Below are 227,647 nucleotides of genomic sequence, written 5' to 3' on the forward strand. Positions count from 1 at the left end.
GGGGTGAGGCGGAGGGTGGGGTGGGCGGAGGGGCGAGGCGGAGGGTGGAGGGGGTGGGGGAGGGGCGTCAGCGCTGGACGCGGGCGTTGCCGTCCCAGATCGCCCAGACCTGGGCCTCGTCCGCGGGGGCGGCGTAGTCCGTGACGGAGGTCGCGGCGAGCGCCCCGCAGGCCCACCCGAACCGGGCGCAGCGTTCGACGTCCCAGCCCTTGACGATGCCGTACAGGACCCCGCCGACCGAGCCGTCGCCACCGCCGATGCGGTCGAGCACGTCGATGTCGCGCAACGGCAGGACGGCGAACTCGCCGTCGTGCCAGAGGATGAGCCCCCAGCGGTGGTGGTTGGCGGAGACGACCTCGCGCAGCGAGGTGCCGATCCAGCGGGCGGACGGGTAGCGCTGCGTGATCCGTCCGATCATGGCGGCGAAGGAGGCGGTCTCGGACTCGATGTCCGCACCGCCGGCGGCGGGTCCGGCGATGCCGAGGCAGAGCTGGAAGTCCTCCTCGTTGCCGTAGAGGATGTCGCACAGCCCGGCCAGTTCGTCGAACGTGCGGGAGAGTTCCTCCTCGCGACCCTTCCAGAACGAGGCGCGGTAGTTCATGTCCATGCTGACGACGGTCCCGTGGGCCTTCGCCGCCCGGGCGAGCTCCAGGCAGAACTGGGAGGTCTTGGGCGAGAGGGACGCGATCAGTCCGGACAGGTGCAGGATCTTCACGCCCTCGGTGCCGAACAGGGTCTCCAGGTCGAACTGGTCGGCGCTCAACTCGCGGCCGACCTCGCCCGCGCGGTCGTTCCAGACGCGGGGCGCGCGTCCGCCGAACCCGGCGTCGGCGATGTTGAACTGGTGCCGGAGCCCCCACGCGTCGCCCTGGGGCAACTCCGGGCCCTCGTAGCTGAGGTTCCGGGCGCGCAGGTTCGCCTTGATCAGCGCCGCGACGGGCGACCCGGCGACGAACGCGGTCAGCACCTTGGCGGGCTCCCCGAGCGAGGACAGGACGGACGCCACGTTGGTCTCCGCGCTCGTCGCCTGGAGCAGGAAGCGGTCGGAGGTGTGCACGGGCTGGCGTTGCTCGGGCGTGAGCCGGACCCCCATCGAGGTGGGGACGACGAGCGCCCAGCGGGCGTCGGTGCGCAGTTCCATGGTCATCCTTCGAGGTCGGTGAGGTCACGGGCCCGCGCGAGCACGGCGTCGTGGACGCGGCCGTCGGTGGCGAGCCCCGGGTCGAGGAAGGCGAGGACGCCGGACACCGCGTCCTCGAGCGTACCGCCGACGAGCGCCCGCACCTCGACGGCACGGACGTCGGTGACGGGCGCGCCGTGGCCGCGCAGGTGCAGCACCCAGGCCGCCAGCACGCGGGCCGCGCCGGGCGCCGGCCTGCCGGCCGCGGCCTCCGCGCGCAGGGTGGGCACGATGCGGACGGGCAGCTTCAGCGAGCCGTCCGCCGCGATCTGTGCCAGCGCGTGGCGGATGTTCGGGTTGCGGTACCGCTCGAGCAGGGCGCCGCGGTACCGGACGAGCTCCCCCGACGGCAGCGGGATGTGGAGGCACGCCTCGTCCCACCACTGCTCGACCCAGGCGAGGCAGCGGGCGTCGGCGATGGCGTCGGCAACGGTCTCGTGCCCGAGGATCGTCCCGGCGTAGGCCAGCAGCGAGTGCGAGCCGTTGAGCAGGGCGAGCTTGCGCCGCTCGAAGGGCGCGACGTCGTCGACGATGCGCGCTCCGGCGGTCTCCCAGGCAGGACGCCCTGCCGGGAACCGGCCCTGGATGACCCATTCGCTGAACGGCTCGGTCGGCACGGGGGACGCGTCCTCCGCACCGGTGGCGGCGCGCACGGCTGCGCGGAGGTCGTCGGTCGTCGCCGGGGTGATGCGGTCGACCATGGTGGTCGGGAAGGTGACGTTCTCCTCCAGCCAGGGCAGCAGGGTCGGGTCGACGGCCGCGGCCAGGTCGGAGACGACGCGCTGCAGCGCCTCGCCATTGTGCGAGAGGTTGTCGCAGGACAGGACGGCCAGGGCGCCGGCACCGGCGCCGCGACGGGCGAGGAGCCCGGCGACGATCCGTCCGGGCGCGGTGGTTACCGGGGCCACGGCGTCCGCGCGCAGGGCGGCCACGTCGCCGGCGACGTCGGGACGGTCAAGGGCGAGCCCGCCACCCGGGCCGCGCAGGTAGCCGGCCTCGGTGACGGTGAGCGTCACCACCGCCAGGGCGGGGGAGCGGAGGTAGTCGAGGAACGCCGCGTGCTCGTCGGCCGCGTGCACCGCGGAGATGCTGGAGACCACCTCGAAGGCGTCCCCGGCCGCCCCACGGGTGACCAGCGTGTACAAGCCGTCCTGGGGACGCAGCGCGTCGGCCATCGCCGACGAGCGTCCGGTGAAGGCCGCGATGCCCCACTCCGCGGCGTCCACGGCGTGCCCGGTGTACCAGGCCTGGTGGGCGCGGAAGAAGTTGCCCAGGCCGAGGTGGACGATGCGGACGGGGGCGGCGGGGCGGCCGTGCCCGGCCCCCCGGGAGAGGGTGGGGATCGCGGTCACAGCTTGAACGCCTTCCGTGGGTTGCCGGCCACCAGTTCGGTGGCGCTCTCGACGGCCTCGTCGATGGTGAGCCGGTGCTCGCCGACGAGGCGGGCGAGGTAGCCGGCGTCGACGCGGCGGCTGAGGTCGTGGCGGGCGGGAATGGACAGGTACGCCCGGGTGTCGTCGATGAAGCCGGACGTGCGGCCGAAGCCGACGGTCTCGGTGATCGCGGAGCGGAAGCGGACCATCGCGTCGGGCGCGTCGATGAACCACCAGGGCACGCCGACGTACACGCTGGGGTAGAACCCCGCCAGGGGAGCGAGCTCGCGGGAGTAGACGGTCTCGTCGATGGTGAACAGCACCACCTGGAAGTACGCCGACGTCCCGAACGCAGCGAGCATCGGCTGGAGGGCCCGGGTGAACTCGACCTGCAGGGGGATGTCGGCGCCCACGTCGGCGCCGAACCGCTCGAAGCTCGGGGTGTGGTGGTTGCGGTAGACGGCGGGGTGCATGGTCATCACCAGTCCGTCGTCCGCGGCCATCCGGGCCTGCTCGAACATGAAGGCCCGTCGCAGGGTGTCGGCCTCCGTGGTGCCGATCGTCCCCTGCCGGGCCGCCCGGTACAGGCGGTCCGCCTCGGCGGCGTCCAGCGGCTCGACGCGGGCGTCGGCGTGGGAGTGGTCGCTGGAGACCGCGCCGTGGGCGCGGAAGTAGGCCCGCCGGTTCTCCATCGCCGACACCCAGCCGGCCCAGCTGCCGGTGTCGATCCCGCTCACCTCGCCGAGCCGGTCGACCAGCTCGTTCCAGTCGGCGCGGGCGGGCTCGAGGTAGCGGTCGGGACGGAAGGTCGGGGCCACCTGTCCGGTCCAGGTCGGGTCGGCCCGCAGCCGGTCGTGGGCGGCGAGGTCGTCGCACGGGTCGTCGGTGGTGGCGAGGAACGACAGGTTGAAGCGCTCGTAGAGGGCACGGGGACGGAACTCCGGCAGGCGGAGCTTCGCGTCGATGGCGTCGTACAGCTCGTCCGCGGTCTCCGCGGACGGGGCCAGGTCGAGGCCGAAGATGTCGACCAGCTCGGATTCCAGCCAGAAGCGCACCGGGGTGCCGCGGTAGGCGTCCCAGTGCGTGCAGAGCAGCCGGAACGCCTCACGGGACTGCTCGGGGCCGAACTCGCGCTGGCCGACGCCGAGCTGGTCCAGGCCGACGCCGTTGGCGTGCAGGAGGCGGTTGACGTAGTGGTCCGGCGTGATCAGCAGCGACGTGGGGTCGCTGAACGGCTGGTCGTCGGCGAGCCACTCGGCCGGCACGTGGCCGTGGGGGGAGACGATCGGCAGGTCGCGCACCGATTCGTAGATCTCCCTGGCGAGAGGTCGCAGTCCGGCGTCGGCCGGCAGCATCCGGTCGGGGTGGAGGTCGAGTCGAGCCATGCCCCCATCGTTCTCCCGGGGACGCCGGGCGCAAACGCGTTGCCGCGAGTTGCCTCGTCCTGTTGCCCCCGTGCGTGCGCGGCGGCAGTGTGGGGGCATGAGCCAGAGCGTCGACGTCATCGCTGAACTCGCCTCCTCCGCCGCCGTGCTCGGGAGCGCCGACCACGTGCTGACCGACGACCAGGTGCGGGAGTTCGTCCACCAGCAGCTCGCCGCCCTCGACCTCGACGGGCGCAGCGTCTGCCTCGTCGTCCCTGACGGCACCCGGTCCAGCCCGCTGCCGCTGCTGCTGCGGGCCGTCCACGGCGCGCTCGCCGGACGCGTCAGCGCCCTGACCGCGGTCATCGCGCTCGGCACGCACGTCGCGATGACCGAGGAGGCGATCGCCCGCCACCTCGGCTACGACGACGGCGGGCTCGAGGCGACCTATCCCGGGATGACCGTGGTGAACCACGAGTGGTGGCGCCCGGAGACCTTCGTCGAACTCGGCACGATCAGCGCCGAACGGGTGTCCGAGCTCAGTGACGGGCTGCTGTCGGTGCCGGCCCGCGTCGCCCTCAACAAGGCGGTGGTCGAGCACGACGTGGCACTGGTGATCGGCCCGGTCTTCCCCCACGAGGTCGTCGGCTTCTCCGGCGGCAACAAGTACTTCTTCCCCGGGATCGCCGGCCAGGAGATCATCGACCTCACCCACTGGGTCGGCGCGCTGATCACCAGCGCCCAGATCATCGGCACGCTGGGCATCACCCCCGTCCGCGCGCTGATCAACGAGGCGGCGGACATGATTCCCGCGGAGAAGCTCGCGCTCTGCGTTGTGGCGAAGTCCGGCACGCACGACCTCCACGCGGTCGCCTTCGGCGGCACGGAGTCGGCCTGGGCCGCCGCGGCGCAGATCTCCGCGCGCACCCACGTCCGCTACCTCGACGCCCCCGTGAAGCGCGTCGTGTCACTGATCCCCGAGAAGTACGAGGACATCTGGACGGCGGCGAAGGGCTTCTACAAGCTCGAGCCGGTGGTGGCCGACGGCGGCGAGGTCATCCTGTACGCGCCGCACGTGCGGGAGATCTCGTTCGTGCACAAGGAGATCTACGACATCGGCTACCACTGCCGCGACTACTTCGTGAAGCAGTGGGACCGGTTCGCCGGGGTGCACTGGGGCGTGCTCGCCCACAGCACGCACCTGCGTGGGGCCGGCACCTACGACGAGGTGGACGGCGAGCGCTGCCGGGTGCAGGTGACGCTGTGCACGGCGATCCCGGAGGACAAGGTGCGCGGTGCGAACCTCGGCTACCTATCCCCGGACGACGTGGACCTGGCCGCCTACGAGGCCGACCCCGACACCATGGTGGTGCCCAACGCGGGGGAGACCCTCTTCCGCCTGCGCTGACCGGTCGATCCGCGCACCTTGAGCTGGACCGGCATCGCCATGGCCTCCTCCGCGCGGTGCCGGGCGCCCTTGATCAGCGCGACCACGTTGTTCACGGCCGTCGCGCCCATCTGCCGCATCGGCGCGGCGACGGTGGTGAGGGACGGGAGCACGAGCCGCGAGATCAGGATGTCGTCGAACCCGATGACGCTCACCTGCTCGGGGATCCTGACCCCCTCGGCGAGGAAGCCGTGCATGACCCCGATCGCCATCAGGTCGTTGTAGGCGATCACCGCCGTCGGCAGGCGCTCGAGCAGCACGCGGGACGCGGCCAGCCCGCCCTCGAAGGTCGGCAGGAACGGCCCGACCTTCTGCACGCCGAGACCGGAGGACGTCCCGAGGTCGCGCAGTGCGCGGAACCTCATCCCGTCCGGCCAGGAGGCTTCCGGGCCGGCGACGTAGACCACCGAGTCGTGACCGAGCTCGCGGAGGAGCTCCACCGCCGCCCGCATGCCGCCGGCGTTGTCGGTGACCACGCTCGGCACGTCCAGCAGCGCGCGGTTGAGCACCACCATCGGCCGTTGCTTCGCGATGTTGCGCAGGGCGGAGTCGGACATCCGTGAGCTGCCGATGACGAAGCCCTCCACGACGGGCACGAGCCGCTCCAGCGCCGTCCGCTCCCGCGTCCCCGATTCGCGGCTGTCGGCCAGCAGGATCTCGTAGCCGGCCTCGGTGGCGGCGAGCTGTGCGCCGCGGATGAGCTGGGAGTAGAACGGGTTGGCCACGTCGGAGACCATGAGGCCGATCAGCCGGGTCTGCGACGTGGAGAGGGCCTGCCCGATGGGGTTGGCGCGGTAGCCCAGCTCATCGGCGATGCGCCGGATCCGCGCCGCGGTGTCGGCGTTCACACGGCCGGGACGGGCGAACGTGCGGCTCACCGTGGACGGCGCCACCCCCGCCGCCTTCGCGACGTCGTAGATGGTGACCGCGGTGTGTGGCTGCTCCGTCACCGCACCAGCGTAACGCCGAGCAACCGACGGCAACTCGTTGTCGGGCAGGGGAGTGTTTGGTTGGGTGGAGTGGTGGCCGCCCGGCCGCAGCACCGTCCGTGAGAAAGGCCGTCCATGACCAGTCCCCTCCCCGCCTCCGACCTCGCCGACGTCGGCGTGGTGGGACTCGCCGTGATGGGCAGCAACCTGGCCCGCAACTTCGCCAGCCGGGGTCACCGGGTGGCCCTGTTCAACCGCACTCCCGGCCGGACCCGTGAGCTTGTCGCCGCGCACGGCGACGAGGGCGCCTTCGTGCCCTCGGAGACGGTGGCCGACTTCGTGGCCAGCCTCCAGCGGCCCCGCCGGATCATCATGATGGTCCAGGCCGGTGCGGGGACGGACGCCACGATCGACGCGCTCGTGCCGCACCTGGAGACGGGTGACATCCTCGTCGACGGCGGCAACGCGCACTTCCCCGACACCATCCGGCGCGAGGCCGCGCTGCGGGAGAAGGGCCTGCACTTCGTCGGCGCGGGCATCTCCGGCGGCGAGGAGGGCGCGCTTCGGGGGCCGGCGATCATGCCGGGCGGCCCCGCCGAGTCCTACGAGGTGCTCGGGCCGCTCCTGGAGAGCATCGCCGCCCAGGTGGACGGCGTCCCGTGCTGCACGCATGTGGGCCCGGACGGAGCCGGCCACTTCGTGAAGATGGTCCACAACGGCATCGAGTACGCCGACATGCAGCTGATCGGGGAGGCCTACGACCTGCTCCGCAGCGGGCTGGGCGCGACCCCTGCCGAGATCGGCGACATCTTCGCCGAATGGGACTCCGGCGACCTGGAGTCGTTCCTGATCGAGATCACCGCGCAGGCGCTGCGCCACGTGGACGCGGAGACCGGCCGTCCCTTCGTCGATGTGGTCGTCGACGAGGCCGGCCAGAAGGGTACCGGCCGGTGGACCGTCCAGAACGCGCTCGACCTGGGGGTCCCGGTCACCGGCATCGCGGAGGCCACCTTCGCCCGCGCGCTGTCCAGCTCGCTGCCCCAGCGCGAGGCCGCGCGCCGGACCCTGCCCGCGGAGGCGGACGCGCAGGTGGTCGACGACCGGGCGGCGTTCGTCGAGGACGTCCGCTCGGCGCTGTACGCCTCGAAGGTCGTCGCGTACTCCCAGGGGTTCGACCAGATCGCCGCGGCCAGCGACACCTACGGCTGGGACATCGACCGTGGCGCGATGGCGCGCATCTGGCGTGGCGGCTGCATCATCAGGGCCCGCTTCCTCAACCGGATCACCGAGGCCTACGAGCGCGACCCGGGGCTGCCGCTGCTGCTGTCCGACCCCTACTTCGCCGACGCGGTCACGGCCGGCCTCCCGGCGTGGCGCCGGGTGGTGGCCCGGGCGGCGCAGGCCGGCATCCCCGCGCCGGCGTTCGCGTCGTCGCTGGCCTACTACGACGGGCTTCGCGCGCCGCGCAGCTCCGCGGCACTGATCCAGGCCCAGCGCGACCTGTTCGGCGCGCACACCTACCGCCGGGTGGACCGGCCCGGGGTGTTCCACACCCTCTGGTCGGCCGGAGGGGACGAGGTCGAGGTGTCGGGCCTTGCCGGGGCGGGTGCCTGAGTGCAAGGTGGACGCATGACCGAGGAGCTGCCTGCGGAGATCGCCACCCTGGCCGACCGGGTGGGGGTCGCCCTCGGTGAGCCCGAGCGCCTCGGGGTCGCGTTCTCCGGTGGGGTCGACTCCTCGGTCCTGCTGGCCCTGGCCACCCGGAGCCTCGGCGCCGACCGGACGCTGGCCATCCTCGGGGTGTCCTCCAGCCTCGCCGCCTCTGAGCGCCGCGCCGCGCACGAGGTGGCCGCGGAGATCGGCGCCCCGCTGGTGGAGCTGCGGACGCACGAGCTGGACCGGCCCGAGTACCGCGCCAACGGCCCCGACCGGTGCTTCCACTGCAAGACCGAGTTGTTCAGCCGCATCGACGACAGCGTGGCGCGCCGCTACCACCTCACCGCGATCGCCTACGGCGAGAACGCCGACGACGCGCGGCGTCCGGACCGCCCGGGTTCCGCCGCGGCGACGAACCACCGGGTGCTCCGGCCGCTGGCCGAGGCGGGCCTGGGCAAGGACGACGTGCGCCGGGTCGCTCGCGCCCTGGGGCTGCGGTCGGCCGACAAGCCCGCAGCACCCTGCCTCGCGTCCCGCATCCCGCACCACGAGCCCGTGACCGCGGCCAAGCTGCGGCAGGTCGAGGACGCGGAGGAGGTGCTGCACGCCCTGGGCTTCACCGAGGCGCGGGTGCGCCACCACGGCGAGACCGCGCGCATCGAGGTCCCGCCCGGCGACCTGCTCAGGGCCGTGTCCGAGCCGGCCCGCACCGAACTGGTCCGTGGGGTGCGGGCGGCGGGGTTCCGCTTCGTGTGCGTCGACCTCGCCGGCGTCCAGTCGGGTGCCTTCACCCTGCCCCTGCTCACGCCGTCGTTGCGCGGCGATGCCTGAGCCCGGCGAGGCGTGGCAGCCGCCGCCGGAACTCCAGCAGGTGGCCGACCTCGACTTCGACCGGGAACGCCGCCGCGGGTACGCCGAGGCGGTCTACTGCGCGTCGAAGACCGCGGAGCAGGTGCGCCGCATCGCCGCAGCGGTGGCCGACAGGTCGGCCCGGACCCTCTTCACGCGCGCCACGCCCGAGCACGCGGACGCCGTCCGCAGCGCGCTACCCGACGCCGCGCACGACGCCGAGTCGGGGCTGCTGTGGTGGCCCCCGGCGATGCCCGAGCCCACGGGTGGCCTGGTGGTCGTGGCCGCCGCGGGCACGTCCGACCTGCCGGTGGCACGCGAGGCGGAACTCGCCGCACGCTTCCTCGGACGGCCGACCGAGCTGGTCGTCGACGTGGGCGTCGCCGGGCTGCACCGCATCCTGCGGCGTCTCGACCTGCTGCGCTCGGCGTCCGCGGTGGTGGTGGTGGCCGGGATGGACGGGGCCCTCCCGAGCGTCGTCGCCGGGCTGGTGTCCGCCCCGGTGGTGGCCGTGCCCACCTCCGTCGGGTACGGGGCGGCCTTCGAAGGGCTGGCTGCGCTCCTCACGATGCTGAACGCGTGCGCCCCCGGCGTGGCGGTGGTGAACATCGACAACGGGTACGGCGCCGGGCACCTCGCCGCGCAGATCGCCGCGCCCCGCTCCTAGCCCGGCGGCCGCCGTCTCGGTCGTGCGGGCCGGGCGGCGCGAGACCCGCGACGTTCACTCCGGGCGCCGTGCCCCCGGCAGGAGGCCGGCGGCGGCCGCCGCGGCCTCCGCTGCGGCCATCACCGCGCGCTCGGGGCGACCGGTCGCCCGGGCGGCCGCCGCCACGTCCTCGAACTCGGGGGTGGCGGTGGCGATGCGTCCGCCGGCCAGGCCCAGCTTGATGCGGACGGGCTGGCCGAGCACGCTGAGCTGCCGCCACTCCCGCTCCAGGGGACGCTTGGTCGTGGGGGTCTCCCGCAGCCCGAGAGTGGGCACCAGCTCGTAGACGAGGCGTCCCAGCGGCCCCGCGAGCGCGGGCCGGCAGAGCACCTCGAGGGTGTGCGCGGGCCGTCCCTTCTTCATCAGGATCGGCGTGAGCCAGGCGTCGTCCGCGCCGGCCTCGAGCAGGGCGGCGAGCACGCCCGGCCACAACCGGGGGTCCAGGTCGTCGACGTTCGCTGCCAGCAGCGTCGCGGCCTGCGCGGCGGGCCCGCCCCCGGTGAACTCGCCGAGGACCACCCGCACCACGTTCGGGCGGCCGGGGTCGTCCCGCGTCCCTGCGCCGACGCCGACGGCCCGGACGACGCCCGCCGGCAGCTCCGCCCGGGGCGTGGCCAGGGCGGACACCAGCGCCATGCCGGTCGGGGTCGTCAGCTCCCCGCGTCCGCCGGCGACGACGGGCCAGCCGGTGGCGAGCTCCAGCACCGCGGGCACAGGGACGGGGATCTGCCCGTGCGCGGCGCGCACCGTGCCGCTGCCGAGAGCGACCGTCCCGCAGCTGAGCCCGGCGAGCCCGAGGTCATCGACGGCTGCGCAGACCCCGACGATGTCGGCGATGGAGTCCCAGGCCCCGACCTCGTGGAAGTGCACCTCTTCCGGGTCGATGCCGTGCGCGCGTGCCTCGGCGGCCGCGAGCGCGCCGAACACGGCCAGCGCGGAGGCACGCACCGGCTCGGGCAGGTCGGCGCCCGCGAGCATCGAGCGGATGGTCGACCAGTGGCGGTGGTGCTGGTCCTCGACGAGCACGACCACGTCCAGCTTGGCGGCGCGCAGGCCGGCGCGCCGGACCTCGCTGAGCTCTAGCCGGACCGTGTCGGGCAGCACGGCCTCGACGGCGGCGACCACCGCCTCCAGGCGCGCCCCGGCGTCCAGAAGGGCGGCGAGCAGCATGTCGCCGGCCAGGCCGTTGCCGGCGTCGATCCATGCTGAGAGGCTGGTAACGAGCGGGTTCTTCTGGCTGGTCACGGTGCGATCGTAGGTCGGTCGGTGGCCGGCGGAGGTGCCGGCGAGGAAACAGGTGGCAACGAATGTCGGCCGGATCAGGGCCGTCCTTACAGTCAAGCCAACCTCGCACGGACAGTGCCTGACTCGAAGGATCTTCAATGACGACGACCGCTACCTCACCCAGCCACCTGGGTGCACTGGAGAAGCAGCCGGCGACCGCCATCGCAGGCTACGGCCTGGGCGACTTCGCAATGAACCTGGCCTTCTCCATGACGACCTCGTTCCTGCTCTACTACCTCACCGACGTCGCCGGCCTGACCGCCGCCGCCGTGGGCACGATGTTCCTGGTCGTCCGTCTGTGGGACGCCTTCACCGACCTGTTCGCCGGCCGCATGGTCGACAAGACCATGACCCGGTTCGGCAAGTTCCGCCCGTTCATCCTCTGGTTCGCGGTGCCGGTGCTGTTCCTCAGCTTCCTGAACTTCAACGTCCCGAGCGAGGGCGTGAAGTGGCTCGGCGTGTTCGAGTGGCAGCTCGATGACGCGGGCAAGCTGCTCTACGCCTACCTGGCCTACGCGATCCTCGGGCTGGTCTACTCGCTGATCAACATCCCCTACGGCTCGCTGGCCTCCGCGATGACCCAGTCGGTGAACGAGCGTGCCAAGCTCGTCGCGTCCCGTGCCTTCGGCTCGGCCATCGGCGGCGTCTTCCTCGCCTACGTGGTGGCCCCCCAGATCTCGGCGCTCCAGAAGACCGCGCCGAAGCTGGCCGCGGACGCCGACGCGGCGGCGAAGGCCGCCTACGAGGCCGCGAAGATCGTGTACCGGCAGAACGTCCAGAACGTGTTCACCGTCACCACGCTGCTGTTCATCCTGATCGGCTCGGTGGCCTACTTCCTTACCTTCCTGTGGTGCCGTGAGGCCGTCGTCCGCACCACGCCGAAGGTGAGCATCAAGGAAACCTTCGAGACGCTGCGGCACAACAAGCCGCTGGCCTACCTGTGCGCCGCGAGCTTCTTCTACCTGATCGGGCTGTTCGCCGTGGGCGGCTCGACCGCCTACTACGCCCGCTACGTCCTGGGTGACATCGGGCAGACCGCCAACATGGTCCTGGTGAACTCCGGCATCGCGCTGCTGATCACCCCGGTCATCCCGTGGATCATCAAGAAGCTCGGCAAGAAGACCGTCTTCCAGTGGTGCGGCATCTTCACGATCATCGGCGGCATCGCGCTGGCCTTCGTGCCCAGCGGCGCGATCGCCCTCGCCCTGGTCTTCCTGGCCGTGAAGGGCATCGGCGCCTCGCTGATCAACACCGTGATGTTCGGCCTCGAGGCCGACACCGTGGAGTTCGGCGAGTGGAAGTCCGGCAAGCGGTCCGAGGGTGCCACCTACGCGATCTTCTCCTTCACCCGCAAGGTCACCCAGTCGATCGGTGGCGCCGTCGGCGCCTGGGCCCTGGCCATCGGCGGGTACCTGTCGGCGTCCGCCAGCAACCCGAACCCCGTCCAGCCGGAGTCGGCGATCTTCGCGATCAAGTTCACGATCGGCATCCTGCCGGCCATCTGCGCGGCGATCGCGATGCTGATCTTCTGGAGGTACCCGCTCACCGACAAGCTGTTCGGCAGCATCCGCGACGAGAACGAAGCCCGCAAGATCGCCCTCGCCGCCGAGGCGGTGCAGAGCGACTGAAGGGCCCCCGCCGCGCGGTAGCCGGGCATCCCGCCCGTTCCTGCCCCCGATTGCCACTCGTGCCCCCGGAATTCCGGGGGCACGAGTGGCAATCGGGGGCGAACGCGGGCTGCGGGGTGGGCAGCGCGGGTGGGCGGACGGCGAACGCGGCCGGCGCGGGGACGCGGGCAGCGCGGGTGGGCGTCGGCGGACTGGGCCGGGTGGGGGTGGGACGACGGGCTGGTCGACGGCCTCGGCCAGGTACAGCACCGCGTGATCGGGGTTCACCGGAGCATCCATCAGGCCGACGGCGGCGAGCGCGGCCCAGCGCCCGGCGAGGTCGAGTAACTCCGTGGCGACCGACGGCACCGGGTGGGCGAGCGCCAGGTGGTCCACCTGATATCCGTCCGGCCCGATGTGGTGAGCTGTGCGCGGGTGCGCAGCAGCCCGGACGGCGCCGGCTCGACCTCGATCACCATCTGCAGGCGCGCCGATGTCAGGACGGGCTCCGCGCCGGAGGCCGCCACGGGGACGCCGTCCACCCGCAGCGCGGTGGTGGTGAACGGGGGCGACCAGTCCCGACCGCCACGCGAGCCGCGCAATCCCGGTCGTCCTGCCCAACCGGTGTGGTGTTCGGGGAGCACGGCGAGGCGGACGGGTTCGTCCACCTGGTCCGGAGGACGGGCGGGCACGTGGGGCCGAGGTGATGGTGTCAGCCCTCGCGGACTCGCCCCGAGCTGCCGCGGGCGACGAGTTCGCCGGCCCACAGGCGCGGGCCGTCGGGTGCGGGCTCGCCGCCGATCAGCCCGATCAGCTGCCGGGCGGCCGAGGCGCCCATCTCGGCGGCGGGGGCGGCGACCGTGGTGAGGCTCGGCTCGGACACCTCCGCGCGGACGTCGGCGCTGCCCAGCGACACCACGGACAGCGCATCGGGGATGGGCAGACCCATGCCGGGGGCGGCCTGGAGCACACCGAGCGCGGCCTCCATGGACAGGCAGACCACCGCTGTCGGCGGCTCGGTCATGTCCCCCAGCTCGGTGAGGACGTCGCGTCCGACACCGAAGTCGGCCTTCGCGTGGATCACGGAACCGGTCACGTCGTGGGCCTCGCAGGCCGCGGCGAAGCCCGCCTCGGTGCGGATCGTGGCACCGAAGCCGAGCTGGTTGAGCCGCTCCGGCGCGCTCAGCAGGCAGACCCGTCGATGGCCCAGCCCGGCGAGGTGCGCCACGGCGAGCTCGGCCGCACCGGCGAAGTCGCGGTCCGCGAACGGGATCTGCGGATCGGGCTGCGCCGTGCGGCCGATCAGGGCGATCGGCACGCCGGCCTCGCGGAGCGGTTCGATCCGCTCGTCCTCGAGCCGGACCTCCATCAGGATCACGCCGGCAACCAGCCCGGACGCGTGGAGCGATGCGACCTCGTCGATGTCGCGGTCCGCCGTCGGCCACAGGAGCAGGTGGTGCCCCACGTCGCGGGCGGCCGAGGCGGCCCCGAGCACGTACTCGAGGTCGGAGTTGGAGATGCCGCGTTCCTGGGTGGGGAAGAGCAGCGCGATGATCGGGCTGGCCCCGCCGGCCAGTGCCGCTGCCAGGAGATGGGGGCGATAGCCGAGCTGGCGCATCGCGGTGCGCACCCGTTGCTGGGTCGCCGCCGAGATGGGCTTCTTCCCCGACAGGGTGTACGAGACGGTCGCCTCGGACACTCCGGCCAGCCTGGCGACATCGCGTCGCGTCGCCATGCGTCCACCTTCCTGAAGAGCCGGGCAGTCGGTGGAGGCCTCGCTCCACCGTGCGCTATTAGATCACCCCGGAAGTCGTCGTGTCCGATCTATTGACGCGCGTCACCAATCCGTTCTACCCTCGTGTCGAGGCCAGCACGCTGAACGGTCATCGGTCCCGAGGGAGGGTCCGGCGGACCACAGACAGGCCTCCCAGCCGACCACGATCCACAAGGAGTCCACATGCAAGCGAGCACCCCGCGGCGGCGCTCACGTCTGATCCTGGGCGCAACGCTCACCGTGACCGCGGCCCTCACCCTGGCTGCCTGCGCCGGGAGCGCCGGCGCCCCGTCCTCGAGCGGGTCTGCTCCCGCCGGTCCGGTGACCATCAAGGTCTGGGCCCAGGAGGGCCAGGCCGGCGAGGTCCAGGCGGCCAAGGACGAGGTGGCCGCCTTCAACGCGGCCAACCCGGACATCAAGGCTGAGCTGACGCTCGTGCCCCAGGCGACTTACGGCCAGACACTCGCGTCCACCGCCGTGGACGCGCTGCCCGACGTCTACGAGTTCGACGGTGAGACCGCCGCCGCCCTCAACTACGCGAAGAAGCTCGCTCCGCTCGACGGCCTCGTGTCGGACGCGGTGTTCGCCGCCCAGCTGCCGTCGATCGTCGCGGAGGGCACGATCGACGGCAAGAAGTACTCGGTCTCCCAGTACGACTCCGGCCTCGCGCTCTACGGCAACAAGGCGATGCTGAAGGCCGCCGGCGTCACCGACATCCCCACGACCATCGAGCAGGCGTGGACGGCGGACGAGTTCACCACCCTGCTCGGCCAGCTGGCAGCGAAGTCGAAGTCGGGCAAGGCCCTCGACCTCAAGGAGCAGTACGCCGGCACGTGGCCCGGTTACGCCTTCACCCCCATCGTGAACTCCGCCGGGCAGCCGCTCGTGCGGGCGGGCAAGGCCGTGGGCGCCCTGAACGCGCCCGAGGTCGTCGCCGCGATGGCGAAGGTCGCCGGCTGGCGCCAGTACGTCGACCCGAACGCCGACGACAAGGCGTTCACCGAGAAGCGCGTCGCACTGGCCTGGGTCGGCCACTGGGCCTACCCGGACAACAAGAAGGCGCTGGGCGATGACCTGGTCGTCATCCCGCTGCCCGACTTCGGCAACGGCACGAAGAGCGGCCAGGGCTCCCACAGCTGGGGATTGGGTGCGGCGTCGGCCAACAAGGAGGCCGGAGCGAAGTTCCTGGAGTTCATCATGCAGGACAAGTGGGTCGACCAGATCACCCAGGCCAACGGTGCCGTCCCGGGGAACACCTCGGTGCTCAACGCCAGCAAGCTGTACGGCCCCGGAGGCGACCTCTTCCTCTACGGCCAGCAGCTCGCCAAGACCTGCGGCTCGGCCGACCCGACGCCGGCGTGCGTGACGGTGCCCCGCACCATCAGCCCTGCCTGGCCGGTGATCAACAAGCAGTTCAGCGACGCCTTCTGGGCCATCTACGGAGGGGCCGATCCGCAGCGCGAGCTGGACAAGGCCGCCAAGGCCATCGACCAGGACGCCGCCGACAACAACAACTACCAGTAGTCCGAACCCTCACCCCTACCTCCCGGGGGTGGCGCACCTCGCTTCGCGCCACCCCCGGGGGCAACCTCCAGGAGGCTGGAAATGCAACGCTCCGTGACGCGGCGGAAGAAGCGCTTCGGCGAGGACAACCTCGCCGCCTGGATGATGAGCCTCCCTGCGCTCCTGCTCCTGCTGCTCTTCGTCGTCATCCCCTTCGGCATGGCCTTCGTGCTCTCGATGCAGAACGTCCGCCTGGACGGCGCCCGTCCGAACGTCTGGATGGGGCTCGAGCAGTACCGGCGGATCCTGCTGGACCCGGACACCAGCCCGATCTTCTGGCGGAGCCTGCTGAACAACTTCGTCTTCGCCCTGATCGTCGTCCCCGTCCAGACCGGCCTCGCCGTGATCCTGGCCGTGCTGCTGAACCGGAAGGTGCGCGGGGTCGCGTTCTTCCGCACGTTCTTCTTCCTGCCCGTGGTCTTCCCTATGGCGCTGGTGGCGACGATCTGGAGCCTGATCTTCGCCCGTGACAGTCTCGGCCTGCTCAACGGGTTCCTCTCGGCCGTCACCTTCGGCGCGGTGGGTCCCCAGGACTGGCTGGGCAACCCCTACCTCGCGCTCTCCTCGATCGCCCTGATGTCGATCTGGGCAGGGGTGGGTTTCCAGATGATCATCGTGCTCGCCGGCCTGCAGGGCATCCCGACCGAGCTCTACGAGGCGGCCTCGATCGACCGGGCCGGCCCCTGGAGCCAGTTCTGGAACGTCACCGTGCCGGGACTGCGCAACACCCTGGTGTTCGTGGTGATCGTCACAACCATCTTCTCGTTCCGGCTGTTCGACCAGGTCTACATCATGACCAGCGGCGGCCCCGAGGGTGCCACCTCGACGGTCATGTACCGGGCGGTGACGTCGGCCTTCATCGAGAACAACGTGGGCAGGGGATCGGCGATGACCGTCGTGTTCGTGGCCATCATCATCGCGATCACCGTCATCCAGCAGCGGGTGCTCCGCCAGGACAGGGAGGTCCAGTAATGCTCCAGACCGTTCCGGAGGCCATCGCCCCCGCGCCCGCACGAGCGAGTCGCCTGACCATGCGCCGGCGCAAGGCCCTCACCACGGCTGCCACCTACGCCGCCCTCGTGGTCACCTCGGTGATCTTCGTCGCCCCGATCGCGTACATGGTGATCGGCTCGTTCAAGCCGTCCAGCGAGGTCCTCAACGGCATGGCCGGCTTCGCGCCCACCAACCTGAGCCTCGACAACTACACCCAGGTCCTCGGACGCTTCGACAGCGAGGCCAGCGGCTATTTCGCGGGCTTCTACCTCACCTCGCTCATCGTCACCGGGGTCATCGTGATCGGCGGGCTCGTCGTGAACTCGATGGTGGCGTACGCGCTCGCCCGGCTCCAGTGGCGTGGACGCGAGGCCGTGCTCTCCGCCGTCGTCCTGCTGGTGATCCTGCCGTTCGAGGCCATCGCCGTCCCGCTGTTCTACCTGATGAACGGCTTCCGCAACACGCTCGCTGTGCAGTTCCTGCCGTTCATCGGCAGCGCGTTCTCGATCTACCTGTTCTACACGTTCTTCATCAGCATCCCGAAGGAGATCCAGGAGTCCGCACGCCTGGACGGGGCGAGCGCCTGGCGCACCTTCGTGTCGATCATCGTGCCGATGTCGCGCCCCGTGTTCGCGTCGGTGACCATCCTCACCTTCCTGGCCGGCTGGTCGTCCTTCCTCTTCCCGGTGATGATGATCGACCAGCCCAGCGTCCGTCCGCTGCCACTGGCGATCGCCGTGTTCAAGGGCCAGCCACCCACCGACTGGGGCCAGATCTTCGCCTTCGGCGTCCTGCTGGTGATCCCGGTGGTGGTGGTCTTCCTCGCCTTCCAGCGCTGGTTCATCCAGAGCGTCGCCTCCTCGGCCGTGAAGGGATGAGTGACCGGGCGAGCGACGACGCCTGGTGGCGCGAGGCCGTCGTCTACCAGGTGTACCCCCGCAGCTTCGCCGACGCGAACGGTGACGGTGTCGGCGACCTGAGAGGGGTGACCAGCCGGGTCGGCTACTTCGCGGGCCTGGGCGTGGACGCGGTCTGGCTCTCGCCGTTCTACCCGTCCGGGTGGGCGGACGGCGGGTACGACGTCAAGGACTACCGCGACGTCGATCCGACGATCGGCACCCTGGCCGACTTCGACGAGCTGGTGGCCGCGCTCCACGGGCACGGACTCCGCCTGCTGGTCGACATCGTCCCCAACCACTCCTCCACCCTGCACCCGTGGTTCCAGGAGGCGCTCGCCGCCGGCAGGGGGAGCCCGGCAAGGGAGCGGTACATCTTTCGCGACGGTGCGGGCCGGGACGGCTCGCTCCCCCCGAACGACTGGCCGTCCCACTTCGGCGCCTCGGCGTGGACGCGGGTCGCCGACGGCCAGTGGTACCTGCACCTGTTCGCACCCCAGCAGGCCGACCTCAACTGGGAGTCCGGCGAGGTCCGGGCGGACTTCGAGCGGACGCTGCGGTTCTGGGCCGACCGTGGTGTGGACGGGTTCCGGATCGACGTCGCGCACGGCCTGGCGAAGGACCTGAGCGAGCCCTATCGCGCGGTCGACCGGATCGACCCCGCGCACACCCCGATCGACGGAACGCACCCGCTGTTCGACCGCGACGAGCTCGCCGAGGTGTACCAGGCGTGGTCACGGGTCCTGCGTGCCTACGACCCGCCGCGGATGACCGTCGCCGAGGCGGCTGTCGCGCCGCAGCGCGTCCACCGCTACACGACCGTCGCCCAACTGGACCAGGCCTTCAACTTCGACTTCCTCACCCTGCCCTGGGACGCGGCGGCGTACCGGCGGGCGATCGTGCGCGAGCTCGACCTGGCCACCTCCGCGCGGACGTCGTCGACCTGGGTGCTGGGCAACCACGACTGCGTCCGGCCGGCGAGCCGCCTGGCGATCCCGCCGGGGACCTCGATCAACGACTGGCTGCTCTCCGGCGGCCCCCTCACCCCCGACCAGCGCGTGCAGGGGCTGCAGCGCGCGCGGGCAGCCGCTCTCCTGCTGCTCGCGCTGCCGGGCTCCTGCTACGTCTACCAGGGTGAGGAGCTGGGCCTGCCGGAGGTCGCCGACCTGCCGGCCTCAGTGCTCCAGGACCCGATCTGGGAGCGCTCCGGGCACACCGAGAAGGGCCGCGACGGCTGCCGCGTGCCCATTCCCTGGCGCAGGGACGGTGTGTCCTTCGGCTTCGGCGGACGCGGCCCCCTCCCGCAACCCGAGGGGTTCGGGGCGCTGTCGGTGGAGGCACAGGACGGTGACCCGGCGGCGACGCTCACGCTCTACCGGCGGGCCTTCGCCCTGCGACGCAGGCTGCGCTCCCGGCAGGAACTGCGCTGGCTGGACGCGCCGGCGGGCGCGCTGGCGTTCGCGCGCGGTGGCTGGGTGGTGGCGGCCAACCTCGGAACGGCGCCGGTCGCGTTGCCCGCCGGAGAGCTGCTCGTGTCCAGCGGCCCGTGCGAGGCGGGGACGCTCCCGCCGGACACCACCGCCTGGTTGTGGGCGGGGGGCCCGGTGCGGCCCGACACCCACTGACGGGAGCCGGGGAGGGGCGCCGCAGGGATGGGCCTTCCTCCCCTCGCATCGACACCCTGCCGGCAACGAGCCGAAGGATGTTAGCGTTCCAAGCAAGCGCTCCCAGAAGTGACCCGCCCGTGTGGCTAGGTCAGATAACGAGTTGATAACGGTATCCTCCGACCGATTGTTAGGGCTAACATGTGAGCCTTAACATTTCGCTACGGCCAAGGGCGGCCGTCCGGTGCCGGTGGGTCTACGATCCGCCCCGGTGATGCGAACAAGGAGGTTTGTGTACATGAAGAAGACGTTGGGTCTTTTCGCCGCCGGTGCTGTGGCCCTGGCGATGACGGCCTGCAGCGGTGGCGCCACCCCTGCCGAACCGGGTGCCGCCGGCGGTGCGCCGAACAAGCCGCTCGACCAGCTTGTCGTGGGCTTCGCCCAGGTCGGCGCGGAGAGCGGCTGGCGGACGGCGAACACCAAGGACATCCAGGAGTCGTTCAAGACCGCGGGCATCCAGCTGAAGTTCTCCGACGCGCAGCAGAAGCAGGAGAACCAGATCAGCGCGATCCGCTCCTACATCCAGCAGGGCGTGGACTACATCGCCTTCTCCCCGGTCGTGCAGACCGGGTGGGACGCCGTCCTCCAGGAGGCGAAGACCGCCAACATCCCGGTGATCCTCACCGACCGCGCGGTGGACTCCAAGGACACCTCGCTCTACGTCACCTTCCTCGGCTCCGACTTCGTCGCCGAGGGCAAGAAGGCCGGTGAGTGGGTGACCAACGAGTACAAGGACGCCAAGGAGCAGGTGAGCATCGTCCAGCTCGAGGGCACCACGGGCTCCGCCCCGGCCATCGACCGGGCGACCGGCTTCGCCGACGTCATCAAGGCCAACCCGAACCTGAAGGTCGTCGCCAGCCAGACCGGCGACTTCACCCGCGCCGGGGGGAAGCAGGTCATGGAGGCCATGCTGAAGTCCCAGCCGAAGATCGACCTGGTCTACGCGCACAACGACGACATGGGCCTGGGCGCCATCGAGGCCATCGAGGCCGCGGGCAAGGTTCCCGGCAAGGACATCAAGATCGTCACCGTCGACGCCGTCCACGACGGCATGGTCGCCCTGACCGAAGGCAAGATCAACTTCATCGTGGAGTGCTCCCCGCTCCTCGGCGCCCAGCTGATCGACGTGATCAAGAAGCTCAACGCCGGCGAGAAGGTCGAGGCGCGCATCGTGACCAACGAGGGCACCTTCACCCAGGAGCAGGCCAAGGAGGCCCTGCCCAACCGCAAGTACTGAGCCCCTGCGCAGTACCTGAACCCCGCCCCCGGGTGGGTGCGCGGCCTCCGCGCACCCACCGCGGGCGTGGCCCATGATTGGTGCAACCTGACGAGATGAGCAACGATGCCTGACAGCGCAGCGACGCGCGCCGGCACCCCCGGCGCCGGTCCCGACCCCGTGGTGGAGATGACGGACATCTCCATCAGCTTCCCGGGCGTGAAGGCGCTCGACGGTGTGGGGTTCCGGATGTTCCCCGGAGAGGTCCACTCCCTGATGGGGGAGAACGGCGCCGGCAAGTCGACTCTCATCAAGGCGCTGACCGGCGTCTACGGCGTCGACGCGGGGGAGATCCGCCTCGCCGGGGAGAAGGTGCGGTTCCACAACCCGGCGCAGGCCCAGGCCGCCGGCATCAGCACCGTGTACCAGGAGGTGAACCTCCTGGGGAACCTCACGGTGGCGGAGAACGTGATGCTGGGGCGCGAGCCCCGCCGCCTGGGCGGCATCGACTGGCGGGCGATGCGTCGCCGCGCCGCGGAGATCCTCGAGGGCCTCCACCTCGACATCGACCCGGGCTCGCTGCTGAACTCGCACTCGCTGGCCGTCCAGCAGCTGGTGGCGATCGCCCGTGCGATCGACGTGCAGGCGAAGGTCCTGATCCTCGACGAGCCGACGTCCAGCCTGGACGTCGAGGAGGTGGCGGAACTCTTCCGCGTCATCCGCTCGCTGAAGGAGCGGGGCGTGGCGATCCTCTTCGTTAGCCACTTCCTCGACCAGGTCTACGAGATCAGTGACCGGCTCACCGTGCTGCGCAACGGCCAATTCGTGGGGGAGTACCTCACCGAGGAACTGCTGCGCATCGACCTCGTGCAGGCGATGATCGGCCGGGAGCTCTCCACGCTGGAGGAGATCGGAACCAAGGTCCACTCCGCAGACAGGGACCTGTCGCAGGACGCGGCGCCGGTGACCTTCCTCGCGGCGAAGGCCGTCGGGCGCAAGGGGGCCATCGCGCCCACGGACCTCACCATCGGGGCCGGCGAGGTCGTCGGGCTGGCGGGCCTGCTGGGCTCGGGTCGGACGGAGCTCGCGCGGCTCGTGGGCGGGGTCGACCGCACCGACACCGGCCAGCTCACGGTGAACGGGTCTCCCCTGCGCCTGCGGACGCCGCGGCAGGCCATCAAGCACCGGATCGTCTACTCCTCGGAGAACCGCCGCGCCGAGGGCATCGTCGACGAGCTGAGCGTGCGGGACAACATCGTGCTGGCGCTCCAGGCCGACCGCGGCTGGTTCCGTCCGATCCCCCGCAAGCGGCAGGACGAGCTCGCGGCCAGCTACATCGAGGCGCTGAACATCAAGACGCCCCACGCGGATGCCCTGGTGAAGAACCTCTCCGGCGGCAACCAGCAGAAGGTGCTGCTGGCCCGGTGGCTGGCGATCGCCCCCCGGCTGCTGATCCTGGACGAGCCGACGCGCGGCATCGACGTCGGCGCGAAGGCGGAGATCCAGAAGCTGGTGTACTCCCTCGCCGAGAACGGCATGAGCGTGCTGTTCATCTCCGCGGAGCTGGAGGAGGTCCTCCGGCTGAGCCACCGGATCGTCGTCCTGCGCGACCGACGCAAGGTGGCCGACCTGCCCAACGACGGGCTCCGTGTCGACGACCTCCTCGCGGTGATCGCCGAGGGCGCATCCGAACCCGAACTCGAGACTGGAGCGGCATCGTGAACCTGGTCTACAAGGCCCTGGGGCACCGGCTCTTCTGGCCCCTGGCGATGCTGGTGGTGCTGCTGGCCGTGAACGTGATCGCGGTCCCTGGCTTCCTGTCGATCACCGTCAACAGCGAGGGGCACCTGTTCGGCAGCCTCATCGACATCGTCCGCAACGGGGCGCCCACCCTGATCATCGCCGTCGGCATGACCCTGGTGATCGCCACCCGTGGCATCGACCTCTCTGTGGGCAGCATGTGCGCGATCGCCGGCGCCCTCGCCTGCTCGATCATCCTCGCCTCGCCGACGCCGAACGACGTCGGCACCGTCACCGTTGCGGTCCTGCTCTCGCTCGCCCTGGCGCTGGTCCTGGGGGTGTGGAACGGCTTCCTCGTCGCGGTCCTGGGCATCCAGCCGATCATCGCCACGCTCATCCTGATGACGGCGGGGCGCGGCATCGCGATGCTGATCACGGAGGGCCAGATCCTCACCGTGAACAGCGCGCCGTTCAAGTTCATCGGCTCGGGCTTCCTCGCCGGGATCCCGGTGGCGACCATCGTGGCCGCCGTCGTGCTCGCGCTGGTCGCCCTGCTCACCCGCCGGACGGCCCTCGGCATGCTGATCGAGTCGGTGGGCATCAACCCGGAGGCCAGCCGGCAGGCCGGCGTGCGGGCGCGGGGGCTGCTGTTCACCGTGTACGCCCTCAGCGCCGTCCTCGCCGCCGTCGCCGGGCTCATCCTCACCTCGAACCAGACCGCGGCCGACTCCAACAACACGGGCTGGCTCATCGAGCTGGACGCCATCCTTGCCGTCGTGCTGGGTGGCACGTCGCTCAACGGCGGCCGCTACTCCCTCACCGGCACGCTGGTCGGGGCGCTCGTGATCCAGACGCTCATCACCACGGTGTACACGGTGGGGATCCCGCCGATCGCCACGATGGTGTTCAAGGCCGCTGTGGTCGTCGCCGTGACCCTGCTCCAGTCGTCGCGGGTCTCCTCAGCGCTGGCGCGACGGCGATCACGGGGGCGACGTGCCGAGACGGTCGGGTCCGCCGCCGAGGCGGTGGCGCGATGAGCGCGGTCTCCGTCCCCACCTCGGGCGTGGGCAGGCTGTGGTCACGCACCGTCGACGTGTTCACCAGCCCCAAGTCCGGGCCGGTGCTGGTCACCGCCGTCCTCTTCGTGGTGATGTTCCTGGCCGGGGGAGCGCGCTACCGCGGGTTCCTCTCGGCGACCACGATCCTCAACCTGATGGTCAGCTACTCCTACCTGATCGTCCTGGCGGTCGGCATGAGCTTCGTGATCATCAGCGGCGGCATCGACCTGTCGGTCGGCTCGGTCCTGGCGCTCTCCACCATCATCGCGGCCCGGCTGCTGCAATTCGGGTGGAATCCGATTGTCGTGATCCTGCTCATTCTCGTGATCACCTCCGTGCTCGGACTCCTGGTCGGGCTCATGGTGCACGTCTTCGAAATACAGCCATTCATCGCGACCCTGGCTGCAATGTTCCTCGCGCGCGGAATGTGTTACATCATCGCCAAGGAATCGATCAGCATCACCGATCCGTTCTTCTCCTGGATGGCGAAGACCCGCATCGTCCTCGGCTACCGGATGAGCATCACCCCCAGCGTGGTGATCGCGCTGGTCGTGCTCGCGATCGCGGTGTGGGTGCTCCAGTACACCCGGTTCGGCCGGACGACCTACGCCATCGGCGGGGGTGAGCAGTCCGGCATGCTGATGGGCCTGCCGACCTCGCGCACCAAGGTGCTGGTGTACGTGATCAGCGGGTTCTGCTCGGGCCTGGCCGGGGTGCTGTACGCGTTCTACACGCTGTCGGGCTACGCGCTGACCGGCGTCGGCACCGAACTGGACGCGATCGCTGCGGTCGTCATCGGCGGGACGCTGCTGACCGGCGGCTACGGCTTCGTCCTCGGCTCGGCCCTCGGCGTCCTCGTGCTCGGCCTCATCCAGACCATGATCACCTTCGAGGGGACGCTCAGTTCCTGGTGGACCAAGATCTTCATCGGCGCCCTGCTCCTGGTGTTCATCATCCTGCAGAAGGTCCTGACGTCGAGACGGGCCTGAGTGCCGACGTGTCGATAGCATCGGGCGCGGAGAGGACGCCCAGCGGGCGCAGGCCCGGGGCAACAGGCGCCGTGACGACCGAAGAGGAACGCACCAAGGCGGCCACGATCTTCGACGTGGCGCGCCTGGCTGGCGTATCCCACCAGACGGTCTCGCGGGTGCTGAACGAGCTGCCCAACGTCCGTCCCGCGACCCGCGAGCGTGTCGAACGGGCGATCAAGCAGCTGCGCTACATCCCCTCGCCCGCGGCGCGGGCGCTGGTCACCCGTCGCTCCCGGACGATCGGCCTGATCACGACGGGCCTGCCCGAGTTCGGCCCGTCCACGACGGCGGTGAACTTCAACGAGGCGGCGCGCGAGGAGCGGTACGCGGTGATCATGGCGAGCCTCCTGCAGCTCGAGGCGAGTGCCTTCCGCCAGGCGGCGGAGACGCTCGTCCGCCAGAACGTCGAGGCGATCGTGCTGATCACCTCGAACCGGTCGGCGCTCGGCCTGCTGCAGGGCATGGACCTCGGGGTGCCGTTCCTGGGCGTGGTGTCGCAGGGCTCCGGCATCCACCGCGTCTCGCTCGACCAGTACGCGGGCGCGAAGCGGGCGGTCCGGCACCTCATCGACCTCGGGCACACGCAGATCCGGCACATCGCCGGTCCGGTCGAGTCGATGGACGCGCTGGAGCGCATCCGCGGGTGGCGTGACACCCTCGCCGAGCACGGGCTGGTCGCCCACGAGCCGCTCTTCGGCGACTGGTCGGCCGCCAGCGGCTACGAGGCGGGACGCAGGCTCCTCGGCGAGGAGTTCACGGCGGTGTTCTGCGGCAACGACCAGATGGCGCTCGGGCTGATCCACGCGCTCACCGAGGGGGGACGCTCCGTGCCGGGGGCGGTGAGCGTGATCGGCTTCGACGACGTCCCGGAGGCGGCCCACTTCTCTCCGCCGCTGACCACGATGCACCAGGACTTCGCCCAGCTCGGTCGCGACGCGATGGAGGTGGTGCTGGCCGTGCTGTCGGACGAGCAGGCGCCCAACCCGCTCCAGCGCGTCCCCCAGCTGGTGCTGCGCGCGAGCACCGCGCCGGCCCCCTGAACCGCGCCGTCCGCGACGCGGGATCGCGCACCTGTGGAATGGGCGGATTGCGCCGTCAGTTGTGGACGGGAGTCTGCCGCGTTCGCTGCTGTTAGCGCTATCGGAATCGACTCAGTTAGCGTTATCATTTCGTCACCAACTCGCGCACCAACCCCGGTTGAGAGGTCGATGATGATCCACATTTCGCGGCAGGCCCGTCGTGGCGGGACGCGTCGATGAGCGCCGCCGGCAAAATCGTCCTGGAGAATGCGGACCTCCGCATGGAGCTGCGCCGCCTGGGCGCGACCCTCGCCCGGCTCGACCTGCGCCTGGCCGACGGCTCCTGGCGCAACGTCGTCCTCGGATCGGCGTCCGAGGCGGACTACCTCGGGCCGAACATCTACCTCGGGATGACCGTCGGGCGCTTCGCCAACCGGATCGGCGGCGCGCGGTTCGTCCTGGACGGCACCGCCCACGAGGTGGACGCGAACGAGGGGCCGAACCAGCTCCACGGCGGCACGCAGGGCTTCCACTCCCGGGTGTGGGAGATCGCCGGCCAGGGGTCGGACTGGGTGGAGTTCTCGCTCTGCAGCCCTGACGGCGACCAGGGCTTCCCCGGTGAACTCGAGGTCTCCGCCCGCTACGAACTGTTCCCCGGAGGGGCCAAGGTCGCCTACCGGGCCACCACCTCCGCGCCCACGGTGGTCAACCTCACCAACCACGCCTACTTCAACCTCGACGGCGAGGCCTCCGGCAACACTGACGACCACTACCTGCAGGTCCGCGCCTCGCGCTACACGCCGAACCACGACGACGGCATCCCCACCGGGGAGATCCGGGACGTCACGGGCTCGGCGATGGACTTCCGCGGCTGGCGCCACCTCGGCTCCGCGCGCGTGGCGGCCGAGGCGGAAGCGGTCACGCGGCGGGGAGGGTTCGACCACAACTTCGTTGTGGACGGGTCAGGCATGCGCGAGCACTGCCGGCTGATGGGCTCCCGCGGGCTCACGCTGACGGTGATCAGTGACCAGCCCGGCCTCCAGGTGTACTGCGGCGACCACTTCGACGGCACCCAGGTCGGCACGTCCGGGACGGGCTACGTCCGACGGGCCGGCGTCGCCCTGGAGACGCAGGCGTTCCCGGACGCGCCGAATCAGCCCCACTTCCCGAGCACGGTGCTCCGGCCCGGCCAGACCTACCGGGCGACCACCTGCTGGGTGCTGGGGGAGTCGTCGCCGGTCGTCGAGGAGGCGCGGCCCCGCCGCAGGGGGTGATTCCGGGGGCGCACGGCCGGCGTCCGTGGATGGAATTCACCATTGGGCGAGCTTGCGGGAGGTCGCCGATTGGGCCGTCCGCGATAACTTACGGTACCGTAGGGTAACGCACACCACCCGATCGGACACCGTGACAACGAACCTGCAGCCCGTGGTCATCCAAGGCGGCATGGGTATTGCCGTCTCCTCCTGGACACTGGCGCGTGAGGTGTCCCTCGCGGGCCAGCTCGGCGTGGTCTCCGGCACGGCCCTGGACGGCGTCCTCGCGCGGTGCCTCCAGGACGGCGACCCGGGCGGCCACCGCCGCCGGGCCCTTGCGCACTTCCCGTCGCCCGCGATGGCCGAGCGGGTCCTGGCCAGCTATTTCATCGAAGGCGGGCGCGCGCCGGACCGACCGTACCGGCCGCACCCGACCCTCACGATCTCGCCGGGACGGGCCGCGGTCGAGCTCAGCCTGGTCGGCAACTTCGCGGAGGTGTGGCTCGCCAAGGAGGGGCACGACGGCCTCGTCGGGATCAACATGCTGGAGAAGATCCAGACCGCCAACCCCTCGGCCATCCTGGGTGCGATGCTCGCCGGCGTCGACCACGTGATCATGGGCGCGGGCGTCCCGCGCGAGATCCCCCGCCTGCTCACCGACTTCGCCGCCGGGCGCGCGGGGCGGCTGACCATCGACGTCGCCAACGCGACGCGGACCCATCGCGCCGTCCTCGATCCGGTCGACCACCTCGGCGACGACCTGCCCCCGCTGCGTCGCCCGCAGTTCCTGGCGATCGTGTCCCTGCACGTGCTGGCCGGCTACCTCAACCGGGATCCGGAGATCCGGCCGGACGGCTTCGTGGTCGAGGGGCCCCGGGCCGGAGGGCACAGTGCCCCGCCGCGCGGGAAGCTCGTCCTCGACGACGCCGGCGAGCCGGTCTACGGCGCGAGGGACGATGCGGACCTGGCCAAGGTGGCCGAGCTCGGCCTCCCCTTCTGGCTGGCCGGCGCCTACGCCTCGCCGGAGAAGGTGGCCGAGGCGCTGGCGGCGGGGGCGGCCGGGGTCCAGGTGGGGACGCTGTTCGCGATGGCGGCGGAGTCGGGACTGCGCCCCGATCTCAGGCGGCAGGTGCTCGCCGAGCTGGCCTCCGGCACGCTGGTGGTCCGCAACGACCCGCGGGCGTCGCCGACGGGCTTCCCGTTCAAGGTGGCCGAACTCGGGGGAACCCTCTCCGACGGCGAGCTGTACGCGGACCGCTCCCGGATCTGTGACCTGGGCTACCTGCGCTCGCCGGTCGAGCGCCCCGACCAGACGATCGGCTACCGCTGCGCGGCCGAGCCGGAGCACATGTACCTCCGCAAGGGAGGTGACCCGGCCGACCTGGCCGGACGCACGTGCCTGTGCAACGCGCTGATGGCGAATGTCGGACTCGGCCAGGTCCGGCGCAGCGGCTACGTCGAGGATGCCGAGGTGACGCTCGGCTCTGACCTGGCGTCCGCCCACCGGCTCATCGAGCGCCATCCGGCGGGCTGGACCGCGCGTGAGGTCGTGGAGTGGCTGGTGCCGGAGCCCGCGCGCCGGTAGCCCCGCGGGGTCAGCGTTCCGCGGCCCTGGCCAGCCCCTGGAGCAGGAGGTCGAGGGTGAACTCGAACTCGTTCTGGCTGTCGCACCAGCCGAGGGGGTCCTCGGCGTTGTCGTGAACCTCGGCGGCGACCATCGCGGTCAGGTGGGGCAGGGCTTCGGCCATCGCGGCGAAGTCGGCCTCCGCGGCCTCCTCGTCGAGGGTGCCGCCGGCGGAGTCGGGGGAGAACAACTCCTGGGTGAACCCGAGGACCATGGTGCCGAGCGCGTGGATGGCCCGGTGGGCGAGGTGGTAGCTCAGCCGGCCGCGGACCATGGTGGCCAGGATCTCCTCGTAGTAGGGGTACAGGCCCGCGGGGATGCTCCGGCGGGAGCCCAGGAGGCCCGGCGCCCACCGGTGGCGCACCATCACCGTGCGGGCCGCGAGGCACCGTGCACGCAACGCCGTTCGCCAGTCGTCGTCGTCGCGGACGGCGGCTCCGACGGCGGTGGCCACCTCGGCCAGCACGGCCTCGGCGAGCCCGTCGAGGAGCTGGTCCTTGCCCGGGACGTGGTGGTAGAGCGACATCGGCTCGACGCCGAGGTCGGCGGCGAGCCGGCGCATCGTGAGGGCGGGGAGGCCGTCGGCGTCGGCCAGCGCCATCGCCGCTGCGACGACCCTCGCGGGCGTCAGCGGGAGCCGGATCTCGCTCGTGGTCACGTCGCCCTCCTCACCTCTTGCGCCAACCTTACACAGTATGGGAACCTTACGCAGTAAGGCAGCCTTACAACGTAAGGCCCAACCGGAGGAGCTCTCACCCATGACCACCACCACACGTCGCCCCGAGGCGACCGCGCCCACCCTGATCCGCACCGCGCGCACGACCGGCCTGCTGTACCTCGGGCTGGCGATCACCGGACTCGTCGGGTTCATGCTCGTGCGGAACCAGATCTTCGTCCCCGCCAGCCCGGACGCGACGCTGGCGAACCTCGTCCAGCAGGAGTTCCTGGCGCGGCTCGGCGTCCTCGTCGAGATGGGCATCGTCCTCACCCAGGCCCTGGTCGCGCTGTGGTTCTTCCGCCTCTTCTCCAGCGTCGACCGCTTCGCCGCCGGCGCGATCGCCGCGTTCGGCCTCGTCAACGCAGTGGCGATCCTCGGCAGCGCGGCCGTGCTCGGGGCGGCGCTCGACGTCAGCCAGGACCCGTCCCTGGCCGCCGGCGGGGCGATGGCGCCCACGGCACAGCTGCTCTACGTGGTGAGCGGCCACCTGTGGAGCGTGGGTGGGATCTTCTTCGGGCTCTGGCTGATCCCGATGGGCTGGCTCGCCCTGCGCTCCGGCTGGATGCCCGCCGCCCTGGGCTGGACCCTGATGATCGGCGGTGTCGGGTACGTCGCCAACGCGATGCTCGGCTCGCTTCTGCCCGATGCCGGCCCCGTCCTCGACCTGCTCACCCTCCCGGCGACCGTCGGCGAGTTGTGGATGGTGGGCTACCTCTGCATCAAGGGCGTGCGGCGTCCCTGACGCGGGCGGTGGCGTTCACGGGTGCTCGGACGGGTGGTCTCGTGCGACCGAGGGTTCAGTCGCTGCGCATGTCCTGCCGGATCGGGTGGCGTACTCGCTCTGGTAGTCCTCGTAGCGCTCTCGATGACGTCGCGACGCCTCGGGACGAGGGGTGAGTACCCCCGCCGTCCGGCCGGCGTACCCGGTTGCGCTCGGAAGCTCGCCGAGGTGTTCGAGAGCCAGGACGGCCCCTCCCATGAGGGACGCCTGCTGGGTGCCGTCGAGCTCGACATCCCTGCCGAGGACGTCGCAGCACATCTGAGTCCAGCGGGGTGAACTGAGGATCCCACCGGAGAGCCTGAGCCGCTCGGGGGTGCCGTGCTGCTCAGCCAGGGCCTCGTAGCACTGCAGGAGGTTGAAGAGCACCCCTTCCTGTGCAGAGCGGTACAGCGAGTGGAGGTCATGGTGCGCGGTCAGCCGCCGGAATTCCGCCCGCCGCGAGTCGTCCCAACCCGGGGATCGCTCGCCATGGATGAAGGGAAGGAAGAGCGGTTCGTCGCCGGCCATTCCTTCGCCCTCCAGCCAGTCGTAGGAGGATTGGCCGCCCGCGATGTTCTCTCGGAACCAGTCGAGGCAGTTGCATGCCCCCGACGTCGCTGCGCCACTCAGCCAGCCGTGGGTCGAGACGTAGCACCAGGTGGATGGGCCCGGGGGACGCGGGGTGTCACTCGCCAGGCGCAACGCTCCACTGGTGCCGACCGACACGGTCAGGACGCCGGGCTGCAGCGCTCCGGACCCGAGCTGGTTGGATGCTCCGTCGGCGATCGTCAGGAGGACGGGTGCCCCCTCGGAGAGGCCCAGGAGGCGAGCGCCCCTCCGCGAGAGCGGACGGGCCTGTCGGGGGTCGGTCAGCGGGGGCAGCTGTCTGACCCGGATACCGGCCCAGTCCAGAAGCTCGTCGTCGTAGGCCCGGTTCCGGGTGTTCAGGAGCCCGGACCCCGAAGCGAGGCACGTGGTCTGCAGCCACTCGCCGGTCAGGACCCAGTTCAGGTAGGTTCCCTCGTCGAGGACGAGCTGGTCGCCCAGGCGCACGGCGTCCTCCCTCAGGCGCCGGAGCGTGAAGGCCGGGTAGATGGCGCTCACCCCGCAGCCGCTGCGCTCGCCGAACCACGCGGCAAAGCCTTGTTCTCCGCGCAACCTGCGGCAGGTCGTCGCGGCGAAGCTGTGGGACCACAGGTAGACCGGTGATGACGGGCGAAGGTGGCGGTCGGCAAGGAGGAGCCCGTGCCATGTGCCGACAAGGGAGACCGCGGAGACCGTGCGTCCCTGGAGGACGCGTCTGCCGAGCTCGAGCACGGAGGAGACCACGTCGTCCGCGTCGTGAGTGCCGTATCCTGCGTCGCCGCGTCGGTACGGCGCGGTGAGCACGGTCGTCGCGAAGGTGTCCGTGTCGAGGATCATCGCCTTGGCCGACGTCGTGCTCGCCTCGAGAACCAGGATCAGCATCGTCGGAACCGTCTCGTCTGGGACCCGCACCAGGAGGGGCAAGGGCGCGTCCCGCACCGCCCGTCCGGTCGAGGGCAGGGGCGGACTCGTCGACCGACGAGCGGTGCGGGACTGGGAGGAACAGCCTGGCGGGGCTGGCGGTGCTAGAAGACGGTGCGGACGATCCCGCCGTCGGTTCGCAGGACGGCGCCGTTGATGGCGCCCGTGGCCCCGCCGGCGACGAAGGTGACAAGGGCGGCGACTTCCTCGGGGAGGATGAGCCGACCGATGATGGACGTCGAACGGTTCTCCGCCATGAACCGCTTCTCGGCCTCGTCGTAGGGCAGCTCCGGGAAGAGGTCCTGGACGAAGTGCTCCACCCCCGTGGTACGGGTCGATCCGGGCAGCACGGCGTTGACGGTCACCCTCGTCCCCCGGGTCGCCTCCGCGAAGATCCTGCTCACCGCCAGCTGCATCGTCTTGGTGGCGCTGTAGTGCGGGAGTTCGGGTGCCGGGGTCAGGGCGGCCTCGCTCGCGATGAACACCACCCGCCCGCTGTCGCGGGAGAGCATCCCGGGCAGGTAGTGCCTGGTCAGCCGGATCCCGCTGAGGATGTTGATCTCGAAGAGCCGCAACCACTCCTCGTCGGGAAGGTCGAGGATCGACCCGGCGTCGTACACACCCAGGTTGTTCACAAGGATGTCGACATCGGGCAGTTCGCCGATCAGGCGCTCGGTCCCGTCCCTTGTCCCACAGTCCGCGACCGCGGCCCGGAGGTCGGCAGCGGGGTGCAGGTCGCGGATCGACTCGATGGCGCCGGCGACGCCGGCCTCCGAGCGTCCGTTGACGAACACCCGGGCGCCTTCCGCAGCGAGCGACCGAGCGATCTCCAGGCCGATTCCTCCGGTGGACGCCGTCACCAGCGCGGTTCGACCGCCAAGGTTGAGATCCATGGCGGCTAGATCCTCGCCTCAGAGATGTGCTGCGCGATGAACGCCCGACCCGCGGCCGCCACCTCGTCCGGATCGTGCCAGGGGTCGCGCCACAGGGCGACGAGGTTGGCGAGGTCCGGGCCGAGGACGCTCGGGGAGAAGGTCTCGAACGTGATGGGGCCGGTGTACCCCATGCGGCCCAGAGTTCCGAACACCAGCTTCCAGTCGGTGTTGCCGGTGCCGAGGGGGCCGCGGTTGCTCTCCGCGATGTGCACGTAGCCGAGGACGTCCTTGACGGCGAGGAAGGCCTCGCCCAGGTTGCGCTCCTCGATGTTCATGTGGAACAGGTCCGCGTGCACGAACAGCGCATCCGGCCCGGCGGCCCGAACCACCTCGGCGGCCTGGTCGAGCGTGTTGATGAAGTTGCTCTCGTAGCGGTTGAGTGCCTCGAGGCCCACCCGGATCCCTGCCGCGCGAGCCGCGTCTGCCACCCGGGTGTAGCTCTTGACCGCCTGCTCGAAGGCGCCGGCGGGGGGAGCGGCGGAGTAGCGGGCCACCGCGGAGAAGCCCGGCCCGCCCAGCTCGGTGGCACCCATCTCCTTCGCCAATTCGATGCTGCGCAGGAGCAGGTCCTCGCCCTTCTTCACCACCGCCGCATCGGCGCTGCCGATGTCCGCCTCGCGGGTGCCCGTGGACGCCGCCACGACCTTGAGGCCGAACTCCGCTGCCAGGTCCGCCGTCATCTTCGTGTCGATCGTCTCGTAGTCGAGGATGAGGACCTCCAGCGCGTCGTAGCCGGCGCGCTGGGCGCGCGCAAACGCATCCCGGGCGGTTGCCGGGGTCCATTCCGGGGTGAAGACAAGCATGTGGACGCCGAGCTGGTTCATTCCGATCTCACTTTCTCGTGGTGGTTGCGAGCTTCTGGGTGGGCATGAGCCCGGCGACGCGTGCGGACACGGTGGGTCGCCAGATGTCGAGGGCGACGGCCAGCAGGATGATCGCGCCGATGGCGACGGACTGAACCGAGGTGGAGACTGCGTTGAGGTTGAGGCCGTTCTGGACAACCACGATGATCAGCACACCGACGAGGGTGTTGACGATGTGGCCGCGGCCGCCCGCGAGACTGGCTCCGCCGACCACCGCTCCGGCGATGGCCAGCAGCTCGATGCCGGCGCCGTAGTTGGGTGAACCGGAGTTCAGGCGGGCCGCCAGCAGGACGCCACCGATGCCGGTGCAGGCGCCGGCGGCCACATAGGCCAGCATCCGCACCCACTTCACGCGCACTCCGGACAGCCGCGCGGCCACTTCGTTGCCGCCGAGGGCATAGATCTCGCGGCCGAACTTCGTGAAGTTGAGCACGACCGTCGCCAGGGCGTAGAGCCCGACGACGTAGAAGAACGGCAGCGGGATACCGACGAGTTGCCCGTAGAACAGGTTGCCCAGTTCGGGGGAGAGGGAGAAGATCGGCGAGCCCGGCGGGACGGTGAGGGCGAGGCCCTTGTAGGCGCTCATCCCGGCGAGGGTCACGATGAAGGCCGGGATCCGGAGGTAGGCGACGAGGGTGCCGTTGAGCGCCCCCATGAGGGCCCCGAGGAGGATGGTCACGAGGACGGAGATCCACAGGGGCTGCCCGAGCGTCTTGATGGTGAGTGCCAGCACCATGGTGAGCACGGCGATCATGGATCCCGGGCTCAGGTCGATGCCGCCGGTGATGATGACGATGGTCGCGCCCAGGGCAACCACGCTGAGCACGGCCACTTGCAGCGCGATGTTGCGGAAGTTCTCGGCACTCCAGAAGGAGGGTGTCGTGACCGCGACTACCACGACGATCAGGACGAGTGCGGCGAGCGGCCCGGCGAACTCTGCGATGTTCAAGCGCTTCATGATGCGTGACTTTCCTGGTGGGTTGGGGAGTGGTGCTCGGCTTCGGTGGCGCTCACGAGGTCCGCGTGCCGGATCTGGTCGACGGCCTTCACGGCGGTGACGGTTCCGTGCCGGACCAGCGCGACGCGGTCGCTCATGGCCAGGAGCTCGTCGTGCGCAGAGCTGATCAGGATCACCGACTTGCCACTTCGGGTGAGGTCGTTGATGAGGTGGTAGACGGCGAGGCGGGCGCCGACGTCGATGCCCTGGGTCGGTTCGTCGAAGATGACGATCTCTGCCTGGGCGAACAGCCAGCGGGCGATCAGGACCTTCTGCTGGTTTCCGCCGGAGATCAGGTTGACGAGTTTCGAGATGGCGGCCGGCGTGATCTCCAGGTCGCGGATGTAGCGGCCCGCCACGTCCCGCTCCGCCCCGTGGCTCAGGAGCACCCGGGGCGCGATGCCCCGGAGGTTGGCGATCGTCAGATTGGGGCCTGCGGAGAAGTTGAAGAAGAGGCCTTCGGACTTGCGGTTCTCCGGGACGAGCGCAATGCCTGCCTTGATCGCGTCGTGCGGGCTTCGAAGGTTCAGCGGACGCCCGTGGAGGAGGACCCGTCCGGTGGTGAGACGATCCGCGCCGAACACCGCGCGCGCAATCTCCGTCCGTCCGGATCCGATCACTCCGCCCAGGCCGAGGACTTCGCCGCGACGCAGGTCGAAGCTGACGTCGTGGACGCGCTCCGCGGTCCCCGCGCCGCGCACCTCGAGCACGACCTCGTCGGTGCTGTTGTGCTCCTTGGGGAAGTGCTCGGAGACGTCGCTGCCGATCATCCGGGTGACGATGTCGTGGACGTTCTTCGCGGTTTCGCCGGGCGCGCTGACCACGCGGCCGTCCTTCAGGATGGTGAAGTCGTCGACCAGCCCCACGACCTCGTCGAGCCGGTGCGACACGTAGAGGATCGACACCCCCCGCGCGGCCATCCGGTGGAGGAAGCCGTGGAGAATGGCCACCTCGCCCTGGCCCAGCGCGGTGGTCGGCTCGTCCAGGATGAGCAGTTCCGCGTTCTGCGACAGGGCCTTGGCGATCTCGACGAGCTGCTGCTCCGCGACCGAGAGGTCGGCCACCTTCGTGTCCGGATCCAGTTCGAGGTCGAGCTGACGGAGTACCTCTTCCGCCTTCCGGCGCACCTGGCTCCAGTCGACGAGCCCGAGCCGGCGGGGGTGCCGGCCGAGGAAGATGTTCTCGGCCACCGTGAGTTGGGGCACGAGCGAGAACTCCTGGTACACCGTGGCCACCCCCGCTCGCCGGGCATCCGTGGGGCTGCCCAGCGAGACGAGGTGGCCGTTCTTCCTTATCTCACCCTCGTCCGGAGCCTGCACTCCGGAGAGGATCTTGATGAGGGTGGACTTCCCGCAGCCGTTCTCACCCAGCAGGCCATGGATCTGGCCGGCCCTGAGCGTCAGGTTCACGCTGTCGTTCGCGCGCACCCCCGGGAACCGCTTCGTGATCCCGGTGAGCGCCCACAGCGGCGTGTCCAGCGGATGTGTGGCTGTCATGGTCGTCACCCTCTTGTGCGTCGGTCAGTACTTCTTGGACGGCTTGGGGTACAGGTCGGCAGGGTTCTGCAGGATCGTGACCGCGTTGTCCTTGGTGACGATCTCGGTGGGCGAGTTGACGTAGCCACCCGTCGACTTCTTGTTCAGGAGGTCGACGACGAACTGGCCGGCAACGCGGCCCATCTTCACCGGGTTGGTGTTGGTCGTGGCGGTGACGCCGTCCCCGTTCGCGATGCTCTCGATGGCGGCGGTGTCACCGTCGTAACCGAGGACCATGAGGTCGCTGCGACCCAGGGTCTTGCCGGCGAGCGCCGCACCCTCGGCCATGTAGTCGTTCGAGGCGTACAGCACCTGGATGTCCGGGTTCGCCTGGAGGAGGTCCATGGCCGCGGTGTTGCCCTTGTCGACGCTCCAGCCGCCGTTCACCCGGGCCTTGAGCTTCCAGGACGTGCCCTTGATGCCGTCCTCGAAGCCGCCCGCCCGCTCCGTGGCGAGGTAGCTCGGCTCGCCGTCCAGGATGCCGACGGTGCGCGCCTCACCGTTCACCGACTTCACAGCCCACTCGGCGAGCGCCTTGTTGGCCACCCGCTGGGTAACGCCGACCACGCCATGCACGGGGGTCGGGTAGTTGGGGATGTCGGAGTTGATGATCACGACCACCTTGCCGGCGTCCACGGCCTTCTTCACCAGCGGGGCGAGGGAGTGTTCGTCGAAGCTGATCAGGAGGATGGCGTCGACATCGGCCCGGGAGGTGACGTCCTGGAGCATGCCCAGCTGGGCCGCCTGGTCGCTTCCCGCGTAGGGCGACAGCATGAAGGTGTTGATCCCCGGCACGGTCTTGAGCCCCTCGAAGAGGGCGACGTGGTAGTTGAACTCGGTGCCCATCGGAAGGTAGGCGATCGTGGGCGTCCCGCCCTTGTAGGAGATGTTGTCCAGGGTCGCCTGGGACCCGCTGTCCAGCGCCGTGGGTGCGGGGTACTCGATCGGGCCGGACGCAGTCGCGACGGACGTCGCGTCCGGCGTCGCGGGTGAATTGCTGGCTGGGGACTGGCCTCCGGGTGCTGCCGAACACGCGGCAAGTCCGAGGACTACCGCCGCGATCGCAGCGGAGTAAGCCAGTCGAAGGGGCTTGGGCTTGAGAGCCATTCGGAACCTCCGGATTTGTGCGCCGTCCTTGGCGCTTCAGCTGGCGAGGGACGTCCAGGTCGGTTCGTCCCGCACCGTCAAGTGTTGTACAGAAAGTTCTGCGACGTCAAGACTCAAACGTGGGAGTTCCTGCGAAGATGGGACGCCCCGTGTGGCCAAAGGAGTAACCACACGGGGCGTTTCGGCTGTCGTGCGCCGCGCTGGGGGCGCCCTGGCCGCACGTGCGGTGCGGCTGGACTGTGCGTCCTGTCCGACGAGCCTCAGCCAGCGTGCCACGAAGGTTTCGCCGTTTCAAGGCGTCATCGTGGGAGATTCTGCGATTTGGTGCCCCGAGCGGGCGATCACGCCCACCCGGTCGCGGTGGGGGAAGGGCGGCTAGACCCTGGACTGCTTGATTCCGGCGGCGTACGTCTCCTGGAGGTGCGCGAGCGTGTCATCGAACCGCCGAGCTGCGAAGGCGGCATACAGGACGTCGATGACGAGCAGCTGGCCCCACTTCGCTGCGACCGACTCTCCGTACAGCGCGCCCCCGGACGGGGTCGCGGACGTGAAGAGCACCGCTTCGGCACTCTTCGCCGCAGGGGAATCGGGGCCCGAGGTGATGGCCAGGGTCTTGGCGCCGTGCGCGCGTGCTTGCCGGATCACCTCCACGATCGTGGCGGAACGGCCGGAGTCGCTCAGGGCGATCACGAGATCGCCGGCGCCCACGATCGTGGCGAGCATGGCCTGGAGGCTCTGGTCGCGGTACAGCGCACAGCGCTTGCCTGCCCGGATGAAGCGCATGACGCCCTCTTCTGCGGCGATGCTGGACGATCCCATGCAGGCGAAGGTGATCAGGTTGGCATCGTCGATCATCCGGATCGCGGCCTCGAGTGCACCCGGGTCGAGGCGCTGTGCGGTCTGCTGGAGGGACTGGGAGCTGTTGATGGTGATCTTGCGGACGATGTCGTCCACGGGATCGTCCTTGGCCAGGCCGTTGTACACGTACTCCGCTTCGGGGGCGTGGTTCGCCACCCGGCTCGCATACGCAGCTTCGGTGATGCCGAGCCGGAGTTCGCGGTAGCTGCCGAAGTCCAGCTCGCGCGCGAACCGGGAGACGGTGGACTCGGCCACGTCGGCCGTCTTGGCCAGCGTCGTGATGCTCATCAGGCGGGCCGTCTCGGGATCGCGCAGGATCAGCTCTCCGACCTGCCGAAGGGCCGCCGGCATGTACGGCAGCTTCGCGGCGATCCGGTGCAACACAGGCGCGTCGGTATCGCTGGGCTCTCGGACGTCGCTCATGTGCAGACCTTCCTCTCGCGGGTGCACTCCCAGCAGGGTAAACCGAAGAAACTTCTTTCGCGGGGACGTCGGAGGGGGTTGACAGGAATCGAAAAATCTTCCATGCTACCGACGTGACGTCGAAACTACCGCCAACGCCGGCGAGTGCGGAGGAAACTCTCCTGCCTGCCGCGACCCACCAGTCCCGGTTCCCCCGGCGGCTGAAGGCGGACGCGGCGGTTGACGTCGGACTGCTGCGCGGGCCGCTTCGTCCCATAGGTAAGGCGTTGGTCTGGCTCGGCGCGGCCGGCTTCGGCCTGCTCTTCGACGGTCGGCTGGTGCTGATCGACCCGTACCTCTCGGACAGCCTGGCGGCGAAGTACCAGGGGAGGCTCTTCCCCCACGCGAGGCTCTTCCCGCCGCCGATCGCGGCAGCGGAGATCGGCGATGCCGACGCCGTGCTCATCACCCACGGGCACACCGATCACCTGGACCCATGGACGATCAGGGACCTGGCGTGCCGGACCTCCACACGCTTCATCGTCCCGCGCGCCTGCCAGGAACTCGCGCTCGAGCGCGGCGTGCCGGAGCAGTGCCTCACCGGCGTGGCCGACGGAGACGTGGTCCGGGTCGACGGGCTCACCGTCACGGTGCTGCCCTCAGCCCACGAGGCGCTGGCGACCGACGCGCGCGGCGACCACCTGGCCCTCGGCTACGTCATCGACACGGGCGGCACCCGGATCTACCACTCAGGAGACTGTGTGCCCTACCCGGGCCTGGCCGACCGGCTTCGCGACCTCGCGGTGGACATCGCCCTCCTGCCGATCAATGGCCGCGACGAGTACCGCACGAGCAACGGCGTGCCCGGCAACTTCACGGTCGCCGAGGCGGTCCAGCTGTGTCGCGACGCGGCGATCCCCGAGTTGCTGTGCCACCACTTCGGGCTCTTCGACTTCAACACCATCCCGCCCTCGGTGGCGCTGGCCTACCTGTCGGCCGTCGACGACCTCGGGTGGACCCTGCCGGCGGTCGGCGCCGGCTTCGTCATCCAGCAGGAGGCTTCATCGTGACCGTTCCCCTGACCGACGTGCTCCGCAGCGTGCGGGTCGTCCCCGTCGTGGCGATCGACGACGCCGAGGACGCGGTCCCGCTCGCCCGCGCGCTCGCCGACGGCGGCCTGCCCGTCATCGAGGTCACCTTCCGGACCGACGCCGCGGAGGAGTCGATCAGGAGGATCTCGGCCGAGTGCCCGGACGTGGAGGTCGGCGCCGGCACCATCCTCACCCCGGTCCAGGCGCGGGCGGCGAAGGCGGCCGGGGCCCGCTTCGGGGTCAGCCCCGGCTTCAACCCGGTCGTTGTGGCGGAGTGCCTGGAGATCGGTCTGCCGATCGTCCCCGGCGTCAACTCGCCCAGCGGGGTGGAGGAGGGGCTCTCGCTCGGCCTGAACCTGCTCAAGTTCTTCCCCGCGGTCCCCTCCGGCGGGCTCCCGATGGTGTCGGCCCTGGCTGGACCGTACCCACAGGTGTCCTTCATGCCCACCGGCGGCATCACGGAGGCCACGCTGGGGGAGTGGCTCGCCCAGCCGAACGTGGCCGCGGTGGGTGGCACCTGGATAGCGCCCCGGAGCGCGCTGACGCACAAGGACTTCGCCGGCATCACAGCGCGGGCACGAGCTGCCCGCGAGCTGGCCCAAAACCAACACTGAGAGGAAGCACCCCATGAGCACGACCGAATTCATCCCCAACTACGTCCCGGTGCAGGGCACGGCACTCGCGGGGAAGGTCGCCGTGGTGACGGGCGCCGCATCCGGCATCGGCGAGGCCGTCGCCCGGACCTTCGCCGCCAACAAGGCCAAGGTCCTCCTGGTCGACCTCGACGCCGACCGGCTCGGCCAGGTCGTCGAGGAGATCCGCACGCACGGCTGGGAGGCCGAGGGCTTCGTCGGCGACGTCACCAGCGAGGAGACCGTCATCGAGTTCTTCGAGAAGGCCAGGGGCTGGGGGTCGGTCGACCTGCTGGTGAACAGTGCGGGCCGCGACTCCCTCGCCCCCCCGGTGACCCAGGTGACCCTCGACGAGTGGAACAAGACCATCGGCCCGAACTTGACCGGTGTCTTCCTGTGCTGCCGCGAGGCGTTCCGGATCATGGAGACCCAGCCCACCGGCGGCCGGATCATGAACATGGGCTCATCCTCGACCAGGATCGCCTCCGGTCCGGGCCACAGCCCCTACCGGGCGTCCAAGCACGGCATGCTCGGCTTCAGCAAGAACATCCTGCTCGAGGGCAAGGACAAGAAGATCGGCGTCACGGTCATCAACCCCTCGCACGTCGCCACCCCGATGACCCAGATCATCGACACCGGGCTGTACGACGGCGACCTGCCGGCCTACATCGACGGGTGGCTGGACGAGAAGGAGATGAAGGAGGGCATCTACGCCAGCTGCATCGACGTCTCCAACGTCGCGGAGGTCACCCTCTGGGTCGCCACCCGCACCCCGGACGTCACCGTGCCGACGATCTCGCTCTACCCGACGCACAAGGCACACCGCTACGGCATGGAGGTCTGAGCCGATGAAGGCAGCTGTGGTCGCCGCGCCCGGCGTCCTCGACTACACCGACGTGCCCGAGCCGGCGCCCTTCGGGGAACGGCCGGTCCGGGTCCGCGTCGGTGGTGTGGGGCTGTGCGGGTCCGACCTGCTCAGGTACGCCCACGGGACCGCCTACCACTACCCCCTGGTCCTCGGGCACGAGTTCTCGGGGATCGTGGAGGAGCCCGCGCCCGGTGGCCGTCTCGCCGCCGGTGACCGGGTGGCGGTCTTCCCGCTCCTGCCGAGACCGGACGATCCGTTCACCGAGGTGGGTGACTGGGCGCTGGGCAGCGACTACGACTACTTCGGTTCCCGCCGCGACGGAGGGATGGTCGAGTGGCTCTGGGTGCCGGAACGCAACCTCGTCCCGGTGCCCGCGGACCTGCCGCTGCTCGTCGCGGCGACCGTCGAGCCCGCTGCCGTCGCCCTGCACGCCGTACGCAAGCTCACCGTCCCGCCGGCCGGGGTGGCGCTGGTCATCGGTGCCGGCCCGATCGGGGCGTTCGCGGCGCAATGGCTGCGCGTCCTCGGCTGGACGCGCGTGCTGGTCGCGGACGTCGACCCGCGCAAGCGCGCGGTGATGGAGCGCCTCGGCTTCGAGACGATCGCCGCCGAGCAGGGGGATGCCGTCGAGCTGGCCCGGGCCGCCAACGGCGGCAGTGGTGTCGACGCGGCCGTCGAGGCCAGCGGGTTCCCGCAGACGTTCCTCCAGTGCCTCGAGGTCGCAGGGCCGCACGGCCAGGTCCTGGTCCTCGGTGACCTCAAGGGCGACGCGACCATCCCGCGCGCGCTCATCTCCTCCCTCATCCGGAGGGAGCTGACCGTCCTCGGCACCTGGAACTCCCAGATCACCCCGCAGGGCCGGAGCGAGTGGGACATGGTCGTGCACCACCTCGCGGCCGGCACGGTCCAGAGCGTCCCGCTCATCTCGCACGCCCCTGCTCTCGCCGAGGTTCCGGACGTGATGGCCGCCATGGCCGAGCGCCGGATCTGGACGAACAAGGTCGTGGTGGCCGTGGCCGAGGAGGCCCGCGGCGAGGCCGCGGCACTGCACATCACCGAAGGAGAGGACTGACCATGAAGGCAGCAGTCTTCGAGGAGCCGGGACGCGTCGTCGTCCGCGACATCCCCAAGCCCGAGATCGCGCCCGACGAGATCCTGATCGAGGTGCGGGTGGCGTCCATCTGCGGCACGGACCTGCGCATCTCCCGCTACGGCCACTTCAAGCTCCCACAGGGACAGCACCGGGTGCTGGGCCACGAGGTCGCCGGCGTGGTGGTGGAAGTGGGCCACGAGGTGGTCGGCTTCTCCCTCGGCCAGCGCGTGACCGTCACGCCCAACGTCGGCTGCGGACGGTGCGAGTTCTGCCGCCAGGGGCTCAATAACATGTGCCCCGACTACGAGGCGTTCGGCGTCACGATGGATGGCGGGTTCGAGGAGTACCTGAGGGTCCCGGCCTTCGCACTGGGCAACGTCTTCCACATCCCGGACGGCGTGTCGGACCCGTCGGCGGCGCTCACCGAGCCGTTCTCGTGCTGCCTGCGCGGTCAGCGTGCGCTGGGCGTGGGGTACTCGGACACGGTCGTGATCGTCGGTGCCGGCCCGATCGGGATCTTCCACACCATGCTGGCCCGGCTCGCCGGGGCCCGGAAGGTGATCGTCAGCAACTACGGGGCCGGGCGGCTCGCGATGGCACGGGACGCCGGCGCCGACGTGGTCGTCGATGTCTCCACGGAGAACCTGGCCGAGGTCGTCCGCGCCGAGACCTCCGGACGTGGCGCGGATGTCGTGATCACCTGCGTCTCCAGCCCTGCCGTGCAGACCGAAGCGGTCGAGTTGCTGGCCAACCACGGCCGGATCAACTTCTTCGCGGGCCTCGGGGCCGGCGGTGAGGTGCCCATCAACACGAACCTGCTGCACTACAAGGGCCTGGTCCTCACGGGGACGACGGGCAGCAGCAACTACGACTACGTCCAGGCCATGCAGCTGGTCGCGGACCGCCGGGTCGATCCGTCCACGTTGGTCACCAGGACGTTCACGATCGACCAGATCAACGACGCCATGGAGTACGCCGCCTCCGGAGACGGTATGAAGGCCATGGTTCTCTTCGGCGATGGTGCAGGGAGGCAGTCATGAGCAAGAAGGCGGTGCTGGCCCTCGACGCGGGCACGACCAGCGTCCGGGCGATCCTCTTCGATCACACCGGCGAGATCCTCGCGGTGGCCGGCAAGGAGTTCCCCCAGATCTACCCGAAGCCGGGTTGGGTGGAGCACAACGCGATGGACATCTGGAACAACCAGCTCACGGTGGCCAAGGAAGCGCTCGCCGGCGCGGGGCTCACGCCCGCGGACGTCGCCGCGATCGGTGTCACCAATCAGCGGGAGACGTCCCTGCTGTGGGACCGCTCCACCGGCGAGCCGCTGATGAACGCCATCGTCTGGCAGGACCGCCGGACGGCCGACTACTGCGACTCGCTGAAGGCGCGGGGGCTCGAGGAGCACGTCCGTGCGACGACCGGACTCCTGATCGACGCCTACTTCTCGGGGACGAAGCTCCGCTGGATGCTCGAGAACATCCCCGGCGCCCGCGAGCGGGCCGAGCGGGGGGAACTCCTGTTCGGCACGATCGACACGTGGTTGCTGTGGAACCTCAGTGGTGGCGAGGTCCATGTGACCGACTACACCAACGCCTCCCGCACGATGCTCTTCGACATCCATCGCCTCGTGTGGGACGACACCCTGCTCGACGAACTCGGGATCCCGCGGGCGGTGCTCCCGGAGGTCCGTCCCAGCAGCGAGGTGTACGGGCAGACGGCAGCGGACGTCTTCCCCGGGGTCCGGATCCCGCTGGCCTCGTCCATCGGCGACCAGCACGCAGCTCTCTTCGGCCAGGCCTGTTTCGAGCCCGGCATGATCAAGGCGACCTACGGCACGGGCGCGAGCCTGGTGATGAACACCGGCGAGACGCCCGTCCGCTCCGACACCGGCCTGCTGACCATTCCGGCATGGGGCCTGGACGGCAAGGTCGAGTACGGGCTCGAGGGCCTGATCTTCTGCTCGGGGGTGACGGTGCAGTGGCTCCGTGACGAGCTCCGCATCGTCTACGACTCCGAGGACACCGAGTACGCCGCGAGGCGGGTTCCCGACACCAACGGTGTCTACTTCGTGCCCGCCTTCACGGGTCTGGCGGCGCCCTACTGGGACCCCTACGCCCGCGCCGCGATCATGGGCCTCACCCGGGGAGCGAGCCGCAACCACGTGATCCGGGCAGCCCTGGAGTCGATCGCCTACCAGATCTGCGACGTCATCTCGCTGATGGAGGACGATTCCGGCATCAAGGCTCGTCAGATCCGGGTCGACGGCGGTGCCGCACGCAACAACTTCCTCATGCAGTTGCAGGCCGACCTGCTCGACGTCCCGGTGGTGCGGCCCACGATTGTGGAGTCCACCGCCCGTGGGGCAGCCTCGCTCGCCGGTCTGGCGGTCGGCTTCTGGGCCGATCGTGCCGAGTTGTCGGCGGTCTACGCCGTCGAGCGCGTCTTCACCCCCGACATGGCGCCCGAGCGGAGGGCGGCCATGTACGCCGGCTGGAAGAAGGCCGTCAGCCGGGCCCTCGACTGGGAAGCGCACTGAGGCGTCCCTCTTCCGTCCCCATCCACTCATCCGAAGGAGCGCAGTACATGCCCCTGCTTCAGCCTGCCCGCACGCCGACGATGTACTTCATCGGCGTCACCACCGGATCGTCGTCGATCATGCGGGTGTTCCCCCGCTGGGCCGAACACCTCGGCATCGATGCCCGCATCACAGGCATCGACCTCCCGCTCGACGCCGACCCGGCTGCCTACCGCGAGGTCGTGTCGTTCATCAAGAACGACCCGTTGTCGCTCGGCGCCCTGGTCACCACCCACAAGCTCAACCTCTTCAAGGCCAGCCGGGACCTCTTCGACGGCGCGGGGGAGGACACGCGCCTGCTCGACGAGGTCAGCAGCATCTCGAAGCGGGGAGCCGAACTCTGGGGCCACGCGATGGACCCGCTCACCAGCGGCTTGTCGCTGCTCGCGATCGTCGGGGAGGACGCCTGGCGTGGAGGCGAGCACCTGGTGCTCCTCGGCGCCGGCGGCTCGTCACTGGCGCTCACGCTCTTCCTGCATCGCCGCAAGGTCGCCGGGGAGTCCGTGCCCGATCGCGTCGTCGTGACGAATCGGCGCGAGCACCGGCTCGACGAGATGCGGCAGATCCACGCGGCGATCGGGTTCTCCATCCCGATCGACTACATCCTCGCTCCGGACCCGCAGGTCAACGACGCGGCCGTCTCCCAGGCGCCGCCGGGATCGGTCATCGTCAACGCCACCGGGCTGGGCAAGGACCGGCCCGGCTCGCCGCTCACCGACGCGGTGAGGTTCCCTGCCCGGGCGATCGCCTGGGACTTCAACTACCGGGGCGATCTGGTCTTCCTCGACCAGGCGCGCTCCCAGGCGGCCCCCGCCGGTCTCGGGATCGAGGACGGCTGGGTCTACTTCCTCCACGGCTGGACCCGCGTGATCAGCGAGGTCTTCCACATCGACATCCCAACTGCGGGGCCCGAGTTCGACAAGCTCGGGGAGATCGCCCGCGGCGCAACAGAGAAGGGCTAGACATGACCACCACCACTGTCCCGGCAACCAGCACCAACTTCGACCTGCGGACCGGCCTGAACGATCAGCGGCAACCCCTTCGTCGTCGCATCTCGGACATGGCCGCCATGTTCTCCGACGAGGCGGCTGCCCGATCGAAGGCCGCAGTGAACGACGAACTGATGTACGAGTTCTACGACATGGACGTGCCGCCCACCTCGGGCGACATCGCCTACGGCACGAGCATCGTCTACCCGGGGCGCATCGGCGACGAGTACTACATGACGAAGGGCCACTTCCACGAGGTCCTCGACACCGGCGAGATCTACTTCTGCCTCTCCGGCGAGGGCTACATGCTCATGGAGAACCCCGAAGGAGACGTGCAGTGGGAGAGGTTCGTCCCCGGCCAGGGGGTGTACGTGCCGCGCCGGTACGCCCACCGCAGCATCAACACCAGTGACTCCGAGCCGCTGATCACCTTCTTCGCGTTCCCCGGCCACGCCGGGCACGACTACGGAACGATCGAGGAGAAGGGCTTCCGGAAGCTGTGCGTCGCCGGCGCGAGCGGGCCCGAGTTCGTCGACAACCCGAAGTGGAAGGCCGAGGCCTGACATGGGCGTGGCCGGACTGATCGCGGTGACCCCTCGGTCGCTCTCCGAGGCCGGGCACCCGAGCCTTGCACGGCTCGAGGCCGCAGGCTACGAGGTGGTCTTCCCGGCCCCCGGCCGCACTCCGACGCTCGCGGAACTGGAGGCGGTCCTGCCCCGGTGCGTCGGCTACCTCGCCGGCGTCGAGCAGGTCCCGTCTGCGCTGCTGGAGCAGTGCCCAGGGCTGCGGGTGATCAGCAGGAACGGGGTCGGGGTCGACAACGTCGACCTCGACACCGCGGCGCGGCTGGGCATCACGGTGGTGCCCGCCCTCGGCGCGAACTCGCAAGGGGTGGCCGAACTCGCCCTGGCCCTCGCCTTCGGGGCGGCGAGGATGATCCCGTGGTCGGACGCCAGGCTGAAGTCCGAACGCTGGCAGCGGACCCGTGGCCTGGAGCTCTCCGGCCGCACGCTCGGGATCGTGGGGCTGGGGCAGATCGGCCGCCGGGTCGCTGCCATGGCCGCCGGGATCGGGATGCGGGTGATCGGCCAGGACGCCTATCCCGATCGAGGCTGGACCACGCCGTCCGGCTTCGAGTGGGTCGGGATCGAGTCGCTCATCGCCGGGTCCGACGTCATCACCCTGCACGCCCCGGGTGGAGATCGACCGCTCCTGGGTCGTGCGGAGCTGGCTCGCATGCGGCCGGGGGCGATCCTGGTCAACACGGCCCGGGCGAGCCTCGTCGACCAGGCGGCCGTGATCGATGCGCTGGACTCGGGGCACCTGCGCGCCTACTGCATCGATGCGCACGAATCCGAGCCGCCGGCCGACTACACGCTGGTCCACCACGAGCGTGTCATCGCAACTCCGCACGTGGGTGGGTTCACCGAGGAGAGCGTCGAGCGTGCCGCGGCCGCGGCCGTTGACGGGCTGTTGCGAGCGCTGTCGGGCGATGCGGGCGACTGAGGGTCCGACCACCCTGCTGCTGGTCCGGCACGGGAGGACGGCGTGGAACCGGACCGGTCGCTGGCACGGGCAGGCGGACGTCCCGCTGGACGACCTGGGCGCCCGCCAGGCGATCGCCCTGGCCGACCACATGCGGAGGCTGCGACCGGACGTGGTGGCCAGCTCGCCGCTTCGCCGGGCCCGGGACACGGCGGCGACGCTCGCCTCCGCCATGATCGACCCACCCCCGGTCCTCCTCGACGACCGCCTCAAGGAGGTCGATGTGGGGGAGTGGGAGGGCCTGGTCGATCGCGAGGTGCTCGATCGGGATCCGTCGTTCCTGGCCGCCCGCGGCGAGGACCGCCGGTTCTCCGACACCGGCGAGAGTCCCACGGAGTGCGGCGCTCGGGTCGCCAGTGCTCTGGGCGACCTCGCTGCCGTTCACCGGGCAGGCCTGGTCCTCGTGGTGAGTCACGCCTACGCCATCCGGGCCGCGGTCGGGACGCTGCTCGGGTGGGACCTCGCGCCGACCCAGTCGCTTTCCGGGCTGTTCAACTGCGCCCATGCGGAGCTCCGTGCCTTCCCTTCCGGCTCGTGGGAGCTGGTCTCCTGGAACAACTGCGATTCGCGGATCCCGGGCCAGCGAAGCGGTGAGATCAAGGTGCTCTGACTCGACACCACGTCACGTTCAGGTAAAAATTTCCGCGATAGTGTTGACCAACGCCAGAAAATACTGCCAATCTGGTCCCACGCGATGCAGCGGTCAGCGGGACCGCTCCGCAGCTCGGGAGGTTCCAAGACATGACCATCAGCGCGAGTACCGTCCGCCTCCGAACAGGTGTGGGCGCGGCCGTCGTGAGTATCGGCCTTCTTCTGACCGCATGCAGCGCAGGCTCGGGCGCGCCGTCCGGGGCCTCCCAGGCGCCGGCCACCGGCACCGCAACGGCGGCGTCGGCCGATCTGGCAGCGTTCGAGGCGACGGCGCAGAAGGCCGTGGACGCGGCGAAGGCCCCCCAGACCCCCGAGACCGCCCCGGTCCCGACCGGGGGCCCGGCTCCCAAGGCGGGCGTCAAGCTGGTGATCATTCCCTGCTCGATGGCGGTCGAGGGCTGCGCACGGTCCGCGCGATCGGCCAAGGAGGCGGGCGAGCTGCTGGGCTGGGACGTGAAGATCGACGATCCGTCGCAGGGCCAGGGTGGACCGTCCGCCGCGATCCAGCGGGCCGTCTCCAGCAAGGTGGACGCGATCATGACGACGTCCATCGACGCCGGTGCGGTGAAGGCCGACATCAAGGCTGCCCGGGACGCCGGCATCGTGGTCGTGTCGAACATGGCGGGCAACGTGGACGACCTCTACCAAGCCATCGTCCCGCCGCTCGAAGTGAACTTCGACGCCGGGTACCTCCTCGGCCAGCAGGCGTTCCTCAACGCGAAGAAGACGTTTGGGCAGCCGGTGAAGGCCGTCGTCTTCGAGGATGACGAGTTCGCGACGGTGCAGCAGCGGATCGCCGGGTTCAAGAAGTTCATCGCCGACTGCGCAGCGGCCGGGGGCGGCTGCGCCGTCCTCTCCGAGGACAAGCACCTCGCTGCCGACATCGCCACGAGCCTGCCCAACCGGGTCGTCCAGACGATCAAGCAGCACCCCGACTACAACACCCTGTTCGTCGGGTTCGACGCGGCCCTCAACCAGGTCATCACCCAGGGCCTGATCCCGGCGAACCTCGCCGATCCCACGAAGGCCCAGGCCTTCTCTGTGGACTGCGACGTCGCCAATGCCAAGATCGTGGCCGAGGGCGGCATCCAGAACGCCTGCATCGGGTTCGCCTTCCAGCGCGCCGGCTACGGGCACGTCGACAACATCAACCGGCTCGTGCAGGGGCAGCCGGCAGCGGATCAGGGTCTCGTCGGCAAGCTGGTCGTCAAGGAGAACGCCGCAGGCCTGACGGAGAAGGCCTGGGACGGCGACTTCGACGCCATCCCGCTCTACAAGAAGGCCTGGGGCCTCGAATGACCTCATCCGCCCTGGCGGAGGACAGCTCCCGCACGGCTCTGGCCGTGCGGGGGCTGTCCAAGACCTTCACCGGGCAGCGGGCGCTCGACCACGTCGATCTCGACCTGAGGGCGGGCGAGGTCCACGCCCTGCTGGGAGAGAACGGGTCCGGGAAGTCGACGCTGATCAAGTGCCTGGCCGGCTACCACTCCCCGGACGACGGCGGCTCGATCACCATCGGAGGGGAGCCGGTCGAGCTCCCCCTCACCCCCGCGCAGGCCACTCGGCTCGGTCTCGTCTTCGTCCATCAGGACCTCGGCCTGATCCCGAACCTCTCGGTGGCGGAGAACTTCGCGATCAGCCAGCGGTACAACACCGGTCTGCTCTCCCGCATTCGCTGGGGTGCCGTCCGCAAACGTGCGCTGGAGGTGCTCGGACGCCTGAACCACGCCGACATCGACATCGACAGTCCCGTCTCCAGGTTGCCCGTTGCCACCCAGACGATCGTCGCCATCGCCCGGGCGCTGAGTTCGGCCGAGTCCGGCGCTCGCGTGCTCGTCCTCGACGAGCCGACGGCCGCCCTGCCCGACGACGAGGCGGAGAGGCTCTTCGCCGCAGTGCGCCACATCGTCGCGTCCGGGGTTGCGGTGTTGTACGTGTCGCACAAGCTCCACGAGATCCTCGTCCTGGCCGATCGTGCGACCGTGCTGAGGGACGGTCGACGGATCGACACGGTCGAGTGTGCCGGCCTGCGCGAGCGCGACCTCGTGCGCCTCATCGTCGGTCGGGACGTGGAGATTCCGCAGCGGGCGGCCCGCGTGAGGTCGACGGAGCCGGTGATCGAGGTGGCCAACCTCCGTGGCAACCGGCTGAAGGATGTGACCTTCGCGATCAACAAGGGCGAGATCGTCGGACTGGTGGGGATGCTCGGCTCCGGGCGGAGCGAACTGGCGCGCATGCTGTTCGGTGCGCAGTCACCTGCCGCGGGGCAGATCCGGCTCTCGGGACGCGCCGTGGAGCTCACGTCGCCTCGCGCCGGGCTTCGGAACGGGATCGCCCTGGTGCCGGAGAACCGCCGGCGCGACGGCGGCGTCCTCGACCTGCCCATCTCTGTGAACCTGACCCTGCCCGCCGTCACCTCCTTCTTCCGCAACGGGCGCATCTCGAGGCGGCGCGAACGAGCAGTGGTGGCGGACCTGATCACCCGTTTCGGCGTCAAGCCACCCGTGCAGTCACGTGCGTTCAAGTACTTCTCCGGCGGCAACCAGCAGAAGGTCGTCATCGCGAAGTGGATGCACACCGAACCCCGGCTGGTCGTCTTCGACGAGCCGGTCCAGGGCGTGGACATCGGTGCCCGCGTCGAGATCTTCGACCTCGTCGGCGAAGCGGCGGCGGCCGGGACGGCCGTGCTCCTGATCTCCTCGGAACTGGATCTGATGCTGAGCGTCTGCGACCGGATCCTGGTCATCCGCGACGGCGCGCTCGTGGCCGACCTTCCGAACGAACACCTCACCCGCGAACAACTCACCGAGCTCATCTACTTCGGGAGCCAAGAGGACCCGCTTGGCAAGGACCTCCAAGGGAGCGACGCATGACCACTCAACTCTCCACCGATTCCGGCCCGCAGGCTGGGGCGCGAACCCGGACCGTGCGGTTGCCAGGAGGGCGGACCGAGCCGCTGAAGCTCTTCTCGGCACGCATCGCCCTCCCGGTCATCCTGCTGTTCTTCGTCATCGTCTTCTCGGCGTTGCGTCCCGACACGTTCGCGACGGCGTCCAACCTGACGACGGTGCTGAGCCTCCAGGCAGTGCTCACGATCCTCTGCCTCGGGCTGTTGCTGCCGCTGATCGTCGGCGAGCTCGACCTGTCGATCGCCGGCAACCTGGGGTTGTCGGTGATCCTGGTCACGGGCCTGACGTCGCAGTCCGGCTGGCCGCTCGTCCCTGCGCTCGTCGCCGCGGTCGGAGTCTCGACCCTCATCGGTCTCGTCAATGGCCTCCTGGTGACGCGGATCGGCATCAACTCGTTCATCGTGACGATCGCCATGAGTGCGCTGATCACGGGCTTCATCGGTGGCTACACCCAGGGGAACGTCTTCTACTCCAACATCCCCGAAGGCCTGGTGGCCCTGGGACGGGGCGACTTCCTCGGTGTCCCCAAGCCGGTCGTCTACGCCGCGCTCGTCGCGCTCCTCCTGTGGTACCTGCTCTCCAGCACGCCGCTGGGCCGCTACTTCTACGCGATCGGTGGGTCGAAGGACGCCTCAAGGCTCAGCGGTGTCTCCGTGAAGAACGTCACGCTCCTGGCGTTCGCGGGCGCCGGCTTCCTGGCGGGCGTGGCGGGAATCGTCCAGGCCGGAATTCTCGGGAGTGGGAACCCGACCGTCGGGAGCCCGTTCCTGCTTCCCGCCTACGCCGCGGCCTTCCTTGGGGCCACGGCCGTCCAGCCGGGCGTGTTCAACGTCTGGGGAACCGTTCTGGCCGTGATCACCGTCCAGGTCGGCACCACCGGCCTGGTGCTGCTCGGTGCGCCGTTCTGGATCGAGCCGGTCTTCCAGGGTGGTGCCCTCCTCATCGCGGTCATCGCCGCACGGTGGCTGAAGGGGGAGGAGATTTAGACGCGCACGGACCGACTCCGGGTCCGCCTCCGCGGCGCTGGGCCGTGAAGGGTGGAACGGATCCGGCCCTCTGAAGGAACCTCGACGTCAACCGCAATCTAGCTAGGGGACACGAACCATGAACATCGACCTCACCGGCACGACGGCCGTCGTGTCGGGATCAACCCAAGGAATCGGACTCGCCATCGTCCAGGGCCTGGCCGGCAGCGGCGCAGCCGTCGTGCTCAATGGACGGAGCGAGGAGACGGTCGCGCGCGCCGTGGCCGCCACCAGGGCCGCTGTGCCCGGAGCCGCCGTCACCGGCGTGGCCGCCGATCTGGCGACCGCTGTCGGGGTGGACGTGCTGCTGGAGCGCGTGCCGCGGGCGGACATCCTCGTCAACAACCTCGGCATCTTCGACCCGCGGCCCTTCTTCGAGATCGATGACGCCGAGTGGGCGAGGTTCTTCGACATCAACGTGATGAGCGGGATCCGCCTCTCCCGTGCCTACCTCCCCTCGATGATCGAGGCCGGCTGGGGGCGTGTGGTCTTCGTCTCCAGCGAGTCAGCCCTCCAGATCCCCCCGGAGATGATGCACTACGGGATGACCAAGACCGCCCAGCTGGCGGTCTCCCGGGGGCTGGCCGAGATGTGCGCCGGGACCGGGGTGACGGTGAACTCGGTCCTGCCTGGTCCGACGGCGAGCGACGGAGTCTCCGACTTCGTCTTCAAGCTGGGAGCCAAGCCGGGCCAGACGCCTCAGGAGGCCATCGACGAGTTCGTGCGTACGGAGCGACCGACCCAGCTCCTCCGGCGCGCCGCAACGCCCGACGAGGTCGCCAACATGGTCGTCTACATCTGTTCGCGCCAGGCGTCGGCCACGACCGGCGCAGCGCTGTCCGTTGATGGCGGCACCCGCCGCTCGATCGTCTGACGTCCATGATGCTGCCGACGAGCCGGCCGGCCGGACGCCTGCACGGACGCTGTCGTCCGCGTGCGGACCGGGCCGGGAGGGCGGACTGATGCCCTCGGTCGATGTTGCCGCAGCGCTCCGCGCCGTCCGGTTCATGCCGGTGGTGACGATCGAGGACGCCGAGGACGCGCTCCCGCTGGGTGAGGCGCTCCTGGAAGCCGGGATTTCCCTGGTGGAGGTCACCTTCCGGACGAAGGCGGCCCAGCGCGCCATCGCGCGCCTGCGTACCCGTCTCCCCGAGCTGCTGGTTGCGGCGGGCACCGTCCTGGGCACGCCGGTCGTGGAGAAGGCGATGGACGCGGGCGCCGCGTTCGTGGTGTCGCCCGGCCTCAACCCCACCGTGGTCGACTACTGCCGCTCCCGGCGCATTCCCTTGGTACCCGGCGCGAACGCACCCAGTGAGATCGAGATCGGGCGGGAGCGCGGGGTCGCGGTGTTCAACTTCTTCCCCGCGGAGACGTCGGGTGGCGCGCCGCTGCTGCGCGCGCTCACGCGTCCGTTCGTGGGAATCGAGTACCTGTGCTCAGGCGGCGTGACGCTGGCCAACCTGGGCGACTACCTCGCCATCCCGCAGGTGCTGGCGTGCGCCGGGAGCTGGGTCGCGCCCCCGGAGGCCATCGCCCAGCACCGGTTCCCGGAGATCACCGAGAGGGCGCGCGCCACCCTGGCAGCCATCGCGCCCGGCTGACCGGTGGAGTGCGACACTGGACCGTGCAGATCGACGAGGGCGCGGTCGACGCCGCAGCGACCGAAACCGGCTTCACGGGCGTGGTGGCGATCGACGTCGGGGACGAGCGAGTGCTGGAGCGGTGCTACGGCTTCGCTCACCGGGCACTGGCGGTGCCCAACACGCCGGACACCAGGTTCGCGCTGGCCAGCGGCAGCAAGACCTTCACCGCGCTGGCGGTGCTGCGCCTCGTCGAGCAGGGCCGGCTCCGGCTGAGCGATCCGGTGCGCCCGATCCTCGGTGACCACCTGCCGCTGATCGACGACGCGGCGACGATCGAGCACCTGCTCACCCACACCTCGGGGATCGGTGACTACCTCGACGAGGAAGCCGACTGGCAGCCCACCGACTACGTGTTGACCGTGCCGGTGCACGTGCTCGCCTCGACCTCGGCGTTCCTGCCGATGCTGGAGGGGCGGCCGCAGAAGTTCTCCCCCGGCGAGCGGTTCGGCTACTGCAACCAGGGGTTCATGGTGCTCGCGCTGGTGATCGAACGGGTCGCCGGGACCGGCTTCCACGAGTTCGTGGACAGGGAGGTGTTCGTCCCCGCGGGTCTCACCCACACCGGCTTCCTGCGCTCCGACGACCTCCCCGGCGATGCGGCGCTGGGCTACTTCGAGAAGGCGGGCAACCACACCAACGTGCTGCACCTCCCGGTGCGCGGCAACGGCGACGGCGGCGCGTACACGACGGTCGCTGACCTGCACCGGTTCTGGCGGGCCCTGCTGGCCGGCCGGATCGTGGGGCCGGAATTCGTCGCCGAGCTCACCCGTCCCCGCAACGACGTGCCCGAGGAGGCCATGCGCTACGCCGCCGGCCTGTGGCTGCACGCCACCGGGCCGCAGCTGATCATGGCCGGCTACGACGCCGGGGTCGCGGCACGATCCATCCACGACCCGGCATCGGGGACCACGGCGACGGTGCTGAGCAACAGCTCGCGGGGCGCCGGGCCGGTAGTCGACGTCGTCCAGGGGTTCTTCGACTGATTCCCGGGCGGGCGATCCACCAGTCCAGCCTGCGATGCGACCTGCGGCGCCGCGACGTGACCCCAGTCACGGGGGTCCTGGCCCTGAAGACCTCCCCTGATCTCAGCACTGCGAGTGTGCGGCGGGCACCTCCTGCGAGGAGGCCACTACCGAAGCTGCGCGACCCGGGTGATGAAGGCGCCTGCCGCCACAGCAAGCACAGCGCCAGCCGCCCAGAGCGGCGCGTAGCTGTGGGTGGCGGCGATGATGGCACCCCCGAGGATCGGTGCCACCGCCTGTCCGAGATTGCCGGCGAGGGCGCTGAGGCCGAGGTCGCGCCCAGCGTCGTGCTGGTCCTCGATGATGCCGATGAACATGGCCTGGTCAAGGGCGAGGAAGGTTCCTAGGGCTGCGCTGGTGAGCACACCCTGGACGAAGAGGGCGGGCAGCGTCGGCCAGGCGAACGGGACCAGGAAGGCAGTGCCCAGGACGAGAGCCGAGGTGATCGCGATCGGCTTACGCCTGCCCGATCTGTCTGCCAGCCGGCCGGCACCGAGCATGGCGCCGAGGGCCAGGGGTGCCGCGGCGAGGGTGATCCAGGGGATGGTCCGGGCCGCCTCGAGCGCCGTCATGGCGGGCTGGATGTAGCTCTGCATGAGGTAGAGCGAGTAGGTGGCCGTCATGCCGGACCCGACGGAGACGGCGAGCTTCGCGGCCCAGAGCCACCGGTAGTCGGGGCGTGTGAAGGGTGCGAGAAGCTCGATGACGATCGTCCGCCTTCCCGGCCGTACGCCAGACTGCTGACGGGATTCCTTCTGCGTCAGGGCGAAGAGCAGGCACGGCACCCCGAGAGCGACGGCGAGGAGGAAGTAGGCGTCGAGGCCCGCGACGGCAAAGAGCGTGCCCACCAGGAAGGAGCCCGCCAGTGACCCCACCAGGCTCGCGACTCCGGTGAGCGCGGACGCGGAGGCAACCCGGTTGTGGGGAACCCGGTCGGCAATGGTGGCTGTCAGCGGACCCTGCGCGACGTTGATCGCGGTCTGGCTGATCGACCAGCACGCGATGAGCCAGCCGATGCTGGGCGAGTAGCGAAGGGCGATCAGGAAGCCGGCGCCGATCACTGATCCTCCGGCTATCCACGGCGAGCGGCGGCCCCAGGGCCCGGCTGTGCGGTCGGAGAGAAGGCCGACGACAGGCTGCGCGAGCATTGTGCAGAGGACGCCGATGGACGTGACGAGCGAGAGGTCCTGGGCGCGCTCGGTCTCGAAACCGTCCAGCAGCGACAAGAGGCGAACCTGGTCACCGACGGGCGTCGCGCCGCCGGCGCGAAGCTGGGCGCGAAGATTGGTGAGGGCGGACAGATCGACTCCTGCGTCGATGCCGCGGAACCACTGGTGGAAGACCAACTCCTGTACCTGGATGGGCAGAAGGATGCTCCCGACCGCTCCCCAGACGAGGAAGATGCCGGTGACGGCAGTTGCGTACCACGCGAGATAGCCGGTGAGGTTGGTCTTCGGCCCCGGGTGACCGCTGCCTGGTTGCGCTCTGGTCACGCCGTGCGCATCGCTGTCGGTCCTGAGCGGCGACGGCGGCGCCGTGCTGATGTCGCGTCGAACAAGGGTGGCTCCGGTGGCAAGGAGGTCAGGTGACGCTCAGTTGGCGCATATCCCGCGCAAAGGCTCGTGTCGTCGCAAAGGCGGGCAGGGGCGTGGGGGTGGCTGCGGCGATTCCGAGGGCGATGGCCCCGTGAAGGTCCGCGCCCTCACCGAAGGCGCCGAGTTCGACCCGCAGGTGGGGCGAGGTCCCCGGGAAGGTGTACGCGTCGAGGGCCTCCTTGACGCCGACGATGAACGGGGCACCTGCTGACCCGAGGGCTCCGTCGATCACCAGGCAATCCAGGTCGGCGACGCCGACCAGTCCTGCGATGGCGCGTCCGAGCTTGCGTCCGGTGCGGCGCAGGAACACCTCGACGACCGGAACCCGATGAGCAGCAGCCTTCTCGATGTCGGCGAAGGAGGTGACCTGGGGGAACACCTCCCGGAGCTCGCGGACCATTGCATCGCCGTTGATGACCCGCCCGGCACACCCCACAAGGCCGCACCAGCACAGCCAGTCGCCCCCTTCGATCGGAAGGTGGCCGACGTCTCCCGCGTGACCATTGGACCCCGAATGGATGCGGCCCTCGATCACCAGGCCTCCACCCGTGGCCGTCACAACCCGCACATAGAGCAGGTTCCGGGCCCCCTGGCCGGCCCCGAAGGTGAGTTCGCCGAAGGCGGCCAGATTCGCGTCGTTGTTCACGAGCACCCGACCACCGAGCACCTCGAGACCGTCGATCGGCTCCGCCGGGCCCAGCCGCGAGACGACCACTGTGCGCTCGCTGTCGTCGTCGTCCGCGACCAGCCCGGCCACCAGGGATGCCGCGGTCGCGAGTTGTGTGTCGATCGGGGTGAAGTGCTCGCAGGGGCGGCTCTGGCGCGACCTGATCGTTCCGCTGCCGTCGGCGACAGCGACGGTGACGGCGTCGTGGCCCAGGGAAACGGCGAGAAACGACCCCTGTGGCGGCGCGAGCCGGAGCAGCTTCGGCGGCCTGCCGGCCACGCGGCCCTCAGGATCGTCGGCGGACTCGGTGATCAGTCCGGCCCCCAAGAGATCGGCAACGAGCCCGGCGCCGGCTCCCCGCGAGAGTTCCAGGAGCGAACAGATCTGGACGCGGGTCAAGGGTCCCAAGGTGGCGAGCAGGCGAAGTACCTGCTCGCGGCGAAAGGCGCGACGTTGCTCGTTGCCGGCCGTAGCTGGGGCGACCACGACCGCATCCTACGACTTGCGCGACCTTCTGGCCAGCAAGCGCGAAGAACTCCCGAGATGCGACCGTGCGAAGGCTCCGAATTGCCCTTGACGCGAGCAAAATAGGCACCATATGGTGACCGGCGACGATGGTTCAGCCCGGAAACAGAACTGATTGTTCGCCCAGTGGAGTTGGGTCGCCCGGGGCTGACTCGCCGTCGCTCAGATGGACGGCCACCACGGTGGTGGCAGCCCGGGTCGGCTCAGAGCCGAGAAAGGACCCACATGAAGTCCCCAACCATCCGGTGGCGCAAAGCCGCATGCGCGGTATGCCTCAGCATCGCCATGTCCGCCGGAGTCCTGTCTTCGACAGGGATCTCCTTGGCTCAGGCCGAGGCCATCCCGGTTGTCACCGGCAACTCCCGGGTCGACGGCCTGCTGGCCCAGATGACGCTGGACGAGAAGCTCACGCTGATCACGGGCAAGTCCGTGTCGTCCGCGCCGGATCCCGAGAACCAGAGCCAGGCCGGCTACCTGCCCGGGATCGAGCGGCTCGGCATCCCGTCGCTCACCCTGGCCGACGGGCCGCCCGGCGTCGTCACCAAGGAGGAGTCAACCGGAATGGTGTCGACTCAGGGCCTGGCGGCGACCTGGAACACCGACCGCGCCTACGCAGACGGCAAGGTCATCGGGAAGGACGCGGAAGCCCTGGGCCAGGACGTCGTGCTGGAACCGTTCATCAACATGAACCGCGACACGAGCGCGTCCCGCACCTGGAACACCTTCGGCGAGGACCCTTACCTGACCTCGAGGTTGGCGGCCGCCACGGTCAAGGGCATCCAGAAGAACGGGACGATGGCGCAGGCCAAGCACTACGTTGCGGCGGACGGTGCGAACAACATCCTGATGGACGAGCAGACCTTCCACGAGGTCTACGCGGCACCGTTCGACGCCGCGATCCAGGCGGGCGTGAGTTCCATCATGTGCGCCTACAACGCCACCAACGTCAAGGGAGAGACCGACACCTCGGCCAAGATCAGCATGTGCGGCAGCGAGTACCTCCTCACGACTGCGCTGCGCGACGAGATGGGCTTCACCGGCTTCGTCACGTCCGACTGGGGCGGCACCCACGCGACCGACAACCTGGCCGCCGGACTCGACATGGAGATGCCGGGCAGCAGCTTCTTCACCCCCGACAAGGTCAAGGCGGCGATCGACGCCGGTTCCGTGACCGAGGCCCAGGTGACGACGGCCGTGGGTCGAATCCTGTACACCTACGACCGGTTCGGTCTTCTGGACAAGGCGCCGAAGCACGCCGTGACCGCCGAGAACCGTCGCTACGACAATGCAGTGATCGAGGAGACGGCCGAGCAGGCGGCGGTGCTGCTGAAGAACGAGAGCAACATCCTGCCGTTGAGTTCGAGCAAGACGGTGGCGTTGATCGGGCCGGGCGCGGGTCAGACGATCGCCACCTACGGCACCGGCGAGAAGTCCGGGGGCATCGCGGCCGAGCAGCAGGTCGGCACCTACGACGTCCTCGCCAAGCGGCTGGGAACCAAGAAGGTGTCCTACGCGGTCGCCAACGACATGACCGGGGAGCCGGTCCCGGCGTCGGCGTTGTCCCATGACGATGAGCCGGGTCTGGTCCGGACGACGACCGGGGCCAGTGACACCACGGTCGATGACCAGGTGTGGTTCACCAACGAGAAGGGCAACGCCCTGCCCGCAGGCAGCGTCAACAGCTGGAAGGGCACGCTGACCGCCCCGGAGGACGGCAAGTACTGGATCAACGTCGGCGTCCTCGGCAGCACCGCTTCGATGAAGATCGACGGCAACTCCTACGGCGGCGGCGGCTTTGGCGGCGGTGCCCGCTATGGCGCCCTGCACGCCAACGAGGGGAACGGCCCCATGCCGGCGACCGACAACATCGCGAACTTCCGGTACGAGGTCACGCTCACCGAGGGCGACCACACGATCGAACTCAGCAACGCTCTCGACAAGAGCAACGACGCCGTGCAGATCCGCCTGTCCTGGGTGACTCCGTCGCAGCGGACGGCGAACCGCCAGGCGGCGATCGATGCTGCGAAGGCCGCCAAGGTTGCGGTGGTGTTCGCGTACGCGACTCAGGAGGGCGACCTGTCCTCGGCGCTGCCGGAGGGTCAGGACCAGCTGATCGAGGACGTGGCGGCGGCGAACCCGAACACGGTGGTCGTGCTGAACAACAACCAGCCGATCGCGATGCCGTGGCTGTCGAAGGTCAAGGGTGTGCTCGAGATGTGGTTCCCCGGTGACCGTGGTGGCTGGGCGACTGCCAATGTCCTGCAGGGCAAGGTCAACCCCGGTGGCAAGCTGCCGATGACCTGGCCGAAGAGCATCGGCCAGGAACTCGCCCACCAGGACGACCACCCCGAGCGGGCAAGCGCAGGTGTCGGCGAGTCGTGTGGTTTCGTCGGTGGCATCGCCAATCCGTGGAACTGCCCGGTGACGACCTACTCGGAGGGACTGAACGTCGGCTACCGGTTCTTCGACAAGGAGGACCAGACCCCGCTGTACGCGTTCGGCTACGGCCTGTCGTACACGAAGTTCAGCTACTCCTCGCTCAAGGTGCGCAAGGCGGGCGACGGTGGCCTCAACGTGTACGTGCGGATCAGCAACAACGGTAGCCGCACCGGTGACGCGGTGCCGCAGGTCTACCTGGGCAGGCCTCGTGACGTCCCGTCGGGGGTGAAGTTCGCCAGCACCGCGCTTGCCGGTTTCGACCGGGTCACGATCAAGGCGCACCACAGCAAGTACGTGAAGATCCACGTGCCGCTGCGGCAGCTGCAGTACTGGGACAGCGAAGCCGACCAGTGGGTGAAGGCCACGGGCCAGCGGACCCTCAGCCTCAACAGCAGCGCGACCCGCACCGAGAGGATGACCGCCATCACCGTGAGCTGATCCGATCGAGCTCACATCGAGTGAGTCGCGAGTGAGTCACGGCGGTACCGGGTGCCCGTCCCGGTACCGCCGTCGGCTGCAGCGCCGAGGCCAACGGCGGATCGGCTGGACGCGAATCGCACTCCCTCTCCCCACAACGCCCCAAGGAGGCCTCCTTGAGCCCAGCCGTCGACATGGCGTCCCCCAGAGACTGGGCCATGGAGCACATCTACCGGCTCATCCAGGAATCGACCTCCATGACCCGCCCTGCTCTCGTGGCCCGCAGCGGTCTTCCCGCCAGCACGGTGGGCCACGCGGTCGCCCGCCTTCTCGACTCGGGGCGGATCGTCGAAGGGGAACGGCCGCCCAAAGGGCCAGGAACGGGAAGTGGCCGACCACCTCGAGTCTTCCGCGTCCCTGTCGCCCCGTCCGTCGGCGCGGCCATCAGCTTCCGAGCCGACCGGATCGATATCGCGATCGGGGACGCGCGCGGCAGAGTCCTGACGACGTCGACCATCACTCTCGAACCCGGGAGAGGAGGGGACGAAGCCGAGTTGGCGTGCGACGGGCTCGAAGCGTTGTGCCAAGCCCGGCAGGTGAGCGCGCTCTCCGGAGTCGTCGCCGGACTGTCCTCGAGTCGTGCCCGCCTGCTCGATGGCGGGTCTCGCGCAGCTCTCCGCTCGGCGCCGCACCGTCTCGGCAGGAGACTGGCCGACCGCCTGGGCGACACCGCTGTGGAGATTGACAGCCGGATCTACCTGGCGACCTACGGAGAACTCCACCTCGGTACCGGACGATGCCACGAGAACTTCGTCCTCTGTCACCCGGCTGAGCCGGACGAGGTGGGAATCGTCCTGAACGGGAGGGTGTACCGGGGAGGGGTCGGGATCGCCGGACGGCTACCGGCAACGCGAGGGTTCGCCGGTTCCATCGCCAGCGTCTGCACCCTGCTCAATCCGACGGCCGTCGTCATCTCAGACGACGGATCGGAGGCCGTTGCGTCGATGATCAGCACTGTGCGACAGGCAATCGACGCCCTCACCCCGCCGGCCATCGCCGCTGGCGTGGAGGTCGTTGCAGGAGAGCTCGGTGCGGGCGCCGGGGTCCGGGGGAGTCTCCTGCGCGCAGGCCAGGTCCCGCGGGTTGCGAACCTCACGAGGCTCGGTCCATCCAGGTAGGCGGACGCCGGAACTGCGCGGGCCCGGATTCGGGGGACCTGCAGCCGGTGCAGAGGGATGACTCTGGTCACGGAGTAACTTCGATGGTGGAGCTAAGGGGATTCGAACCCCTGACCTTCTCATTGCGAAATGCTCTCAGGCGTGCACGCCACAAGGCCAAATGCCCTCTGACAAGGCGAAGCATAACAAGTGACGTGCGGCCACGGCACCTCTGGCAAAGGTAGATAGCGCACGATGGCGCACGAGCGAGCGGTCTGCCGGGTGAGGGGGACCTTGCTGCCCGCGATCTGACTCGAGCTCAGGGTGGCGGTGACCGTCGTTGGGTCGAGTGGCGCGGTGTCGGAACCGATGGCGCGGATGGTCAGTGTCTGGGTGCCGGTGTGCGTGCAACCGTGCAGGGTTCGTGGACCGCACCCGGCGGTCCACGCGCCGCTGCCTCGGGCACTGCCCGTCCGCGTGCCTACTCCGACCCGCCGAGCTCCAACCCGACAACGGCTCCGATGACGATGAGGGCGGGTGGCTGGACGTCGTGTTCGGCGGCGAGTCCGGCCAGGCTAGCGACCGTGCCGCGGACCACGCGTTGGTTGGGGGTGGCTGCCCTGACGACGATGGCAGCGGGTAGGTCGGGGTTGAGGCCGCGGGCCATGAGCCCTTCGGTGATCTCGGGGAGGTGAGCGACGCCCATCAGGATGACGATGGTGCCTGAGCTCTGGGCGAGCGCGTCCCAGTTCACGGTGGAGGCCGGGTGGTCGGGTCCCACGTGGCCGGACACGACGGAGAAGTTCTGGGTGATGCCCCGGTGAGTCAGGGGGATGCCGGCCAGTTCGGGTCCGGCGATCGCGGAGGACACTCCGGGGATGACGCGGACGGGGATGCCGGCAGCGGCACAGGCCAGCCATTCCTCGCTGCCGCGTCCCAGCACGAACGGGTCGCCACCCTTGAATCGGACGACGCTGGCGCCGGTGCGCGCGTGCTCGATGAGCAGGGTGTTGATGTCGGCCTGGGCCGTCTGGCAGCCGCGCGGGATCTTGCCGACGTCGACGAGGACGGCGCCCGGCCTCGTCTGGTCGAGGCAGGCGAGGGGGGCGAGGTGGTCGTAGAGCACGACGTCGGCTTGTTGCAGGGCGCGCAGCCCGCCGATCGTGAGCAGGTCCGGATCACCGGGACCGCCCCCGACGAGGATGACCTCGCCGGTGGTGCGGTTGTCGGGGCTCATGGGTGTCCTTTCGGTGGCCCGCGGTCGTCGTCGGCCGCGGTCGGGGTCAGCCGGTGCGTCCGTCGGTGCCGCACAGGGCGTTGACGGCGGCAACGGTGACAGCGCTGCCGCCGCGGCGTCCGCGCACGACGAGGTAGTCCATGCCCAGCTCGTTGTCGGCGAGGGCCTGCTTGGACTCGGCGGCTCCGATGAAGCCGACCGGGATGCCGAGGACAGCGGCGGGCATCAGTGCGGGGTCGTCAGTGAGGATCTCGAGCAGGTGGAACAGGGCCGTGGGTGCATTGCCGATCGCGACCACCGATCCGGGCAGCTGGGGCCGCCACAGTTCGACGGCTGCGGCGGTCTTGGTGGTGCCGAGGTCGGCGGCGAGGTCGGCAAGACGGGGGTCGCCCAGCAGGCACACGACGTCGTTGTCGCGGGGCAGGCGGGAGCGGATGATGCCGCTGGCAACCATCCGTGAGTCGCACAGGATCGGGGCGCCGGCCCGGAGGGCATGTCCGGCCGCGGTGGCGAGCCCGAGGGACCAGGCGAGGTCGTCGAGCAGGTCGATCTGGCCGCTGGCATGCACCATCCGGATGGCGACCGCCTGCAGGTCGGCCGGGATGCGGTCGAGGTCGGCCTCGGCGCGGATCGTGGCGAACGACTGCCGGTAGATCTCGGCGCCGTCGGTCTCGTAGCGGTAGCGGCTCATGCGTCGTCCCGCACGAACTGGAGCATCCGGTCACGCAGGGCCCGGGACCGGCGGGGGTCGTGGTCGGCGAGGACGGCGATCGTGGCGCCCTCGAGTTCGGCGGTGGCGGGTGTCCAGGCCGAGCCGAGTTCGGCCCGGTCGGCACGGACGCAGAAGGTGTGCCGGGCTTCGGCCGCGGCCGCGACCTGTGCGTTGAGTTCGGGATCGTCGGTGGCGGCGAGCACGTACCAGGCGCCGTCCAGGTCGGAGGCGAGGTAGCCCCGGTTGTGCCACTCGATCACGCCGTCGTCGACGAGTTGCGCGAGGGCCGGGTGCAGATCGGGGGCGACAACGGTGACGTGGGCACCGGCGGCGAGCAGCTTGGGGATCCGGCGCCGGTTGACGCAGCCGCCGCCGATGGCCACCACCTTGCGTCCGGCGAGCAGCAGACCGGTGAGGTAAGCCGGCGAACCGAGGTCGGTGCGGGCGGTGAGCATGCCTTCGCGGTAGCGCTGCGCGACGACGTCGGCGAGCTCGGGACAGGCGCCGATCACGCCGGCGACCCGCACGCTGGTGTCGGGGTGGATGGCGGTCCAGGCGTCCACCGCCTGCTGCACCCAGGTGCTGAGCCGGCCGGGGAACAGATAGTGCGGCATCACGACGATGCGACGGCTGCCGGTGGCGTGCGCCGTGTCGAGCGCCTCGGCAACGCTCGGGCCAGCCACCTGGATGAACGCGGGCAGCAGGCTGGCGTAGCCGCCCGTCTCGAGCAGGACCCGGCCCAGGCGGGTGTGGTCGGCGTTGGCATCGGTGACGCTGCAGCCGCGTCCGACGAACACCACGCTCACCTCGTGGGCGGCCCAGTCGCCGCGGGCGCTGTCGATCCGTTGGCGGGCCGCGGCCACCAGGCCGGCGGGGGCGCCGAGGTGGCGGGTGTAGACGACGGTGGCGCCCCGGTGGTCGCGTCGGCCGGCCTCGATCGCCGCGGGGATGTCCTCGCGGACGTGGCCTCCGGACCCGATCATCAGCGGCACGACGACGGCGCCGGCCCCGTCGCCGTCGAGGACGGAGGACAGCGCCTGGTCGATGGTGGGTGGCGTGAGTTCCACGAAACCTGCCTCGACCCGGACGCCGGGCAGCAACCCGCGGACCCGTGCGACCAGGGCGTGGCACTCGGCGACGCCGGCGGCGTCGCGGGTTCCGTGCCCGGCGATGACCAGCGGCGGGGCGGTGGTGGGGGTCATCGGTTCATCCAGTGGTAGTCGCGGGGGGTGACCATGACGGTGCGCCCGGCGCCCGCGGTCAGGTACCGGGTGGTCGAGGAGCCGACGACCACCAGGGAGTTCATGTTGACCACGTCGACGTCGAAGTCGGCGATCGTGGAGAGGGTGATCCGCTGCTCGGGGCGGTCGGCCTCCTCGACCACGGCGACCGGGGTCTTGGCTGGTCGGTGCTCGGAGAAGATGGCGAGCGCGTCAGGCAGGTGGTGCAGCCGGGTGCGGCTGCGCGGGTTGTACAGCACGGTGACCAGGTCCGCCTCGGCGGCGGCCCGGAGCCGGCGAAGGATCGTCTCCCAGTCGGTGTGCAGGTCGGACAGCGAAATGGTGGCGTGGTCGTGGCCGAGCGGGGCGCCGAGGATCGCGGACGCAGCGAGGCTGGCGGTGACGCCCGGCACGATGTCGACGTCGATGCCGTCGGTGCCCTGCTCGAGGGTGGGGGAGGCCATCGCGTAGATCGCCGGGTCGCCGGAGCAGACCAGAGCCACGTTGTTGCCTTCCCGGGCGAACTGGATAGCGGCCGCGGTGCGCTCCTCCTCCTTGCCCATCGGCGTGCTGGCGATCCTGGTTCCGGGGCGCAGCAGGTCCTTGACCTGGGCGACGTAGGGTCGGTAGCCGACCACGATCGATGCCGCCCGGATGGCCTGCTGGGCGCGGGGGGTCGTGAGGTCGCGGGAGCCGGGCCCGAGCCCGATCACGGTCAGCTTGCCGCGGGCCGGGAGGCGTCCGATCGCGCAGGTGGCCTCTGGCGTGCGTTGCTTGGGCACCACCAGAGTCGCCCCGCGGGCGAGGACGGACGCCTCCGCGACGCTCGGCGTGCCGACCGCCGCCTGCGCGTGGTCGCTCGGGTTGGGCACGTCGAAGCCGGCGAGGACGCCGGCCGGGTAGGTGACCAGTGGCACGCCGAGGCCCGCGGCCAGTTCGACGAGGCCCGGTTCGTCGGCCTTGGCGTCGACCGTGGTGATCGCCGCCAGCGAGCCGGGGGCAAGCCTCGCGTCGGCGAGCGTCCGGTGCAGGAGTTCTCGCAGGGACGCCGCGGTCGTGCCCCGGTTGCAGCCCAGGCCCGCGACCAGGCTGGGCGGGTTGAGAACGACGGTGGGAAGCGTGGAGCCGGCGGTGGTCCGGTCGGTGACGAGAACGATCCCGACGCAGTTCGGGGGCGACGCGTCGCCCGGGCCCGCGACGACGACATTCGACGGCAGGGCCGGGATCGGCCAGGGCTGGCTGCGGGCGAGGGCGACGGGTTCACCGTCGAGGATGGCGCGGGTGACGCCGGCCACGTCTCCCGAACAGGCCCAACCCAGGGTGTCCAGGCCGGGCAGTCCGGCCGCATCGGTCGCGGTGGTGACCACAGCGGTCGCTCCGAGCCCGGCGGCGATCGCGCGGGCGAGGTCGTTCGCTCCGCCGCCGTGTCCGCCGACCAGGGGGACCACGAACTGGCCGGCTTCGTCGATCACGACCACGCCCGGGTCGGTGCTCTTGGACTCCAGGAGGGGAGCGATGATCCGGGTCGTCGCGCCGAGGGCGAGGTGGCTGACGACCAGGTCGCACTCGGCCCAGGCCCGGGGGAGCCCCTGGACGGCGCCCTCGGGGTAGCGGCGGGTGGTCTCGCCGAGGATGGCGTCGATCTGGTCCGCGCGTGCCCGGCTGGCAGCGCCGCCGGTGACCTGTCCGATCATTCGGGTTCTCCAAGGGTCGGGTATGGGGCGGGGGCGCCCGGGCCGGCGATGCTTCCCGGCCACGGAGCGTCGTCGTCGCTGGGGTGGCGGCTGAGGATCAGCACGACGTTCGGTTCCCGCGGGGTGGCGTCGAGGGCCTGTTCGCTGGTCAGGACGGTGACCTGCTGGTCGTCCTCACCGAGCCGTTCGGCCAGCACGAACCAGCGGCCGATGCCTGCCAGCCCGGCGGCGAGTTCGCGTACGCCGTGGTCCGCTGAGGTGAACACGGCCACCTTGTCGGTGTTCCGGGCGAGGTCGAGCGCTGGTTGGAGGGGGCGGCCGTGCACGCTGACCACCGCGGCGTCATCCCAGGGCAGGCCGATCGCGGCGAAGGCGGCCGCGATGGACGACACCGCCGGTACCACGGCGGGTCGGAGCCCCGCAGCCCGAAGGGCGCGTACCACGCCGAAGTACAAAGGATCGCCACTGGCCACGACGACCACCTCGGCCTCGGCGCGACCGGAGCCCAGCTGCTCGATCGCCGCAGCCAGCGACCCGAGGACGATGCGGCGATCCTCATCGACGTCGAGCCGGTCGAGGTGCCGGGCGCCGCCGACGACGACGTCGGCGGCCGCGGCCGCGATCCGCAGTTCCACGCTCGGGCGCCCGAGGAGCCCGTACACGGTGATCATGCGGGGTCCCGCGTGACCAGCGGCGTGCCGTCGGCGGACCGGTACTCGTGTCGGAACCCGGGGTGGTAAAGGTGGCTGCGAGTGCGGGCGGTCTCGGCGAGGGCGGGTCCCACGAGCACCACGGTGTGCTTCCAGAGCTTGTGCTCCTTCATCGACGCCGACAGTTCGTCGAGGCGGCAGCGCAGCATCAGCTCGTCCGGCCAGCTCACGCGGTAACCGACGATGCACGGTGTCTGGGGCGGGTAGCCGCCGGCCAGCAACTCGTCCTGCAGCACCTTGTTGCGGGCCGCCGACAGGTAGAGGGCCATCGTGACGCCGTGCGCGGCGAAGCCGCGGACGGTCTCCCGGTCGGGCATCGGGGTGCGGCCGCCCTCGAGGCGGGTGAGGATGAGGGTCTGGGATACCTCCGGGATGGTGATCTCGGCGTCCATCCGGGCGGCGGCGGCGGAGAAGGCGGACACCCCGGGGATCGTGCGGTGGGGGATGCCGATCCGGTCGCAGATGCGCCGCTGTTCGGCGGTGGCCCCGTAGATGGACGGGTCGCCGGTGTGGACGCGGGCCACCAGCAGGCCCTCGTCGTGGGCGCGCTGGTAGAGCGGGGTGATGTCCTCCAGCGACTCGCTGGCCGAGTCGATCACCAGGGCGCCCGGCCTGGCGCCGGCGACGATGGCGGGGTCGACGAGGCTGGACGCCCAGATCACGATGTCGGCCCGAGCGATCACCTGCGCCCCGCGCAGGGTGATCAGGTCGGCGGCACCGGGGCCGGCGCCGACGAACACGACCTCGCCGGTCACAGCCGGCCGCCGGTCTCGGTGCGGGCGGGTGCGACGAGGACGGTGGAGAAGTAGGGCGCCCGGTCGGTGTCGACGTCGCACAGCGGGGTGATGGTCTCGCCCGGAAGTCCGACGTCCACCCCGAGCACTCCGTCCCGCCCGGCGTCGCGCACCACGGCGAGGAGGGCGGCGAGCTGGCGCCCGCCCTTGTAGGCGACCACGGTGTCGGCGTGTTCGAGGGCGGTTCGGACGGCCTCGAGGCCGGCGGTAGCCGGCACCAGGCTGAGGCTTTCCTGACCTTCGACGAGCGGGGTGAGGCTGGCCGCGGCGAGCGCCTGCATGGCGGTGATGCCCGGCACCACCGAGACGGTCAACCCCGGTACCGCCGCGCGCACGTGGGCGGCGAGGTAGGAGAACGTCGAGTAGACGCTCGGGTCGCCGACGGTGGCGAACGCAACGGTGGTGGCGCCCCCGGCGAACGCCGCCTCTGCTGCCTGGGCCGACGCCTCCCAGGACTGGCGGCGCTTCTCGCCGACACCCCGTCGTTGGGCCATGCTGAAGGGCACCCGTCGCAGCTTGCCGGCCGCGCCGGGACAACCGGCGAGCACGACCTGCTCGGCGCGCCCGGCATCGTCGCCGCTGGCCTCGGTGCTGGGAACCAGGATGACGTCGGCACGGTCGAGCGCCGCCTGCGCCTTCAGGGTGAGCAGTTCCGGGTCGCCCGGGCCGACGCCCACCCCGATCAGGGCAGGCGTGGAAATGGCAAAGCTGTCCATGGAGCCTCCTCAGGTGTCCTCGCCCGATGTCGTCGCTCTGCAGTGAGGCGAGTTCCTGGCTCCCGGACGAAGCCGGTTACAGTGGCGGGACCGCCCCGGACTTGCCCATCGGGCTCACCGGAGTTCCTCTGCACATCTCTGCGGTGTTCAGTCTGACACACTCGAGTACGGAGAATTACCACCAACGAAAGGTTGGTCATGGCAGCTCGGCGGACCGGCGTCCTCGCGGCCGGACTCGGCCTGGGGTGGCTGGCCGACCAGCTGCTCGGCGACCCGCGCCGCTGGCACCCCGTGGCCGGCTTCGGGCAGCTCGCCGTCGCCCTCGAGCAGCGCCGGTACGCTGACGACCGGACGCGCGGCGTGCTGCACGAGGCCGTTCTGGTGGGCGGCGCACTCCTGTTGGGCGGCGCGATCCAGCGGGTGGTGCGCGATCGGCCCGTCCTGTCCGTGCTGGCCACGGGTGCCGCCACCTGGGCGGTGCTCGGCGGGCGCTCGCTGGCCCGGGAGTCGGAGGCGATCGCCGCTCGGCTGGCCGCCGACGACCTGCCCGGGGCGCGGGCCCGGGTCGCGAACCTGGTCAGCCGGGACCCGCAGTCGCTCGATGCCGACGGGGTCGCCCGTGCCGCGCTGGAGTCGGTGGCCGAGAACACCTCCGACGCGGTCGTCGCGCCCCTGCTCTGGGGTGCGGTGGCCGGCATCCCGGGCCTCCTCGGCTACCGCGCGATCAACACCCTCGACGCGATGGTGGGCTACCGCAACGACCGGTACCGCAACTTCGGGTGGGCGGCGGCGAAGCTGGACGACCTCGCGAACTGGCTGCCGGCGCGGCTCACCGCCGCTTTGGCGACGGCCGCAGCGCCCCTGGTCGGCGGCGACCCGTCCGACGCGGTTCGTGCGGTCCGGGAACACTCCGGGCAGCACCCCAGTCCGAACGGTGGCGTGGTGGAGGCCGCTTTCGCCGGCGCGCTCGGCGTGCGCCTAGGCGGATGCAACACCTACGGCGGGGTGGTCGAGGACCGTGGCGAGCTCGGCTTCGGCCCGGCGCCGGCGCCGGCGGACCTGGCGCGCGCGAACCGTCTGGCGCTGGCCGTGTCGGCCGGTGCCGCCGCGGTGACGGTGGCGCTCGCGATGTCCCTCGGACGCCGACGGTGAGCATCCTGGTGCTCGGTGGCACTGCCGAGGCGCGGGAGCTGGCCGGGCTCCTGGTCGCCGCGGGCGTGCCATTGGTGACCTCGCTGGCCGGCGACGTGGCCGAACCGAGGCGCCCGGCCGGCGCGGTGCGGATCGGTGGCTTCGGCGGGGCTGACGGACTGGCAGCCCACCTTCGCACCCACGACACCACGGCGGTGGTCGACGCCACCCACCCGTTCGCCGAACGGATCACGGCGAACGCCGCCGCCGCGTGTGCCGCGACCGGAGTGGCGTTGCTGCGGCTGTCGAGGCCCGGTTGGGCGGGCCGGCCCGAGGCCGCCGGGTGGCAGTGGGTGGACGGCCTCGACGGGGCTCGCCGCGCTGCCGAACGGCTCGGGGCCCGGGTGTTCCTCGCCATCGGTCGGCAGGGCCTCGCCGCGTTCGCCGGCTGGACGGACCGCTACGTCCTGGTGCGTGTCGTCGACGCCCCCGAGGTCGATGTACCCGGCAGCTGGGAGGTGCTGCGGGCGCGGGGGCCGTTCTCCTTCGAGGCCGAGTGCGACCTGCTCCGCAGCCGCTCGATCGACGTGCTGGTCACCAAGGACTCCGGTGGCCCGACGGAAGCCAAGCTGGACGCTGCGGCGCACCTCGGCGTGCCGGTCGTGGCGGTGCGCCGACCGCCGGTCCCGTCGGGCGTGCCGGTCGTCACCACGGTCGCTGAGGCTTTCGCCTGGGCGGCGGCGCGCTGAGCGCGGTCGGAATCAGCGGCGGCGCAGCAGGTACGTGTCGAACATCCAGCCCTTGCGCGCCTTGGCCTCGGCGCGGCGGGCAGCGATCTCGTCACGCACCTTGTCCAGCGGCCCGGCGATGAGGATCTCGTCGCCCGTGCCGAGGTAGGCGCCCCAGTAGATGTCCAGGCCGGTGGGGTCGATGGTGGCGAACGCCTGCCCGCCGTCCAGCATCACGACCACGTCGTCGATTCCGTCGGGCAGGCCGCCCCGCAGCAGTCGGGCCGGGCTGATCTGCAGTGCCCGGCCCTGCCGGTTGAGCGGAATGCGGTGGCGGGCGGCGAGGGCGAGGACGCTGCTCACGCCGGGGACCACCCGGAGCCGCAGCGGTTGGCCGGTGGGTGCCTGTCCGGCCAGCTCGTCCACGATCGCGAGGGTGCTCTCGTACAGGCTCGGGTCGCCCCAGACGAGGAAGCCGCCGCTACGGCCGTCCTGCAGGGCGGCTTCCACGGCGGCGCCCCACTGCCGGAGGCGCTGGGCGCGCCAGTCGGCGACAGCGGCGTCATAGTCCGGTGCGGTGCGCCAGGGCCGAGGCGGGTCCCTGAGTTCGACGGTTCGTAACGGGGTGTGTCGGTGCTGCGCGATGACCTGGCGGCGAGCCTGCACGAGGTCGTCCAGCTCATCCTCCTTGAGCACGACGAACAGGACGTCGATCTCCCGGATCGCCCGGACGGCTTCGAGGGTCAGCCAGTCGGGGTCGCCGGCGCCGATGCCGATCAGGACGAGTTCGCGGCTCATGACGGGCCTCCGGTGAGGGTGCAGAGGGCACGGACGAGCCGGTCGGCGACGTCGGGTCGAGGGACCTTCACCCGGATCCAGGTGGGGCCGAGACCGGGGAACGACTCGCCGCGCCGTACGGCGAACCCGTGGCCGGCGAGGGGTTCCCTGACCGAGGTCGGCCCGCAGGCGGAGGTGTCGATGAGGACGAACGGTGCGCTGCTGCTGGTGGTGCCGAACCCGGCCTCGGCCAGGGCAGCCACCAGGTGCTCGCGGTGGTGGGCGACCTCGGCGTAGCGCGCGGCCGCCTCGGCAAGTGCCTCCGGGGTGCTGGTGGCCACCATGGCTGTGGCTGCCGGTGTGGAGACGGGCCACGGGGGTTGGGCCGCGGCGAGGCGGGTGATTAGGGACGGGTCGCCGACGACGTAGCCGACGCGCAGCCCGGCCAGCCCCCACGTCTTGGACAGCGACCTCAGCACGAGCATGTCGGGCATCTCCGGGCCGATCAACGACTCGTGCTCGTCGGTGGCGTCCATGAACGCCTCGTCGACGACCAGCAGCCGCCCGCGGGCCAGGGCGCGCAGGTCGTCGCGGCGGTGGAGCCAGCCGGTCGGATTGGTCGGGTTGCCGACGAACACGGCGTCGGCCCAGGCGGGAATGCCGCCGAGGTCGGGGGTGGGGGTTCCCGGCGTGATGGGTAGCAGCCAGCGCTGGACCGCGTGCCCGGCGACGCGGAGAGCGGCCTCGGGTTCGGTGAACTGGGGATGGACGACGAGGGGGTGCGCGGCGGTGAGGGTGCGCGCGATCAGCGTGAACGCCTCGGCCCCGCCGGCCGTCGGCAGGACCATGTCCGGGCTGACGTCGTGCCGGCGGGCGATCGCGTCCCGCGCGGCCGTGACGTCGGGGTAGCTGCCCAGGTTGGCCATGGCGGCGGAGATCCGGGACGCCAGCCAGTCCGGCGGGCCGGGCAGCATCACGTTGACGGCGAGGTCGACGAGGTCGGGCCGGGTGTCCTTGTCGCCGTGGTGGTGCAGGTCGATGCCGTCGATCTGCTGCGGGTGAGCAGGCGGCGCAGCGGCGACGCTGCGTTCCGCGAAGCCGGCCGCGGCGTCGGCGAATCGTTGTGCGCTGCCCGGGGAGCCGGCCCAGTGCTGGTGCAGGTAGGAGGCGTGCAAGGTCGGTGCGCCGGTGCCGGCCGGATCGGTGGAGAAGCCTTCGGCCGTGTCGGCCCACGTCCACGCGGGCGACGTGCCCGTGCCCGGCAGGGTCGCGGTGCGGTGGAATTCGTGACCGGTGACGCTCGTCCCGGCTGCGGCGAGCAGGGTTTCCGCCGGCGCCGTGGCCCGGCGGTAGCCGAGGGACAGACGGGGCGTCATGCGGGCCGACGTGGGCAGGGCGCCGACCATCGGGTGGCCGTCGAGGTGCTCCCCGAGGTAGAGCTGCCCGGCGCACTCGGCGACGGTTGGCAGCCCGTCCGCGATGGCCAAGCCGATCGCCGCGCGGAGGGCGGCATTGCGGCTGAGCTCGACGGCGTGCACCTCGGGGAAGCCGCCGCCGATGTACAGGCCGGCCAGCCCGGGTGGCAGGTGGTCGTCGGTGAGCGGGTCGATCTCGGTGACCCGGCAGCCGGCCGCCTCGAGCAGTTCGGTGGTCTCGGCGTAGCGGAACGTGAAGGCCCGTCCCGCGAACACCCCGACCAGAGGCCGGCCGCTGACCGGGGTGACCACCGCCCCGGGATCCCACGGCGCGGCGTCCAGATCGGGCGCGGACGCCGCCACGGCGAGCACCGCCTGGAGGTCGACGTGTTCGGCCACATGCGCGGCGAGCGCCCCGATGGTGTCGGCGGACTCCCGTCGCTCGGCCGCCGGGACGAGCCCGAGGTGGCGCGACGGCGCGGAGATCGCGGCGCTGCGCGGCACCATGCCAAGCACCGGCAGGCCGGCGGCGGCGAACACTGCGGCGAGTTCGGAGCCGTGACGGGCGCTGGCTACCCGGTTCACGACGACCCCGGCGATCCGCACCCGCGGGTCGAAGCCGCGGAGTCCGAGGGCGGCGGCGGCGGCCGTCCGGGAGGAACCGGAGGCGTCCACCACGAGCAGCACGGGGGCGTCCAGCAGGCGGGCGACGTGCGCGGTGGAGCCGAAACCGTCGCGGCCGAGCTGGCCGTCGAACAGGCCCATCACGCCCTCGATGATCGCGACCTCGGCTGGTGCCGGGGTGAGGGCGCCGTGCACGAACAGCGGGCGCACCAGGTCCTCGCTGGTCAGCACCGGGTCGAGGTTCCGTCCGGGACGGCCGGTGGCCAGCCCGTGGTAGCCGGGATCGATGAAGTCAGGACCGACCTTGAACCCGGCGACCTCGTGGCCGGCGGCGCGCAGCGCACCCATCAGGCCGGTCGCGATGGTGGTCTTGCCTGCCGAGGAGGCCGCGGCGGCGACGACGAGGCGGGGGACGGTCACCATTCGATGCCCGCCTGCCCCTTCTGGCCGGTGTCGAAGGGGTGCTTCATCTTGGTCATGTGGGTGACGGTGGTCGCGATCCCGATCAGCTCCGCCGGGGCGCCACGTCCGGTGACCACCACGTGCTGGGTGCCGGGACGGTCGCGGAGAGTGGCGACCACGTCGGCGACCTCGATCCAGCCCCAGGTCAGCGGGTAGGTGAACTCGTCCAGGACGTAGAGGGTGTGGCGTTGCGCGGCGAGACGGTCCTTCACTTCGGCCCACGCCTCGCGTGCGGCCGTGGACTGGTCGGGTTCGGCGTCGGGCTTGCGCACCCAGCGTCGGCCTGCACCGGTCGCGAACCACTCGACCTCGCCGCCGGCGCCGGTGCGCCGGTGTTCGGCACCGAGCGCCTCGAGTGCGACCTGCTCGCCGGAGAGCCACTTGCCGGACTTGACGAACTGGAACACGCCGATCGACCAGCCCTGGTGCCAGGCACGCAGCGCCAGCCCCATCGCCGCCGTGGTCTTGCCCTTGCCCTCGCCGGTGTTGACCACCAGGGCCGGACGCAGCCGCCGCTCGCGAGTGCTCAACCCGTCGTCCGCGACCTGGGCGGGCGCGCCCTCAGGCATGACGGGTCGGGTGCCGGCTGGTGCTCACGGGCCATGATTGTGCCCCATCTGGCTAGGGTGCTCGGCATGAACGCCGATCTGCCCGCCGTGCGCCAGCTCAGCGCCGGGCTGCCCGACGAGGCCTTCGCCACCGACGGCCTGCTCACCAAACGGGTGCTGCGAGCCCACGCCCTGGCCATGCTGTCGCCGGTCGGGGACGAGTTGCTGTGGGATCTCGGCGCCGGCACGGGCAGCATCGGCATCGAGTGGTGCCGCCTCCATCCCGGCAACACGGCGGTGGCGGTGGAACGCGACCCCGACCGTGCCGCCCGCATCGCGGCCAACGCCGCCCGCCTCGGAGCCGCCCACCGGGTGCAGGTGCGGGTGGCGACGGTCGCCGACGTGCTGGACGATCTGCCTGCGCCGGACGCGGTCTTCGTGGGCGGCGGGGTGGAGGCCGGCATCCTGCACGCCTGCTGGGACGTCCTCGCTCCAGGCGGGCGGCTGGTGGCGCACAGTGTCACCGCCGAGTCCGACGCCGTCCTGCTGGAGGCCTACCGCCGGTGGGGCGGCGACCTCGCCCGGATTGGGGTCGAGACCGCCGAGCCGATCGGCCGGTTCACCGTCTTCCGGCCGCTGCGGACGGTCACCACCTGGACGGCCACCAGGCGCTGAGCCGCGTCCCCTGCTGCGGGCGACCGCCCGGCGCGGGGTGAGACGCCCATCCCAGAATTGCGCAATCGTGCGTATCGGCGACGGTTCGGTGCAAGGATCGGCCTGCCGTCCACGACACGGAACCCGGTGCGAATCCGGGACGGTCGGGCCACTGTGACCCCAGCGACGGGGGAGTCAGATACGTGCGTGGGCGACGGTTCCTTTAGGCCACGTCACCTAGAAAGGGAACTCGCCGATGCATATCGCTGAGGGATTCCTACCCGTTGTCCACTGCGTCGCCTGGTACGCAGTCTCCGCCCCGTTCGTCATCCACGGCGGCCGCAAGGTCGTCCAGCAGGCGAAGGAGCATCCGGAGTCCCGGCTGCTGCTCGCCGCCGCCGGTGCCTTCACTTTCGTCCTGAGCTCGATCAAACTCCCTTCGGTCACCGGAAGTTCCTCGCACCCGACCGGCACCGGCCTGGGCGCGGTCCTGTTCAAACCACCGGTGATGGCGTTCCTGTCCACCATCGTCCTCGTCTTCCAAGCACTGCTGCTCGCGCACGGCGGCATCACGACCCTGGGTGCCAACGTGTTCAGCATGGGCATCGCCGGGCCGTGGATCGGCTACTGGTTCTACAAGCTGTCCAACCAGCTCAAATGGAACCAGAACGTCGGGGTGTTCCTCGCTCTCGCGTTCGCGGACCTGTCCACCTACCTGGTCACCAGCATCCAACTCGGGCTCGCCTTCCCGGACCCCGTCTCCGGCCTGGCCGGCTCGGTGGCCAAGTTCCTCGGCGTGTTCGCCATTTCCCAGATCCCGCTGGCCATCGCAGAAGGCATCCTCGGCGTGCTGGTGTTCCGGTTGCTCACCGACGTCGCCAAGCCCGAGCTGGAGCGCCTCGGCGTCCTGCCCGGTTCGATGAAGGCGGAGGTGGCCTGAGATGAGCAGGAAGACCTGGACCACGATCGCGCTCGTCGCGGCGCTGGTGATCATCTTCGGCGTGAGCTTCGTCATCGGAGGGATCCACACCAACCCGGACGAACGCTTCGCCGGCACCGACTCCGTGGCCACCTCGACGATCGAGGAGGCGAACCCCGGCTACGAGCCCTGGTTCGAGCCCTTCTTCCAGCCCGAGTCCGGTGAGGTCGAGTCCGGCCTGTTCGCCCTCCAGGCGGCAATCGGCGGCTCCATCCTCGGGTTCGCCATCGGTGGCCTGTGGGGTCGCCGCCGCGGCGAGAAGGTGTCCGCCGGCGAGCCGGCTGCCGACGGCTCCGCGGCACCCGAACCCACGGCCTGATGGCCCACGGCCTGGCGCTGGACCACGCTGCGTGGTCCAGCCCCTGGCGGGCTCGTTCGGTTCGCGACAAGGGCCTGCTGTCGGTCGGGCTGCTGCTCGCCGCCGTCTCCCTGCCGCCCTTCCCCGGCGGCGTGCTGGTGGCAGTGGCCAGCCTTGTCCTCCTGCTGGGCCCGATTCGGGTGGGCTGGGCCCGACTCGGGCGCGTCCTCTGGATCCCGCTGACCTCGATCCTGATCGGCGTCGCCACCGTCGCGGTGAGCGTCAACTGGGATGGCGGACTCCGCGTGCAGCTGACGCCGGAGGGACTGGCGACGGCCGGCGGTCTTGCCGTCCGCGCGTTGGCGGCGACCCTGGCCATGTTCACCCTCGCCTGCTCGACCCCGATGATCGATCTGCTGTCGAGCCTGCGCCACGTACGGGTCCCCGACGCGCTGATCGAGATCGCGGCGCTGATCTACCGCTTCAGCTTCGGGCTCCTCGAGAGCGCCGGCGCGATCCACCAGGCCCAGACCGCCAGACTGGGCTACGCCAGCCGGTCGGCGGCCATGCGCTCGGCGTCCATGGGCGTGGCGGTGCTGTTCCTGCGGTCGTGGGACCGCGCCCGCCGGATGGAGGCCGGCCTCGCCGGGCGCGGCTACGAGGACGCGCTGCGCACCCTTGAACCTGCGCGGCGCCGGTCATCGGCGTTCCTCGCCGCAAGTATCGCGCTGCTGGTGGTCATCGCCGGCGGCGCCCTGGCCTGGGAGGTGCTGGCGTGAGCCACCGTCGACTGTCCGCTTCCGCCCTGGCGGTGTCGTTCGGCCACCGCGAGGTGCTGCGCGGGGCCGACCTGGAGATCCCTCGCGGCAAGCGGCTGGCCCTGCTCGGAGCGAACGGTTCGGGCAAGACCACCCTGCTCCGCACCCTCGCTGGCTCGCAGAAGCCGACCGGCGGCGCCGTCCTCGTCGATGGGAAGCCGGTCACGTTCGACCGGGCCGGGCTGCGCACGCACCGGCAGGTGGTCCAGCTCGTCGCCCAGAACCCCGACGACCAGCTGTTCGCAGCCGACGTGTTCCGGGACGTCTCTTTCGGCCCGCTGAACCTGGGTCTGTCCGAGGTCGAGGTCCGCCAACGGGTGGCCAACGCGCTCGCGGTGCTGTCGATCGAGGACCTTGCCGAGCGTCCGATCCACGAGTTGTCGTACGGGCAGCGCAAGCGGGTCGCGATCGCCGGCGCCCTGGCGATGGAGCCGTGCGTGATGCTGCTGGACGAGCCGACCGCCGGGCTGGACCCACAGGGGGTCGACGAGATGGTGGCCGCGCTGGAGAGCCTGCTGGATGCCCACACGACGGTGGTGATCTCCACCCACGACGTCGAGTTCGCCCTGTCGTGGGCGGATTCGGTGGCCGTCCTGGTTGAGGGACGGGTGCGACATGGTTCGGCGACCGAGCTGCTCTCCGACCCAGAGCTGGTGTCGGCGGCGCGGCTGCGGCAGCCGTTGGTGCTGCAGGCGGCACGGATGCTCGGGGTCGCCCCCGAAGGCGTGACCGACATCGACACGCTCGTCGCCGCGGTGCAGGCTCAGAGCCCCGCGCGCGACAGCATCGCGTCGAGGTCGGCGTGAGCCTCCAGTGCGTCCGCGAGCTGGTCGAGCATCTGGGTGCGGCGTTCGGCGAACCCCGGTGCTTCCGTGTCCGGCCGCCAGCTGGAGCCGACCTCGGCGGCCAGGTCGCTCAGCCAGGCGCGGCGGAAGCCGTCGTTCTCGAACGCGCCGTGCCAGATCGTGCCCCAGGTGTTGCCGACGCGGACCCCGTCCAGGAACGGTTCGCCGCCGGTCGGCTCGACCACCCCGTGGTGGATCTCGTAGCCGACGACCTCGTGGCCCCGCCAGGTGCCGCGGGGGCGGCCCAGCTGCTTCTCGGGGCTGAAGCGCACGCTGGCCGGCAGCAGGCCGAGGCCCGGCTCGGTGCCGCGGGCGGACTCGACCGGGTCGTCGATGACCGCGGCCAGCATCTGGTAGCCGCCGCAGATGCCCAGGATCGGACGGCCGGCGGCTGCCCGGCGCTGCAGGGCGTCGGCCAGTCCGAGCCGGCGCAGCCAGTCGAGGTCGGCGATCGTCGAGCGGCTGCCCGGCAACACGACGAGGTCCGCGCTGTCGATGTCCGGCGGGCTCGCCGTGGCGAACACGTCCAGGCCGGGCTCGGCCGCCAGCGCGTCCAGGTCGGTGGCGTTCGAGATGCGGGGGAACCGGATGGCCGCCACCCGCAGCGTGCCGGCACGGCCCGGCAGCCGGGGCCACTTGGCGAACGCGAGCGCGTCCTCGCTGTCGAGCCACACCTGGTCCAGCCACGGCACCACCCCGAAGCACGGCAGGCCGGTGCGGGCGGTGAGCTCGTCCAGGCCCGGGTCGAGGACCGACTGGTCGCCGCGGAACTTGTTGATCAGGTAGCCGGCCAGGGTCGCGCGGTCCTCGTCGTCGAGGATCCCCCAGTGGCCGTAGATGGACGCCAGCACCCCGCCGCGGTCGATGTCCCCGACGAGCACGACAGGCAGGCCGAACTCCCGAGCCAGGCCGAGATTGACGTAGTCGCCGGCGCGCAGGTTGATCTCCGCCGGCGACCCGGCACCCTCGGCGACCACCAGGTCGTAGGACGCCGCCAGCTCGCGGTACGCCTCGAACGCCGCCGTCGCGAGCCGCGTCCGCCCGGTCGCGTACTCGCCGGCCTCCAGCGTGCCGCCGGGCTGGCCGCGCAACACGATGAACGCCCGCCGGTCGGTGGCCGGCTTCAGCAGCACCGGGTTGTGGAGCGACGACGGCTCGACACCGGCGGCCAGTGCCTGCAGGTACTGGGCGCGTCCGATCTCCGAACCGTCCGGGCAGACCATCGAGTTGTTGCTCATGTTCTGCGCCTTGAACGGCGCCACTCGGATCCCCTTGCGGGCCCAGGCCCGGCACAACCCGGCGGTGATCAGCGACTTGCCGGCATCCGACGAAGTGCCCGCCACCAGGATTCCCGCCACCCGTGCATCCTCCCACGCTTCGACGCGCAGCCCGCGCGCATCGAAACACGCAACCACTGAAGGAGAACACCATCATGAGCAGCCCTGCCGTGCGTACCCCTGTCCAGGCCCCGAGCAATGCCGCGTACGCCGCGGCCCGCACCCTCAGTGACGGTCAGGCCAAGCCGCTCGGCGCACTGGGCGACCTGGAGACGTTGGCGGCCTGGGTGGCGTCCTGCCAGGGCACCTGCCCGCCGCGCCAGCTCGACGACGTCCGCGTCATGGTGTTCGCCGGAGACCACGGGGTCTCCGCGGACGGGGTGTCGGCCTACCCGGCGGCGATCACGCCGGCGATGGTGTACGGGATCGCCAGCGGCCACGCCGGGGTGTCCGCGCTGGCCGCGGCCAACGACGTGACCGTGCGCATCTACGACCTGGGCGTGGCCGTCGACTTCCCCGACCTGCCGGCGGAGATCAGCCGGTTCAAAGTCCGTCAGTCCTCCGGCGCGATCCACCTCACCGACGCGCTCACGCGCGCCGAGGTGGAACAGGCGCTGGCGGCCGGCGACACCATCGCCGCCGAGCAGATCGCGGACGGTGCCCAGCTGCTGATCTCCGGCGACCTCGGCATCGGCAACACCACCATCGCCGCCGCCCTGATCGCGGCGTCCCTGGGCGTGCCGGCCGCGGCCGTCACCGGGCGCGGCACCGGGATCGACGAAGGCACGCTGGCTCACAAGACCGCCCTGATCGAGGCCGCGCTGGCCCGGGCGGGAGCGCGCGTGACCGATCCGGTCGAGCGGCTGGCCGCCCTCGGCGCCGCCGACTTCGCCGCAGCGGTCGGGTTCATCACCGGTGCCGCGCGGCGCGGCGTGCCGGTTCTCCTGGACGGGGTGATCGCGGTCGCGGAAGCGCTGGTCGCCGAGGACTTCGCTCCCGGCACCAAGGCCTGGCTGCAGGCCGGCCACCGTTCCACCGAGCCCGGGCAGGCGCTGGCGCTGGACCGGCTCGGGCTCACGCCGCTGGTCGACTTCTCGATGCGGTTGGGTGAGGGCAGCGGCGCCGTCCTGGCGGTGCCGATGGTGCGCTCCGCTGTCGCCGCGCTCACCGGGATCGCCCAGCTCTCCGACCTGACGTGAGCGCCCTCGCCGGGCTGCGACCGGCGGTGCGTTCGTTTGGTTCGTCCCTGGATGGCGGACTGGTGGTGCGATCAGGCCTTCCCCGAGTTCGAGCGTCGCCTGCTACGGCGGGCTGATTGATGGCCTGGGGGGGGCGACCCGGCGGATCGGCGCGTGCAGGTCGCGGCTTGTCCACGAGCCCACCGAGCGGTCATGAACTGAACAGAGCGCCCGGTGAGCGGCAGGTTCGTGCGGTCGAGGGGAGGTTCAGCTGCTCGCGCTTCGTCAACGATCGAGACCGTGGCTCTCGGTAGAACGGGCCGGTGTCTCAATGGCGTCGACGCAACCCGTCGCCGGTGTGCCCTGAGTTCGGCGGCGCTCGGAACAAGGCGATTCTCATTTTCGAGGGAGAGTTGCTCAAACCAGCGGCGTTTGCAGCTCGCGCTGACGAGGGGGTTCGTTCCTGGCCGGCGATCCTCTAGGCCGATTCCGAGGCGTCTGGATGGTGCACGATGGCGCAAGCGGGGGGTTGGGAATCTCATCAGGCGATGATGCAAGATGCCCTTGAGTAGGGCGGTTTGTGGTGGAGCTAAGGGGATTCGAACCCCTGACCTTCTCATTGCGAACGAGACGCGCTACCAACTGCGCCATAGCCCCAGGTGCTTCAACAGCCCGACCAGCCTAGCATCAGGGCCGCCCGCACAAGAAACCGGGAACGGGGGCGCAGCGAGGCCCGACCGCGGCCCCGGAGGAAGGGTGGCGATCCCGGCGCGGTGAGCGCCGGACACCCGTCCGTGCCTGCCCGGGGAATGGTAGGAATCGGGCATGCATCCGGACCCGCGGGCCGAGCGGCTGATCCGCTACGGCGGCCATTTCTCCGACTTCGTGCCGGCGCGCGCGGCGGGCAGCTACCTCTACGCAGCAGACGGACGGGCGGTGCTCGACTTCACCTCGGGGCAGCTCAGCTCGATCCTCGGCCACAGCCACCCCGAGATCGTCGAGGTGGTGGCCGCGGCGGCCGCCGAGCTCGACCACCTCTACTCGGGCATGCTGTCCGAGCCCGTCCTGCGCCTGGCGGAGGCGCTCACCGACCTCGCCCCGCCGCCGCTGGACCGGGTGATGCTGCTCAGCACGGGCGCGGAGTCCAACGAGGCCGCCCTGCGGCTGGCCCGCCTGGTGACCGGGCGCCACGAGGTGGTCGCCTTCGCGCAGAGCTGGCACGGCGTCACCGGCGGGGCTGCCGCGAGCACCTACGCCTTCGGACGCCAGGGGTACGGCCCGCAGGGCGTCGGCCATCTCGCCATCCCGGCACCGGACCTCCTACGCGGCCCCTTCCGCCGTCCGGACGGCTACGACTGGCGCGCCGAGCTCGACTACGGGTTCGCCCTGGTCGACCGGCAGTCCACCGGCAGCCTCGCCGCGTTCATCGCCGAGCCGATCCTGAGCACCGGCGGCATGCTCGAGCTGCCCGAGGGCTACCTGGCGGCGCTCGCCGAGCACTGCCGGCGCCGCGGCATGCTGCTGATCCTCGACGAGGCCCAGACCGGCATGGGCCGCACCGGCACCATGTTCGCCTTCGAGCGGGACGGCGTCGTGCCCGACATCCTCACGCTCAGCAAGACCCTCGGCGCCGGACTGCCGCTCGCGGCCGTCCTCACCTCGGCCGAGCTGGAGGAACGCGCCCACGAGCGCGGCTACCTCTTCTACACCACCCACGTCTCCGACCCGCTCCCGGCGGCGGTCGGTGCGAAGGTCATCGAGATCATCGTCCGCGACGGCCTCGTCGCCCGTGCCGCGGAGGCCGGCGCCCGCCTCAAGGCCGGGCTGACCGCGCTGATGGACGCCCACGAGTGCGTCGGCGACGTCCGTGGACGCGGGCTCCTGCTCGGCCTCGAGGTCGTCACCGACCGCGACACCATGGACGCCGACCACGCCAGGGGGGCCCGGATCACCGATCGCTGCCTCGAGCTCGGCCTGTCGATGAACATCGTGCAGCGCGAGGGGATGGGCGGGGTGTTCCGGATCGCGCCGCCGCTCACGGTCACCGACGCCGAACTCGACCGGGGGCTGGAGATCCTCGCCGAGGCCATCGCCACCACCGGCTGACGCGACTCAGCGCAGGTCGAGGCCCACGACCGCCCCGATCACGGTGAGGGCCGGTGGCTCCACCCCTGCGGACGCGGCCAGCGACGGCAGGTCGGACACGGTGCCGCGGATCACCCGCTGCCGGGGGCTCGCCGCCTGGGCCACCACCGCGGCCGGCGTGGACGGGTCGAGCCCGCGCTCCACCAGCCCCGCGCAGATCGCGGGGAGCTGCTTCACGCCCATCAGCACGACGATCGTCCCGCCGCCGGCGGCGAGCGCGTCCCAGTTCACGGTGGACGCGGGGTCGCCGGGCCCGACGTGCCCCGACACCACGGCGAAGCCCTGGCTGAGCCCGCGGTGGGTGAGCGGGATGCCGGCCAGTTCCGGGCCCGCCACCGCCGAGGTCACCCCGGGGACCACGCGGACCGGGATGCCGGCCTCGGCGCACGCCAGCCACTCCTCCGAGCCGCGGCCCAGCACGAACGGGTCGCCGCCCTTCAGGCGCACGACCATCGACCCGGCAGCGGCGTGGCGCACCAGCAGTGCGTTGATCTCCGCCTGCGAAGTCTGGCGCCCCCGGGGGATCTTTGCCACGTCCACGAGCAGCGCCCCGGGTTTGGTCTCCTCCAGGCACGCCAGCGGTGCGAGGTGGTCGTAGAGCACCACGTCGGCCTCGCGCAGCGCCCGCAGGCCGCCGACGGTGATCAGGTCCGGGTCGCCGGGGCCACCTCCGACCAGCACCACCTCACCGGGGGTGGGCCCGCTCACCCGGCGTCCCCGAGCAGGTCGAGCAGCCGGTCGCGCAGCGCCCGCGCCCGCAGCGGGTCGTGGGCGGTGAGCACGCCGATCGTGGCGTCGCCGACGGTGCCGGTCGCCGGCGTCCAGGCCGAGCCGAGCCCGCCGGCATCCGCACGGACGCAGAACGTGTGGCGGGCCTCCGCGGCCGCGGCCACGGCGGCGTTGACCTCGGGGGAGTCCGTGGCGGCCAGCACGTACCAGGCGCCGTCCAGGTCGGACGGCTCGAACGCACGCGCCACCCAGCGGACGGTCCCGGCATCGGCCAGCGCGGCGAGGTCGGGGTGCAGCTGCGGTGCCACGACGGTGACCACCGCGCCCGCGGCCAGCAGCACAGGGACGCGACGCCGGTGGACGCCGCCACCGCCCACGGCCACGACCGGCCGTCCGGCCAGCAGCAGCCCGGCCAGGTACGCCGGTGCACCTCCAGCGCTCATCCGCCCTCCTCGGGTGGCACCCTAGCCTGCCCGTGCGCGGGAACGACGGGCGCTCACGCCAGCGGGAACACCAGGCGCGTCACCGTGGTGGCCGGATCCTCGTCCGGTTCGCTGAGGTAGAACTCGAACATCGAGCCGGTGAGTTCCACCTGCTGCTCCTCCAGCCAGGGCATCAGCTCGGCGTAGCTGTCCGAGAGCGTGTCGTACGGCCCGACATGGGTGCCGACCGCCGCCGCCATGGCCGGACGCTGCGTCACGGTCACCCCGGGGACCTCGACGACGCGGTCCACCCCGAAGCCGATCTCGACGTCCACGACGTCGGTCGGCATCCCGAAGTACTCGGCGTAGGCCGGCCCCACCAGGACCGCGCCCGCTCCCGCAGCGGCAGCGGCCACCGACGAGAAGGCGTGGTCGAACACTGTGTGCAGTTCGGCCATCGGGACGTTCGAGCGCACCCCTGCGCTCACCCAGGCCTCCAGGTTCTCGATGTGTGGATCCACCCCGGCCATGCGCCTGCCTCCTCCTCCACGGGGTCGCCCTCCACGCTAGACCGGCGGTCCGGGCGCGTCGATACCACCCCGGGCACCCGCGGGCCGTACGGCGGACGCGGGGTGGCGCCACCCTGGAACCCGTCCGGTATCCTTCGCGCATGCACAGCGACCGGATGCGTGGCCGAATGCCGGCCCCCTGCGGTGCCTGCTGTCGGTGTTGGTGCTGACCGAGCCCGACGACGAGGACGCCCTCGCGGTGTCCGCCCCGCTCACCCGCCCCTCCCTGGCGCTCGCCAGACCCGCAGCCCCGCCCGCACCACCGCACAGGAGCACGACCGCCATGACCCTGACCCGCCTCACCTCCCGCCTCGCCGCAGCGCTCGCCGTCCTCGCGCTGTCGGCCTGCGCCGCCGCCCCGTCCGCCACCACCCCCGGGGCCTCGACGTCGGCGCCCGCGACACCGCAGCGCGGTGGGACGATCACCTACGGGCGCGCCGCGGCCGTCACCTCGTTCGACCTGAACAACCAGATCACCGCCAACAACGCCTTCGCCATCGACAAGGTGTTCGAGCCGCTGGTCTCCTTCGACACGACCGGGAAGATCGTCCCCTGGCTGGCCGAGAAGTGGGACGTGAGCTCCGACCAGCTCACCTACGCCTTCACCCTCCGCGAGGGTCTCCAGTTCTCCGACGGCACCCCCGTGACCGCCAGGGACGCGAAGTTCTCCCTGGAGCGCCACCTCGAGGTGGAGGGGCCTCTGCCCCTGCAGGCGCCGATCGCGGGCATCACCGCCACCGACGACCGGACGCTGACGATCTCGCTGAAGAGCGCCTACACCCCGTTCCTTTCCGAGCTGTCGGGGTTCTCCAACGGGATCTTCCCCGCCGGCTTCGGCGGCCGCAGCGAGAAGGAGTTCTTCGCCGCGCCGGTCGGCACCGGCCCGTGGGTCGTCGAGTCCTGGGACCCCAGCGGTGACACCACCTTCCGTGCCAACCCCCACTACTGGCAGCAGGGCAAGCCGTACGCCGACACCCTGGTCTACAAGGTGGTCGCCGACGACACCCAGCGCATCCAGCAGCTCCAGGCGGGGCAGCTCTCCGGCATCGAGAACGTGGCGCCCGCCACCATCGCCCCCCTCAAGGCCGACCCGAACGTGACCGTCTCCGAGCTGGGCTCCTGGGAGGTCGAGCAGGTGTTCTTCAACACCCAGAACGCCTACTTCGCCGACCGCCACGTCCGCCGTGCGATCGCCCTCTCGCTCGACCGGGACGCCCTCACGCAGGCCGTCACCTTCGGCGCGGCCCAGACGGTGAAGACCCTGATCCCGCCGACCATCCAGTACGCCGCCGACGTGAAGGCCCTCGACAACGACCCTGCCGCGGCGAAGGAGGAACTGGCCGCCTCCGCCTTCCCGCAGGGGTTCACCGCGACCCTGCTGATCGCCTCCGGAAACTCGGTGCGAACGCAGGAGGCCCAGATCATCCAGGAGGCGGTCAAGCCGCTGGGGATCACCCTGAAGATCGAGTCGGTCGAGCTCAACGACTTCCGCGAGCGTTTCTTCGCCTACAAGTTCGACGCGATGATCAACTCCGGGCAGAGCGACGCGCCCGACCCCGACGGGCTGATCGCCTTCCAAACCGATCCGGAGGGGTTCAGCAAGTCGTACTGGACGCACTACACCAACGACCGGGTCACCGCCCTGGCCGCGCAGGGACGCGCCACGCCCGACGGCGAGGAGCGGGCGCGGATCTACGCGGAGATCCAGCAGATCCTGGCCGACGACGTGCCCTACATCCCGCTCTACAACACCAAGAACGTGGTGGCGTCGCTGGCGTCCGTCCACGGGCTCACGCCGCGCATCAACGGCAGTGTCCTGTTCCAGGACGTCTGGCTCGCGCCCTAGCGTTCGCCAAGCCCGGCCCGCGGCGGGGAGAATCAGCCCATGCGTTGGGTGGGGCGCTCGTTGCTCTCCGTCGTCCCGGTGGTGGTCGGCGTGGTGTTGTGCGTCTTCTTCCTGCTGCGGATCGTGCCGGGCGACCCGGCGGCGATGATCCTCGGCGAGCGCGCGACGACCGCGTCCATCGAGGCGCTGCGGCACCGCCTGGGCCTCGACCTGCCCCTGGCCCAGCAGCTCTCGGACTGGCTGGTGGGCGTGTTCACCCGCGGTGACGTCGGCACGTCGCTGGTGACGTCGCAGCCCGTTCTCGGCCTCGTCGGCTCGCGCGCGGGCCTCACCGCGCTGCTCGTGCTGCTGAGCGTCGTGTTCACGGTGCTGATCGTGGTGCCTCTCGCCCTGCTCGCCGCCACCCACAAGGACGGGGTCCTGGACCACCTGGTGCGCATCGTCCCGACCGTCGGCATGGCGATGCCGGCCTTCTGGGTGGGCCTGATCCTCATCCTGCTGTTCGGCGTCCAGCTGCGCTGGCTGCCGGTGGGCGGGGTCGGGACGGGGCCGGGCGAGCCGCTGCGCAGCCTGGTGCTGCCGGCGCTGACCGTCGCGCTGGGCATGGCGCCGCCGCTGGTCCGCGCGCTTCGCGAACAACTCGTCGAGGTGCTCGACGCCGACTTCGTGGTCACGCTGCGCGCCGCGCGGCTGCCGTCCTGGCGGGTGCAGGCCCACGTGCTGCGCAACGCCGCCGTCCCGACCGTGTCGCTGCTGGGGCTCAACGTCGCCTACCTGATCGGCGGCACGCTGGTGGTCGAGAAGGTCTTCGCCCTGAACGGGCTGGGTGCGCTGCTGTTCTCCTCGATCAGCTCCCGCGACTTCCCGGTCGTGCAGGGCATCGCCCTGGTGCTGGCGCTGGCCGTCGTCGGCGTCTCGCTGCTGACCGACGGGCTCGTCGCCCTGCTCGACCCGAGGGTGCGCACGGCATGAGCACCACGACCGCCGCCGTCCGCCCGTCCGTGCGGTGGCTGCGCCGCGCCCGCCGGACGCCCGCCCTCGTCGCGGGGACGGCGATCCTCGTGGTGGTGGGCGTGGTGGCGGTCCTCGCCCCGGTGATCGCGCCGTACGACCCCGCGACCCAGGACCTCGGCAACGGGCTGGCCCCGCCGTCGGCCGCCCACTGGTTCGGCACCGACCAGCTCGGCCGCGACATCCTCTCGCGGGTGATGGCCGCGGCGGCCACCGACCTGCGGATCGCCGTGCTCGCCGCGCTGGTGCCCCTGGTTGTCGGGGTCACCATCGGGCTGGTCAGCGGCTACGTGGGTGGCTGGGGCGACTGGCTGATCGGGCGCGTGGTCGACACCTTCGTCGCCTTCCCGTTCTACGTGCTCGTGATCACGGTGGTGTTCGCCGCCGGTGCGGGGGAGCGGGGCATCTACCTGGCCTACGCCCTCGTGGGCTGGATCACCTACGCCCGCGTGATCCGCGCACGCACCCGCACGCTGTGCGGCGAGGGGTGGGTCCAGGCCGCCCGCGGCGGCGGGCTGTCGCACGGCCGCGTCCTCTTCGGCCACCTGCTGCCCAACGTGGCGCCGCTGGCCGTGGTGCTGCTGATGACCGAGATCCTGCTGATCATGGTGGCCGTGGTGACCCTGGGCTACCTCGGCCTCGGCGTCCAGCCGCCCACGCCCGACTGGGGGACGATGATCAGCGACGGGCAGCTCTTCCTGACCACGCGCTGGTGGGTGCCGACCCTGCCCGGGCTGGCGGTGGTGCTCACCGGGGTCGGGCTGTCGCTCACCGGGGACGGCCTGGCCGACGTGTGGAGGCTGCGATGAGGATCGAGGGCCTGCGCGTGGCGGGGGAGTCCGAGCTGCTGCACGGCGTGAGCCTGGCCGTCGGGCAGGGGGAGGCCGTCGGGCTGGTGGGGGAGTCCGGCTCGGGCAAGAGCCTCACGCTGCGCGCGGTGATGGGCCTGCTGCCCCGCGGCCTGCGCGTGACCGGGGGGACGGTCGAGGTGGACGGCCGGGCCGCGATGATCTTCCAGGACCCGCTCACCTTCCTCGACCCGCTGGTGCGGGTCGGCGACCAGGTCGCCGAGGTGTGCCGGGTGGTCGCCGGCCTCTCCCGGCGGGCGTCCCGCGTCCGGGCGCTCGAACTGTTCGCCGACGTCCGGCTGGACGACCGCGCGGTGCTCGCCCGCCGCTACCCCCACCAGCTCTCCGGAGGGCAGCGCCAGCGCGTCCTGCTCGCCCTCGCCCTGGCGCAGGAGCCCGACCTGCTGTTGTGCGACGAGCCCACCACGGCCCTCGACGTCACCGTGCAGCGGGAGGTGCTCGACCTGCTCGCGTCGCTGCGCGCCGAGCGGGGGCTGTCGCTGGTGTTCGTCAGCCACGACCTCGCCGTGGTCGCCCAGCTGTGCGACCGGGTGGTGGTGCTGCGCGACGGCGAGGTGGTCGAGGCGGGCGACACGCGGGACGTGGTGGCCCGGCCGCACCACCCCTACACCCGGCGCCTGCTGGACGCCGTCCTCCCCCTTCCCGCGCTCGCCGGGGGTCGCGATGGCTGACGGGCTGGAGCTCACCGGGGTGAGCGTGGCCTACGCCGGCCGGCGGGTCGTCGACGACGTGTCGCTGCAGGTGCGCCCCGGGACCATCGTCGGGCTGGTCGGGGAGTCCGGCTCGGGGAAGACCACGCTGGCGCGCGCCGTGGTCGGCACGGTCGGGCTCGCCGGGGGCACCGTGCACCTCGACGGGACGCCGCTCGCCCGTCGCCGGAGCCGGACGGAGCGTCGGGCCGTCCAGCTGGTGCAGCAGGACCCGTACGCCTCGCTGAACCCGCTGCTCACCGTCGGCCGCGTGCTCGACGAACTGCTTCGCGTCCACCGGCTCGCGGAACGGCGCACCGCCTCCGACACCGCCGGCGGGCCAGACGCGGGGGCGTGGCGGCGGGCCCGCTGCGCGGAGCTGATGGGGCTGGTGGGGCTCGAGGTGGACACGCTCGGCCGCTACCCGCGCCAGCTGTCCGGCGGCCAGCGGCAGCGGGTGGCGATCGCCCGGGCGCTGGCCGTCGAGCCGCGCATCCTGGTGGCCGACGAGCCCACCAGCGCCCTCGACGTCACCGTGCAGCGCACCGTCCTCGACGTCCTGGCGGGGCTCTCGGCGCGGGTCGGGCTGGGCGTGCTGCTGATCTCGCACGACCTGTCGGTGATCCACGCCGCCTGCGACGACGTCGCCGTCCTGCGCGAGGGCCGGATCGTCGAGCACGCACCCGCGGCGCGGTTCTTCACCCATCCGTCCGACCCGTACAGCCGCCGCCTGCTGCAGGCGGTGCCCCGGCTGCCGGAGCGCGCGCCGTGAACGTGGCCGAACTGCCGGCCGTCGGGGAGCCCGTCGGCGGTCTCGGCGGAGGCCTGGTGCTGGGCGCGGACGGCGTCTTCCGCGCGGGCGTGGTGCGGATCGACGGCCCGGTGGTCGCCGCGCCGGACGCCGCCGCGTCCCTGCCGGTGGTGGACGTGACCGGGGCCTGGGTGACCCCCGGCTTCGTCGACGCGCACACCCACCTGGCGTGGAGCGACTTCGACCACCCCGACACCGCGCTGGCCGAGCGGGCCGCCGCAACCTCCCGGAACCGGTTGGCGACGCTCGCCGCCGGGGTGACCACCGCGCGGGACGCCGGCGGCTACGACCCCGCGCTGGCCCGGCTCGTCGATGGCGAACCCGGACCGCGGGTGGTCCCCTCGATCGACATCATCGGCCCCGGGGACGCGCGTGGCGCCGCGTACCTCCGCCGGCGGGTGGCCGCCCTGGCCGAGGCCGGCGCCGCGTGGATCAAGGTCGCGGCGACCGGTGGCGTCGGCGCGGGCACCGCGCAGTGCGAGCCGGTGTTCGACCGCGCCGAGTTCGCGGCGATCGCGGGGGAGGCCGCGCGGGCCGCGCTGCCGGTGATGGTGCACGCGTGGGGCGGGCCGGCGATCGACTGGGCGGTCGAGGACGGCGTCGCGAGCATCGAGCACGCCGTCCACCTCACCGCGGCGCAGGCGCGTCGCGCCGCCGCGGCGGGAATCTTCGTGGTGCCGACCGTGTGGATCTACGCCGACGTGCTGCGGCTCGCCCTCGCCGGGGAGCTCCCGGCGTCGCTGGTGCCCGCGGCGCGGACGGCGGTCGCCGCCCACCCGGGCGCGGTCCGCCACTGCCTCGAGGAGGGTGTCCCGCTGGCCGTGGGCACGGACGCCGGGCTGCCCACGCAGCACGGGCACAACCTGAACGAGGTGGCCGCCCTCGTCGGGGCGGGGGTGCCGGTGGACGTGGCGCTGTGTGCGGCCACCTATGGCGGCGCTCGTCTCGTCGATCCGGGGGCGGGGGTGCCGCTGGCGCCCGGCACGCGCGCGGACGTCGTGATCCTCGACCGCGACCCCACCGACGTCGCGACGCTGCGCGATCCCGGTGCCGTGTGCCTGGTGATCCGGGACGGGCGGGTCGCCCACCGGCGCGCTGGTCCCGACGCTTCGTCCTGAATCCTTGAGAAGGCTAACGGCGTTAGCTTAGGTGGTGCTAACACTGTTAGCAAGGAGTTGATATGACCGTTCTCGCCACCCCTGCGCCACGACGGGTCGCGCCGGCACGGATCGCGCAGGTTCTGCTCTGGCTGTCCGCCCTGGCAGCGGCCCTCGCCGCGGCCGGCGGCGTCGGCGAGGTGGTCGCGTCCGCAGCGGCCAGCCGCTTCGTCGAGTTGTGGCGCGTGGTGGGTTTCGCCACCTTCGCCGTGATCTTCGCCGTTCTCGCGGCGAGCGGACGCCGGGTTCCGGCCGGCATCTGGATCGCTGTCATCGCGAACAAGGTCGTCCTCACCGCCTTCGGACTGGCCTGGTCGGCGAGCGCGGACGGCGCCGCCGCTGCCATGTGGTGGGACGGCGCGCTCAGCCTCGCGCTGATCGCGGCCTTCCTGCTCACCAGGGCCCGCCGGTGAGCCGCAGCGACCAGATCGTGGAGGTCGCCCAGGCCCTGCTCGACGAGGCGGGGCCGGCGGGGCTGAGCATGCGGGCGATCGCGACGGCCGTCGGGATCCGGGCGCCGTCGCTGTACCGGCACTTCCCGGACAAGGCCGCCATCGAGGCCGCCCTCCAGGAGCGGGCGCTCCTCGACCTGGCCGACACGCTGGCGGCGGCGGGTCCGAACCTGGTGCCACTGGCGGGCGCCTACCGGGACTGGGCGCTCGCACATCCGCACCGGTACGCGCTGATCTCCGGGCAGGCTCTCCACCGCGACCGTCTCCCGGCGGGCGTGGAGGACGCGGCGGCCGCGCCGCTGCGGGACGCCGTCCACGGGGACGCGGACCGGGCTCGCGCCCTCTGGGGGCTCGCGCACGGGCTGGTGGAACTCGAACTCGCCGGACGATTTCCCCCTGGTGCGGACATCGCCGCAGCCTGGCGAGCGGGGATGACCGCCTTCGGCGAGCACCGCCGCCAGGGCTTCCGCGCCTGACGGTCGGCGGGCTACCGCTGGCTCGGGACCGTCAGGCGGGAGACGTCGACGCGGCGCCGGAACAGCGACGGCCGGGCGGCGGGCGCCGCCGGGGGAGCCGTCGGCGCGGCGAAGGACGGGCCTTCGAGGTCGAAGCGACGGGCGTACTCCGCGGGGTTCGGGAAGGCCACCGGGTGGGCGTTCCAGGCCATCGGCGCCGCGGCGGGCGCGGGCTGCGCCACGACAGGCTGCTCGACGACGGGCTCGGCCGGGGGCTCGACCGGCTCGGACGCCGGCTCTGCGGGCGGCTGCTCCACGACGGGCTGGGTGGCCACCGGGCGGAACCACTCCTCGTCGAGGGCGGACGACGGCTCGCCCACGACCTCGACCACGGGCTCGGGCAGGGCGATCTCGACCACGGGCTCGGGCAGGACGACCTCGACCACGGGCTCGGGCAGGACGGGCTCGGGTGCGACGACGAGGGCGGGCTCGGCCACGGGTTCCGGTTCCGGGTCGGCGACCACGGCGAGGGCCGGAACGGCCTCGATCGGCGCCGGGACCGACGGCTCGACCAGCAGGCGCGCGGGGAGGGACTCGGCGTAGCGACCGGGCAGGGCGTCGACGTGCGCGCGCGCCGGGGCGGGCAGGCCGTAGGAGCGGGTCGGGGCGTGGGCGACGTGCGTCCGCTCCGCCGCCGGCTCTGCCGCGTACCGGGCGCCGGAGGGCTCGACCACGGCGCCACGGGCCGGGGCGGGCCCGGCGGCGATCCGCGACCCGACCGCCTGGGGCGCAGGGACGAGCTCGGCGTCGGCGACGGGCTCGACGAGGCGCAGGTGCCGCGGGGAGTAGTCGGCCTGCGCCGCCTCCTGCTCGAAGCCGAGGAAGCGGGAGCCGAAGAGGGGTTCTGTGATCTGTTGTGTCGTCATCTCTCGAAGTCCACGTTGCTGAAGATCGAATCCTGGAGGGAGGAGCCGGTGTCCCACACGCCGCCGGCGACACCGACGCCGGCCTTCGTCCAGGTCCTGCTCATCACCGACTCGCAGTGGCCGGTGGTCGAACTCATCCACTGCGACACCACCTGGCTGGCGGTGTAGTCCTTCGGGGAGAGGGCGAGGACCTCGCCGAAGGCGCCGGACACGCCGGCGAGCTGGAAGCGGGCGGAGAACCCGGTGGTGCCGTGCGTGACGTGGTCCAGGCCGTCGTAGACGTCCTGCCGGGCGGCCAGGTCACGGCTGTGGGCGAGGGCCAGGTCGGACAGGCCGCCGTTCCAGTGGAGGGCGGGCACCGCCTTCATGGTTTTCGCCGTCCCGTCGCCGTGGCAGGTCTGCGTCCTGGCGCGGCGCTTGTTGATCTCGCTGAGGATCCGGGCCTCGAAGCTGGTCGCCGAGCGCCAGGTGCGCTTGTACTCGACCGTCGTGGTGAGCACCCCCGCACCGGTGGTCAGGCTCAGCACGCTCGTGCCCGCGAGGTTGGCCGGCATCGTCACCGACACACGGGTGTCGTCCACCACGGTGAACCGGGCCGCCAGCGCCGGCATCGCGGAGAACCCGCCCGCCCGCAGGGCGTCGGGCACCTGGGGGGTGAGCGTGACCGCGGTCGTCGCGGCCAGGCCCGACCCGGTGACCTCGATCGTGCCGCCGCCGGCCAGCGGGCTCGAGGCCGCGCAGGCGTGCACGTCGCCGGACTGCGGGGTCACGTGGACGAGCACCTTCGCCGAGTAGCCGGCCTTCCGCGTGCTGGACCTCGGCTTGTAGACCCGGTAGTACCGGTCGCCGGGGCCGTCGGGACGGACGGTCGTGCGGTAGTTGCCCGCGCTGGTCGTGGAGAGCGTCGCGACGGTGGTCCAGGTGGTCTGCCCGACCATCAGCTGCTGCACGCGGATCGTGTGGCTCGCCGGACGCGGCGACACCTTTCCCACCAGGTTCACGCCCTCGCACTCCACCACGGTGGTGTCGGAGGCGGTGAGGCTGACGCTGAAGCTCGCCGCTCGGGCGGGCGTGGCCACGCCGAGGACGCCTGCCGCCAGCGTGAGGCCGGCCAGCAGGGCCGACCCCCTGCGCAGCAGCGTCGTGTGCATTCTGTAGGACCCCTCCCGGAAACGCACTGCGAGCGTCTCACGGCGTCCTGTACGCGGGTAAGGCCCCGTTCGGGTGACTTGGGGGCCCCGTCCGGGAGCGTCGGGGGCTCCTCAGGACAGCGCGTCCCGCAGCCGCTGGGCGTACCCGGACTCCTCGCCGGCGGCGTAGCGCGTCCGTGGCCAGAAGAAGCCGCGCAGCCCATCTCCCCTGCTGCGGGGGACGACGTGCACGTGCAGGTGGGGCACCGACTGGCTGACGACGTTGTTCAGGGCCACGAAGGTGCCCTCGGCGCCGAACGCGGGGCCCATGGCGGACGCGAGCCGCTGGGCCACGGTGAACAGCGGCTCCATCAGCTCACCCGGCAGGTCGATGAGGGTGGCGACGTGGCGGGTGGGGCAGACCAGCACGTGGCCCTTGAACACCGGCCGGTGGTCGAGGAACGCGACGACGTGCTCGTCCCGCCAGACCTCGGTGGCCTCGACCTCGCCCGCGACGATCCGGCAGAACACGTCCTCGTCCATGGACGCGATTGTGCCACCGGCCCGATGCGGGCCCGGATGCGACGACGGCCCCCGCGCAGTGCGGGGGCCGTCGTGGTTGGCTTCGGTCAGAGCGGGGTGATGTTCGAGGCCTGGGGACCCTTGGGGCCCTGGGTGATCTCGAACTGCACCTTCTGGTTCTCATCCAGCGTACGGAACCCGGAGGACGAGATCGCGCTGTAGTGGGCGAAGACGTCGGGGCCCCCGCCGTCCGGGGCGATGAACCCGAAGCCCTTTTCGGCGTTGAACCACTTCACGGTGCCAGTGGCCATGCATTACTCCTTCTTGTGCGTGCGCCCCGACTTCCGGAGCCGCTTGTCGTCCCCGCACCTCCCGAAGGAGCTTTGACCCCGCTTCCCGGCTGGGAAGCTGAGCCGGTACAGCGACTACGCGGAGAACCCTAGCGCCTGTCACCCGAGTGGGGAACAGGTTCAGCGGGCGAGCCGTGCGCCGAAGCTGCCGAATTCTGCTCCACGGGGGCCTCCGGGCCCACCCGGACGGTCAGTGCACCGGGCCGGACGCGGCACCGCATGCGCCGCCGGGGGCCCACCGCGTCGCCGTCCAGCTGGGCCTCGACCGGCTCCCTGGTGACGACCTCCACCGTCTCGGAAGTGAGGTGGACGAGCGCCGGGTGGCCGTAGCGGCGCACCGAGAGGACGTGCAGGCCGATCGCGAGCCAGGCGGAGATCGACCTCGGCGAGGCCAGCACGGTGTCGAGCCGGCCGTCGTCCAGGGCTGCGTCCGGGATCAGCCGCATGCCGCCGGTCAGCTCGCCGCAGTTCGCGACGAGCACCGTGCGCGCGTGCTGGCTGACGGCGCGCTGCCGTTCGGCGGTGACGCGGACGCCGAAGCCGAGCCGGAACAGCGCCGTCGCGCCCGAGATCGCGTAGGCCAGCCAGCCGACCTTCTTCTTCAGCCGGTCGTCGACGCCGGCCATCATCTCCGCGTCCAGGCCCATCCCGGCCATCACCAGGAACACCGCAGGCGGGTCGTCGTCCCAGGCCACCTCGCCCACGTCGATGGGCTGCCCCTTCCCGGTGAGCGCGACGTCGAGGGCGGACGCCAGGTCGTCGACCGGGAGCCGCAGGTTGCGGGCCAGCAGGTTGCCGGTGCCGCCGGGGAGCAGGCCGAGCGTGCAGTCCGTCCCGACGAGGGCACTGGCGACCGCCCGCACCGTCCCGTCCCCACCCAGCGGGCACACCAGTTCGGCCCCGTCGGTCATTGCCGCCCGTGCCTGGCCCTCCCCGGGGTCCTCGACAGTGGTGGAGTACCAGCGGGGGCGCGGCCAGCCGCGGTCGTCGCAGAGCTGGTCGAGGTCGCCCCTGACCTCCTCCACGTCGTCGAACTTGGACGGGTTCACCACGACGGCCCAGGGCCCGGGCGCAGGACGGTCAGGCATGCCGGAACTCTATGTCGTGGCCGAAACCGGCCGCGGCCCACCGATCGGTCGGCATCAGGTGAGCGATGCGGTGTAGATCGAACCGATGGAGGCGGCGAGCGCCGCGTCGAACTCCGCGTCGGTCATGTCGGCCCGAAGACCCTCGGTCAGCGCGCGGCTGAAGCTGGCGATCAGGCCGGCGTTGAGCGCCAGCAGGCGGTTCGCCTCGTCCCGGCCGTAGCCGCCCGACAGTGCGACCACCCGGAGCACCGACCGGTGCGCGATGAGCTCCTGGTACAGGTTCGGCTCGGTCGGGATGGTGAGCTTGAGCATCACCCGGGTCCCGGACGGGAGGTCGGCGAGTCGCTCGATGATGCCAGCCGTCACCATGGCCTCGCAGGCGGCCCGGTCGGGTGCGGTGATGTCCACCTCCGGCTCGATGATCGGCATCAGCCCCGCGTCCAGGATGCGGCGGGCGGCGGCGAACTGCTGGTCGAGCACCGCGTCGATGCCGGCAGGGTGGGCCGACTGCACGAGCGAGCGCATCTTCGTCCCGAAGACGTGGCGCGCTGTGGCGCGCTCGAGCAGGTCGTCGAGGTCGTCCATCGGCGCCATCAGCCGCACGCCGTCCGCGGCCTCGGCGAGCCCCCGGTCGACCTTCACGAACGGGACGATCTGCTTGTAGTCCCACAGGTAGTCAGGGATGCCGACGTCGTCGATGTGGCGGTCCATCGTCTGCTCGAACAGGATCGCGGCAAGCACGCGGTCGCCGGTGAAGGCGGAACTGGTGATGATCCGGGTGCGGAACGCGTGGATCAGGTCGAACATCTCCGCGTCCGAGGAGTACCGCTCGGGGCCGATGCCGTAGCGGCCGAGCGCCCCCGGGGTGCTGCCGCCGGACTGGTCCAGGGCCGCGACGAAGCCCTTGCCGGTCTCGATCCGCGAAAGCTGGCTGGTATCCATGGCTCCTCCTGACACCCGCCGCCGGAGGCCGCCGATGCCCCCGGCGGGGCCGCACATCGACCACTTCCAGCCTAGGCCGGGAGGTCGGCGCGCGCCCGGGCCGGAACCGAACTAGTGTCAGGTCATGAGGACCAACGGTGCGCTTCAGATCATCTTCGCGTTCTTCCTTGGGCTGGTGGTGGTCGCCTTCGTCGGCATCGGCGTCAACACCTTCTACCCCGAGCCGCCCTACACGGGCCAGGAGGGCATGGACTGGAACTCGCAATGGCGGCTGGTCACCGGCATCATCCTGCTGGTCTGCGCCACCCTGTTGCTGGCGGTCTCCCTGTTCCTCCCCGAGGACCAGGGCGTGCTCTCCAACGGAATCCTGCTGGGTGGGGTCTTCACCATGGTCTACGCGGTCGGCATGACCGTCACCAGCGACCGCAGCGTGCTGCGGTTCGGGGTGGTCGCCGTCGCGCTGGTGGTGACGATCGCCATCGGGTACGTCAAGTTCGTCCTCGCCCGGCGGCGGCGGGAGGCCGGTGCTGCGCGGACGGCCGGCGAGGAGGGTGCCGCGGCGGTCTCGGCCGACCTGGCCGGGCGCCTGGCGGTGGTCGAGGGCAAGCTGGACGCCCTCGCGCGCGCCCTCCACGGCTGAGGCCCCGACCGCAGGGTGAGCCGATCTCCGACTGATCCGCGCACCCGCGGTGCGCGGGTGGTTACCCTACGTGCATGAGCCAGTCTCCGTGGCCGCCGCGGATCGGCGACGTGGTCAACGGCCACCAGTGGAACGGCGCCCAGTGGGTGCCCCTCCCGCCCCAGGTGGGCCAGATCGTGAACGGGCACCGCTGGGACGGTCGCCAGTGGGTGCCGCTCACGGCGACCCCGCCGCAGGCCACCGTGCCGCAGGCGCCCGTCCAGCAGGCACCCGCGCAGCAGGCACCGGTGATCGGGCAGGTCGTGAACGGGCACCGCTGGGACGGCCGCCAGTGGGTGCCGGTGCAGCAGGCCCCCGCGATCGGACAGGTCGTGAACGGCCACCGGTGGGACGGTCGGCAGTGGGTCCCGCTCGGACCGCAGGTCGGCGAGGTCTCCAACGGCTACCGCTGGGACGGCGTCCGCTGGGTGCCGGTCGCCCCGGCAGCCCCCGCCGTCGGCGAGGTCGTGAACGGGTACCGCTGGGACGGTAGCCAGTGGGTGCCGCTGGGGCAACCCGCTCCCGCGCAGCCCGCGGCAACCCAGCCCGTCACCGCGCAGCCCGTCCCTGCGCAGCCCGTCCCTGCGCAGGCCGGCCCAGCCCAGGCCGGCCCTGATCAGGCAGGCCCTGCGGCACCGGTGCTGCCCCGGCCCGCCTCGGAGGCCCAGCCCACGGCGGCGCAGTCGGCGCCGACCGCGCGCATCCTTCCCCCGCCCGAGGCCCCCGGCCCGTCGGCTGCCGCTGCCGACACCCCGGAGCGACCCGAGTCGCCTCCGGGGACACCGTCCACCGATGCTCCCGCCACCCCGTCTCCGGCGACCCGGGCACCGGCGTCCGCGATGCCGACGCCGGTGTGGGCCCTGCCGTCCCCGCAGCCGGCACCGCAACCCGCTGCGCCCCCGGTCGTGCCGCAGCCCGTCCCCCCGCAGCCCGCCCCGCAGCAGCCTGTGCCGCAGGGGCCGCTCACCGCGCTGTCGGAGCTGCGCAGGCTGTCCGACGCGTGGCAGTTCGAGTGGGGCCAGAAGGGCGACGTGGTCACGATGCACCGGGTGATCGCCGAGCAGAAGGCGTTCATGATGACGTCGCGGCTGGAGTACCACGCGCGGGTCCGGGTGGACGACGCGCACCGCGAACTGCGGTTCACCGAGTACCTCAAGGAGTCGGGCGCAGGGGTGACCGGCGGCGGGGACGACGACTCGATGTCCATGGGCTTCGGCGTCCAGCGCTCGAGCTACAACACGCGCTCGGACGGGATCGCGGAGGCCATCGAGGAGCAGGTGCAGCGGTACCGGCCGAAGTATCCGATCGACTTCCGCTACGACCTCGTGCGCGAGCAGGCGAAGGGCCTGGCCGACGCCGTCGGCTACGCGTTCCGGTACGGGCCGTTCTGAGCCTCAGGTGCGCACCCGCGCCACCAGGTGGGCGCGGGCGCCGTCCCGGCTGGTGACGGCCGCGGACCACCCGTCCCGTTCCGCCTGCCACCAGGCGCCGACCGTCGAGGGCAGCAGCACCGGGCGCAGGAAGTCCACGTCCACCGCGTAGGTGGCGGGCAGGCGGGCGTCGAGTGCGGCGAGCAGCCGTGCGTGGGTCCACATCCCGTGGATGATCGGACGGGCGAAGCCGAACGCACGCGCCGCCAGGACGTTGGTGTGGATCGGGTTCGGGTCGCCGGAGACGCGCCGGTAGTCGCGGCCCAGGCCCGCGGCCAGGCGCCACAGGGCAATGGGGGAGCGCGGCTCGACCGCGGGCCGGGTGACCTCGTCCGGCTCACCGGCCACCCGGGCACCGGGCGCCAGGTAGGTGCTCACGCCCTCCCAGACCGGTTCGTCGCCCCTGCGGACCTCGCCGACCATGTCGAGCAGCGCACCCCTCCGGTGCGGGCGGAGGTTGCCGGCGCGCACCGACACGTCCAGCACCTCGCCGGCGGCGACCGGACGGTGCAGGCGCATCCGGTTCGACACGTGCACGACGCCGGCGAGCCGGATCGTGGACTCCGGGCCGGAGAGCAGGTGCACGTGGAGCGGGAAGGTCAGCACGTGCAGCCACGTCGGCGGGACGGCGTCCCGCACTCCGAAGCCGCAGACCCGGTCGTAGTCGGCCAGGCGAGCCACGTCCTGCCGAACGCCGGTCACGACGGCGGTCGACCGCGGAAGGCGGGCCGGCCCGCGGTGCAGGGACGGCAGCGCTGCGCGCGCGAAGAGCGGGCCGAGGCGCGGCATCCCGGCCAGGAGGTCGACGTCGGCGTCCATCAGGCGCCGACCAGGTTCTGGCCGCAGACCCGGACGACCTGCCCGGTGACGCCCGCGCTGTCCGGGTCGAGGAAGTAGCAGATCGTCTCGGCCACATCCACCGGCAGGCCGCCCTGGCTGAGGCTGTTCGTCCGGCGGAACACCTCGCGCTGAACGAACGGGATGCGGGCCGTCATGTCGGTCTCGATGAAGCCGGGCGCGACGGCGTTCACCGTGATGCCACGCGGGGCGAGCTCGGGGGCCAGCGCGCGGACGAGCCCCGCCACGCCGGCCTTGGACGCGGCGTAGTTGGCCTGTCCCCGGTTGCCCGCGATGCCGGAGGTGGAGGCGACGCCGACGATCCGGCCGCCGTCGGCCAGCCCGCCCGGGCGCCCGTCGAGGAGGACCGGGTTGATCCGCAGTTCGGCCTCGAGGTTCACCGAGAGCACCTGCGCCCAGCGCTGCGCGTCGGTGTTCACCAGCAGCTTGTCTCGGGTGATGCCGGCGTTGTGCACGATGCCGTACAGGTGGGCCTGCCCGCCGTGCCGGGACGCCACGTGGGCGGCGATCCGCTCCCCGGCGTCCGCGGCGGTGACGTCGAGCTGCAGCGCGGTCCCGTGGAGCCGGTTGGCCAGCGCGGCCAGTGCCTCGCCGGCCGCCGGGATGTCCACGCAGACCACCGTCGCGCCCTGCCCGGCTGCGACTGTCGCGATCTGCGCCCCGATCCCCCGGGCCGCCCCGGTGACCGCGACGATGCGCCCGGCGAGCGGCCGCGCGTCCCCCCGCGCGTCGACCCGCCGTCCGCCCCCTCCGCGTTCGCTGCCGAGTGCAACGCCCGCTGCCGGAATTCCGGCAGCGGGGGTTGCACTCGGGGGCAGGAACGGGGTGGGGGTGGGGGAGGGCGAGAGGGGGAGGCGGGGGGCGACGATCCAGGACTGGCCGTCGACGAAGGCCGAGCGGCCCTCGAGCAGGAAGCCGAGGGTCGAGGCGAGATCGGACGCGGAGGTGCCGGCGGCCACGAACACCAGGTTGCAGGTGGCACCGCGGCGCAGTTCCTTGCCGACGGTGCGGCTGATCCCGTCGAGGGCCTGGCGGACGGCGCGCGCCTCCAGGCCGTCCACGTCGTCGTCGGCGACCAGCACCACCCGCCCGGACGCCGCCAGCGCCCGCAACGCGGGGCGCAGCACCGCCCGGAGCGCCTCGAGCTGATCGATGCGACGCAGGTCTCGCGCGTCGACGACGATGCCGCCGATGCGCCCGGGGTAGGCGGGCGGCTCGGGGCCGTCGTCGAGCAGCGGCTCCCCCGCGCGGACGCCGAGCAGGGCCAGCGTGTCCGACACCAGCGTGGAGCCGGCCAGGGACGCCAGCACCAGCGGCTCGTCCGGCAGGGCCGGCCCGCGACGGAGCACCGGGGGCTCCGCGAGCCCGAGGCGAGAGGCGACGGCGCGTCCCGGTGCCGAGGTGAACGCCCGCTCCAGCAGCCCGGCCATCACACCGCCTCCAGCAGCGCGACGACGCCCTGGCCGCCGGCAGCGCACACCGACACCAGGCCGCGCGCGCCGGTGCCGCGCTCGTGCAGGAGCTTGGCCAGCGTCGCGACGATCCGTCCGCCGGTCGCGGCGAACGGGTGCCCGGCGGCCAGCGAGGAGCCGTTCACGTTCAGCCGGCTGCGGTCGATCGCGCCCAGCGGGGCGTCGAGTCCCAGCCGGTCGCGGCAGTAGCGCTCGGACTCCCAGGCGGCGAGCGTGGCCAGCACGGTGGACGCGAACGCCTCGTGGAGCTCGTAGAGCTCGACGTCCTGCAGCGACATCCCCTGGCGGGCGAGCAGCCGCGCCGCGGCGTGGGTCGGCGCCAGCAGCAGGTCGTCGCCGGCGACGTGGTCAACAGCGGCCACCTGGGCGTCCACGATCCGCGCCAGCGGCGGCAGCCCGTGCGCCAGGGCCCACTCCTGCTCGGCGAGGAGCACCACGGCGGCGCCGTCGGTGAGCGCGGTGGAGTTGCCGGCCGTCATCGTGTCGCCGAACACCGGACGCAGCGCGGCCAGCTTCTCCACGGAAGTGTCCGGGCGCAGGACGGTGTCCCGGGACACCCCGAGGTAGGGGGTGACCAGGTCGTCGAAGAAGCCCGTGTCCCAGGCGCGGGCGAGGTGGGCGTGCGACGCGGCGGCCAGTTCGTCCTGTGCCTCCCGGGAGATGCCCCACGCCGCCGTGGTCGGCGCCTGGTGCTCGCCCATCGACAGCCCCGTCCGCGGCTCCACGACCTGCGGCGCCACGGGCGCGAGGTGGCCGGGCCGGATCGAGGCCAGCGCGCGGAGCCGCTCGGGGATGGTGCGGGCGCGGTTGGCTGCGAGGAGTGCCCGCCGCAGTCCCTCGCTGACGGCGATCGGGGCGTCGGAGGCCGAGTCCACCCCGCCGCCGATCCCGACCGACGCCTGCCCGAGGGAGATCTTGTTGGCGACGTACACGACGGCCTCCAGGCCGGTGCCGCACGCCTGCTGGAGGTCGACGGCCGGGGTGGTCGGGGCCAGCGCGGACGACAGCACGGCCTCGCGGGTCAGGTTGAAGTCCCTGCTGTGCTTGAGCGCGGCACCGGCCGCCACCTCGTCCAGCTCGCTGCCGGCGAGCCCGAAGCGCGCGACGAGCCCGTCGAGGGCTGCGGTGAGCAGGTCGGTGTTGCCCGCGGACGCGTAGCGGGTGCCCGCCTTCGCGAACGGCGTCCGGTTGCCGCCGACGACGACCGGGGTACGGGGAAGCTGCATCGGTCCTCCTTTTATTCGATACCGACGGTAGCAGATACGTCAGGTACTGGGTACTGTGGAGGGGTGACCACCGATGGACGCGACACCCGCTGGGCCGAACACCGCCTCACCCGCAGGAGGGAGCTGGTGGAGGACACGTTGCGGGCGATCCGCAAGCACGGCGCCGGCGTGGGCATGGACGAGATCGCCGCGCAGGCGGGCACCTCCAAGACGGTGATCTACCGGCACTTCGGCGACCGCGCCGGGCTGTACGTCGCGGTCGTGGCTGCCGTCCACGAGTTCATCCACGCCGACCTGAGGGTCGCGCTGGAGCTGACCGACGCCGACGACCTGCGCGTGCTGGCCCACGACCTCGCCGACGCCTACCTCTCCCTGGTCGAGCGCGACCCCGACATCTACCGGTTCGTGCTCAGCCCGCCGTCGCTGGAAGCCGCGTCGATCGACCCCTACGGCGGCCTGCCCGAACTCATCGGCAGCCACGTCAGCCGGGCCTTCGCCGGCCACCTGCGCCGGCACGGCCAGGACCCGTCCTGCGCGACCACCTGGGGCCACGGCCTCGTCGGCTTCATCCGGGCGGCGGCGGACGCCTGGATGGCCACGGAACCCCGCCAGCCGCGCGCGGTCGTGCTGGCAGAGCTCGACGCCTTCTTCACCCCGGCCCTGGCCGTCGGCCTGGCCGCCGTCCCCCCACGACAGGAGCAGGAATGACCACGTTGCTGAACCCGCCTGAGACCGTGCCCGGAGAGGACCTGAGCGTTCTCGGGGCGAGCCTGCGCCGTGCGCTGGACGGCCCCTGGGCCGACCGGCGCGCGGAGGCCAGGGCCGCGTTCCCGTCCGAGAACCTCCACCGCGATCCCGGCCAGTCGATCGAGGAGGCCCGCGACTGGGTGCTGGCCCGGCTGCGCGAGCTGTCGGACGCCGGCTTCGGCGCGGCGGGCATCCCGCGCGACGCCGACGACCCGGCGGACCCGGCAGCAGCGGTGGTGGCCTTCGAGATGCTCGCCCACGGCGACCTCTCCACCCTGATCAAGTCCGGCGTCCAGTTCGGGCTGTTCGGCGGCGCGGTCACTAACCTGGGCACCCGCTGGCACCACGACACGTTCCTGCCGGCCATCACGCGCCTGGACCTGCTCGGCTGCTACGCGATGACCGAGCTCGGCCACGGGTCGGACGTCGCGAACCTCGAGACCACCATCACCTACATCCCGGAGACCGACGAGTACGAGGTGCACTCGCAGACCCCGGGCGCGACCAAGGCCTACATCGGCAACGCCGCGCGCGACGGCTCGATGGCCGTGGTGTTCGGCCAGCTGCTGGTGCAGGGCCGTCACCACGGCGTGCACGCCGTCCTCGTGCCGATCCGTGACGCCGAAGGCAACGACCTGCCGGGCGTCACCACCTCCGACCACGGTGCCAAGGGCGGCCTGCTCGGCGTCGACAACGGGCGGCTCCGCTTCGCCCGGGTGCGGGTGCCGCGGCAGATGCTCCTCGACCGGTACGGCGGCGTGGGGGAGGACGGCGTGTACCGCTCGCCGATCGAGAACCCCAACCGGCGGTTCTTCACCATGCTCGGCACCCTCGTCCGCGGGCGGGTGTGCATCGCCGCCGGGGCGGGGATCGCCGCCCGTCGCGGCCTGTCGATCGCCACCCGCTACGCGCTCACCCGCCGGCAGTTCCCCGCACCCGGCCACCCCGACGGCGTGGTGCTGCTGGACTACCTCACCCACCAGCGACGCCTGCTGCCCGCGATCGCCCGGGCCTATGCGCTCGGGTTCGCCCAGAACGAGCTGACGACCGCGCTGGCGCACGTCCAGGGTGGCGGCGAGCACACCGAGCGCGAGCAGCGCCAGCTGGAGACCCGCGCCGCCGGGCTCAAGGCCCTGGCCACCCGGTTCGCGAACGACACGATCCAGGAGTGCCGCGAGGCGTGCGGCGGCGCCGGCTACATGGCCGAGAACCGCCTGGTCGGTCTCCGCGCGGACGCCGACGTCTTCGCCACCTTCGAGGGCGACAACACCGTGCTGCTCCAGCTCGTGGCGAAGGCCCTGCTCACCGACTACCGGCAGGTCTGGGGGGACCTCGACCGGGTCGGGATGGTCCAGCAGGCGGCGAAGCTGGTCGGCGGGACGGTGCTGGAGCGGACGGCGGCCAACCTGCTCGTCGACCGCCTCGTGGCCACCGCCCGGAGGCGCCCGGAGGAGCTGGCGCTCGTCGACCGCGGCTGGCACGCCTACCTGTTCGAGGAGCGCGAGCGGCATTCGCTGGAGTCGCTGGCCCGGCGGACGCGGCGCGCGGACAGCCGCAGCTTCGAGTCGGTGAACCGCCTCGGCGAGCACATGCTCTTCGTGGCCCGCGCACACCTGGAGCGGGTCACGCTCGAGGCGTTCATCGCCGGCATCGAGGCCTGCGCCGACCCGGAGGCCCGCCAGGTGCTCGAGCGCCTGTGCAGCCTCTACGCTCTCGGCAGCATCGCGGCGGACGCTGCCTGGTTCCTGGAGCACAACCGGATCTCGGCGGGCCGTGCCAAGGCGGTGAACGCCCAAGTCAACGCGCTGTGCGCGGAGCTGCGCCCCTCGGCGCTCGACCTCGTCGAGGGGTTCGGCGTCCCCCGGGCCTGGCTGGGAGCGAGTGCGCTGGACGCGTGACGCCTGTGACAGGTGTGACGAGGGGGAGGACCGGTTTGGCCAACCCGCGCCCGGGGCAGCAGGATGGCCACATGGACTTCCCGGTGCGGCTCGGCTGGTGGCCGGTGCTGCACCTCGTCGTGGCACTGTCGGCCATCTCCCAGGGGGCGATCCTGGTCGGGGTCTGGGCGGCGAACCTCACCCTTGCCGGTGACCCGGCGGCCGGTGAGGCCATCGTCGCCGCCATGGTGGCACTCGGCTGGGTCGAGATCGGGCTGAGCGCCGTGATCGTCATCGGGCTGGCCGTCGGCGCCTGGCTGCACCGGCCCCTGTGGGCCCGGGGCGTGGCGTCGGTGATCATCGGCATGGTCCTGCACTGGGGCTGGTGGCTCCTGGACCGCCGCGTCGACGTGTTCGGCACCGCGGACCTCACCGTCCCCGACATCGAGGCACGGTTGCAGCTGCGGCTGTGGACGATGCTGGGCATCGACGTCGTCTCCGTCGTGGCACTCGTCCTGGGCGGCATCCTCCTGGTGCGCCACCGTCCGCGCTCCCGGGGTGAGTCCGACGAGCTGGACGAGGAGTGGGCTGTCGAGGACGCCGACGAGGCGGGCGCGCGGCGGGCGTGAGCCCGGCGACCCCGCGTCCGGCGTGGCCGCGTGCGGCTCACGACGGCCCCGCTCAGGGCAGCCCGAGCCGCCGCCCCACGGCCGCGGCCACCCCGCCCACGATCACCACGACGATGTACGGCGCCCTCAGGCGCAGCGCGACCGCACCCGCGGCGAGGGCGAGGAGCCGGGAGTCGAGGGCGATCGACTGCCCGCGCCCGACCGCGTTCATCACCGTCAGCGACGCCAGCAGCCCGACGGTCAGCGCCCCGGCCAGCTCGTGGAAGACCGGGCGGTCGAGCAGAGACTGGGGGAGCAGGTACCCGGCGAGCTTGATCAGGTAGGCGGCCAGGCAGGCGCCGAGCACCCAGGGCCACAGGGTCATGGCGCCACCACCGCTCGCCGGCGCCACGCCCACCAGCCCGCTGTCACCGCTGCGGCGACGAGCACGGGGATGCCCGGCGGCAGCAGCGGCAGTGTCAGCAGCGTGGCCAGCGCGGCGACGACCGCGATCGCCACCGGGTCACGGCCGTGCAGCCGGGGCCAGAGCAGCCCGAGGAAGGCCGCCACCGCGGCGCCGTCCAGGCCCCACGCACTGAGGTCGCCGATGCTGTTGCCGACCAGCGCCCCGACGAGCGTGGACGCGTTCCACAGCACGTAGACGCCCACACCGGCCGTCCAGAAGCCGCGGACGCGCTCGTCGTGGTCGTCCTGCGCGGTCGCGGTCGCCGTCGACTCGTCGATGGTGAGCTGGGCCATCAGCGGGATCAGCCGTCCCGGCGGCCGGATGAGCGCCTTGAGCTGCATGCCGTAGACGCCGTTGCGGATGCCGAGCAGCGTCGCCGCGGCCCAGGCCGCCGCGCCCGTCCCCTGGCCGGCGACCACGCCGATGAAGGCGAACTGCGAGCCGCCGGTGAACATCAGTGCGCTGAGCGCGCAGGTCTGCCACACGTCCAGGCCGGAGCCGACCGAGAGCGCGCCGAACGAGATCCCGTAGACGCCGACGGCGACGGCGATCGACAACCCCATCCGGACGGCGGGGGTCAGTCGGCTGCGCACGGCGACAAGCTAGCGCAGCCGGTCGGACGCGCGGCGTCCGCATCTCGCCGCGCCGGCACCGGGGACGCGGGGGAGGGCCTGCTCGGGGGAGAATCGGCCCGACGAACGGACCGACAAGGAGGGACCATGGGCCGCACGCTCCTGCCCACCCGCATGCCAGAGCGCGCGTCCAGCGACCGCGCCGTGCTCGACGCGCTGCTCGACGAGGTGCTCCTCGCCCACGTCGGACTGGTGCTGCCGGAGGGCCCCCTGGTCCTCCCGATCGGCTTCGCGCGCGACGGCGACCGGCTGATCTTCCACGGCTCGACGGGCTCCCGCTGGCTGCGCGTCCTCGCCTCCGGCGTGGACGCCTGCGTCACCGTCACTGCCCTGGAGGCGATCAAGGTGGCGCGCTCGGCGTTCGAGTCGGGGATGCGGTACCGCAGCGCCTGCCTGTTCGGCCGCTGCACGCCGCTGACCGGTGCGGAGGCCGCGCACGCCCTCGACCTGTTCACCGACCGGGTCCTTCCCGGGCGCACCGCGGAGGTCCGGCCGAGTACCCGGAGGGAGCGTGCGGCGACGATGGTGCTGGCGTTCCCGATCGGCGAATGGTCGGTGAAGACCGCCGACGGCTTCCCCGAGGACCCGGCCGAGGACGTCGCCGGCGACGCGTGGGCCGGCGTCGTCCCGCTGGCGACCGGCTACGGCGCCCCCGTCCCCAGCCCGGACCTGCGCGACGGCATCCCCGTGCCGCCCTCGGTGCGCGCGCTCACCGGACGCTGACGCCGGCGACGGCCCGAAACGCGCCGAAGCCCCCGCCGCGGGGCGGGGGCTTCGGGCGAGGGTCTAGCGAGCGTCGTCGGCGACGTAGGAGTCGTCGAACTCCGCCACCAGGGCGGTGCTGTCCTCGCCGATGTCGGTGCCGCGGGCCTTCGCGACGGCCTTCATCAGGTGGTAGAGCACCAGCGCGGTCACCGTGCCGACCGTCACGCCACCGAAGGACAGGCCGCCCACGGTGAAGTTGAAGTTCGCGATGCCCATGATCAGGCCGATCGCGGCCGGGATCAGGTTGACAGGGTTGGTGAACGCCACCTTGTTGTCGATCCAGATCCGGGCGCCGAGCAGGCCGATCATGCCGTACAGGACGGTGCCGGCCGCGCCGATCACGCCGGCCGGGATCGTGGCGATCGCCTGGCCGAACTTCGGGATGAACGACAGCGCGATGGCGATGCCGCCGGCGATCCAGTACAGCGCGGTGGAGTAGACCTTGGTCGCCGCCATCACGCCGATGTTCTCCGCGTAGGTGGTGGTGCCGGAGCCGCCGCCGAAGCCGGCCAGCGTGGTGGCCACGCCGTCGGCGAGCAGCGCGCGTCCCATCGTCTTGTCGTAGTTGTGCCCGGTCATCAGGGCCACCGACTTCACGTGGCCGACGTTCTCTGCGATCAGCACGAGCACGACCGGCAGGAACAGGGCGGCGACGCTGAAGTCGACCGTCGGCAGGGTGAAGGCCGGCAGGCCGATCCAGGCGGCAGAGCCGACGGCGGCGAAGTCCACCTGGCCCTGGATGAGGGCGGCGATGTAGCCGACGACCACGCCGAGGAGGATCGACAGCCGGCCGATCAGCCCGCGGAACAGGACGGTGATCAGGACGATCGCGATCAGGGTGATCCAGCCGGTGACCGGGGCGGCCCAGAAGCCGGACTTGTTCGCCTCGCCCCACGCCGCGCCGGCGAGGTTGAAGCCGATCAGCATCACGATCGTGCCGGTCATCACCGGCGGCATGAGCGCGTCGATCCAGCCGGAGCCGGCCAGGTGCACGACCGCGCCGACGATCGCGAGCAGGATGCCGGTGAGCATGATCCCGAACAGGGCCTTGCCGATGTCGTCACCCATCTTGGACGCCAGCACCGGCGAGATGAAGGCGAAGGACGAACCGAGGTAGCTCGGCAGCCGGTTGCCGGTGATCACCAGGAACAGCAGGGTGCCGACACCGCTGAAGAACAACGTGGCGGGGATCGGGAACCCGGTGATCAGCGGCACCAGGAAGGTGGCGCCGAACATGGCCACCACGTGCTGCGCACCGAGGCCGAACATCTTTCCCCAGCCGAGTCGCTCGTCGGGGGTGACCACGGCCCCCGGTTCGACCGTGCCGTTGCCGTGCAACTTCCAAACAGCCATGTGTTTCCCTTCGCGACGCAGCCCAGAGCCGAGCGAACTCTATTGGCGGCGTTCCCGGGCCCGGAGGGGCCGGTTCGCTGGTGAGATCCCGGTGCACGGGCCGTGGCGTCCACTAGCTTCTGGGGCAGGTTTTCCCCGGTTCGGTCCGCTCGCGCAGAGGCCCCTGGCGCTCAGATCCAGGAGCGCAGCCACATCCGGGCGAGCCAGTCCTTGTACAGCATCAGCTGGTCGGTGAGCACCGGGTAGATGTAGGCGAAGTTCACCACGACGAGGGCAACGGCGACGCCCACGATGATCGCCCCGCGCCTCCGGTAGGGGCCGTCGCGCGGGCCGAGCACCAGACCCATCACCATGGCCAGGATCGTCACCGTGAACGGCACGATGCAGATCGCGTAGAAGAAGAACACCGGACGGTCGGCGTTCGGGAACCACGGCAGGTACGTGGCCATCGCCGCCACGATCGGCAGGCCGAAGCGCCAGTCGCGACCCGCCAGCCACCACACCAGGCCGACGAACAGGGCGAGGAACGCCATCCACCACAGGATCGGCGTGCCCATGCCGGAGATCACCCGGATACAGGTGTCGTCGCCGGTCGCCCAGCAGCCGTCGACGCCCGGCTTGATGTCGTTGACGGCGTCGATCCCGATGGGACGCGCCATCACCAGCCAGCCGATCGGGTGCGCGTCGTAGGGGTGCGTCTGGTCCTTGATGTACTGGCCGGTGTGGAAGTTGTAGATGTCCTGGTGGTACTTCAGGAACGACGCCCACGTCTCGCCCAGGTACTTCGTCCAGGGGCTGTCGGGGTTGTTCTTGCCCCAGTCCCGGTCGTAGCCGCCGGAGGTCAGCAGCCAGCCCGCCCACGTCGCCACGTAGATGAGTGCGGAGACGACGACCAGCTTCACGAACGCGGGGACGCCGTCCACCAGCAGCGCCTGCCAGGCCCGCCAGTCCGCGCCGGCCAGCCGGCGCGCCCCGACGTCCCACAGCACGCTCAGCACGCCCATGGCGGCGAGCACGAACACCGAGTTCCACTTCGTGCCGATGGCGAGGCCGAACAGGACGCCGGCCGCCAGCCGCCACGGACGCCACCAGTAGACGGGCCCGAACCGCCCGCCGAGGTCGGGCATGCCGACGGCCTCGAGGTGGTCGGCGAGCCGTCCGCGGTACGCGTCCCGGTCGGCGAGGACGCAGGCCACCGCCGCGACGATGAAGAACGCCTGGAAGATGTCGAGCAGGCCGATCCGCGACATCACGAACGACAGCCCGTCGAAGGTGAGCAGGACGCCGGCGATGCCGCCGACCAGCGTTGAGCGGGACAGGCGGCGGGCGAACCGGATGGTGACCAGGACCAGCAGCGTGCCGAAGACCAGCGGCATGAAGCGCCAGCCGAACGAGTTCATCCCGAACATCTGCTCGCCGAGGCCGATCAGCCACTTGCCGACCGGCGGGTGCACGACGAACTCCGCCGTGGTCTTGTAGATGTCGACGTCGCCGTTGGCGATCTGGGTGTTCGCGGACTTCGCGTCCGGCCACTCGCGCTCGTAGCCGAACTTCCACAGCGTCCAGGCGTCCTTGGGGTAGTACGTCTCGTCGAAGACCAGCTTGTTCGGGTAGCCGATGTTCACCAGCCGGATGACGAAGGCGATCGCGGTGATGGCGAGCGTCACCACCCAGCCGGCGAGCCGGTCGCGCAGGGCGGCCTGGCCGTCGCGCAGGCGGTCGATCGTGCTGAGGTCGTCGCGGTAGACCGAGCGGCGCAGCCGCCGCCACGGCGCCACGGCGGTCGCTGGCTCCGGCTCGGCCCAGTCCTCGTCGACCCCGGCGTCGTCCGCGGCCGGCGGAACGATGCCCGCTCCCTCGGCGGCCGGGGGTGCGACCGGACCGGCGTCGGGCGGCGACGCCTCCCTGGCGAGGGTGCCCGAGGGGGCCTGCGGGTCGCCGGACGGGGCGTCGCCGCCGTCCCCCCACTCCGCTTCGGTCACGCCGACATCCTAGGTGGCGGGCGGGGGTGGGCGTCCGAGCGCCGCGATCGGGAATACTGCACGGGTGGACGAGGAGCGCGGAGGCGGATCACTGGTGCTGGCCGGCACGCCGATCGGCAATGTCGAGGACGCCTCGCCCGCGCTGCGCGCCGCGCTGGCGACCGCCGACGTGATCGCCGCGGAGGACACCCGCCGGCTCCACGGCCTGCTCACCCGGCTCGGCGTCACCACGAGCGCGCGGGTGGTCTCCTACTTCGACGGCAACGAGGCGTCCCGGGTCTCTGGCCTGCTCGACGCCCTCGCCGAGGGGCGGACGGTGGTGGTGGTCTCCGACGCCGGCATGCCGACCGTCTCCGACCCCGGCTACCGGGTCGTGGCCGCGGCCGTGGACGCCGGGCTGCCGGTGCGCGTGGTGCCCGGGCCGTCCGCTGTGCTGGTCGCGCTGGCGCTCTCCGGGCTGCCGACCGACCGCTTCTGCTTCGAGGGGTTCCTGCCGCGCAAGGGCGGCGAGCGGCGCCGCCGGCTCTCCGGGCTCGCGTCCGAGGAGCGCACGATGGTGTTCTTCGAGGCGCCCCACCGGCTGGAGGAGTTCCTCGCCGACGCGCGGACGGCCTTCGGCGACGACCGGAGGGCTGCGGTCAGCCGCGAGCTGACCAAGACCTGGGAGGAGACCCGCAGGGGCACCCTCGCCGAGCTGGCCGACTGGGCCGCGGCGGGCGTCCGCGGCGAGATCACCGTGGTCGTGGCCGGTGCGGCGCCCGCCGCCGTGTCGATCGAGGACGCCCTCCCGCTGGTCGCGGAGAGGGTCGCCGCCGGCGAGCCGTTCTCCGCCGTCGTCGCGGCGGTCGCGGCCGATGCCGGCCTGCCCCGCAAGTCGCTCTACGCCGCAGCGCTCGCGGCGAGGAAGGAGGAGCGGTGACCGCCCTGCCCCCGAGCCCACAGCCCCTGCCCGTCCCCACCACGGACGCGCACACCCACGCCGACAGCACCCGCGAGTTCAGCGGTCTGGGCGTCGCCGATGCGCTCGCCATGGCCGCGGCGGTCAACGTGACCCGCATCGTCGAGGTGGGCACGGACGTCGCCTCGTCGGTGACCGCCGTCGACCTCGCAGAGACCTTCCCCCCGGTGGTCGCCGCCGTGGCGATCCATCCCAACGATGCCGCCCGGCTGGGCGACCGGCTGGGCGCGGAGCTCGACCGGCTGGCGGCGGTGGTGGGATCGTCGGACCGCGTCCGCGGCGTGGGGGAGACGGGCCTGGACTACTTCCGGACGCGCGACGCCGAGGGTCAGGCGCGGCAGAAGGAGGCGTTCGCCGCCCACATCGCCTGGGCGAAGGAGCACGACCTCGCCCTGGTCATCCACGACCGCGACGCGCACGCGGACGTGCTCGACGTGCTCGCTGCGGAGGGAGCGCCCGAGCGGGTGCAGATGCACTGCTTCTCCGGTGACGCCGCCTTCGCACGGGCCTGTCTCGACCGCGGGTTCTGGCTGTCCTTCCCGGGGACGGTGACCTTCACGGCCAACGAGGCGCTGCGCGAGGCCCTCGACATCACCCCGGACGACCGGCTGCTGGTGGAGACCGACGCGCCCTACCTGACGCCCATGCCGTTGCGGGGACGGCCGAACTCCAGCTACCTGCTGCCGCACACCGTCCGCTTCGTGGCCGAGCGGCGGGGGGCGGACCTCGGCGAGCTGTGCGCCCGCCTGGCCGCCAACGCGTCCGCGCTGTTCGGGGAGTGGTGATGGCCGACGCCCTGCTCGACCCGCGCACCATCCGGGCGCTCGCCGCGGAACTCGACCTGCGTCCCACCAAGCAGCGCGGCCAGAACTTCGTGCACGACGCGAACACCGTCCGCCGGATCGTGGCCGCGGCGGGCGTCCGGGAGGACGACGTCGTGCTCGAGATCGGCCCCGGCCTCGGCTCGCTCACCCTCGGCCTGCTCGAACGCGCGGCGGGGGTCGTCGCGATCGAGATCGAGCACAGCCTCGCCCGGCGGCTGACGCGGACGGCCGCGGAGCGCCTCCCGGGGCGCGCGGACGCTCTCCGCGTGGTGGAGGCGGACGCCCTCGCCGTCGATGTCCTCGACGATCCCCAGCCCACCCTCGTCGTGGCCAACCTGCCCTACAACGTGAGCGTGCCGGTGCTGCTGCACGTGCTCGCGCGCTTCCCTTCCGTGCGGGGCGGGCTGGTCATGGTGCAGTCGGAGGTGGCCGACCGGCTCGTCGCCGGGCCGGGCTCGCGCACCTACGGCGTGCCGTCGGTGAAGCTCGCCTGGTACTGCGCGGCCCGCCGCGTCGGCAGCGTGCCGCCGACGGTCTTCTGGCCGGTGCCCAACGTCGACTCCGGGCTGGTGGAGCTCGTCCGGCGCGAGCCGCCGGCGACGACCGCGTCCCGCGAGCGGGTGTTCGCCGTCGTGGACGCCGCCTTCTCGCAGCGCCGCAAGATGCTGCGCTCGGCCCTCGCCGGGGTCTTCGGCTCCTCCGCGGCGACCTCCGCCGCGCTGGAGTCGGTGGGGGTCGATCCGCAGGCCCGCGGCGAGGTGCTGGGCATCGCCGACTTCGTCCGCATTGCCGAGGTCGTGCCGGGCCCGGTGGGATAGCCTCGCGCCATGGCATCCCCGGTCACCGAGGCAGAGGTCGTCCGCGTCCGCGTGGCGGGCAAGGTCAACCTCTCGCTGCGCAGCGGCCGGCGGCGTCCGGACGGCTACCACTCGCTCTCCACGGTGTTCCAGGCCGTGTCGCTGTACGACGAGGTGGACGCGTCCTGGGCCCCGCCGGGCCGGTTCAGCGTCCAGGTGGTCGGGGAGCAGGCCGACCAGGTTCCCACCGGGGACGACAACCTCGCCGTCCGTGCGGCCCGCCTGCTCGCCCGTACGTGGGGCGCGGGGAAGCCTCTCGGCGCCGACCTGGTGATCCGCAAGTCGATCCCCGTGGCCGGCGGCATGGCGGGCGGCTCTGCGGACGCTGCCGGCGCCCTGCTGGCCTGCGCGGTGCTGTGGGACCTCGACATCTCCCCCGACGAGCTGCGCACGCTCGGCGCCCGCCTCGGGGCGGACGTCCCGTTCTGCCTGGCCGGGGGCACGGCGCTCGGCAGGGGCCGGGGCGACGAGCTGACGTCGGTGCTGAGCAGGGGCACCTACCACTGGGTGCTCGCGTTCAGCGACGGCGAGCTGTCCACGCCTGCGGTCTTCGCGAGGTTCGACGAGCTCGGGCTGGGCAGCGACCACCTCGACGTGCCGGACGGCCTGCTCAACGCGCTCGTCAGCGGTGACGTCCAGGCGCTCGGCCGCTCGCTCGTGAACGACCTCGAGCCGGCGGCGCTGGCGCTGCGTCCCCAGCTGTCACACCTGCTGGAGGCCGGCGACGACCTGGGCGCGGTGGCGTCCATGGTGTCGGGCTCCGGCCCGACCGTGGCCTTCCTCGCCGCCAACGAGCCCGCCGCGGTCGACCTGTCCGTCCGCCTCTCCAGCGAGGGACTGTGCCGCGCCGTCAAGCGGGTCAGCGGCCCCGTCCCCGGAGCCCGCCTGCTCGTATAGCGCTCGCACGCCGGTCCGCCGCCGGTCCCCGCCAGCCTGCCCGCCTCTCCGCCCCGCTTTGGTGAGGGCCAGCCCTCCACGCCGAGGGCCAGCCCCCCATGCCGAGGGCCAGCCTTGGCGCCGAGGGCCAGCGCACAGGGGCGAGCCCTCGGCAACAAGGCTGGCCCTCGGCGGGCGAACGGCGCTCAGCCCTCGGTGGGCGGACGGCGCTCAGCCCTCGGTGGGCGGACGGCGCTCAGCCCTCGGCGGGCGAACGGCGCTCAGCCCTCGGCGGGCGGACGGCGCTCAGCCTTCGGCGACGGGGGCGGGCGCGGGTTGGCGACCCGGCATGATCCGGGCGACCAGGATCAGCCCCGACAGCAGGACGGCCGGCAGGAACATGGTGGGCTGGACGCCGATGGTCTGCACGAGCCAGCCGATCAGGGCCGGGGCGATGAGGAACGTGGCGTAGCCGAAGGTGACCACGACGGCGAGGCCACGTCCGCCGGCGGTGTGCCCGGCCACGGCATACACCTGCGGCGCGATCATCCCGATGCCGAGGCCGACGAGCGACCACCCGACCAGCAGGACGGGCAGCCCGGTGCCGAGCGCGGCGATCAGGTAGCCGGTCGCGGAGCAGGCGCCGCCGAAGGTGGTCACGGCGCGCCGGCCGAAGCGGGCCACGAGGGCGTCGCCGAGCAGCCGGATGATCACCATGCACGCTGCCACGCAGGTGAAGCCGAGCGCCCCCGTGGCCGGGTCGACCTGCGCGATCTCGGTGACGTGCACGCCGGACCAGTCGTTGGCCGTGCCCTCGCCGAGGCCGAAGGCGATCGCCATCAGGCCCAGCAGGTAGGCGGACGCCGGGATCGGCGTCCGCGCTCCGCTCTCGTCGTGGTGGGACACGAGTTCGGTCTCGGGGGTGATCCGCCAGGCGAGGGCGAAGGCCGCCACGCCGAGCACGGCGGCGACGGTGGTCGCGGTCAGCATCGCGGGTTCCGCCGCGCCGCCGAAGAGGGAGGCCGTCGCCACCAGCAGGACGGCCCCGGCCAGGTTGCCGACCGACCACATCCCGTGGAAGAAGCTCATGATCGGTCGGGGACGCCGGCGTTCCACCTGGACGCCGATCGCGTTCATGGACACGTCGATGCCGCCGTTGGCGAGGCCGAGGACGACACCGGCGACGAACAGCGCCGGCAGGGTGGGCGCCCAGCCGATGCCCAGGATCGCCACCACCAGCACCGGCAGCATCGCCAGGGCGACCCGCCGTGCGCCGTGACGGTCTGCCAGGCGTCCGGCGACCTGCATGGACGCGATCCCGGCCAGGCCCATGCACACGAAGAACAGCGCCAGTTGCCAGGGTTCGAGGCCGAAGCGTGCCCTCAGGACGGGGATCGAGGCGGCGTAGGCGCCGATGACCAGGCCGTTGTAGCCGAAGAGCAGGACGACGGCGCCCGCGGCCGTGCGCGAGCTCAGCGGGTGCGGCGTGGTCACGCGCTCATCCTAGATGGAAGCGCTCCCAAAGCCGAGTGGCCTTCGGGATTGGCTGCGGGACGGGCGCCGCCCGTCCGTCTCACCGCTCGGGGTGGGTGTACAGCTTCGGCGCGGGGTCGAGGTTCCGCATGCCGTGCCAGGCGAGGTTGACCAGGTGCGCGGCGACCACCGGCTTGGGCAGCGTCTGCTCCTCCCGGCTGTTGATCCACCACTGCCCGGCGAGCGCGACCAGTCCGACCAGCATCTGCGAGTACAGCGGGGCGGTGGCGGCGTCGAGGTGCCGTTTCTCGAACTCGTCGGCCAGCAGGTCCTCCACGCGCGAGGCGATGTCGGACAGGATCGTGGCGAAACTGCCCTCCGGCGAGGTGCCGGAGGAGTCCCGGGAGAGGATCCGGAAGCCGTTGGGGTTGTCGTCGATGTAGTCGAGCAGGGCCAGCGTCCCCAGCTCGATCAGGGCGCGGGGGTTGGCCCGCGGGGTCGTGATCGCCGTTCGGATGGCGTCGTGCAGGGTGCGCACCTCGCGGTCGACCACAACCGCGTAGAGGCCCTCCTTGCCGCCGAAGTGCTCGTACACGACGGGCTTGCTGACCCCGGCGTGGGCGGCGATCTCCTCCACCGACGTGCCCTCGAGCCCGCGCTCGGCGAAGAGCGCCCGTGCCACGTCGATCAGCTGCTCGCGCCGCTCGCTGCGGGTCATCCGCACGCGGCTGCGCCGCGCACGCGAGGGGGCCTGGGCAGTGGGCATGGCCCAAGTCTGGCCCTGACGAGGCGGGATTGCGAAAACGTTCGCCAAGTTTGCGGGTCGGTGTCGCCCCTTCCAGCCCGCGGGGCGGCCCGGTGCACCCGGCGGATGCACCAGCCCCGCGCGCACCCGTAGAGTTGTCACCGGCCGCCACGGGTGGCCGTTCCCCGGTTGGTCTGCCGGCAGGGCCCGCCTGACTTTGAATCAGGACAAGCGACGTAGGTTCGACTCCTACCCGGGGAGCGCTCACGCCGCAGGACGGCCGGCGCGACGCCGGACCGCGTGGCCGGAGAGGGACGCTCAGCCCACAGAGGTGCGCGCCGGGTCGCCGACGCGGCCCAGGAACAGGCAGGTCCTCGTCGGTGCGTGCATCAGCGCCCAGCTGAAGGGACGATCGAGCACGAGCGAGCGCGGTTCTGTCGGTGCGCCGGCGGCCGCCATCCCGCCCGCGGTCGCCGCTGCGGCCTCGATCCCCTTGGCGTTCACCTCGACGGTGGCCTCGTGCACGACGAAGTCGAGGAAGAGCTTCTCCTGGTCGGTCATGCCGCTGAAGTCGGCCGCGCGCGGATCGAACGCCGTCGGGATCCCCAGCTGCCGGAGCACTGCGGACAGCTCCTGCCGGAACCGCAGCGTCCACGCGGGCAGCTGGACGGCGACCAGCGCCGGGTCCGCGGACAGCACCTTCGCGAACGTGGCGACGGGCACGGGCCCGCCGGACGCGGCGTCGTCGGGCAGCACGAGGACGAGCGCGTACTCCCCGCCCTCGCAGGTGATCGCCGAGCCGCTCACCCCGTCGCCCGACCACCACGGACGCAGTGTGGTGCCGGCCAGCGTGGGAACCTCGACCCGGCGGCCGGCCGCGGTGGTGAAGGGACGCGGCCCCACTTCGGCCAGCGGCTCGTGCCACGGCGCGGCGAAGTGCACGGCGTTCACCAGGACCAGCCGGGTCGACACGTCGAGCATCCCTGCCGAGAGCAGCTCGGGGATCTTGCCCTTGGTCCGGTCCTCGACCCAGGCGTTGATCTCGTGGCGCACCGCGTCGGGGTCGGCGCGGAAATCGGACTGGTGCAGCGGCGCGTCGAAGCTGTCGGAGAGCCGGTCGAGGAACGGCTGCTTCCAGGTGAGGTCGCGCTGGCCCCACAGGGCGTTCCCGGCCTCGAGCGCGCTCCCCGCCCCGGTCGGCAGCAGGCGGTCCAGCGACGGGGGCGGCCCGCCCAGCACCGCCGTCAGTTCGTCGGCTGTGGTGCCCGCCGCGCCCTCGCGCACCATCGCCAGCACGGTCGCGATCGACCACGGCGACAGCACCAGGTCGCCCTGCGCGGGGGCCAGGCGGGCCATCAGCGCGTCGCAGAACGCATCGAACCCGCCGGAGGCGTCGGCGTCAGCCCCGGACGCCGTGGTCGTCCCGGACGCCGGGGGGCGCGCGGAGGGCACGATCGGCGATGCGCAACCGGCGAGGGCGGCGCCGGCGGCCAGCAGGAGCAGTTCCCGGCGGTTCACGATGCCTCCTCGTCCGTCACCCCTATTCCACGCCTGCGCGCTCCGGATTGTTGCGGAACAGCCAACCTCGCGGGCCGGGACGTTCCCGGGGGCGGCCCGGCCGGATGGCGTCCCGACCGGATCGTGGCCAAGTTCGGTCCGTGCCGTGAGCGGGTGGTGCGGCGTCGATAGGATGATCCGGTCTCCCCGGATGTGGCCGGAGCACCGCACATGCCCTTCCCCGTCCGGAATCCCGGAGCCGACGACGACCAACGCTGGGAGTGCCCGTGGCTGATCAGGACGCACAGGATCGGGTGGCGGCAGTCGTCATCATGGCGGCCGGGGCGGGGACCCGGATGCGGTCGGCGGTACCGAAGGTGCTCCACCGCATCGCCGGCAAGTCGATGATCGCCTGCGCGATCGACACCGCGGACGCCCTGTCGCCGGACCGGCTCGTGGTGGTCGTCGGCCACCAGCGCGAGCTGGTCACCGAACACCTGGCCGAGATCGCCCCCCATGTGACGATCGCCGTGCAGGAGCGACCCCTCGGCACAGGGGACGCCGTCCGCGCCGGGCTGTCCGTCCTCCCGGGGATCGCCGGCGAGGTCGTGGTCACCTCCGGCGACGTCCCGCTGCTGGCGCCGGAGACGCTGCGGGGCCTCGTCGCAGCGCACCGGTCCGGCGGCAACGCGGTGACCGTGCTCAGCGCGGTCGTCCCCGACCCCACCGGGTACGGGCGCATCGTCCGCGACGGCGAGGAGGTGCTGCGCATCGTCGAGCAGTCCGACGCCTCGCCCGACGAGCTCGCGCTCGCCGAGATCAACTCCGGCATCTACGTGTTCGACGCCGAGGCCCTCGCCGACGGGCTGGCGGCGCTCCAGGCGGCCAACGCGCAGGGGGAGCTGTATCTCACCGACGTCGTCGCCCACGCCCGCTCGGCCGGACGCAGGGTCGGCGCGCGGGTGCTCGACGACTACCTCCAGACCGAAGGGGTGAACGACCGCGCGCAGCTCGCCGAGCGTGCCGCCGAGCTCAACCGCCGCATCCTCGCCCGCTGGATGGCCGAGGGCGTGACCGTCCTCGACCCGGCCACGACGTGGGTGCAGGCCGGCGTGGACCTCGCCGAGGACGTGACGCTGCTGCCGGGCACCTCGCTGGAGGGCGCGACCTCGGTCGCGTCCGGGGCGACGATCGGCCCGGACACCACGCTGGTGGACGTCGAGGTGGGCGAGAACGCGCGGGTGGTGCGCACGCACGCCGAGCTCGCCGTGATCGGGCCGGGTGCCACGGTCGGCCCGTTCAGCTACCTGCGCCCCGGCACCGAGATCGGCACGAAGGCCCACATCGGCGCCTTCGTCGAGACCAAGAAGGCGATCATCGGGGAGGGCGCCAAGGTGCCGCACCTCACCTACTGCGGGGACGCGGTGGTCGGCGCGGGCAGCAACATCGGTGCCGGCACGATCTTCGCCAACTACGACGGGGTCGGGAAGTACACCTCGACCGTCGGTGAGCACTCCTTCGTCGGCAGCGACTCGGTGCTCGTCGCGCCCGTGCACATCGCGGACGGCGCCTACGTGGCGGCCGGCTCGACGATCACCTCCGACGTGGGCGCCGGCGAGCTCGCGGTCTCCCGCGGCCAGCAGCGCAACATCCGCGGCTGGGTGGCGAGGAAACGGGCAGGGACGGCGTCCGCCGCGGCCGCGGAGGCGGCCCTCGCCCGGGCCGCGGAGGAGCAGGGCGCTGAGGCTGCGGCCGGAGAGGAGGCCGGCGAGTGAGCGGCATCAAGCGCCCGACGGAGAAGCACCTGATGGTCTGCTCGGGACGCGCGTTCCCCGAGCTCGCCGAGGAGGTGGCGTCCCTGCTGGGGGTCAGCCTGGTGCCCACCCGCGCCCTCACCTACGCCAACTCAGAGATCTACGTCCGCTTCGAGGAGTCGGTGCGCGGCGCGGACTGCTTCGTGATCCAGGCCCACCCCGCCCCGGTGAACGAGTGGCTCATGGAGCAGCTGATCATGATCGACGCGCTGAAGCGCGCCTCGGCCCGCCGGATCACGGTCGTCTCCCCGTTCTACCCCTACGGCCGGCAGGACAAGAAGCACGCCGGGCGCGAGCCCATCTCCGCGCGCCTGGTGGCCGACCTGTACAAGACCGCCGGGGCCAACCGGCTGATGTCGGTCGACCTGCACGCCGCCCAGATCCAGGGCTTCTTCGACGGTCCGGTCGACCACCTGCTCGCGCTCCCGGTGCTCGCGACCTACGTGAAGGAGAACTACGACACGTCCGAGATGACGATCGTGTCGCCGGACGCGGGGCGGGTGCGGCTCGCCGACATGTGGTCCGACCAGCTGGGCACGCCACTGGCGATCATCCACAAGCGCCGGGACCCGAACAAGGCCAACGAGGTCGCCGTCGGCGAGGTCGTCGGCGATGTCGACGGGCGGGTCTGCCTGCTGGTGGACGACATGATCGACACGGCGGGGACGATCTGCCAGGCCGCCACCGCGTTGAAGAACTTCGGCGCCAAGGCCGTGATCGCCGCGGCCACGCACCCGATCCTGTCCGGGCCGGCTCCGCAGCGGCTCAACGAGTCCGACTTCGAGGAGGTGATCGTCACCAACACGTTGCCGATCCCCGACGGGGTGAACGTTCCCAAGCTCACCGTGCTCTCGATGGCGCCGCTGCTCGCCCAGGCGATCCAGGCCGTCTTCGAGGAGGGCTCGGTGGCCTCGCTGTTCAACGGCGCCCACTAGGCCGGACGGGTGGACGCCGGGCGGGACCCCGCTTCCTCCGGCGAGCGACCTCCGGCGGCTCCCCGCATCCGCGACGTCGCGGATTTCCGGCGGTCGGTCAAAGGCGATAAGCTTGCGGGGTTGCCTCGGCGAGGGGCCAAAGGGCCCGTGATCGACAAGGCGGAGCGCTGAGCGCCGCCGGCCCATCCCTCGTCGAGACGGAATCTTTACGAGGTTGAGGAGCAGGAAGAAAAGTGTCTGAGAGCAAGATTGCGGCGGTGTCCCGCACCGAATTCGGCAAGGGTGCGGCGCGCCGCACCCGTCGTGCGGGCCTGGTGCCCGCCGTCCTGTACGGCCACGGCACCGATCCGGTCCACCTGTCGCTGCCCGGGCACGACGTTCAGCTCGCGCTGCGCGTGGCCAACGCTGTCCTCGAGATCTCGATCGACGGCGGCAAGAGCCAGCTGGCGCTCGCCAAGCAGGTGCAGAAGAACCCGATCAAGGGCGACATCGAGCACCTCGACCTGGTCATCGTCCGCAAGGGCGAGAAGGTCACCGTCGAGGTCGCGCTCGTCGTCGTCGGCGACCACCCGAGCGACCGCATGGTGATGATGGACCAGCAGACCATCGCCCTCGAGGTGGAGGCCACCCACATCCCGACCTCGGTCGAGATCGACGTCACCGGCCTGGAGATCGGCGACACCGTGACCGCGAAGGACCTGAAGCTCCCGGCCGGCGCCGTGTTCCCGGGCGAGCCGGACGACCTGATGCTGTCCGTCGCCGCCACCCCGAGCCAGGCCGCTCTCGACGCAGAGCTGGCCGCAGCCTCCGGTGAGGGCACCGAGGAGACGGAAGCGGCCGAGGAGGCCTGACCGCCCGCATGTCTACCTGGCTGTTGGTCGGGCTCGGGAATCCGGGCCCGACCTACGCGTCTCACCGCCACAACGTCGGCTACCGGGTGGTCGACGAGCTCGCCCGGCGGGCGGGCGTGCGGTTCACCGGGGCGGCGCAGCTCCGGGCAGAGGTCGCGCAGACCCGCCTGACCGCGTCCGGCATGGGCGGGGTGGGCGCCGAGGCGGAGAAGGTCGTGCTGCTGAAGTCGCGCACCTACATGAACGAGTCCGGCGCCGCCGTGGGCAAGGCGCTCGGCTACTACCGGATCCCGCCGGAGAACCTCGTCGTCGTGCACGACGAGCTCGACCTGGACTTCGGCCGGCTGCGGCTGAAGTTCGGCGGCGGCGACAACGGCCACAACGGGCTGAAGTCGATCCGCCGCAGCATCGGGACGGGGGAGTTCTTCCGCGCCCGCTTCGGAGTGGGACGCCCGCAGGGCAGGCAGGACCCGGCCGATTACGTGCTCAGCCCGTTCCCCGCGTCCCTCGCCGAGGACCTCGCCGTCGAGGTCGACCGTTGCGCGGACGCGGTGGAGGCCCTGCTCACCGTGGGCCTGGACGCGGCGCAGGGTCGCTTCAACTCCTGAACCCGCTGCCCGATCGGCATTCCGGACCGTTTTGGCGTTGACGCCTTAACTGCAGTTCAACAAAGCTCCGCACGTCTTGATCAGGGTTGGGCCCGCGGACGTGCCGACGCTGGTCGCCGTGCCGCCCGTGCGCCCAGCAATCCGCCTTTGACCAGGACTTTCACTCCTTCGACTGCCGCGCGGCACGCGTGCCGGCTGCTCGTCGGGCGGCCGTGCGACCCTCAGTCACCCTTTGGGGGACATTTCACAAAATGTCCCCCAAAGGGTGACTGAATTGAGGAGAAATATCGCGACTCCGTCCCCTATTGTTTCGGCAGGGTCAGCCGGGAGAGGGGTCTTGGCGGTTGGCCCTGTGGTCGTACGCGCACCAGGGGGCCCCGCCGAAAGCAGACGATGGCCACTTCTGGACGCGCCACGGCAGGGCTCTCCGCCCGCGCCGCCCGCCGCTCCCTGTCCGCCGCGCTCAGCCTGATGCTCGCCGCCGGCGGTCTCGCGCTCGGCCCGGCGGCGCTGACGCCGGCGTCCGCGGCGGACGGCGACTTCACCTGTGGCGCCAACGTCATCTACGGCACGTACTCCAGCAACGGCACCACGACGAACCTGTACCGGATCGACGCGGGCACGGGGGCCAGCACGACGGTGGGCAGTTTCCCCGCGTCGGTGAACGCGCTGGCGATCGCCAGGAACGGCAACGCCGCGTACGCGATCACCAACCCCGCGACCGCCGCCGGCCAGGCGTCGCTCTACAAGTACGGGACCGCCGGGGTGTTCAAGACCCTCACCGGGCTCACCCCCTCGGCCGGCATCCCCGGCGGCAGCTTCAACCCGGTGACGGGCGACTACTGGTTCTCGGCGGTGTCGGCGCCCACCGGTGACAACACCAAGCGGGTGTTCAGCTTCTACAAGGTCGACGTCTCCTCTGCGGCGTCGACGGTGAACTTCGCGAGCCCGACCCTCACCTACACCGCGTCCACCGGGAACGCGAGCGTGGGCACGGACTTCGTGTTCGACAGCAGGGGCCGGATGTACCTGGTGGTCTCGACCGACAGCACCGCCTACGACAACCAGCTGCTGACCTTCACCGCGGCGCAGGTGGCCGCGGGCGGCAGCCAGACCCCCGTCCGCATGGTGTACCTCGATGCGGGCAGCGCCACCACGACCTTCCCCGGCGTCGCGTTCGGCTCCAGCGGCCACCTCTACACCCAGGGCGGAACCCGGCTCTACAAGTCGAATCCGACCACGGGCGACGCGATCAGCACCTCCACCACGTCGGTGGGCTTCACCGATCTCGGATCGTGCGCCAACCCGACGATCGTGGACGCCGTGCGCAAGCGGGTGGTCGACCGCGAGAACCCCACGGACCGGTTCACCCTGAGCCTGTCCGGCGGCAGCTTCAGCGCGCCCGTCACCGCCGTGGCCGCGACCCCGGCCACCGGCCTCCAGAACGAGCAGGTGTCCGCCGCGGTGGTGCTGCCGAACACGACCTACACCATCGCAGAGACGGCCGCCAACGGTGCGGACCTCGGCAACTACGTCTCCACGTGGTCCTGTGTCGACGAGGCGGACGACTCCGTCATCGCCTCCGGCACGGGAACCACCGGGACGTTCACGACGCCCGACACGGTGGCCACCGGCCAGGGAGCCACGCTGGCCTGCACCTTCACCAACGAGGTGAAGAACCCGAGGATCGAGATCACCAAGAACGCCTCCGGCAGCCCCACCCGGGCCGGGGACACCATCAGCTACTCCTTCACCGTCACCAACACGGGCAACCGGCCGCTGGCCGGCATCGCCGTCACCGACCCCCTGCTGGGGTCGACGCCGATCACCTGCGCCGCCACGTCGCTGGCGCCGGGCGCCTCCACCACCTGCGCCCCGGCGAGCGCGTACACCGTCCTGCAGTCGGACGTCGAGACCGGCTCGGTCGCGAACACGGCGTCGGTCGCCGCCACGCCGCCCAGCGGCGAGGGTGCGGCGGGGTCGGTCACCGACACCGACACCAGGACGGTCACGATCCCGCGCACGCCGATGCTGAAGATCGTCAAGGCCGCCGGCGGCAGCCCGTACGTCGCCGGTGACACCATCGCCTACACCTTCACCGTCACCAACACCGGCAACGTCGTCGTGACCGGTGTCGGTGTCGACGACCCGAAGCTCTCCGGCGTCACCTGCAGCCCCACCACGCTCACCCCCGGCGCCAGCGCGTCCTGCACCGCGGACGCCTACACCGTGACGGCCGCGGACGTGGTCGCGGGCACGGTCGACAACACCGCGGCCCCGACCGGGGGCAGCGTCGCCGGGACGCCGGCGGTCGACCCGTCCTCGACCCCGTCCGTCTCCGTGGAGCTGGGCACCCTGCCCGTCGCCGTGCCGGACGCCGGCACCACGCCGCAGAACGTGACCATCGATGTGGCACCGCTGGGCAATGACACGCCCGGCAGCACCGGCGGCGGCAGCGCCGGCACGCTCGACGCCACCTCCGTGGTGTTCACCTCCGCGGACGCGACCGACGGCGGCCGGACGCTCGTCGTGGCCGGCCAGGGCACCTACACCGCGAACCCCACCACCGGCGTGGTCACCTTCGACCCCGAGCCGGCCTTCACCGGGGCGGCGACGCCGGTCACCTACCGGGTCACCGACTCCCTGGGCCATTCCGCCACCTCGACCATCGCGATCACCGTCACCCCCGTGACTCCGGACGCGAAGGACGATGCCGCCGCCACGCCGTACCTGACCCCGGTCACCGTCGGACTGCTCGACAACGACACCGCCGGCGCGTCCTCCGCGCCGCTGGTGCCCGGCAGCGTTGTCCTCACCTCGCCGTCGGCGACCGACGGCGGTCGCAGCCTGGTCGTCCCCGGAGAGGGCACCTACACGATCGACCCGGCCACCGGCGCAGCGACCTTCACCCCGGCCGCCGGCTTCGCCGGGCCGGCCACCCCTGTGGGCTACCGCCTCGCCGACGCCAACGGCAGCACCGACACCGCCACGCTGACCGTGACGGTGAACGCCCCGCCGGCCCCGGCGGCCGCGCCGGACACCGCGACCACCCTCCAGAACGTGGACGTCCAGCTGGACCCCCTCGCCAACGACACCGCGAACGGCGGGGCGACGCTCGTCCCCTCGAGCGCGGTGTTCACCGCGCCGTCCGCGACCAACGGTGGCCGGACGCTGCTGGTGCCGGGTGAGGGCACCTACACGATCGACCCCTCCACCGGCCTGGTGACCTTCGACCCGGCGGCGTCCTTCAGCGGCCCCGCGACCCCCGTCGCCTACCGCGTGTCGGACGACCTCGGCCGGTCAGCGGCCTCGACGATCGCGATCACCGTCACGGCGGTGCACCCCGCGGCGACCGACGACGCGGCGCTGACGCCGTACCTCACGCCCGTCGACCTCTTCCCGCTCGACAACGACGCGGCGGGCGACCCGTCCGCCCCGCTCGATCCGGCGAGCCTGGTGTTCATCTCCTCGGCCGCGACCGACGGCGGCAGGACCCTCGTGGTCGCCGGTGAGGGCACCTGGACCGCCGCGGCCGACGCCACGGTCACCTTCACGCCGGTCGCGGGCTTCTCCGGGCCCGCGACGCCGGTGACCTACCGGGTCGGCGACGCCAACGGCAGCACCGCGTCCGCGTCGCTGGCCGTGACGGTCGGCACGCCGCCCACCGCGACGCCCGACGCGGGCACCACGCCGCAGAACGTCCCGGTCACGCTCGACCCGCTCACCAACGACGGCGCCGGCTCCGGCGGTCCGGTCTCCGGCACGCTGGTGGCGAGCTCCGTGGTGCTCACCTCGCCCGCCGCGACCGACGGCGGCCGGACCCTCGTCGTGCCCGGCGAGGGCACCTGGACCGTCGGCCTGCTCACCGGCCTGGTGACCTTCACGCCGGAGCCGGGCTTCACCGGCACGGTGACCGCTGTCGGGTACCGGGTGGCCGACAGCTTCGGCAACACCGCCTCCTCGACGCTGACCATCACGGTCACGCCCGTCACCCCGGCCGCGTCGGACGACGCCGGCCACACCCCGTTCCGGACGCCGGTGACCATCGACGTCGCCGGCAACGACACCGCGGGCGCGCCCTCGGCGCCGCTCGTTCCGGGCAGCGTCGTGCTGGACTCGCCGTCGGCGACCGACGGCGGCAGGACCCTCGTGGTCGCCGGTGAGGGCGCCTGGACGGTGAACGCCGACGGCAGCATCACCTTCACCCCGGAGGACGGCTTCTCCGGGCCGGCGACGCCGGTGGGCTACCGCGTCGCCGACGCCAACGGGACGACGGCGGCCGCCAGCCTGGCCGTCACCGTGGGCCAGCCGCCCGTGGCCAACCCCGACCTCGGCTCGACGCCGCAGGACGTGACCGTCGACGTGGGTCTGCTCGACAACGACACCCCGGGTACCGACGGTGCCGGCCATCCCGGCACGCTCACCGCGTCGAGCGTGGTGTTCACCGCCGCTGCGGCGACCGACGCCGGCCGCACCCTCGTGGTGCCCGGCGAGGGCACCTACCGCATCGACCCGGCCACCGGGACGGCGACCTTCGACCCCGAGCCTGCCTTCACCGGCACGACCACGCCCGTGGCGTACCGCGTGACCGACGGCTTCGGCCACGCGGCCGACTCGACGCTCACCATCACCGTTGCGGCGATCACCCCGGCTGCGGAGGATGACACCGCCCGGACGCCGTACGCCACGCCCGTCACCACGCCGGTGCTGGCCAACGACATGGCAGGCGCGACCTCGGCGCCGCTGGTGCCGGGCACCGTCGTGATCACCACCCCCGGTGCCACCGACGCGGGCAGGACGCTCGTGGTGGCCGGCCAGGGCACCTGGACGGTGGAGCCGGGCGGCGCCGTCCGGTTCGTTCCCGCCGACGGCTTCTTCGGCCCGGCGAGCATCGCCTACCAGGTCCGGGACGCCAACGGCACGCCGGCCACCGCCACGCTCACGGTCACCGTGGGGGGCCCGCCGTCCGCGTCCGACGACGCCGGCACCACCTCCCAGAACGTCGACGTCACGCTCGACCCGCTGGGCAACGACACCCCCGGCACCGACGGTGACGGCGGGGCCGGGACGCTCGACCCCGCGTCGGTGGTGTTCGCCTCCGCCGACGCGACCGACGGCGGACGGACCCTCGTCGTGCCCGGTGAGGGCACCTGGACCGCCGACGCGGCGACCGGCCGGGTCACCTTCGACCCGGAGCCGGCGTTCACCGGAGCCGCGGCCCCCGTCGACTACGAGGTGACCGACAGCTTCGGGACCACGACCGGCGCCCGGATCGCCATCACCGTCACCCCGGTCGTCCCGGTCGCGACCGCCGATGCGGCGACCACCCCGTACCGCACGCCGGTGGACGTCGCCCTGCTGGGCAACGACGCCGCCGGCGCGCCGTCCGCCCCGCTGGTGCCCGCGACCGCCGCGTTCACCTCTGCGGACGCCACCGACGGCGGGCGCACGCTCGTCGTGCCCGGCCAGGGCACCTACGCCCTGGCCGCGGACGGCACGGCGACCTTCACCCCCGTCACAGGGTTCACCGGCGTCGCCTCCCCGGTCGCCTACCGGGTGCTCGACGGCAACGGCACCGCCGCCGTCTCGACGCTCACGATCACGGTCACCCCGCCGCCCGCACCGGCGGTCGCCGATGACGCCCAGCACACCCCGTACCGGACGACAGTCACCACGTCCGTGCTCGCCAACGACACCGCGGGCGGGCTCGCGGTGCTGCTGCCGGGCAGCGTCGTCCTCACCGACCCCTCCGCGGTCAACGGCGGCACCACGCTGGCCGTGGCCGGCGAGGGCACCTACCAGGTGAACCCGGACGGCACGATCAGCTTCACCCCCGCGGCCGGGTTCTCCGGCGTCTCCGGCGGCGTGGACTACCAGGTCTCGGACGAGCTGGGCCAGGTCGGCTCCGCGCGCCTGGTGGTCACGGTCGGCCTCCCGCCGGTCGCCGCGGACGACAGCGCGACCACGCCGCAGGGCGTCCCGGTCACGCTCGACCCGCTGGCCAACGACGTGGCCGGTGACAACGGCGCGGGCACCCCCGGGTCGCTCGACCCGTCGTCCGTCCTCTTCACCTCCGCCTCCGCCACGGACGGCGGGCGCACCCTGGCCGTGCCGGGGGAGGGCACCTGGACGGCCGACCCGATCTCCGGCGCGGTGACCTTCACCCCCGAGCCGTCGTTCACCGGCACGACCACGCCCGTGGGCTACACGTTCCGCGACGGCTTCGGCAACACCGCCACCGCCCTGGAGACCGTGACGGTCGCCCCGGTCACGCCCGCCGCCGCCGCCGACGCAGCCACGACGCCGTTCCGCAGCCCGGTGACCGTGCCGGTGCTGGGCAACGACGCGGCGGGCGCCGCCAGCGCCCCCCTGGTGCCGGGCAGCGTCGTGCTGGTCGACCTCGCCGCCACCGACGGGGGTACGCGACTTGCGGTGGCCGGCGAGGGCAGCTACGAGGTGAACCCCGACGGCACGATCACCTTCACCCCCGAGCCGCGCTTCTCCGGGGTGGCGACCCCGGTCACCTACCGGGTCGCCGACGCCAACGGCACCACGGCGGAGGCCACGCTCACCGTCAGCGTCGGCACCCCGCCGGTCGCGGTCGACGACGCGGCGTCCACGCCCCACGACACCCCGGTGACGCTCGACCCGCTCGGCAACGACACCGCCGGTGACGACGGCGCCGACACCCCGGGCACGCTGGACGCGACCTCGGTGGCGTTCACCGACCCGGGGGCGTCCGACGGCGGCCACACCCTGGTGGTGCCCGGTGAGGGCACCTGGACGATCGATCCCGGCACCGGTGCGGTGACCTTCGACCCCGAGCCCGGGTTCCGCGGCGCGACGACATCGGCGACCTATGCGGTGACCGACAGCTTCGGCCACACCGCGACGGCGGGTGTCGAGGTCAGCGTCGGTGCGCCCACCGTGGCCGCCGACGACGCGGCCACCACGCTCCAGAACGTGACGGTGACGCTGTGCCCGCCGTGCAACGACACCCCCGGTGACGACGGCGCGGGCACGACGGGGAGCCTGGTCGCAGGCTCGGTCGTGTTGACCGCCCCCGCGGCCACCGACGGCGGCCACGCGCTGGTGGTCGACGGCGAGGGCAGCTGGACGATCGACCCGGCGACCGGGGAGGCGTCCTTCGACCCGGAGCCCGGCTTCACCGGTACGACCACCCCGGCCGGCTACCGGATCACCGACAGCTTCGGCAACACGGCCACCGCGGACCTCACGGTCACGGTCACGCCGGTCCGGCCCGAGGCGGCCGGAGACAGCGGCTCGGCGCCCTTCCACACGCCGGTGACGATCGACGTCCTCGCCAACGACCTGCCTGGCGACGACTCGGCGCCCCTGGTGCCGTCCAGCGTGGTGCTGACCTCGCCGGACGCGACCGACGGCGGCCGGACGCTGGTGGTGCCCGGTGAGGGCACCTGGACGGTGAACCCCGACGGTTCGGTCACCTTCACGCCGGAGGCCGGGTTCAGCGGCGACGCCACCCCGGTCGCCTACGCGGTGTCCGACACCAACGGCGAGGTGGCGCACGGCCTCGTCGCTGCGCTGATCGGCTCCGGCCCGGCCGCGAGCGCGGACCAGGTGCGGGGCACGACGCCCGGCGCCCCGGTCGTGGTGAGCGTGCTCGGCAACGACAGCGGCGGCACCGGCTGCTCGCTGGATCCCGCCTCCCTGGTGCTGCTGGGCGCGGACCCCGCGGAGGAACTCACGATCCTGGACGTGCCCGGCGAGGGCTACTGGACGGTGGACGCCGCCGGCACCCTGACGTTCACACCGACCGACGACTTCAGCGGCTGGGCGAGCTGGGCGACCTACCGGATCAGCGACTCGTGCGGGAACCCCGTCACGGCGCAGGCGAGGGCGTACGTGCCGCCGCAGGAGACCGCGATCGACAGCGAGAGCGACGGCGACGGCTCGCTCGCCCACACCGGTGCGGAGGTGGGTGGCCTCACCGCCGCGGCCCTCGCGCTCCTGGGTGGCGGCGTGCTGCTCCTGGCGTGGCGGAGGAGGCGCGAGGCATGAGGACGTGGGGGCCGGTCGTCGCGGTGGTGCTCGTCGCGGCGTCACTGGGGACGGCGGGCTGCGCGGGCACCGACCCCGCAGCGGCGTGCCCGCCGGTCGCGGGCGCGGCCACCACGACTCTCGCCGACGACCGCGGGGTGCTGTCGGCGAAGGTCTGGCTCCCCGTGATCAGCAGCAAGGCAGGGTCCCCGGACTGGCTGGAGCCGCTGGACGTCGCGTCCCGGTCCCTCACCGACGCCGGGCTGGACGGCATCCTGGAGGCGAGGGACGTGGACGCCCGCGCCGTGGCCGTACAGGCTGCGGTGAGCGACATTCCCAGGGCAGCGGCACGGGCGGTGGCCGGCCGCCGGCCGGGGGCCACGCCGCCCGGCCCGTCCGGCACCGCCGACGCCCGCTCCTACCATCTCCTGGTGCCCGCCTCGCCGCTGGGTGACGCGGTCGGTGCCTATTACGCGGCCGCGCTGGAACGCCAGGGCCATGCGGTCTCCACCACGGCGGCCGGCACGGCGGAGGCCGTCACCACGGTCTCCCGCGACAGGGCCGGCGACGTGGCGCTGGTCGAACTGCCCGACCTGGCCGGGACGCTGGGCGCCCTCCTGCCGTCCACCGGGACGGCGGGACAGGTGCGCGCTGCCGCGACGGTGGCGGCCGAACGGTCGCTCGCCCTCGGCGCGCCGAGCGCGGCCAACCGCACGCCGCAGGTGGTGGTGACCCGCGCGTTCGCCGCCGCGCACGGCAACCTCACCGACCTGACGGGGCTGGCGCGGGCCTGTCCGGGGCTGCCGCTCACCGCCACCGACGGCGCGGTGGGGGCGCTCGCTCCGCTGGCCGCGGCCTACGGCCTGGGGAGGGCAGACGCCGATCGAGACGCGGTCGGGAGCCTCCGGTCGGGCCGGGTCGCCGCTGCGCTGGCCCCCGTCCTGCACCACGCGGGCTGAGGGTCCGGACCGGTGTCCGGGCGGTCACCGGCTGTCGGTGGGGCTGGGTATGGTGATGCGGTGATGCTGAGCGGCCTGGTGGACCTCGTCGGCAGCGAGCCGGTTCTGGCCGAGGCCATCGCGGACGCCCGCACCGGACGCCTGCCGGCGCTCGACCTGACCCTGCCCGAGGCCGTCCGGCCGCTGTTCGTCGCCGCGCTCGCCGGGCAGACGCGGCGGCCGCTGCTCCTGGTCACCTCGACGTTCCGCGAGGCGGAGGCGGCCACCGCCGCGCTGACCTCCCTGCTCGGCGAGGACGAGGTGGCCTACTACCCGGCCTGGGAGACACTGCCGCACGAGCGCCTCAGCCCGCGCTCGGACACGGTCGGGCGCCGTCTCGCCGTGCTGCGGCGGCTGGCGGGCAACGACCCCCTGCCGGCGCCGCGGGTGGTCGTCGCGCCGGTCCGGTCCGTGCTCCAGCCGCAGGTGACGGGACTGGGCGACCTGCTGCCCGTCCGGCTGGTGGCGGGGGACGACTACGACCTCGACGAGGTGGCCCGGGGCCTGGTGGACGCGGCGTACCTGCGCGTCGACCTGGTGGAGCGCCGCGGGGAGTTCTGCGTCCGTGGCGGCATCATCGACCTGTTCCCGCCGACGCTCGAGCACCCGGTGCGGATCGACTTCTTCGGCGACACCGTCGAGGAGATCCGGCCGTTCGCCGTCGCCGACCAGCGCTCGTTCGACGCCACGCTGCCCGAGGTCGTCGCGTCCCCGTGCCGCGAGCTGCTGATCACCGAGGACGTGAAGTCGCGGGCAGCGGCCCTCGCCCGCGAGCACGCGAACGCGCCGGGCAACCTCGGCGAGCTGTTCGAGCGCATCGCCAACGGCCATGCGGTCGACGGCATGGAGTCGCTCGCGCCGGTCCTGGTGGACGGCCTCGAGCTGCTCGTCGACGTGCTGCCCGACGACACGCTGGTGCTGCTGTCCGACCCCGAGCGCATCCGCGCCCGCGCCCACGAACTCGTGGTCACCAGCGAGGAGTTCCTGCGGGCGTCCTGGGCGGCCGCAGCGGAGGGTGGCCGGGCGCCGATCGACCTGGGTGCGTCCGCCTACCGCACTCTCGCCGACGTCCGGGCGCACGCGCTGGCGCTGGGGCAGGCGTGGTGGAGCCTGTCGCCGTTCAGTTCCGGTGAGGGGGTCGGCGCGGACGACGGCCCGGCCGGCCTCACCGCCGCCGACGTCTCCGCCGTACCCAGCCGGATCGTGGAGGCGGGGGAGGCGCCGGTGTGGCGCGGCGACACCGAGGCGGCGGTCGCCACCATCCGGGCGGCGGTGGCCGCGGGCCACCACACGGTCCTCGTCGCCGACTCCAGCGGCCTCGCCGCGCGCATGGTCGAGATCCTCTCCGGTGCCGACATCCCTGCGTCCCGCCCCGAGGCGCTGACCGGTGCGCCGCCGGCCGGCCTGGTAACGGTCGTCCGCGCAGAGCTGCGGCACGGCTTCAGCCTGCCCGCGATCGGGCTCGACCTGTTCACCGCCGGCGACCTCTCCGGCCAGCGCGAGGCAGACAAGGCGTCGCGGAAGATGCCGGCCCGGCGCAAGAACCAGATCGACCCGCTGGAGCTCGCCCCCGGCGACCCGGTGGTGCACGAGACCCACGGCGTGGGGCGCTACGTCGAGATGGTGCAGCGCACCGTCGCCGGCGCGACGCGGGAGTACCTGGTGGTCGACTACGCGCCGTCCAAGCGCGGCCAGCCCGGCGACCGGCTGTACGTGCCGATGGACCAGCTGCACCTGGTCACCCGCTACGTGGGCGGGGAGAGCCCGACGCTGGACAAGCTGGGCGGAGCGGACTGGGCCAAGCGCAAGTCGCGTGCCCGCAAGGCCGTCCGCCAGATCGCGGCCGAGCTGATCAAGCTGTACGCCGCCCGGCAGGCGTCCCGCGGGCACGCCTTCGGCCCGGACACGGTCTGGCAGGGCGAGCTGGAGGACGCGTTCGCCTACGTCGAGACCCCCGACCAGCTGGCGGCCATCAGCGAGGTCAAGCGCGACATGGAGCAGGTCGTGCCGATGGACCGGCTGATCTGCGGCGACGTGGGCTACGGCAAGACGGAGATCGCGGTGCGCGCGGCCTTCAAGGCGGTGATGGACGGCAAGCAGGTGGCCGTGCTGGTGCCCACGACGCTGCTGGTGCAACAGCACCACGCCACCTTCGCCGACCGGTACGCCGGCTTCCCTGTGACGGTGTCGGCGCTCAGCCGGTTCTCCAGCCCGGCCGACAAGAAGAAGGTGATCGCCGGGCTCGCGGACGGCTCGGTCGACGTCGTCGTCGGCACCCACGGACTGCTGGCCAACGACGTGACCTTCAAGGACCTGGGCCTGGTGATCATCGACGAGGAACAGCGTTTCGGCGTCGAGCACAAGGAGCAGCTGAAGAAGCTCCGGCTCAACGTCGACGTGCTGTCGATGTCGGCCACGCCGATCCCGCGGACCCTGGAGATGGCCATCACCGGCATCCGCGAGATGAGCGTCATCGCCACCCCGCCCGAGGAGCGTCACCCCGTCCTGACCTTCGCCGGCCCCTACGACGCCAACCAGGTGCGGGCGGCGATCCGCCGCGAACTCGCCCGCGAGGGCCAGGCGTTCTTCATCCACAACCGCGTGCAGACGATCGAGAAGACGGCGTCCCAGCTCGCGGAACTGGTGCCAGAGGCGCGGGTGGCGGTCGCCCACGGCCAGATGAACGAGCACGCGCTCGAGCAGGTGATGGTCGACTTCTGGGAGCGGCGCTCCGACGTGCTGGTCTGCACCACGATCGTCGAGGCCGGCCTCGACATCTCCACAGCGAACACCCTGCTCATCGAGCGGGCCGACCTGCTCGGGCTCTCCCAGCTCCACCAGTTGCGCGGGCGCGTCGGCCGGAGCCGGGAGCGCGGGTACGCCTACTTCCTCTACCCGCCGGAGAAGCCGCTCACCGAGACCGCCCACGACCGCCTGGCCACCATGGCCGCGCACACCGACCTGGGCGCCGGCATGGCGATCGCGATGAAGGACCTCGAGATCCGTGGGGCCGGCAACCTTCTCGGCGGCGAGCAGTCCGGCCACATCGCCGAGGTCGGCTTCGACCTGTACATCCGGCTGGTCGGCGAGGCGGTCGCCGACTACCGAGGCGAGGACGCGGAGCCCGAGCCGGAGATGAAGATCGAGCTGCCGGTGGACGCCCACCTCCCGGCGGAGTACGTCGAGTCCGAGCGGCTCCGGCTGGAGATGTACAAGCGGCTGGCCGCCGTCACCTCCGACGCCGACATCGCGGCCGTCCGCGACGAGCTCGTCGACCGCTACGGCCCCCCGCCCCCGCCGGCGGAGGCGCTGCTGGCCGTCGCGGCGTTCCGCCTCCAGGCACGTCGCCACGGCATCCACGAGGTTGTGGCGCAGGGCTCGATGATCCGGTTCGCGCCGGCCGACCTGCCCGAGTCCGCACAGCTGCGACTGGCCCGCCTCCACCCGGGCTCGCAGCTGCGCAAGGCGCAGAACGTCGTGCTGGTGCCGCGCCCGATGACGCGTCCGATCGGCGGCCAGCCGGTCACCGACGCGGCGCTGCTGGCGTGGGCGGCCAAGGTCATGGCCGACGTCTTCACGCCCGCCGGCAGCCGGTAGGATCACCGACGGCAGAACCTCGATTGGATGGCAACATGAAGAAGCTTGCGGCCCTGGCCACGGTGGGAGTGCTCGCCCTCACTGGATGCACCACCCCCAGCCCGACCGCTGCCGCCTACGTCGGCGACACCCGGATCAGCCAGGCCGACGTCGACACGATGGCCGCGGCGCTGGCCGAGGTCACCGACGACCCGACCGACACGGGTTCGGCCTTCGCCAAGCCCGTCGTGCAGTTCGTGATCGTGTCGAAGCTCGCCAGGACGGGTGCGGAGAAGGCGAAGATCGTCGTCACCGACGCGCAGCGGGCCGCCGTCCACGCCGCCAACCCCTCGCTGGCCACCTTCGCCAAGAACCCGGCGCTGACCACGTTCATCTCCGACCTCGTCGACGCGCAGGCCATCCTGGGCACCGAGTCCGGCCACGCCGCCTACGCCGAACAGGTCGCGTCCACCCCCGTCCAGGTGAACCCGAGGATCGGCGTCTGGGACGCCAAGCAGGGCGCCTTCGTCGACGGCGGCAGCGGCTCGATCTCCAGCGTCGCCCCGCTCGCCCAGGGGTGAGCGAACTCGGCCGGCTCGTGGCGGTGATGCACCGCCTCCGGTCCGGCTGCCCGTGGGACGCCGAGCAGACCCACGCCTCGCTCGTCCGCTACCTCGTCGAGGAGACCCTCGAGGTCGTCGAGGCGATCGAGGACGGCGACGACGACCACCTCACCGAGGAATTGGGAGACCTGCTGCTCCAGGTGGTCTTCCACGCGGAGATCGCCGCGGAGACCGGCCGCTTCGACATCGAGGACGTCGCCGGCCGCATCGCGGACAAGCTCGTCGCGCGGCACCCCTACGTGTTCTCCGGCACCCAGGTGCCCTCGGACCTCATCGGCTCGTGGGAACGGGCGAAGGCGGTGGAGAAGGACCGCGCCTCTGCCCTCGACGGGATTCCCGAGCGGCTCTCGGCACTGACGCGCGCACACAAGGTGCTCGTGCGGGCCCGCAGCCACGGGATCGATCCGGCGCACCTGGGCCTCACCGCGTCCGCCGTGGGGGCCGAGGGGCTGGGTGACGAATTCCTGCGCCTGGTGGCGCGCGCCGAGGCCCTCGGCCTCGACCCGGAGCAGGAGGCACGCGCGGCACTGCGCAGGCTCGAGGCCGGCGTCCGCGACCACGAGGGCGGCGCGACCCCCGTCGACACGACCGGGCCGGCCGGCACCTGAGCCCCGCGTCCACCGAGGCCCGAAGCGTCCGTCCGAGGCGTGGACGGCCCCTTCCACCTTCGCCCTCCCGTCATCCTCCGGGGGCCCCGGCCGGTAGGGTTAGCACCGAAGACCACACCGTCGGAAAGGCATGAATAGTGGCAAGTATCGAATTCGTTGACGCCCGTCAGATCCTCGATTCGCGCGGCAACCCCACTGTGGAGGTTCAGGTCGTGCTCGACGACGGCGCCGAGGGCCGCGCTGCGGTTCCCTCCGGTGCGTCCACCGGTGCGTTCGAGGCTGTCGAGCTGCGTGACGGCGATGCCGCGCACTACGGCGGCAAGGGTGTGCTGAAGGCCGTCGAGAACGTCATCGAGCAGATCGCCCCCGAGGTCATCGGCATGGAGGCTGACGAGCAGCGCCTGCTCGACCAGGCCATGATCGAGCTCGACGGCACCGACAACAAGGGCAAGCTCGGCGCGAACGCCATCCTGGGCGTCTCGCTCGCGGTGGCGCACGCCGCCGCCGATTCGGCCGGCCTGCCGCTCTACCGCTACATCGGCGGCCCGACCGCGAACGTGCTGCCGGTCCCGATGATGAACATCCTCAACGGTGGCTCCCACGCCGACTCCAACGTCGACATCCAGGAGTTCATGATCGCCCCGATCGGCGCGGCGACCTTCGCCGAGGCCCTCGAGATGGGCGCCGGCGTGTACCACGCGCTGAAGGCCGTGCTGAAGGGTCGTGGCCTCGCCACCGGCCTGGGCGACGAGGGCGGCTTCGCGCCGAACCTGGAGAGCAACGCCGCCGCGCTCGACCTGATCCTCGAGGCGATCGGCAAGGCCGGCTTCACCCCGGGCAAGGACGTGGCGCTGGCGCTCGACGTGGCCGCGTCCGAGTTCTACAACGAGGACGGGACCTACAACTTCGAGGGTGGCAAGAAGACCGCCGCCGAGATGACCGCCTACTACGTCGACCTGGTCGCGAAGTACCCGCTGGTCTCGATCGAGGACCCGCTGAACGAGGACGACTGGGACGGCTGGAAGACCATCACCGACGAACTCGGCGACAAGGTCCAGCTCGTCGGTGACGACCTGTTCGTCACCAACGTGACCCGCCTGCAGAAGGGCATCGACACCAAGACGGCGAACGCGCTGCTGGTGAAGGTGAACCAGATCGGCTCGCTCACCGAGACCATCGACGCTGTCACCCTCGCCCACCGCAGCGGCTACACCACCATGATGAGCCACCGCTCCGGCGAGACCGAGGACGTCACGATCGCCGACCTCGCCGTCGCCCTCGGCTGCGGCCAGATCAAGACCGGCGCCCCGGCCCGTACCGAGCGCGTCGCGAAGTACAACCAGCTGCTGCGCATCGAGGAGGACCTCGACGAGGCCGCCCGCTACGCCGGCGCCGCCGCGTTCCCGCGGTTCAAGGCCTGACCCGCAGCACCCGCTCCACAAAGTGGACCGAAACCGCCGACCACGGCGGTCTCGGTCCACTTTGGCGTGGTGGGCCGCGCGTCAGTGGGGGTGCGGCGCGGGGCGGCACCTATCCTTGGGCGGGTGAAGGGACGGGGCCATGGCACGCGCGACGCGTAGCCCGCGCAGCGCGAGCGCCGGTCCGGGCAGGACGCCCCGGCGCCGGGGTGCCCGCCCGTCCAGTCCCGGTTCGGCGTCCGAGCAGCCCGGGCGCGGGGACGCCCGCTCTGCGCCCGTCCTGCGCTGGGGGCTGCGGCTCACGCGGCGTGCCCTGGTGATGTTCCTCGTGGTCGTCGTGCTGGCGATCTCCTTCGTGGGCTCCCTGCGCATCTATCTCTCCCAGCAGCACGACCTGGCGGTCGCCGAGCAGCAGATCCGCGAGCGCTCCGCGCAGATCGCCGACCTCGAGTCGGAGCTGGCGCGCTGGGACGACCCCGACTACGTGAAGGCCCAGGCGCGCCAGCGCCTCGGCTGGGTGATGCCCGGCGAGACCGGCTACCGGGTGGTGGGGCCCGACGGGAAGCCGCTGGGCGGCGGCGTGGTGATCGAGTCCGAGCAGCGCCTCCCTTCCGGCGAACACGATCCGGTCTGGTGGGACCGCCTGTGGGGCTCGGTGCAGACCGCCGACGCACCCACCCGCAAGGTCACCGTCCCCTGACCCGCACGCTCGCCATCGCTCGCCGCCAGACGCTCGTCGCTCGTCCGCGCGCCGCTCGTCCCGCGCCGCTCCTGTGCTCGTCGCTCGTCCCCCAGCGCCCCGCCGAGGGCCAGCCCCTGTCGCCGAGGGCCAGCCTTGTTGCCGAGGGCCAGCACCCCGGTGCGAGCCCTCGGCGTGAAGGCTGGCCCTCGGCGGGCAGGGAGGGGGAACGGACATGCCAGAATGGCGGCCATGGAACCCCTGACCCCCGCGGACGTCGAGAGCGTCGCGGCCCAGCTGGGGCGGGAGCCGCGCGGGACGGCCGGCGTGGCGTGGCGGTGCCCCTGCGGGCGTCCCGGCGTGGTGGCCACCCACCCGCGCCTTCCGGACGGCACCCCGTTCCCGACCACCTACTACCTCACCTGCCCGCGGGCGACGGCCGGGTGCTCGACCCTCGAGGCGCAGGGGGTGATGGCCGAGATGACCGGACGGCTCGCCACCGATCCCGGGCTCGCCGACGCCTACGCCGCCGCGCACGAGGCCTATCTCGCCGACCGGGCCGCCCTGGGAGAGGTCCCGGAGATCGAGGGCACCAGCGCCGGCGGCATGCCGACCCGCGTGAAGTGCCTGCACGTGCTTGCCGCCCACGCCCTCGCCGCGGGACCCGGGGTGAACCCGCTCGGCGACGAGACCCTCGCCCTGCTGGGCGAGTTCTGGGCCCGGCCCTGTCTGGAGGACCGTGACTGACCTCTACGCCGCCGTCGACTGCGGCACGAACTCGGTGCGCCTGCTCATCGCCCGGGCACAGGACGGACGGCTGGTCGAGCTCGACCGCCGCCTGCACCTCACCCGGCTGGGCCAGGGCGTCGACGCCACCGGCCGCTTCCATCCGGACGCGCTGGCGCGCACGTTCGCCGCGATGGCCGACTTCGGCGAGCAGCTGGACGCCCTCGGCGTCCGCCATCGGCGCCTGGTCGCCACATCGGCCGCCCGGGACGCGGCGAACTCCGGGGAGTTCTTCGCCGGCGCGCGCGAGCGCCTGGGAGTGGACGCGGAGATCATCTCCGGCGAGGAGGAGGCCGGGCTGTCCTACGCGGGGGCGGTGAGCGCGCTGCCGTCCCTGCCGCAGCCCGTGCTGGTCATGGACATCGGCGGGGGCTCGACCGAACTGGTCCTCGGCGACGGCGGCACGCCGAGCGCCGCGGTCTCCCTCGACGTCGGCTCGGTGCGCCTGCGCGAACGCTTCCTGCACTCCGACCCGCCGTCCGCGGCCGAGATCGGGGCTGCCCGCCACTACGTCGACGGGTTGCTGGACGCCAGCGGGATCCCCTTCGCCGACGTGGCCACCTGGGTCGGCGTGGGCGGGACGGTGACCAGCCTCTCCGCTCTCGCCCAGGGCCTGCCGGCCTACGACCGGGCCCTCGTCCACGGGTCGTCACTGGCCGCGGACGAGCTCGACGCGCTCACGGCCCGGCTGCTGGCCATGCCGGTCGCCGGGGTGACCGCGCTGCCCACGATGGTGCCCGGACGGGCGGACGTGATCTGCGGCGGCGCCCTGATCTGCCAGACGGTGGGACGCCGCGCGCCGGCGCCCCTGCTGGTGAGCGAGGCCGACATCCTGGACGGGATCGTGCTCGGCCTGCTCTCCCGGGACGCCTGACCCGCGCCCCTAGAATCGCGCCGAGGCCCCCATGGCCCAACTGGCAGAGGCAGGCGGCTTAAACCCGCCCGAGTATGGGTTCGAATCCCATTGGGGGCACGCCCAAACATGCATTTCACAAGGAGAAATACATCGAGGTGACTCGGACCGGCCCGATTCGGGCCCTTATCGGGCCCTTAGGTACCCGCGTCTGTGCGCCAAATGGACGCGCAAGGGCCCGCTGGCGAGTGCCCGCAACAAGGCCGCTCAGGTCCAGGAGCGACGGATCGGCCGCACCGTGGGAATGGGCCGGAACAGCTCGTCGAGATCGGCCGTGCGCACACGGATGAGCCGCTGCCCGAAACGTGATGCCCGCAGCTGACCGTGACGGATGCGTCGACGCAGCGTGTCGACACTGACGCCATAGAGAAGTGCGGCCTGCTGAAGTGACAGCCACTCGGGGGCGGGCTGTCCCCAGACTGTGGGGTTGGCGGTGAGCGCCATGGCAACTCCTTCGTGGGTTCGGTCAGATGCTGATGCCGCGGTCGGGGTCTTGGGATCGCGAGCGTTCTGGGTAGGGGCGGGGTCCTGTGGGGGTGATGGTTTCCCAGTTGTGCCTCTCGGCCTCGCGTTGGGCCCTGATGAGCCCGGTGATGCGGTAGTTGAGGGCGTCGGCGGGGTGGTCGTCGGGCAGGGTGCCTTGTGCTGCGGCGCGCTGAAGGAGGTTGTCGACGTCGCGGCGTTCGGCGAGCTGGGCGAGGCGGGCGGCGAGGACGGGGAGGCGTGGGTCGCTGGCGGTGGCTGGTGCGGCTTGGATGATGCGGGGTGTCCATTCGCGGATGCCGGCTTGGGAGGTGTGGAGTTGTTGGTCGAGGTCGCGCTGGGCGCGGTTCTCGGCCGGGCTGGTGGCGTGGGGGCCGGTGGGTCGAAGGTCGTTGTCGGGCACGCCTTGGGCGGTCCGCCACAGCTGGATGTCGGCGACTAGTTCGGGGTCGAGCCCGGGGAGTTGTTCGGCCCAACGTGGGCGGTTCTCGGCGTCGTTTGCTGCTTGGTGGACTTGCTCGCCGAGTTGGCGGGTGAGGCTGTAGCGGGCGGACAGGTAGGTCTTCCAGTTGGGGTTGTCGAGGAGTTGGGTGGGGATGCCGGGGAGCCAGGGCAGGGGTCCGCGGGTGCGGCCGGCGGAGGCTTGGGTGAGGTCGAGTCGCGAGCACAGGACGGCGGCGGGGTCGTGGGCGTTGTCGAGGCCGCCGAGGGCGACGGCTTGGCGCAGGACGACCGCGGGTTTGTGGCCGTTGGCGGCGATGAGGATCAGTTGGCTGCGCAGTGCCGGCCAGGCGTCGGCTTCGGTTAGTCCGTAGCGTTCACCCAGCCAGTCGATGACTTGCTTGTCTTCGTGGCTCAGGTGGTGTTCGGCGGCGAGGCCGATGGCGTCGAGGTAGCAGGTGACGGCGGGTGCGAGGAGTCGGGCGGGTTGGTCGGCTTGGTCGAGGAGGGTGGTGGCGGAGGCGGGTGCGTCGTCGTGGCTGAGGATCTGTTCGAGCAGTTGGGTCGCGGTGGCAGGCTGGAGTAGGTGGCTGGCGACGGGGGCGGGGTGGGGGTCGGTGTCGTTGACTTGGATCCAGGCGTGGTTGGCGTGCCGGCCTCGGGTGAGCATGGTGTAGGCCAGTTGGCGGGACTCGGTGCCGGTGAGGAGGCCGTGGCAGGTGTCGGCGGTGACGCCTTGGGCGGTGTGGATGGTGGTGGCGTAGCCGAGTTCGACGCTTTCACCGACGTAGTCGGCGGGCAGGGTGAGCTGGTTGTGGTTTCGCTGGTGCTGGACGTCGATGGAGCCGTCGCGGTGAACGGCGGTGACGTGCCAGCGGTCGCCGTTGCGGACCCACGCCGTCTCCCCGGCGGTGAGGGTGCGGTTGTTGCGCCGGGTGAGCACCACGTCTCCGACGGAGGCGTGGTTGCCGTCGCTTAGCGTTGTCTCTCGGCCGGGTCGGGTGCCGTTGAGGCGGGCTTGGCGGGCGGCGGCGTTGAGTTGTGCGACCTGCTCCTTTGTGGGGGCGAGCATGAGCGCGTCGAGATCGGTCTGGGTGTCGGTCAGCCAGGCGTTCAGGAGTTGGGTGGTGGCGGTGTCGCGGTCGACGACGTGGACCCTGTTGTGGTCGAGGTAGTAGCCCAGGGCGCCGGTGTCCCCGGCGCGGAGGGCGAGGGAGGCGTCGGCTTCGGCGGGATCAGCGAATCGGAGGACCTGGTCGAGGTGGAGGGCGCCGTGGGTGGTGGCGATGTCGCGCAGGATGCCGCCGGCGCCGATTGCACCCAACTGTTGGTCGTCGCCGATGAGGCGGATGCTGGCGCCTTGGTCGAGGCACCAGGTGACGACGTGGTCGAGGGTGAGGGTGTCGGCCATGCCGGCCTCGTCGATGATCACCAACGTGCCCGGCCCCACGTGCTCGGCGAGGGGTTCGTGGTGGCTGATCGCCCACACCAGCTTGGCCAGGTTGTCCGCGACCGCGCCGGCGCCGAGTTGGCTGCGTAGTTGTTCGGCGGCCGCGGCGGAGGGGGCGAGGCCGAGGATGGTGCCGCCGCTGTTGGTCCAGGCGGTGGCGAGGGTGCGCATGGCGGTGGTCTTGCCGGTTCCGGCGGGGGCGATGGCCAGCTGGAGGCGGCGTCGGGAGGTGGCCATGTCGCGGACGAGGATCTGCTGGTTGGGGTTGAGGGGTTCGCGGTTGGCCATTGCCTGCAGCAGCGCGAGGCTGACCGAGTTGTGATCAGCTGCCCGACCGCCGGTGCGGCCGGCGGTGTCGACCAGGCGTCGTTCGGCCCACAGGATGCGTTGGGAGGTGTAGCGGGTCGCTTGGGGCCGCTGATACACCGAGGCGCCGTCCGGGCGGCGCAACATGTCGGGCTCGACCGGCATGGTCCGGGTGGTGCGGATCGGTATCGAATGCGCCGGGCCGAGCGCGCGGGCGACGACCGCGTCAACCGCGTGGTCGATCTGGTCGAGGGGGAGTGCGGCGGCCCGGACCTGGCGCAGGGCTTCGGAGCGGACGTTGAACGACGTCCACGAGGATCGCTTGCCCTCCACGACCGTGATCACGGTGGCCGCCGTCCGGCTCAGCCACGGGCCGTCGATACTGACCGGTTCGGCCGGGGCGTGGCGGAACACCTGGTGGAGGATCCGTTCGATGCCGCCGGGTCCGAGGAGCCGGTTGGCTTGGGCGGCCCAGGCGCGGCGTTGGTCGGCCTCGGCGCGGGGAGGGTGCTTGCTCTCCCGGGTGGTCAACGTTGCCTGCTGTTCCAGGTCGAGCTTCTCCACCGCGGTCGGTGGCCGTTCGTGGCGGTCCTCGAACTCGGCCACCAGTTCGGCGGTCACCTTCGTGATGGTCTCCCGCCGGGTCGACCAGCGCCTGTTGAGCGCGGGGTCGACGCCGGCGATCTCGTAGACGGGCCGCTTGTCTTCGCGGCCGACCGCCACCATGGTCAGGCCGAGGGCGCGGAGCCGGGCGGTGAGGCTGGTCAGGTACACCTCGGAGAGGGTGACCTTCGCCTCGTAGACCAACTCCCCGTTGATCGCCATCCAGGCCCCGTCGAGGGTTTGGACCTTGTTCGAGATCGCCACATGAGTGTGCAGGTCCGGATCACCGGCCCGGGAGTCACGGTGGGTGAACCGGGCCGCGACCATGCCCCGCACCGGGACGTGCCGGGCACCCTTGTGGCCCTGCCGGGTGAACAACACCCGAGCCTCACATTCGGCCAGCGTGTCCGACACGGCCGCCTCGTGGACCTGCCGGATCGCCGCCGCCAAGGGTGGGGGAGCGATCGCCCACACGCTGGAGACCGACTTCGGCGGGGACAGCGTCACGTCCCACCCGGCCAGCGCCATCCGGGGCTTGCGGGTGTTCTTGGCGATGAAACCATGCAACTCCCGCGGCCCGGCCGGCGGCCGGCCATGGCGGGCGGTGAACCATTCCCGCCCCAGGCTGGTGCGCAGCGACTCCCGCACCCCCTCCGGCACCGACATGCCGGGGACCCAGGCGTGCTCCTCGCGCCAATCCTCGAGGCGGCGGGCGAGTTCGGTCTCGAACGGCGTCGGGGTGTTGGCGAACACCGAGAACGCCCGACCCAGCTTCGCCCCCGTGGTCGGGTCCAGCCCGGCACCGAACAACAGCTTCATCTGCTCGCCGGTCACCACCGAGCCCGGCTCCACGCCCAGCCCGGCAAGTCCGTGGCCCCACCAGGTGCCGGGCGACTCACCTTCAGCGGTGTAGTAGTCGGCCAGGCTGCCCCTGCCCAGGCCGGTCGCGTCCTGCACCGCGACCTGCCGCACCAGGTACTCATAACCCGACCCGGCGCCCAGCTTCACCAAGCCGATCGCCACCCGGCTCACCCCCTTTCCATCACCACTAAGCCGACGAGGACCCCCCGATTCGGACACCCGACCGCCGACGACTCCTGACAGGACCAGAACCTCCTCACCCCCTTAAGCTCAGAAACCGGCCCTATCCGGACACCCCGACGCCGACTTCTTCGCACAGCTCGGAATCCGGCTTCGGTGACCACCACCCTCCAGGGGAGCACCAGCACAGCAGGGCAACCTCCCCCCAAACCGCCGAAAGCCAGCCCTCCAACGGCGACGATCGCGGCGGTAGGCTCGCGAAACCCCTAGTCGCAGGCACCTCCCCCAACCTCCCCCCGATCCACACCCGACGCGCTTGCCAAACACCCGTATCGACAACTTGGGTTGACATGGGCTCAGCCGCGCCGAGACCGAACCGCTCGACGAGATCGAGAACGCAAACAACGGCGAGAGGCCCCGACCCCATCGCCAGCTTCGACGGCGACGCCCTCCAGGCCATCCTCAGCGCCCTGCGAGACCGGAACGCCGCCCAGGCCGCATTGACGCCGCCCTCGCCCAAACCCGCGCCCAAGGCAGAGCGCCCAGACGGTGGTCGTGCTGCGGGAAGAGCAGGAGAACTTGCTGTAGATCGGCTTCGTCGGCCCGCCGAGGCGGCGGCCGCCTACAGCCTGGAGTTCCTGCGTTCGCGTACCAGGTTGGGTCGCCCCCAAGAACGCGACCACGAGGCCGGATGGTGATCCAGTTCCGGCTCGACCCCGAACGTGCTGCACACCGGGACGCCGACGCCGCCCGGAACACAAGTCCCGCTACCAGATCCTCCCCGAAGCCCTCGACCAACAACTCGCCAACCGAATCCCTCACCCATCCACGCCACCGCCGAAACGCTCGACCACCCACTTCCCGAGAACCACGAAGACAACACCCAGAACAGCCCGAGCAATCCGATGTCACCAGCCCATACACCCGGTGCAAACCGGTGGGGCCGAGCCAGCCTGCTGCTCGACGGCACCGAGGGCCAGCACATGCTGGACAACATGGCCGCCGCACGAAACGGCAGGCAGTTGCTCCTGAACGAGGACCCCGGGAACACCCCGTACCTGGCCAGCGTCTACAGCTACAACCTGCGCACCGACCGGCTCACCAAGGTCGCAGAACACGACCCGAACCGGTTCACCGAGGGCGGCAGCGGGTTCCTGACCACCGACGAGGAGTCCTCGGGGACCATCGACGTGTCCCGGCTCTTCGGGCGGGGCACCTATCTGGCCACCACCCAGGCCCACCAGGGCCTTGCCGATCCCGAACTCGTCGAGAACGGCCAGCTCCAGCTCATCCGTGTCTCGTGGACCGACCACGGGCGCGGCCGGAAGCAGTAGCCCCGGGAGGCCGGCCATGCTGCCCGGCGGCGCTCACCCGAGTCGCCGCCGAGCAGCACGACATCGGGAAGCAGTTGGCCCTAGGATTGCGCCGCGTTGATCGCGCGCCGGAGGGTGAACGCGGCCCGCAGCTCGGCAGCGAGAGCCGCGTCGGCAAGGACGGGCTCAGGGATAACCTCCGCCGCCCCCAATACCCTCGTGCTGGCACCGTATCCCCGCTCGACCTGGACGACGGAGAACCTGCCGAACCGCCTCATGTGCCGCCGGTGGAAGCCGCCGGTCGCCGGTCTCCACTCGTGGCCTGGTTCGCCACCGGTCTCGCACCACTCGGGGCACGGGTACGGAACCGTGTCGCCGCTCATGGCCGGGTTCCGGCGGAGAGTTCGAGGCTGTTGTAGCCGAGGCCGTCGACGAAGTCTCCCCAGTCGGTGCCGACGAGCTTGCAGAACTCGATGAGCTCCCGAACCGGCGTCCAGGGCTGGTGCCCGTCCAGTCTCCGTTCGAGCTCGTCGGGCCGGATGCCGATCCGGTAGGCGACATAGCCGTGGTCGAGCCCCGAACGTTCGAGGGCATCGCGGGTGAGGTTGGCGATCGTCTGCCGGGCCTGTTGTCGTGCGTCCATACCCGCCATGCTGCGTGGCGAGGGTGAACGGATGCCATCGCTGGGGCGAACTGCGCCGGTCCGTCCGTCGCCGGCTCTCTGCGCCTGGGGCGGAGCGCGTCGAAGGATGTGGCACGGCGGTCGGCGCTCCGAGTGCCATCTATCTGACCAGATCGGGTGACGCGGGTGGCACTGTGTGCCTGAACCGAACGGATCAAGTTCATTCGTTGGCGCGACTGGGCCCGCGAAGGTCTGGGTACCGGGAACCGGCTGCATTCGTCGTCGATCAGACGGTCGGCCATGTGGAAGCCGTGGCGGGCCTGAGGATTCCTCAGTGAGGCCCGTCGACGGGGTGAGGGCTGTGGCGCGGGGTCGCGATGCCTCCCCGCTAGCGCGGATGCTTGCTCGCATGGTCCCTACAGCCGAACTTGACAGGGCAGGTCACCAGTTTGTATACGCTCGCATTCCTGGCAGGAAATGAAAACACGCAGACCGCTTGACAGCGTCAGGCGCCGCCCGTCGGGCCCGTTTAGGGAAAAGCGCAAGGGGTGCGACGAGACGTTGCGCGATTGTGTGGTATTCGTCGTTTCCTGCGTGTGAAAGCCCCACCGGCAGTCGTTCCTTGTCGGCAGCGAGGACGACTCACCCTCGGGTGAGCCCGCCGGCGGGGAGGGCCGCCGCAGGGCAGGCGATGCCCCGTGTCGCATCACATCGGCACCGGTAGCCTCTGCGGATTCGGGGCGGGATCAGGCACTGTCGAATCTGCGCTTGGCTACGGGTCGAGCACCGACTCGTTCATGCGACCCCGACCTGCGGGACCGTCGCTCGGGCGGGTTGTGAGCGAGGCATCCCCTGGGTGGCAGCCGAGCTGCCGTTGCGCCACGTGCGGCGGAATTCACGTCTCGTTAACGTTGTTTCCTGCGCGGCGTCCTATTCATTGAGATGTCCCGGACTGTTCATCTGAAAAGGGCCGCTGCGCAATGGTGCCCGGTGAAGGATGGGGCCGTCGCGTGCCGGGGGCATGCACAAAGCCTGGGGGGGTGCCGATGGCCAGCAGAGTCACGCTGCCGTGGCGATCCGCGTCGCCGATCGGCCCATCGTCCACCTCGTCCGGAGCAGCACCGGTGCCGCTCGACGGCCCAGGGGTGCAGGCGGACGCACCACGGGCCATCGCGAGCCGTGACCCGCTCAGCGACCAGGTCTTCCGCCGCACCGCCTTCGCGGCCGGCACCATCACCGTCGGGATCATGCTCGCGGTCGGCCTGTTCCTCTCGCTGCGTGCCGCCGACGCGCTCGGCACCATGGGGGTGTCCTTCCTGTACGTGCAGGACTGGTCCCCGGAGACCCGGACGTTCGGCGTCGCGGCGATCCTGTTCGGCACCGTCACCATCGCGCTGATCGCCCTGGCGGTCAGTTTCCCGCTGTCGCTGGGCACCTCGCTGCTGCTGTCGGAGGTGGTCAGCGGACGGCTGCGTGGCTTCCTGGTCTCCCTGGTCGACCTGATGGCCGCCGTCCCGAGCATCGTGTTCGGCCTGTGGGGGGTCTACTTCCTGCAGGGGGCGATCATCCCGGTGTCCCGGTGGATCTCGATCTGGTTCGGCTGGATCCCGGTCTTCGCTGTCACCGACGCCAGCGGCGCGCCCTACACCGAGGCGAGCGCGTTCACGTCCTCTGCGTTCATCGCCGGCATCGTCGTGGGCTTCATGGTGGTGCCCACCCAGACCTCGATCATGCGCGAGGCGTTCGCCCGGGCACCGATCGGCGAGCGGGAGGGCGCCTACGCCCTCGGCTCCACCCGCTGGGGCATGATCCGCGCGGTCGTGCTGCCGTTCGGCAAGGGCGGCGTGATCGGCGGGACGATGCTCGGCCTCGGCCGGGCGCTGGGGGAGACGATCGCGGTCTACATGATCATCTCCCCGATCTTCACCATCAACTGGCAGGTCTTGAAGACCGGCTCCAACTCGGTGTCGGCGCTGATCGCCCTGCGCTACGGCGAGGCGAGCGAGTTCGGCCTGTCGGCGCTGATGGCCGCCGGCCTGGTGCTGTTCCTGCTCACCCTCGTGATCAACTTCACCGCGTCGTCGATCGTCGCGCGTTCCCGCTCGGGGGCCCAGAGTGACGGTTGACGTCGACGCCCCGACCGCGCTGGTCGCCCCGGCCGGCCCTGCCCCCGGACGGACCCGGCTGCACGCCACCCCCGACCTCCCGGACGGGCCGCGCCGCGACGTCCGCGGCTTCACCGCCCGGCAGAGGTTCGAGCTGTTCGGCGGCGCGGGGGCCGGTCTCGCGCTGGCCGTCCTGCTGTTCGGCTGGTTCGCCCCGCTGTCGGGCGGGATCGGGCTGGCTGTGGTCGGCTTCCTGTCCTTCCTCGGGCTCCACGTGCTACTGGTCTCGCTCGACTCCGACGCCCAGGATGTGAAGGACCGCCTCGCCACCGTCCTGTTCGCCTCCGCCGGCACGCTGCTGTTCGGTGCACTGGTGTTCATCGTCGCCTACACCCTCGCCCGGGGCGCGGAGGCGCTCGGCCACCCCAACCTGCTGTTCCAGACGATGGAGAAGTCCGGCCCGCTCGACCCGCTGAGCTCCGGCGGCATCGCCCACGCGATCGTCGGCACGCTGATCCAGATCTCGATCGCGCTGGCGATCTCGGTGCCGCTGGGCATCGGCACCGCGGTCTTCCTGAACGAGGTCGGCGGGAAGTTCGCCCGGTTCGTTCGCACCGTGTCGGACGCGATGACCGCGCTGCCCTCGATCGTCGCCGGCCTGTTCGTCTACGCCGCGATCATCCAGGGCGTCACCCACGAGCGCTCCGGCTTCGCCGCCGGCATCGCGATCACCGTGATGATGCTGCCGATCATCATCCGCTCGGCGGACGTGGTGCTGCGGCTGGTGCCGCACAACCTGCGCGAGGCGTCCTACGCGCTGGGCACCTCCCGGTGGCGGACGGTCTGGCACGTGGTGCTGCCCACGGCCAAGTCGGGCCTGGTCACCTCGGTGATCCTCGGCACCGCGCGCGGCATCGGCGAGACCAGCCCGGTGCTGCTCACCTCGGGCATCACCGCCGCGATGAACACCAACCCGTTCGCGGGCCCGATGATCTCGCTGCCGCTGCAGGTGTTCGACTTCGTCCGCTCACCCGAACCCACGATGGTCGCCCGCGGGTTCGGGACGGCCGCCGTCCTGCTGGTGCTGGTGCTTGGCCTGTTCATGGCCGCCCGCGCTCTCGGCGGACGCGTGCCCGGCGACCTGTCCCACCGGCAGCGGCAGGCCGTCCAGGCCGCCTCGAAGCGGGACGAGGAGCGGTTCGCCGCCCGCGCGTCCGGCGCCGTGCCCGCCGTCCACACACCCAGGAGGTCCGCATGAACCGCCGGTCCACCCGCGTCGCCGCCGTCCTGTCCGCCCTCGTCATCGGGCTGCTGGTCGCCGTCCCGGTCGGCCCGGCGCGGGCGGCGACCTACTTCCCGATCACCGGCACCGGCTCGACCTGGTCGCAGAACGCGCTCGACCAGTGGCGCAGCAACGTGGCGAAGAACTACGCGATGACGGTCAACTACACCGGCGCCGGCTCCACCTCCGGACGCCGCGACTTCATCGAGGGCACCGTCGACTTCGCGATCTCGGAGATCCCGTTCCAGGCCAACCCCGAGGACGGCTCCGCGCCGGAGAGGCCGACCCGCGGCTACGCGTACATGCCGATCGTGGCCGGCGGCACCAGCTTCATGTACCACCTGAAGATCAGCGGCAAGCGGGTGACGAACCTGAGGCTGAGCGGCGAGACGATCACGAAGATCTTCACCGGCGCGATCACGAGCTGGAACGACGCCGCGATCCAGGCCGACAACCCGGCGCTGGCGATGCCCAACAAGAAGATCGTCCCGGTGATCCGCTCCGACGGCTCCGGTACTTCCGCCCAGTTCACGCTGTGGATGTCGAAGCAATACCCGTCGCTGTGGAAGAAGGGGATGACATCGCAGTTCCCGAGCTTCGGCAACGCGAAGGCACAGAAGGGTTCGGACGGCGTCGCCGGCTACGTGTCGCAGAACTACGGCGAGGGCGCGATTACCTACGTGGAGTACTCCTACGCCAAGAAGGCCGGCTTCCCGGTGGCGAAGATGCTGAACAAGTCCGGCTACTACATCGAGCCGACCGCCTACTCGGTCGCGGTGGCGCTGATGAGCGCGAAGATCAACACCAACGAGGGGTCGGACGCCTACCTCACCCAGATCCTCGACGGGGTGTACAACAGCGGCGACCGGCGGGCGTACCCGCTGTCCAGCTACTCCTACGCGATCGTGCCGACCGAGGTGGCCGGCATCTTCAACACCAACAAGGGCAACACCCTCGGTGCATTCATGCGCTACGTGCTGTGCGAGGGCCAGCAGCAGGCCGACACCCTCGGCTACTCCCCGCTGCCGATGAACCTGGTGATGGCCGGCTCTGACCAGATCAAGCGGATCCCGGGCGCGGGCAACAAGGGCATCGACACCGGCAGCTGCAACAACCCGACGTTCAAGGCCGGCGACTCGCCGTCGAAGAACCAGCTCGCGGCGAAGGCGCCCTACCCGGCCGCGTGTGACAAGAAGGGCACGAGCCAGTGCACGACAGGCACCGCCGGAGCGACCGAGAGCACCGACGTCACCGGGACGGGGACGGGCGGGACGGCGACCGGCACCAGCTCAGGCACCACGAGCGGGACGACGTCCGGCACGTCGTCGGGTGCCGGCACCACCAGCACCGGGTCGGACCCGGTCTACGACGAGAACGGCAACCTGCTGACGACGGGGACGGGCGGCAGCACCGGCGGCGGGGCGGCGTCCAGCCCGTTCACGCTGCCCGACCAGGGCATGGGCGGCGCCCAGTGGCTGATGGTGGCCGCGGCGCTGCTGCTGGTCGCGGCCGTGGTCGTGCCGCCACTGGTCTCGCAGCGGCTCAAGGGGGGTGACGGCAGTGCCGTCTAGCCTCCGCGCGCGCCGGGCCGTCCTGGCGCTGGCGCTCGTCGGGATCGCCGCGGCCGCCTCGGCCGCCGCGATCCACACTGCGGCGCCTGCCCGCGCCGAGACCTCCACGTCGGCGAAGACCGTCTCCGCGAAGGACTACGACCCCAACCACGCCGACGCCCCGTTCCCTGACCTGGAGGTGACGGTCTCCCAGACCGAGGACCTGATCCAGCAGGGCATCACCGTGAGTTGGAAGGGCGGCAAGCAGTCCGCTGCGCCGCAGGGCAACGTGGGCGGCGCCGACTTCCTCCAGATCGCCCAGTGCTGGGGCGACGAGCCCGGCAGCAACGGCGCCCGTCCGGACCGGCGCACCTGCCAGTACGGCGGCACGGGCAGCTGGGGCGCTACCCGCGACGGCAACACGATGCCGGAGTCGGTCGCCGCCGAGGACGAGCAGTACTCCGCCGACCTCGGCGGCTACTTCTACACCGGCATCCCGTTCGTCGCCTACAACCCCGACCGGATCGTCGACGAGGAGCAGGCGCCCGAGGAGAAGGTGCTGACCAACACCACCACCAGTGCCGCCGGCCAGGTCGTGCTGAAGCCGTCCCTGATCCGGTTCGACAACAACGAGTTTTTCACCTCGCTGACCACGAACGAGTTGAAGTGGGCCCCGTCGGGTGCTGACGGCACCGGGTCGACGCCGTTCGAGCTGCAGACCGCGATGCAGTCGCCCGGTCTCGGGTGCGGCACCCCAGTGAGTACGGACGAGGGCCAGTCGTGCTGGCTGGTAATCATTCCCCGCGGCCAGGCGGACAACGGGTCCTCGCTGATCAACACCCCCGGGCTGTGGTGGGACGCCTGGCAGCACCACGTGGCGGTGAAACTCGACTTCCAGCCGCTCGGGGTGACCTGTGAGTTGGGCGCCGCCGAGCGGCAGTTGGCGGGCAGCGAACTGGTGGCCGAGGCGATCGCCTCGTGGCAACCGGTGGTGTGCCAGGGCGGCTCCCCCTACACCCTCACCCAGATCCCGGAGCCGGACGCTCTGCTGGCGGCGGCGAGCACCACACCCAGCGCCCTGGCCTTCACCTCCCGGCCGCTCGACCTCGACCAGTCGGGCTACGAGGCGGACCCGATGGTGTACGCGCCGGTGGCACTGGGGGGCATCTCGATCTCGTTCGCCATCGACGCGTTCCCCGGTTCTTCGTCGGATCCCAAGCACCGGGAGCGCGCCGGCCTGCCACTCACCCGGATGAAGCTGACCCCGCGGCTGGTCGCCAAGCTGCTGACCGCCTCCTACATCGACGCTTTGCCGAGTGGGGCGAGCCTCACCCACATCGGTTACAAGAGCTTCAAGGAGCCGGGCAAGAACGCCCGCAGCCTGGTGTACGACCCGGACTTCCGGGAGATCAACGACCCGGAGTGGTCGGCCCAGCTGCTCGTCGGGGCCTCGGTCTCGGACGCGCTGGTGCCTCTGGGGCGCTCGGACCTCGCCGACCGGGTCTGGGAGTACGTGCTCGCCGACGCCGACGCGAAGGCGTGGCTGAACGGCAAGGCCGACCCGTGGGGAATGGTGGTCAACCCCTGCTACTCGACGAACAGCAGGGTCAGTGCCACCTGCCCTGTGGATGAGAACGCACCGGCGACGGCTGCGCTCGAACTGCCACGCGACGACTTCCCCAAGGCTGACCCCTCCGAGAAGGCGGACACCACCGAGTCCGATCCCAATAGCGGCAGCGGACCGGTGAACCTGGTGACGTGGCGGCCCTACACCAACGGCTACGCCGACGGCGCCTACCGGGTGCTGCGCGGAGACGGCATGCAGCTCGGCGCCTGGGACCGGTTCTCGACGCCACCGAAGTTCGGCAAGGAGCAGCGCCAGCTGCTCGGCAGCCGGAAGGTGATCGCGCTGACGTCCACCCCGGCCGCCCACCTCTACCAGACCGAGAGCGCGCTGCTGCAGAACCCGGCGGGGAAATTCGTCGAGCCCACCACCGACAGCCTGCTCGCCGCGGCCGCTGCCATGACTGTGGCGGCCAAGGGCAGCGACGTGCTCCGGTTCGATCCCTCGTCGACGAAGGCGAAGAGCGCCGACGATGCCTACCCCCTCGCCGTGCCGGTCTACGCCGCCCTCAACCCCAGGCAGAGCGACGCGGACCAGCGCTCTGACTACGCCAGGCTGATCACCTACGCCGTCGAGTCGGGCCAGAGCGAAGGCACCGACGCCGGTAACTTGCCGCCCGGCTACGCGCCCCTGCCCGCTGCCTGGCGGAGCCAGGCGCTGACCGCGGCGAAGGCGATCAAGGACGGCAAGGTCGCTACGAGCACCCCGACCGCGTCGCCGACGTCGAGCGCCACCTCGAGCAGCAGCGGTAGCGGCTCCCCTGTGACGTCAGGCTCGGTCGACGGCGCCCAGCCGACGGCGAGCGCTGACCCCGCGGCCAGCGGAACGAAGGCGGGCGAGTTGCTCGGCGCCGCGACCGCCGCAGACCCCGGCGTCGGCGGCATGGGCGCGGTGGTGCCCACCGCCGGCCTCGTCGGACTCGGCGCCCTCCTCGGCGCCCCCCTGATCTCGCGCTTCAGGCGGTCGCCATGAAGGGCTAGGTCCCACTCAAGCCATAGGCCGGGGGCGTCGGAACCGCACCCGGCCTACGGGATGGCCGCAATCCCGCAGCCATCTTCAACTTCATCGATCTTGGAAGGAATCGACTGATGAAGTTTACACGACCCGTGGCCATCGGCATCGCCGCCGGCCTCGCGTTCGGCGCGTTCGGCGCCTCCACCGCCTCGGCCGAGCCGGTGTCGGACAGCTACGTCATCGTCGGCTCGGACACCCTGCAGGACGTGGTGAACGCGCTGATCAACGGCACCAACATCACCGGGCCGACGCTTCGCTCGACTGCCAGCGGCGCCTTTGCCGGCTCGTACGACGCAACCGGCTCGACGCTGATCCAGACGAAGACGCTTGGCCCGCGGTTCGGTCGACCCAACGGGTCCAGCGACGGCGTCAAAGCGCTGAGCCGCTCGATCGACGGCGCAGCGTACAAGGCCGGGACCGCCGGTTCACCGACCGTCGTCATCACCGGCCAGGTCGACATCGCCCGGTCCTCCTCGGGCGCGACGGCTGTCGCCGACGGCCCGCTGCGCTACATCCCCTTCGGGCGCGACGCGCTCAGCTACGCCCACACCGGCACGGCGACCGCCTTCGACAGCATCGACGCAGCGACCCTGAAGGGCCTGTACGAGTGCACCGTCACCCAGGTCGGCGGGGTGACAGTCACCCCGGTCATCCCGCAGGCGGGCTCCGGTACCCGGAAGGACTTCCTGGCCAAGATCAGCTCCACCGAGACGTTGATGAAGGAAGTCTCCGAGGGAGGCTGCGTCGTCGTCGGCCAGGAGCACGACACCGAGTTCCTCGCCGACGGCACCACCGCGTTCCCGGCGAACGCCGTGACCCCGATGTCGGCCGCGCAATGGGTGGCCCAGAACACCGGCGCCGGCATCGACCGTCGCGGCGCCAACGCCAAGATCGGCTCCCCGACCGGTGTGTCCCCCGTGACCGGGACCGGCGCGGCCATGGAGCCGAACTCCGCCTTCTACACCAACACCACCTGGGGCCGCGACACCTACCTGGTCGTGGAGAACGCCCGGGTGACCCTCGGCGACCCGAAGTACGACGCCGCGCTTGCAAACCTGGTCAGCACCTCGTCGTCCAAGCTCGGCAACACCGGCACCGCGGCGACCAGCCAGGCCGGCTCGGTGAAGAAGAAGTTCGGCTTCCTCGCCCCGGCATCCACCACGCCGTTCCGTGCGGCTCTCGCGTGATCCCCGAACAACGAGACGACAAAGGACGATGAAGATGGACATTCGCAAGACGATGCGCGCTGCCGCTGTCGGCGTGCTGACGGCCGCTCTTCTGGTCGGCAGCGCGGCGTCGGCGTTCGCCGGCCCTGGCGACCCGGTAAACCCGCAGCCGAATGGCTCCAAGGGGTCGTTCTACCTCTGGAACGCTGACGAGTTCACCCTGTCCGACGGTGACACCTCCCGGGTGTACACCAAGGATGAGAACCTGGTCGGGGCAGCGAGCGCCACCGACTTCAACGCCGAGATCAACCCCTCCGCCACCCGCCCCGTCACCGGTGCCACGGCCTTCACCGGGGTCTACCGGTTCATCTCCGACAAGACCGCCGCGGCCCGCGACGGCGGCATCAGCACCTGGAAGGCCTTCGCCGTCGATTCGGCGACCGGCCCCAACGGTGGCACCCAGCTGCCGAACATGACGCTGGTCGACTTCGGGCCCTCGGTTCCCTCGGTGATCGGCACCGGTGGTTCCTTCTGGTACGGCATCGCGTACACCACCAACAACGGCTTGAACACAGTCGGTGCGGTGTACCGCGAGATCAACATCACCGCCGGTTCCGGCAACTACACCGTGGGTGCGGTCGAGGTTGAGGCCGCGGGCCCAGCCGAGGTCGCCACCGCCACGAACCTGGCGGCGTCCCCGACCTCGGTCGAGGCCGGCGGCACCTCGATGCTCACCGCCACGGTCAGCTCGACCCCGGCTGCCTCCGGCAACGTGGAGTTCTTCAAGGGCACCACCAGCCTCGGCTCGGTGGCCGTCGCCAACGGCACCGCCTCGAAGAGCGTGACCATCGGCACCGTCGGTGATCACACCTTCACCGCGAAGTTCATCGAGAACACGGTCGGCTCCAACAAGTTCCTGGGCTCGACCTCGGCTGCGGTCACCGTGACCGGCACCCAGCCCACGGTTCCGACGGTTCCGAACGGGCCGTCCGAGAACGCCCTGAACGCCACCACCGCCAACGGCGCGACCGCCACCTACGACGAGGCGACCCACAAGGCCACCCTCACCGTCGACGCCGCCAACAACGGCAAGGTCGTGAACGTGTTCGCCTACTCGACCCCGACCTACCTCGGCCAGCTGACCGTCGCCGACGGCAAGATCACCGTGGACGTGTCCACGCTGGCCGCCGGCGTCCACAAGCTGGCAATCGTCGACCCGAGCACCGGCGACGTCCTGGCTTGGGCGAGCTTCACCAAGTCGGACGCGGCGACCAAGCCGGAGATCTCGAAGACCATCAACGCCCACGTGGCGGGCTCCGAGCCGGCCGACGGCGAGTTCTCGCTGACCAACCTCAGCGGCGGCGACACCGTCGTGCTGGATGACCCGGCCCTGGTCAACGGCGCGTCCGTTGCGTCCGGCGAGCTGGGCAACTTCAAGGTCACCGACCTGCGGCAGGTGTCGAAGCCGGGCTGGACCCTGAAGACCGACGTGGCGAAGTTCACCAAGGGCACCGATGAGATCGAGGCGTCCGCCCTCGGCATCGCGCCCAAGGTCGTCAGCCAGGCCGGGACCGGTGCCACCGCTCCCACCCTGGGCGCCGCGACCACCTCCGGCTCCGCCGTCTACCCGTGGAACTTCGCCGAGTTGAACGCCGGCGGGTTCTCCGGCGTGAGCACCTACAATGCCGACCTGGTCTTCACCGCTCCCGCGGGCAAGCCGGCCGGTGTCTACAACTCGACGCTGACCCTCACGCTCATCTCCAAGTGAGCCGGGGCCGGACGGCGGTCGTGGCACGCCCACCCTCCTGACGGAGGGTGCAGGGCCAGCCGTGACCGCCGTCCGGACGCTCGAAACAGGTCGTTCGTGCCCGGGCAATCGCGCCCGGGCGCGGACGACCCCAGTCGTTCACCGGCTGTTCCACCAGCCGCTTCCCCGCCCTCACCAGATCCGCGCTGAACCACCCCAAAGTTGGAGCCATGAACGCTGTGCGCTTCCTGCGCCGCCCCGGCCTGCTGCTGGCCGCCCTGCTGGCCGCCATCCTCGGCAGCCTCTCGTTGTCTGCGGCCCCGGCACATGCCGACGACACCGTCGGCATCGGCATCTCCCCGGTCAACGCCCAGGGCCGGCCGGACGGGCGCAGCCGGTTCAGCTACACCGTCGATCCCGGCAGGCGGGTCACCGACCACGTCCGGATCAGCAACGAGGGCACCACCCGGTTGAAGATCACTGTCTTCGCCACCGACGCCTACAACGACGACAAGGGCGACTTCGCCCTGCGCGGCGAGGGCGACGAGAAGACCGGCGCCTCTGACTGGGTGCGGTTCGACGGCAGGAAGAAGCTCGTACTCACCCTGGGCCGCGGCGAGTCCCGCACGGTGCCCTTCACCGTCGCCATCCCCTCCGACGCCACGCCCGGCGACCACCCCACCGGCGTGCTGGCCTCGGCGACCACCCCCGGCCAGGTCACCGTCGAGCGCCGGATCGCCAACCGGATGTACGTCCGTGTCTCCGGTGACCTGCAGCCGCTGCTCACCCTCAGCAGCTTCTCCGGCACCTACAACTGTGGCTGGAACCCGTTCGACGGTTCGATCACCACCACCGCAACGATCACCAACAGCGGCAACGTCGCGCTGGAAGGTGTGCTCACCCTCTCGGGCAGCACCTGGTTCGGCATTGGCACCGGTCAGGTCGTCCGGCAGGAGCTGAACGAGATCCTCCCCGGCAACACAGCCACCGTGACCCTCGACCTGAAGGGCGTGCCCCAGGTCGGCTACGCCACGACCACCCTCCTGTTGCAGGGCGGCATTTCCGGGGACGCCCCCGACCCCGGGCCCCTTCCGGTGATCACCCGCGACGCCTTCGTGCTCGCCGTGCCGTGGCTGCTGCTGCTGGTGCTAGCGGCCGGCGTCGGCGGCTGGTTCTGGCTGCGCCACCGCCGTCGCAAGGAGGAGGCGTACGCCACCGAGTGGCTCGCCCAGGCCGAAGCCGGCGCGCGGGCCAAGGCCGGCGTCGGTGCAGGAGAGGCCGGGGGACAGTGAGGCGCGTTCCCGTCCTGATCGCCGCCACCTGGGCCATCGCCCTGTTGTCGGTCGCGGGGTTGGCCGGTGCCGCCTCCTCGGTCGCCCGGGCCGATGAGGACGGGACCGACCTCAGCGTGACGGTGATCTCCACCAGCCCGACAGCGTCCGCGACGGCCAGCGCCACGCCGACGGCGACGGCCACCTCCAGTTCGACCGCCACCTCAACCTCGACCGAATCGTCCTCCGGGACGACGTCGGGCACCACCACGACCGACCCGACCGCGACTACGCCCGGGAACACCGGTCCGGGCGGCGGCTCCGGCGGTGACGGCGAGCTGGGCGGGGTGGTCTACGTCAGCGGGCTGAGCTGGTTCTACTCGCCGTCGCTCAACCCCTTCGACGGCACCGCCGAGCTGCGGTTCACCGTCCGCAACGTGCACCCCAAGACCCTCGACGCCTCCGCGACCTTCTGGGTGACGAACCTGTTCGGCGGCACGGTCGGCACCCCGGTCACCGTCGCGATCGGCGACCTGAAGTCGAATGAGACCCGGCTGGTGTCGGCCCGGCTCGGCGGCCTCGCCCAGTGGACCATCCTCACCGGCCACGCCACCTTCACCCCGCCGGAGAAGCTCGGCGACGTCGTGCTCGCCCCGGTCAACCGGGAGTCCACCGTCTGGTTCGTGCCCTGGGCGATCGTCGCGCTCGCCGGCCTCGTCGGCGCCGTCCTCGGCCTGCGCGGGTGGCGACTCCGCCTGGCCACGCCCGTCCCCACCCCCGCCGAGGGGGCGGCGTGAGCGAGGCTGTCCTCACCACCAAGCCATCGCTGCCGGCCGGTGCCGTGCAGCACTCCTCCACCACCCCGGCGCCGTCCGCGCGCGCGGCCCGCACCGGTCTCCGGTCGCCCTGGGGCCGGCGCACGGACGGCGCACACCCGCCCGCGCCCCCACGCCCGCCCAGGCGGATGCCGAGGAAGGCCGTCGCCCGCGCCCCGCTGACGCGCACCCAGTTGCTCGTCCAGAGCAGCCTGTCGCTGTTCGCCGTCGTGCTGCTCGGGTTCCTGGCCAACGTCACCGTGCTCAGCCAGCTGCAGCACGTCATCTCCCAGCAACAGCTCCGCGCCACCCTGGCCGAGCAGCTCGCCGCGGGCTCGGCCCCGGTCAGCGAGGGCACCGTCGACAACGTCCTGCTCTCCGACGGCGACCCCGTCGCCTGGATCGAGATCCCCGCGCTCGGCGTCGACGAGGTCGTCGTCGAGGGCACCTCCTCCGGCACCCTCACCAAGGGCCCGGGCCACCGCCGCGACACCGTGCTGCCCGGTCAGGTCGGGATCAGCGTGCTGATGGGACGGGCCTACGCCTACGGCGGGCCGTTCGGCACCATCCAGGCGCTCAGCCCTGGCGAGACGCTTAGCGTGATCACCGGCCAGGGCGAGCACATCTACCGGGTGCTCGGCGTCCGCTACGCCGGCGACCCGACGGTCGCCTACACCGCCGGCACCTCGCGCCTCGTTCTGGAGACCGCCCGCGGCGGGCCGTTCATGCCCACCGGCGTGGTGCGAGTTGACGCCGAGCTGGTCTCGGAGGTCAAGCCGTACGGCGCCCGGCAGACCACCTGGGCCACCCTGGCCGCCGAGGACCGCGAACTGGCCAGCGACCCGAGCACGGTGTGGGCGCTGGTGTTCGCCCTGCAGTTCCTCGTGCTGGCCGAGGTGGCCGCCGTCTACGCGCTGCACCGGTTCGGCGCGGCCAAGACCTGGGTGGTGTTCGTGCCGGTGCTGCTGCTCGGCGGACTGCTCGTCGCCGACCAGATCACCCGCCTGCTGCCCAACCTGCTCTGACCGACCGACTCCAGGAGACCACGACGTGAGCATCGACCAGGCCGACGGCCGGACCGAACTGCTGGCGCCCGTCGCCGGCGCCGACGACCCGGGCCGTCCGCACGACTTCGCGCCCGCCGCGCCGGGCCCGTCCGCCCCCGGCGCCGCCGGGCTCGCCGGGCTGTACGCGCGCAACGTCTCGGCCTGGTTCGGCGCCCACAAGGTGCTCGACCGGGTCTCGCTCGACATGCCCCCCGGCCAGATCACGTCGCTGATCGGCCCGTCGGGCTGCGGCAAGTCGACGTTCCTGCGGATCCTGAACCGGATGCACGAGCTGATCCCGTCCGCCTCGCTGGCCGGTGAGGTGCTGCTCGACGACGACGACATCTACGACCGCCGGCACCGGCTCACCGACGCCCGCAAGCACATCGGCATGGTGTTCCAGAAGCCCAACCCCTTCCCTGCGATGTCGATCTACGACAACGTGATCGCCGGGCTGAAGCTGACCGGGCTGAAGGCCGACCGCGACACCCGCGACGAGCTCGTCCAGACCAGCCTGCAGCGGGCCGGGCTGTGGAACGAGGTGCAGAACCGGCTGCGTGCCCCCGGCGGCGGCCTGTCCGGCGGCCAGCAGCAGCGGCTGTGCATCGCCCGGTCGCTGGCGGTGAAGCCCAAGGTGCTGCTGATGGACGAGCCCTGCTCGGCCCTCGACCCGACCTCGACCCGGGTGATCGAGGAGACCATGCTCGAGCTGCGCACCCAGGTGACCATCGTGATCGTCACCCACAACATGCAGCAGGCGCACCGGGTCTCCCAGCAGTGCGCGTTCTTCCTCGCCACCCAGGGCAAGCCCGGCATCATCGTCGAGCACGGCGACACCGGCGCGATGTTCGCCGAGCCCGCCGACCCGCGCACCTACGACTATGTCAACGGACGTTTCGGCTGACCCGCGCGGCGTGGCGACCCTCCAGCCGCCCGCGGCACAAGCGCCCGACGGGCTCAGTCCGAGCGCGGCGGTCGCCTCCGTCCCCCGGGTGGCCGTGCTCCGCCGGGTGGGCGCCTTCCTGGGCGCATTCGGTCTGGTCGCCGTGGTGATCGGCGGACTCGCGATGGGCGCGATGCAACGCAGCGCGGCCGCCGTCGCCAAGTCCGGCGAGCATGCCGCGGCGAGGAGCCAGGGCTACACCGGCTTGGCTGAGCCGGTTGGCCCGACCCCGTCGGCTCGGCAGCCCGACCCCGAGCCGGAGAGGCACACGACGGCGGTCGCACCCCAGCCCCTGCAACGAATCGATCAAGCCTGGGCCCAGCGCACCGCGGCCGCCGCCGGCATCCCGCAGCGCGCCCTGCTCGCTTACGCCTCTGCCACCGTCACGGTGAGCGCCGAGCAGCCGGGCTGCGGCCTCTCCTGGAACACGCTCGCAGGCATCGGCGCGGTGGAATCGGCACACGCAAGCCACGGAGGGACACACCTCCTCGACTCCGGCTTCACCCGCCCGGCCATCCTCGGGCCGAGTCTGAACGGAAGGGGCGTCGGCACCATCCGGGACACAGACAACGGCGCGCTCGACGGTGACCGGGTGTGGGATCGTGCGGTCGGGCCGATGCAGTTCATCCCCTCCACCTGGCGCCGGTGGGGGGCCGACGGCAACGGGGATGGCCGGGCCGACCCGAACCAGATCGACGACGCGGCGCTGACGGCTGCCCGCTACTTGTGCGCGTCCGGCTCGTTGACGACGCCCGAGCGCTGGCGAGCGGCAGTGCTGTCCTACAACCACTCCGGCGCCTATGTTGACGCGGTGGCTGCTGCGGCAAACACCTACGCGGCCGCAGCGCGACGATGAGCGAGCCGGCCGGCGGGGAGACACCCCAGGCAGCGTCGGGTCCTTCGGCCCGGAGCTACGCAGGCGCTTTGCTCGGTGGTCGCTACCGGTTGGGTGCGCTCCTGGGTGTGGGCGGCTCGGCGGCGGTGTACGAAGCGGAGGACCTGCGCGTTCCGGGTACCGACGGGACGTCGGCTACGGTCGCGGTGAAGGTTCTCCACGCCACGCTGTGCGCGACGGCCGCCGGGCGGGAGGCCTTCCTGCGCGAGGCCGAGCGCGCCCGCCTGCTGCGGCACCCCAACATCATCGGTGTCCGCGACTCCGGATTGCACGACGCCGGGGGAGTGGTGCAGGCGTGGATCGCGCTCGACGTTGCCGACGGCCGCACGCTTGAGGAACTGGTGCGGACGGGCGGTCCGCTGCCCCTCCGCGACGCCGGCGCCGTGATGGACGGGGTCCTGGCCGGTCTGGCAGCCGCCCACGATGCCGGCCTGGTGCACCGGGACATCTCACCTCGCAACGTGATGCTCGTCGAGGACCGGCCGAGCGCCGGCGGACTGAGCCCCTCGGCCGTGCGCATCCTGGACTTCGGCCTCGCCGACGTCGAGGGCCGCACGACCCTGGGCGCGAACCTGCTCCTCGCGCCGGACCGCGACAGCGAAGGGGAAGCCAGCGGTTCGAGCCAGGCGGTGGTGGGCAACGCGAGCTTCGTCTCGCCGGAGCAAGCACAGGGCCAACCGGTCACCACCGCCGGCGACATCTACCAGGCCGGCGGTGTGCTGTACTTCCTCCTCACCGGCCAGCCGCCGTTTCCCCGGACGACGACAGCCCAGATGGTGGAGGCCCACCTGTCCGCGCCGCCGCCGGTCCCGTCTGCATTGGTCCCCTCCGCAGCGCCGATGGACAGGATCGTGGCGACCGCGCTGACCAAGGATCCGTCCCGTCGGTTCGAGAACGCGGAGCGGTTCCGGATGGCCATTGCCGACGCCGTCACGCCCGGTCGGGGCCTGGGGAGCGGCGAGGAGCGCGCGGCTGCCTGCACTGACGCCTACCCGCGCACCCGGGTGATCAGGGCGCCGGGCGCCGCGTGGTCACCCTCGGTGCGGGATCGGGTGGAAGCGTTGCCCCGGTCGCGCCGCGATGACGCGATGGGCTATCTCTCCGCGTCGGTGGCGGGAGACTTCCCACCACTCGGGCCCGGCCCGGGTTCCCGTGGCAGGGGTGTCCCGGCGGGGGTGGTGGTCGCTGGAGTCGCGATCGCTGTCGTGGCCGTGATCTCCGTGCTCTCACCCTTCGCCGGCGCGGCCACGCGACCCCGGCCGCTCGGCTCAGAAACGCCGTTGCGCCCTTCCTCTGCGTCGGCCACCGCGAGCGCGACGGAGACGCCCACTGCTGCCCGGAGGGTGGCCGTCCCCTCGCTGCACGGAACGCTGGACGCAGCCGAGCGACGGCTTCGAGCCGCGGGACTAGTGCTGGGCGAGATCTCCGCGACCGTCTCCGCCGAGCCGGCCGGTACGGTGCTCGGGCAGTCTCCCGAGCCCGGGCTGAGGCTGGTCCCCGGCGCCGCAGTGAACGTTGAGGTTGCCTCGGGGTCCAATGAAGTCCCCCGGGTAGCCGGGATGACAGTGGGGGCCGCTGTGGCCGCGCTCCAGTCGGCCGGCTTCACCATCACCACAGGACAGGTCACGGTCAGCGCGACCACGCCGGTGCTTCGCACCGAGCCGGACGGAGGCACGGTGCTGCGTCTCGGTGTGCCGATCAGCCTCATCCTCGACAACGACACCGCCACACCTCCCGCGGGCGCGCCCACATCCGGGCCGCCGACCCCGCCCGCATCCCCCTGACCGGGCACGGCGCCCGATGCCGGTCGCTTCCGCCCGCGCGATGTTCTTCCGTGCCTCACCCCCTGTTCACGTCCTGCTCGACAGGGGTTGAACTCGATGCGCCACCGTTCCTTCGTCACCCGCGTCGAGTAGGAGAGCCGTGTCCGAGGCTGGGTCACCGGCGGCGCCGTCCGCCTGTGCGCATACGGAGTGCCGGTGAAGCTCACGATTCCCCGGCGGGTGCAGCGCGCACCACTGGGCACCACGCTCCGCAACCCGCCCAGCCCGCTGTCCCCGTCGGACCCACCATCGGGTTCGGACCCAGTGGATCCGCTGGCGGCCGCCATCGACTGGGCGCACTACGTGGACGGCGTGCGCCAGGTGTCGGTCGGGTTCGACGAAGCCTGCGGTGCCGCACGCGCCGGGCGCGGCTTCGTCTGGCTCGGATTGCTGGAGCCGGACGCGGCTCAACTGGCGGCCCTCGGCCACATCTTCCAGCTTCACCCGCTCGCCCTCGAGGATGCGGGGAACGAGCGCCAACGACCCAAGCTGGAGATGCTGGACGACGACACCACCTTCCTCTCGCTGCGAACGCTCGGCTACATCGACAACGACGCGCGTTCAGAGGGCGGCGAGATCGTCGAGACAGGCTCGGCAACAGTCTTCACCGGGTCATGGTTCGCCGTGACGGTGCGGCGAGGCCGCTACGGGCAGCTCCAGCGCGTCCGCCGTCAGCTGGAGGCCAGCCCGCGCCAGATGGCGCGTGGCCCGATCGCGGTGCTCCACGCCGTCATCGACAGCGTCGTCGACGACTACCTCCGGGTCGCCGAGGCCGTCGAGGACGACATCGAGGAGATCGAGACACACGTCTTCGCCGTGCGGGGCGTGCCGCAGGTGGAACGGATCTACGAACTCAAGCGCGACCTGATCGAGATGAAGCGTTCGATCGCCCCGCTCCACGGACCCCTCCGACAGCTCGCCGACCTGCAGCCGGACCGCGAACTGGGCAAGTACTTCCTTGATGTCCACGATCACCTCGAGCAGGTGCAGGAGCAGGTCGCAAACTTCGACGAGCTGATGTCCTCGATCCTCCAGGCCGCGGTGGCCCGGCTGTCGATCGCGGAGAACGAGGACATGCGCAAGATCTCCGCCTGGGTGGCTATCGCCGCGGTGCCCACCATGATCGCCGGCATCTACGGCATGAACTTCGAGTTCATGCCCGAACTGCACTCACCGTTCGGCTACCCGGTGGTTCTGGGGCTCCTCGCGCTCGCCTGCACCCTGATGTACCGCAGCTTCCGCCGCCAGCGTTGGCTCTAGCGCCGACTCGCGGTGGGAATCGAGAAGGTCGGTCCGGCGTGGGTGGCCTGGACGACATCGGATCGGATGTCGGTAAGGGCCGACGTCCCGGGACTGCTTTGTGAATCCGACCGTGAGCGGGCCGCGGACCTGACGCCGGGTCGAAGAGCACGGCTCATCGCGGGGCGACTCCTCGTTCACGCGCTCGTCGCCGAGCAGTTCCCGCACGCGACCGGCTGGTCGGTCGTACCGAGGCGCTGCCCACGGTGCGGGCAGCGCCACGCCGGGCCCGAACTGCAGGGTGTGCCCGCCGTGGTGAGCCTTTCGCATTCGGGCGACATGGTGGTGGCGGCACTCGCGCCGAGTGCCCAGGTGGGCCGGCTGGGGGTCGACGTGGAACTCGATGTCGTGGACGGCGAGCGCGGTGAGGACCTGCATCGATTGCTGGGGCACTCGACCGAGAGGGTGCTGCGCCGCTGGACCAGGGTTGAGGCCGTGCTCAAGGCCGACGGGCGGGGTCTGCTGGTCGATCCCGGGGCGGTATGGCTGCGTCGGGGCGGGGCCTGGATCGCGGGCCAGGCCACAAGCTATCTCGTCGCGGAGGTGCCCGCGCCCCCCGGGTACCTGATCAGTCTTGCCTGGACCGTCGCGGCAGCTTCGGCAGGGGCTTCGTCGAGAGCCATTCCTCGAACAGGCGGCCCAGCGGGTGTCCGGTGGTCTGCTCGGCCAGCGTGATGAAGTCCCGTGTGGTTCCCGTCGAGTGCCTCCGTGACTCCGTCCAGCCGCGGAGGACAGCGAAGAAGGCGTCGTCACCCACGATGCTCCGCAGGGCGTGGAGGGTGAGGGCTCCGCGCTTGTACACCCGGTCATCGAAGAGCAGATCGGGGCCCGGGTCAGTCAGAACCACATCCTCGGGTTGACCGGCGAGAATCCGACGGTGAAGCCTGGCCTGCTCGTGGCAGGTCGGGCCACCAGAGGCCTCGGACCAGAGCCACTCGGCATAGCAGCAGAATCCCTCGTTGAGCCAAATGTCGCGCCAGCGGGTGATACCCACGCTGTTACCAAACCACTGGTGAGCCAGTTCATGGGCGACCAGCCGCTCGCACTCACCGCTTCCGTCCAGATGGTTGCTCCCGAACACGGCCATGCCCTGTGACTCCAGCGGGATCTCCAGGGCATCGGGTGTGACCACGACGTCGTAGCGCGCCATCGGGTAGGGCCCGAAGCGCTCCTCGAACGCAGCCAGCATGGCCGGCAGTGGTGCGAGCTCAGCCATCACCGGTGCCCGCGACCCTGGTGGGTAGTACAGCGCGCCCGGGACCCCACGCAGGGACAGCGGCTCGCTCCGGTAGCGTCCGATGTGGAGCGCCACCAGGTAGGTCGAGGTCGGGGTGGTCTGCGCAAAGGTCCACGTGCCTCGCCCCGACGAGGAGACCTGGCTGACGAGGTCGCCGGTCGCGGCGACAACGTACGGCTCCTCGGTGGTCAGCTCGATCCGGTACTGGGCCTTGTCCGCAGGGCGATCGTTACAGGGGAACCAGGTGGGCGCTCCGTTCGGCTGCCCGGCGACAAGAACCCCGTCCTCCAGTTCCTCCCAACCGATCTTCCCCCATCGGGTGGAGCGGGGTGTCGGCGATCCGCTGTACCGGATGAACAGCTGGAACACCTGTCCGGCACGCAGCGCTTCGTCGGCGGTGACGACCACGCCCCGCGAACCCTGACGGAACCGCGTCCTTCGCTGGCCGTCCAGCCGAACCTTGGTGACCCGCAGGCCAACCAGATCGACGGCGAGGCTGTCCACGGGCTTGTTCGCGACGGCGATCAGGACCGCCTCCCCGTCGAGCCGGTTGCTGGCAACGCGGTAGCGCAACGAGAGGCGGTACTCGAGCACGCTGTAGTTGGTGTCGCCGCTGCCCGGCGTGTACGCGTCTATGCCCATCAGGAGTCCGCCTGGTAGGGGCGGGCCTTCACCGCTCGCCAAGGCCCGATCGGGTTGCCGCTCCACCGGCTCCCCACAGGTACCTCCTCCCCGCGCATGACCAGTGACGCCGGCCCGATCGTGGCGTGCGCGCCGATCGTCGCTCCCGGCAGGACGATGCTGTGCGGGCCGAGCGTCGCGCCGCGCTCGATGCCGACCCGGTCGATACTCATGATCCGATCATGGAACAGATGGGTCTGGACCACACAACCGCGGTTCACCGTCGCCCCGTCACCGAGCGTCACCAAGTCGGGTTCCGGAAGCCAGTAGGTGTCGCACCAGACCCCGCGCCCGATCCGGGCACCGAGGCTGCGCAGCCACAAGGCGAGTGCCGGAGTGCCGACGCTGGCATTGGCGAACCACGGGCCCGCCACCATCTCGGTGAAGGTGTCGGCCACCTCGGTACGCCACACGAAACTCGACCACAGCGGGTGCTGACCGCTGCTGATCGGCCCGACGAGGAGCCACTTCACCGCGGTGGAGACGAGGGCAGCGACCGCTCCTGCCCCGAGCAGGACCGCACCGGACGCCAGCACCGTCCAGACGGGTCCGACGGTCTCCGCTAGCCACGCCAGCGCCCACAGGACGCCGAGGCCAATCATGCAGGTGGTGATGACCGCGAGGATCCGGGTCGCCTCCCACGCCCCACGGGACCAGCGCAGAGCCGGCGTCGGGCGATAAGTACGCTCGGGATCCCCCTCGACGTTCGTGCGGCGCAGCCGGACCGGCGGCGAGCCCAGCCAGGATGACCCCGGCTTCGCCTTCGCCGGAGCGACCGACAGCACCGCGACGAGTCCGTTGCGTGGAACGGTGTGCCCGCCGGCCGCCAACCCGGAGTTGCCGAGGAATGCCCGCTTGCCGATCCGTACGCGGTCGATCCGGAGCCACCCGTCGTGGAGGTCGTAGGTGCCGACCATCGTGTCGTCCGCAAGGAACGCGCCGTCCTCGATCGTGGTGACCGCGGGCAGCAGCACGACCGTGGACGCCTCGACGTCCTTGCCGACCTCCGCCCCCAACACGCGTAGCCACACGGGGGTGGCGAGGCTCGCGTAGAGCGGGAACAACAACGTCCGGGCACTGTCCAGGAGGCGCTCGGTGCACCAGGCCTGCCAACCGATCCGACTGCGCACCGGGTAGGTGCCCGGTTCCAGCCCGATGCCCAACAGGCGCACCGCTACCACGATGGCGCCGGCCAGGACCAGGCCGGCGACCAGCGTGCCGGGGACAACCATCGGCAATGCCCGAAGGGCTGCCGTGCCCAGGTCGGGAGCGCCTCGAACAGCGGCGGCGATCAGCAGGGCGCCGACGGAGAAGGCAAGGTAGGGCAGGAGTCCGAGACAGACCGAGGCGATGCCGTAGGCGGCGAGCCAGCGTCGACCTCCGGTCGGCCGGTGTGCGGGCCACCCGCCGCTCGGCTCGCCCGCGCGGACGGCCGGTGACCCCGCCCACTGCTGGCCCGACTTAACGCGGCCGAACACCGCAGAGCCGGGAGCGACCTCGGCGCCGGCGTCGATCCGGGTACCGGGGGCGAGGGTGCTGCGTGCACCCACCCGGGCGTGGGCGCCGATCCGGATCGCGCCGATACGGAGGGTCTCGCCGTCAATCCAGTAGCCGGCGAGATCGACTTCGGGCTCGATCGCGGCACCGTCGCCCACGGCCAGAAGTCCCGTCACCGGAGGGACGGTGTGCAGGTCGACGTCGCGCCCGATCCGCGCGCCCAGGGCTCGAGCGTAGATCGTCACCCATGGTGCGCCGGCCAGCCCGACCGGGTCGATCTGGTGGGCGATCTGCTCGGCCAGCCACAGGCGCAGGTGCACCCTGCCGCCCCGCGGGTAGTCGCCCGGTCGGATCCCGGCGGTCAGAAGGCGGGCGGAACCGGCCGCGATCGCCATCCGGCCGAACGGGATCGCGAACAGCGCGAGCCCGGCGAGCACAAGCCACCCGTTCGCAGCCGGGAGGAACTCGAAGCCCGGGACGTGCTGGAGAAGCCAGGAGGCGGTGATCATGTACGTCAGCCAGCGCAATCCGGAGAGAACGAAGAGCGGCAAGCCGAGAAGGGTCTGCACCCACCGCGTGGTGAGAGGGGTGGGTCCGGGCCGGCTGAACGACGCCGCGACCTGCTCATCGCGGACCTTGTCGCCGATGAGTCCGGCCATCGCGTGCAGGCGGGGATGGTCGTAGACGTCGGCAACGCTGAACTCGGGCGCCCGTCCACGGACGCGCGAGACGAGCTGGGCCGCGGAGAGCGACCCGCCGCCAACGTCGAAGAAGTCCGCCTCCCGCTCGACGACGGGCGTGCCCAAGACGGCGAGCCACTGTTCGGCGAGCCAGGCCTCCTCGCCCCGGAACAGGGTCAGGGCCTCGGTGACCTCGGGCAGCGGCCACGGCAGCGCGTCCCGATCGACCTTGCCGGACGTGCGCACCGGGAGGCGATCCACGACGGCGAGCATCGGCACCATTGAGGCCGGTAAGCGATCCAGGAGCCCGGTGCGGGCGGCCCGGTGGTCGAAGGTCGTGTCGGTCACCAGGTAACCGACGAGCATCGGGACGCCAGCCTCGGTTCGGCGAACGGCTGCCGCAGCGGCATTGACCCCGGGGAGGGAACTCAGTGCGGCCTCGACCTCACCGAGCTCGATGCGGCGGCCACCAACCTTCACCTGGTCGTCGGCGCGGCCGTGGAAGTACAGCCCGTCCCGGCCGAGCGATACAAGGTCGCCGGACCGGTAGGCGCGATCCCAGCCGAGTTGCCCGAGTGGCGCGAACTTCTCGGCATCCTTCGCCGGATCGAGGTAGCGCGCCAACCCGATGCCACCGATGACGAGTTCACCCACCTCGCCTGGCGGCAGTGGGACACCCTCGCCGTCCACGACGGCGACAGACCAGCCCGCCAGCGGCGTCCCGATGCTGACGGTGGCCCCGCCGTCCAGCAGTGCCGCTGTGGTGACCACCGTGGCCTCGGTCGGGCCGTAGGTGTTCCAGACCTCTCGCCCCTCAGTGACCAGTCGGGCGGCGAGCTCGGGCGGGCACGCCTCTCCACCGAAGATGAGGAGTCGCACCTGCTCGAGTGCCTCCATGGGCCAGAGTGCGGCAAGCGTCGGCACGGTGGAGACGACGCTGATCCGGTGCCGAACCAGCCAGCCGCCGAGGTCCTCCCCGCTGCGCACCACCGACCGCGGCGCGGGCACCAGGCAGGCGCCGTTTCGCCATGCGAGCCACATCTCCTCGCAGGAGGCGTCGAAGGCCACCGACAGTCCCGCCAGCACCCGGTCGCCGGGTCCGAGCGGCGCGTCCTTCAGGAACAGGCGCGCTTCGGCGTCCACAAACGCCGCCGCCGACCGGTGAGTCACCGCCACACCCTTTGGTACCCCGGTCGAGCCGGAGGTGAAGATCACCCAGGCATCGTCTCCTGGTCCGGGGTCGCCGGCAGGGTTCGCGCCGTCCGGTGGCTCCGCGAGGGCCAGCGGGGTGAAGCCCCCCGGCGTCACCGAGCCCACCACCCCGGCTTCGGCGAACACGAGGTGAGCGCGTTCCTGTGGGTCGTCGGCGTCCACCGGCACGTAGGCGGCGCCGGCGGTGAGGACGCCGAGGATTGCGACGTACAGGGCGCGTGAACCCGAGGGGAGTCGGATGCCGACCCGGCTTCCGCGTCGGACGCCCGCCGCCCTCAGCGCTGCCGCGGTCCGGTCCACCTCCAGCATCAGCTCGGCATACGTCATCGTCCCGGCGGGGTCGTCGATGGCGGCGGAGTCGGGATGACGCCCGGAGGTCTCGCGGAGCACGTCCAGCAGTGTTCTTGCTGCTGCACCGTCCTCCGCCCGATCAAGGACCGAGATCGGCGGCAGGTTCATCGAGAGTGGCTCCATTCCGCGGACGCGGGGTCATCAGGTCTCGTCAATTCCTGTCACGACGGTGATCAACCCGGGTGACGGTGCCGTTGCGGCAATGCGACGCCAGGATGAACACCTGGGGACGGTCGACCGTGGCCAGCACCTTGACGAGGCACTGGTGCAGCCCCACGATGGAATGGTGGCTGAGGCGACAGAAGACAGGATTGTGAATGAGGTTGTCGGGCGGCTCGGTGCCGCCTTCCCCGCCGTGAGTCGAGACGTGTTGAGCGAGCGAGTGATCCGGGGCCTTCGTGCCTTCGCGCACGCCCCGATCCGGGACTTCGTCCCGGTCCTGGTCGAACGGCGGGTGAGAGCGGAGCTCCGGCTTGCGCCCTCGGTCTGAGCACAACGTTCGCCTTCGGCCGCCGCTCCGGCGGGCTTCCACGCCTCGCGCGTCGCTATGAACAGCGCGGGCCGGCCGCCGCCCGTTGGCAGCGGCTGCGTGGTTGATAGTCTTCTTGGTGCGTGGGGCTCTGGCTGGTCATCGTCGACTGGGAGGCGCGGCAATGCGCGTTCGGGCTGTTCTTGTCGGGTTGGTTGCGGTGTGCTGGGTTGCGCAGTGGATGCAGGCGCCCGTGGCGCACGCAGCTGAGGGTTGCGTGGCCGGTGTCCTTTCGGATTTCAACGGCGATGGGTGGTCCGATGCCGTCGTCGGAGACCCTTCCGCGACGGTGGCGGAACAGGCCGAAGCCGGTCGGATCGTCGTCCTTTATGGCGACGGCGACGGGCTTGTCGGCGAGGGTGCCAGGGATGTGCTGTGGCAGGGGCAGGCGGCGGTGCCCGACCTGCCGCAGGCGGGCGACCGGTTCGCGAGCGCGCTGGCGGTGGCTGACCTCGACTGCGACGGATACACCGACGTGGTGGTGGGGACACCGGGCAAGGACGTCGCCGGGCAGGCGGATGCGGGCATGGTCCAGGTCTTGTGGGGCGAGGCCTCGGGGCTGGCCGCCACCCGCCCGGCGGGCACGTACACGACGGAGAGTTTCGGTCGCGAGGCGGCGGCAGGTGACCAGTTCGGGTTCGCCGTCGATGCCGTGGAGGATGTCGGACAGGGCGGCACGCCGAGCCCGAACGCCTTCGGCCTTGCCATCGGCGTCCCGGGCGCTGATGTCGCCGGTCAGAACGACGCCGGCGCGGTCGTGGTGCAGACCGCCTTCGACGGAGGCCCGGCCAACTACTGGATCACCCAGGAGACGCCCGGCATCCCCGGATCGGCCGAAGCCGGTGACCGTTTCGGGGCGGCCGTCTCCTGCAACTACCTCTCTGGGGATGGTCACACGATCGACTGCGCCATCGGTGCGCCGAACGAGGACATCGGCTCCAGGAAGGATGCTGGTGGAGTCACCTTGGTCCAGGACATCTACTTCGATGACGAACTCGTCGGCATCTCCCTCGACCAGAACGCGGCCGGCGTCCCCGGAACGGCCGAGGCGGGCGACCACTACGGGCAAACCATCGACACCGTCCTGGTCGGCCTCCGCTCTTGGATCGCGGTCGGGGCGCCAGGAGAAGACATCGGCTCGGACAAGAACGCGGGCCTGGTTCAGCTGTTCAGCTCGGACACCCGCGATGTGGATCCCGGCACAGCCCTCACACAGGACACCGCCTCCGTGAGCGGGTCCGCCGAACCCGGCGACGAGTTCGGGGCCGCGGTGGCGTGGATCGCGCCCGGCCTGGGTGATCGCCGAACGCGTCTTGCTGTCGGGGTCCCGAAGGAGAACACGACCGCAGGCGCGGACGCCGGGCTGGTGCAGGTGTTCCCGATGGGCAATCTCGGCGCCGAATCCACTTGGACCCAGGGTTCTCCCGGGGTGCTTGGAAGCCCCCACAGCGGCGACCGGTTCGGCACCTCCGTGGCACTGATCGCCGGCGCCGGCGAACGGCTGCTGCTCGTCGGTGTCCCCGATGACACCGGCTACACCACCGGCATGGTGAACCTGTTACCCCTCAACGGCGGCACGCCACGGGCATGGGTGCCGGATGGCACGATCCCCGCAACCGGCTCCGTCGATTTCGGCGCCGCCCTCGCCGGCCTTAGTGGCGGCGCGGAATAGCCAACCGTGAACGATTGAACCAAGAGCCGACTAGGTGGGACGAGCCGGAACCGAATCGGCCCCGGGCCCCGAGATGAGAGCGTCCAGGCCTCTCACGACCTTGTCCATGTGATCCGCGGCCACCTCCTGGTACCTCAACGCCATCGTCGGCGTGGTGTGGCCGGCGACCACCTGGAGTTCACGGATGGTTGCTCCCGCCAGCGCGGTGTAGGTCAGGCCGACGTGCCGCAGATCATGGAATCGAACGTCCTGGATGCCTTCGGCGGCGCAGGCGCGGAGCCAGGCCGAGCGCCACTCGGTATCGGTGACGTGCCCGCCGTCGTCCCTCCAGAAGAGCAGCCCGTTCGGCCCGAGCTGGGCGTGGTCTCGAAGGTGGACTCTGACCCGTTCGATCATCGAGGCGGGGATGCGGACAGCTCTGACTCCCGCCTCGGTCTTGGGGTCGCCGACGTGCTGGGTGCGCTGGCCGGCGTGGGTGACCCCACGAGTCACCCTGATCAGGCCGCGCTCAAGGTCAATGTCCTTCCTGCGAAGCTCTCGTACCTCGCCGGAACGGAGTGCGCACCATGCGCCGAGCAGAACCCCGAGGGCCCAACGCTGCGGCATGGCGTTGGCAATCGCGTTGACCTGGCCCGGGGTGAGCGGCTCGATGCTGCGCCGTCTCGATGGCCTCCCCGCACCTCGCACCCGGACGGGGTTGGCCTCGATCAGTCCCTCGTCGACGGCCGCAAGGCAGATCGTGCGCAGGAACTGGAAGGCGAGATCACAGCTGCGTCGACGCTCAGTCAGCGGTAGCGACCGCCACCAGGCCTGTATCTGCGCCCGGTCGAGGTCGGCGAGCGGTATGTCGCCCAGGGGGTGATTCGTCCAGACCTTCGGCCGGGCGCGCTTGCCCGTGCGCTGGTTCGGCCGGAGGCTGAAGGCCAGCGGCTCACCGCAGATGTAGATCCGAAGGCTGGCTTCGTAGCGGGTCCTCGTGGTGATCCGAAGATCCGCCGTGGCCAACCATTGCCGAGCGTAGGTAGCGACAGTCGGGCGGTCGATGGCAGCCTGTCCGACCCGACGGCGGGCGGCTTCCCGATCGGCGGGCGGGCTCCATTGGTCGGTCTCGATCAGGCGGCGTTCGAACTCGAGCCAGACCCGGGCGTCGCCTTCGGTCTGGAAGGTGGTGGGGGCGGTGTAGACGCCGCTGGGTAGCACGCCCGCGATGCCTCCGTGCCGGTAGCTGGCCTGGTAGTTGCCCGACGCCTTCCGTCGGACCGTTCCCCAAGTGCTTCGTGTCCTGGCTGACCCCTTGGCGCCCCGGCCCATTTCTCACACTCCCATGTTGTGCACCGGGCCCTTATCGGGCCCTTAGGTACATCACGAATGCCTATGCAGGTCTGCGCGCGCGTTGCCCGAGCCGCATCAAAACACCTAGTCAAACGTAGTATATCAGGGGTCGGAGCGGGGTTCGAGGGGGCTGTACGGAAGGGTTCGAATCCCATTGGGGGCACCCAGGGAGTGCCCTGCGGGCCGCCGGGGGCGGATCGGCGCATTCGGCGAGTGCGCTGCGGGCGATCGAGTGACGTGGTGCCCGACCGCAGATACGCTCTGGAACGGGAGTTCGCCTATCCAGCGAGGAGTTCGCCGATGACTCGACCCGTCCTGATCAAGAATGTCAACATCTTCGACGGCAGGAGCGAGCGCCTTGCGCCGGGGATGAGTGTTCTCGTGGAAGACAACCTGATCTCGATGGTCGCCGGTTCGATCGACGCTCCAGACGGTGCCACCGTGCTCGATGGTGGTGGACGGACGATGACGCCTGGTTTCATCGCGGCGCATGAGCACCTGATCGGGCAGATGCCGTTCATGGATGCCATGTTCAATGACACGAGGTACATGGGCTACGTCGCTGCCTGGACGGCGGGAGTCTGGCTGAGAAACGGCTTCACCACGGTCAGGGATGTCGGCGGGAACACGGCCTCGCTGAAGCTGGCGATCGACCGCGGCTACATCGAGGGTCCTCGCATCTACCCGTCGCAGGCGATCCTCAGCCAGACTGCCGGCCACGCTGAGCACCGCCACCTCGCCCATGCCTCCAAGCTCGCTGGCGGATTGGACGACACGCTCGTGCAGTTCGGTGACTGTGCGATCGCCGACGGGGTTCCTGAGGTGTTGAAGGCCACCCGCGAGAACCTGCGGACGGGCGCGTCGCAGATCAAGATCGCCACTGCCGGCGGCATCGCAGAGCTCGACCCGATCGACGTCATCGAGTGGACGCCGGAGGAGATCCGCGCCTGCGTGCAGGCGGCCGAGGACTACGGCACCTATGTCGCGACCCACGTGTACACCAGTGAGGGGGTCCGCCGCGCGGTCGAGAACGGTGTGAAGTGCATCGAGCACGGGAACCTCGTCGACGAGGAGACCCTGCGCTGGATGGAGGAGAAGGGGATCTGGCTCTCACCGCAGGTCATGGTGTTCTCCAACCCGATCCACGGGTTGACCGCCGAACAGCAGGACAGGTACAGGAGGATCCAGGAGGGCACCGCCACCCTGTTCGAGACTGCCAAGAGGATCGGCTACACCAGGATCGCGTTCGGCACCGACATCGTGACCGACCCCGAGACACTGAAGAGGAGCAGCGAGGAGTTCGTGCTTCGCACCCAGTGGTTCTCACCGGTTGAGGTGCTGCGCATGGCCACCTCCGCCAACGGTGAGCTGATGGCGATGTCCGGGAAGCGCAACCCCTACCCCGGCAGGCTCGGCGTGATCGAGCAAGGGGCCTATGCCGATCTGCTGCTCATCAACGGCGACCCACTCGAGGACATCTCCGTCCTGACCGACCCCGAGCAGAACCTGGCCCTCATCATGAAGGATGGCAGGATCTACAAGAACACCCTCTAGGCGTCAGGGGCCCTGGGGTGTTCCCGTTCCTCGGTGGGTTGGCCCACGATCCCGGTCGGCTTCGACATGACCGGGAGAACCGACGTGTGTTGAGGACTCACGGCCGAGGTGAGCGATGAGCGGGGGCGTTGACGATCGGCCGGAGTTCGACGAGCTCGTCAGCTTCATCACGACCTACGCGAGGGTCGCCCAGAAGTACTTCGGCTACTCCTACGAGACTGAACTGGCCCTGCACCGGATCATCAACGGGCTGGGGCTGCACTGCGAGATCTTCACGACACCCAACATCCTGCAGATCGCTCTGTGGAGGGATGACGCCAGCAGGCAGACAATGCACCTCGCGGTGACCATGGGTATCGGATACGACCTGAACAAGGTTGCCCAGATCGACGACGTCGCGAGCAGGGTGACCAACGGACAGGTGTCCCTCCGACAGGGCCAGGCACTGCTCAAGCAGATCGAGGGCGCGCCGGCGATCTACGGCCTGCCCCAGAACGCCTTGGCGTTCGTCATGACGGGTGCCGGCTTCGCAGCGATCATCGGTGCCTCATGGCTGGACATCCTTCTCGGTGGGCTCCTGGGCCTGATCTCCCTGGTGATGGTGCGGCTCGGTACGCGCCTGGCGCGGGTCGCCATCATCGCGGAGATCCTGGCGGCAGCCTTCGCCGCCTTTCTGGCCACGGCCCTCTCCGTGGCCATGCCTGGAATTCGTCCCCTGGTGATCGCGGTCTGTGCGGTCACCTGGTTCATGCCGGGCTTCGGCCTCACCATCGCCCCGCGGGAGATGCTCTACGGGAACACCCTCGCAGGGTTGGTGCTGATCACCAACGCGACGCTGGTCTTCATCAAACTGTTCGCAGGCGGCACGCTCGGCTACGCCCTGGCGATGGACCTGCTCCATCCCCCCAACCGTGCCCTGCTGCCAGTCGTGGATCCCGCGTGGGTGTGGGTCCTGGGTCCGACCCTCACGGTTGGCCTGGCGATCCTGTTCAGGGTCGCTCCCAGGCACCTGCCCCTCATCGTCGTCGGGACGTGGCTCGTCTGGGCCGGGGTGGTGCTCGGAAGCCAGGCCGGCCCCTGGCAGGGCACCTTCCTCGGAGCGTTCGTCCTGGCCGTCCTGTCCTCCCTCGGCACGAGGCGGGGGATCCACTCGGCCACGCTCTCACTCCCCTTGATCATGCTGCTGGTGCCCGGCTATGCGTTCCTGCGCGCGCTCTATGTCATGAGCGCCCAGGGAACCGAGACAGGGCTCAGCGTGCTGTCCGCGGTGACGCTGGCGGTTGCCGCCATCCTCGCCGGCATCTTCATGGGGGACGCGATCGTGTCCACCGGCTACGCGGGACTCAGGTTCGCCGGCCGCTACCGAGAAGGTCATCACAAGTAGGGGGATGCGGTTCGGCGAGGTCCTCTCGGGCTGCACGGCCGGGTCGCTCTGTGACGCGCCGCCCGAGCCGTCAGGACGACGGTCCGAGGCGTGCCGCCCAGGAGCTGGCGGTCAGGAGCCCCGGGACGTGGTCGAGGCCCGGCACCACGAGGTGCGCGGCGGAGAGCTGGATCGAGGTGAAGGTGGTGCTCACCGCGACGACGAGCCCCACGCCCGCGGCGACGGCCGAGGCCACGCCGGCCGGGGCGTCCTCCACGGCGAGGCAGTCGGGCGCGGACACGCCCAGTGCCCGGCAGGCGAGGAGGTAGGGCTCCGGATCGGGCTTGCCGCGGCTCACCTCGTCCCTGGTCACCACCGCGGCGAAGTGGTCGAGCAGGTCGCCCAAGCAGGTGCGCGCCCACTCGTGTGTCGCCGACGTGACCAGCCCGAGCGGGACGCGTGCCCCGGCGACCAGTTCTGCGGCTCCGGGTGCGAGCCCGGGCTGGGGCAGGCCGGCCACGTGGGTGAGCAGTTCGGCCGTCATCGCCTCGGCGTCCTCCCCGTCCCAAGGCCCGGGTTGGGTGGCGAAGACGTCGTCCGCCCTCCGCCCGGTGAAGCCGGCCAGCAGTTCGTCGCTGGCCGGCCAACCGCGTGCGGCGAACCAGTTGCGGAAGACCTGGCGGTGGAAGCCCTCGGAATCCACGAGGGTCCCGTCCAGGTCGAGCAACAGGGCTGCTGGTTCAGGCATCGATCTCGAACAGGGTCTGCCCGGTGGCCACGTCCCCCGTGGCCGGGCTGTCCAGCGACCCGGCCGGGCGGTCGAGCGCGACGACCAGCACGGTCGTGGTGATGCCCTCGCCGCTGATCTCTGCGGGGTTCCAGGACACCATCGGATCGCCGGCGGCGACGGTGGCGCCCTCGGCGGCCAGGAGCTCGAAGCCCGCGCCTGCCAGCTTCACGGTGTTGATGCCCAGGTGGACCAGGACTCCCAGGCCGTCGGCGGTGGCCATGGCGAAGGCGTGCGGGTGCAGTTTCAGGATGGTGCCGGCAACCGGGGCCACCACCGTGGTGCGCTCGGCGAGCGGTTCGATCGCGACGCCGGGACCGACCAGTTCCTGGGCGAAGACGGGGTCGTCGGCCTCGGTGATCGGGAACGCCCGCCCGGGGCAGGGAGACAGGACCTGCAGCATCACATCAGGTCCTCGATGTCTTCGGCGAGGTTGTCGGCCTCCGGGCCCACGACCACCTGGACGACCTTGCCCGCGGCGATCACGCCGTGGGCGCCGGCGGCCTTGAGCGCCTTCTCGTCCACCTTGGACGGATCCTTCACCTCGGTGCGCAGGCGGGTGATGCACGCCTCGATCTCCTCGATGTTCCCCGCACCTCCGAGCCCGGCCAGGATCTGCTCTGCCTTGCTGCTCATGTCACCTCTCCTCTCAGTGGGCCGCCGTGGCCCTGCTTGACAGCGTGCAAGAACCATAGCATGATTATGGCAAGTGGTACGTACCAGTTCGGACCAGTACGGACCAGAGAGGGAGATGATGTCAGAAGCGAGCGGGTCGACCATCGTCGAGGGCCCCCTGCCCAAGCACCAGCAACTGCGTGAGCTCCTGATCCGGCAGGTCGTACCCGGGCAGGCGATCCCCTCCGAGCGTGAACTGATGCTCATCTACGGCCTCTCCCGGGCGACTGTTCGCAAGGCGATCGACGGCCTCGTCGCCGACGGGCTCCTGCAGCGGACGCAGGGGCTGGGCACCTTCGCCGTCCGACCGCGGCTGGAGACCAGGCTGCACCTCGCCTCGTTCAGCCAGGACATGCGCCGGCGTGGCCGGAACCCGTCCACCCGGCTGGTCTCGGTCGCGCTGGCCAAGCCGCCTGCGGAGGTCGTCGTCGCGCTGGGCCTGGAGCCGGGGCAGAAGGCGTGGCGGGTGCTCCGCGTCCGGCTGGCCGACAACGACCCGATCGCCCACGAGGACGGCTGGTACCCCGCCGAGCCCCTGGGCGGGCTCGACCAGCAGGACATCGCCGGAGGATCGCTGTACGAGATCCTCGGCACGCAGTACGGCCTGTGGGTCGACCACGCCGAGCAGACCCTGTGGGGAGAGGCCGCCGACGGTGACCTCGCCCGCGAGCTCGCCGCCCCCGTGAACACCCCCCTGCTGGTCTTCCGGCGGATCTCCTCCGCCGGTGGACGGCCCATCGAATACGTGGTCTCGCGCTATCGCGGGGACCGCTACCAGGTCCACATGGAGCTGGGCCGGGACGACCTGTCTCCGGCCAACCCAACCCAGGAAGGAAACCCCTTGTGACGAGCAACGAGATGGCGGCCGTCGGCCGCTTCAACCTCGCGCCGCTACAGAAGTTCGGCCGCAGCCTGATGCTGCCGATCGCCTCCCTGCCGGCGGCAGCACTGCTGCTGCGACTCGGCCAGGACGACCTGCTCGGCAAGTCCGGCCTCGGCTGGAACGCCGTCGCATCCGTGATCGGTGCCGCCGGTGGTGCCCTGTTCGCCAACCTTCCGCTGCTGTTCGCGGTCGGTGTCGCGATCGGCATGGCCAAGAAGTCGGACGGCTCGACCGCGCTGGCGGCCGTCGTCGGCTACCTCGTGTTCAAGGGCGTGGGGGACGCGATGTCGCCGCTCGTCCTGGGCACTCCCGCCGAGGGCGGCACCCAGGAGCTGATCAACTACAGCGTGCTCGGCGGCATCCTCGTCGGCCTGATCGCCGGCTGGCTGTGGCAGAGGTACTACCGGATCAGCCTCCCACCGTATCTGGCGTTCTTCGGCGGCCGGCGCTTCGTTCCGATGGTCACCGCCCTGGCGACCATGCTGCTGTCGGTGCTGATGGCCTTCATCTACCCGGCGTTCAAGGCCGGCCTGACGGCGGTCGGGGAATGGGTGGCGGGCAACGCCATCGTCGGCGGCTTCGTGTACGGCACGATGAACCGGCTGCTGATCCCGCTCGGCCTGCACCACATCCCGAACAACATCGTGTGGTTCCAGATCGGCGACTTCACCACCCCGGACGGCAGCGTGGTGCACGGCGACCTGACCCGCTTCTTCGCTCACGACCCGTCCGCGGGCATCTTCATGACCGGCTTCTTCCCGATCATGATGTTCGCCCTGCCGGCCGCAGCCCTGGCGATCTGGCAGGAGGCCAAGCCGGCCAACCGCAAGGCCGTCGGCGGCATCATGATCTCGGTCGCCCTGACCGCGTTCCTCACCGGCGTGACCGAGCCGCTGGAGTTCTCCTTCATGTTCATCGCGTGGCCGCTGTACATCGCCCACGCCCTGCTCACCGGACTGTCGCTGGCGATCGTCAACGGGCTCGGTGTCCACATGGGCTTCGGGTTCTCCGCGGGCCTGTTCGACTACCTGCTGAACTGGAACATCGGCACCAATCCATGGGTCATCATCCCGGTCGGGCTGGCGTTCGCTGTCGTCTACTACTTCATGTTCCGGATCGTGATCCGCAAGTGGAACCTGAAGACCCCGGGTCGTGAGGAAGAGGGCGAGGAGTCGAACCTCTCCCTGGACCCGACCGCCCACTGACCCACCGCCCGCGACCCGCCCCCGACTTGTCAGAATCTCCCGCACCAGTGGCGGCACCGGATTCTGACAAGTCGGCGGGCCCCGGCACGCAGAACAGAAGGAAGTAATGGAAGTCATCATCTGCCCCAACGCCCAGCGCGTCGGTGAAGTCGCGGCGGCGAAGGCCGCCCGGATCGCCGGCCCGATCGGTCCGAAGGTGGTGCTCGGTGTGGCCACCGGATCGTCCCCGGTGCAGACCTTCGCCGAACTGGCCCGCCTGGTGGACGCCGGTGAACTCGACGTGTCGGAGGCCTCGGCGTTCGCCCTCGACGAGTACGTGGGCATTCCCGAGGGCCACCCGGAGAGCTACCACGAGATCATCCGCAAGACCGTGACCGAGCCGATGCACCTCGACCCGTCCCGCGTGCACGTGCCGAACGGCTTCGCCGACGACCTGGCCGCCGCCTGCGTGGCCTACGAGGACGCGATCCGGGCCGCCGGGGGAGTGGACATCCAGTTCCTGGGCGTCGGCTCGAACGGTCACATCGGTTTCAACGAGCCCACGTCTTCGCTGTCGTCCCGCACCAGGATCAAGACCCTCGCCGCGCGGACCCGCGAGGACAACGCACGCTTCTTCGACTCGATCGAGCAGGTGCCGCGGCACTGCCTCACCCAGGGACTGGGCACGATCATGGACGCGCGCAACGTGATCCTGGTCGCTACCGGCTCCGGCAAGGCGCACGCGATCGCCCAGGTCGTGGAGGGTCCGATCACCGCGATGTACCCGGGTTCGGTGCTGCAGTTGCACCAGCACGCCACGATCGTCGTCGACGCCGATGCGGCCGCGGAACTCTCGCTGGCCGATTACTACAAGGAGACCTACGCGAACCTGCCCGACTGGCAACGGCTGGACGTCTGATGCTGATCACAGCGGACGGGATCCTCTTCCCCGACGCCGAGGCCCCGGCCGGCGGCTGGGTGGAGACCGCCGGTGAGCGGATCGTCGCGACCGGCAGCGGTGCACCCGCGCGTCCCGCGGACGAACACGTCAGCGGCATCCTGATCCCGGGGTACGTGGACGTGCACAGCCACGGTGGCGGGGGCGCGTCCTTCGTCACCGAGGATCCCGACGTCGCCCGTCAGGCGCTCGCCGCCCACCGCCGGCTCGGCGTCACCACCATGGTGGCCTCCCTGGTCACCGGCACCATGGCCGACCTGAAGCGGCAGGTCGGCTGCCTGGCAGGGCTGGTCGAGTCGGGCGAACTGGCCGGAATCCACCTCGAGGGGCCATGGCTCGCGCTGAAGTACAAGGGTGCGCACCCGCCGGCCCTGCTCGCCGATCCGGACCCCGATGCCGTCGCCGAGCTGCTGGACGCCGGTCGCGGCGCGGTCAGGATGGTCACGATCGCTCCGGAACGCGCCGGCGCCCTGGACTCGATCCGGCTGATGGTCTCCCGGGGCGTGGTGGCCGCGATCGGCCACACGGATGCCGACTACGACACGGCCCGGGCCGCGATCGACGCGGGCGCGACCGGTGCGACCCACCTGTTCAACGCGATGGCGCCGCTGCGGCACCGCGAGCCGGGACCGGTGCTGGCGTTGTGGGAGGACCCGGGGGTCTACCTCGAGCTCATCCTGGACCGGGTCCACGTCCGTCCCGAACTGGTCGCCTTCGTGGCCTCCACCGAGCCCGATCGAGTGGTCTTCGTCACCGACGCGATGGCGGCGGCGGGCTCCTCCGACGGCGACTACGTCCTCGGGGAGTTGCCGGTCGAGGTGCGCGGGGGGGTGGCCCGCATCGCCGGGACCGACACCATCGCCGGGTCGACCCTCACGCTCGACCGGGCCGTCCGGAACGCCGTCGCCAGCGGAATCGGGTTCGCCCGAGCCGTGCACGCTGCGACCGCGCTACCCGCCGACTACCTGTCCCTGCCGGATGTCGGCAGGATCGCGGTGGGCAAACGCGCCGACCTCGTCGCTCTCGACCAGGAGCTCTTCGCGACCCGGGTGATGCAGGGCGGCGCCTGGGTCTGAGCGCCCGAAGCCTGCGTTCGACAGCAACGAGAGGTGCCGTGGTCGCCCGCGGACCGGTGCCGCGACGCCGGCCTCCCGGCGCCGGCCAACGCTCCGGCCGGTGGTGGCCAAGGGGCGGCTCGTCGACCGAGGCCGACGCCTCGGGCCACGGCAGGCGCGTCCGCGAGTCCGCGAGCGCCGCGGATCAGGGTCCCGGTCAGGGGACGATCAGGGGGGAACACAGCAGGCTCTCAGCAGCGTTCTCTACCATGGAACCCGACGACGGCGAACCCGTCGCCCATCCAAGGAGGAATGCAGACACATGCGCAGCAACAACCCGGTCCTGTCGCGACCTGACACCTGGCAGGTGCAGCCTGCCCAGCAGGTGCCCGGCCAGTACGGCCAGTACCCCGGCCAGCCGTACGGCTACGACCCGAACGCTGCCCAGTTCGCCCCGGCCCCTGTCGCCGGGCGGATGACGATCGACGACGTGATCACCAAGACCGCGCTCACCATCGGCACGCTGATGGCGGTCGCCGCGCTCACGTTCGTGTTCGTCCCGGTGGGCCCCCTTCTCACCGCCGCCTGGGTGGTCGGTGGACTGGTGTCCTTCGGCGTCGTGCTCCTGGTGAGCTTCCGCCGTGCGGTCAACCCGGCCTTCGTTCTCGCCTACGCCGCGATCGAGGGCGTGTTCATCGGCGCGGTGAGCAAGTTCTTCGAGTACAGCTATCCGGGCATCGTCCTGCCCGCGGTCGCCGGCACGTTCGTCGCCGCGGCGATGACGCTGGGTGCCTACAAGTTCTTCCGGATCAAGGTGAGCAGCAAGTTCCGCCGGATGGTCATGATCGGCACGATGGCCTACGCCGGCGTGCTGCTGGTGAACTTCATCCTGTCGTTCTTCGGCCTGGCCTTCATCACCGCGGGCAACCTGACCGTGTTCGCGCTGATCGCCTCCGCCATCGGCGTCGGGCTGGCCGTGTTCAACCTCATCCTCGACTTCGACTACATCGAGCAGGGCGTCGCGATGGGCGCCCCGGCGTCGGAGTCGTGGCGTGGCGCGTTCGGCCTCACCGTCACCATGGTGTGGCTCTACATCGAGATCCTGCGGATCCTGTCCTACTTCCGCCGGTAGGCGGATGGACGAGGGCCCCGGCGGTGACGCCGGGGCCTTTCCCTTTCCCGGCGCCGGGCGGACTCAGCGGGGGACGAGTCCCGAGCGGGAGAGCTCGCGCAGGTGACGATCCAGCAGCGCGCGGGCGCCCGAGGACCACGCGACGCGCGTCCAGCCGTCCAGCGGCACCCAGGCGGCCGCGGCGGTGGTGCCGCCGTGGTCGTGGACGACCGGGTCGGTGGGCGTCGGGCAGCTCGCCGCGTAGATGATCCGGACGGCGTGGAAGTCCTCCACGACCCGGCTCGGCGACCGACCGATCCAGTGGTCGGTCTGGATGTCCAGCAGGTGCGAGATCTCCAGCTCCTGGCCGCTCTCCTCGACCACCTCTCGGACGAGGGCGCGGCTGGGGCTCTCGCCCGGGTCGATGCCGCCGCCGGGCAGACCCCACAGCCCCGGGACGGCCGTCCGGTCGGAGAACTGGGTGGCGAGGAGCCCGCGCTCGGACAGCACGATGCCGTACGCGGCCAGCCGCTGGCGGACGACGGGCGTCGCCTCGCCGGACAGGTCGAGGTCCGGGTCGATCGACCGGGTGCGGGGGGCCTGGAGGGCGCTGCTGCGGCCGTGGCGGCCCACCTGCACGGTCAGGGTCAGGTCGGGCGCGCTGCCGCTGGCCGACAGCGGACGGACGATGCGGTAGCCCAGCTCCCAGGCCAGCCGGTGCGGATCGGCGCCGTGGGGCAGGGCGCCGGTGAACACGGGGGCACCCCCCGCCACCTCCACGCCGATGATCCGCATCCGTCCATCATGACCCCCGGCGCGGGGCGAACCAAGTCGCCTCCCCGTCCGGTAACCCACCGGTAACCGCGCCGGGTAGCTATGCTCGCTGCTGCCGGCTCGGGGTGGAGGTGCGACGTGCAGTACAACGAGAACGCGAAGCTCGACCCGTCCCAGATGGGCTCACGGGGAGGGCGCGGACGCGGCACGACGGTCGCGCTGGGCGGTGGGGGAGTGCTCCTCCTGCTCGTCGCCCTGATTTTCGGCATCAATCCGGCGCAGCTCGGGCTGGGTGACCCGGCGGCGCCGGTCGACACCGGGCCGTCCACGAACCCGTACGCGCAGTGCACCACCGGGGCCGACATCTCCGCGAACCGGGAGTGCCGGTTCGTGGCCTACACCAACTCGATCCAGGCGTACTGGGCCAAGACGTACTCCGGCTACCAGCAGACCCAGACCCAGATCTTCAGCGGCCAGATCGCCACCGGGTGCGGCACGGCGACCTCCGAGGTCGGGCCGTTCTACTGCCCGGCGGACAAGATCGTCTACCTGGACGTCAGCTTCTTCGACGACATGCTCACCGACGAGCTCGGCGCCAAGGGCGGCGACGCCGCAGAGGCCTACGTGCTCGCGCACGAGTACGGTCACCACATCTCCGACCTCACCGGGGCGCTCGCGAAGGCTCAGGCCTCGGGCAACAAGACCGGTCCCACCTCGGCGCAGGTGCGCATCGAACTCCAGGCCGACTGCTACGCCGGCGCCTGGCTGGCCAACGCCGCGGCCGACCCGTCCTCTCCGATCGCCGCGATCACGCGCGACGACGTGAACCGGGCGGTGGACGCCGCCCGCGCGGTGGGCGACGACCGGATCCAGCTGAAGAGCACCGGCTCGGTCTCGCCGGAGTCCTGGACGCACGGCTCCGCCGCGATGCGCAAGAAATGGCTGGCCGCGGGGTTCAACTCCGGCGACCCGAACCGGTGCGACACCTTCGCGGCGGGCGCCCTTGATTAAGTACCTCGGCTCCAAGCGACGGCTGGTCGGAGAGCTGGGACGCCTGTTCTCCGAGTCCGGCGCGGTCACGGCGCTCGACCTGTTCACCGGAACGACGCGGGTGGCGCAGGAGTTCTGCCGCCGCGGTGGCGTGCCCACCTGCGTGGACACCGCCGCGTACTCGGAGGTGTTCGCGCAGTGCTACGTGGTGACCGATGCCGGCCAGGTCGACCGGGCGGAGCTGGACGAGGCCCTGGCGCGGCTCCAGGCGCTCCCGGGCCGGCGCGGGTACGTCACCGAGGTGTTCTGCGAGCGGTCGCGCTACTTCCACCCCGACAACGGCCGGCGCATCGATGCCATCAGGGACGGCATCGACGCGTGGTACGGCGACCACCCGTTACGGCCCGTCCTGCTGACCTCACTGCTGGAGGCTGCCGACCGCGTGGACTCCACGGTCGGGCTCCAGATGGCCTACCTGAAGGAGTGGGCGCCACGCGCGCTGCGTCCGCTCACCCTTGCCGCGCCGGTGCTCACCCCGGGCACGGGGACGGCCATCCGCGGGGATGCGGCCGCCCTCGCGCCGCTCCTGGACCCGGTGGACCTGGCCTACCTGGACCCGCCCTACAACCAGCACCGCTACTTCACCAACTACCACGTCTGGGAGACGCTGGTGCGCTGGGACGCCCCCGAGCACTACGGCGTCGCCTGCAAGCGGGTGGACGCCCGCGACGAGGCGACCCGCAGCCCGTTCAACTCCCGTCGCACGATGCCGGAGGCGCTGGCCCGGGTGATCGCCGAGGTGCGCGCGGGGATCGTGGTGGTCTCGTTCAGCAACGAGGGCTTCGTGCCGCTGCCGGAGCTGGTGGAGATGTGTGCGGCACGCGGGAACCCGGTGGAGGTGCTCGCGTTCGACACGCGCCGCTACATCGGCCAGCGCCTGGGCGTGTTCGGCCCGCACGGGCGGAAGGTGGGGGTGCCGGGGCCGGAGCGGAACGTCGAGTACGTGCTGGTGAGCGCGCCCGAGCCGGTCCCGGCGGTCGCGGTCAGCGGCTGATCACCGATCCGGCGGCGTCGGTGACGAGCACCGTCGACCCGATGCTGAAGTACATCCGCGGCACGCCCAGGCCCTCGCGGTCGTCGATGACGACGCTCCACGACGCCTCGGCCGACACGTCGCCGGAGCCGCGCACGTCGTCCACGACCGCCCAGACGGCCTCGGGCCGGACCTTGGTCGCGAAGAACAGCGGCAGGTCCATCTCCTTGGCCGTGACGTTCGTGGTCACCGGAACTTTCGCCGTCCGGGTGCGACGGACGGTCGTCCCGCTCGTCCCCGGGTACTCCACCCAGGCGCCCTGCTGGGAGTCCACCGTCACCGAGTGCACCAGCGCCCGCGTGCCGACCGCGTCCGCGATGCCCGCGGCGATCCCGCCGGGGGTGTCGAAGCTCAGCACCGGCAGGAGCGCGCCGTCGGGGGTGAAGAAGACCGTGCGCGACTCCGGCACGGTCGAGACCGACATCATCACCTCTCCACCGGAGTAGTCCACGATCGTCAGGCTCTGCTTCTCCGCCGAACCCGACTGGCCCTGCGCGGCGCGGAACAGCGCTCCGACGTCGGAGATGTCGAACCGCGACAGCGAGAAGGTCGCCTGGTCGACGTACTGGAGGTCGCTGGCCACCTCGCCGATCTCGCCGTCCCGGTAGGCCCAGGTGACCGGCTTGTGGCCGGTGTCGAGGACGCTCACCTCGACGGTCTCCTCGGTGATCTCGACCATCAGCAGGTTCTGGTTGCCGGCCGCCTCCAGGAGCTGTCGCACCATCGACGCCGCCGTCCCGGGCGTGGTGAAGTCGGGCCCGGACGGGCTCGCGGTCGGGGTGGCCGTGGGTGCGGGCGTGCCGCAGGCGGTGAGCAGGGCAACGGCCAGCCACCCGACGAGGAGGTGGCGGCGGGTGGTCACCCGTCGAGGGTAGCGCGGCGGCGGGAGCCGGGCAGACTGGAGGCGTGTTCGACCTCACCCTCGGCCCGCTCGAGCTCGCCCCGTTGCTGGTGGGCGCGCTGGTCAGCGACGGCGGGGTCACCGTCCGGCTGACGGAGGTGGAGGCCTATGCCGGCAGCGACGACCCGGCGGCCCACGCCTACCGCGGTCCGCGTCCCCGCACGCGCGACCTGTTCGGCCCGCCCGGAACCCTCTACTGCTACCTCTCGCACGGCCTCCACATCTGCGGCAACGTCGTCTGCGGACCCCCGCACGGCGGCGCCGCCGTCCTGCTGCGGGCCGGACTGGTGCTCGACGGCGTCGAACTCGCCAGGGCGCGGCGGGGCGACGTCGCGGACGTGGCGCTCGCCCGTGGCCCCGGGAACCTCGGCCGCGCGCTGGGCTGGACGCTGGCCGACTCCGGCCGTCGTTTCGGCGGGAACGGGCCGCGGTTGGAGGCCGGGTCCGGGCCCGGCCGCGTCCGGTCGGGCCCGCGGGTGGGCGTGAGCGTCGCGCACGGCCGTCCGTGGCGGTTCTGGGCGGACGGCGACCCGACGGTCTCCGCCTACCGCCGCAGCCCACGGATCGCAGGGGACGACTGGTAGCTCAGTCCTCGAGGTCGCGGGCGAGCTCGTCGATCTCCACCGTCTCGCGGTCGTACTGGCCGGTGCGGTGCGCGGTGCGCGAGACGAGGTGGCCCGACACCGGGGCGGTCATCACCTGGAACAGCACGGCCAGGGTGAGCAGGGTGATCACCTTGGGGTCGCGCAGGCTGAGGTTCACTCCGGTGAGGATCAGCAGGAGGCCGAACACGGACGGCTTGGTGGCGGCGTGCATCCGGGTCAGCGGCCCGGGGAAGCGCACCAGGCCCACCGCGGCGGCGAGGCAGAACACCGCCCCGGCCAGGATCAGCAGTGCGCCGGCGTAGTCGGCGACGAGCTCGAGCGTCATTCCTCGTCCCTCCTCATCGCCTGGCGGCGGTCGAACAGCTTGCGCACGCCCTCCGCGGACGCGATCAGCCGGGCGACGCCGACGGCACCGGTGAAGCCGACCAGCGACAGCACCAGCAGGATCGGCAGGCCCGTCGCGTTGCCGGCGACCACCGAGTAGAGGCCGACCACGGCGATCACCACCGCGACGACGACGTCGGAGCTGATGATGCGGTCCAGGGGCGTCGGGCCCGCGACCATGCGCCACAGCGCGAGCGCGGCCGCGGTGACGAGCAGGACGGCGGCGAGGCCGAGGATCACCGTCATGACACCGCCTCCGCGTCCGCTGCGCTGCCGAAGGCCCGGACGAAGCGCCGCTCGACGGCGAGCGCGTGCGCGCGCTGGTGCTCCACGGCGTCCTCGTCCGGCAGGTCGAACACGTGCAGGTAGAGCCGCCTCGGGTGCCGGCTGACCTCGACCACCAGGGTGCCCGGGACGATCGAGATCAGCTGGGCCACGGCCACCTGGTAGAGGTCGTTGTTGCTGCGCAGGTCCACCCGGATGATGCCCGGACGGAACCGCGGGTGCCGGCGGAACGCCACGGCGGCCAGGTGCACGGACGCGACCGCGAGGTCGCGCAACTGCGCGAGCACCAGCAGCAGCACGCGCAGCGGGCGCGCCCGTCCGTAGTAGCGGATGGGCGGTAGCCAGAACACCACGGTGACCAGCCAGCCCAGCGCGAGCCCGTAGAGGATGTTCAGCAGGGACGCCTCGCCCCACAGCATCACCCACACGGCGGCGAGCAGCACCACCGCCCGTCCCTGGAAGCGGAACCGCAGTCGCTGGTTGGGGGTGATCATCGCTCACCCCCGCTCAGCACGGCGGCGATGTAGCTGCGGTCGAACAGGGCGGTCGCCGACCGCTCGACGTAGCCGTACATCGGCCCGGCGGCGACGGTGAACGCCAGCGCGAGCACCACCAGGCCCAGCGTGGAGCCGACCATCAGCCGCGGCAGCAGGCGTCCCTGCCTCGACAGCGTCGTGACGCGGGCGGTGGCCTGCTCGGGGACGACGCCCCAGAACGCGCGGTTCCACACCTTCGCCATGGCGTACAGCGTGAGCAGCGAGGTGACGACGCCGGCGGCGACCAGCGACCAGGCCATCGGGCCGGCGTCCGCGACGCCCGCCCGGAGGAGGGCGAGCTTGGCGACGAAGCCGGACAGCGGCGGGATGCCGGCCAGGTTCATCGCCGGGACCAGGAACAGCGCGCCCAGCAGCGGCGAGAGGCGGGCCAGGCCGCCCAGCCGGTCGAGCGAGGTCGATCCGCCCACCCGCTGGATGAGCCCGGCCACGAGGAACAGCGTCGCCTGGATGGTGATGTGGTGGGCGGCGTAGAAGATCGCGCCGGCCAGCGCTGCGGACGTGGCCAGCGAGATGCCGAAGACCATGTAGCCGATGTGGCTGACGAGGGTGAAGGAGAGCATGCGCTTGATCTCCCCCTGCGCGACCGCGCCGAGGATCCCCAGCAGCATCGTGGCGATGCCGACCACGCCCAGCAGCAGGCTCAGGGGCTCGGTCGGGAACAGCAGCGTCTGGGTGCGGATGATCGCGTAGACGCCCACCTTGGTGAGCAGGCCGGCGAACACCGCGGTCACCGGTGCGGGCGCGGTGGGGTAGGAGTGCGGCAGCCAGGCCGACAGCGGGAAGACCGCGGCCTTGAGCCCGAAGACGGTGAGCAGCAGCACCTGCAGGACGCCGCGGACCTCTGCCGGCAACTCCGCGAGGCGCACGGCGAGGTCGGCGAGGTTCACCGTCCCGGTGGCGGCGTAGCAGCTGGCCAGGGCCACCAGGAACAGTGCTGAGGAGACCAGGTTCACCACCACGTACACGCTGCCCGCGCGGACGCGGTCCTTCGTCCCGCCCATCGTGAGCAGGACGTACGAGGCGAACAGCAGCAGCTCGAAGCTGACGAACAGGTTGAACAGGTCACCGGCGAGAAAGGCGTTGGACACCCCGGCGACCAGCAGCAGGAAGGTGGGGTGGAAGATCGACACCGGGGTCTCCCTGCGCACCTCGTCCTGGTCGAGCCCCGTGGCGTACACCAGCACGGCCAGGGAGACGAGGGCCGCGACCAGCAGCATGAGCGCCGCCAGCCGGTCGGCGACGAGGACGATGCCCAGCGGCTGCGGCCAGTCGCCCACCCACAGCACGAGCGGCGCGCTGTCGGTGAGCCAGACCAGGACCCCGGCCACGACGCACACGGCCGCGACAGCGGTCACCGACACGGCCCGCTGAACGCCCGGGTGGCGGCCGGCGAGGAACGTGGCGCCCGCGCCGAACAGGCACAACAGGACGGGGACGGCGAGCAGGTTGTTCATTCGCTCACCACATCCTCGCCGGTGTCGGAGAAGCCCATCTCCTCGTAGCTCTCCGAGGCCAGGTCGGCCCGGGCGAGCTCGGCGATCCGGGCGTCCTCGACGTCGTCGGCCACCTCGTCGTCGCCGTTGATCTGGAAGGACCGGTAGGCCATCGTCATCACGAAGGCGGCCACGCTGAGTGTGATCACGATGGCGGTGAGCACCATCGCCTGGGGGAGCGGGTCGCTCATCCGCGGGCCAGGGGTGAGCCCGATGATGGGGGCCCCGCCCGCCGGGCCGGACGCGACGAGGAACAGGACGTTGACCCCGTTGCTGGCCAGCACGACGCCGATCAGGATGCGCGACAGCGACCGCTCGGTGATCAGGTAGACGCCGCAAGCGATCAGGGCGCCGGCGACGAGGGCGAGGGTGAGGTTGGCGGTCACCGGTCCCACCGCCGTCCCGGGATCGCGCGGTTCGACTCCGGTTCGGGAGCCGGCGTCAGCCCGTCCCTTGCCTGGACGTCGATGCCGCTGCCCAGGCTGCGGCCCAGGTCGAGCATCATGCCCAGCACGACGAGGTAGACGCCGATGTCGAAGGCGGTGGAGGAGACGAGGTGGATGTCGCCGAGCAGCGTCCACGACCCCCACGGCGTGGCCAGCGACTCCCAGCCCGGCACGCGGATGTGCACGTCGTAGCTCTGGAAGATCAGGCCGCCGACGGTCAGCGGGGTGATCGCGGTGAGCACGGACACCACCAGGCCCGAGCCGAGCAGGGCGCCCGCCGGGATCGGCATCGCCTCGTCCAGCTCGCTCCCCCCGCCGGCGAGGTAGCGCACCAGCAGCGCCGTGCCGGCGACCAGGCCGCCGGCGAAGCCGCCGCCGGGCAGGTTGTGGCCCGCGACGAGGAGGTAGACCGACACGATCATCATCAGCGGGAACAGCAGACGGGTGACGACCTCGAACATCAGCGATCGCTCGCCGGCGGGCAGCGCACGGCTGCCGCGGAGCCAGCCCCGCAGGGGGTCGAGTTCCGCGCGGCGCACGCGGGACGCGCGTCCGCGGAGGAAGATCAGGCTGGCCACGCCGGTGGCGGCGATGCTGAGCACCGCGATCTCCCCGATCGTGTCCCAGGCCCGGGTGTCCACGAGCACCACGTTCACGATGTTGTTGCCGTAGCCGAACGACTTGGCCACCTCGGGATAGGGCGCGGAGACCGGCGTGGCCGTCCGTGAGCCGATCATCAGGACCGCGACGAGGGTGAACGCGACGCCGGTGGCGGCGGAGATCAGCACGCGCCACCAGCGGCCGGAGGTGAGCGGTCGTTCAGTGAAGTACTTCGGCAGCTTCCGCAGGACCAGCAGGAACACCAGCAGCGACACGGTCTCGACCAGCACCTGGGTCAGGGCCAGGTCGGGCGCGCCGTGCAGGAGGAACAGGACGGCGGTGCCGTAGCCGGCGACCCCCAGCAGCACGAGGGCCCGGAGGCGACCCCGTGACGTCGCGACCAGGAACCCGGCGACGACGACGAGAAGCCCGACCATGACCTGCCCGGCGTTGTCCGCAAGGTGGACGGCCGGCCAGTCGCGGATGCCGGCCAGGGTGACCGCGAGGGCGCCGGTGAGGACGACGAGGATCGTGCCGACGTAGCTGGCGAGCGAGCCGCGCTGGGTACGGTCGGTCACCTCGACGGCCAGCCGGTCGAGCCCGCGCATCGTGGTGCGGTACAGGTCCGCGGCGGCGGGGACGGCGGGGAACGTCTGCTGGACGGCGGCGATGCGCTCGCGCTGCCAGAACAGGACCGCCCCGGCGACGATCGCGATCAGCGAGGCGTACAGCGGTGCGCCGGGCGAGGGGACGAGCACCAGGCCGTGGCTCTCCTCTCCGGTCGCGAGGGTCTGCGCGTACGGCTCCAGGATCGCGGTCAGCTGCCCTGGCACGAACCCGGCGGCGAGGCTGGCCAGTGCGAGGAGCACCGGCCCCGCGGCGAAGCCCGCCGACGGCGGTTGGTCGAGGCCGGACGGCGCGACGCCCGGCTTGGAACCGAACGCGCCCCACCAGAACCGCAGCGAGTAGGCGACGGTGATCGCCGAGCCGACGACGACGACCGCGACGAGCGCCCAGCCCGGCACAGGGGCGATGCCCGTGCCGTCGCTGGTGAGCGCGAGGTTCGTCAGCCCCTCCAGGCCGGCCTCCTTCGCCATGAACCCGATCGTGGGTGGCAGTCCGGCCATGGACGCGGCCGCGACCGCCGCCACCACCGCGGTCACCGGCAGGCGCCGGTGGAGGCCGCTCAGCTGGCTGAGCTGTCGGGTGCCGGCAGAGTGGTCGACCACCCCGACGACGAGGAACAGCGTCGCCTTGAACAGTGCGTGGGCCAGCACCATGGCCAGGCCGCCGAGGGCCGCGGCGCGGGTGCCGGTGCCCAGCAGCAGCACGAGCAGGCCGAGCTGGCTGACCGTCCCGTAGGCGAGCAGCAGCTTCAGGTCGTCCTGGCGGAGCGCGCGCCACCCGCCCAGGAAGAGCGTCAGCGCGCCGAGCACCCAGACCGCCGGGCGCCAGCCGGGCGAGGCGGCCAGCGCGGGAGCGAGGACGGCCACCAGGTACACGCCCGCCTTCACCATCGCCGCGGCGTGCAGGTACGCCGAGATCGGCGTCGGTGCCGCCATGGCCCCCGGCAGCCAGAAGTGGAAGGGCACCAGGGCCGACTTGCTCAGGGCCCCGACCAGGACGAGCAGGGCCGCGACCGCCACCACGGGCCCGGACGGCGGTGCGGCGACGATCGCGGCGAGGCTGTAGGTGCCGGCAGCGTGCCCGAGCGCGAGGAGCCCGACGAGCATGGCCAGCCCGCCGGTGGTGGTCACGATGAGCGCGGTGAGCGCGGCCGAGCGGTTCGCGCGCCGTGTCGGGTCGTGCCCGATCAGCAGGTAGGAGAAGACGGTGGTCGCCTCCCAGAACACGTAGACCACGACCAGGTCGTCCGCGGTGACCAGGCCGATCATCGCCGCGCAGAAGGCGGTGAGGAGCCCGACGACGCGGGCCTGCGGCGGGTCGGCCTCGAAGTACCAGCGGCAGTAGGCCAGCACGACGGCGCCGATGCCGGTGACCACCAGCGACAGCAGCCACTGCACCAGCCCGATCCGGAAGTCGAGGGCGACGCCGAGCGCGGGGATCCACTCGAGGGTCTCGACCACGACCCCCCCGGAGAGGACGGTGGGCCCGAGGCCGACCAGCATCGCGAACGCCGTCGCCGGAGCCAGCGCAGCGAGCAGGAAGGTGCGCTGTCCCAGCACACGGGCCAGCAGGGGCGCGCAGACCGCCAGCCCGAGGTGGGCGGCGATCAGGGCCATCAGCATGCGGTCCTCCGGTCCGGGCGGGGGTCTGGCCACTCTACCGGCGATGGATGACAGGCGCAGTGCGGGGAAAGGCGAGGGCCGGACCAAGTATGAGTTGGTCCGGCCCTCAGTTCGCTCAGGACTGGACGATCCAGAGCCCGGCAGCCCGCCTGGTCCACCCCCCGTCCCGGGGGCTCCTGCGGATCGCTCCGCGGGCACAGACCTCGATTGCTGACCGTCCGCCTCACCGGCACTCCGTTCCCTTTCGGGACCGGCACCGCGTGTGGCGTAGGACAGTTCTACGCCCGCGACGGGGGCGGCGCAAGCGGTTTTCGCGAACTTCCGGAAGGGATTTTCCAGGGCCTGTCACAGGCGTTCACGCCCGTCCCACCCGTCACTGTTGTGACGTCGTCCGGCCAGCTGAAAGCCGGACCATCTCATACCTGGTCCGGCCTGACCCATGTCTATCGGGTCGGCCCCGGGCGGCCCGGGAGCGACACGCCGAAGGGCCGGAAAAGCCGTCGGTTCGGCCTTCGTGAACCCCCTTCCCCGCCCCCCGATCCTGAGTAGGGTGTCGGGTACCGGCCCACCGTCGGGCCGGTTCGAACCACTGAGTGGAACGAGGTAACTCATGATCGAACAGAGCCAGGGCGACACTCTCGTGAACCCCGTGGACACCACCGTCACCGTGCGACGGTCGGTGTCCAAGCCTGTCAAGGAAATCTGGAAGCTCCTGGTCACCCGTGAGGGCGCCGAAGCCCTGCTCGGGTCCGGAGGCGAACTCGGTGACAAGGGCGACAGCTGGCATGCCGCGGACGGGACCTTCGGGGTCGTCCGCTCCTACCACCCCCTGGAGCAGATCCGGTTCAGCTGGCATGCCGCGGAGGAGGCGCCCAAGACCATCGTCGAGGTGGACCTGGCCGAATCCGAGGACGGCACCACCGTCGAGATCCGCCACGAACACATCCCCACCTACTTCGACGCCGCGGCGCTCACCCGCAAGTGGGAGCATGCGCTGGAGAAGCTGGCCACCGCGGCCGGCTGACCGCAGGGGAGACCCCGGGTCCCCACCCCCAGCGTCGCGGGCGGGGATCCAGGCCTGAGGGCCGAACACGGAGCGCCACGAGCGGCGAGGCACCCGCGCGGTGTCCACGCGTGCTCGTCGGCGCTCCTGCGTTCCCGCCGGCGACGCACCGCGCGGGACGACCGTCCGGGACGCTCAGGCGCTGACCGGGTAACGCGTGGCCGCACGGGCCCGCGCCTTGGCCGCCTCCTCGTCGCGGTTCTTCGGCGGGGCGCTGGTGGTCAGGTGCTCGAGCAGGTGGTGCGTCGCGTGCGCGATCGCCTCCACGGCTTCGTCGAACGCCTCCTGGTTCGCCCGCGACGGACGGGTCGTCCCCGCCACCTTGCGGACGTACTGGAGGGCGGCGGCGTGCACCTCGTCGCCGGTGGCGGGCGGGTCGAAGTTGTGCAGGGTGTGGATGTTTCGGCACATGCCTGCAGAGGCTAGGCGCGGCCGTGCGGGACACCAAGGGGGTACTTCCCCCACGTCACCGGCGCGAGCGGCGTCCCTGCGCCGGGATCCTCACTCCCCGGGCGGCGGGTTGGTCGAGGAGCGGTGGATGATCGTGCAGGGCTCGAAGGTACGCGGGGGGAGGTCGCTGATGGTGCCCTCCAGCGTGTGCTGGGCGGCGATCCGGCCCATCTCGTAGAACGGGATGCGGACCGTGGTCAGCGCCGGCGAGAGGTCAGCGGCGAGGGGCTCGTCGTCGTAGCCGACCACAGAGACGTCGTCGGGGATGCGCAGCCCCATCCGGGCGAGGGCGATGTAGGCGCCGGTGGCCATCTGGTCGTTGCCCAGAAGGAGCGCTGTCGGCGGCTTCTTCACGCTCATCGCCCGCAGCGTGATGTCGTAGCCGCTGTCGATCCGGTAGTTGCCGAGGTAGATCGGGCTCTTGTCCGGGTCGAGGCCGGCCGCCTCCAGTCCGTCCCGGAAGCCCTTGATCCGCATCCGCGTGGCCCAGGCGGCCTCGCGACCGGCGATGAAGGCGATCCGGCGGTGGCCGAGCGCGAGGACGTGCTCCACCGCCGCGCGGCCGCCGGCCAGTTCGTCCGGCAGGATCGCGGGCAGCCTGGCGTCCGCGGTGAAGGCGTTGACGAGCAGCGCGGGGACCTGCGACGGCAGGTCGGGGAACTCGACCTGCCGGGTGCCCATGGCGGCGAAGATCAGCGCGTCGACCCGGCGGTCCAGCAGGTCCTCCACCGCGGCCCGCAGCCGGCTGGGGTTGCGGGTGGTGTTGACCATCAGCAGCAGGGACCGCTGCTCCCAGGCGAGGTCGTGGATCGCGGCGATCATCGGGCCCGAGAACGGCTCGATCGCGATCTCGTCGGTCAGGAACCCGATCGTGCTCGTCGTGCCCAGCCGCAGGCCCTGCGCGGTGCGGTTGGGCCGGTAGTCGAGCTCCTGGACGGCGGCCAGGACGCGCTCGCGCGTGGCGTCGCTGATCTTGAGGTCGCGGCCGTTGAGCACCAGGGACACAGTCGTCGGGGACACGCCAGCGGCGCGTCCCACGTCGGCCATGGTCGGCCGGGAGATGCCCGTCATCGTTCCTACCGCTCTCCGCAGAACGCCCTCAGTAAAGCGGCGGGTGCGCGGAGGGTCAAGGCGAACCCCCGGTCAGCCGCAGGTCACCCCCGTGGCGTGCACCGGGCAGTAGCCGTTCGGGTTCTTGTCCAGGTACTGCTGGTGGTAGCGCTCGGCGAAGTGGAACGGCCCGGCGGGCAGGACCTCCGTGGTGATCGTCCCGTAGCCGGACGCGGTCAGGCGCGGCTGGTACTCCGCGATCGCCCGGCGCGCGGCGTCCGCCTGCCCGGGGTCGGTGGCGTAGACGGCCGACCGGTACTGGGTGCCGTGGTCGTTGCCCTGGCGCATGCCCTGGGTGGGGTCGTGGTTCTCCAGGAACACCCGCAGCAGGGCGTCGTAGCTGATCCGCCGCGGGTCGAACACCACCCGGACGGTCTCTGCGTGGCCGGTGCGGCCGCTGCAGACCTCCTCGTAGGTGGGGTTCGGCGTGTAGCCGCCCTGGTAGCCGACCGCCGTGGTGAGGACGCCGTCCAGCTGCCAGAAGAGCTTCTCCGCGCCCCAGAAGCAACCCAGGGCGAAGTATGCGACCTCCGCGCCGTCCGGCACGGCGTCGATCGGCGTGCCGAGCACCTCGTGGAAGGTGGTGCCGGGGGTGAGGATCGGGCGGTCGCGTCCGGGAAGTGCGGACTGCGGGGTGATCATGCGGAGCTTGTCGGTGAACACGTCGGTGTGAACGCCCGGGGCGGGGCCGGCATTCCTCATCGCTCCAGCCGCCAGTCGATCTCCGTCCCGCCCTGCGCGCGGAGCGCGGCGTTCGCGCGGCTGAACGGGCGGGACCCGAAGAACCCGGCGTGCGCCGACATCGGCGAGGGGTGGGGCGAGGTGATCAGGGGGACGCCGGCCAGGCGCGGGCCCAGCGACTGCGCGTCCCTGCCCCACAGGACGGCGACCAGCGGGCCGCCGCGGGCCGCGAGCGCGTCGATCGCGCAGTCGGTGACCTCCTCCCAGCCCTTGCCGCGGTGGGAGCCCGGAGTCCCCGGACGCACGGTCAGCACCCGGTTGAGCAGCAGGACGCCCTGTTCGAACCAGCCGCTGAGGTCTCCGGACGCGGCGGGCGGGATGCCGAGGTCGGTCTGGAGCTCCGCGTAGATGTTGGCCAGGCTGCGCGGCAGCGGGCGCACCTGCGGAGCCACCGAGAACGACAACCCCACGGGGTGCCCGGGCGTCGGGTAGGGGTCCTGGCCGACGATCAGCACCCTCACGTCGGCCAGCGGACGGGAGAAGGCGCGCAGGACGTTCTGCCCGGACGGCAGGTAGTCGCGCCCGGCGGCGAGCTCCGCGCGCAGGAAGTCGCCCATCGCGCTGATCCGCGCGGCCATCGGGGCGAGGGCCTCGGCCCAGTCGGGGGCGATGAGCTCGGGCAGGGGCTTCCTCACCCGCCTCACCCTAGCGGCGGGGGCGGCGTCCCCGGGGTGGCGCTGGCTACAGTGATGCCGTGCTCACACCCAGACCGCGCCGCACCGACGACCCGGGTTCCCGCGTGCCGCAGGGGCTGGTCACCGCCTCGGAGTGGGCGTGGCGGACGCTGCTCGTCGCCGCCGTCGTCGGGCTCGTGTGGTGGCTCCTCCAGTACTTCTCCGCCGTGGCGGTGCCGATCGCGGTCGCCGTCCTGCTGACCGCCCTGCTGACCCCGCTGAACCGGGTCCTTCGCGGCTGGAACTGGCCGCCCGCCCTCGCTGCAGCCGGCTCCCTGCTGGCGATGGCCCTGGTGGTGGTCGGCGTGTTCGCGACCGTCGGCGCGCAGGTCGCCAAGGAGTGGCCGGAGCTGTGGGTCAAGGCCCGGGAGGGCGTGACGGCGCTACTGAACTGGCTGGCGGCCGGGCCCCTGCACATCGACCAGGCGCAACTGAACGGCTACCTCGACCAGCTCACGACCTGGGTGTCCAACTCCGCGGAGGCGATCGCCGGTGCCGCGGCGCACGCGGGCATCGGCATCGGCCACTTCCTCGCCGGGCTGGCGATCGCCCTGATCGCCGCCTTCTTCTTCCTCGCCTCCGGCCGGGAGATCTGGGCCGCGACCACCCGGCTCGTCCCACGCCATTACCAGGCGTCCACGGCCCGTGCGTCGGAGCGCGGCTGGATGTCGCTGGTGGCCTACATGCGGGCGCAGGTGCTGGTGGCCCTTGTGGACGCGCTCGGCATCCTCGCCGGCGCCCTCGTCCTCGGGCTGCCGATGCCGCTGGCGCTGTTCGCGCTGACCTTCGTCACCGCGTTCGTGCCGGTGGTCGGAGCGGTCCTGGCCGGGACGGTGGCGTGCGCCCTCGCCCTGGTCACGCACGGCCCGGTGACCGCACTGATCATGCTGGGCATCACCGTCCTGGTGATGGAGGCCGAGGGCCACTTCCTGCAGCCCATCCTGCTCGGGCGCGCGGTCGCGCTGCACCCGCTGGTCGTGCTGGTGGGCCTCGTGGTCGGCTCGACGCTGGCCGGCATCCTCGGTGCGCTGCTCGCGATCCCCGTGCTGGCGTTCTTCGTGGCGTTCGTGCGCGGACTCGATCCTGACCGCTTCGAGACCGCTGATCTACCAAAGTAGAAAGCGCGACTTTCCTTTCTGGAAAATCACGCTACGCTGGGACGCATGAGTAGTGCAGATCTGGGAGCCATCCTCGAGGAACTCGCCGCCGGCCGCATCGACGCGTCCGAGGCCGCCCGGCGCATCGACGCCCTGAAGGCCGCGGAGTCGGCCCCCGAACCCACGCCGGCCGAGCCGACCAACGAGGAACTCGGCGAGGAGCCGTCGCGCCGGCAGTACTCCCCGTACGCCCGCGAGGTGTTCGGCCAGGACGAGGCGCCCGCCTCCGGCCGCCGGCGTCCGACCGGGAGCAAGGGCGTGGACCGCATCTGGGTGCGCGCCGTGGGACGCCGCGTCCGGATCGTCGGCGACCCGTCGGTGGCGACGGCGTCCGCGGAGGGGCCGCACGTGCTGCGCCGCAACGGTTCGGTGCTCGAGGTGACCAGCGACGGCGAGATCGGGCCGACCCTCGACGGCTTCAGCATCCTCCGGCCGCCGCGCAACTTCGACGACATCCGGGCGATGGGCCTGGGCAAGGAGCTCTACCTGCGGATCAACCCCGCGATCATCGTCGACGTCGAGGTCACCGCCGGCCAGCTGACCACGTCCGACCTGCCCTACCTTGGCAAGGTGCGGGTGACCGCCGGCAGCGCGGAGCTCGAGGGGGTGGCCGAGGTCAACGACGTGCTGGTCCAGGCCGGCTCCGCGACCGTCAAGGGGACGATCACCAGCGGCCGCTCGCGCGTCCGCGTGGAGTCGGGCCAGCTGACCGTCGCGCTCGGCGATGAGTCGAACGTGACGATCCGGGGCGAGGCGCAGCTGGGCAAGGTGAGCTGGACCGGGGCGCACAGCGGACAGGTCGACGAGGTGGTCATGGGCAACGGCTCCGCCCGCCTCGACGTCGGCGTCGTGATGGGCTGGGCGAACATCAAGGCCGGGAGCGAGCGATGAGCTATCGCGCGCCGTCCGACTGCCCGGTGTGCGGCGGCGAGCTGGTCACGACCCGGCTCGGCTGCCACAACTGCGGCTCGGAGCTGGCCGGCGAGTTCGGCCACTGCGACTTCTGTGCGCTCGACGAGCGGGACACCGAGCTGCTGCGGGTCTTCCTCGCCTCACGGGGCAACCTCCGCGAGGTCGAGAAGCACCTCGGCGTCTCCTACCCGACCGCCCGCGCGCGCTTCACCGCCCTGCTGGTGAAGCTCGGACTCGCCGGCGACACCGAGCCGGTGACCGCCATGACCCGCGACCAGGTCCTCAGTGAGGTCGCCTCCGGGGCCCTCTCGCCGGTCGAGGCCGCCGAGCTGCTCGCCGCCCTGTAACCCGCGCCCTTCCGCCACACAGGGCGCTCCCGCCCCAGGAACGGCCGAGGGCCAGCCTTGTGGCCGAGGGCCAGCCCGCAGGGGCTGGCCCTCGACGACAGCGCTGGCCCTCGCTGCCCGGGGATGGCTCTCGCTCTATGGGCGGCGTCCGGACGGGTTCTGCCGTCCTCGCGAACGGCTGATGTCGCGGGCGTCGAGGGGACGGGTCGACCTGGCGCCGAGTCCTGGCCACCAGCTCGCTCACTCACCGAGGGCCAGCCTTGTGGCCGAGGGCCAGCACACACGGGCTGGCCCTCGACGTCAACACTGGCTCTCGATCGGGAGGGCTGGCCGTCGGTGCGGGGAGGCTGGCTCTCGATCGGGAGGGCTGGCCGTCGGTGCGGGGAGGCTGGCCCTCGATCGGGAGGGCTGGCCGTCGGTGCGGGGAGGCTGGCCCTCGATCGGGGAGGCTGGCCCCCGGGAGAGGGGCGGGTGGCTCAGCTGGTGAAGGGCTTCACCTCGAGGATGGTGACCTCGATGGGCTTGCCGGTGGGGGCGGTGTAGGAGACGGTGTCGCCGACGCGGCGTCCGAGGATGGCCGCGCCGAGCGGTGACTGCGGCGAGAAGACCTCGACGTCCACCGAGTCGTCGAGGCCGACGAGCTCGCGCGAGCCGAGCAGGAACGTGTCGGTGTCGTCGGGGTCGTCGTCGTAGTAGATGGTCACGGACGCGCCGGGCGTCACCTCGTCGGAGGCGGCGGGGGTCTCGCCCACCTGGGCGTTCTCGAGCATGGCAGTGAGCTGGCGGATCCGTGCCTCCTGGTGCCCCTGCTCCTCACGGGCGGCGTGGTAGCCGCCGTTCTCGCTGAGGTCCCCCTCCTCGCGGGCCTGGGCGATCTTGGCCGACACCTTCTGCCGTCCCTCGGTCTTGAGGTAGGCGAGCTCGGCGCTCAGCCGGTCGAAGGCCTCCTGGGTGAGCCACGTGGTCGGATCAGTCATGCCTTGCAGGCTAGCCGATGCCCGCGGGGGATTCTCAACCGGTCGTCCGGCACGCCTCGACGGACGCGCTGGTCGCGCGCAGGTAGGTCCGCACGGGGACGACGACCTGCGTGAGCCGCTCGCCGCCGGGCGCCACGGTCGCGGTCACCTCGCCGACCCGCTCGTGGCTGACGGCCTGGGCGAACACCTGGCACTGCGCGCCCTGCGCGACATCGGGACGGTCGATGGTGACGGTCACGTCGATCAGGGTGTCCGAGCGGACGGTGAAGGCGTCGACCCGCGCGGTGACCACCCCGAAGGCGCCGTGCCCTCCGGCCCACACCAGCCAGGCGACCGCGGCGGCCGCCAGGGCGAGTGCGAGGGGGATCCACCACCTGCGTCGCGGTGGGGCGGGGTACCTGCGGGCCAGGCGTGCGGCGGCGTCCGGGTCGGTCACGGTGTCCATTCTTGCCCGGGAGGCTGGGAAGGACGTGCCGGGTTTCGCAGAATGGGGTCATGAGCCTGCGGTTGCTGCACGTCCACGCGCACCCCGACGACGAGTCGAGCAAGGGTGCGGCCACCACCGCCTACTACGTCGCCCAGGGCGTGGACGTGATGGTGGCCACCTGCACCGGTGGCGAGCGGGGGTCGATCCTCAACCCCAGGATGGACACCCCACAGAACTGGGCGAACCTGCCCGACCTGCGGAGGGCGGAGATGGCCCGCGCCGCAGAGGTCCTCGGCATCCGCCAGGTGTGGCTGGGCTACGTCGACTCCGGTATGCCGGACGAGGGGGAGGAGCTCCCCGAGGACGCGTTCGCCCGGATCGATCCTGCGGTCGCGGCCGGTCCGCTGGTGGAGGTGATCCGCGAGTTCCGTCCCCACGTGCTGACCACCTACGACGAGAACGGCGGCTACCCCCATCCCGACCACATCCAGTGCCACCGGGTGTCGATGGCGGCCGTCGATGCCGCGGCAGACCCGGACGCCTGGCCCGGACGCGGCGAGCCGTGGCGGGTGCCGAAGGTGTACTACGACATGTCGCTGCACCGCGGCCGCTACGCCGCCCTCGACGCCGCGATGCACGAGGCCGGGCTCGGCCGTCCCTACGCCGAGTGGCTGGCCCAGTGGGGGGAGGATCCCGAGCGCCTGGCCCGGCTGACGACCTTCGTGCCCTGCGCGCAGTACTTCGGCGTCCGCAATGCCGCGCTGCTGGCCCACGCCACCCAGATCGACCCGGACGGACGGTGGTTCGCCGTCCCGCTGGAGATCCAGCAGGCGGGCTGGCCGACGGAGGACTACCAGCTGGTCCGCTCGGCCGTGCCGGTCACGCTGCCAGAGGACGACCTCTTCGCCGGGCTCAGGGACACCGATAACCTTGGGGCATGGTGCTACTCAATCTAGTGACGCCCCCCTGGCTGCCCCTGGCCATGGTGGTGGTGCTGCTGGTGCTGCTCGGTTTTCTGTACTGGAGCATGCGCCGCAACATCGGGCGTATCGACTTCGAGGAGCCCCCGGCGCCGCAGTCGCCGACCGAGCGGCCCTGACCACGCCGCGGACGGGGCGCTGCCGCCTCACCACCACGCTCCGCGACGTCCCGCCGGCAGCGATGACCTGATCACCGTCGCCTATGCTTGGCGGTTGTGAATCGCCTAGCGGAAGCCACGTCCCCCTACCTGCGGATGCACGCGGACAACCCCATCGACTGGTGGGAGTGGGGCGAGGAGGCCCTGGCGGAGGCCGCGGCGTCCGGTCGCCCGATCCTGCTGTCGGTGGGCTACGCGGCCTGCCACTGGTGCCACGTGATGGCCCACGAGTCGTTCTCCGATCCGGCGATCGCGGCACTGGTCAACCCCAACTTCGTCGCGATCAAGGTGGACCGCGAGGAGCGTCCCGACATCGACGCCCTCTACATGAAGGCGACCCAGGCCCTCACCGGCTCGGGGGGCTGGCCGATGACGGTCTTCCTCACCCCGGACGCCCGGCCGTTCTTCGCCGGCACCTACTACCCGCCCGAGCGCACCGGCGGCATGCCGTCCTTCGCCGAGGTGCTGGAGGCCATCGACACCGCGTGGCGCCAGCGCAGGGACGAGGCCGCGGCCAGCGCGGAGGTGATCACGACCCACCTGGCCGACGCCTTCGCGCCGCTGCCCGCCTCGGGCGACAGGCTCGACGTGTGGGCGGTGCTCGACCGCGTGAGCGGGGAGTTCGACCCGCTGCACGGCGGTTTCGGCACCGCGCCGAAGTTCCCTGCCCCGCTGCTCGTGGACGCGCTTCTGGTGAAGGGTGAGCCCGGCTCCCTCGACGTCGCCCAGCGCACGCTGGACGCGATGGCCCGCGGCGGCATCCACGACCAGGTCGGGGGTGGCTTCGCCCGCTACAGCGTCGACGCCGGCTGGGTGGTGCCGCACTTCGAGAAGATGCTGTACGACAACGCACTGCTGCTGGGCGCGTACACCCGCGGCTGGCGGCGGGTGCCCGACCACGACCCGGTGCTGCGCTGGCAGTTCGAGCGGGTCGTGCGGGGCATCGTCGGCTGGCTGGAGCGCGAGCTGCTGCTGCCCTCGGGCGGGTTCGCGTCGTCGCTGGACGCCGACAGCCTCGACAGCCGCGGCATGCAGCACGAGGGCATCTACTACTGCTGGGACCCGGCCCTCCTCGCCGACGTGCTGGGCGAGGACGCGGAGTGGGCGGCGGAGGTCTTCCACGTCACCACCGGCGGGACGTTCGAGCACGGCCTGTCGACCCTCCAGCTGCGCGGCAACCCCGACCCGGAGCGGCTCGCCGCGGTGTCGGCGCGCCTGCTCGCCGAGCGCCAGGGACGGTTCCCGCCGGCCCGTGACGACAAGGTCGTGGCGGCGTGGAACGGCTGGGCGGTCGACGCGCTGGTGTGGGCGGCAGAGGTGTTCGGCGAGCCCGGCTGGCTGGAACTGGCCCGCGGGGCGGCCGAGTGCCTGTGGCGCGACCACTGGGACGGGCGGCTGCACCGCACATCGCTGGCCGGCGAGGCGGCACCGGTGACGGCGTTCGCCGACGACTACGGCGCCGTGGCGCTCGGGTTCGCCCGGCTCGCCGGGGCGCTCGGCGACGCGGAGTGGCTGCGGCGGGCGGAGACGCTGCTCGCGCAGGCGCTCGAGCTGTTCGGCGCGGACGACGGCGGGTTCCACGACGTGGCCGCGGACGCCGAGCAGCTGTTCGCCCGGGCAAGGGACGTCAGCGACAACCCGACACCGTCCGGCACGAGCGCGCTGGTCGCGGCACTGCGGCTGGTGGCGCTGCTGGCGGAGCGTCCCGACCTCGCCGAACGGGCGGACGCGGCGGCGCTCACGCTGCGCGGCCTGCTGGAGCAGGCGCCCCGGTTCGCCGGGTCCGCGCTGGTCGACGCGCTTGTGGCCGACGAGGCGCGCACGGGCCTGCGTCCCGCCGTGGCCGTGGTGGTCGCGGACGAGCCGCTGGCCGAACTGTCACGGGCCACGTGGCGGATGGCGCCGATCGGCACCGCGGTCCTCACCGGACCCGCGGGCACGCCGGGCTTCGGCAGTCACTTCGAGGAGCGCGCCGAACCGGCCGCCTACGTGTGCCGCGGGACGGTGTGCTTCGCGCCCACCGCCGACCTCGCCGAGCTGCGCACGGCGTTGTGGAGCCGCGCGTAGCCCCGCCGCTCAGAACAGTGCGACGGCGATCGCAGCGAAGTGGGCCAGCGCTGCGGCGATCGTGCAGGCGTGGAACACCTCGTGGAAGCCGAACCACGCCGGCGAGGGGTTGGGCAGCTTGCGGGCGTAGATGAGCGCGCCGACGGTGTAGAACAGCCCGCCCAGGGCGATGAGCAGGACGACCAGGGGGCTCTGGGCCCAGAACGCAGGGAGCCACGCGATGCCGGCCCAGCCCATGCCCAGGTAGCAGGCGACGTCCAGCCAGCGCGGGGCGGTGTGCCAGAACACCCGCACCACCAGCCCGACCACGCCCACCGCCCAGATGAGCACCAGCAGTTTCGTCGCCTCCGCTGTCGGCAGCATGGTGAGCGCGAGCGGCGTGTAGGTGGCGGCGATGAACACGAAGATGTTCGCGTGGTCCCAGCGGCGCAGCGCCGCCCTGGTCGCGGGCTTCCAGTCGCCGAGGTGGTAGGCGGCGCTGGTGCCGAACAGCAGCAGCGCGCCGGCCAGCCAGACCGCGCTGCCGATGCGCCCGGCCACGGTGGGGGCGAGCACCACCAGCAGCACCCCGCCGATCAGCACCACAGGCGTCATGCCCAGGTGCAGCCAGCCGCGCAGCCGGGGCTTCTCCTCGGTGACCGTCTCTTCCATCGTCCCTCCAGAAACCTACGGCGTCGTAAGTTACGTTAGCGTAGGTATCTCTCCGATTCAACAGGGCCACGCCCGGATCGGCCCACGGGTGCGGGCGGTAGGGTGCAGCTATGGCGTGGGGCCTCCGGATACGCGAAGCGGTGAACCGCCTCGAGCCGCTGGGGTTCCTGTACTCCGCCTACGAGACCCAGCTGCTCGCCCAGCTCGATCGCTCGGCGCTGCCGCGCCACGTCGCGGTGCTCGCGGACGGGAACCGCCGCTGGGCCCGCACCAACGCCCCCGACAGCCCGCTCGTCGTGGGCTACCAGGCCGGCGCCGACAAGCTGAAGGAGTTCGTCGACTGGTGCGCCGACCTCGGCATCGGGGTGGTCACCCTCTGGGTCCTGTCCACCGACAACCTCACCCGCTCCAGCGCGGAGGAGGTGGCCCCGCTGCTGCGGGTGATCGAGCGGCTCGTCACCGACCTCGCCGCGAGCTACCGCGTGCAGGTGGTCGGCGACCCGGCACTGCTGCCCGACGACATGGCGGGCCGGCTGCGGGACGCCGAGCAGGCCTCCTCCGGCCACACCGGCACCCACGTCAACGTCGCGATCGCCTACGGCGGACGCCACGAGCTGCGGGACGCCGTCCGCTCGCTGCTGGCCAGCGAGGCGACCAAGGGCACCCGGCTGGAGGAGCTCGCGGAGACCCTGGAGATCGACCACATCGCCGACCACCTCTACACCGCGGGCCAGCCCGACCCCGACCTGATCATCCGCACGTCCGGGGAGCAGCGCATGTCCGGCTTCCTGATCTGGCAGTCGGCGCACTCGGAGTTCTACTTCTGCGAGGCCCTGTGGCCGGACTTCCGCAAGGTCGACTTCATCCGGGCGCTGCGCTCCTACGCCCAGCGTGAGCGCCGCTACGGCCGGTAGCTCAGGCGTCGGCCAGCAGGAGCTCGCAGACCGCGGAGCGCAGCGCGTCCGGAAGCTCCAGGCCCTCGATCGCCGCGACGCGCCGCAGTCCGGAGGCGGACTGCAGGACGCGCCACACGGCCTCCTTCGTGCGGTACTCCACCTGCGCGGCGTTGAGCAGGTCGTGCAGGCGTGACTCCACCCGGTTGTCCGACCGCCGCCCGCTGAACCTGACCGACGCGCCGTCGGCGGTCACCACGTCCAGCTCGACGGCGAGCGGTCCGGCCGCGGCGCTCTCGTGGACGCCGTCGGGCAGTTCGGCGTCCACGTCGTCGAGCCGTGCAGCACCACGCGGAAGCGCCGCGTCGCCGGGACGACGTCGAGGGCCCCGGACGCCGGCGCGATCCGCAGGTCGCCGGACGCCTCGTCCCACGTGATCACGGTGGTGACCGACCGGGGCACCGCGGCGTCGTCGTCCTCGTAGAGAGCCAGCCGGCCGTCCGCGCCCGCGAAGACGTGCACCTCGAGCGCGGCGGGGTTCTGCGTCCCGTACTCGCCCGGCCAGGTGAGCGGGACGATCCCGCCGGCCCTGGCCAGCACCGGGTACCCCTCCAGCCGCCGGTGCAGGGTGACCGTGCGCCCCCCGCTGTAGCGGACGCCGGTGAAGAAGTCCGTCCACTCCCCGGCCGGGAGCCAGGTGGAGACCCGCCCGAGCAGCGTGCTGCGGTCGGCCGGGGACGTGATCGGCGCCACCAGCAGCTCGCTGCCGAAGGCGAAGGTGTTGCGCGAGGCCACGGCCTCCGGCCGCGGGTCCAGGTGGTAGAGCGGGCGGACCAGCGGCTCGCCGGCCGAGTGCGCGCGCTCGGCCATCGTGAACAGGTAGGGCACCAGCCGGTGCCGCAACCGGAGCGCCTCGCCCATCGCCGCCCGGGCCGGCGCGGAGTACTTCCACGGCTCCTTGCCCGCGAACAGGTCGTTGGTGGAGTGCAGGCGGTTGACCGGCGAGAACACCCCGAGCTGGAACCACCGCGTGGCCAGCTCGTCGTCGCGGTAGCCGAAGGCGTGGCCGCCGATGTCGTGGCTCCACCACCCGTAGCCGATGTTGGCGGCCGTGGCGGTGAAGTACGGCTGGAAGTCGAGGCTCTCCCAGGTGGTGATCGTGTCGCCGGAGAAGCCCACCGGGTACCGGTGCGAGCCGGGTCCGGCGTAGCGGGAGAAGGTGAGCGGACGCCGCCCGTCCCTCGCGGAGTCGAGGTGGTGGATGTGGTTCAGCACCCACAGCGGATCCAGGCCCGGCATCGTCGAGTGCGGGCCCTGCTGCCAGTCCAGCCACCAGAAGTCGACCCCTTCGGCCTCCAGCGGGTGGAGCACCTCCTCGAGGTAGGCCACAAGGAAGCCGGGGTCGGCGGCGTCGAAGTCGATCGCCCGCCGGCTCTCCGGGTCGATGCCCAGCCGCCGGGCCAGCTGCGGGTAGCGGTCCTCATAGGCGCGGACGCCGTCCGCGGGGTGCAGGTTGAGCGAGACCCGCAGCCCGTGCTCGTGCAGCCAGGAGAGGAAGTCGCGAGGGTCGGGGAACAGGTCGGTGTTCCAGGAGTAGCCGGTCCAGCCGTGGCCGTAAGACGGGTCGACGTCCACCCAGTGCCAGTCCATGTCGACCACCGCAACGCTGAACGGCAGGTGCTCCTGCTCGAAGCGCTCCACGAGCGCCCGGTACTCCTGCGCGGAGTAGGCGTAGTACCGGCTCCACCAGTTGCCCAGGGCCCAGCGCGGCAGCAGCGGCTGCGGCCCGGTGAGCCGGTAGAAGTCGCGGACGGCCCCGGCGGCGTCGTGGCCGTGGCCGAAGTAGTACAGGTCGGTGTTGCCCTCGATCCGCGGCTCCACCCACTCCTCGAGCGCGAGCGTCGTGTCCTCCAGCACCGCGTAGCCGGTGGTGGACACCAGCCCGTCCTCCAGCGGCAGCGCCCCGTCCACGCCGTCGAGGGTGCGCGCGGTGCCGCCGAGGTTCCCCTGCTGCCAGGGGCTCGGCGTGAACCGGGCGCCGTGGCGCCACTCGCTGTGGTAGCCGTGGGCGCCGGCCAGCCGGACCCGGAGGCCCGACGCCGAGAACGGGCGCTCGTCGTAGTCGAGCGCGAGGGCGTCGGTGAACAGGTGGATCCCGTTCGCGTCCGGCTCGACGCGGAAGCCGGCCGGCTCGAACGCCCGGTTGAGCACCATCTGGGTGGCGCGGTCCTCGAACCTGCCGGTGGGGGAGTACTCCAGCCGCAGCAGCCGGGGGGTGAGCACCGTGATCCGGTAGTGGTCGCCGACCACCTGCGCCGACGGCGCGGCCAGGGGGGTGGTGGGGATGGTGAGGTGTGCGGGAAGTCGGCCCATCACCGGAGTCTAGGGCGGTCGGCGGGCGCCGCGGAGGTGCTGTGTGACGGTCGGGTGAACGCACCCCGCGCGCGGCGTGTCGGGACGCGGGTGGTCGTGGCGGCGGGCTTACTCTCGTGGCACGGGCGGGTGCCCCATCCGTCCGGACGAGAGGCACCATGCTGCACAGCGTGACCCGCGGGCCCGCCCCCGGACCCCGTCCCCTCGGCTGACCACCAGGTTGAGCCGGACGGGCGGCGATCCGGCTCGGACAAGGGATCGACATGCCATCGACCAGGACCGCCTTCTCCGGGACCCGTGACACCGCTCTGGCGCTGAAGACCTACGTTCTGGACACCTCCGTGCTGCTGAGTGACCCGCACGCCCTGCGGAACTTCGCCGAGCACAGCGTCGTGGTCCCGGTGGTCGTCATCACCGAACTGGAGGCCAAGCGCCACCACCCCGAACTCGGGTACTTCGCGCGCACCGCGCTGCGCTACCTCGACGACCTGCGGGTGCGCTACGGCGGCCTGGACGCGCCGATCCCGGTCAACGAGGCCGAGGGCACCGTGCGGGTCGAGCTCAACCACACCGACACCGAGGTGCTCCCGCCGGGCTTCCGCCTGGGCGACAACGACTCCCGCATCCTCGCCGTCGCGCTCAACTTCCGCGCCGAGGGCCACGACGTCGTCCTGGTCAGCAAGGACCTGCCGATGCGGGTGAAGGCCTCGGCCGTCGGCCTCCCGGCGGAGGAGTACCGCCACGAGATCACGCCCGACTCCGGGTGGACCGGGATGGCGGAGGTCGACGTGCCGACGGCCACCATCGAGCGCCTCTACGCCGAGGGCTCCGCGGTCGTCGCCGAGGCGGTCGACCTGCCCTGCCACACCGGCGTCGTGCTGCACGGGGCGAGTTCGTCCGCGCTGGGCCGGGTGCTGCCGGACGGCGCGGTCCGCCTGGTCCGCGACCGGGAGGCGTTCGGCCTCCACGGCCGCTCTGCGGAGCAGCGGGTGGCCCTCGACCTCCTGCTCGACTCCGACATCGGCATCGTCTCCCTCGGCGGACGGGCGGGCACCGGCAAGTCGGCGCTGGCGCTCTGCGCGGGGCTGGAGGCCGTCCTCGAGCGGCGGCAGTACGCGAAGGTGATCGTGTTCCGTCCGCTGTACGCGGTGGGCGGGCAGGAACTCGGCTACCTGCCCGGCAGCGAGAACGAGAAGATGTCGCCCTGGGGCCAGGCGGTGTTCGACACGCTGGGCTCGGTGACCAGCAAGAACGTGATCGACGAGGTGCTGGCGCAGGACCTGATCGAGGTCCTCCCGCTCACCCACATCCGCGGTCGCTCGCTGCACGACGCCTTCGTGATCGTCGACGAGGCGCAGTCACTGGAGCGCAACGTGCTGCTCACCGTGCTGTCGCGGATCGGACAGAACTCGCGGGTCGTCCTCACCCACGACGTCGCCCAGCGCGACAACCTGCGCGTCGGCCGGCACGACGGGGTGGTGGCCGTGGTGGAGCGGCTCAAGGGACACCCGCTGTTCGCCCACGTCACCCTGACCCGCTCCGAGCGTTCCCCCATCGCCGCACTGGTGACCGAGATGCTGGAGGACGTCGGGATCTAGGCGGCTAGAGCAGCTCGCTGGCCTCGGTCAGCACCGAGCGGAGCATGCCTGCGATCTCGGCGAACTCGGGCTCGCCGATGGTCAGCGGCGGCGCGAGCTGGATGACGGGGTCGCCCCGGTCGTCGGCGCGGCAGTACAGGCCGGCGTCGAACAGCGCCTTCGAGAGGAAGCCGCGCAACAGCCGCTCGGCCTCGTCGTCGTCGAAGGTCTCCCTGGTCTCGCGGTCCTTCACCAGCTCGATGCCGTAGAAGTAGCCCGCGCCCCGGACGTCGCCCACGATGGGCAGGTCCCGCAGCCCGTCCAGCGCCGCACGGAAGGACGGGGCGAGGGTGGCCACCTGCTGGTTCAGTCCCTCGCGCTCCATGATGTCGAGGTTGGCCAGCGCCACGGCGGACGACACCGGGTGGCCCCCGAAGGTGTAGCCGTGGGCGAAGCTCGTGGTGCCCGAGCGGAACGGCTCGAACAGCCGGTCGGAGGCGATCATCGCCCCGATCGGGGAGTAGCCGCTGCTCATGCCCTTGGCGCAGGTGATGATGTCGGGCACGTAGTCGAAGTCGTCACAGGCGAACATCGAGCCGATGCGGCCGAACGCGCAGATCGTCTCGTCCGAGACCAGCAGGACGTCGTAGTCGTCACAGATCTGGCGGACGCGCTCGAAGTACCCCGGGGGCGGCGGGAAGCAGCCGCCGGAGTTCTGGACGGGCTCGAGGAACACCGCGGCGACGGTGTCCGGCCCCTCGAACTCGATCGCCTCCGCGATCCGTTCTGCCGCCCACTGGCCGAAGGCGTACTCGTCGTCGCGCAGGTGCTCCGGGGCCCGGTAGAAGCCGGTGTTCGGCACCTTGAACGCTCCGGGCACCAGCGGTTCGAACGGGGCGCGCGCTGCGGGGATGCCGGTGATCGACAAGGCGCCGTGCGGGGTGCCGTGGTAGGCGATCGAGCGCGAGATCACCTTGGTCTTCGTGGGCCGTCCGGTGAGCTTGAAGTACTGCTTGGCGAGCTTCCACGCCGACTCCACGGCCTCGCCGCCGCCGGTGGTGAAGAACACGCGGTTGAGGTCGCCGGGCGCGTAGCCGGCCAGGCGCTCGGCCAGCTCGATCCCGGCCGGGTGCCCGTAGCTCCACAGCGGGAAGTACGCGAGCTCGGACGCCTGCTTCGCTGCCGCCTCGGCCAGTTCGGTGCGTCCGTGGCCCACCTGGACGGTGAACAGCCCGGCGAGCCCGTCGAAGTACTCCCGGCCGCGGTCGTCCCAGATCCGGTGGCCGCGTCCGCGGACGATGACCGGCATCTCGGCGCCGCGCCCGCCGGCCTCCACCGGCTCGTAGACGGAGTGGCGGGTGAAGTGCCCCCACAGGTGCGACTGCGCCGCCTGGGCCAGCGGCGTGCCGGAGCGGGTGGTCTGCGTCATCGGGTTCCCCAGTCGTAGTGCTGCTTGTTGAGTTTGAGGTAGACGAACGTCTCTGTGCCGATCACGCCCTCGATCGTGCGGATCCTGGTCATCAGCAGTTCGAGCAGCTCAGCGTCCCCCTCGCAGACCACCTCGACGAGCAGGTCGAAGCTGCCGGCGGTGGTGACGACGTAGTCGACCTCGGCGAGTTCGCACAGGCGGTCGGCGATCGGGCCGGCGTCGCCGGCGGTCTTGATGCCGATCATCGCCTGCCGCGTGAAGCCGACCACGAGCGGGTCGGTGACCGCGACGATCTGCATCACGCCCGACTCCGTGAGCCGCTGGACGCGCTGTCGGACCGCCCCCTCCGAGAGTCCGACCTCCGCGGCGATGCTGACGAACGGCTTGCGGCCGTCCTGCTGAAGCAGCTCGATGATCCGCTTCCCGATCGCGTCCACCACCGGCATGCTCGAGCGTTGCGGGGGCTCCCGCCTCTGCTCGACGTGGTCAACCTGTGCCATGGGTAGATCCTGCACTCCGACTATCGAAGTCTGCAAACCCTGCGGCTACGATTTCCGTGGTAACTCTTGCGAAACAATTGCGGATTAGCCTGCAGGGCAGCAGGATGCTCATCCAAGGAGGCGGGATGGTACGAGACCTCGTAGGTCCGTGGCCGGCGTCCGCCGCCGTCCGCCCGTGTGCGCGTCCGCAGCATCGCCGACACCGACCCAACTACCGAGGAGCTCGCCGCAATGTCACCTGATCCCTCGTTCGCGTCCTTCGCCCGCTCCGCGATCTCGCGCCGCGCCGCGCTCGCCGGCCTGGCCGGCACCGCCGCAGCAGGACTGCTGGCCGCCTGTGGCTCCCCGGGCCGTAACCCCAGCGCCTCCGGCGCGGCCAGCAAGACCCCGCAGGCCGCCCCGGACCTCTCCGACACCGAGAAGATCGTCAAGTGGTCGAACTGGCCCGAGTACATCGACGTCGACGACAACGGCAAGCACCCCTCGATCGAGGCCTTCACGAAGAAGACCGGCATCGACGTCACCTACACCGAGGACTACAACGACAACGACGAGTTCTTCGCCAAGGTGCGCCCGTTGCTCGAGAGCGGCCAGGACACCGGGCGCGACACCTGGGTGAGCACCGACTGGATGGTCGCGCGGCTCGCCCGCCTCGGCTACATCCAGCCGCTGGACTACGCGAACATCCCGAACGCGGTGAACCTCGACCCGTCGCTGAAGGACGTGGCCTTCGACAAGGGTCGCGTCTACTCGCTGCCCTGGCAGATCGGCTTCACCGGCATCGCCTACAACCCGAAGGCGACCGGCGGGCGCAAGGTCACCACGGTCGACCAGCTGCTCCACGACCCGGCCCTGAAGGGCAAGGTGACGATGCTCACCGAGATGCGCGACACCGTCGGCCTGGTGCTGATCGAGCAGGGCGTCAACCTCGGCTCCGTGACCGCCGAGCAGTTCACCGCGGCGCTGGCCGTGATCCAGGAGGCGAAGGACGCCGGCCAGATCAAGGGCTTCACCGGCAACGAGTACACCAAGCCGCTGGCCTCCGGCGACACGGCGGCCTGCGTGGCCTGGACCGGCGACGTCGTGCAGCTGCGCGCGGACAACCCCGCTCTCGGGTACGCGCTCGGCGAGAAGGGCATCCCGACCTTCTCCGACAACTTCGTGATCCCGAACCTCGCCAAGCACAAGAAGAACGCCGAGCGGCTGATCGACTACTACTACGACCCGCAGGTGATGGCGAAGGTCACCGAGTACGTGAACTACATCTCGCCGGTCGCCGGTGCCAAGGAGATCCTGGTCAAGAAGGATCCGGAGATCGCCAACAACGAGCTGATCTTCCCCAGCGACGCGGTGATGGCGAGGACGCAGGCCTTCCGGGCCCTGACGGCCGAGGAGGAGACCGCGTTCAACCGCCAGTTCCAGGCCGTGGTGACGGGCTAGGCATGGGCGAGACCACGCAGGGCGAGCTGGAACTCGTCGAGCTGACCCGCCACTTCGACGACTTCGTCGCGGTGGCCGGCATCGACCTCGTCGTGCCGTCCGGTTCCTTCTTCGCACTGCTCGGCCCGTCCGGCTGTGGCAAGACGACCACCCTGCGGATGGTCGCCGGGCTGGAGGAGCCGACGTCGGGACGGATCTTCCTCGGTGGGGACGACATCACCGCCACCCGGGCCTACCAGCGCCGGGTGAACACGGTGTTCCAGAGCTACGCGCTCTTCCCCCACCTGGACGTGCTGGAGAACGTCGGCTTCGGCCTCCGCCAGCTCAAGGTGGCCGACTGGAAGACCAAGGCCATGGAGGCCCTCGAGCTGGTGAAGCTCGCCGACCGCGCCCGGCAGCGGCCGCGGCAGCTCTCCGGCGGCATGCAGCAGCGGGTCGCGCTGGCCCGCGCGATCGTCAACCGGCCCGAGGTGCTGTTGCTGGACGAGCCGCTGGGGGCCCTCGACCTGAAGCTGCGCCGCGAGATGCAGATCGAGCTGAAGCGCATCCAGCAGGAGGTCGGGATCACCTTCATCCACGTCACCCACGACCAGGAGGAGGCCATGACCATGGCCGACACGGTCGCGGTGATGCGGGCGGGGCGCATCGAGCAGCAGGGCACGCCCAACGAGCTCTACGACCACCCGGCGACGGCCTTCGTCGCGAACTTCCTCGGGCAGTCGAACCTGCTCCCGCTGGACGGGTTCAGCGATCCGGGCGGGGAGTTCGTCACCGCCCACGCCCACGGCCACGGGCTCGTGGTCGAGCGGGCCCAGCTCCCGCAGGGGCTGCACCTGGGGCCGGAGATGTCGGCCACGGAATCGCTGGTCCACCTCGGCATCCGCCCGGAGAAGCTCCGCCTGCTCGGGCCGGACAGCCCGCCCAGCGCCAACCGGCTCACCGGCACGGTGACCGACGCGTCCTTCACCGGCGTCGCGACCACCTACCTGGTGGCCATGCCGTGGGCCCAGGAGCTCACGGTCGCGCAGCCGAACGACGGCTCGCCGCGCGCCCGTCCCGGCGACCAGGTCGTCCTCGGGTGGGACCCGCACCAGGCGTTCGTCGTGGCGGGGGCCGACTGATGGCGTTCGCCATCCCGGCCGGCGGTGCGCGCCGGACGCGGACGGCCCGGCGCCGCGGCACCTTCGTGCCGTTCCTGCTGCTCGCGCCGGCCCTGCTGTGGCTGGTGGCGTTCTTCGTCGTGCCGACGGTCTCGCTGGCGTCCCAGTCGCTGCAGACCGGCGACATCGACAACGGCTTCACCCTGACCTGGAACTTCGCCACCTACGCGGACGCGCTGTCGCGCTACTGGCCGCAGTTCCTCCGCTCGATCATCTACGCCGGCTCGGCCACCGTCGGCACCCTGCTGCTGGGCTACCCGCTGGCGTGGTTCATCGCGCACCGCTCGGGGCGGTGGAAGAACACGCTGCTCGTGCTGGTCGTCGCGCCGTTCTTCACCAACTTCCTGATCCGGACGCTGGCCTGGCAGATCATCCTCACCGACCAGGGGCCGGTGGCGCAGTTCTTCCGGAGCACCGGCCTGACCACGGTGCTCCAGGCCGTCGGGCTGACCGAGAACGACTCGCTGCTGAACTCCCAGTTCGCGGTGATCAGCGGCCTGATCTACAACTTCCTCCCGTTCATGGTGCTGCCGCTGTACACGGTGCTGGAACGCCTCGACTCGCGCCTGCTGGACGCCGCCGGCGACCTGTACGCCAACGGGTGGAACACGTTCTGGAAGGTGATCTGGCCGCTGTCGCTGCCGGGCGTGGTGTCGGGAACGCTGCTCACCTTCATCCCCGCGGCCGGCGACTACATCAACTCCAAGCTGCTCGGCAACACCCAGACGGTGATGATCGGCCAGGTCATCGACGCCCAGTTCCTGCGGGTGCTCGACTACCCGACGGCCGCGGCGCTGTCGTTCATCCTGATGTTCGCGATCATCGTGCTCGTGGCGTCCTACGTCCGTGCCGCCGGAACAGAGGAGCTCGTGTGATGGCCTGGCTGCGCCGGAACCTCGTGGTGATCGCCGGACTCCTCGTCCTGGCCTACATCCTGCTGCCGAACCTGGTGGTGACGATCTTCTCGTTCAACAAGCCGAACGGGCGGTTCAACTACGAGTGGAACCAGTTCTCCCTCGACGCCTGGCTCAACCCGTGCGCCAGCGCGGGCATGTGCGAGGCGCTCGGGCTGAGCCTGTGGGTGGCGGTGGCGTCCGCGCTCGCGGCGACACTGATCGGCACGATGGCCGCCTTCGCGCTGGCCCGCTACCGCTTCCGCGGGCGCGCAGCGACGAACCTGCTCGTGTTCTTCCCGATGGCCACCCCCGAGGTGGTCATGGGCTCGTCGCTGCTGACCCTGTTCGTGGCGATGGGCGTGCCGACCGGCCAGATGACGATCCTGATCGCCCACATCCTGTTCACGCTGTCTTTCGTCGTGACCACGGTGAAGGCGCGGGTGTCCTCCCTCGACCCCGCGCTGGAGCAGGCGGCCGCCGACCTGTACGCGCGTCCGTCCCAGGCCTTCTGGAAGGTCACCTTCCCGCTGGTGGCCCCCGGGATCGCCGCCGGCGCCCTGCTGGCCTTCGCGCTCAGCTTCGACGACTACATCGTGACCAACTTCAACGCGGGCGCGTCCACCGTGACGTTCCCGATGTACGTGTGGGGAGCGGCCCAGCGCGGCACCCCGGTGCAGATCAACGTGGTCGGCACCGTCATGTTCTTCGGCGCCCTGGCGATCGTCGGGATCGGCCAGGCGATCGGCGCCAGGAGGAGAAAGGAAGCGCACTGATGCGCGTTTTGGTGGTTGGCGCCGGCGGGGTGGGGGACGCGGTCGCGCGCATCGCCGCCCGGCGGGACTTCTTCGAGCTCATGGTGATGGCCGACTACGACCTCGCCCGGGCCGAGGCCACGGTGGCCGCAGCGGTCGCGGCGGGGGGTGGGGACCGGTTCGTCGCAGCCCGGGTGGACGCCTCGGACGCGGCGTCGGTCGCGGACCTGGCCCGCGCGCACGGCATCACCCACGTGCTCAACGCCGTGGACCCCCGCTTCGTGATGAGCGTGTTCACCGGCGCCTTCGACGCGGGGGCCGACTACCTCGACATGGCGATGAGCCTGTCCCGGCCGCACCCGGAGCGCCCGTACGCCGAAACCGGCGTGAAGCTGGGCGACGAGCAGTTCGCCGAGGGTGGCCGGTGGGCGGCCGCGGGGAGGCTGGCCCTGGTGGGCATGGGCGTCGAGCCCGGGCTGTCGGACGTGTTCGCGCGGTACGCCTCCGACCACCTCTTCAGCGAGATCGACGAGCTCGGCACCCGGGACGGCGCGAACCTCGTGGTGCGCAACGAGGCCGGCGAGGAGATCTTCGCCCCCAGCTTCTCCATCTGGACGACGATCGAGGAGTGCCTCAACCCGCCGGTGGTCTACGAGGAGGGGCGCGGCTGGTTCACCACCCCGCCGTTCAGCGAACCGGAGGTCTTCGAGTTCCCCGAGGGCATCGGGGGCGTGGAGTGCGTGAACGTCGAGCACGAGGAGGTGCTGCTGATGCCGCGCTTCCTGGACGCCAAGAGGGTCACGTTCAAGTACGGGCTCGGCGACGAGTTCATCGGCGTCCTCAAGACCCTCCACGCGCTCGGCCTGGACCGCACGGAACCGGTGCGGGTCAAGGGGGTCGAGGTGTCGCCCCGCGACGTGGTGGCCGCCGTGCTGCCCGACCCGGCGACGATCGGCCCGCGGATGACGGGCAAGACCTGCGCGGGCCTGTACGTGACCGGCACCGGCAAGGACGGCCGGCCGCGGCGCACCTACCTCTACCACGTGGTCGACAACGAGACCTCCATGCGGGAGTTCGGAGCCCAGTGCGTGGTCTGGCAGACCGCGATCAACCCGGTGGTGGCGCTCGAGCTGCTGGCCACCGGCGTCTGGCAGGGCCAGGGCGTGCTCGGGCCGGAGGCGTTCGACGCCGTCCCGTTCCTCGAGCTGCTGGCCGGCGCGGCGCCGTCCGGCTACGCCTCGCCGTGGGGGATGGAGGACCGGTGAAGCAGGAGCGCAGGCTCGTCACAGAGCTGCCGGGACCGGCGTCCCGTGCCCTGGCCGCGCGGCGCAAGGCGGCCGTGTCCGGGGCGGTGTCGGTCGGCAACGAGGTCTACATCGAGCGCGGCGAGGGTGCGATCCTCGTCGACGCCGACGGCAACCAGCACATCGACTTCGGCGCCGGCATCGCCGTGGCCTCGGTCGGCCACGCCGCGCCCGCGGTCGTCGCCGCGGTCGCCGAACAGGCGGCGCGCTTCGAGCACACCTGCTTCATGGTCACGCCCTACGACGGCTACGTGGAGGTGTGCGAGCAGCTCAACCGGCTGACCCCCGGCGACCACGCCAAGCGGACGGCGCTGTTCAACTCCGGCGCCGAGGCGGTCGAGAACGCCGTCAAGGTGGCCCGCGCGTACACCGGCCGGAAGGCCGTCGTCGCGTTCGACCACGCCTACCACGGACGCACGAACATGACCATGGCGCTGACCGCGAAGGTGCAGCCCTACAAGGACGGCTTCGGCCCGTTCGCCCCCGAGGTGTACCGGGTGCCCATGGCCTACCCGTACCGGTGGCCGACGGGTCCCGAGCGCTGCGCGGAGGAGGCGTTCGCCGAGTTCGCCTCGCGGGTGCACGTCCAGGTGGGCGAGCAGCACGTCGCGGCGGTGATCGTGGAGCCGATCCAGGGCGAGGGCGGCTTCATCGTGCCGGCGCCCGGCTTCCTGAAGATGGTGGCCGACTGGTGCACCGAGCACGGCGTGGTCTTCATCGCCGACGAGGTGCAGACCGGCTTCTGCCGCACCGGCGACTGGTTCGCGTCCAGCCATGAGGGGGTGGTGCCGGACGTGGTCACGACGGCGAAGGCCCTCGGCGGCGGCATGCCGCTCGCGGCGGTGACCGGCCGGGCGGAGATCATGGACGCCCCGGTGGTCGGCGGCCTCGGTGGCACCTACGGCGGCAACCCGGTGTCGTGCGCGGCGGCGCTGGCCGCCATCTCGACGATGGAGTCCGAGGACCTGGCCGGGCGTGCACTGCGGGTCGGCGAGCAGGTCACCGCACGCCTGGCGACGCTCGCGCAGGTGTACCCGCAGATCGGCGAGGTGCGCGGGCGCGGCGCGATGCTGGCGATGGAACTGGTCGTTCCCGACGGCTCGAAGCGCCCGGACGCCGCCCTGGCGAAGGCGGTCGTCGCCGGGTGCGCCCGGCGCGGGGTGGTCATGCTCTCCTGCGGCACCTACGGGAACGTGATCCGGATGCTGCCGCCCCTGGTGATCGAGGCATCGCTGGTGGAGGATGCCATGGACGTGCTCGGCGAGGCTCTCGCCGAAGCGCTCGGCTGAGGAGGACGGATGACGCTGCCCGGGTCGGTGCCGACCAAGCTGTTCATCAACGGCGAGTGGCGTGACGCCACCGGCGGGGGAACCTTCGCGGTCGAGGATCCCGCGACCGGCGAGGTGATCGCCGAGGTGGCCGACGCCACGGCGGAGGACGCGAAGACGGCGCTCGACGCCGCGTCCGCCGCACAGGAATCGTGGGGGCGGACGGCGCCGCGCAAGCGGGCCGAGCTGCTGCGCGCCGGCTTCGAGGCGGTCACGGCGCGGGCCGACGAGTTCGCCACCGTGATGACCCTCGAGATGGGCAAGCCGCTGGCGGAGGCGCGCGGGGAGGTGGCCTACGGCGCGGAGTTCCTGCGCTGGTTCTCCGAGGAGGCCGCGCGCATCTACGGCCGCTACTCACCCGCTCCGGACGGCGTCCAGCGCATCCTGGTGACCAAGCGCCCGGTGGGTCCGTGCCTGCTGATCACGCCGTGGAACTTCCCGCTGGCGATGGCGACCCGCAAGAGCGCGCCGGCGCTGGCGGCGGGCTGCACGATGGTGATCAAGCCGGCCGCCCTGACCCCGCTGACCACCCTGCTGTTCACGCAGGTCATGGCCGAGGTGGGCGTGCCGGCCGGGGTGATCAACGTCATCCCGACCAGCCACTCCGGCGCGACGACCAGGCCGTTGTTCGCCGACCCGCGGCTGCGCAAGCTGTCGTTCACCGGGTCCACCGAGGTCGGCCAGGTGCTCTTGCGCCAGGCCTCCGACAACGTCCTTCGCACCTCCATGGAGCTGGGCGGCAACGCCCCGGTGCTGGTCTTCGACGACGCCGACCTCGACGTGGCTGTCGAGGGTGCCTTCAACGCGAAGGTGCGCAACGGCGGCCAGGCCTGCACCGCGGCCAACCGGATCTACGTGCAGGCGGGGGTCGCCGACGAGTTCTCGCGGCGCCTGGCCGAGCGCATGGACGTGCTCCGCGTCGGCCCGGGCATCGAGGACGGCACCCAGCTCGGCCCGGTCATCGACGCGGACGCCCGCGAGCGGATCGGCGCCCTCGTCGCCGATGCCGTGGCCGGGGGTGCGCGGGTGCTCACCGGTGGCCGGGCACTGGACCGTCCGGGGTACTTCTTCGCCCCGACCGTGGTGTCGGGCGTGCCGGCGGGCTCACGGGTGATGACGGAGGAGATCTTCGGCCCGGTGGCGCCGATCGCGACGTTCGCCACAGAGGACGAGGCGGTGGCTGCGGCGAACAGCACGCCGTTCGGCCTGATCTCCTACGTGTTCACCACCGACCTGGCCCGCGCCCTGCGGATGTCCGAGCGCATCGAGACCGGCATGCTGGCGGTGAACTCCGGCGTCATCTCGAACCCGGCGGCGCCGTTCGGTGGCGTGAAGCAGTCCGGGCTCGGCCGTGAGGGCAGCGCCGAGGGCATCGAGGAGTACCTCGAGACGGTCTACGTGGGGATCGCCGACCCGTACGCGCGGTAGAGCACGTACTCGAAGCTCCGCTCGCCGCGGGTGACGGGCACGACGATCGCCTCCACCCGCGCCCCGGCGGCGGCGAGCGCGTCCGCGAGGTCGGGGCTGGCCTGCTCGCACCACACCACGAGCCGGCCGCCCGGGACGAGCGCGCGCAGGCAGTGGGCGAGGAACTGCTCGCGGTAGAGCCGCGCGTTGTGGTCATGGATCAGGAAGGTCGGCCCATTGTCGACGTCCAGCAGGATCGCGTCCCACGCGCCGTGCACGTGGTCGGCGATGTCGCCGGTCACGAGTTCCACGCGGGGGTCGGCGGCCACCCGTCCCAACTGTCCGGTCGCGCCGGCCCGGGCCGCCGCGACGAGCGTGGACGACAGCTCCACGACCCGCACACGTTCGACGCCCGCGGCCAGCAGCCGGGCGGCGGTGTAGCCCAGGCCGAGCCCGCCGACCAGGACGCGGGCGGCGGGCAGGGCCGCGTCGGCGAGCGCCAGCTCGGAGCTCACCTGCGTCGAGTCCATCGCGAAGACGCCGTTGACGATGAGTTCGTCCACGCCGTCGCGGGTGCGCAGCACCACGGCGTCGGTTCCGTCCACGCCTGCACCCTAACGGACGACGAAACAGGGTCTTCCGCGGGTGCGGAGCCGGGGCCTAGGCTCACCCGGTCAAGGAGGATCAATGGACGATGCCATCTACCCGGACCCGTCGTTCGGGGCCGAGGACACCGCGCTGCGCGAGGCCGCCGCTGCCGACCCGATCGGCTTCTGGGCCGACCGCGCCGCAGAACTGGAGTGGTACGAGCCGTGGGAGAAGGTGCTCGACGACACGAACCCGCCGTTCTACAAGTGGTTTACCGGCGCGCGCACGAACATCGTCCACAACTGCATCGACCGCCACCTCTCCGGCCCGTACAAGAACAAGCTCGCGCTCATCTGGGTGGGCGAGAACGGGACGGACTACAAGACCTACAGCTACTTCAGCCTGAACCGCGAGGTCAACCAGATGGCCAACGTGCTCAAGGCGATGGGCGTGGGCCGGGGTGACAAGATCACGATCTACCTGCCGCGGATCCCCGAGGTCGTCTTCGCGATGCTCGCCTGCGCGAAGCTCGGCGCGGTGCACTCGGTGATCTTCGCCGGCTTCTCCGCCGACGCGCTGGCCGACCGCATCGACGACTCGGAGTCGAAGGTGGTGATCACCGCGGACGGCTCCTGGGTGAACGGCGGCATCTTCAAGCTCAAGGACATCGTCGACGAGGCGATCCGCTTCTCCCCGTCCGTGGAGAACGTGATCGTCGTGAAGCGCACCGGCCACGAGGTGGCCATGGACGCGCTCCGCGACCACTGGTACCACGACCTGACCGCGCTGCCGATCGCGAAGGGCGACTGCCCGACCGAGCAGATGGACGCAGAGGACCCGCTGTTCATCCTGTACACCTCGGGTTCCACCGGGAAGCCGAAGGCGATCCTCCACAGCCACGGCGGCTACATGGTGGGCACCTACACGACCCTGAAGTACACCTTCGACATCCGCGACGAGGACCGGTGGTGGTGCACGGCCGACCCGGGCTGGATCACCGGCCACTCCTACCTCGTCTACGGCCCGCTGCTGGCCGGGGCGACCTCGTTCATGTTCGAGGGCGGTCCCACCTACCCCTACCCGAACCGGTGGTGGCAGCTGATCGAGTACTACGGGATCACGACCTTCTACACCGCGCCGACGGCGATCCGGTCGCTGATGCGGTTCGGCGAGGCGTGGCCGAACCGGCACGACCTCAGTTCGCTGCGGCTGCTCGGGTCGGTGGGGGAGCCGATCAACCCGGAGGCATGGCACTGGTTCCACCGGGTGATCGGCAAGGGACGCTGCCCGATCATGGACACCTGGTGGCAGACCGAGACCGGCATGTTCCAGATCTGCCCGACGCCGTCGATGCCGCTGAAGCCGGGCTCGGCGGGCAAGCCCTTCTACGGGCAGGTGGCCGAGATCCTCAACGAGGCCGGCGAGCCGGTGCCTGATGGCGAGGAGGGCTTCCTCGTGCTCACCAAGCCGTGGCCGGGGATGCTGCGGACGCTCTTCAAGGACGACGAGAGGTACGTGAACACGTACTGGTCGAAGTACCCCGGCAAGTACCTCGCGGGCGACTCGGCCCGCCGGGACGCCGACGGCTACTTCTGGGTGATCGGCCGCACCGACGACGTGATCAAGGTGTCCGGGCACCGGCTCGGCACGGCGGAGGTCGAGTCGGCGCTGGTCTCGCACCCGGCGGTCGCCGAGGCTGCGGCGATCGGCCTGCCGCACGAGGTGAAGGGCAACGCGATCCACGCCTTCGTGGTGCTGCGCATGGGCTACGAGGGCAGTCCCCAGCTGGCAGAGGACCTGCGCAAGCACGTCTCGGTGCACCTGTCCCCGATCGCGAAGCCGGACTGGATCGACTTCCCGGACAAGCTGCCCAAGACCCGCTCCGGCAAGATCATGCGCCGGGTGCTGAAGGCCCGCGCGCTCGGCCAGGACGAGGGCGACCTCACCACCCTGGAGGAGTAGCCGGACCGTCGATGGAGCTTGCTGTCCACGGCTGCCGCGCCCCGGTCGCTGGGCGCCGCCGCGTGGGCCCTCCTGACGGTTGAACCGGGTCACGCGCCGGGGTGCTCGATATGGGAGTGTTGGGCAGTCTCGAACCGTCGTCCTTGGGGGGTGGCTGTGCCCAGTCCAACACGAGCCCGCCTCGCCCTCGCTGCTGTCGCCGCAGCGGCTGCCGTGGCCGTGATCGTGGTGGCCGGGATGGCGCCGACGGTCGGCTCCGACTTCCTGGACCTGCGTGTGTACCGGGGCGCGGTCGAGGCCATGCTCAGCGGGCACGGCCTGTATGACTCCGGCCTTCGGTTCGGCGCGGGCGAGTTGTCGTTCCTGTACCCACCGTTCGCTGCGCTGCTCGTCGCCGCGACGCTGTGGATGCCGATCGGCTCAGCCGGGATGGCGTGGCTGCTCGCGCAGATCGGCATGGCAAGTGTGCTCGTCTGGCTGATGCTCAGGCAGAATGGCTCGAGCGCACGGGCGTCGTTGCCGGGGAGCGCGCCGACGGTCCTCCTCGCGCTCGGTCTGTTCATGATGTCCCAACCGGTGCTCGAAGGCTTCGCCTTGGGGCAGATGAGCCTGTTCATCGTGATGCTGAGTACGGTCGACCTGCTGCTCCTGCCGTCCCGGTGGCGCGGTGTACTGGTCGGCGTGTCTGCCGCGATCAAGTTGACGCCGTTGTTCTTCGTCGCGCTGTTCCTGGTGAATCGACAGTGGCGAGCGGCAGCCACGGCGGTCAGTGCTTTCGTCGTCTCCACCGGGCTTGGCTTTGTCGTCCTCCCTGCGGAGTCGTTCGAATACTGGACCAGGGTGGTCTTCGACACGTCGCGCGTGCCGGGCCTCGGGTTCGAGAAGAACCTGACGATTCTGGGGCAGCTGATGTTCTGGGGTGTCCCGGATGCGTGGCAGCGGCCCGCCTGGGTCGTTCTCGCCGCGGTGGTCGCAACGACGGTCCTGTGGAGAGCGCGCCAGCATTGGCGGGCCGAAGAGCGGACAAGTGCGGTGCTGGTGGCCGGAGTCGGCTCCTCCCTGGTGTCTCCCGTCGCCTGGCCGCACCTTTGGGTCTGGCTGCCGATGGTCGCGGTCCACCTGACGATCGCCCCGAAGCGGGCAACGCGGGTTGTCGGCTGGGTCGGGCTGGTGGCGAGCGCATCCTGGTCCCCTGTGTGGCCCCCAGTGACCAGTTCGCCGGGGATCCTGGCCGTCATCGGTTGTGCACCGGTTCTCGTCGGGCTCTGCCTCGCGGTTCTGGGTTTGCCCCGGGAAGCCCGTGTGAGGGTCTGATGCTCGTGGCACGTGTGCAGAGCCCGCCGTCAACGGCGGGTCCGTGCGTCGCCGGTGCGCGTCCCCGGGCTGCGCAGCGCGTCCCGCGATGATGTCCCCATGGAGCGAGAACTCACCGCGCCCGTCTCCCTGACCCGCCCGGACGGCACGCTGAACCCGGAGTCGATCGGCTGGGCGCGCCGGCCGCTGGTGGACACCTCGGGCATCGGGGGACGTCGCGGGTGGCCGCGCAACAAGCGGTGGGAGTACTGGAACGTCGTCACGCCCACCCACGTGCTGGCGCTGACCGTGTCGCACATCGACTACGCCGCCGTCCACGAGGTGTGGGTGTTCGACCGCCGCTCGCAGCAGGCGTGGCCGGCGGCGGCGACCGTCCTGCCGGCGCGGGGGGCCACGCTCCCGGCGAGCCTGGGTGCGGGACCCGCGCGGGCGCGCGCCACCGGGCTCGCCATCGACATCACCCCCGGAGAGGGCACCGTCCGTCTCCGGGCGGAGACCTCCGCCGTGTCGTTCGACGTCACGGTCACCCGTCCGGCCGCCCACGACTGCCTGGCGGTCGTCGTCCCGTGGTCGCGGCGACGGTTCCAGTACACGGTCAAGGACGTCGCGCTGCCCGCCTCCGGGACGCTGGTCATCGACGGGCAGCGCCACGACGTGCCGGCCGGCTCGTGGGCCGTCCTCGACCACGGACGGGGGCGCTGGCCCTACGACGTCGCGTGGAACTGGGGAGCCGGCTCGGGGGTGTCCGGCGGGCACACGATCGGCGTCCAGGTGGGCGGACGCTGGACCGCCGGCACCGGCTCGACGGAGAACGGGATCCTTGTCGACGGCGTGATGCACAAGATCTCCTCAGAGCTCGACTGGCGCTACGACCTGGCCGACTGGCGGCGTCCGTGGCGGGTGACCGGGGGCGGGCTGGACGCGACCTTCACCCCGGAGTACGACCGCCGCGCCTCCTCGAACCTGGTCGTGGTCTCTGCCCGCACCGACCAGTGCTTCGGCACGTGGTCGGGAACGTTCGACGGCCTGGCCTTCGACGGGCTCTACGGGTGGGCGGAGGACGTCCACAACCGCTGGTAGCAGATGATGCACTGCCCGCTGTCAGTGGTGGCCACCAGACTGGGCCCGGACCACGACACGAAGGGGAAGGCCCATGGCACTGCTCAATCCGTACATCTCGTTCCGCGACACGGCGCGCGAGGCGATGGAGTTCTACCGCTCCGTCTTCGGCGGCGAACTCACCGTCGCGACCTTCGGCGAGTACGAGATGCCGGGCATCGGTGAGGATGAGCGCGACAAGGTGATGCACGCCCAGCTCACCACGCCGTCCGGCTTCACTCTGATGGCCGCGGACACGCCGGCGTTCATGGAGCGGACGGCCGGGAACACGATCACCGTCTCGCTCAGCGGCAACGAGCAGGACGAGCTGCGCGGCTACTGGGAGCGGCTCGCCGACGGCGGCACGGTCACGCTGCCGCTCGACCAGTCGCCCTGGGGTGACTCCTTCGGCCAGCTCGTCGACCGCTTCGGGATCGCCTGGATGGTGAACATCGCCGGGACGGCGGCGCCGGCCCAGGGCTGAGCCGGCGGCCCGGGGCGCGCCTCAGAGGCCGGCCACGAACCGGTCGAGCAGCGCCCGTCCCTCGGGCCACGGGCCGCGCCCGGACGCGGTGCTGAGGTGGCCGCCCCGCTCCACCTCGACGAGGTCGGCGCCCAGGAGGGCCGCGGTGTCGCGACTGAAGCCGATCCCGGCGTACGGGTCGTCGGTCGAGGCCACCATCAGCGCCGGGACGGACACCGGGACGGTGGGTCGGGCGAAGCCGGTGATCTCGGGCGGGAACGTGGGCCCCTCGGGGTCGGGCACGGCCACCAGGAAGGCGCCGGCCGCGCCGCCGGGGTGGCGTTCCAGCCAGGCGAGGGCGGTGAGGCAGCCGAGGCTGTGCGCCACGATCACCGCCCCCGGGGTCATCACGGCGTCGAGGGCGGCCACCCAGTCGTCGAACGCCGGCTCGGTCCACGAGCCGGGGGCGGTGCGGACGGCGTCCGGCCCGAGGCCGGCCTGCCACAACGTCTGCCAGTGGCCCTCGTCGGAGTCGAGGTAGCCCGGCGCGATCACGTACCGCACGCGGCTCAGCCCTCCTTGGGACGGGCCGCGTCGATCCGGGCCCGGGCGCCGTCCAGCCACTGCTGGCAGATCGTGGCGAGCTGCTCGCCGCGCTCCCACAGCGCCATCGACTCCGACAGCGGGACGCTGCCCGACTCGAGCGTCCGGACGATCTCGACCAGCTGCTCGCGGGCCTCCTCGTAGCTGGGTTCCGGCGTGGCCATGGCTACTCCTGTGGTGTGGTCTCGGTGACGGTGAGCCCGAGCCGGCCGTCGGCCAGCCGGGCGGTGACGTGGGCGCCGGCCCTCGTCGCGGAGACGCGGTCGACGGTCCGTCCGCTCTCGTCGGCGAGGATCGCGTACCCGCGCTGGAGCGTGGCCTGCGGGGACAGGGCACGGATGCGCTGGAGGGTGTGTTCCAGCCCCAGTCCCTCCTCGCGCAGCCGGGACCCGATCGCGCGGTGCAGGCGGTCGCGGGCGAGCTGGAGGCGCTCGGCGTGCCCGGTCAGGAACGCGCCGGGCTCGCGCAGCACTGGACGGCTGCGCACCTCGTCGAGCCGGCGCTGCTCGGCGTCGATCCGCGCGGTGATCGCCGCGCGGACGCGGCCGCGCGCCGTCCGCACGAGGTCGGCCTCCGCCGCGGCGTCGGGGACGACGCGCTTGGCGGCGTCCGTCGGCGTCGACGCGCGCAGGTCGGCGACCAGGTCGATGATCGGGGTGTCGGTCTCGTGGCCGATCGCGCTCACCACGGGGGTGCGGCAGGCGAACACGGCGCGTGCCAGCGCCTCGTCGCTGAAGGGCAGGAGATCCTCCAGCGAGCCGCCCCCGCGGGCGACGATGATCACGTCCACCTCCGGGTGGGCGTCGAGGGCGCGCAGCGCGCCGACCAGCTGCTCCGTGGCCTGCGGGCCCTGCATCAGCGAGTGGCGCACCTCGACGACGGCCGCCGGCCAGCGGCGCGCGATGTTCTCCACGACGTCGCGCTCCGCGGCGCTCTGGGCCCCGGTGACCAGCCCGACGCGGCGCGGGAGGAAGGGCAGGCGTTTCTTCCTCGCCGGGTCGAACAGGCCCTCGGCCTGGAGCATCCGCTTGCGCTGTTCGATCGCCGCCAGCAACCGGCCCTCGCCGGACGGACGCAGCTCGCTGCACTGGAAGGTGAGGTCGCCCGACTTCGTCCACAGCGTCGGGCGGATCCGGGCCGCGACGATGGTGCCCTCGGTGAGCGGGCCGGCGGCGTCCAGCGCCGCGGAGGAGGTGGAGATGCGCACCGACACCTCCGCCAGGGTGTCCCGCATGGTCAGGAACTGGGTCGGGCCCGAGCGTCGCTTGATCTCGATCAGCTGGCCCTCCACCCAGACCTCGCCGAGGCGTTCCACCCAGTTCTTGGTCGCCTGCACCACCGCCCGCAGCGGCTGCGGCTGCTCCGGCGAGCTGGTCATGGCCATGCACGCAGGCTAGCGGTCGGCACCGACTCCCTCACCCCGTCCCTGCGCTCGGGCCCCGCCGCTTCCCCAGGCGGGGCCGAGGGAGCGCCACGTAGACTGGCGGCCATGTCCCCAAGCAAGCGAGTCGTGGTCGCCGCACCCCGTGGCTACTGTGCCGGTGTCGACCGGGCGGTGGTCACCGTCGAGCGGGCGCTCGACGTGTACGGCCCGCCGGTCTACGTCCGCAAGCAGATCGTCCACAACCGTCACGTGGTCGAGGACCTCGAGGCCCGCGGCGCGATCTTCGTCGAGGAGCTGGCTGAGGTGCCGGCCGGCGCCACGGTGGTGTTCTCCGCGCACGGGGTCTCGCCGGCGGTGCACGCCGAAGCCGCCGAGCGGGGCCTCAAGACCATCGACGCCACCTGCCCGCTGGTCACCAAGGTGCACAACGAGGCCCGGAGGTTCGCCTCCCAGGGCGTGCAGATCCTGCTGATCGGCCACGCCGGGCACGAGGAGGTCGAGGGCACCACCGGTGAGGCGCCCGACCACATCACCCTCGTCCAGCACCCCGACGACGTGGACGCCGTGGAGCTCGATCCCGGCAAGGTCGCCTGGCTCAGCCAGACCACCCTGAGCGTCGACGAGACCTGGGAGACGGTCGGCCGGCTGCGCG

At 71.4% G+C, this 227,647-nt stretch carries 201 protein-coding genes, 3 tRNA genes and 2 riboswitches (1 of these 206 cut by a window edge); of the genes, 124 read left to right on the forward strand and 80 right to left on the reverse strand.

The features are described 5' to 3' along the window. Positions 1–67: 67 nt before the first annotated feature. From ACFQQJ_RS14560 to uxaC, 3 genes are read right to left on the reverse strand one after another with little or no spacing between them, the layout of a single operon-like run. Positions 68–1,141: a PfkB family carbohydrate kinase gene (locus ACFQQJ_RS14560; protein ID WP_377107526.1), complete on the reverse strand. Its 1,074-nt coding sequence runs from the start codon at positions 1,139–1,141 to the stop codon at positions 68–70. Positions 1,142–1,143: 2 nt separating this feature from the next. Next, positions 1,144–2,532: a mannitol dehydrogenase family protein gene (locus ACFQQJ_RS14565; protein ID WP_377107528.1), complete on the reverse strand. Its 1,389-nt coding sequence runs from the start codon at positions 2,530–2,532 to the stop codon at positions 1,144–1,146. After that, complete coding sequence (gene uxaC, locus ACFQQJ_RS14570; protein ID WP_377107530.1) at positions 2,529–3,938, reverse strand: glucuronate isomerase; 1,410 nt, start codon at positions 3,936–3,938, stop codon at positions 2,529–2,531. Before uxaC ends, ACFQQJ_RS14565 begins: the two co-directional genes overlap by 4 nt. Positions 3,939–4,035: 97 nt before the next feature. Here uxaC and ACFQQJ_RS14575 point away from each other — a divergent pair, with 97 nt between their 5' ends. After that, complete coding sequence (locus ACFQQJ_RS14575; protein WP_377107532.1) at positions 4,036–5,325, forward strand: lactate racemase domain-containing protein; 1,290 nt, start codon at positions 4,036–4,038, stop codon at positions 5,323–5,325. On the opposite strand, the gene ACFQQJ_RS14580 is transcribed toward ACFQQJ_RS14575, so the two are convergent. Continuing rightward, a complete protein-coding gene (locus ACFQQJ_RS14580; protein ID WP_377107534.1) occupies positions 5,259–6,314 on the reverse strand; it encodes a LacI family DNA-binding transcriptional regulator in 1,056 nt (351 codons plus the stop codon). The genes ACFQQJ_RS14575 and ACFQQJ_RS14580 overlap by 67 nt on opposite strands. Before the next feature lie 114 nt (positions 6,315–6,428). On the opposite strand from ACFQQJ_RS14580, the gene gndA reads away from it, so the two are divergent. From gndA to larB, 3 genes are read left to right on the forward strand one after another with little or no spacing between them, the layout of a single operon-like run. Then, positions 6,429–7,907 carry an NADP-dependent phosphogluconate dehydrogenase gene (gene gndA / locus ACFQQJ_RS14585; protein WP_377107536.1) on the forward strand — a complete coding sequence of 493 codons (1,479 nt, stop codon included), beginning with the start codon at positions 6,429–6,431 and terminating at the stop codon, positions 7,905–7,907. Positions 7,908–7,922: 15 nt separating this feature from the next. After that, positions 7,923–8,780, forward strand: a complete 858-nt coding sequence (gene larE / locus ACFQQJ_RS14590; protein WP_377107538.1) for an ATP-dependent sacrificial sulfur transferase LarE — start codon at positions 7,923–7,925, stop codon at positions 8,778–8,780. Further along, positions 8,773–9,465 carry a nickel pincer cofactor biosynthesis protein LarB gene (gene larB, locus ACFQQJ_RS14595; RefSeq protein WP_377107539.1) on the forward strand — a complete coding sequence of 231 codons (693 nt, stop codon included), beginning with the start codon at positions 8,773–8,775 and terminating at the stop codon, positions 9,463–9,465. Before larE ends, larB begins: the two co-directional genes overlap by 8 nt. Before the next feature lie 54 nt (positions 9,466–9,519). Here larB and larC read toward each other — a convergent pair whose 3' ends face one another. Then, positions 9,520–10,749, reverse strand: coding sequence for a nickel pincer cofactor biosynthesis protein LarC (gene larC, locus ACFQQJ_RS14600; protein WP_377107540.1), 1,230 nt, complete (start codon positions 10,747–10,749; stop codon positions 9,520–9,522). A 137-nt stretch (positions 10,750–10,886) separates the two neighbouring features. On the opposite strand from larC, the gene ACFQQJ_RS14605 reads away from it, so the two are divergent. Continuing rightward, a complete protein-coding gene (locus ACFQQJ_RS14605; protein WP_377107541.1) occupies positions 10,887–12,416 on the forward strand; it encodes a glycoside-pentoside-hexuronide (GPH):cation symporter in 1,530 nt (509 codons plus the stop codon). 691 nt (positions 12,417–13,107) lie between these two features. Here ACFQQJ_RS14605 and ACFQQJ_RS14610 read toward each other — a convergent pair. Next, entirely contained in the window at positions 13,108–14,130 is a 1,023-nt protein-coding gene (locus ACFQQJ_RS14610; RefSeq protein WP_377107543.1) for a LacI family DNA-binding transcriptional regulator, read from the reverse strand. Between the two features lie 222 nt (positions 14,131–14,352). On the opposite strand from ACFQQJ_RS14610, the gene ACFQQJ_RS14615 reads away from it, so the two are divergent. The 11 genes from ACFQQJ_RS14615 (at position 14,353) to ACFQQJ_RS14665 (ending at position 28,187) form a co-directional block, all read left to right on the forward strand. Then, complete coding sequence (locus ACFQQJ_RS14615) at positions 14,353–15,693, forward strand: hypothetical protein (protein ID WP_377107544.1); 1,341 nt, start codon at positions 14,353–14,355, stop codon at positions 15,691–15,693. Positions 15,694–15,774: 81 nt separating this feature from the next. Next, complete coding sequence (locus ACFQQJ_RS14620) at positions 15,775–16,704, forward strand: carbohydrate ABC transporter permease (RefSeq protein WP_377107545.1); 930 nt, start codon at positions 15,775–15,777, stop codon at positions 16,702–16,704. Next, positions 16,704–17,603, forward strand: a complete 900-nt coding sequence (locus ACFQQJ_RS14625; protein WP_377107547.1) for a carbohydrate ABC transporter permease — start codon at positions 16,704–16,706, stop codon at positions 17,601–17,603. The genes ACFQQJ_RS14620 and ACFQQJ_RS14625 overlap by 1 nt, the downstream gene beginning before the upstream one ends. Continuing rightward, on the forward strand, positions 17,600–19,246 hold the full coding sequence (locus ACFQQJ_RS14630) for an alpha-amylase family glycosyl hydrolase (RefSeq protein ID WP_377107549.1): 1,647 nt from the start codon (positions 17,600–17,602) through the stop codon (positions 19,244–19,246). The genes ACFQQJ_RS14625 and ACFQQJ_RS14630 overlap by 4 nt, the downstream gene beginning before the upstream one ends. A 277-nt stretch (positions 19,247–19,523) precedes the next feature. Next, positions 19,524–20,522 carry a substrate-binding domain-containing protein gene (locus tag ACFQQJ_RS14635; protein WP_377107551.1) on the forward strand — a complete coding sequence of 333 codons (999 nt, stop codon included), beginning with the start codon at positions 19,524–19,526 and terminating at the stop codon, positions 20,520–20,522. 105 nt (positions 20,523–20,627) lie between these two features. Further along, positions 20,628–22,223, forward strand: a complete 1,596-nt coding sequence (locus ACFQQJ_RS14640; protein ID WP_377107553.1) for a sugar ABC transporter ATP-binding protein — start codon at positions 20,628–20,630, stop codon at positions 22,221–22,223. Next, the gene (locus ACFQQJ_RS14645) at positions 22,220–23,278 is read left to right on the forward strand and encodes an ABC transporter permease (RefSeq protein WP_377107555.1); all 1,059 of its coding nucleotides are present in this window, start codon (positions 22,220–22,222) and stop codon (positions 23,276–23,278) included. The genes ACFQQJ_RS14640 and ACFQQJ_RS14645 overlap by 4 nt, the downstream gene beginning before the upstream one ends. Continuing rightward, positions 23,275–24,288 (forward strand): galactofuranose ABC transporter, permease protein YjfF, encoded by a 1,014-nt coding sequence (gene yjfF / locus ACFQQJ_RS14650; RefSeq protein WP_377107557.1) that lies wholly within the window; start codon positions 23,275–23,277, stop codon positions 24,286–24,288. The genes ACFQQJ_RS14645 and yjfF overlap by 4 nt, the downstream gene beginning before the upstream one ends. A 71-nt stretch (positions 24,289–24,359) precedes the next feature. Then, positions 24,360–25,370, forward strand: coding sequence for a LacI family DNA-binding transcriptional regulator (locus tag ACFQQJ_RS14655; RefSeq protein ID WP_377107559.1), 1,011 nt, complete (start codon positions 24,360–24,362; stop codon positions 25,368–25,370). A gap of 215 nt (positions 25,371–25,585) precedes the next feature. Beyond that, positions 25,586–26,623: an aldose epimerase family protein gene (locus tag ACFQQJ_RS14660; protein WP_377107561.1), complete on the forward strand. Its 1,038-nt coding sequence runs from the start codon at positions 25,586–25,588 to the stop codon at positions 26,621–26,623. A gap of 169 nt (positions 26,624–26,792) precedes the next feature. Beyond that, positions 26,793–28,187, forward strand: a complete 1,395-nt coding sequence (locus ACFQQJ_RS14665; RefSeq protein ID WP_377107563.1) for a nitronate monooxygenase — start codon at positions 26,793–26,795, stop codon at positions 28,185–28,187. A 10-nt stretch (positions 28,188–28,197) separates the two neighbouring features. Here ACFQQJ_RS14665 and ACFQQJ_RS14670 read toward each other — a convergent pair whose 3' ends face one another. After that, positions 28,198–28,884, reverse strand: a complete 687-nt coding sequence (locus ACFQQJ_RS14670) for a TetR/AcrR family transcriptional regulator (protein ID WP_377107565.1) — start codon at positions 28,882–28,884, stop codon at positions 28,198–28,200. Between the two features lie 100 nt (positions 28,885–28,984). Here ACFQQJ_RS14670 and ACFQQJ_RS14675 point away from each other — a divergent pair, with 100 nt between their 5' ends. Beyond that, the gene (locus ACFQQJ_RS14675) at positions 28,985–29,686 is read left to right on the forward strand and encodes a DUF4386 domain-containing protein (protein WP_377107567.1); all 702 of its coding nucleotides are present in this window, start codon (positions 28,985–28,987) and stop codon (positions 29,684–29,686) included. A 15-nt stretch (positions 29,687–29,701) separates the two neighbouring features. Here the strand turns inward: ACFQQJ_RS14675 and ACFQQJ_RS14680 are convergent, their stop codons facing one another. From ACFQQJ_RS14680 to ACFQQJ_RS14710, 7 genes are all read right to left on the reverse strand, one after another. Beyond that, complete coding sequence (locus tag ACFQQJ_RS14680) at positions 29,702–31,171, reverse strand: gluconokinase (RefSeq protein WP_377107570.1); 1,470 nt, start codon at positions 31,169–31,171, stop codon at positions 29,702–29,704. A gap of 143 nt (positions 31,172–31,314) precedes the next feature. Continuing rightward, on the reverse strand, positions 31,315–32,103 hold the full coding sequence (locus ACFQQJ_RS14685; RefSeq protein ID WP_377107572.1) for an SDR family NAD(P)-dependent oxidoreductase: 789 nt from the start codon (positions 32,101–32,103) through the stop codon (positions 31,315–31,317). Between the two features lie 5 nt (positions 32,104–32,108). Continuing rightward, entirely contained in the window at positions 32,109–32,969 is an 861-nt protein-coding gene (locus ACFQQJ_RS14690) for a sugar phosphate isomerase/epimerase family protein (RefSeq protein ID WP_377107574.1), read from the reverse strand. A gap of 7 nt (positions 32,970–32,976) precedes the next feature. Next, positions 32,977–33,966, reverse strand: a complete 990-nt coding sequence (locus ACFQQJ_RS14695; RefSeq protein WP_377107576.1) for an ABC transporter permease — start codon at positions 33,964–33,966, stop codon at positions 32,977–32,979. Continuing rightward, complete coding sequence (locus tag ACFQQJ_RS14700) at positions 33,963–35,501, reverse strand: sugar ABC transporter ATP-binding protein (protein ID WP_377107578.1); 1,539 nt, start codon at positions 35,499–35,501, stop codon at positions 33,963–33,965. The genes ACFQQJ_RS14695 and ACFQQJ_RS14700 overlap by 4 nt, the downstream gene beginning before the upstream one ends. 24 nt (positions 35,502–35,525) lie before the next feature. Further along, positions 35,526–36,647, reverse strand: a complete 1,122-nt coding sequence (locus tag ACFQQJ_RS14705; protein ID WP_377107580.1) for a sugar ABC transporter substrate-binding protein — start codon at positions 36,645–36,647, stop codon at positions 35,526–35,528. 375 nt (positions 36,648–37,022) lie between these two features. Continuing rightward, entirely contained in the window at positions 37,023–37,928 is a 906-nt protein-coding gene (locus tag ACFQQJ_RS14710; protein ID WP_377107581.1) for a MurR/RpiR family transcriptional regulator, read from the reverse strand. 266 nt (positions 37,929–38,194) lie between these two features. Here ACFQQJ_RS14710 and ACFQQJ_RS14715 point away from each other — a divergent pair, with 266 nt between their 5' ends. From ACFQQJ_RS14715 to ACFQQJ_RS14790, 16 genes are all read left to right on the forward strand, one after another. Next, a complete protein-coding gene (locus ACFQQJ_RS14715) occupies positions 38,195–38,977 on the forward strand; it encodes an MBL fold metallo-hydrolase (RefSeq protein ID WP_377107583.1) in 783 nt (260 codons plus the stop codon). Further along, the gene (gene eda, locus ACFQQJ_RS14720; protein ID WP_377107585.1) at positions 38,974–39,612 is read left to right on the forward strand and encodes a bifunctional 4-hydroxy-2-oxoglutarate aldolase/2-dehydro-3-deoxy-phosphogluconate aldolase; all 639 of its coding nucleotides are present in this window, start codon (positions 38,974–38,976) and stop codon (positions 39,610–39,612) included. Before ACFQQJ_RS14715 ends, eda (ACFQQJ_RS14720) begins: the two co-directional genes overlap by 4 nt. Positions 39,613–39,625: 13 nt before the next feature. Next, complete coding sequence (locus ACFQQJ_RS14725; protein ID WP_377107587.1) at positions 39,626–40,474, forward strand: SDR family oxidoreductase; 849 nt, start codon at positions 39,626–39,628, stop codon at positions 40,472–40,474. 4 nt (positions 40,475–40,478) lie between these two features. Next, positions 40,479–41,570 (forward strand): galactitol-1-phosphate 5-dehydrogenase, encoded by a 1,092-nt coding sequence (locus ACFQQJ_RS14730; protein ID WP_377107589.1) that lies wholly within the window; start codon positions 40,479–40,481, stop codon positions 41,568–41,570. Between the two features lie 2 nt (positions 41,571–41,572). Continuing rightward, the gene (locus ACFQQJ_RS14735) at positions 41,573–42,631 is read left to right on the forward strand and encodes a zinc-dependent dehydrogenase (RefSeq protein ID WP_377107591.1); all 1,059 of its coding nucleotides are present in this window, start codon (positions 41,573–41,575) and stop codon (positions 42,629–42,631) included. After that, entirely contained in the window at positions 42,628–44,127 is a 1,500-nt protein-coding gene (gene glpK, locus ACFQQJ_RS14740) for a glycerol kinase GlpK (RefSeq protein WP_377107593.1), read from the forward strand. The genes ACFQQJ_RS14735 and glpK overlap by 4 nt, the downstream gene beginning before the upstream one ends. A gap of 47 nt (positions 44,128–44,174) precedes the next feature. After that, positions 44,175–45,128 carry a hypothetical protein gene (locus ACFQQJ_RS14745; RefSeq protein ID WP_377107596.1) on the forward strand — a complete coding sequence of 318 codons (954 nt, stop codon included), beginning with the start codon at positions 44,175–44,177 and terminating at the stop codon, positions 45,126–45,128. A gap of 2 nt (positions 45,129–45,130) precedes the next feature. Further along, a complete protein-coding gene (locus tag ACFQQJ_RS14750) occupies positions 45,131–45,718 on the forward strand; it encodes a glucose-6-phosphate isomerase (RefSeq protein ID WP_377107598.1) in 588 nt (195 codons plus the stop codon). A 25-nt stretch (positions 45,719–45,743) separates the two neighbouring features. Continuing rightward, positions 45,744–46,661: a phosphoglycerate dehydrogenase gene (locus ACFQQJ_RS14755; RefSeq protein ID WP_377107600.1), complete on the forward strand. Its 918-nt coding sequence runs from the start codon at positions 45,744–45,746 to the stop codon at positions 46,659–46,661. Continuing rightward, on the forward strand, positions 46,648–47,310 hold the full coding sequence (locus tag ACFQQJ_RS14760) for a histidine phosphatase family protein (protein ID WP_377107602.1): 663 nt from the start codon (positions 46,648–46,650) through the stop codon (positions 47,308–47,310). Before ACFQQJ_RS14755 ends, ACFQQJ_RS14760 begins: the two co-directional genes overlap by 14 nt. Positions 47,311–47,441: 131 nt before the next feature. After that, on the forward strand, positions 47,442–48,650 hold the full coding sequence (locus ACFQQJ_RS14765; RefSeq protein WP_377107604.1) for a sugar ABC transporter substrate-binding protein: 1,209 nt from the start codon (positions 47,442–47,444) through the stop codon (positions 48,648–48,650). After that, the gene (locus ACFQQJ_RS14770; protein WP_377107606.1) at positions 48,647–50,224 is read left to right on the forward strand and encodes a sugar ABC transporter ATP-binding protein; all 1,578 of its coding nucleotides are present in this window, start codon (positions 48,647–48,649) and stop codon (positions 50,222–50,224) included. The genes ACFQQJ_RS14765 and ACFQQJ_RS14770 overlap by 4 nt, the downstream gene beginning before the upstream one ends. Then, positions 50,221–51,246 (forward strand): ABC transporter permease, encoded by a 1,026-nt coding sequence (locus tag ACFQQJ_RS14775; protein ID WP_377107608.1) that lies wholly within the window; start codon positions 50,221–50,223, stop codon positions 51,244–51,246. Before ACFQQJ_RS14770 ends, ACFQQJ_RS14775 begins: the two co-directional genes overlap by 4 nt. 118 nt (positions 51,247–51,364) lie before the next feature. After that, positions 51,365–52,159, forward strand: coding sequence for an SDR family NAD(P)-dependent oxidoreductase (locus tag ACFQQJ_RS14780; protein ID WP_377107610.1), 795 nt, complete (start codon positions 51,365–51,367; stop codon positions 52,157–52,159). 88 nt (positions 52,160–52,247) lie between these two features. Continuing rightward, a complete protein-coding gene (eda, locus tag ACFQQJ_RS14785; RefSeq protein WP_377107612.1) occupies positions 52,248–52,886 on the forward strand; it encodes a bifunctional 4-hydroxy-2-oxoglutarate aldolase/2-dehydro-3-deoxy-phosphogluconate aldolase in 639 nt (212 codons plus the stop codon). A gap of 23 nt (positions 52,887–52,909) precedes the next feature. Next, positions 52,910–53,911, forward strand: a complete 1,002-nt coding sequence (locus ACFQQJ_RS14790) for a serine hydrolase domain-containing protein (RefSeq protein WP_377107614.1) — start codon at positions 52,910–52,912, stop codon at positions 53,909–53,911. A 146-nt stretch (positions 53,912–54,057) separates the two neighbouring features. Here ACFQQJ_RS14790 and ACFQQJ_RS14795 read toward each other — a convergent pair whose 3' ends face one another. Together ACFQQJ_RS14795 and ACFQQJ_RS14800 are read right to left on the reverse strand one after the other, a co-directional pair. Next, complete coding sequence (locus ACFQQJ_RS14795; RefSeq protein ID WP_377107616.1) at positions 54,058–55,443, reverse strand: MFS transporter; 1,386 nt, start codon at positions 55,441–55,443, stop codon at positions 54,058–54,060. 88 nt (positions 55,444–55,531) lie between these two features. After that, on the reverse strand, positions 55,532–56,698 hold the full coding sequence (locus ACFQQJ_RS14800) for an ROK family protein (protein WP_377107618.1): 1,167 nt from the start codon (positions 56,696–56,698) through the stop codon (positions 55,532–55,534). A gap of 360 nt (positions 56,699–57,058) precedes the next feature. Here ACFQQJ_RS14800 and ACFQQJ_RS14805 point away from each other — a divergent pair, with 360 nt between their 5' ends. After that, a complete protein-coding gene (locus ACFQQJ_RS14805; RefSeq protein WP_377107620.1) occupies positions 57,059–59,614 on the forward strand; it encodes a beta-glucosidase in 2,556 nt (851 codons plus the stop codon). A gap of 155 nt (positions 59,615–59,769) precedes the next feature. Then, complete coding sequence (locus ACFQQJ_RS14810; RefSeq protein WP_377107622.1) at positions 59,770–60,771, forward strand: hypothetical protein; 1,002 nt, start codon at positions 59,770–59,772, stop codon at positions 60,769–60,771. Between the two features lie 460 nt (positions 60,772–61,231). Here ACFQQJ_RS14810 and cobA (ACFQQJ_RS14815) read toward each other — a convergent pair whose 3' ends face one another. From cobA (ACFQQJ_RS14815) to cobI, 7 genes are read right to left on the reverse strand one after another with little or no spacing between them, the layout of a single operon-like run. After that, positions 61,232–61,987 (reverse strand): uroporphyrinogen-III C-methyltransferase, encoded by a 756-nt coding sequence (gene cobA, locus ACFQQJ_RS14815; protein ID WP_377107624.1) that lies wholly within the window; start codon positions 61,985–61,987, stop codon positions 61,232–61,234. A gap of 46 nt (positions 61,988–62,033) precedes the next feature. Further along, a complete protein-coding gene (locus ACFQQJ_RS14820; RefSeq protein WP_377107626.1) occupies positions 62,034–62,678 on the reverse strand; it encodes a precorrin-8X methylmutase in 645 nt (214 codons plus the stop codon). Then, positions 62,675–63,901, reverse strand: coding sequence for a CbiX/SirB N-terminal domain-containing protein (locus ACFQQJ_RS14825; protein ID WP_377107628.1), 1,227 nt, complete (start codon positions 63,899–63,901; stop codon positions 62,675–62,677). The genes ACFQQJ_RS14820 and ACFQQJ_RS14825 overlap by 4 nt, the downstream gene beginning before the upstream one ends. Further along, complete coding sequence (gene cobJ / locus ACFQQJ_RS14830; RefSeq protein WP_377107630.1) at positions 63,898–65,613, reverse strand: precorrin-3B C(17)-methyltransferase; 1,716 nt, start codon at positions 65,611–65,613, stop codon at positions 63,898–63,900. The genes ACFQQJ_RS14825 and cobJ overlap by 4 nt, the downstream gene beginning before the upstream one ends. Continuing rightward, on the reverse strand, positions 65,610–66,284 hold the full coding sequence (gene cbiE, locus ACFQQJ_RS14835) for a precorrin-6y C5,15-methyltransferase (decarboxylating) subunit CbiE (RefSeq protein ID WP_377107632.1): 675 nt from the start codon (positions 66,282–66,284) through the stop codon (positions 65,610–65,612). Before cbiE ends, cobJ begins: the two co-directional genes overlap by 4 nt. Beyond that, positions 66,281–67,159 (reverse strand): precorrin-4 C(11)-methyltransferase, encoded by an 879-nt coding sequence (cobM, locus tag ACFQQJ_RS14840; RefSeq protein WP_377107634.1) that lies wholly within the window; start codon positions 67,157–67,159, stop codon positions 66,281–66,283. The genes cbiE and cobM overlap by 4 nt, the downstream gene beginning before the upstream one ends. Next, entirely contained in the window at positions 67,075–67,833 is a 759-nt protein-coding gene (cobI, locus tag ACFQQJ_RS14845; RefSeq protein WP_377107636.1) for a precorrin-2 C(20)-methyltransferase, read from the reverse strand. Before cobI ends, cobM begins: the two co-directional genes overlap by 85 nt. Before the next feature lie 28 nt (positions 67,834–67,861). After that, positions 67,862–68,031: riboswitch (cobalamin riboswitch) on the reverse strand. On the opposite strand from cobI, the gene ACFQQJ_RS14850 reads away from it, so the two are divergent. Beyond that, positions 68,032–68,985 carry a cobalamin biosynthesis protein gene (locus tag ACFQQJ_RS14850; RefSeq protein ID WP_377107637.1) on the forward strand — a complete coding sequence of 318 codons (954 nt, stop codon included), beginning with the start codon at positions 68,032–68,034 and terminating at the stop codon, positions 68,983–68,985. It begins immediately after the preceding riboswitch. Beyond that, positions 68,982–69,713, forward strand: a complete 732-nt coding sequence (locus ACFQQJ_RS14855) for a cobalt-precorrin-6A reductase (protein WP_377107639.1) — start codon at positions 68,982–68,984, stop codon at positions 69,711–69,713. Before ACFQQJ_RS14850 ends, ACFQQJ_RS14855 begins: the two co-directional genes overlap by 4 nt. Positions 69,714–69,725: 12 nt before the next feature. Here the strand turns inward: ACFQQJ_RS14855 and cobF are convergent, their stop codons facing one another. Genes cobF through cobO form a run of 3 tightly spaced genes read right to left on the reverse strand, consistent with a single transcriptional unit; the run spans position 69,726 to position 73,539 of the window. Beyond that, entirely contained in the window at positions 69,726–70,490 is a 765-nt protein-coding gene (cobF, locus tag ACFQQJ_RS14860) for a precorrin-6A synthase (deacetylating) (RefSeq protein WP_377107641.1), read from the reverse strand. After that, positions 70,487–72,931: a cobyrinate a,c-diamide synthase gene (locus ACFQQJ_RS14865; RefSeq protein ID WP_377107642.1), complete on the reverse strand. Its 2,445-nt coding sequence runs from the start codon at positions 72,929–72,931 to the stop codon at positions 70,487–70,489. The genes cobF and ACFQQJ_RS14865 overlap by 4 nt, the downstream gene beginning before the upstream one ends. After that, on the reverse strand, positions 72,925–73,539 hold the full coding sequence (gene cobO / locus ACFQQJ_RS14870) for a cob(I)yrinic acid a,c-diamide adenosyltransferase (protein WP_377107643.1): 615 nt from the start codon (positions 73,537–73,539) through the stop codon (positions 72,925–72,927). The genes ACFQQJ_RS14865 and cobO overlap by 7 nt, the downstream gene beginning before the upstream one ends. 66 nt (positions 73,540–73,605) lie before the next feature. On the opposite strand from cobO, the gene cbiT reads away from it, so the two are divergent. The 5 genes from cbiT to ACFQQJ_RS14895 all read left to right on the forward strand — a co-directional run bounded on the left by cbiT (position 73,606) and on the right by ACFQQJ_RS14895 (position 77,073). Further along, positions 73,606–74,193, forward strand: coding sequence for a precorrin-6Y C5,15-methyltransferase (decarboxylating) subunit CbiT (gene cbiT, locus ACFQQJ_RS14875; RefSeq protein ID WP_377107645.1), 588 nt, complete (start codon positions 73,606–73,608; stop codon positions 74,191–74,193). Between the two features lie 71 nt (positions 74,194–74,264). Beyond that, positions 74,265–74,398, forward strand: a riboswitch (cobalamin riboswitch). Positions 74,399–74,428: 30 nt separating this feature from the next. Continuing rightward, positions 74,429–75,112, forward strand: a complete 684-nt coding sequence (locus ACFQQJ_RS14880) for an energy-coupling factor ABC transporter permease (RefSeq protein WP_377107647.1) — start codon at positions 74,429–74,431, stop codon at positions 75,110–75,112. Position 75,113: 1 nt separating this feature from the next. Next, positions 75,114–75,470, forward strand: a complete 357-nt coding sequence (locus tag ACFQQJ_RS14885; RefSeq protein ID WP_377107648.1) for an energy-coupling factor ABC transporter substrate-binding protein — start codon at positions 75,114–75,116, stop codon at positions 75,468–75,470. Further along, complete coding sequence (gene cbiQ, locus ACFQQJ_RS14890; protein WP_377107650.1) at positions 75,470–76,228, forward strand: cobalt ECF transporter T component CbiQ; 759 nt, start codon at positions 75,470–75,472, stop codon at positions 76,226–76,228. The genes ACFQQJ_RS14885 and cbiQ overlap by 1 nt, the downstream gene beginning before the upstream one ends. Beyond that, on the forward strand, positions 76,225–77,073 hold the full coding sequence (locus tag ACFQQJ_RS14895; RefSeq protein ID WP_377107652.1) for an energy-coupling factor ABC transporter ATP-binding protein: 849 nt from the start codon (positions 76,225–76,227) through the stop codon (positions 77,071–77,073). The genes cbiQ and ACFQQJ_RS14895 overlap by 4 nt, the downstream gene beginning before the upstream one ends. On the opposite strand, the gene ACFQQJ_RS14900 is transcribed toward ACFQQJ_RS14895, so the two are convergent. After that, positions 77,031–78,470: a cobyric acid synthase gene (locus tag ACFQQJ_RS14900; RefSeq protein WP_377107654.1), complete on the reverse strand. Its 1,440-nt coding sequence runs from the start codon at positions 78,468–78,470 to the stop codon at positions 77,031–77,033. The genes ACFQQJ_RS14895 and ACFQQJ_RS14900 overlap by 43 nt on opposite strands. 74 nt (positions 78,471–78,544) lie before the next feature. Here ACFQQJ_RS14900 and cobT point away from each other — a divergent pair, with 74 nt between their 5' ends. Beyond that, positions 78,545–79,588 carry a nicotinate-nucleotide--dimethylbenzimidazole phosphoribosyltransferase gene (gene cobT / locus ACFQQJ_RS14905; RefSeq protein ID WP_377107655.1) on the forward strand — a complete coding sequence of 348 codons (1,044 nt, stop codon included), beginning with the start codon at positions 78,545–78,547 and terminating at the stop codon, positions 79,586–79,588. A 560-nt stretch (positions 79,589–80,148) separates the two neighbouring features. On the opposite strand, the gene ACFQQJ_RS14910 is transcribed toward cobT, so the two are convergent. Next, positions 80,149–80,224 (reverse strand) — tRNA-Ala (locus ACFQQJ_RS14910). Between the two features lie 168 nt (positions 80,225–80,392). Here ACFQQJ_RS14910 and ACFQQJ_RS14915 point away from each other — a divergent pair. Further along, complete coding sequence (locus ACFQQJ_RS14915; RefSeq protein WP_377107657.1) at positions 80,393–81,673, forward strand: aspartate aminotransferase family protein; 1,281 nt, start codon at positions 80,393–80,395, stop codon at positions 81,671–81,673. Positions 81,674–81,679: 6 nt separating this feature from the next. Here ACFQQJ_RS14915 and cobA (ACFQQJ_RS14920) read toward each other — a convergent pair whose 3' ends face one another. From cobA (ACFQQJ_RS14920) to ACFQQJ_RS14930, 3 genes are read right to left on the reverse strand one after another with little or no spacing between them, the layout of a single operon-like run. Continuing rightward, on the reverse strand, positions 81,680–82,420 hold the full coding sequence (gene cobA, locus ACFQQJ_RS14920; RefSeq protein WP_377107659.1) for a uroporphyrinogen-III C-methyltransferase: 741 nt from the start codon (positions 82,418–82,420) through the stop codon (positions 81,680–81,682). Further along, positions 82,417–82,884: an NAD(P)-dependent oxidoreductase gene (locus tag ACFQQJ_RS14925; protein ID WP_377107661.1), complete on the reverse strand. Its 468-nt coding sequence runs from the start codon at positions 82,882–82,884 to the stop codon at positions 82,417–82,419. Before ACFQQJ_RS14925 ends, cobA (ACFQQJ_RS14920) begins: the two co-directional genes overlap by 4 nt. A gap of 53 nt (positions 82,885–82,937) precedes the next feature. After that, the gene (locus ACFQQJ_RS14930) at positions 82,938–83,393 is read right to left on the reverse strand and encodes a GyrI-like domain-containing protein (protein WP_377107663.1); all 456 of its coding nucleotides are present in this window, start codon (positions 83,391–83,393) and stop codon (positions 82,938–82,940) included. A 322-nt stretch (positions 83,394–83,715) separates the two neighbouring features. On the opposite strand from ACFQQJ_RS14930, the gene ACFQQJ_RS14935 reads away from it, so the two are divergent. The 8 genes from ACFQQJ_RS14935 (at position 83,716) to ACFQQJ_RS14970 (ending at position 90,743) form a co-directional block, all read left to right on the forward strand. Next, positions 83,716–85,278 carry an ABC transporter substrate-binding protein gene (locus ACFQQJ_RS14935; protein WP_377107664.1) on the forward strand — a complete coding sequence of 521 codons (1,563 nt, stop codon included), beginning with the start codon at positions 83,716–83,718 and terminating at the stop codon, positions 85,276–85,278. A 39-nt stretch (positions 85,279–85,317) separates the two neighbouring features. Beyond that, positions 85,318–86,250: an ABC transporter permease gene (locus tag ACFQQJ_RS14940; RefSeq protein ID WP_377107665.1), complete on the forward strand. Its 933-nt coding sequence runs from the start codon at positions 85,318–85,320 to the stop codon at positions 86,248–86,250. Next, positions 86,247–87,098: an ABC transporter permease gene (locus ACFQQJ_RS14945; RefSeq protein ID WP_377107667.1), complete on the forward strand. Its 852-nt coding sequence runs from the start codon at positions 86,247–86,249 to the stop codon at positions 87,096–87,098. Before ACFQQJ_RS14940 ends, ACFQQJ_RS14945 begins: the two co-directional genes overlap by 4 nt. Then, positions 87,095–87,829, forward strand: coding sequence for an ABC transporter ATP-binding protein (locus ACFQQJ_RS14950; RefSeq protein ID WP_377107668.1), 735 nt, complete (start codon positions 87,095–87,097; stop codon positions 87,827–87,829). Before ACFQQJ_RS14945 ends, ACFQQJ_RS14950 begins: the two co-directional genes overlap by 4 nt. After that, positions 87,822–88,619, forward strand: coding sequence for an ABC transporter ATP-binding protein (locus ACFQQJ_RS14955; protein WP_377107670.1), 798 nt, complete (start codon positions 87,822–87,824; stop codon positions 88,617–88,619). The genes ACFQQJ_RS14950 and ACFQQJ_RS14955 overlap by 8 nt, the downstream gene beginning before the upstream one ends. After that, a complete protein-coding gene (locus ACFQQJ_RS14960) occupies positions 88,616–89,776 on the forward strand; it encodes an amidohydrolase family protein (protein ID WP_377107672.1) in 1,161 nt (386 codons plus the stop codon). The genes ACFQQJ_RS14955 and ACFQQJ_RS14960 overlap by 4 nt, the downstream gene beginning before the upstream one ends. Positions 89,777–89,838: 62 nt before the next feature. Beyond that, the gene (locus tag ACFQQJ_RS14965) at positions 89,839–90,228 is read left to right on the forward strand and encodes a hypothetical protein (protein ID WP_377107674.1); all 390 of its coding nucleotides are present in this window, start codon (positions 89,839–89,841) and stop codon (positions 90,226–90,228) included. Next, positions 90,225–90,743 (forward strand): TetR/AcrR family transcriptional regulator, encoded by a 519-nt coding sequence (locus tag ACFQQJ_RS14970; RefSeq protein ID WP_377107676.1) that lies wholly within the window; start codon positions 90,225–90,227, stop codon positions 90,741–90,743. Before ACFQQJ_RS14965 ends, ACFQQJ_RS14970 begins: the two co-directional genes overlap by 4 nt. 11 nt (positions 90,744–90,754) lie before the next feature. Here the strand turns inward: ACFQQJ_RS14970 and ACFQQJ_RS14975 are convergent, their stop codons facing one another. The 6 genes from ACFQQJ_RS14975 to ACFQQJ_RS15000 form a co-directional block, all read right to left on the reverse strand. Next, positions 90,755–91,648 (reverse strand): hypothetical protein, encoded by an 894-nt coding sequence (locus tag ACFQQJ_RS14975; RefSeq protein ID WP_377107678.1) that lies wholly within the window; start codon positions 91,646–91,648, stop codon positions 90,755–90,757. After that, positions 91,645–92,799: a CAP domain-containing protein gene (locus ACFQQJ_RS14980; protein WP_377107680.1), complete on the reverse strand. Its 1,155-nt coding sequence runs from the start codon at positions 92,797–92,799 to the stop codon at positions 91,645–91,647. Before ACFQQJ_RS14980 ends, ACFQQJ_RS14975 begins: the two co-directional genes overlap by 4 nt. A 111-nt stretch (positions 92,800–92,910) precedes the next feature. Continuing rightward, a complete protein-coding gene (locus ACFQQJ_RS14985; protein WP_377107682.1) occupies positions 92,911–93,321 on the reverse strand; it encodes an HIT family protein in 411 nt (136 codons plus the stop codon). 86 nt (positions 93,322–93,407) lie between these two features. Next, entirely contained in the window at positions 93,408–93,611 is a 204-nt protein-coding gene (locus ACFQQJ_RS14990; RefSeq protein ID WP_300151278.1) for a cold-shock protein, read from the reverse strand. Between the two features lie 128 nt (positions 93,612–93,739). Further along, the gene (locus ACFQQJ_RS14995) at positions 93,740–94,738 is read right to left on the reverse strand and encodes a diacylglycerol/lipid kinase family protein (protein ID WP_377107684.1); all 999 of its coding nucleotides are present in this window, start codon (positions 94,736–94,738) and stop codon (positions 93,740–93,742) included. A gap of 54 nt (positions 94,739–94,792) precedes the next feature. Then, positions 94,793–95,680, reverse strand: a complete 888-nt coding sequence (locus ACFQQJ_RS15000; RefSeq protein ID WP_377107685.1) for a fructose bisphosphate aldolase — start codon at positions 95,678–95,680, stop codon at positions 94,793–94,795. A 124-nt stretch (positions 95,681–95,804) separates the two neighbouring features. Between ACFQQJ_RS15000 and ACFQQJ_RS15005 the strand changes: the two genes are divergently transcribed. Then, positions 95,805–96,320: a hypothetical protein gene (locus ACFQQJ_RS15005; RefSeq protein ID WP_377107687.1), complete on the forward strand. Its 516-nt coding sequence runs from the start codon at positions 95,805–95,807 to the stop codon at positions 96,318–96,320. 74 nt (positions 96,321–96,394) lie between these two features. Continuing rightward, positions 96,395–97,750 (forward strand): hypothetical protein, encoded by a 1,356-nt coding sequence (locus ACFQQJ_RS15010; protein WP_377107689.1) that lies wholly within the window; start codon positions 96,395–96,397, stop codon positions 97,748–97,750. Between the two features lie 3 nt (positions 97,751–97,753). Here the strand turns inward: ACFQQJ_RS15010 and ACFQQJ_RS15015 are convergent, their stop codons facing one another. From ACFQQJ_RS15015 to ACFQQJ_RS15025, 3 genes are read right to left on the reverse strand one after another with little or no spacing between them, the layout of a single operon-like run. Then, positions 97,754–98,608: a MaoC/PaaZ C-terminal domain-containing protein gene (locus ACFQQJ_RS15015; protein WP_377107691.1), complete on the reverse strand. Its 855-nt coding sequence runs from the start codon at positions 98,606–98,608 to the stop codon at positions 97,754–97,756. After that, positions 98,608–100,077, reverse strand: coding sequence for an SDR family oxidoreductase (locus tag ACFQQJ_RS15020; protein ID WP_377107693.1), 1,470 nt, complete (start codon positions 100,075–100,077; stop codon positions 98,608–98,610). The genes ACFQQJ_RS15015 and ACFQQJ_RS15020 overlap by 1 nt, the downstream gene beginning before the upstream one ends. Next, on the reverse strand, positions 100,077–101,345 hold the full coding sequence (locus ACFQQJ_RS15025) for an acetyl-CoA C-acetyltransferase (protein WP_377107695.1): 1,269 nt from the start codon (positions 101,343–101,345) through the stop codon (positions 100,077–100,079). Before ACFQQJ_RS15025 ends, ACFQQJ_RS15020 begins: the two co-directional genes overlap by 1 nt. Before the next feature lie 63 nt (positions 101,346–101,408). On the opposite strand from ACFQQJ_RS15025, the gene ACFQQJ_RS15030 reads away from it, so the two are divergent. The 3 genes from ACFQQJ_RS15030 to ACFQQJ_RS15040 all read left to right on the forward strand — a co-directional run bounded on the left by ACFQQJ_RS15030 (position 101,409) and on the right by ACFQQJ_RS15040 (position 104,598). After that, complete coding sequence (locus ACFQQJ_RS15030) at positions 101,409–102,053, forward strand: TetR/AcrR family transcriptional regulator (protein WP_377107697.1); 645 nt, start codon at positions 101,409–101,411, stop codon at positions 102,051–102,053. Next, entirely contained in the window at positions 102,050–103,990 is a 1,941-nt protein-coding gene (locus ACFQQJ_RS15035; protein ID WP_377107699.1) for an acyl-CoA dehydrogenase, read from the forward strand. Before ACFQQJ_RS15030 ends, ACFQQJ_RS15035 begins: the two co-directional genes overlap by 4 nt. A gap of 71 nt (positions 103,991–104,061) precedes the next feature. After that, positions 104,062–104,598, forward strand: a complete 537-nt coding sequence (locus ACFQQJ_RS15040) for a hypothetical protein (protein WP_377107701.1) — start codon at positions 104,062–104,064, stop codon at positions 104,596–104,598. Positions 104,599–104,650: 52 nt separating this feature from the next. On the opposite strand, the gene ACFQQJ_RS15045 is transcribed toward ACFQQJ_RS15040, so the two are convergent. Further along, positions 104,651–104,962: an AzlD domain-containing protein gene (locus ACFQQJ_RS15045; RefSeq protein ID WP_377107703.1), complete on the reverse strand. Its 312-nt coding sequence runs from the start codon at positions 104,960–104,962 to the stop codon at positions 104,651–104,653. Beyond that, entirely contained in the window at positions 104,959–105,636 is a 678-nt protein-coding gene (locus ACFQQJ_RS15050; RefSeq protein ID WP_377107705.1) for an AzlC family ABC transporter permease, read from the reverse strand. The genes ACFQQJ_RS15045 and ACFQQJ_RS15050 overlap by 4 nt, the downstream gene beginning before the upstream one ends. Positions 105,637–105,762: 126 nt before the next feature. Between ACFQQJ_RS15050 and ACFQQJ_RS15055 the strand changes: the two genes are divergently transcribed. Beyond that, a complete protein-coding gene (locus ACFQQJ_RS15055) occupies positions 105,763–106,398 on the forward strand; it encodes a pyridoxamine 5'-phosphate oxidase family protein (protein WP_377107707.1) in 636 nt (211 codons plus the stop codon). Between the two features lie 63 nt (positions 106,399–106,461). Here ACFQQJ_RS15055 and ACFQQJ_RS15060 read toward each other — a convergent pair whose 3' ends face one another. Both ACFQQJ_RS15060 and ACFQQJ_RS15065 read right to left on the reverse strand, forming a co-directional pair. After that, positions 106,462–107,793, reverse strand: coding sequence for a uracil-xanthine permease family protein (locus tag ACFQQJ_RS15060; protein ID WP_377107709.1), 1,332 nt, complete (start codon positions 107,791–107,793; stop codon positions 106,462–106,464). Positions 107,794–107,963: 170 nt separating this feature from the next. Further along, positions 107,964–109,487, reverse strand: a complete 1,524-nt coding sequence (locus tag ACFQQJ_RS15065) for a dolichyl-phosphate-mannose--protein mannosyltransferase (RefSeq protein ID WP_377108022.1) — start codon at positions 109,485–109,487, stop codon at positions 107,964–107,966. Between the two features lie 352 nt (positions 109,488–109,839). On the opposite strand from ACFQQJ_RS15065, the gene rsmI reads away from it, so the two are divergent. Genes rsmI through ACFQQJ_RS15085 form a run of 4 tightly spaced genes read left to right on the forward strand, consistent with a single transcriptional unit; the run spans position 109,840 to position 113,311 of the window. Next, entirely contained in the window at positions 109,840–110,694 is an 855-nt protein-coding gene (gene rsmI / locus ACFQQJ_RS15070) for a 16S rRNA (cytidine(1402)-2'-O)-methyltransferase (protein ID WP_377107711.1), read from the forward strand. Beyond that, positions 110,691–111,518, forward strand: coding sequence for a TatD family hydrolase (locus ACFQQJ_RS15075; protein ID WP_377107713.1), 828 nt, complete (start codon positions 110,691–110,693; stop codon positions 111,516–111,518). Before rsmI ends, ACFQQJ_RS15075 begins: the two co-directional genes overlap by 4 nt. After that, positions 111,518–112,375 carry a 16S rRNA (adenine(1518)-N(6)/adenine(1519)-N(6))-dimethyltransferase RsmA gene (rsmA, locus tag ACFQQJ_RS15080; protein ID WP_377107715.1) on the forward strand — a complete coding sequence of 286 codons (858 nt, stop codon included), beginning with the start codon at positions 111,518–111,520 and terminating at the stop codon, positions 112,373–112,375. The genes ACFQQJ_RS15075 and rsmA overlap by 1 nt, the downstream gene beginning before the upstream one ends. A gap of 9 nt (positions 112,376–112,384) precedes the next feature. Next, the gene (locus tag ACFQQJ_RS15085) at positions 112,385–113,311 is read left to right on the forward strand and encodes a 4-(cytidine 5'-diphospho)-2-C-methyl-D-erythritol kinase (RefSeq protein ID WP_377107717.1); all 927 of its coding nucleotides are present in this window, start codon (positions 112,385–112,387) and stop codon (positions 113,309–113,311) included. A 285-nt stretch (positions 113,312–113,596) separates the two neighbouring features. On the opposite strand, the gene ACFQQJ_RS15090 is transcribed toward ACFQQJ_RS15085, so the two are convergent. Together ACFQQJ_RS15090 and ACFQQJ_RS15095 are read right to left on the reverse strand one after the other, a co-directional pair. Then, on the reverse strand, positions 113,597–114,784 hold the full coding sequence (locus ACFQQJ_RS15090) for an MFS transporter (RefSeq protein ID WP_377107719.1): 1,188 nt from the start codon (positions 114,782–114,784) through the stop codon (positions 113,597–113,599). Between the two features lie 79 nt (positions 114,785–114,863). Beyond that, a complete protein-coding gene (locus tag ACFQQJ_RS15095; protein WP_377107721.1) occupies positions 114,864–115,529 on the reverse strand; it encodes a TetR/AcrR family transcriptional regulator in 666 nt (221 codons plus the stop codon). 161 nt (positions 115,530–115,690) lie between these two features. On the opposite strand from ACFQQJ_RS15095, the gene ACFQQJ_RS15100 reads away from it, so the two are divergent. Then, positions 115,691–115,769: transfer RNA gene (locus ACFQQJ_RS15100), tRNA-Gln, on the forward strand. 57 nt (positions 115,770–115,826) lie between these two features. Here the strand turns inward: ACFQQJ_RS15100 and ACFQQJ_RS15105 are convergent. Continuing rightward, complete coding sequence (locus tag ACFQQJ_RS15105; protein WP_377107723.1) at positions 115,827–117,026, reverse strand: serpin family protein; 1,200 nt, start codon at positions 117,024–117,026, stop codon at positions 115,827–115,829. A gap of 311 nt (positions 117,027–117,337) precedes the next feature. Between ACFQQJ_RS15105 and glmU the strand changes: the two genes are divergently transcribed. The 14 genes from glmU to ACFQQJ_RS15175 all read left to right on the forward strand — a co-directional run bounded on the left by glmU (position 117,338) and on the right by ACFQQJ_RS15175 (position 138,893). Further along, positions 117,338–118,780: a bifunctional UDP-N-acetylglucosamine diphosphorylase/glucosamine-1-phosphate N-acetyltransferase GlmU gene (gene glmU, locus ACFQQJ_RS15110; protein WP_377108023.1), complete on the forward strand. Its 1,443-nt coding sequence runs from the start codon at positions 117,338–117,340 to the stop codon at positions 118,778–118,780. A 32-nt stretch (positions 118,781–118,812) separates the two neighbouring features. Continuing rightward, complete coding sequence (locus ACFQQJ_RS15115) at positions 118,813–119,754, forward strand: ribose-phosphate diphosphokinase (RefSeq protein WP_377108025.1); 942 nt, start codon at positions 118,813–118,815, stop codon at positions 119,752–119,754. A gap of 257 nt (positions 119,755–120,011) precedes the next feature. After that, positions 120,012–120,605, forward strand: a complete 594-nt coding sequence (locus ACFQQJ_RS15120) for a 50S ribosomal protein L25/general stress protein Ctc (protein ID WP_377107725.1) — start codon at positions 120,012–120,014, stop codon at positions 120,603–120,605. An 8-nt stretch (positions 120,606–120,613) separates the two neighbouring features. Beyond that, positions 120,614–121,213 carry an aminoacyl-tRNA hydrolase gene (pth, locus tag ACFQQJ_RS15125; protein ID WP_377107727.1) on the forward strand — a complete coding sequence of 200 codons (600 nt, stop codon included), beginning with the start codon at positions 120,614–120,616 and terminating at the stop codon, positions 121,211–121,213. A gap of 393 nt (positions 121,214–121,606) precedes the next feature. Further along, a complete protein-coding gene (locus ACFQQJ_RS15130; RefSeq protein ID WP_377107729.1) occupies positions 121,607–129,253 on the forward strand; it encodes an Ig-like domain-containing protein in 7,647 nt (2,548 codons plus the stop codon). After that, the gene (locus ACFQQJ_RS15135; RefSeq protein WP_377107731.1) at positions 129,250–130,191 is read left to right on the forward strand and encodes a hypothetical protein; all 942 of its coding nucleotides are present in this window, start codon (positions 129,250–129,252) and stop codon (positions 130,189–130,191) included. Before ACFQQJ_RS15130 ends, ACFQQJ_RS15135 begins: the two co-directional genes overlap by 4 nt. A gap of 63 nt (positions 130,192–130,254) precedes the next feature. Beyond that, a complete protein-coding gene (gene mfd / locus ACFQQJ_RS15140; RefSeq protein ID WP_377108027.1) occupies positions 130,255–133,827 on the forward strand; it encodes a transcription-repair coupling factor in 3,573 nt (1,190 codons plus the stop codon). 35 nt (positions 133,828–133,862) lie between these two features. Continuing rightward, a complete protein-coding gene (locus ACFQQJ_RS15145) occupies positions 133,863–134,387 on the forward strand; it encodes a hypothetical protein (protein WP_377107733.1) in 525 nt (174 codons plus the stop codon). Between the two features lie 26 nt (positions 134,388–134,413). After that, a complete protein-coding gene (locus tag ACFQQJ_RS15150; RefSeq protein WP_377108028.1) occupies positions 134,414–135,037 on the forward strand; it encodes a MazG family protein in 624 nt (207 codons plus the stop codon). Between the two features lie 137 nt (positions 135,038–135,174). Beyond that, on the forward strand, positions 135,175–136,458 hold the full coding sequence (eno, locus tag ACFQQJ_RS15155; RefSeq protein ID WP_377107735.1) for a phosphopyruvate hydratase: 1,284 nt from the start codon (positions 135,175–135,177) through the stop codon (positions 136,456–136,458). Positions 136,459–136,597: 139 nt separating this feature from the next. Next, positions 136,598–137,155 (forward strand): septum formation initiator family protein, encoded by a 558-nt coding sequence (locus ACFQQJ_RS15160; protein WP_377107737.1) that lies wholly within the window; start codon positions 136,598–136,600, stop codon positions 137,153–137,155. A gap of 231 nt (positions 137,156–137,386) precedes the next feature. Continuing rightward, on the forward strand, positions 137,387–137,881 hold the full coding sequence (locus ACFQQJ_RS15165; RefSeq protein WP_377107739.1) for a DUF501 domain-containing protein: 495 nt from the start codon (positions 137,387–137,389) through the stop codon (positions 137,879–137,881). Beyond that, positions 137,874–138,794, forward strand: a complete 921-nt coding sequence (locus ACFQQJ_RS15170) for an exopolyphosphatase (protein ID WP_377107741.1) — start codon at positions 137,874–137,876, stop codon at positions 138,792–138,794. The genes ACFQQJ_RS15165 and ACFQQJ_RS15170 overlap by 8 nt, the downstream gene beginning before the upstream one ends. A 25-nt stretch (positions 138,795–138,819) precedes the next feature. Further along, a tRNA-Leu gene (locus tag ACFQQJ_RS15175) sits at positions 138,820–138,893 on the forward strand. Positions 138,894–139,040: 147 nt separating this feature from the next. Here the strand turns inward: ACFQQJ_RS15175 and ACFQQJ_RS15180 are convergent. Both ACFQQJ_RS15180 and mobF read right to left on the reverse strand, forming a co-directional pair. After that, a complete protein-coding gene (locus tag ACFQQJ_RS15180) occupies positions 139,041–139,277 on the reverse strand; it encodes a helix-turn-helix domain-containing protein (RefSeq protein WP_377107742.1) in 237 nt (78 codons plus the stop codon). 22 nt (positions 139,278–139,299) lie between these two features. Beyond that, entirely contained in the window at positions 139,300–143,139 is a 3,840-nt protein-coding gene (mobF, locus tag ACFQQJ_RS15185) for a MobF family relaxase (protein ID WP_377107744.1), read from the reverse strand. A 923-nt stretch (positions 143,140–144,062) separates the two neighbouring features. On the opposite strand from mobF, the gene ACFQQJ_RS15190 reads away from it, so the two are divergent. Continuing rightward, positions 144,063–144,491 (forward strand): hypothetical protein, encoded by a 429-nt coding sequence (locus ACFQQJ_RS15190; protein ID WP_377107746.1) that lies wholly within the window; start codon positions 144,063–144,065, stop codon positions 144,489–144,491. Between the two features lie 358 nt (positions 144,492–144,849). On the opposite strand, the gene ACFQQJ_RS15195 is transcribed toward ACFQQJ_RS15190, so the two are convergent. Then, on the reverse strand, positions 144,850–145,113 hold the full coding sequence (locus ACFQQJ_RS15195) for a hypothetical protein (protein ID WP_377107748.1): 264 nt from the start codon (positions 145,111–145,113) through the stop codon (positions 144,850–144,852). Positions 145,114–146,138: 1,025 nt separating this feature from the next. Here ACFQQJ_RS15195 and pstC point away from each other — a divergent pair. From pstC to ACFQQJ_RS15260, 13 genes are all read left to right on the forward strand, one after another. After that, a complete protein-coding gene (gene pstC, locus ACFQQJ_RS15200; protein ID WP_377107750.1) occupies positions 146,139–147,218 on the forward strand; it encodes a phosphate ABC transporter permease subunit PstC in 1,080 nt (359 codons plus the stop codon). Continuing rightward, a complete protein-coding gene (gene pstA / locus ACFQQJ_RS15205) occupies positions 147,208–148,455 on the forward strand; it encodes a phosphate ABC transporter permease PstA (RefSeq protein ID WP_377107751.1) in 1,248 nt (415 codons plus the stop codon). Before pstC ends, pstA begins: the two co-directional genes overlap by 11 nt. Then, positions 148,452–150,050 carry a phosphate ABC transporter substrate-binding protein PstS gene (gene pstS / locus ACFQQJ_RS15210; protein WP_377107753.1) on the forward strand — a complete coding sequence of 533 codons (1,599 nt, stop codon included), beginning with the start codon at positions 148,452–148,454 and terminating at the stop codon, positions 150,048–150,050. The genes pstA and pstS overlap by 4 nt, the downstream gene beginning before the upstream one ends. Then, positions 150,040–152,625 (forward strand): hypothetical protein, encoded by a 2,586-nt coding sequence (locus ACFQQJ_RS15215; protein ID WP_377107755.1) that lies wholly within the window; start codon positions 150,040–150,042, stop codon positions 152,623–152,625. The genes pstS and ACFQQJ_RS15215 overlap by 11 nt, the downstream gene beginning before the upstream one ends. A 116-nt stretch (positions 152,626–152,741) precedes the next feature. Beyond that, positions 152,742–153,854, forward strand: a complete 1,113-nt coding sequence (locus ACFQQJ_RS15220) for a hypothetical protein (RefSeq protein WP_377107757.1) — start codon at positions 152,742–152,744, stop codon at positions 153,852–153,854. A 34-nt stretch (positions 153,855–153,888) separates the two neighbouring features. Then, positions 153,889–155,601, forward strand: coding sequence for an Ig-like domain-containing protein (locus tag ACFQQJ_RS15225; protein WP_377107759.1), 1,713 nt, complete (start codon positions 153,889–153,891; stop codon positions 155,599–155,601). Between the two features lie 209 nt (positions 155,602–155,810). Further along, on the forward strand, positions 155,811–156,872 hold the full coding sequence (locus tag ACFQQJ_RS15230; protein ID WP_377107761.1) for a WxL protein peptidoglycan domain-containing protein: 1,062 nt from the start codon (positions 155,811–155,813) through the stop codon (positions 156,870–156,872). Next, positions 156,869–157,648 carry a hypothetical protein gene (locus tag ACFQQJ_RS15235; protein ID WP_377107763.1) on the forward strand — a complete coding sequence of 260 codons (780 nt, stop codon included), beginning with the start codon at positions 156,869–156,871 and terminating at the stop codon, positions 157,646–157,648. Before ACFQQJ_RS15230 ends, ACFQQJ_RS15235 begins: the two co-directional genes overlap by 4 nt. Continuing rightward, positions 157,645–158,691, forward strand: a complete 1,047-nt coding sequence (locus ACFQQJ_RS15240) for a sortase (protein ID WP_377107765.1) — start codon at positions 157,645–157,647, stop codon at positions 158,689–158,691. Before ACFQQJ_RS15235 ends, ACFQQJ_RS15240 begins: the two co-directional genes overlap by 4 nt. 160 nt (positions 158,692–158,851) lie before the next feature. Further along, positions 158,852–159,616 carry a phosphate ABC transporter ATP-binding protein gene (locus tag ACFQQJ_RS15245; protein WP_377108029.1) on the forward strand — a complete coding sequence of 255 codons (765 nt, stop codon included), beginning with the start codon at positions 158,852–158,854 and terminating at the stop codon, positions 159,614–159,616. An 88-nt stretch (positions 159,617–159,704) separates the two neighbouring features. Beyond that, positions 159,705–160,511: a lytic transglycosylase domain-containing protein gene (locus tag ACFQQJ_RS15250; protein WP_377107767.1), complete on the forward strand. Its 807-nt coding sequence runs from the start codon at positions 159,705–159,707 to the stop codon at positions 160,509–160,511. A 68-nt stretch (positions 160,512–160,579) separates the two neighbouring features. Further along, complete coding sequence (locus ACFQQJ_RS15255) at positions 160,580–162,334, forward strand: PASTA domain-containing protein (protein ID WP_377107768.1); 1,755 nt, start codon at positions 160,580–160,582, stop codon at positions 162,332–162,334. 195 nt (positions 162,335–162,529) lie between these two features. Beyond that, a complete protein-coding gene (locus tag ACFQQJ_RS15260) occupies positions 162,530–163,633 on the forward strand; it encodes a magnesium and cobalt transport protein CorA (protein ID WP_377107770.1) in 1,104 nt (367 codons plus the stop codon). Between the two features lie 607 nt (positions 163,634–164,240). Here ACFQQJ_RS15260 and ACFQQJ_RS15265 read toward each other — a convergent pair. The 3 genes from ACFQQJ_RS15265 to ACFQQJ_RS15275 are packed head-to-tail and all read right to left on the reverse strand — an operon-like array spanning position 164,241 to position 169,742. Further along, positions 164,241–165,617, reverse strand: coding sequence for a M1 family metallopeptidase (locus ACFQQJ_RS15265; RefSeq protein ID WP_377107772.1), 1,377 nt, complete (start codon positions 165,615–165,617; stop codon positions 164,241–164,243). Further along, entirely contained in the window at positions 165,551–169,438 is a 3,888-nt protein-coding gene (locus tag ACFQQJ_RS15270) for a Pls/PosA family non-ribosomal peptide synthetase (RefSeq protein ID WP_377107774.1), read from the reverse strand. Before ACFQQJ_RS15270 ends, ACFQQJ_RS15265 begins: the two co-directional genes overlap by 67 nt. A 43-nt stretch (positions 169,439–169,481) precedes the next feature. Then, positions 169,482–169,742, reverse strand: a complete 261-nt coding sequence (locus tag ACFQQJ_RS15275; protein ID WP_377108039.1) for a hypothetical protein — start codon at positions 169,740–169,742, stop codon at positions 169,482–169,484. On the opposite strand from ACFQQJ_RS15275, the gene ACFQQJ_RS15280 reads away from it, so the two are divergent. Beyond that, a complete protein-coding gene (locus ACFQQJ_RS15280; RefSeq protein WP_377108031.1) occupies positions 169,686–169,820 on the forward strand; it encodes a three-helix bundle dimerization domain-containing protein in 135 nt (44 codons plus the stop codon). The two genes, ACFQQJ_RS15275 and ACFQQJ_RS15280, sit on opposite strands and share 57 nt — an antisense overlap. A gap of 163 nt (positions 169,821–169,983) precedes the next feature. Continuing rightward, positions 169,984–171,531 (forward strand): FG-GAP repeat domain-containing protein, encoded by a 1,548-nt coding sequence (locus tag ACFQQJ_RS15285; protein ID WP_377107776.1) that lies wholly within the window; start codon positions 169,984–169,986, stop codon positions 171,529–171,531. A gap of 30 nt (positions 171,532–171,561) precedes the next feature. Here the strand turns inward: ACFQQJ_RS15285 and ACFQQJ_RS15290 are convergent, their stop codons facing one another. Continuing rightward, complete coding sequence (locus tag ACFQQJ_RS15290; RefSeq protein WP_377107777.1) at positions 171,562–172,731, reverse strand: tyrosine-type recombinase/integrase; 1,170 nt, start codon at positions 172,729–172,731, stop codon at positions 171,562–171,564. Positions 172,732–173,100: 369 nt separating this feature from the next. Between ACFQQJ_RS15290 and ACFQQJ_RS15295 the strand changes: the two genes are divergently transcribed. Beyond that, the gene (locus ACFQQJ_RS15295) at positions 173,101–174,417 is read left to right on the forward strand and encodes an amidohydrolase family protein (RefSeq protein WP_377107779.1); all 1,317 of its coding nucleotides are present in this window, start codon (positions 173,101–173,103) and stop codon (positions 174,415–174,417) included. A gap of 115 nt (positions 174,418–174,532) precedes the next feature. Continuing rightward, positions 174,533–175,801, forward strand: coding sequence for a threonine/serine exporter ThrE family protein (locus ACFQQJ_RS15300; RefSeq protein ID WP_377107781.1), 1,269 nt, complete (start codon positions 174,533–174,535; stop codon positions 175,799–175,801). Between the two features lie 70 nt (positions 175,802–175,871). On the opposite strand, the gene ACFQQJ_RS15305 is transcribed toward ACFQQJ_RS15300, so the two are convergent. The 3 genes from ACFQQJ_RS15305 to ACFQQJ_RS15315 are packed head-to-tail and all read right to left on the reverse strand — an operon-like array spanning position 175,872 to position 177,203. Beyond that, positions 175,872–176,528 carry an HAD family hydrolase gene (locus tag ACFQQJ_RS15305; protein WP_377107783.1) on the reverse strand — a complete coding sequence of 219 codons (657 nt, stop codon included), beginning with the start codon at positions 176,526–176,528 and terminating at the stop codon, positions 175,872–175,874. Continuing rightward, on the reverse strand, positions 176,521–176,970 hold the full coding sequence (locus tag ACFQQJ_RS15310) for a PTS glucose transporter subunit IIA (RefSeq protein WP_377107784.1): 450 nt from the start codon (positions 176,968–176,970) through the stop codon (positions 176,521–176,523). Before ACFQQJ_RS15310 ends, ACFQQJ_RS15305 begins: the two co-directional genes overlap by 8 nt. Next, positions 176,970–177,203 (reverse strand): glucose PTS transporter subunit EIIB, encoded by a 234-nt coding sequence (locus ACFQQJ_RS15315; protein WP_377107786.1) that lies wholly within the window; start codon positions 177,201–177,203, stop codon positions 176,970–176,972. The genes ACFQQJ_RS15310 and ACFQQJ_RS15315 overlap by 1 nt, the downstream gene beginning before the upstream one ends. Before the next feature lie 118 nt (positions 177,204–177,321). On the opposite strand from ACFQQJ_RS15315, the gene ACFQQJ_RS15320 reads away from it, so the two are divergent. The 5 genes from ACFQQJ_RS15320 to ACFQQJ_RS15340 all read left to right on the forward strand — a co-directional run bounded on the left by ACFQQJ_RS15320 (position 177,322) and on the right by ACFQQJ_RS15340 (position 182,454). Further along, positions 177,322–178,089: a GntR family transcriptional regulator gene (locus ACFQQJ_RS15320; RefSeq protein WP_377107788.1), complete on the forward strand. Its 768-nt coding sequence runs from the start codon at positions 177,322–177,324 to the stop codon at positions 178,087–178,089. Beyond that, a complete protein-coding gene (locus tag ACFQQJ_RS15325) occupies positions 178,086–179,330 on the forward strand; it encodes a PTS transporter subunit EIIC (protein ID WP_377107790.1) in 1,245 nt (414 codons plus the stop codon). The genes ACFQQJ_RS15320 and ACFQQJ_RS15325 overlap by 4 nt, the downstream gene beginning before the upstream one ends. Positions 179,331–179,436: 106 nt before the next feature. Next, positions 179,437–180,228: a glucosamine-6-phosphate deaminase gene (gene nagB, locus ACFQQJ_RS15330; RefSeq protein WP_377107792.1), complete on the forward strand. Its 792-nt coding sequence runs from the start codon at positions 179,437–179,439 to the stop codon at positions 180,226–180,228. Then, the gene (locus tag ACFQQJ_RS15335) at positions 180,228–181,343 is read left to right on the forward strand and encodes an N-acetylglucosamine-6-phosphate deacetylase (protein WP_377107794.1); all 1,116 of its coding nucleotides are present in this window, start codon (positions 180,228–180,230) and stop codon (positions 181,341–181,343) included. Before nagB ends, ACFQQJ_RS15335 begins: the two co-directional genes overlap by 1 nt. 301 nt (positions 181,344–181,644) lie before the next feature. Further along, a complete protein-coding gene (locus ACFQQJ_RS15340; protein WP_377107796.1) occupies positions 181,645–182,454 on the forward strand; it encodes a Bax inhibitor-1/YccA family protein in 810 nt (269 codons plus the stop codon). 63 nt (positions 182,455–182,517) lie between these two features. On the opposite strand, the gene ACFQQJ_RS15345 is transcribed toward ACFQQJ_RS15340, so the two are convergent. Next, entirely contained in the window at positions 182,518–183,228 is a 711-nt protein-coding gene (locus tag ACFQQJ_RS15345) for an NUDIX hydrolase (protein WP_377107798.1), read from the reverse strand. A 117-nt stretch (positions 183,229–183,345) separates the two neighbouring features. Here ACFQQJ_RS15345 and ACFQQJ_RS15350 point away from each other — a divergent pair, with 117 nt between their 5' ends. Beyond that, a complete protein-coding gene (locus ACFQQJ_RS15350) occupies positions 183,346–184,218 on the forward strand; it encodes a neutral zinc metallopeptidase (protein ID WP_377107800.1) in 873 nt (290 codons plus the stop codon). Next, the gene (locus tag ACFQQJ_RS15355) at positions 184,211–185,251 is read left to right on the forward strand and encodes a DNA adenine methylase (protein ID WP_377107802.1); all 1,041 of its coding nucleotides are present in this window, start codon (positions 184,211–184,213) and stop codon (positions 185,249–185,251) included. Before ACFQQJ_RS15350 ends, ACFQQJ_RS15355 begins: the two co-directional genes overlap by 8 nt. Here the strand turns inward: ACFQQJ_RS15355 and ACFQQJ_RS15360 are convergent. After that, the gene (locus ACFQQJ_RS15360; RefSeq protein WP_377107804.1) at positions 185,241–186,152 is read right to left on the reverse strand and encodes a hypothetical protein; all 912 of its coding nucleotides are present in this window, start codon (positions 186,150–186,152) and stop codon (positions 185,241–185,243) included. The genes ACFQQJ_RS15355 and ACFQQJ_RS15360 overlap by 11 nt on opposite strands. 44 nt (positions 186,153–186,196) lie before the next feature. On the opposite strand from ACFQQJ_RS15360, the gene ACFQQJ_RS15365 reads away from it, so the two are divergent. Next, positions 186,197–186,775 (forward strand): DNA-3-methyladenine glycosylase, encoded by a 579-nt coding sequence (locus ACFQQJ_RS15365; RefSeq protein ID WP_377107805.1) that lies wholly within the window; start codon positions 186,197–186,199, stop codon positions 186,773–186,775. Position 186,776: 1 nt separating this feature from the next. Here the strand turns inward: ACFQQJ_RS15365 and mnhG are convergent, their stop codons facing one another. Genes mnhG through ACFQQJ_RS15395 form a run of 6 tightly spaced genes read right to left on the reverse strand, consistent with a single transcriptional unit; the run spans position 186,777 to position 192,810 of the window. Beyond that, positions 186,777–187,121, reverse strand: coding sequence for a monovalent cation/H(+) antiporter subunit G (gene mnhG / locus ACFQQJ_RS15370; protein ID WP_377107806.1), 345 nt, complete (start codon positions 187,119–187,121; stop codon positions 186,777–186,779). Further along, on the reverse strand, positions 187,118–187,426 hold the full coding sequence (locus ACFQQJ_RS15375; protein ID WP_377107808.1) for a monovalent cation/H+ antiporter complex subunit F: 309 nt from the start codon (positions 187,424–187,426) through the stop codon (positions 187,118–187,120). The genes mnhG and ACFQQJ_RS15375 overlap by 4 nt, the downstream gene beginning before the upstream one ends. Continuing rightward, positions 187,423–187,959, reverse strand: coding sequence for a Na+/H+ antiporter subunit E (locus ACFQQJ_RS15380; RefSeq protein WP_377107810.1), 537 nt, complete (start codon positions 187,957–187,959; stop codon positions 187,423–187,425). Before ACFQQJ_RS15380 ends, ACFQQJ_RS15375 begins: the two co-directional genes overlap by 4 nt. Further along, the gene (locus tag ACFQQJ_RS15385) at positions 187,956–189,476 is read right to left on the reverse strand and encodes a Na+/H+ antiporter subunit D (RefSeq protein ID WP_377107812.1); all 1,521 of its coding nucleotides are present in this window, start codon (positions 189,474–189,476) and stop codon (positions 187,956–187,958) included. The genes ACFQQJ_RS15380 and ACFQQJ_RS15385 overlap by 4 nt, the downstream gene beginning before the upstream one ends. After that, a complete protein-coding gene (locus tag ACFQQJ_RS15390; RefSeq protein ID WP_377107815.1) occupies positions 189,473–189,901 on the reverse strand; it encodes a Na(+)/H(+) antiporter subunit C in 429 nt (142 codons plus the stop codon). Before ACFQQJ_RS15390 ends, ACFQQJ_RS15385 begins: the two co-directional genes overlap by 4 nt. Continuing rightward, the gene (locus ACFQQJ_RS15395) at positions 189,898–192,810 is read right to left on the reverse strand and encodes a Na+/H+ antiporter subunit A (protein WP_377107817.1); all 2,913 of its coding nucleotides are present in this window, start codon (positions 192,808–192,810) and stop codon (positions 189,898–189,900) included. Before ACFQQJ_RS15395 ends, ACFQQJ_RS15390 begins: the two co-directional genes overlap by 4 nt. A 610-nt stretch (positions 192,811–193,420) precedes the next feature. Between ACFQQJ_RS15395 and ACFQQJ_RS15400 the strand changes: the two genes are divergently transcribed. Continuing rightward, complete coding sequence (locus ACFQQJ_RS15400; protein ID WP_377107819.1) at positions 193,421–193,834, forward strand: SRPBCC domain-containing protein; 414 nt, start codon at positions 193,421–193,423, stop codon at positions 193,832–193,834. Between the two features lie 174 nt (positions 193,835–194,008). Here the strand turns inward: ACFQQJ_RS15400 and ACFQQJ_RS15405 are convergent, their stop codons facing one another. The 4 genes from ACFQQJ_RS15405 to ACFQQJ_RS15420 all read right to left on the reverse strand — a co-directional run bounded on the left by ACFQQJ_RS15405 (position 194,009) and on the right by ACFQQJ_RS15420 (position 196,809). Next, positions 194,009–194,284 carry a DUF2277 domain-containing protein gene (locus ACFQQJ_RS15405; RefSeq protein ID WP_377107821.1) on the reverse strand — a complete coding sequence of 92 codons (276 nt, stop codon included), beginning with the start codon at positions 194,282–194,284 and terminating at the stop codon, positions 194,009–194,011. 90 nt (positions 194,285–194,374) lie between these two features. Then, on the reverse strand, positions 194,375–195,394 hold the full coding sequence (locus ACFQQJ_RS15410) for a LacI family DNA-binding transcriptional regulator (RefSeq protein ID WP_377107823.1): 1,020 nt from the start codon (positions 195,392–195,394) through the stop codon (positions 194,375–194,377). A 72-nt stretch (positions 195,395–195,466) separates the two neighbouring features. After that, positions 195,467–196,135, reverse strand: coding sequence for a peptide-methionine (S)-S-oxide reductase MsrA (msrA, locus tag ACFQQJ_RS15415; RefSeq protein WP_377107825.1), 669 nt, complete (start codon positions 196,133–196,135; stop codon positions 195,467–195,469). Beyond that, on the reverse strand, positions 196,132–196,809 hold the full coding sequence (locus tag ACFQQJ_RS15420) for a uracil-DNA glycosylase (RefSeq protein ID WP_377107827.1): 678 nt from the start codon (positions 196,807–196,809) through the stop codon (positions 196,132–196,134). Before ACFQQJ_RS15420 ends, msrA begins: the two co-directional genes overlap by 4 nt. Before the next feature lie 59 nt (positions 196,810–196,868). Between ACFQQJ_RS15420 and ACFQQJ_RS15425 the strand changes: the two genes are divergently transcribed. The 3 genes from ACFQQJ_RS15425 to ACFQQJ_RS15435 are packed head-to-tail and all read left to right on the forward strand — an operon-like array spanning position 196,869 to position 199,264. Then, positions 196,869–197,966, forward strand: a complete 1,098-nt coding sequence (locus ACFQQJ_RS15425; protein WP_377107829.1) for an AI-2E family transporter — start codon at positions 196,869–196,871, stop codon at positions 197,964–197,966. Positions 197,967–198,011: 45 nt separating this feature from the next. Beyond that, entirely contained in the window at positions 198,012–198,896 is an 885-nt protein-coding gene (locus ACFQQJ_RS15430; protein ID WP_377107831.1) for a hypothetical protein, read from the forward strand. Continuing rightward, positions 198,893–199,264: a DUF2089 domain-containing protein gene (locus ACFQQJ_RS15435; protein WP_377107833.1), complete on the forward strand. Its 372-nt coding sequence runs from the start codon at positions 198,893–198,895 to the stop codon at positions 199,262–199,264. The genes ACFQQJ_RS15430 and ACFQQJ_RS15435 overlap by 4 nt, the downstream gene beginning before the upstream one ends. Before the next feature lie 476 nt (positions 199,265–199,740). Here the strand turns inward: ACFQQJ_RS15435 and greA are convergent, their stop codons facing one another. Next, a complete protein-coding gene (gene greA / locus ACFQQJ_RS15440) occupies positions 199,741–200,241 on the reverse strand; it encodes a transcription elongation factor GreA (RefSeq protein WP_377107836.1) in 501 nt (166 codons plus the stop codon). 34 nt (positions 200,242–200,275) lie between these two features. Then, positions 200,276–200,686: a DUF4307 domain-containing protein gene (locus tag ACFQQJ_RS15445; RefSeq protein ID WP_377107837.1), complete on the reverse strand. Its 411-nt coding sequence runs from the start codon at positions 200,684–200,686 to the stop codon at positions 200,276–200,278. Positions 200,687–200,736: 50 nt separating this feature from the next. Between ACFQQJ_RS15445 and mca the strand changes: the two genes are divergently transcribed. The 3 genes from mca (at position 200,737) to ACFQQJ_RS15460 (ending at position 203,873) form a co-directional block, all read left to right on the forward strand. Further along, entirely contained in the window at positions 200,737–201,624 is an 888-nt protein-coding gene (mca, locus tag ACFQQJ_RS15450) for a mycothiol conjugate amidase Mca (protein ID WP_377107839.1), read from the forward strand. Beyond that, positions 201,606–201,767, forward strand: coding sequence for a hypothetical protein (locus ACFQQJ_RS15455; protein ID WP_377107840.1), 162 nt, complete (start codon positions 201,606–201,608; stop codon positions 201,765–201,767). Before mca ends, ACFQQJ_RS15455 begins: the two co-directional genes overlap by 19 nt. An 87-nt stretch (positions 201,768–201,854) precedes the next feature. Further along, on the forward strand, positions 201,855–203,873 hold the full coding sequence (locus ACFQQJ_RS15460) for a thioredoxin domain-containing protein (protein ID WP_377107842.1): 2,019 nt from the start codon (positions 201,855–201,857) through the stop codon (positions 203,871–203,873). A gap of 9 nt (positions 203,874–203,882) precedes the next feature. On the opposite strand, the gene ACFQQJ_RS15465 is transcribed toward ACFQQJ_RS15460, so the two are convergent. Further along, a complete protein-coding gene (locus ACFQQJ_RS15465; RefSeq protein ID WP_377107844.1) occupies positions 203,883–204,524 on the reverse strand; it encodes a hemolysin III family protein in 642 nt (213 codons plus the stop codon). A gap of 110 nt (positions 204,525–204,634) precedes the next feature. Between ACFQQJ_RS15465 and uppS the strand changes: the two genes are divergently transcribed. Then, positions 204,635–205,438 carry a polyprenyl diphosphate synthase gene (uppS, locus tag ACFQQJ_RS15470; protein ID WP_377107846.1) on the forward strand — a complete coding sequence of 268 codons (804 nt, stop codon included), beginning with the start codon at positions 204,635–204,637 and terminating at the stop codon, positions 205,436–205,438. Between the two features lies 1 nt (position 205,439). On the opposite strand, the gene ACFQQJ_RS15475 is transcribed toward uppS, so the two are convergent. Beyond that, positions 205,440–205,745: a hypothetical protein gene (locus ACFQQJ_RS15475; protein ID WP_377107848.1), complete on the reverse strand. Its 306-nt coding sequence runs from the start codon at positions 205,743–205,745 to the stop codon at positions 205,440–205,442. Continuing rightward, positions 205,670–207,790: a TIM-barrel domain-containing protein gene (locus tag ACFQQJ_RS15480; protein ID WP_377107850.1), complete on the reverse strand. Its 2,121-nt coding sequence runs from the start codon at positions 207,788–207,790 to the stop codon at positions 205,670–205,672. The genes ACFQQJ_RS15475 and ACFQQJ_RS15480 overlap by 76 nt, the downstream gene beginning before the upstream one ends. Positions 207,791–208,053: 263 nt before the next feature. On the opposite strand from ACFQQJ_RS15480, the gene ACFQQJ_RS15485 reads away from it, so the two are divergent. Next, positions 208,054–209,388, forward strand: a complete 1,335-nt coding sequence (locus ACFQQJ_RS15485; protein ID WP_377107851.1) for a PhoH family protein — start codon at positions 208,054–208,056, stop codon at positions 209,386–209,388. 4 nt (positions 209,389–209,392) lie between these two features. Here the strand turns inward: ACFQQJ_RS15485 and ACFQQJ_RS15490 are convergent, their stop codons facing one another. Then, positions 209,393–210,796: an aspartate aminotransferase family protein gene (locus tag ACFQQJ_RS15490; protein ID WP_377107853.1), complete on the reverse strand. Its 1,404-nt coding sequence runs from the start codon at positions 210,794–210,796 to the stop codon at positions 209,393–209,395. Further along, positions 210,793–211,233 (reverse strand): Lrp/AsnC family transcriptional regulator, encoded by a 441-nt coding sequence (locus ACFQQJ_RS15495; RefSeq protein ID WP_377108032.1) that lies wholly within the window; start codon positions 211,231–211,233, stop codon positions 210,793–210,795. Before ACFQQJ_RS15495 ends, ACFQQJ_RS15490 begins: the two co-directional genes overlap by 4 nt. 294 nt (positions 211,234–211,527) lie before the next feature. Here ACFQQJ_RS15495 and ACFQQJ_RS15500 point away from each other — a divergent pair, with 294 nt between their 5' ends. From ACFQQJ_RS15500 to ACFQQJ_RS15530, 7 genes are read left to right on the forward strand one after another with little or no spacing between them, the layout of a single operon-like run. Continuing rightward, positions 211,528–212,736, forward strand: a complete 1,209-nt coding sequence (locus ACFQQJ_RS15500) for a spermidine/putrescine ABC transporter substrate-binding protein (protein ID WP_377107855.1) — start codon at positions 211,528–211,530, stop codon at positions 212,734–212,736. A 2-nt stretch (positions 212,737–212,738) separates the two neighbouring features. Then, positions 212,739–213,857, forward strand: a complete 1,119-nt coding sequence (locus ACFQQJ_RS15505; RefSeq protein ID WP_377107857.1) for an ABC transporter ATP-binding protein — start codon at positions 212,739–212,741, stop codon at positions 213,855–213,857. Beyond that, positions 213,857–214,771 (forward strand): ABC transporter permease, encoded by a 915-nt coding sequence (locus ACFQQJ_RS15510; RefSeq protein WP_377107859.1) that lies wholly within the window; start codon positions 213,857–213,859, stop codon positions 214,769–214,771. The genes ACFQQJ_RS15505 and ACFQQJ_RS15510 overlap by 1 nt, the downstream gene beginning before the upstream one ends. Further along, positions 214,771–215,565, forward strand: a complete 795-nt coding sequence (locus ACFQQJ_RS15515; RefSeq protein WP_377107861.1) for an ABC transporter permease — start codon at positions 214,771–214,773, stop codon at positions 215,563–215,565. The genes ACFQQJ_RS15510 and ACFQQJ_RS15515 overlap by 1 nt, the downstream gene beginning before the upstream one ends. Next, positions 215,565–216,809: a saccharopine dehydrogenase family protein gene (locus tag ACFQQJ_RS15520; RefSeq protein ID WP_377107863.1), complete on the forward strand. Its 1,245-nt coding sequence runs from the start codon at positions 215,565–215,567 to the stop codon at positions 216,807–216,809. The genes ACFQQJ_RS15515 and ACFQQJ_RS15520 overlap by 1 nt, the downstream gene beginning before the upstream one ends. After that, positions 216,806–218,137: a 4-aminobutyrate--2-oxoglutarate transaminase gene (gene gabT / locus ACFQQJ_RS15525; RefSeq protein WP_377107865.1), complete on the forward strand. Its 1,332-nt coding sequence runs from the start codon at positions 216,806–216,808 to the stop codon at positions 218,135–218,137. The genes ACFQQJ_RS15520 and gabT overlap by 4 nt, the downstream gene beginning before the upstream one ends. 9 nt (positions 218,138–218,146) lie before the next feature. Continuing rightward, positions 218,147–219,604, forward strand: coding sequence for an NAD-dependent succinate-semialdehyde dehydrogenase (locus tag ACFQQJ_RS15530; protein ID WP_377107867.1), 1,458 nt, complete (start codon positions 218,147–218,149; stop codon positions 219,602–219,604). Here ACFQQJ_RS15530 and ACFQQJ_RS15535 read toward each other — a convergent pair. Beyond that, positions 219,571–220,188 carry a spermidine synthase gene (locus ACFQQJ_RS15535; RefSeq protein ID WP_377107869.1) on the reverse strand — a complete coding sequence of 206 codons (618 nt, stop codon included), beginning with the start codon at positions 220,186–220,188 and terminating at the stop codon, positions 219,571–219,573. The genes ACFQQJ_RS15530 and ACFQQJ_RS15535 overlap by 34 nt on opposite strands. Positions 220,189–220,270: 82 nt before the next feature. Here ACFQQJ_RS15535 and acs point away from each other — a divergent pair, with 82 nt between their 5' ends. The 4 genes from acs to ACFQQJ_RS15555 all read left to right on the forward strand — a co-directional run bounded on the left by acs (position 220,271) and on the right by ACFQQJ_RS15555 (position 225,029). Continuing rightward, positions 220,271–222,133 (forward strand): acetate--CoA ligase, encoded by a 1,863-nt coding sequence (acs, locus tag ACFQQJ_RS15540; protein ID WP_377107871.1) that lies wholly within the window; start codon positions 220,271–220,273, stop codon positions 222,131–222,133. Between the two features lie 213 nt (positions 222,134–222,346). Next, entirely contained in the window at positions 222,347–223,447 is a 1,101-nt protein-coding gene (locus ACFQQJ_RS15545) for a glycosyltransferase 87 family protein (protein WP_377107873.1), read from the forward strand. A gap of 99 nt (positions 223,448–223,546) precedes the next feature. Continuing rightward, positions 223,547–224,527, forward strand: a complete 981-nt coding sequence (locus ACFQQJ_RS15550) for a DUF2804 domain-containing protein (protein WP_377107875.1) — start codon at positions 223,547–223,549, stop codon at positions 224,525–224,527. A 73-nt stretch (positions 224,528–224,600) separates the two neighbouring features. Beyond that, a complete protein-coding gene (locus tag ACFQQJ_RS15555) occupies positions 224,601–225,029 on the forward strand; it encodes a VOC family protein (protein WP_377107877.1) in 429 nt (142 codons plus the stop codon). A gap of 21 nt (positions 225,030–225,050) precedes the next feature. Here the strand turns inward: ACFQQJ_RS15555 and ACFQQJ_RS15560 are convergent, their stop codons facing one another. The 3 genes from ACFQQJ_RS15560 to xseA are packed head-to-tail and all read right to left on the reverse strand — an operon-like array spanning position 225,051 to position 226,995. Continuing rightward, a complete protein-coding gene (locus ACFQQJ_RS15560; RefSeq protein ID WP_377107879.1) occupies positions 225,051–225,572 on the reverse strand; it encodes an RBBP9/YdeN family alpha/beta hydrolase in 522 nt (173 codons plus the stop codon). A 5-nt stretch (positions 225,573–225,577) separates the two neighbouring features. Further along, a complete protein-coding gene (locus tag ACFQQJ_RS15565; RefSeq protein ID WP_377107881.1) occupies positions 225,578–225,775 on the reverse strand; it encodes an exodeoxyribonuclease VII small subunit in 198 nt (65 codons plus the stop codon). 2 nt (positions 225,776–225,777) lie between these two features. Then, complete coding sequence (gene xseA, locus ACFQQJ_RS15570; protein WP_377107883.1) at positions 225,778–226,995, reverse strand: exodeoxyribonuclease VII large subunit; 1,218 nt, start codon at positions 226,993–226,995, stop codon at positions 225,778–225,780. A gap of 105 nt (positions 226,996–227,100) precedes the next feature. Here xseA and ACFQQJ_RS15575 point away from each other — a divergent pair, with 105 nt between their 5' ends. Further along, positions 227,101–227,647: the 5' portion of a 4-hydroxy-3-methylbut-2-enyl diphosphate reductase gene (locus ACFQQJ_RS15575; protein WP_377107885.1), read on the forward strand. Its footprint extends 416 nt past the window's final position; 547 of the gene's 963 nt are visible here — the first part of the coding sequence; the start codon lies at positions 227,101–227,103; the stop codon falls past the right edge of the window.

This window comes from Propionicimonas sp. T2.31MG-18, from assembly GCF_964266745.1.
Lineage (GTDB): Bacteria > Actinomycetota > Actinomycetes > Propionibacteriales > Propionibacteriaceae > Propionicimonas.

Excerpts from the sequence above, each read along its gene's own strand:
- ACFQQJ_RS15055 (WP_377107707.1), top strand. The coding sequence starts at position 105,763 with ATGGGCCGCACGCTCCTGCCCACCCGCATGCCAGAGCGCGCGTCCAGC.
- ACFQQJ_RS14575 (WP_377107532.1), top strand. The coding sequence starts at position 4,036 with ATGAGCCAGAGCGTCGACGTCATCGCTGAACTCGCCTCCTCCGCCGCC.
- ACFQQJ_RS14935 (WP_377107664.1), top strand. The coding sequence starts at position 83,716 with ATGACCCTGACCCGCCTCACCTCCCGCCTCGCCGCAGCGCTCGCCGTC.
- ACFQQJ_RS14850 (WP_377107637.1), top strand. The coding sequence starts at position 68,032 with ATGGCAGCTCGGCGGACCGGCGTCCTCGCGGCCGGACTCGGCCTGGGG.
- ACFQQJ_RS15530 (WP_377107867.1), top strand. The coding sequence starts at position 218,147 with ATGACGCTGCCCGGGTCGGTGCCGACCAAGCTGTTCATCAACGGCGAG.
- ACFQQJ_RS14950 (WP_377107668.1), top strand. The coding sequence starts at position 87,095 with ATGAGGATCGAGGGCCTGCGCGTGGCGGGGGAGTCCGAGCTGCTGCAC.
- uppS (WP_377107846.1), top strand. The coding sequence starts at position 204,635 with ATGGCGTGGGGCCTCCGGATACGCGAAGCGGTGAACCGCCTCGAGCCG.
- ACFQQJ_RS15025 (WP_377107695.1), bottom strand. The coding sequence starts at position 101,345 with ATGCAGCTTCCCCGTACCCCGGTCGTCGTCGGCGGCAACCGGACGCCG.
- ACFQQJ_RS14615 (WP_377107544.1), top strand. The coding sequence starts at position 14,353 with ATGCAAGCGAGCACCCCGCGGCGGCGCTCACGTCTGATCCTGGGCGCA.
- ACFQQJ_RS15020 (WP_377107693.1), bottom strand. The coding sequence starts at position 100,077 with ATGGCCGGGCTGCTGGAGCGGGCGTTCACCTCGGCACCGGGACGCGCC.
- uxaC (WP_377107530.1), bottom strand. The coding sequence starts at position 3,938 with ATGGCTCGACTCGACCTCCACCCCGACCGGATGCTGCCGGCCGACGCC.
- msrA (WP_377107825.1), bottom strand. The coding sequence starts at position 196,135 with ATGAGGAATGCCGGCCCCGCCCCGGGCGTTCACACCGACGTGTTCACC.
- ACFQQJ_RS14885 (WP_377107648.1), top strand. The coding sequence starts at position 75,114 with ATGAGCAGGAAGACCTGGACCACGATCGCGCTCGTCGCGGCGCTGGTG.
- acs (WP_377107871.1), top strand. The coding sequence starts at position 220,271 with ATGGACGATGCCATCTACCCGGACCCGTCGTTCGGGGCCGAGGACACC.
- glpK (WP_377107593.1), top strand. The coding sequence starts at position 42,628 with ATGAGCAAGAAGGCGGTGCTGGCCCTCGACGCGGGCACGACCAGCGTC.
- ACFQQJ_RS15410 (WP_377107823.1), bottom strand. The coding sequence starts at position 195,394 with ATGACGGGCATCTCCCGGCCGACCATGGCCGACGTGGGACGCGCCGCT.
- ACFQQJ_RS14780 (WP_377107610.1), top strand. The coding sequence starts at position 51,365 with ATGAACATCGACCTCACCGGCACGACGGCCGTCGTGTCGGGATCAACC.
- ACFQQJ_RS15285 (WP_377107776.1), top strand. The coding sequence starts at position 169,984 with ATGCGCGTTCGGGCTGTTCTTGTCGGGTTGGTTGCGGTGTGCTGGGTT.
- ACFQQJ_RS15220 (WP_377107757.1), top strand. The coding sequence starts at position 152,742 with ATGAAGTTTACACGACCCGTGGCCATCGGCATCGCCGCCGGCCTCGCG.
- ACFQQJ_RS14765 (WP_377107604.1), top strand. The coding sequence starts at position 47,442 with ATGACCATCAGCGCGAGTACCGTCCGCCTCCGAACAGGTGTGGGCGCG.
- larE (WP_377107538.1), top strand. The coding sequence starts at position 7,923 with ATGACCGAGGAGCTGCCTGCGGAGATCGCCACCCTGGCCGACCGGGTG.
- cbiT (WP_377107645.1), top strand. The coding sequence starts at position 73,606 with ATGAACGCCGATCTGCCCGCCGTGCGCCAGCTCAGCGCCGGGCTGCCC.
- ACFQQJ_RS15230 (WP_377107761.1), top strand. The coding sequence starts at position 155,811 with ATGAACGCTGTGCGCTTCCTGCGCCGCCCCGGCCTGCTGCTGGCCGCC.
- rsmA (WP_377107715.1), top strand. The coding sequence starts at position 111,518 with ATGGCCGACGCCCTGCTCGACCCGCGCACCATCCGGGCGCTCGCCGCG.
- ACFQQJ_RS14610 (WP_377107543.1), bottom strand. The coding sequence starts at position 14,130 with ATGGCGACGCGACGCGATGTCGCCAGGCTGGCCGGAGTGTCCGAGGCG.
- mca (WP_377107839.1), top strand. The coding sequence starts at position 200,737 with ATGAGCCTGCGGTTGCTGCACGTCCACGCGCACCCCGACGACGAGTCG.
- ACFQQJ_RS15060 (WP_377107709.1), bottom strand. The coding sequence starts at position 107,793 with ATGGCTGTTTGGAAGTTGCACGGCAACGGCACGGTCGAACCGGGGGCC.
- ACFQQJ_RS15315 (WP_377107786.1), bottom strand. The coding sequence starts at position 177,203 with ATGAGCAGCAAGGCAGAGCAGATCCTGGCCGGGCTCGGAGGTGCGGGG.
- cbiQ (WP_377107650.1), top strand. The coding sequence starts at position 75,470 with ATGGCCCACGGCCTGGCGCTGGACCACGCTGCGTGGTCCAGCCCCTGG.
- cobT (WP_377107655.1), top strand. The coding sequence starts at position 78,545 with ATGAGCAGCCCTGCCGTGCGTACCCCTGTCCAGGCCCCGAGCAATGCC.
- ACFQQJ_RS15465 (WP_377107844.1), bottom strand. The coding sequence starts at position 204,524 with ATGGAAGAGACGGTCACCGAGGAGAAGCCCCGGCTGCGCGGCTGGCTG.
- ACFQQJ_RS15195 (WP_377107748.1), bottom strand. The coding sequence starts at position 145,113 with ATGGACGCACGACAACAGGCCCGGCAGACGATCGCCAACCTCACCCGC.
- ACFQQJ_RS14620 (WP_377107545.1), top strand. The coding sequence starts at position 15,775 with ATGCAACGCTCCGTGACGCGGCGGAAGAAGCGCTTCGGCGAGGACAAC.
- ACFQQJ_RS15085 (WP_377107717.1), top strand. The coding sequence starts at position 112,385 with ATGGCATCCCCGGTCACCGAGGCAGAGGTCGTCCGCGTCCGCGTGGCG.
- ACFQQJ_RS14745 (WP_377107596.1), top strand. The coding sequence starts at position 44,175 with ATGCCCCTGCTTCAGCCTGCCCGCACGCCGACGATGTACTTCATCGGC.
- glmU (WP_377108023.1), top strand. The coding sequence starts at position 117,338 with ATGGCGGCCGGGGCGGGGACCCGGATGCGGTCGGCGGTACCGAAGGTG.
- ACFQQJ_RS15305 (WP_377107783.1), bottom strand. The coding sequence starts at position 176,528 with ATGCCTGAACCAGCAGCCCTGTTGCTCGACCTGGACGGGACCCTCGTG.
- ACFQQJ_RS15445 (WP_377107837.1), bottom strand. The coding sequence starts at position 200,686 with ATGGACACCGTGACCGACCCGGACGCCGCCGCACGCCTGGCCCGCAGG.
- ACFQQJ_RS15180 (WP_377107742.1), bottom strand. The coding sequence starts at position 139,277 with ATGGCGCTCACCGCCAACCCCACAGTCTGGGGACAGCCCGCCCCCGAG.
- ACFQQJ_RS14690 (WP_377107574.1), bottom strand. The coding sequence starts at position 32,969 with ATGAACCAGCTCGGCGTCCACATGCTTGTCTTCACCCCGGAATGGACC.
- ACFQQJ_RS14635 (WP_377107551.1), top strand. The coding sequence starts at position 19,524 with ATGAAGAAGACGTTGGGTCTTTTCGCCGCCGGTGCTGTGGCCCTGGCG.
- ACFQQJ_RS15225 (WP_377107759.1), top strand. The coding sequence starts at position 153,889 with ATGGACATTCGCAAGACGATGCGCGCTGCCGCTGTCGGCGTGCTGACG.
- eda (WP_377107612.1), top strand. The coding sequence starts at position 52,248 with ATGCCCTCGGTCGATGTTGCCGCAGCGCTCCGCGCCGTCCGGTTCATG.
- ACFQQJ_RS15455 (WP_377107840.1), top strand. The coding sequence starts at position 201,606 with ATGGTGCTACTCAATCTAGTGACGCCCCCCTGGCTGCCCCTGGCCATG.
- ACFQQJ_RS15010 (WP_377107689.1), top strand. The coding sequence starts at position 96,395 with ATGAGCCAGTCTCCGTGGCCGCCGCGGATCGGCGACGTGGTCAACGGC.
- ACFQQJ_RS14995 (WP_377107684.1), bottom strand. The coding sequence starts at position 94,738 with ATGCCTGACCGTCCTGCGCCCGGGCCCTGGGCCGTCGTGGTGAACCCG.
- ACFQQJ_RS14680 (WP_377107570.1), bottom strand. The coding sequence starts at position 31,171 with ATGCTGATCCTGGTTCTCGAGGCGAGCACGACGTCGGCCAAGGCGATG.
- ACFQQJ_RS14675 (WP_377107567.1), top strand. The coding sequence starts at position 28,985 with ATGACCACCACCACACGTCGCCCCGAGGCGACCGCGCCCACCCTGATC.
- ACFQQJ_RS15150 (WP_377108028.1), top strand. The coding sequence starts at position 134,414 with ATGCACCGCCTCCGGTCCGGCTGCCCGTGGGACGCCGAGCAGACCCAC.
- ACFQQJ_RS14665 (WP_377107563.1), top strand. The coding sequence starts at position 26,793 with ATGGGTATTGCCGTCTCCTCCTGGACACTGGCGCGTGAGGTGTCCCTC.
- ACFQQJ_RS15400 (WP_377107819.1), top strand. The coding sequence starts at position 193,421 with ATGATCGAACAGAGCCAGGGCGACACTCTCGTGAACCCCGTGGACACC.
- ACFQQJ_RS15395 (WP_377107817.1), bottom strand. The coding sequence starts at position 192,810 with ATGCTGATGGCCCTGATCGCCGCCCACCTCGGGCTGGCGGTCTGCGCG.
- cobI (WP_377107636.1), bottom strand. The coding sequence starts at position 67,833 with ATGGACAGCTTTGCCATTTCCACGCCTGCCCTGATCGGGGTGGGCGTC.
- ACFQQJ_RS15515 (WP_377107861.1), top strand. The coding sequence starts at position 214,771 with ATGGCCTGGCTGCGCCGGAACCTCGTGGTGATCGCCGGACTCCTCGTC.
- larB (WP_377107539.1), top strand. The coding sequence starts at position 8,773 with ATGCCTGAGCCCGGCGAGGCGTGGCAGCCGCCGCCGGAACTCCAGCAG.
- ACFQQJ_RS15310 (WP_377107784.1), bottom strand. The coding sequence starts at position 176,970 with ATGCTGCAGGTCCTGTCTCCCTGCCCCGGGCGGGCGTTCCCGATCACC.
- ACFQQJ_RS14730 (WP_377107589.1), top strand. The coding sequence starts at position 40,479 with ATGAAGGCAGCTGTGGTCGCCGCGCCCGGCGTCCTCGACTACACCGAC.
- ACFQQJ_RS15160 (WP_377107737.1), top strand. The coding sequence starts at position 136,598 with ATGGCACGCGCGACGCGTAGCCCGCGCAGCGCGAGCGCCGGTCCGGGC.
- ACFQQJ_RS15555 (WP_377107877.1), top strand. The coding sequence starts at position 224,601 with ATGGCACTGCTCAATCCGTACATCTCGTTCCGCGACACGGCGCGCGAG.
- ACFQQJ_RS15385 (WP_377107812.1), bottom strand. The coding sequence starts at position 189,476 with ATGAACAACCTGCTCGCCGTCCCCGTCCTGTTGTGCCTGTTCGGCGCG.
- ACFQQJ_RS15485 (WP_377107851.1), top strand. The coding sequence starts at position 208,054 with ATGCCATCGACCAGGACCGCCTTCTCCGGGACCCGTGACACCGCTCTG.
- ACFQQJ_RS15565 (WP_377107881.1), bottom strand. The coding sequence starts at position 225,775 with ATGGCCACGCCGGAACCCAGCTACGAGGAGGCCCGCGAGCAGCTGGTC.
- ACFQQJ_RS14685 (WP_377107572.1), bottom strand. The coding sequence starts at position 32,103 with ATGGATCTCAACCTTGGCGGTCGAACCGCGCTGGTGACGGCGTCCACC.
- mfd (WP_377108027.1), top strand. The coding sequence starts at position 130,255 with ATGCTGAGCGGCCTGGTGGACCTCGTCGGCAGCGAGCCGGTTCTGGCC.
- ACFQQJ_RS14700 (WP_377107578.1), bottom strand. The coding sequence starts at position 35,501 with ATGACAGCCACACATCCGCTGGACACGCCGCTGTGGGCGCTCACCGGG.
- ACFQQJ_RS14930 (WP_377107663.1), bottom strand. The coding sequence starts at position 83,393 with ATGGCCGGGGTGGATCCACACATCGAGAACCTGGAGGCCTGGGTGAGC.
- ACFQQJ_RS15000 (WP_377107685.1), bottom strand. The coding sequence starts at position 95,680 with ATGGATACCAGCCAGCTTTCGCGGATCGAGACCGGCAAGGGCTTCGTC.
- ACFQQJ_RS14770 (WP_377107606.1), top strand. The coding sequence starts at position 48,647 with ATGACCTCATCCGCCCTGGCGGAGGACAGCTCCCGCACGGCTCTGGCC.
- ACFQQJ_RS15135 (WP_377107731.1), top strand. The coding sequence starts at position 129,250 with ATGAGGACGTGGGGGCCGGTCGTCGCGGTGGTGCTCGTCGCGGCGTCA.
- mnhG (WP_377107806.1), bottom strand. The coding sequence starts at position 187,121 with ATGACGCTCGAGCTCGTCGCCGACTACGCCGGCGCACTGCTGATCCTG.
- ACFQQJ_RS15380 (WP_377107810.1), bottom strand. The coding sequence starts at position 187,959 with ATGATCACCCCCAACCAGCGACTGCGGTTCCGCTTCCAGGGACGGGCG.
- xseA (WP_377107883.1), bottom strand. The coding sequence starts at position 226,995 with ATGGCCATGACCAGCTCGCCGGAGCAGCCGCAGCCGCTGCGGGCGGTG.
- ACFQQJ_RS14915 (WP_377107657.1), top strand. The coding sequence starts at position 80,393 with ATGCATCCGGACCCGCGGGCCGAGCGGCTGATCCGCTACGGCGGCCAT.
- ACFQQJ_RS14760 (WP_377107602.1), top strand. The coding sequence starts at position 46,648 with ATGCGGGCGACTGAGGGTCCGACCACCCTGCTGCTGGTCCGGCACGGG.
- ACFQQJ_RS15300 (WP_377107781.1), top strand. The coding sequence starts at position 174,533 with ATGAGCGGGGGCGTTGACGATCGGCCGGAGTTCGACGAGCTCGTCAGC.
- ACFQQJ_RS15015 (WP_377107691.1), bottom strand. The coding sequence starts at position 98,608 with ATGGACGCCGACGTCGACCTCCTGGCCGGGATGCCGCGCCTCGGCCCG.
- ACFQQJ_RS14865 (WP_377107642.1), bottom strand. The coding sequence starts at position 72,931 with ATGGTGACCGTCCCCCGCCTCGTCGTCGCCGCCGCGGCCTCCTCGGCA.
- ACFQQJ_RS15375 (WP_377107808.1), bottom strand. The coding sequence starts at position 187,426 with ATGACGGTGATCCTCGGCCTCGCCGCCGTCCTGCTCGTCACCGCGGCC.
- ACFQQJ_RS15115 (WP_377108025.1), top strand. The coding sequence starts at position 118,813 with ATGGTCTGCTCGGGACGCGCGTTCCCCGAGCTCGCCGAGGAGGTGGCG.
- ACFQQJ_RS14710 (WP_377107581.1), bottom strand. The coding sequence starts at position 37,928 with ATGAGCGACGTCCGAGAGCCCAGCGATACCGACGCGCCTGTGTTGCAC.
- ACFQQJ_RS15550 (WP_377107875.1), top strand. The coding sequence starts at position 223,547 with ATGGAGCGAGAACTCACCGCGCCCGTCTCCCTGACCCGCCCGGACGGC.
- ACFQQJ_RS14605 (WP_377107541.1), top strand. The coding sequence starts at position 10,887 with ATGACGACGACCGCTACCTCACCCAGCCACCTGGGTGCACTGGAGAAG.
- ACFQQJ_RS15430 (WP_377107831.1), top strand. The coding sequence starts at position 198,012 with ATGAGTAGTGCAGATCTGGGAGCCATCCTCGAGGAACTCGCCGCCGGC.
- ACFQQJ_RS15165 (WP_377107739.1), top strand. The coding sequence starts at position 137,387 with ATGGAACCCCTGACCCCCGCGGACGTCGAGAGCGTCGCGGCCCAGCTG.
- ACFQQJ_RS14560 (WP_377107526.1), bottom strand. The coding sequence starts at position 1,141 with ATGGAACTGCGCACCGACGCCCGCTGGGCGCTCGTCGTCCCCACCTCG.
- ACFQQJ_RS14985 (WP_377107682.1), bottom strand. The coding sequence starts at position 93,321 with ATGGACGAGGACGTGTTCTGCCGGATCGTCGCGGGCGAGGTCGAGGCC.
- ACFQQJ_RS14825 (WP_377107628.1), bottom strand. The coding sequence starts at position 63,901 with ATGACCCCCACCACCGCCCCGCCGCTGGTCATCGCCGGGCACGGAACC.
- ACFQQJ_RS15490 (WP_377107853.1), bottom strand. The coding sequence starts at position 210,796 with ATGACGCAGACCACCCGCTCCGGCACGCCGCTGGCCCAGGCGGCGCAG.
- ACFQQJ_RS14735 (WP_377107591.1), top strand. The coding sequence starts at position 41,573 with ATGAAGGCAGCAGTCTTCGAGGAGCCGGGACGCGTCGTCGTCCGCGAC.
- ACFQQJ_RS14990 (WP_300151278.1), bottom strand. The coding sequence starts at position 93,611 with ATGGCCACTGGCACCGTGAAGTGGTTCAACGCCGAAAAGGGCTTCGGG.
- ACFQQJ_RS15510 (WP_377107859.1), top strand. The coding sequence starts at position 213,857 with ATGGCGTTCGCCATCCCGGCCGGCGGTGCGCGCCGGACGCGGACGGCC.
- ACFQQJ_RS15095 (WP_377107721.1), bottom strand. The coding sequence starts at position 115,529 with ATGCCCACTGCCCAGGCCCCCTCGCGTGCGCGGCGCAGCCGCGTGCGG.
- cobA (WP_377107624.1), bottom strand. The coding sequence starts at position 61,987 with ATGAGCCCCGACAACCGCACCACCGGCGAGGTCATCCTCGTCGGGGGC.
- pth (WP_377107727.1), top strand. The coding sequence starts at position 120,614 with ATGTCTACCTGGCTGTTGGTCGGGCTCGGGAATCCGGGCCCGACCTAC.
- ACFQQJ_RS15435 (WP_377107833.1), top strand. The coding sequence starts at position 198,893 with ATGAGCTATCGCGCGCCGTCCGACTGCCCGGTGTGCGGCGGCGAGCTG.
- ACFQQJ_RS14940 (WP_377107665.1), top strand. The coding sequence starts at position 85,318 with ATGCGTTGGGTGGGGCGCTCGTTGCTCTCCGTCGTCCCGGTGGTGGTC.
- ACFQQJ_RS15520 (WP_377107863.1), top strand. The coding sequence starts at position 215,565 with ATGCGCGTTTTGGTGGTTGGCGCCGGCGGGGTGGGGGACGCGGTCGCG.
- ACFQQJ_RS14725 (WP_377107587.1), top strand. The coding sequence starts at position 39,626 with ATGAGCACGACCGAATTCATCCCCAACTACGTCCCGGTGCAGGGCACG.
- ACFQQJ_RS15345 (WP_377107798.1), bottom strand. The coding sequence starts at position 183,228 with ATGCGGATCATCGGCGTGGAGGTGGCGGGGGGTGCCCCCGTGTTCACC.
- ACFQQJ_RS14640 (WP_377107553.1), top strand. The coding sequence starts at position 20,628 with ATGCCTGACAGCGCAGCGACGCGCGCCGGCACCCCCGGCGCCGGTCCC.
- ACFQQJ_RS15035 (WP_377107699.1), top strand. The coding sequence starts at position 102,050 with ATGACCACGTTGCTGAACCCGCCTGAGACCGTGCCCGGAGAGGACCTG.
- cobO (WP_377107643.1), bottom strand. The coding sequence starts at position 73,539 with ATGCCTGAGGGCGCGCCCGCCCAGGTCGCGGACGACGGGTTGAGCACT.
- ACFQQJ_RS15045 (WP_377107703.1), bottom strand. The coding sequence starts at position 104,962 with ATGACCCTGTGGCCCTGGGTGCTCGGCGCCTGCCTGGCCGCCTACCTG.
- ACFQQJ_RS15005 (WP_377107687.1), top strand. The coding sequence starts at position 95,805 with ATGAGGACCAACGGTGCGCTTCAGATCATCTTCGCGTTCTTCCTTGGG.
- ACFQQJ_RS14945 (WP_377107667.1), top strand. The coding sequence starts at position 86,247 with ATGAGCACCACGACCGCCGCCGTCCGCCCGTCCGTGCGGTGGCTGCGC.
- ACFQQJ_RS15145 (WP_377107733.1), top strand. The coding sequence starts at position 133,863 with ATGAAGAAGCTTGCGGCCCTGGCCACGGTGGGAGTGCTCGCCCTCACT.
- ACFQQJ_RS14630 (WP_377107549.1), top strand. The coding sequence starts at position 17,600 with ATGAGTGACCGGGCGAGCGACGACGCCTGGTGGCGCGAGGCCGTCGTC.
- cbiE (WP_377107632.1), bottom strand. The coding sequence starts at position 66,284 with ATGATCACCGTGTACGGGCTCCTCGGGCGCCCGAGCGTGGAACTGCGG.
- ACFQQJ_RS14695 (WP_377107576.1), bottom strand. The coding sequence starts at position 33,966 with ATGAAGCGCTTGAACATCGCAGAGTTCGCCGGGCCGCTCGCCGCACTC.
- ACFQQJ_RS14925 (WP_377107661.1), bottom strand. The coding sequence starts at position 82,884 with ATGAGCGCTGGAGGTGCACCGGCGTACCTGGCCGGGCTGCTGCTGGCC.
- greA (WP_377107836.1), bottom strand. The coding sequence starts at position 200,241 with ATGACTGATCCGACCACGTGGCTCACCCAGGAGGCCTTCGACCGGCTG.
- pstS (WP_377107753.1), top strand. The coding sequence starts at position 148,452 with ATGAACCGCCGGTCCACCCGCGTCGCCGCCGTCCTGTCCGCCCTCGTC.
- ACFQQJ_RS14975 (WP_377107678.1), bottom strand. The coding sequence starts at position 91,648 with ATGACGACACAACAGATCACAGAACCCCTCTTCGGCTCCCGCTTCCTC.
- ACFQQJ_RS14625 (WP_377107547.1), top strand. The coding sequence starts at position 16,704 with ATGCTCCAGACCGTTCCGGAGGCCATCGCCCCCGCGCCCGCACGAGCG.
- ACFQQJ_RS15405 (WP_377107821.1), bottom strand. The coding sequence starts at position 194,284 with ATGTGCCGAAACATCCACACCCTGCACAACTTCGACCCGCCCGCCACC.
- gndA (WP_377107536.1), top strand. The coding sequence starts at position 6,429 with ATGACCAGTCCCCTCCCCGCCTCCGACCTCGCCGACGTCGGCGTGGTG.
- ACFQQJ_RS14775 (WP_377107608.1), top strand. The coding sequence starts at position 50,221 with ATGACCACTCAACTCTCCACCGATTCCGGCCCGCAGGCTGGGGCGCGA.
- ACFQQJ_RS15130 (WP_377107729.1), top strand. The coding sequence starts at position 121,607 with ATGGCCACTTCTGGACGCGCCACGGCAGGGCTCTCCGCCCGCGCCGCC.
- ACFQQJ_RS14955 (WP_377107670.1), top strand. The coding sequence starts at position 87,822 with ATGGCTGACGGGCTGGAGCTCACCGGGGTGAGCGTGGCCTACGCCGGC.
- cobF (WP_377107641.1), bottom strand. The coding sequence starts at position 70,490 with ATGAGCCGCGAACTCGTCCTGATCGGCATCGGCGCCGGCGACCCCGAC.
- ACFQQJ_RS15320 (WP_377107788.1), top strand. The coding sequence starts at position 177,322 with ATGTCAGAAGCGAGCGGGTCGACCATCGTCGAGGGCCCCCTGCCCAAG.
- ACFQQJ_RS14965 (WP_377107674.1), top strand. The coding sequence starts at position 89,839 with ATGACCGTTCTCGCCACCCCTGCGCCACGACGGGTCGCGCCGGCACGG.
- ACFQQJ_RS15340 (WP_377107796.1), top strand. The coding sequence starts at position 181,645 with ATGCGCAGCAACAACCCGGTCCTGTCGCGACCTGACACCTGGCAGGTG.
- ACFQQJ_RS14820 (WP_377107626.1), bottom strand. The coding sequence starts at position 62,678 with ATGAGCCGCTACCGCTACGAGACCGACGGCGCCGAGATCTACCGGCAG.
- pstC (WP_377107750.1), top strand. The coding sequence starts at position 146,139 with ATGGCCAGCAGAGTCACGCTGCCGTGGCGATCCGCGTCGCCGATCGGC.
- ACFQQJ_RS14750 (WP_377107598.1), top strand. The coding sequence starts at position 45,131 with ATGACCACCACCACTGTCCCGGCAACCAGCACCAACTTCGACCTGCGG.
- ACFQQJ_RS15505 (WP_377107857.1), top strand. The coding sequence starts at position 212,739 with ATGGGCGAGACCACGCAGGGCGAGCTGGAACTCGTCGAGCTGACCCGC.
- ACFQQJ_RS15190 (WP_377107746.1), top strand. The coding sequence starts at position 144,063 with ATGTCACCAGCCCATACACCCGGTGCAAACCGGTGGGGCCGAGCCAGC.
- ACFQQJ_RS15335 (WP_377107794.1), top strand. The coding sequence starts at position 180,228 with ATGCTGATCACAGCGGACGGGATCCTCTTCCCCGACGCCGAGGCCCCG.
- nagB (WP_377107792.1), top strand. The coding sequence starts at position 179,437 with ATGGAAGTCATCATCTGCCCCAACGCCCAGCGCGTCGGTGAAGTCGCG.
- ACFQQJ_RS15480 (WP_377107850.1), bottom strand. The coding sequence starts at position 207,790 with ATGGGCCGACTTCCCGCACACCTCACCATCCCCACCACCCCCCTGGCC.
- ACFQQJ_RS14660 (WP_377107561.1), top strand. The coding sequence starts at position 25,586 with ATGAGCGCCGCCGGCAAAATCGTCCTGGAGAATGCGGACCTCCGCATG.
- yjfF (WP_377107557.1), top strand. The coding sequence starts at position 23,275 with ATGAGCGCGGTCTCCGTCCCCACCTCGGGCGTGGGCAGGCTGTGGTCA.
- cobJ (WP_377107630.1), bottom strand. The coding sequence starts at position 65,613 with ATGATCGGACAGGTCACCGGCGGCGCTGCCAGCCGGGCACGCGCGGAC.
- ACFQQJ_RS14880 (WP_377107647.1), top strand. The coding sequence starts at position 74,429 with ATGCATATCGCTGAGGGATTCCTACCCGTTGTCCACTGCGTCGCCTGG.
- ACFQQJ_RS15270 (WP_377107774.1), bottom strand. The coding sequence starts at position 169,438 with ATGAACCTGCCGCCGATCTCGGTCCTTGATCGGGCGGAGGACGGTGCA.
- ACFQQJ_RS14980 (WP_377107680.1), bottom strand. The coding sequence starts at position 92,799 with ATGCACACGACGCTGCTGCGCAGGGGGTCGGCCCTGCTGGCCGGCCTC.
- ACFQQJ_RS14705 (WP_377107580.1), bottom strand. The coding sequence starts at position 36,647 with ATGGCTCTCAAGCCCAAGCCCCTTCGACTGGCTTACTCCGCTGCGATC.
- ACFQQJ_RS15040 (WP_377107701.1), top strand. The coding sequence starts at position 104,062 with ATGGACTTCCCGGTGCGGCTCGGCTGGTGGCCGGTGCTGCACCTCGTC.
- ACFQQJ_RS15500 (WP_377107855.1), top strand. The coding sequence starts at position 211,528 with ATGTCACCTGATCCCTCGTTCGCGTCCTTCGCCCGCTCCGCGATCTCG.